160 protein-coding genes and 1 riboswitch (1 of these 161 only partly in view) are annotated in these 177,760 nt (G+C 57.3%); of the genes, 101 read left to right on the plus strand and 59 right to left on the minus strand.

From position 1 onward, the window contains the following. A protein-coding gene (locus tag J7413_RS11335; RefSeq protein ID WP_209098209.1) for a site-specific integrase crosses the window boundary here: on the plus strand, positions 1-656 show its 3' portion. It extends 292 nt beyond the left edge of the window; 656 of the gene's 948 nt are visible here — the last part of the coding sequence; its start codon lies off the left edge, out of view; the stop codon is at positions 654-656. Positions 657-1,027: 371 nt separating this feature from the next. On the opposite strand, the gene J7413_RS11340 is transcribed toward J7413_RS11335, so the two are convergent. Then, positions 1,028-2,008, minus strand: a complete 981-nt coding sequence (locus J7413_RS11340; protein WP_209098210.1) for a hypothetical protein — start codon at positions 2,006-2,008, stop codon at positions 1,028-1,030. A gap of 276 nt (positions 2,009-2,284) precedes the next feature. Here J7413_RS11340 and J7413_RS11345 point away from each other — a divergent pair, with 276 nt between their 5' ends. Beyond that, positions 2,285-3,259: an NADPH:quinone oxidoreductase family protein gene (locus J7413_RS11345; RefSeq protein WP_209098211.1), complete on the plus strand. Its 975-nt coding sequence runs from the start codon at positions 2,285-2,287 to the stop codon at positions 3,257-3,259. Positions 3,260-3,723: 464 nt separating this feature from the next. Beyond that, positions 3,724-4,811, plus strand: a protein-coding gene (locus tag J7413_RS11350) for an IS3 family transposase (RefSeq protein WP_209098212.1) whose coding sequence is annotated in 2 segments (ribosomal slippage) — positions 3,724-3,985 and positions 3,985-4,811 — 1,089 coding nt in all. Because the reading frame shifts where the segments join, the coding sequence is not laid out codon by codon here. Between the two features lie 63 nt (positions 4,812-4,874). Here the strand turns inward: J7413_RS11350 and J7413_RS11355 are convergent. Together J7413_RS11355 and J7413_RS11360 are read right to left on the minus strand one after the other, a co-directional pair. Continuing rightward, positions 4,875-7,385, minus strand: coding sequence for a PAS domain S-box protein (locus tag J7413_RS11355; RefSeq protein ID WP_209098213.1), 2,511 nt, complete (start codon positions 7,383-7,385; stop codon positions 4,875-4,877). A gap of 39 nt (positions 7,386-7,424) precedes the next feature. Continuing rightward, the gene (locus tag J7413_RS11360) at positions 7,425-7,916 is read right to left on the minus strand and encodes an oxidoreductase (RefSeq protein ID WP_348538744.1); all 492 of its coding nucleotides are present in this window, start codon (positions 7,914-7,916) and stop codon (positions 7,425-7,427) included. 327 nt (positions 7,917-8,243) lie between these two features. Here J7413_RS11360 and J7413_RS11365 point away from each other — a divergent pair, with 327 nt between their 5' ends. After that, positions 8,244-8,858 (plus strand): response regulator transcription factor, encoded by a 615-nt coding sequence (locus J7413_RS11365; RefSeq protein WP_209098215.1) that lies wholly within the window; start codon positions 8,244-8,246, stop codon positions 8,856-8,858. A 39-nt stretch (positions 8,859-8,897) separates the two neighbouring features. On the opposite strand, the gene J7413_RS11370 is transcribed toward J7413_RS11365, so the two are convergent. From J7413_RS11370 to J7413_RS11390, 5 genes are all read right to left on the minus strand, one after another. Then, positions 8,898-11,510, minus strand: a complete 2,613-nt coding sequence (locus tag J7413_RS11370) for a calcium-binding protein (RefSeq protein WP_209098217.1) — start codon at positions 11,508-11,510, stop codon at positions 8,898-8,900. A gap of 36 nt (positions 11,511-11,546) precedes the next feature. Continuing rightward, positions 11,547-12,941, minus strand: coding sequence for a nucleotide sugar dehydrogenase (locus tag J7413_RS11375; RefSeq protein WP_209098219.1), 1,395 nt, complete (start codon positions 12,939-12,941; stop codon positions 11,547-11,549). 264 nt (positions 12,942-13,205) lie between these two features. Next, positions 13,206-14,789 carry a glycosyltransferase gene (locus J7413_RS11380; protein ID WP_209098221.1) on the minus strand — a complete coding sequence of 528 codons (1,584 nt, stop codon included), beginning with the start codon at positions 14,787-14,789 and terminating at the stop codon, positions 13,206-13,208. Continuing rightward, the gene (locus tag J7413_RS11385; protein WP_209098223.1) at positions 14,782-16,206 is read right to left on the minus strand and encodes an HlyD family efflux transporter periplasmic adaptor subunit; all 1,425 of its coding nucleotides are present in this window, start codon (positions 16,204-16,206) and stop codon (positions 14,782-14,784) included. The genes J7413_RS11380 and J7413_RS11385 overlap by 8 nt, the downstream gene beginning before the upstream one ends. A 153-nt stretch (positions 16,207-16,359) precedes the next feature. Beyond that, positions 16,360-17,556 carry an ROK family transcriptional regulator gene (locus J7413_RS11390; protein ID WP_209098511.1) on the minus strand — a complete coding sequence of 399 codons (1,197 nt, stop codon included), beginning with the start codon at positions 17,554-17,556 and terminating at the stop codon, positions 16,360-16,362. A 192-nt stretch (positions 17,557-17,748) separates the two neighbouring features. Between J7413_RS11390 and J7413_RS11395 the strand changes: the two genes are divergently transcribed. From J7413_RS11395 to J7413_RS11410, 4 genes are all read left to right on the plus strand, one after another. Then, a complete protein-coding gene (locus J7413_RS11395; protein WP_209098225.1) occupies positions 17,749-18,759 on the plus strand; it encodes a sugar ABC transporter substrate-binding protein in 1,011 nt (336 codons plus the stop codon). 92 nt (positions 18,760-18,851) lie between these two features. After that, complete coding sequence (locus tag J7413_RS11400) at positions 18,852-19,913, plus strand: ABC transporter permease (protein WP_209098227.1); 1,062 nt, start codon at positions 18,852-18,854, stop codon at positions 19,911-19,913. After that, a complete protein-coding gene (locus tag J7413_RS11405) occupies positions 19,913-20,683 on the plus strand; it encodes an ATP-binding cassette domain-containing protein (protein WP_209098229.1) in 771 nt (256 codons plus the stop codon). The genes J7413_RS11400 and J7413_RS11405 overlap by 1 nt, the downstream gene beginning before the upstream one ends. Further along, positions 20,680-21,327, plus strand: coding sequence for a nucleoside/nucleotide kinase family protein (locus J7413_RS11410; RefSeq protein WP_209098231.1), 648 nt, complete (start codon positions 20,680-20,682; stop codon positions 21,325-21,327). Before J7413_RS11405 ends, J7413_RS11410 begins: the two co-directional genes overlap by 4 nt. A gap of 384 nt (positions 21,328-21,711) precedes the next feature. On the opposite strand, the gene J7413_RS11415 is transcribed toward J7413_RS11410, so the two are convergent. Both J7413_RS11415 and glyA read right to left on the minus strand, forming a co-directional pair. Next, entirely contained in the window at positions 21,712-23,304 is a 1,593-nt protein-coding gene (locus J7413_RS11415; protein ID WP_209098233.1) for an ABC transporter substrate-binding protein, read from the minus strand. 304 nt (positions 23,305-23,608) lie between these two features. Further along, positions 23,609-24,901 carry a serine hydroxymethyltransferase gene (gene glyA / locus J7413_RS11420; RefSeq protein WP_209098235.1) on the minus strand — a complete coding sequence of 431 codons (1,293 nt, stop codon included), beginning with the start codon at positions 24,899-24,901 and terminating at the stop codon, positions 23,609-23,611. 192 nt (positions 24,902-25,093) lie between these two features. Here glyA and J7413_RS11425 point away from each other — a divergent pair, with 192 nt between their 5' ends. Further along, complete coding sequence (locus J7413_RS11425) at positions 25,094-25,855, plus strand: NAD kinase (protein WP_209098237.1); 762 nt, start codon at positions 25,094-25,096, stop codon at positions 25,853-25,855. A gap of 49 nt (positions 25,856-25,904) precedes the next feature. Here J7413_RS11425 and prpE read toward each other — a convergent pair whose 3' ends face one another. After that, a complete protein-coding gene (gene prpE, locus J7413_RS11430; RefSeq protein ID WP_209098513.1) occupies positions 25,905-27,797 on the minus strand; it encodes a propionate-CoA ligase PrpE in 1,893 nt (630 codons plus the stop codon). Positions 27,798-28,106: 309 nt separating this feature from the next. Here prpE and J7413_RS11435 point away from each other — a divergent pair, with 309 nt between their 5' ends. Beyond that, positions 28,107-28,730 carry a YceI family protein gene (locus J7413_RS11435; RefSeq protein WP_209098239.1) on the plus strand — a complete coding sequence of 208 codons (624 nt, stop codon included), beginning with the start codon at positions 28,107-28,109 and terminating at the stop codon, positions 28,728-28,730. 44 nt (positions 28,731-28,774) lie between these two features. Here J7413_RS11435 and J7413_RS11440 read toward each other — a convergent pair whose 3' ends face one another. Then, positions 28,775-31,054, minus strand: coding sequence for an NADP-dependent malic enzyme (locus J7413_RS11440; RefSeq protein ID WP_209098241.1), 2,280 nt, complete (start codon positions 31,052-31,054; stop codon positions 28,775-28,777). Between the two features lie 395 nt (positions 31,055-31,449). Here J7413_RS11440 and J7413_RS11445 point away from each other — a divergent pair, with 395 nt between their 5' ends. The 6 genes from J7413_RS11445 to J7413_RS20725 all read left to right on the plus strand — a co-directional run bounded on the left by J7413_RS11445 (position 31,450) and on the right by J7413_RS20725 (position 37,459). Further along, a complete protein-coding gene (locus tag J7413_RS11445) occupies positions 31,450-31,869 on the plus strand; it encodes a cytidine deaminase (RefSeq protein ID WP_209098243.1) in 420 nt (139 codons plus the stop codon). Then, a complete protein-coding gene (locus J7413_RS11450) occupies positions 31,870-33,174 on the plus strand; it encodes a thymidine phosphorylase (RefSeq protein WP_209098245.1) in 1,305 nt (434 codons plus the stop codon). 4 nt (positions 33,175-33,178) lie between these two features. Continuing rightward, a complete protein-coding gene (locus tag J7413_RS11455; RefSeq protein WP_209098247.1) occupies positions 33,179-34,387 on the plus strand; it encodes a phosphopentomutase in 1,209 nt (402 codons plus the stop codon). Continuing rightward, a complete protein-coding gene (locus J7413_RS11460) occupies positions 34,384-35,370 on the plus strand; it encodes an adenosine deaminase (RefSeq protein ID WP_209098249.1) in 987 nt (328 codons plus the stop codon). Before J7413_RS11455 ends, J7413_RS11460 begins: the two co-directional genes overlap by 4 nt. Further along, positions 35,367-35,999, plus strand: a complete 633-nt coding sequence (upp, locus tag J7413_RS11465) for a uracil phosphoribosyltransferase (protein ID WP_209098515.1) — start codon at positions 35,367-35,369, stop codon at positions 35,997-35,999. The genes J7413_RS11460 and upp overlap by 4 nt, the downstream gene beginning before the upstream one ends. Positions 36,000-36,802: 803 nt before the next feature. After that, positions 36,803-37,459, plus strand: a complete 657-nt coding sequence (locus J7413_RS20725; protein WP_209098251.1) for an SPOR domain-containing protein — start codon at positions 36,803-36,805, stop codon at positions 37,457-37,459. Positions 37,460-37,486: 27 nt separating this feature from the next. On the opposite strand, the gene J7413_RS11475 is transcribed toward J7413_RS20725, so the two are convergent. Next, positions 37,487-38,497: a hypothetical protein gene (locus tag J7413_RS11475; RefSeq protein WP_209098252.1), complete on the minus strand. Its 1,011-nt coding sequence runs from the start codon at positions 38,495-38,497 to the stop codon at positions 37,487-37,489. A 143-nt stretch (positions 38,498-38,640) separates the two neighbouring features. Next, positions 38,641-39,294 (minus strand): fructose-6-phosphate aldolase, encoded by a 654-nt coding sequence (gene fsa, locus J7413_RS11480; protein WP_209098253.1) that lies wholly within the window; start codon positions 39,292-39,294, stop codon positions 38,641-38,643. Positions 39,295-39,473: 179 nt separating this feature from the next. Here fsa and J7413_RS11485 point away from each other — a divergent pair, with 179 nt between their 5' ends. From J7413_RS11485 to J7413_RS11500, 4 genes are all read left to right on the plus strand, one after another. Then, positions 39,474-41,669 (plus strand): primosomal protein N', encoded by a 2,196-nt coding sequence (locus J7413_RS11485; protein WP_209098254.1) that lies wholly within the window; start codon positions 39,474-39,476, stop codon positions 41,667-41,669. 137 nt (positions 41,670-41,806) lie between these two features. Then, positions 41,807-43,039, plus strand: a complete 1,233-nt coding sequence (locus J7413_RS11490; RefSeq protein ID WP_209098255.1) for an MFS transporter — start codon at positions 41,807-41,809, stop codon at positions 43,037-43,039. Between the two features lie 71 nt (positions 43,040-43,110). Continuing rightward, positions 43,111-43,989 carry a 50S ribosomal protein L11 methyltransferase gene (locus tag J7413_RS11495; protein ID WP_209098256.1) on the plus strand — a complete coding sequence of 293 codons (879 nt, stop codon included), beginning with the start codon at positions 43,111-43,113 and terminating at the stop codon, positions 43,987-43,989. Between the two features lie 279 nt (positions 43,990-44,268). Then, entirely contained in the window at positions 44,269-44,616 is a 348-nt protein-coding gene (locus tag J7413_RS11500; RefSeq protein ID WP_209098257.1) for a hypothetical protein, read from the plus strand. A 158-nt stretch (positions 44,617-44,774) separates the two neighbouring features. Here J7413_RS11500 and J7413_RS11505 read toward each other — a convergent pair whose 3' ends face one another. Then, positions 44,775-44,963, minus strand: coding sequence for a DUF1127 domain-containing protein (locus J7413_RS11505; RefSeq protein WP_209098259.1), 189 nt, complete (start codon positions 44,961-44,963; stop codon positions 44,775-44,777). Between the two features lie 329 nt (positions 44,964-45,292). On the opposite strand from J7413_RS11505, the gene ruvC reads away from it, so the two are divergent. Genes ruvC through ruvB form a run of 3 tightly spaced genes read left to right on the plus strand, consistent with a single transcriptional unit; the run spans position 45,293 to position 47,562 of the window. Beyond that, on the plus strand, positions 45,293-45,799 hold the full coding sequence (gene ruvC / locus J7413_RS11510) for a crossover junction endodeoxyribonuclease RuvC (RefSeq protein ID WP_209098261.1): 507 nt from the start codon (positions 45,293-45,295) through the stop codon (positions 45,797-45,799). Further along, positions 45,796-46,521: a Holliday junction branch migration protein RuvA gene (gene ruvA / locus J7413_RS11515; protein WP_209098263.1), complete on the plus strand. Its 726-nt coding sequence runs from the start codon at positions 45,796-45,798 to the stop codon at positions 46,519-46,521. The genes ruvC and ruvA overlap by 4 nt, the downstream gene beginning before the upstream one ends. 3 nt (positions 46,522-46,524) lie before the next feature. After that, positions 46,525-47,562 carry a Holliday junction branch migration DNA helicase RuvB gene (gene ruvB, locus J7413_RS11520; RefSeq protein WP_209098278.1) on the plus strand — a complete coding sequence of 346 codons (1,038 nt, stop codon included), beginning with the start codon at positions 46,525-46,527 and terminating at the stop codon, positions 47,560-47,562. Positions 47,563-47,700: 138 nt separating this feature from the next. On the opposite strand, the gene J7413_RS11525 is transcribed toward ruvB, so the two are convergent. Beyond that, positions 47,701-48,564: a DMT family transporter gene (locus J7413_RS11525; protein WP_247743472.1), complete on the minus strand. Its 864-nt coding sequence runs from the start codon at positions 48,562-48,564 to the stop codon at positions 47,701-47,703. A 120-nt stretch (positions 48,565-48,684) separates the two neighbouring features. Between J7413_RS11525 and dacB the strand changes: the two genes are divergently transcribed. Then, positions 48,685-50,181 carry a D-alanyl-D-alanine carboxypeptidase/D-alanyl-D-alanine-endopeptidase gene (gene dacB, locus J7413_RS11530; RefSeq protein WP_209098280.1) on the plus strand — a complete coding sequence of 499 codons (1,497 nt, stop codon included), beginning with the start codon at positions 48,685-48,687 and terminating at the stop codon, positions 50,179-50,181. Between the two features lie 168 nt (positions 50,182-50,349). After that, entirely contained in the window at positions 50,350-51,981 is a 1,632-nt protein-coding gene (locus J7413_RS11535; protein WP_209098282.1) for an ATP-binding protein, read from the plus strand. Positions 51,982-52,044: 63 nt separating this feature from the next. Here the strand turns inward: J7413_RS11535 and J7413_RS11540 are convergent, their stop codons facing one another. Then, positions 52,045-52,467, minus strand: coding sequence for a tellurite resistance TerB family protein (locus J7413_RS11540; RefSeq protein WP_209098284.1), 423 nt, complete (start codon positions 52,465-52,467; stop codon positions 52,045-52,047). A gap of 143 nt (positions 52,468-52,610) precedes the next feature. On the opposite strand from J7413_RS11540, the gene J7413_RS11545 reads away from it, so the two are divergent. Next, positions 52,611-54,263 (plus strand): lysine--tRNA ligase, encoded by a 1,653-nt coding sequence (locus J7413_RS11545; protein WP_209098286.1) that lies wholly within the window; start codon positions 52,611-52,613, stop codon positions 54,261-54,263. A 129-nt stretch (positions 54,264-54,392) separates the two neighbouring features. Beyond that, on the plus strand, positions 54,393-54,809 hold the full coding sequence (locus tag J7413_RS11550) for a DUF4864 domain-containing protein (protein WP_209098288.1): 417 nt from the start codon (positions 54,393-54,395) through the stop codon (positions 54,807-54,809). Here J7413_RS11550 and J7413_RS11555 read toward each other — a convergent pair. Further along, a complete protein-coding gene (locus tag J7413_RS11555) occupies positions 54,806-55,696 on the minus strand; it encodes a DMT family transporter (protein ID WP_209098290.1) in 891 nt (296 codons plus the stop codon). The two genes, J7413_RS11550 and J7413_RS11555, sit on opposite strands and share 4 nt — an antisense overlap. A 337-nt stretch (positions 55,697-56,033) precedes the next feature. Between J7413_RS11555 and J7413_RS11560 the strand changes: the two genes are divergently transcribed. The 3 genes from J7413_RS11560 to J7413_RS11570 all read left to right on the plus strand — a co-directional run bounded on the left by J7413_RS11560 (position 56,034) and on the right by J7413_RS11570 (position 59,308). Then, on the plus strand, positions 56,034-57,215 hold the full coding sequence (locus J7413_RS11560) for an aspartate aminotransferase family protein (protein WP_209098292.1): 1,182 nt from the start codon (positions 56,034-56,036) through the stop codon (positions 57,213-57,215). Between the two features lie 12 nt (positions 57,216-57,227). Continuing rightward, the gene (argF, locus tag J7413_RS11565; RefSeq protein ID WP_209098294.1) at positions 57,228-58,151 is read left to right on the plus strand and encodes an ornithine carbamoyltransferase; all 924 of its coding nucleotides are present in this window, start codon (positions 57,228-57,230) and stop codon (positions 58,149-58,151) included. A gap of 119 nt (positions 58,152-58,270) precedes the next feature. After that, positions 58,271-59,308 carry a 2-dehydropantoate 2-reductase gene (locus J7413_RS11570; RefSeq protein ID WP_209098296.1) on the plus strand — a complete coding sequence of 346 codons (1,038 nt, stop codon included), beginning with the start codon at positions 58,271-58,273 and terminating at the stop codon, positions 59,306-59,308. Positions 59,309-59,339: 31 nt separating this feature from the next. On the opposite strand, the gene J7413_RS11575 is transcribed toward J7413_RS11570, so the two are convergent. The 4 genes from J7413_RS11575 to J7413_RS11590 all read right to left on the minus strand — a co-directional run bounded on the left by J7413_RS11575 (position 59,340) and on the right by J7413_RS11590 (position 64,729). Further along, on the minus strand, positions 59,340-60,821 hold the full coding sequence (locus tag J7413_RS11575; RefSeq protein WP_209098297.1) for an inorganic phosphate transporter: 1,482 nt from the start codon (positions 60,819-60,821) through the stop codon (positions 59,340-59,342). A 77-nt stretch (positions 60,822-60,898) separates the two neighbouring features. Next, positions 60,899-61,357, minus strand: a complete 459-nt coding sequence (locus J7413_RS11580) for an NUDIX hydrolase (protein WP_209098298.1) — start codon at positions 61,355-61,357, stop codon at positions 60,899-60,901. A gap of 107 nt (positions 61,358-61,464) precedes the next feature. Beyond that, positions 61,465-63,909 carry an ATP-dependent helicase HrpB gene (gene hrpB, locus J7413_RS11585; protein ID WP_209098299.1) on the minus strand — a complete coding sequence of 815 codons (2,445 nt, stop codon included), beginning with the start codon at positions 63,907-63,909 and terminating at the stop codon, positions 61,465-61,467. A 55-nt stretch (positions 63,910-63,964) separates the two neighbouring features. Beyond that, positions 63,965-64,729, minus strand: a complete 765-nt coding sequence (locus J7413_RS11590; RefSeq protein ID WP_280636563.1) for a DUF3108 domain-containing protein — start codon at positions 64,727-64,729, stop codon at positions 63,965-63,967. Positions 64,730-64,763: 34 nt separating this feature from the next. Between J7413_RS11590 and meaB the strand changes: the two genes are divergently transcribed. The 6 genes from meaB to J7413_RS11620 all read left to right on the plus strand — a co-directional run bounded on the left by meaB (position 64,764) and on the right by J7413_RS11620 (position 68,760). Then, entirely contained in the window at positions 64,764-65,735 is a 972-nt protein-coding gene (gene meaB, locus J7413_RS11595; RefSeq protein WP_209098301.1) for a methylmalonyl Co-A mutase-associated GTPase MeaB, read from the plus strand. A 71-nt stretch (positions 65,736-65,806) separates the two neighbouring features. Beyond that, positions 65,807-66,496, plus strand: a complete 690-nt coding sequence (locus J7413_RS11600; RefSeq protein ID WP_209098303.1) for a hypothetical protein — start codon at positions 65,807-65,809, stop codon at positions 66,494-66,496. A 194-nt stretch (positions 66,497-66,690) separates the two neighbouring features. Beyond that, positions 66,691-67,302, plus strand: coding sequence for a hypothetical protein (locus J7413_RS11605; protein WP_280636564.1), 612 nt, complete (start codon positions 66,691-66,693; stop codon positions 67,300-67,302). A 192-nt stretch (positions 67,303-67,494) separates the two neighbouring features. Next, positions 67,495-67,785 (plus strand): 50S ribosomal protein L28, encoded by a 291-nt coding sequence (rpmB, locus tag J7413_RS11610; RefSeq protein ID WP_209098307.1) that lies wholly within the window; start codon positions 67,495-67,497, stop codon positions 67,783-67,785. A gap of 78 nt (positions 67,786-67,863) precedes the next feature. Next, a complete protein-coding gene (locus J7413_RS11615; RefSeq protein WP_209098309.1) occupies positions 67,864-68,241 on the plus strand; it encodes a hypothetical protein in 378 nt (125 codons plus the stop codon). 39 nt (positions 68,242-68,280) lie between these two features. Next, positions 68,281-68,760, plus strand: coding sequence for a copper chaperone PCu(A)C (locus J7413_RS11620; protein ID WP_209098310.1), 480 nt, complete (start codon positions 68,281-68,283; stop codon positions 68,758-68,760). Positions 68,761-68,816: 56 nt separating this feature from the next. On the opposite strand, the gene J7413_RS11625 is transcribed toward J7413_RS11620, so the two are convergent. After that, positions 68,817-69,521 carry an NAD-dependent deacylase gene (locus J7413_RS11625; RefSeq protein ID WP_209098311.1) on the minus strand — a complete coding sequence of 235 codons (705 nt, stop codon included), beginning with the start codon at positions 69,519-69,521 and terminating at the stop codon, positions 68,817-68,819. A 92-nt stretch (positions 69,522-69,613) separates the two neighbouring features. Between J7413_RS11625 and J7413_RS11630 the strand changes: the two genes are divergently transcribed. Next, positions 69,614-70,042: a low molecular weight protein-tyrosine-phosphatase gene (locus J7413_RS11630; RefSeq protein ID WP_209098312.1), complete on the plus strand. Its 429-nt coding sequence runs from the start codon at positions 69,614-69,616 to the stop codon at positions 70,040-70,042. Positions 70,043-70,186: 144 nt separating this feature from the next. Here J7413_RS11630 and J7413_RS11635 read toward each other — a convergent pair whose 3' ends face one another. Further along, positions 70,187-71,152, minus strand: coding sequence for a LysR family transcriptional regulator (locus tag J7413_RS11635; protein WP_209098313.1), 966 nt, complete (start codon positions 71,150-71,152; stop codon positions 70,187-70,189). An 89-nt stretch (positions 71,153-71,241) separates the two neighbouring features. Between J7413_RS11635 and hisD the strand changes: the two genes are divergently transcribed. Continuing rightward, positions 71,242-72,552, plus strand: a complete 1,311-nt coding sequence (hisD, locus tag J7413_RS11640) for a histidinol dehydrogenase (RefSeq protein ID WP_209098314.1) — start codon at positions 71,242-71,244, stop codon at positions 72,550-72,552. 51 nt (positions 72,553-72,603) lie between these two features. Here the strand turns inward: hisD and J7413_RS11645 are convergent, their stop codons facing one another. Beyond that, on the minus strand, positions 72,604-72,924 hold the full coding sequence (locus J7413_RS11645; protein ID WP_209098315.1) for a hypothetical protein: 321 nt from the start codon (positions 72,922-72,924) through the stop codon (positions 72,604-72,606). Positions 72,925-73,153: 229 nt separating this feature from the next. Here J7413_RS11645 and J7413_RS11650 point away from each other — a divergent pair, with 229 nt between their 5' ends. Genes J7413_RS11650 through J7413_RS11660 form a run of 3 tightly spaced genes read left to right on the plus strand, consistent with a single transcriptional unit; the run spans position 73,154 to position 74,443 of the window. Continuing rightward, positions 73,154-73,474 (plus strand): antibiotic biosynthesis monooxygenase, encoded by a 321-nt coding sequence (locus tag J7413_RS11650; RefSeq protein WP_209098316.1) that lies wholly within the window; start codon positions 73,154-73,156, stop codon positions 73,472-73,474. A gap of 40 nt (positions 73,475-73,514) precedes the next feature. Further along, positions 73,515-73,922, plus strand: coding sequence for a universal stress protein (locus J7413_RS11655; protein WP_209098317.1), 408 nt, complete (start codon positions 73,515-73,517; stop codon positions 73,920-73,922). A 17-nt stretch (positions 73,923-73,939) separates the two neighbouring features. Next, the gene (locus J7413_RS11660) at positions 73,940-74,443 is read left to right on the plus strand and encodes a hypothetical protein (protein ID WP_209098318.1); all 504 of its coding nucleotides are present in this window, start codon (positions 73,940-73,942) and stop codon (positions 74,441-74,443) included. 110 nt (positions 74,444-74,553) lie between these two features. Here J7413_RS11660 and J7413_RS11665 read toward each other — a convergent pair whose 3' ends face one another. Next, complete coding sequence (locus tag J7413_RS11665) at positions 74,554-75,054, minus strand: pyridoxamine 5'-phosphate oxidase family protein (protein WP_209098319.1); 501 nt, start codon at positions 75,052-75,054, stop codon at positions 74,554-74,556. A 112-nt stretch (positions 75,055-75,166) separates the two neighbouring features. Between J7413_RS11665 and J7413_RS11670 the strand changes: the two genes are divergently transcribed. Together J7413_RS11670 and J7413_RS11675 are read left to right on the plus strand one after the other, a co-directional pair. Next, on the plus strand, positions 75,167-75,448 hold the full coding sequence (locus tag J7413_RS11670; protein WP_209098320.1) for a hypothetical protein: 282 nt from the start codon (positions 75,167-75,169) through the stop codon (positions 75,446-75,448). A 327-nt stretch (positions 75,449-75,775) separates the two neighbouring features. Continuing rightward, positions 75,776-76,054 carry a zf-TFIIB domain-containing protein gene (locus tag J7413_RS11675; RefSeq protein WP_209098321.1) on the plus strand — a complete coding sequence of 93 codons (279 nt, stop codon included), beginning with the start codon at positions 75,776-75,778 and terminating at the stop codon, positions 76,052-76,054. A 61-nt stretch (positions 76,055-76,115) separates the two neighbouring features. Here the strand turns inward: J7413_RS11675 and J7413_RS11680 are convergent, their stop codons facing one another. The 4 genes from J7413_RS11680 to uvrB all read right to left on the minus strand — a co-directional run bounded on the left by J7413_RS11680 (position 76,116) and on the right by uvrB (position 80,134). Beyond that, positions 76,116-76,499, minus strand: coding sequence for a hypothetical protein (locus tag J7413_RS11680; RefSeq protein ID WP_209098322.1), 384 nt, complete (start codon positions 76,497-76,499; stop codon positions 76,116-76,118). A gap of 83 nt (positions 76,500-76,582) precedes the next feature. Then, positions 76,583-77,017 carry a hypothetical protein gene (locus J7413_RS11685; protein ID WP_209098323.1) on the minus strand — a complete coding sequence of 145 codons (435 nt, stop codon included), beginning with the start codon at positions 77,015-77,017 and terminating at the stop codon, positions 76,583-76,585. A 208-nt stretch (positions 77,018-77,225) separates the two neighbouring features. After that, positions 77,226-77,894 (minus strand): hypothetical protein, encoded by a 669-nt coding sequence (locus J7413_RS11690; protein WP_209098324.1) that lies wholly within the window; start codon positions 77,892-77,894, stop codon positions 77,226-77,228. A gap of 47 nt (positions 77,895-77,941) precedes the next feature. After that, the gene (uvrB, locus tag J7413_RS11695; RefSeq protein WP_209098325.1) at positions 77,942-80,134 is read right to left on the minus strand and encodes an excinuclease ABC subunit UvrB; all 2,193 of its coding nucleotides are present in this window, start codon (positions 80,132-80,134) and stop codon (positions 77,942-77,944) included. Between the two features lie 527 nt (positions 80,135-80,661). Here uvrB and J7413_RS11700 point away from each other — a divergent pair. The 15 genes from J7413_RS11700 to J7413_RS11770 all read left to right on the plus strand — a co-directional run bounded on the left by J7413_RS11700 (position 80,662) and on the right by J7413_RS11770 (position 97,630). Next, the gene (locus J7413_RS11700) at positions 80,662-80,973 is read left to right on the plus strand and encodes an ETC complex I subunit (RefSeq protein ID WP_209098326.1); all 312 of its coding nucleotides are present in this window, start codon (positions 80,662-80,664) and stop codon (positions 80,971-80,973) included. A gap of 179 nt (positions 80,974-81,152) precedes the next feature. Then, positions 81,153-83,378 carry a TonB-dependent siderophore receptor gene (locus tag J7413_RS11705; protein WP_209098327.1) on the plus strand — a complete coding sequence of 742 codons (2,226 nt, stop codon included), beginning with the start codon at positions 81,153-81,155 and terminating at the stop codon, positions 83,376-83,378. 180 nt (positions 83,379-83,558) lie between these two features. Beyond that, positions 83,559-84,551 carry an ABC transporter substrate-binding protein gene (locus tag J7413_RS11710; protein ID WP_348538745.1) on the plus strand — a complete coding sequence of 331 codons (993 nt, stop codon included), beginning with the start codon at positions 83,559-83,561 and terminating at the stop codon, positions 84,549-84,551. After that, complete coding sequence (locus tag J7413_RS11715; RefSeq protein ID WP_209098331.1) at positions 84,548-85,573, plus strand: iron ABC transporter permease; 1,026 nt, start codon at positions 84,548-84,550, stop codon at positions 85,571-85,573. The genes J7413_RS11710 and J7413_RS11715 overlap by 4 nt, the downstream gene beginning before the upstream one ends. Continuing rightward, positions 85,570-86,586 (plus strand): iron chelate uptake ABC transporter family permease subunit, encoded by a 1,017-nt coding sequence (locus tag J7413_RS11720; protein WP_209098333.1) that lies wholly within the window; start codon positions 85,570-85,572, stop codon positions 86,584-86,586. The genes J7413_RS11715 and J7413_RS11720 overlap by 4 nt, the downstream gene beginning before the upstream one ends. Continuing rightward, positions 86,586-87,368, plus strand: a complete 783-nt coding sequence (locus tag J7413_RS11725) for an ABC transporter ATP-binding protein (RefSeq protein ID WP_209098335.1) — start codon at positions 86,586-86,588, stop codon at positions 87,366-87,368. Before J7413_RS11720 ends, J7413_RS11725 begins: the two co-directional genes overlap by 1 nt. A gap of 11 nt (positions 87,369-87,379) precedes the next feature. After that, positions 87,380-88,426 (plus strand): siderophore-interacting protein, encoded by a 1,047-nt coding sequence (locus tag J7413_RS11730; RefSeq protein WP_209098337.1) that lies wholly within the window; start codon positions 87,380-87,382, stop codon positions 88,424-88,426. A 277-nt stretch (positions 88,427-88,703) separates the two neighbouring features. Next, positions 88,704-90,020, plus strand: a complete 1,317-nt coding sequence (locus tag J7413_RS11735) for a serine/threonine-protein kinase (RefSeq protein ID WP_209098339.1) — start codon at positions 88,704-88,706, stop codon at positions 90,018-90,020. Between the two features lie 11 nt (positions 90,021-90,031). Continuing rightward, on the plus strand, positions 90,032-91,222 hold the full coding sequence (locus J7413_RS11740) for an FHA domain-containing protein (protein ID WP_247743474.1): 1,191 nt from the start codon (positions 90,032-90,034) through the stop codon (positions 91,220-91,222). Continuing rightward, positions 91,215-92,162 carry a protein phosphatase 2C domain-containing protein gene (locus tag J7413_RS11745; RefSeq protein ID WP_209098341.1) on the plus strand — a complete coding sequence of 316 codons (948 nt, stop codon included), beginning with the start codon at positions 91,215-91,217 and terminating at the stop codon, positions 92,160-92,162. Before J7413_RS11740 ends, J7413_RS11745 begins: the two co-directional genes overlap by 8 nt. Continuing rightward, a complete protein-coding gene (locus tag J7413_RS11750; RefSeq protein WP_209098343.1) occupies positions 92,159-93,364 on the plus strand; it encodes a GTPase domain-containing protein in 1,206 nt (401 codons plus the stop codon). Before J7413_RS11745 ends, J7413_RS11750 begins: the two co-directional genes overlap by 4 nt. Beyond that, entirely contained in the window at positions 93,361-95,439 is a 2,079-nt protein-coding gene (locus J7413_RS11755) for a dynamin family protein (protein ID WP_209098345.1), read from the plus strand. Before J7413_RS11750 ends, J7413_RS11755 begins: the two co-directional genes overlap by 4 nt. Further along, positions 95,439-96,395 carry a dynamin family protein gene (locus J7413_RS11760; RefSeq protein WP_209098347.1) on the plus strand — a complete coding sequence of 319 codons (957 nt, stop codon included), beginning with the start codon at positions 95,439-95,441 and terminating at the stop codon, positions 96,393-96,395. Before J7413_RS11755 ends, J7413_RS11760 begins: the two co-directional genes overlap by 1 nt. A gap of 63 nt (positions 96,396-96,458) precedes the next feature. Continuing rightward, positions 96,459-96,821, plus strand: a complete 363-nt coding sequence (locus J7413_RS11765) for a hypothetical protein (RefSeq protein ID WP_209098349.1) — start codon at positions 96,459-96,461, stop codon at positions 96,819-96,821. Further along, positions 96,818-97,630 (plus strand): hypothetical protein, encoded by an 813-nt coding sequence (locus tag J7413_RS11770; RefSeq protein WP_209098352.1) that lies wholly within the window; start codon positions 96,818-96,820, stop codon positions 97,628-97,630. Before J7413_RS11765 ends, J7413_RS11770 begins: the two co-directional genes overlap by 4 nt. Here J7413_RS11770 and J7413_RS11775 read toward each other — a convergent pair. Beyond that, positions 97,605-98,516, minus strand: a complete 912-nt coding sequence (locus J7413_RS11775) for a LysR family transcriptional regulator (RefSeq protein ID WP_209098354.1) — start codon at positions 98,514-98,516, stop codon at positions 97,605-97,607. The genes J7413_RS11770 and J7413_RS11775 overlap by 26 nt on opposite strands. 199 nt (positions 98,517-98,715) lie before the next feature. Here J7413_RS11775 and J7413_RS11780 point away from each other — a divergent pair, with 199 nt between their 5' ends. The 3 genes from J7413_RS11780 to J7413_RS11790 all read left to right on the plus strand — a co-directional run bounded on the left by J7413_RS11780 (position 98,716) and on the right by J7413_RS11790 (position 104,684). Further along, the gene (locus J7413_RS11780; RefSeq protein WP_209098355.1) at positions 98,716-100,377 is read left to right on the plus strand and encodes a GMC family oxidoreductase N-terminal domain-containing protein; all 1,662 of its coding nucleotides are present in this window, start codon (positions 98,716-98,718) and stop codon (positions 100,375-100,377) included. 37 nt (positions 100,378-100,414) lie between these two features. Continuing rightward, a complete protein-coding gene (locus J7413_RS11785; RefSeq protein ID WP_209098357.1) occupies positions 100,415-102,925 on the plus strand; it encodes a CoA transferase in 2,511 nt (836 codons plus the stop codon). A gap of 121 nt (positions 102,926-103,046) precedes the next feature. Continuing rightward, complete coding sequence (locus tag J7413_RS11790; RefSeq protein WP_209098358.1) at positions 103,047-104,684, plus strand: BCCT family transporter; 1,638 nt, start codon at positions 103,047-103,049, stop codon at positions 104,682-104,684. A gap of 146 nt (positions 104,685-104,830) precedes the next feature. Here J7413_RS11790 and J7413_RS11795 read toward each other — a convergent pair whose 3' ends face one another. Further along, on the minus strand, positions 104,831-105,724 hold the full coding sequence (locus tag J7413_RS11795; protein ID WP_247743475.1) for a transporter substrate-binding domain-containing protein: 894 nt from the start codon (positions 105,722-105,724) through the stop codon (positions 104,831-104,833). 50 nt (positions 105,725-105,774) lie between these two features. On the opposite strand from J7413_RS11795, the gene J7413_RS11800 reads away from it, so the two are divergent. From J7413_RS11800 to J7413_RS11825, 6 genes are all read left to right on the plus strand, one after another. Further along, a complete protein-coding gene (locus tag J7413_RS11800; RefSeq protein WP_209098359.1) occupies positions 105,775-106,740 on the plus strand; it encodes a LysR family transcriptional regulator in 966 nt (321 codons plus the stop codon). A 110-nt stretch (positions 106,741-106,850) separates the two neighbouring features. Next, on the plus strand, positions 106,851-107,522 hold the full coding sequence (locus tag J7413_RS11805; protein ID WP_209098360.1) for an ABC transporter permease subunit: 672 nt from the start codon (positions 106,851-106,853) through the stop codon (positions 107,520-107,522). A gap of 8 nt (positions 107,523-107,530) precedes the next feature. After that, entirely contained in the window at positions 107,531-108,226 is a 696-nt protein-coding gene (locus J7413_RS11810; protein WP_209098361.1) for an ABC transporter permease subunit, read from the plus strand. A gap of 18 nt (positions 108,227-108,244) precedes the next feature. Next, positions 108,245-108,988 (plus strand): amino acid ABC transporter ATP-binding protein, encoded by a 744-nt coding sequence (locus J7413_RS11815; RefSeq protein WP_209098362.1) that lies wholly within the window; start codon positions 108,245-108,247, stop codon positions 108,986-108,988. 35 nt (positions 108,989-109,023) lie between these two features. Beyond that, a complete protein-coding gene (locus J7413_RS11820; protein WP_247743476.1) occupies positions 109,024-109,983 on the plus strand; it encodes an ornithine cyclodeaminase family protein in 960 nt (319 codons plus the stop codon). 14 nt (positions 109,984-109,997) lie between these two features. Next, positions 109,998-111,122 carry an aminotransferase gene (locus tag J7413_RS11825; protein WP_209098366.1) on the plus strand — a complete coding sequence of 375 codons (1,125 nt, stop codon included), beginning with the start codon at positions 109,998-110,000 and terminating at the stop codon, positions 111,120-111,122. 75 nt (positions 111,123-111,197) lie between these two features. Here the strand turns inward: J7413_RS11825 and argE are convergent, their stop codons facing one another. Beyond that, complete coding sequence (gene argE / locus J7413_RS11830; RefSeq protein ID WP_209098368.1) at positions 111,198-112,352, minus strand: acetylornithine deacetylase; 1,155 nt, start codon at positions 112,350-112,352, stop codon at positions 111,198-111,200. Beyond that, on the minus strand, positions 112,345-112,965 hold the full coding sequence (locus tag J7413_RS11835; RefSeq protein WP_209098369.1) for a PAS domain-containing protein: 621 nt from the start codon (positions 112,963-112,965) through the stop codon (positions 112,345-112,347). The genes argE and J7413_RS11835 overlap by 8 nt, the downstream gene beginning before the upstream one ends. 132 nt (positions 112,966-113,097) lie before the next feature. Between J7413_RS11835 and J7413_RS11840 the strand changes: the two genes are divergently transcribed. Then, positions 113,098-114,066: an ornithine cyclodeaminase family protein gene (locus J7413_RS11840; RefSeq protein ID WP_209098370.1), complete on the plus strand. Its 969-nt coding sequence runs from the start codon at positions 113,098-113,100 to the stop codon at positions 114,064-114,066. Beyond that, positions 114,059-115,024: a pyridoxal-phosphate dependent enzyme gene (locus J7413_RS11845; protein ID WP_209098371.1), complete on the plus strand. Its 966-nt coding sequence runs from the start codon at positions 114,059-114,061 to the stop codon at positions 115,022-115,024. Before J7413_RS11840 ends, J7413_RS11845 begins: the two co-directional genes overlap by 8 nt. A gap of 56 nt (positions 115,025-115,080) precedes the next feature. On the opposite strand, the gene J7413_RS11850 is transcribed toward J7413_RS11845, so the two are convergent. The 4 genes from J7413_RS11850 to J7413_RS11865 are packed head-to-tail and all read right to left on the minus strand — an operon-like array spanning position 115,081 to position 118,274. After that, a complete protein-coding gene (locus J7413_RS11850) occupies positions 115,081-116,112 on the minus strand; it encodes an iron ABC transporter permease (RefSeq protein ID WP_209098372.1) in 1,032 nt (343 codons plus the stop codon). Next, positions 116,113-117,066 (minus strand): ABC transporter substrate-binding protein, encoded by a 954-nt coding sequence (locus J7413_RS11855; RefSeq protein ID WP_209098373.1) that lies wholly within the window; start codon positions 117,064-117,066, stop codon positions 116,113-116,115. 27 nt (positions 117,067-117,093) lie between these two features. Beyond that, the gene (locus J7413_RS11860; RefSeq protein WP_209098374.1) at positions 117,094-117,870 is read right to left on the minus strand and encodes an ABC transporter ATP-binding protein; all 777 of its coding nucleotides are present in this window, start codon (positions 117,868-117,870) and stop codon (positions 117,094-117,096) included. Beyond that, entirely contained in the window at positions 117,867-118,274 is a 408-nt protein-coding gene (locus tag J7413_RS11865) for a DUF1636 domain-containing protein (RefSeq protein WP_209098376.1), read from the minus strand. Before J7413_RS11865 ends, J7413_RS11860 begins: the two co-directional genes overlap by 4 nt. A 101-nt stretch (positions 118,275-118,375) precedes the next feature. After that, positions 118,376-118,579: riboswitch (cobalamin riboswitch) on the minus strand. Positions 118,580-118,851: 272 nt separating this feature from the next. Here J7413_RS11865 and J7413_RS11870 point away from each other — a divergent pair. After that, positions 118,852-120,963: a methyl-accepting chemotaxis protein gene (locus J7413_RS11870; protein ID WP_209098378.1), complete on the plus strand. Its 2,112-nt coding sequence runs from the start codon at positions 118,852-118,854 to the stop codon at positions 120,961-120,963. Positions 120,964-120,994: 31 nt separating this feature from the next. On the opposite strand, the gene J7413_RS11875 is transcribed toward J7413_RS11870, so the two are convergent. From J7413_RS11875 to J7413_RS11890, 4 genes are all read right to left on the minus strand, one after another. Further along, entirely contained in the window at positions 120,995-123,340 is a 2,346-nt protein-coding gene (locus tag J7413_RS11875; RefSeq protein WP_209098380.1) for a PAS domain-containing hybrid sensor histidine kinase/response regulator, read from the minus strand. A gap of 333 nt (positions 123,341-123,673) precedes the next feature. Continuing rightward, a complete protein-coding gene (locus tag J7413_RS11880) occupies positions 123,674-126,127 on the minus strand; it encodes an acylphosphatase (RefSeq protein ID WP_209098382.1) in 2,454 nt (817 codons plus the stop codon). Positions 126,128-126,136: 9 nt separating this feature from the next. Then, positions 126,137-127,114 carry a hypothetical protein gene (locus J7413_RS11885; protein ID WP_209098384.1) on the minus strand — a complete coding sequence of 326 codons (978 nt, stop codon included), beginning with the start codon at positions 127,112-127,114 and terminating at the stop codon, positions 126,137-126,139. Positions 127,115-127,151: 37 nt separating this feature from the next. Continuing rightward, entirely contained in the window at positions 127,152-128,702 is a 1,551-nt protein-coding gene (locus tag J7413_RS11890; protein WP_209098386.1) for a hypothetical protein, read from the minus strand. 417 nt (positions 128,703-129,119) lie between these two features. Here J7413_RS11890 and J7413_RS11895 point away from each other — a divergent pair, with 417 nt between their 5' ends. From J7413_RS11895 to J7413_RS11920, 6 genes are all read left to right on the plus strand, one after another. Beyond that, on the plus strand, positions 129,120-129,605 hold the full coding sequence (locus tag J7413_RS11895; protein WP_209098388.1) for a CBS domain-containing protein: 486 nt from the start codon (positions 129,120-129,122) through the stop codon (positions 129,603-129,605). Between the two features lie 52 nt (positions 129,606-129,657). Continuing rightward, positions 129,658-131,022, plus strand: coding sequence for an ArsB/NhaD family transporter (locus tag J7413_RS11900; protein ID WP_209098390.1), 1,365 nt, complete (start codon positions 129,658-129,660; stop codon positions 131,020-131,022). 219 nt (positions 131,023-131,241) lie between these two features. Continuing rightward, complete coding sequence (locus J7413_RS11905) at positions 131,242-133,410, plus strand: S8 family peptidase (protein WP_209098392.1); 2,169 nt, start codon at positions 131,242-131,244, stop codon at positions 133,408-133,410. 8 nt (positions 133,411-133,418) lie between these two features. Further along, a complete protein-coding gene (locus J7413_RS11910; protein WP_209098394.1) occupies positions 133,419-134,078 on the plus strand; it encodes an alpha/beta family hydrolase in 660 nt (219 codons plus the stop codon). 103 nt (positions 134,079-134,181) lie between these two features. Next, positions 134,182-134,649: an acyl-CoA thioesterase gene (locus tag J7413_RS11915; protein WP_209098396.1), complete on the plus strand. Its 468-nt coding sequence runs from the start codon at positions 134,182-134,184 to the stop codon at positions 134,647-134,649. A 288-nt stretch (positions 134,650-134,937) separates the two neighbouring features. Continuing rightward, entirely contained in the window at positions 134,938-135,867 is a 930-nt protein-coding gene (locus J7413_RS11920) for a glycerophosphodiester phosphodiesterase family protein (RefSeq protein ID WP_209098398.1), read from the plus strand. A 52-nt stretch (positions 135,868-135,919) separates the two neighbouring features. Here the strand turns inward: J7413_RS11920 and J7413_RS11925 are convergent, their stop codons facing one another. Continuing rightward, positions 135,920-139,513, minus strand: coding sequence for a hydantoinase B/oxoprolinase family protein (locus J7413_RS11925; RefSeq protein ID WP_209098400.1), 3,594 nt, complete (start codon positions 139,511-139,513; stop codon positions 135,920-135,922). Between the two features lie 114 nt (positions 139,514-139,627). Here J7413_RS11925 and J7413_RS11930 point away from each other — a divergent pair, with 114 nt between their 5' ends. The 3 genes from J7413_RS11930 to J7413_RS11940 all read left to right on the plus strand — a co-directional run bounded on the left by J7413_RS11930 (position 139,628) and on the right by J7413_RS11940 (position 142,496). Next, a complete protein-coding gene (locus J7413_RS11930) occupies positions 139,628-140,587 on the plus strand; it encodes a TRAP transporter substrate-binding protein (protein ID WP_209098402.1) in 960 nt (319 codons plus the stop codon). Positions 140,588-140,668: 81 nt separating this feature from the next. Beyond that, on the plus strand, positions 140,669-141,193 hold the full coding sequence (locus J7413_RS11935; RefSeq protein WP_209098404.1) for a TRAP transporter small permease subunit: 525 nt from the start codon (positions 140,669-140,671) through the stop codon (positions 141,191-141,193). A 1-nt stretch (position 141,194) separates the two neighbouring features. Continuing rightward, a complete protein-coding gene (locus J7413_RS11940; protein ID WP_209098406.1) occupies positions 141,195-142,496 on the plus strand; it encodes a TRAP transporter large permease subunit in 1,302 nt (433 codons plus the stop codon). 21 nt (positions 142,497-142,517) lie between these two features. Here the strand turns inward: J7413_RS11940 and J7413_RS11945 are convergent, their stop codons facing one another. Further along, positions 142,518-143,024: a winged helix DNA-binding protein gene (locus J7413_RS11945; protein ID WP_209098408.1), complete on the minus strand. Its 507-nt coding sequence runs from the start codon at positions 143,022-143,024 to the stop codon at positions 142,518-142,520. Positions 143,025-143,396: 372 nt separating this feature from the next. On the opposite strand from J7413_RS11945, the gene J7413_RS11950 reads away from it, so the two are divergent. Beyond that, the gene (locus tag J7413_RS11950; RefSeq protein ID WP_209098410.1) at positions 143,397-143,915 is read left to right on the plus strand and encodes a sigma-70 family RNA polymerase sigma factor; all 519 of its coding nucleotides are present in this window, start codon (positions 143,397-143,399) and stop codon (positions 143,913-143,915) included. Continuing rightward, positions 143,912-144,547: a ChrR family anti-sigma-E factor gene (locus J7413_RS11955; RefSeq protein ID WP_209098412.1), complete on the plus strand. Its 636-nt coding sequence runs from the start codon at positions 143,912-143,914 to the stop codon at positions 144,545-144,547. Before J7413_RS11950 ends, J7413_RS11955 begins: the two co-directional genes overlap by 4 nt. Positions 144,548-144,550: 3 nt before the next feature. Here J7413_RS11955 and J7413_RS11960 read toward each other — a convergent pair whose 3' ends face one another. From J7413_RS11960 to J7413_RS11970, 3 genes are all read right to left on the minus strand, one after another. Further along, positions 144,551-145,663 carry a GTP-binding protein gene (locus tag J7413_RS11960; protein WP_209098414.1) on the minus strand — a complete coding sequence of 371 codons (1,113 nt, stop codon included), beginning with the start codon at positions 145,661-145,663 and terminating at the stop codon, positions 144,551-144,553. Positions 145,664-145,732: 69 nt separating this feature from the next. Then, on the minus strand, positions 145,733-146,458 hold the full coding sequence (locus J7413_RS11965) for an SDR family NAD(P)-dependent oxidoreductase (RefSeq protein WP_209098416.1): 726 nt from the start codon (positions 146,456-146,458) through the stop codon (positions 145,733-145,735). Beyond that, a complete protein-coding gene (locus tag J7413_RS11970; protein WP_209098418.1) occupies positions 146,455-147,234 on the minus strand; it encodes a DUF1365 domain-containing protein in 780 nt (259 codons plus the stop codon). Before J7413_RS11970 ends, J7413_RS11965 begins: the two co-directional genes overlap by 4 nt. Positions 147,235-147,396: 162 nt before the next feature. On the opposite strand from J7413_RS11970, the gene J7413_RS11975 reads away from it, so the two are divergent. From J7413_RS11975 to J7413_RS11990, 4 genes are all read left to right on the plus strand, one after another. Next, positions 147,397-148,761: an FAD-dependent oxidoreductase gene (locus J7413_RS11975; protein WP_209098420.1), complete on the plus strand. Its 1,365-nt coding sequence runs from the start codon at positions 147,397-147,399 to the stop codon at positions 148,759-148,761. Between the two features lie 3 nt (positions 148,762-148,764). Beyond that, positions 148,765-150,030 carry an MFS transporter gene (locus J7413_RS11980; protein WP_209098422.1) on the plus strand — a complete coding sequence of 422 codons (1,266 nt, stop codon included), beginning with the start codon at positions 148,765-148,767 and terminating at the stop codon, positions 150,028-150,030. Then, positions 150,027-150,605, plus strand: coding sequence for a DUF3833 domain-containing protein (locus J7413_RS11985; protein ID WP_209098424.1), 579 nt, complete (start codon positions 150,027-150,029; stop codon positions 150,603-150,605). Before J7413_RS11980 ends, J7413_RS11985 begins: the two co-directional genes overlap by 4 nt. Before the next feature lie 211 nt (positions 150,606-150,816). Further along, positions 150,817-151,752 carry a diguanylate cyclase gene (locus J7413_RS11990; protein ID WP_209098426.1) on the plus strand — a complete coding sequence of 312 codons (936 nt, stop codon included), beginning with the start codon at positions 150,817-150,819 and terminating at the stop codon, positions 151,750-151,752. A 72-nt stretch (positions 151,753-151,824) separates the two neighbouring features. On the opposite strand, the gene plsY is transcribed toward J7413_RS11990, so the two are convergent. The 5 genes from plsY to J7413_RS12015 form a co-directional block, all read right to left on the minus strand. Beyond that, positions 151,825-152,430, minus strand: a complete 606-nt coding sequence (gene plsY / locus J7413_RS11995; protein WP_209098428.1) for a glycerol-3-phosphate 1-O-acyltransferase PlsY — start codon at positions 152,428-152,430, stop codon at positions 151,825-151,827. Continuing rightward, positions 152,430-153,704, minus strand: a complete 1,275-nt coding sequence (pyrC, locus tag J7413_RS12000; protein ID WP_209098430.1) for a dihydroorotase — start codon at positions 153,702-153,704, stop codon at positions 152,430-152,432. Before pyrC ends, plsY begins: the two co-directional genes overlap by 1 nt. 11 nt (positions 153,705-153,715) lie before the next feature. After that, entirely contained in the window at positions 153,716-154,150 is a 435-nt protein-coding gene (locus tag J7413_RS12005; protein ID WP_209098432.1) for a hypothetical protein, read from the minus strand. After that, a complete protein-coding gene (locus J7413_RS12010) occupies positions 154,147-154,713 on the minus strand; it encodes a hypothetical protein (protein ID WP_209098435.1) in 567 nt (188 codons plus the stop codon). The genes J7413_RS12005 and J7413_RS12010 overlap by 4 nt, the downstream gene beginning before the upstream one ends. Before the next feature lie 111 nt (positions 154,714-154,824). Beyond that, on the minus strand, positions 154,825-155,778 hold the full coding sequence (locus J7413_RS12015; RefSeq protein ID WP_209098437.1) for an aspartate carbamoyltransferase catalytic subunit: 954 nt from the start codon (positions 155,776-155,778) through the stop codon (positions 154,825-154,827). Between the two features lie 113 nt (positions 155,779-155,891). On the opposite strand from J7413_RS12015, the gene J7413_RS12020 reads away from it, so the two are divergent. From J7413_RS12020 to J7413_RS12040, 5 genes are all read left to right on the plus strand, one after another. Further along, positions 155,892-156,698 carry a uracil-DNA glycosylase gene (locus J7413_RS12020; RefSeq protein ID WP_209098439.1) on the plus strand — a complete coding sequence of 269 codons (807 nt, stop codon included), beginning with the start codon at positions 155,892-155,894 and terminating at the stop codon, positions 156,696-156,698. After that, positions 156,695-157,300 (plus strand): metallophosphoesterase family protein, encoded by a 606-nt coding sequence (locus J7413_RS12025; RefSeq protein WP_209098441.1) that lies wholly within the window; start codon positions 156,695-156,697, stop codon positions 157,298-157,300. Before J7413_RS12020 ends, J7413_RS12025 begins: the two co-directional genes overlap by 4 nt. Before the next feature lie 9 nt (positions 157,301-157,309). Next, positions 157,310-157,852 carry a molybdenum cofactor biosynthesis protein B gene (gene moaB, locus J7413_RS12030; RefSeq protein WP_209098443.1) on the plus strand — a complete coding sequence of 181 codons (543 nt, stop codon included), beginning with the start codon at positions 157,310-157,312 and terminating at the stop codon, positions 157,850-157,852. A 149-nt stretch (positions 157,853-158,001) separates the two neighbouring features. Continuing rightward, a complete protein-coding gene (locus J7413_RS12035; protein WP_209098445.1) occupies positions 158,002-159,456 on the plus strand; it encodes an efflux RND transporter periplasmic adaptor subunit in 1,455 nt (484 codons plus the stop codon). A gap of 3 nt (positions 159,457-159,459) precedes the next feature. Next, the gene (locus tag J7413_RS12040; protein ID WP_209098447.1) at positions 159,460-162,900 is read left to right on the plus strand and encodes an efflux RND transporter permease subunit; all 3,441 of its coding nucleotides are present in this window, start codon (positions 159,460-159,462) and stop codon (positions 162,898-162,900) included. An 18-nt stretch (positions 162,901-162,918) separates the two neighbouring features. Here J7413_RS12040 and J7413_RS12045 read toward each other — a convergent pair whose 3' ends face one another. Then, positions 162,919-163,725: a protein-disulfide reductase DsbD domain-containing protein gene (locus tag J7413_RS12045; protein WP_209098449.1), complete on the minus strand. Its 807-nt coding sequence runs from the start codon at positions 163,723-163,725 to the stop codon at positions 162,919-162,921. A gap of 223 nt (positions 163,726-163,948) precedes the next feature. Here J7413_RS12045 and J7413_RS12050 point away from each other — a divergent pair, with 223 nt between their 5' ends. Continuing rightward, the gene (locus J7413_RS12050; protein WP_209098523.1) at positions 163,949-164,473 is read left to right on the plus strand and encodes a YqgE/AlgH family protein; all 525 of its coding nucleotides are present in this window, start codon (positions 163,949-163,951) and stop codon (positions 164,471-164,473) included. Between the two features lie 30 nt (positions 164,474-164,503). Here J7413_RS12050 and J7413_RS12055 read toward each other — a convergent pair whose 3' ends face one another. Then, positions 164,504-165,646, minus strand: coding sequence for a serine hydrolase domain-containing protein (locus J7413_RS12055; RefSeq protein WP_209098451.1), 1,143 nt, complete (start codon positions 165,644-165,646; stop codon positions 164,504-164,506). A 77-nt stretch (positions 165,647-165,723) separates the two neighbouring features. Further along, positions 165,724-166,668 carry an L-threonylcarbamoyladenylate synthase gene (locus J7413_RS12060; RefSeq protein ID WP_209098453.1) on the minus strand — a complete coding sequence of 315 codons (945 nt, stop codon included), beginning with the start codon at positions 166,666-166,668 and terminating at the stop codon, positions 165,724-165,726. 119 nt (positions 166,669-166,787) lie between these two features. Between J7413_RS12060 and J7413_RS12065 the strand changes: the two genes are divergently transcribed. The 5 genes from J7413_RS12065 (at position 166,788) to J7413_RS12085 (ending at position 170,941) form a co-directional block, all read left to right on the plus strand. After that, positions 166,788-168,509, plus strand: a complete 1,722-nt coding sequence (locus J7413_RS12065) for an acyl-CoA dehydrogenase (RefSeq protein WP_209098455.1) — start codon at positions 166,788-166,790, stop codon at positions 168,507-168,509. Further along, on the plus strand, positions 168,509-169,555 hold the full coding sequence (locus J7413_RS12070) for an MBL fold metallo-hydrolase (RefSeq protein WP_209098457.1): 1,047 nt from the start codon (positions 168,509-168,511) through the stop codon (positions 169,553-169,555). Before J7413_RS12065 ends, J7413_RS12070 begins: the two co-directional genes overlap by 1 nt. 10 nt (positions 169,556-169,565) lie before the next feature. Beyond that, positions 169,566-170,015, plus strand: a complete 450-nt coding sequence (locus tag J7413_RS12075; RefSeq protein WP_209098459.1) for a DUF6173 family protein — start codon at positions 169,566-169,568, stop codon at positions 170,013-170,015. A gap of 115 nt (positions 170,016-170,130) precedes the next feature. Beyond that, on the plus strand, positions 170,131-170,265 hold the full coding sequence (locus J7413_RS12080; RefSeq protein ID WP_209098461.1) for an aa3-type cytochrome c oxidase subunit IV: 135 nt from the start codon (positions 170,131-170,133) through the stop codon (positions 170,263-170,265). A gap of 40 nt (positions 170,266-170,305) precedes the next feature. Next, on the plus strand, positions 170,306-170,941 hold the full coding sequence (locus J7413_RS12085; protein ID WP_247743478.1) for a hypothetical protein: 636 nt from the start codon (positions 170,306-170,308) through the stop codon (positions 170,939-170,941). A 97-nt stretch (positions 170,942-171,038) separates the two neighbouring features. Here J7413_RS12085 and J7413_RS12090 read toward each other — a convergent pair whose 3' ends face one another. Both J7413_RS12090 and J7413_RS12095 read right to left on the minus strand, forming a co-directional pair. Next, complete coding sequence (locus tag J7413_RS12090) at positions 171,039-171,359, minus strand: AzlD domain-containing protein (protein WP_209098463.1); 321 nt, start codon at positions 171,357-171,359, stop codon at positions 171,039-171,041. Beyond that, positions 171,356-172,072 (minus strand): AzlC family ABC transporter permease, encoded by a 717-nt coding sequence (locus J7413_RS12095; protein WP_209098465.1) that lies wholly within the window; start codon positions 172,070-172,072, stop codon positions 171,356-171,358. Before J7413_RS12095 ends, J7413_RS12090 begins: the two co-directional genes overlap by 4 nt. Positions 172,073-172,218: 146 nt before the next feature. On the opposite strand from J7413_RS12095, the gene fdhD reads away from it, so the two are divergent. The 4 genes from fdhD to glp are packed head-to-tail and all read left to right on the plus strand — an operon-like array spanning position 172,219 to position 175,527. After that, positions 172,219-173,106 carry a formate dehydrogenase accessory sulfurtransferase FdhD gene (gene fdhD, locus J7413_RS12100; RefSeq protein WP_209098467.1) on the plus strand — a complete coding sequence of 296 codons (888 nt, stop codon included), beginning with the start codon at positions 172,219-172,221 and terminating at the stop codon, positions 173,104-173,106. Then, a complete protein-coding gene (mobA, locus tag J7413_RS12105; protein WP_209098470.1) occupies positions 173,103-173,726 on the plus strand; it encodes a molybdenum cofactor guanylyltransferase MobA in 624 nt (207 codons plus the stop codon). The genes fdhD and mobA overlap by 4 nt, the downstream gene beginning before the upstream one ends. A 50-nt stretch (positions 173,727-173,776) precedes the next feature. Then, positions 173,777-174,217 (plus strand): molybdopterin-guanine dinucleotide biosynthesis protein B, encoded by a 441-nt coding sequence (gene mobB, locus J7413_RS12110; protein WP_209098527.1) that lies wholly within the window; start codon positions 173,777-173,779, stop codon positions 174,215-174,217. A 35-nt stretch (positions 174,218-174,252) separates the two neighbouring features. Continuing rightward, positions 174,253-175,527, plus strand: a complete 1,275-nt coding sequence (gene glp, locus J7413_RS12115) for a gephyrin-like molybdotransferase Glp (RefSeq protein WP_209098472.1) — start codon at positions 174,253-174,255, stop codon at positions 175,525-175,527. Between the two features lie 28 nt (positions 175,528-175,555). On the opposite strand, the gene J7413_RS12120 is transcribed toward glp, so the two are convergent. Both J7413_RS12120 and greA read right to left on the minus strand, forming a co-directional pair. Then, entirely contained in the window at positions 175,556-176,599 is a 1,044-nt protein-coding gene (locus J7413_RS12120; protein ID WP_247743479.1) for a hypothetical protein, read from the minus strand. 3 nt (positions 176,600-176,602) lie between these two features. Next, positions 176,603-177,073: a transcription elongation factor GreA gene (greA, locus tag J7413_RS12125; protein ID WP_209098474.1), complete on the minus strand. Its 471-nt coding sequence runs from the start codon at positions 177,071-177,073 to the stop codon at positions 176,603-176,605. 251 nt (positions 177,074-177,324) lie between these two features. Here greA and J7413_RS12130 point away from each other — a divergent pair. Then, the coding region (locus tag J7413_RS12130; protein WP_209098476.1) for an NAD(P)/FAD-dependent oxidoreductase at positions 177,325-177,760 on the plus strand (436 nt) is incomplete at its 3' end.

The following is a 177,760-nucleotide window of genomic DNA, read 5'->3' on the forward strand; positions in this document are numbered from 1 at the left end:
TTGCAACCGAAGTGAAGCTTAAGCGCAGCTCCCGCGCCGATGGCAAGCGCGTGGATGTGCCAACCAAGGCAGAGATCAGAACAATCATAGCGAAAGCGCCTGCGTCACATCGGGCCATGTTCATCACAGCTATCTTCACGGGCATGCGGATTTCTGAATTGAGGGGCCTGACATGGGGAGCGATCGATTTTGATCGGCGCGTGATCCAAGTCCGACAGAGAGCAGATGAATACTGTGAAATCGGTTTGCCGAAGAGCCGTGCCGGCACACGTGAGATCCCAATGGCCCCGACGGTCTTCGAAGAGCTTTGGGAGTGGAAGGCTAACGCGCCTGAAAGCAAGCTGGATCTGGTGTTCCCAAATTCTGTCGGCAAGGTGCAGAACTATTCAAACATCTACAACCGCGTGTTCAAACCGATGCTTGTCAAAGAGGGTATCGTTGATGACAAAGGCGAAGCCAAGTTTGACATACACGCCCTTCGCCCTGCTGCAGCTTCTCTGTTTATCGAGCAACGCTGGAACCCTAAGAAAATCCAAACACTTCTCGGCCACGCATCCATCACGATGACAATGGATGTCTACGGACATCTGTTTGAGAACGCGGAAGAGGACGTGTCAATGTTTGAGAAGTTGGATGCCGAGCTAATGGCGGCTTAGATTATGAAAATTGCGACTGATTGAACCAGACGTTGTTGAACAGGCGGACCGACTTCATTCTCCCGATAGTCATTGACAGTGGTCGGTTTTGCCTTTCACCGCGTATCAGTTGGTTCCACGGCGCTCATCATCAATAGCCGTTCGCTGGTCCGAACATAGCTAGTTGCTGCCCAAGGCTCAAATTCTCTCGACCGATTTTCAACTTTGCGATCAGCTTGCGTATTCACAATAAACCTTTCTCAATTCTCGCCGGGTAGAGGTTCCTTGTTCTCGACGAAAAACGCTCTCCTTCTTGATTGAAAGGTGTCCGTAAAACTGCGGGAACTCTAACTCCAGGATAGCCTGCTGGCTAACGTATTTGTGACGTCCTCTCACGCTGTCAAACCTTCGAGATACGCTAGAGCGTCCTGAAACTCCTTCAACATTTTCTTGCTCAATATTATCGCCTCATCTCGGGTGAGCTCTTCTACCTCATCCAAAAACAGTTCTTGCAGTGGTACACCTTGCAGGTCGTAGACCATATCCATAATGTGATCTTGGCCACATAATACCGCAGCGCGTTCTAGGAAACCCTGCTTGTCGTCAACGAACAACAGAGCCCTCGCAAATGTCTGTTCGAAATACTGGAGGCTGACACCCCATTTTGCTTCGTTGACACAGTACCGACTTGGCGCGTGGCCAAAGTACTTCACATGAATCTTGAAGTCTTCTACTTCACCGTGAAAAAGGTTCTTCAGAACGATTTCCCATACTGGAAACACATAACCAGCCTTTTTGTATAGCTCCAAAGCAGTGTAGTCTCTCGCACTTACCGCAGCTTCGACACTCTCAGGTGTCAAACCATAGCCCAAATTTCGCAGTTCTTTATGGGGATTATTGCTGGTTTCCTTTTTGAGGCTTTCAATCTCCCTACGAATTACAATAGTCTCTTTTGCAAGCTTTTCTGTGTTCCTAGCTGTTTGCCCAGTGTTAACAGCCGTTGCTTCAGCTTGAACTAAGATCTCTTTCTGAATTCCAAGGAGTTCGGCCATGCTGCTTTGCATTTGAGCAGGAATTTCGAATTTAGACGCAAGTATCCCTTTTTCCTGACCGCCGGGCGTCATTCCTTGCCAAATCCAAATCCCGCCTGACAAAGCCATCATAAACAGTGAGACTATGAACGCTGGCGTTGAAACGTTTCGCATTGTTGGCCTTAGCGACAATAAGCAAAATACAAGGGCACCCCCCAAAAATACAAACGTTGATACCATTGCAAATGGGAAGATCGGCTCAGCTAAATCCATCAGCAGCGTAACCGTGCCTCCCAAAAACGAAAATGCGGTATAGGCTTGAAAAGTATATGCTCTGATCATCGTGCTTCATGCTTAGTGTAGTTCCGGAATCTAAACTCGACGTTTTCGCGAATATTGCAGCAAAAAGTTGTTTTGAGGAGCCTTCGTTGCGGCTAAGGTAGAGGGCGGAGATGTCGCTAGTTTTGGCACAGAAAAGTGACAAGGTTGAGGGCAGTTCTAGGACATTTTCGAAGGCGCAGGTCAGTCCTTACTATGCCAGAAGGGGATGACGAAACCGATGAGAACGATGCAAATATCGCGGCGGAATAGAACGCAATACTCACGGGAGCTTAAGCCATGCGCGCCATCCTTTGTTCGAAATTTGAGGGCGCGGATGCGCTTGAGCTTGGCGAAGCGCCAGAACCGACCCCTGCAGCGGATGAAGTGCTCATCGAAGTGCATGCTGCGGCGGTGAGTTTTATGGATAAGCTGATGGCCGAAGGCGGCTATCAGCTGAAGCCAGAGCTGCCATATGTCCCGGGAACGGACGCGGCGGGCATCGTTCTTGAGGTCGGCAGTGAGGTCACGAGCTTTAAGCCGGGGGACCGGGTCGTTGGGCAAATGTGGCATGGGAGCTATGCGGAACGTGCGGTGACCAAGCATTGGAAGTGCGCCAAGGTGCCTGAAAGCGTCGATTTTACCGTCGCCTGCACGGTCTTGCACAACTACATGACCGCCTATCACGCGCTGGTCCAACGATGCACGTTGAAGCCAGGTGAGACCCTGATGGTGACCGGGGCGACCGGCGGGGTTGGGCTTGCCGCGGTTGACATGGGGCGGATGCTGGGCGCGCGCGTTCTTGCCGGGACAGGCGATGTTGCCAAGATGAGTGTCCTGCAAGATCTGGGCGCGGATGCTGTCGTCAACATGCGGGAGGGGGATCTGCGCGAACAGATCAAGGAGCTGACAGGCGGCGCGGGATTGGATGTGTGCTTTGAGATGGTTGGGGGCGACACTTTTGTAAAGCTTGCCCGATCCATGCAGTGGGGCGGACGCATCACGCCAATTGGGTTTGTGAGTGGGGACATTCCAAACCTGCCGATGAACCTGCCTCTGCTCAAAGGCTTCTCAGTTGTCGGCGTATTTGAGGGCGCCTGGGCGGAGAAATTCCCTGCCGAAGCCACGGAGGCAGCCGACAAGATCATGAGTTGGATTGCGGAAGGGGAGCTGCAGCCACTTATTGATCGCGTTTTGCCTTTGGAGCAGGCGGCTGAGGCTTTCCGGTCGCTCCAGGGCCGTGAAGTGATCGGGCGTATTGTTCTGCAAGTCTAGACGGATCAGCCCGTCGCTATGTCTAGTGGACAAGCCGCGGCACGCTATCTTGTGGAAGTTGTAGCAACCGCTGCGAGGAAGCTGCATTTTGGCATCTGATTTCAGGGTGAACGGCAACTTCCGGCAGAAGGGCTCACAAATAGATTGGCGGATGCAGCGCGACCGAAGGTGCGCGAGATCATTTATGTAGTTGCTACATAAATGAATAATTTATTGTCGGACCATTCTGGATGGATTGAAAATCCTCGTGTCGGTGGTTCGATTCCGCCCCCGGGCACCATTTAACTAATTGGACTAGTTAAATAAATCTTACTTGAAGCATTTTCGTCGTGGCCACCGCACTTGGCTTGGGTGCGGTATGGGTGGCAATTGTCGATCTTGCATAAATTCGTTCGGTAATCCCCCTAAAATTAGTGGTGTTCAAAAGTAGAATTTTCTCGGCAAGATATCTGAGGAGATTTACGATGAAGAATGGACGATACAGCGACGCACAAATCATGGGCGTGTTGAAGCAAGCAGAGAGCGGTGTGCCCGTTTCTGAGCTTTGCCGTGAACATGGGATGAGCAGTGCCAGTTTCTATAAATGGCGCGCGAAGTTTGGCGGTATGGACGCGTCATTGATGTCAGAGATGGAGGACATGGCCGAAGAGAACCGGCGCTTGAAGCGCATGTATGCTGAGATGAGCATGCAGAACGATTTGCTGAAGGAGGCTCTTGGAAAAAAGCGCTAAGGCCGTCTCGAAGGCGAGAGATGGCCATGGATGCGGTCGCGCGACACGGAGTGAGCATCTCGCTGGCCTGTCGCACGTTTCAGGTCAGCGAGACATGCTATCGCTACAGCCCGGTTTTGAGCGATGAGAACAAGGAGATTGCAGACTGGTTGGAGCGGCTGACGGCCAACAAACGCAACTGGGGCTTTGGCCTGTGCTTTTTGTATCTGCGCAATGTGCAGGGCTACGGCTGGAACCATAAGCGCGTCTATCGGATCTACTGCGAACTGGAACTGAACCTGCGGATCAAGCCCAAGAAGCGCCTTAAACGCGACAAACCAGAACCTTTGGCAGTGCCTAATGTCCCAAACGACACGTGGTCGATGGATTTTATGGCAGATCAGTTGGCAGACGGTCGGTCGATCCGGACGTTAAACGTGTTGGATGACTTTAATCGTGAAGGTCTTTGCATCGACGTGGATTTCTCATTGCCCGCCGAGCGCGTCGTGCGAAGCTTAAACCAGGTCATCGAATGGCGGGGCAAACCAGACACTATTCGAGTTGATAATGGTCCCGAATACATCAGTGGAAAGCTGATGGAGTGGGCTGAAAAACAGGGCGTTAGGCTGGAACACATCCAGCCTGGCAAGCCACAACAGAATGCATATATCGAGCGATACAACCGTACCGTTCGCGGTGAATGGCTGAACCAATACATCTTTGAAACCATCGAGGAGGCACAGGATCAGGCAACGAAATGGCTCTGGACTTACAACAACGAACGACCCAACATGGGCATCGGCGGTATCACCCCCGCCATGAAACTAAAAATGGCCGCGTGAATTCTACGACTGGACCCCATTAAAAATGGGGGGATTACCGTAGCACAGTTTTTAGGGCTGAGACTAATTTCCTTCACTTTGTTGCCTCAACGCCGCCTTGATATTATTCTCTGCTCTTTTTAGCTCTTGATGCAAACGGGGGACTATCTCAGTGCGTTCCTCTCGCCAAACTCCGTTTGGGAGATTTTGCAGCGATTGCAACTGTTCCCATAGAATAGTCAGGCCAAGGACTGCTGCTGAGCCGGAAAGCTGATGTATCTCTTCCCTATCTGACCGCGTAAGATCGTCGTGGGTGACGAGGCGCTGCAGCAAACTGTCTAGCGATATCAAGAGTTCTTTCGATGCGTCGCGAAAGCGCTCTGGTCCAAAATGGTCGAGAAATTCGTTAACTACCGTTCCATTTGCTGGGCTCTCTTTGTTCCCGATGGGCAAGTCAAAAACACCTGATAGGCACTGGTGCACAGCTGAGCGCGTGATGGGTTTGACAAGCAGGCTTGAGAAACCAGATGCCAAGATTTGTCTGTGATCTGCAGGTGACGCGTGGGCTGTGACGGCAATCGCTGGGGAAAATTTTTGCTCTTTGCGAATTTGTCGGAGTGTTTCGATACCGTCGATCCCTGGCATGCTGATGTCGAGCATGAGTACATCAAATTCGTGTTCTCTCGCCAAATCAATTGCATCATACCCATTTGAGGCTTCGACGATATGACCGCCAAAGTCAGTAAGCAACGCTCCTAAAACATCACGGTTGATCTTGTTGTCATCCACAACGAGTGCGCGAAATTTCCTTTGCAATTGTATGCCTTGGCTTGCTGGAGCTTGGGGCTTTGCAACTTCAGTCTGTGGTGCAGCAGGCAAAGGCAGGCGCATCACAAAGAGGCTACCTTCGCCCAAGATGCTGTCTGCTTCGATTTCGCCGCCCATTTGCTTGACCAAGCGCTTTGTAATCGCCAGGCCCAGCCCAGTTCCGTTCGCTGAGCGATCAAACGAAGTATCTACAGTGACAAATTCTTCAAAAATCGCTTCTAAATTTTCTGTTGCGATGCCCACACCAGTGTCAGAAACCCGCAACTCAATCATTTGGTTTTGTAAACGTTCAACCTCGATGTTAATTGAACCGTCGCGGGTAAATTTTATCGCGTTGCCAGCAAGGTTCACGATGCTCCTCTGGAGAGAGCGGCGATATCCAAACACAAATCCAATGTCTTCTGGGCGAACATTTGCGGCGATGACATTGCCGCGTGCCTGCGCGCTTGCGCTCAGGCTTTTGACACACTCATCTATTAAGGCCGACAGATCAAAAACCGATTGTTCTGTGAATGCGCTGTTCGCGGAAAGTTTTGAAAAGTCCAAGACGTCATTCACATGAGACAGAAGAAGGTCACCGGAGACTGAGATGGCATTGAGGTGCTGCTTGTTTTGTTCTGACATGTTCGACTGATCGATCAGTTCCAATGATCCCAAAATACCATTTAGCGGTGTCCGCATTTCATGGCTCATCACTGTCAACAGATTTGATTTGGCTTTTTCGCCGAGTTGCGCTTTTTCGAGTGCCTCTTGCAGCTTTTGCTCTGCTTGGATCTCTTTGGTGATGTCTCGCAAATAAGACACAAAAACCTTCTCCCCGCGCGCTTGGGAGAGGGATATCGACAACTCGACAGGGAAAATTTCTCCGGACTTTCGGAGTGCCTCTAGTCGAAGTCTGCCTGCGCCGATTACTTTCTTCTCGCCTGTTTGCAGGAAACGCCGCATGCCTTTTGTGTGGGCGTCTCGCAGGTGTTCTGGAACAATAAGTTGAACCATATCTTTGCCCAGTACTTGGCTCCTTTCGAAACCAAATACGTCTTGGGCGGCGCCATTGAATTCGATGATACGTCCAGAGGAGTCGACGATCAAAATCGCATCTAGTGAGGACGAAATCGCAGCTTCAAATCGCGTGCGTGCAATTTCGCTAGAAAGCGAAATTCGTCGGCCCTGGCGATAGAGCGCTATCAAAATCGCTAGGGCGATGAACAGCACTGCGATCAATGAAACAATACCCATCACGAGGCGCGTCAAAGTGCGGGAAAAGGTTTCACGCTGAAGCGCTTCTTGACTGGTAAAATTCTCAATTCCGGAGAGTGCAAGGCCGCGGATGTTTGGTCCGAGGTTCTCAATGTTGTGGTAGATACCCCCGAGTGCGGCGCGGAGCTCGTCATCCGTGCCGTCAATCAGGGGCGTTGTGTTGTCGAGAAAATTGGTCGCGGCGCCTAAGTGGGAGTCTATTGTGGGATCACCCCTAAACGACTGATAAAGCCTGCTTTGTTGCAAGGTTGTGATGCGACTGTAAAAGATATCAAAGCGTTTTCTGACTTCCGATACATCTCGATCTGGATCTGCAAGCACGCCTTGCACCGAGTTCTGTAATCGCAGCAACTCGACTTCGAGTTGAGACATTCGCCAGCTTACGTCATCGTTTTGCGCCGCTGACAGAACACGCATATCTGCAATCACAGAACGCCCCAATAGGCCTATCAGCCCAAGGCTTAGTGCCATAAGCGTGACTAATAAAATAAAGGGCCAACGGCCAATCATCCGTGACAGTCTTTCGCGTATAACGTGTTCCTTACCTCTTTACTCCGAAACCACTTCAATACGGTTGAGTTGCCAAATGCTACGCGAATAATATTCCTCTGTATTATACGTCGGGTTGCTTTCGAATGGGTAAACGATCCACAATGGCCCCTTGTCACGCAAGGACATTTCTTCGCCGTTTCTTAAGTAGGCAACAATTGGACCAGATGGGATTGCATCCGTCGTCGGAATAGAAACTGCGTAGTCATTTAATGCTGTCGCACGTAGCATGCCTTCGCTGGCACCCACATGTTGCATTAAACTGTGTAGCGAAACGCCTACGAAGGTCTGTTGTCCCTCAGTCCAGATTGTGTTTGTTTGAAAGCTTTCTTGAGGCAGCTCACGCAGGTCCTCTGCGCTAAAACTCCACTGGCTTGGTGTCGGCGATCCTTTGATGTCACCGGAAACGGTCAGTATTGTTTCAGCAGCGCTCGTTGTAGCAAAACAAAGCGACATGACGCTTGCGATACAAAATAATCTTGCAAGTGGCACGGGTTCATCTCCTTTAGACATTTTCAAAATTTGTGCTTGGGATGTGTGTGCCACGCTTTTGAAGTTGCTGGCTGGTGCAAAGGGCGCGCGTTGTAACCTTTAGGATAGAGAGGGCCGACTTTCGCGACTCTGACCCTACGTTAGCTTGTCTCGATAAGCAAAATCTCATCAGGATCTACTGAAGTCAGACCGATGGGTCAGATGATTGAAAGTAAGGAGACAGTGATGCGACAGCTGAGTTTGAAAGGTGGGGGAGAGTTTACTAGCGCTGCGTATACCTCCGGGTTAGTGTCATCTCAGGCCAATCGTATAAGGCGTACAATTTCGATGCGAATATTGCTTGCAGATGATCATGGGATGGTTCGCGAAACCATTTCTGCATATCTTACGACTGAAGGGCGCGCTGCCGTTGTAGCAGTGTCTGATTATTTTGAGGCCATGAAGGCGCTGGAGCAGAAGGGGACCTTTGATCTCGTTTTGCTGGATTTCAGCATGCCGGGCATGAACGGGCTGCAGGGATTGACCGATGCTTTGGCCAAATACCCGGAACAGCCCATTGCGATTGTCAGCGGCACCGCACCCAATAAGGTGGCTCAGGAGGCGCTGGATGCGGGAGCGATCGGTTTTTTGCCTAAAACCATGGGGGCCAAATCGTTGGTGAACGCCGTGCGATTCATGATCGCAGGAGAGAGTTTTGTGCCGCCCAGCGTTATGGCAGGAGGCGAAGCGGCAGAAGAAACGGCCTTTACCAAGCAGTTCAGCCAACGCGAAAAAGAAGTGCTGACGGGCCTTTGCAAAGGCCATTCCAACAAGGAAATTGCGCGAGACCTGGATCTTCAGGAGGTCACGATCAAGCTGCATGTGCGTACCCTTTGCAAAAAACTGAATGCGAAGAACCGCACACAGGCGGCGCTGATTGCGAAAGAGGCGGGCTTTGAGTAGGGGCTTGCGCCCCCAAGCCCACCTCTAAGAGCCTGTCTGTCAGAACAGGATGGTGTCATAAAGATCGCCAACATCTGCGGCCGAGCCTTCCAGCACCAGCGTGGTGCTGTTTGACAGGGAGATCTGCAGATCATCGCCGGAGTTTGTGACATGCGTGGCGAACCATTGCAGATGTTCCGCGTCACTTGCGCCCAACTCCAGGCGGCGGAAGTCCAGACGGTCACCTCCATCTGTTTCGAAGTCCAGAATGCGGTCGGTGCTGCCGTCCAGATCATCGCTGCGGAAGATGAAGCGGTCAGCGCCGCTGCCGCCTGAGGCGAGGTCTGCGCCAGCCCCGAGGTAGAGCCGGTCGCCGCCTGCGCCGCCGTCCAGAGTGTCATTGCCTGACGCGCCGCTGAGATAATCGCGATCATCGCCGCCATTGAGCACGTCGTTGCCGCTGTCGCCGCGCAGGCTGTCGCGCCCCAAACCGCCTGTGAGCACATCGTCGTTCACACCGCCACGCAGATCGTCACTGCCTGCGCCGCCATCAAGCTGGTCGTTGCCGGAACCACCCCGGAGGATGTCTGCGCCATCCTCGCCGTCGAGCGTGTCATCACCTGATCCGCCCACAAGACTGTCCTCGGCTGCGCCGCCTGAGAGTGCATCATGGCCGCTGCCGCCTTCGAGCGTGTCGGCGTCTGCGCCGCCGTCGAGGATATCATCGCCGGACCCGCCGCGCAGAAGATCAGCGCCTGCGCCACCTTCGAGCGCGTCGTCGCCCGAGCCGCCATCTAGGGTATCCGCTCCGGTGCCGCCCTCCAGCGTGTCGTCTTGGCCGCCGCCTGACAACACATCGTCGCCAGTGCCGCCATAGAGGGCGTCTGAGCCGGAGCCGCCATACAAGACATCATTGGCTGCGCCGCCATCCAGCGTGTCGTGGCCAGCGGAGCCTTCCAATGTGTCGTCTCCGGCACCGCCAAGCAGCAGGTCGTCGTCCTCTGGCAGGAGGCTTCCAAATTGATCATAGCGCAATCCATCGACGTAGTGGGAAACGATGTTGCTTTCATAGTTGGGACCCGCCCCGCCGTGCAGATAATCACTACCATCTTCGCCACGTAGTTCGTCTCCGGCGCTGCCGCCGATAAGGGCGTCGGTGCCGATGCCGCCGCTGATGGTGTCATGCCCCGCATTCCCGGAGAGATGGTCATCATAAGTCAACGCGCCCTCGGTGGTGGCCACAAGCTCCAGATCGCGCAGGAGCACGGAGGAGCTGAGATCCACCTCAGCAAAGGGGCTTTCTGCGGTCGGGTCCGCGGCGCCGTCGTTGGAATAAGACCGGGGCGCATTGGTGATCAGGTGCAAGGCCGCTTCGCCGGTGTCGGGAGCGATGATGACCTGATAGATGCCGCCGGAGCTGCGGGTGCTGTTGTTCATATCGTGATCGCCGGAGTTGCCGCCCACATAGAGCGTGCCATCGGCATCCACGATCGCAGCGCCAAATGTTATGGCCGGTGCGCCAGCAAGGGTCTGGCCATCCACCACGGTTGATGTGACTGGAACGGTGGAGAAGGTGGGCTCACCAGAAGAGATGTCCACGACCAGAAGGATGGTGTCGTGACCCTCCCCCGGTGGGCGGGCCACACCGTAGAATTTCTGGCTGCCGGCATCGTAGGCCACATCATAGACACGATGCTGCACCAGAGAGCGGGGCAGGTGGTGTACGGTGACCTCGGGGTTGCCGTTTTCGTCAAATGTATCGACGTCGATCACGGCGATGCGGTCCATACTGGATTCAAACGACCAGAGATTGCCCTGATCATCAAAATCCCCTGTCCAGGAGCGGTAAGGCGTTTCACCGATCCGGTAGCTGTGGCCTTCGGCATCGAGCATGATCAGGTCAGAGCGCTGAACCGCATTGCCAAGGCTGTCGACACCGTTGCTGACGGCAATCGCATAGAGCAGATCGTCTTCGGCGTTGTAGCCCATGGAGTTCACATTGACCGTACCTGCGGCGCCTGCGATCTCATAGCTTTGGGTTTCCACGTCAAAGACGTGCAGCGTGCCGTTGAGCACCTGATAGAGATTGGATTGGCCATCCGCAAACGCCGCGACGGTGACGGTTTGCCCGCCGATCTCCATCTCTTTATCATAGTGAAACGCAGGGCCGGAGGTGTCTATGACCGGGCCTTGGCCCTCGCCCTGAACCGAGCGGATGGTGATTTCAGGCGCATTGCTTTGCGCGGTGAAGGTGGCCTCGAAAGTGGAGAAAGCCCCGCTTTCTGAAGAGAAGTCGCCGACCACCACACCGTCGACGAGAACCTCGATTGAGGCGTTGGTCAGACCGGCGGAGAAGTTGGCCGCAAGATCAAAGCTCAACCGGTAGACGCCGTTTTCTGCCAGGGAGAGGCTTTGGCTCATGGATTGGTGACCGCCATCCAAGTCGATGATGGTCCAGTTGCCGCTGTTGGCATAATCCTGAAAGCCGGAGGCGCCAGAGGTGCCAGACAGCAGGTTTTCCTGAGCGTGATCGCCGTGGATGACATCGTTTCCAGCAGAGCCGGTGAGCGTGTCATCCCCATCCAGCCCGACCATGAGGTCGCTGGCTTGCGTGCCATCAAAGGCGTCGGACAGAATTGTCCCGATGAGTGTGTTTTCTGTTGAATCAGGCATAGCCGTTCCTTTCCTGTTTCTCGGAGGCGTGCGGGCTTACCAGCCGATGCCGTTTACGGCGATGTTGCGGGGAGCGGTGTCAAAGAGGCGCACCACGTCGATCACCTCGATATCCGGGTGGCGGGTGACGGCCTCGCGATAGGTGTCGCTGGCGTGGCAGACGATCACTGCATCCACTGAACGCATCAGGTGGTCGATGTCGTCACACAGCATGTCTTTGAGCTGTGCCGAAAGGGTCGCGAGACCCTGGCTGCCATGTTTGGTGTAGCTTGCGAGGCCCTCCAGCGGGGTGTCTTTGGTGACGGCGGCGTCATGGGCCAGCAGCTCTACGCCTTGGGATTGCAAAGTGGCCATGGCTTCAAGGATCGGGCTTTCGCGCAGATCGTCGGTGCCCGGCTTAAACGCAAGACCGAGGACGCCGACGCGCCGGGCACCTGTGGCCAAGGCCATTTCGACTGCGCGGTTGATCTGTTCCGCGTTGGAGCTTTCCAGATTGCCGATCATCGGCAGCGACACACCGTACTTTTGTGCCACATATTGCACCGCGCGCACCTCTTTGGGCAGGCAGGAACCGCCATAGGCAAAGCCGGGTTTGAGGTAGTAGGAGGACAGGTTGAGTTTCTGGTCCTGAGTGAAAATGTCCATCACGGCGTGGCTGTCCACACCCAGCGGTTTGCACAGACGCCCGACCTCATTGGCAAAGCAGACCTTGGTGGCGTGCCAGACGTTGTCGACATATTTGATCGTCTCCGCCACTTCGATGGTGGTGAGGATCGGATTGTCATCCACGGGTAGGTAGATACGGCGCATGATTTCCGCGGTGGCGAAATCGGTGGTGCCGATCACGGTTTTGGGCGGGTGATGGAAATCAGAGATTGCCACGCCTTCGCGCAGGAATTCTGGGTTGAAGCAGATACCAAAATCGCGGCCCGCTACTTTGCCAGAGACCTCCTCCAGAATTGGGGTCATCACCGACATGGTGGTGCCTGGCGGGATTGAGCAGCGCATGGCAAAGACGTGAAACCCTTCTTTGTCGCGCAGCCCTTCGCCCATCGCGCGAGAGGCGGCCCGGATGTAGGTGTCATCACAGCCGCCATCGGCAGCGGTTGGCGTGCCAACGGATACAAAAGTCACATCCGTCTCGCGCACAGCAGCGGTGAGATCGTCGGTTGCAGAGATCAGCCCGTCTTTGACCCCCTGAGTGAGGGTTTCGCTCAGATCCGCCTCATGAATCGGGCTTTGGCCGCGGCCGATTTGAGCGACTTTGCCAAGATCGAGATCAACGCCGATAACACGGTGACCAAGCGCGGCAAGGCAGGCGGTTGATACCGCGCCGACGTAGCCAAGGCCGACAATACTAATGCTGGCTTTGCGGCTTGGGATAGCGGATACGAGTTCGGCAGGCTGGTTTGAAAAATCGCGATGTTGCATAAATATGATCTCCTATTTGAGATCAGCCTAGATCGCTGTTCAGTCCGTTGTTGGCGGCGATAGGTCAGTCCAAAATGGCTTTTGGTAACATGCCTATCCTTTTGATAAAATTGTACATATTGGAGAAAAGCAAAACCTGCATGACGGGTCATGCAGGTTTGCCACGTGGCGCATTTGGGTAGGCGCTGTTGATGCCCACGAAGTGTTTCTAAGGCTATAGTAAGTTGGCTGGACGCCATCACGCTCTTAAGGATAGCGCAGAGCTCAAAACGGCAATTCGATCAGTCCGACGTATATCATCAGCAGTGTCAAGAAGCCCGTGACAGCAGTCACCAGTTGAAATTTGGCAAAGCCGTTACGCAGCTTCTCCAGAAGGCCGTCGCCATCGCCGGCGCTTTGATTACCTCGATTGGACCATTTCTGTTTGGAGAGATGAAAGATCATGTAGATCTTGACCGACGCATTGATGACCTGGTTCAGATAAAGAATAAAGGGCCAGGTCATGTCGGCACGGCGGCTGTAGCCAAACAGGAACATGCAGAGCACGACGCGGGAGAAGATCACCCAGATCAGGCAGTTCCATATGTAGCCTGGGGCCACGATGCTGCCGAGCACCGCCATGAACGGGCTCACCATCATGGTCCACATGGCGATGCGCTGATCGACCACGCACCACCAGATGAAAAACGGCATCCGGCGCGGGCCAAGCGCGATGGCGCGGCTGCCGTTGCGCAGCATATTGCCGGACCAGCGGCGGAAGTTCTGCACCATGCGCAGCAGGCCGTTTTCTTTGATGACTTCAATGGTGTAGACCGTCGCATCCGGCACATAGGTCATCTTGGCGCCCACGCTGAGCAAGCGGTACCAGGTGGATTTGTCATCGCCTGACAGGAAGCGGAAGCGCCCCCAAAGCCAGTGATTGAGGTGATCTGCCTCAATAGTGCGGATGAACTTCGGATCGACAATGTGGCGGGCGCGAAAAACGCTCATCCGGCCGGTGAGGGTGAGCACCCGATTGGACAGGGCGTGACTCTGCATGGCGAGGCGGCGCTGGGCAAAACGCATGTCGAGCCATTTGGCGATCCATGTAGGGCCGTAGCAGATCACCTCTTCATCGGTGGTAAGCGCCTGAAGCTCCGGATCATAGGCAAACATCGACAGGGTTTTCTTGAGCACGTCCTGCCCGTAAAGCGCGTCTCCATCCATAAAGATGACCATATCGTCTGGATCAGCCCCGGCCCGTGAAATAGCGCGCAGGATCAGCCCGATCGCCATACGCTTGCCCGGTTGGTTTTGTCGGATAAACACCAGTTCCGCCAGATCATCGGGGATGTCCTGTGCATAGGTGTCTACGAACTGACGGATGATGTTTTCATCATAGGCGCTGCCGGTGCCGATGTAGAGCGTGGTGGGGATGCGCTCGCGTTTGATCTGGCCAAGGATGGAGCCGATCACCCGTTTGGTGATCGAAGGTTCCTCGTAGTAGGTGGTCATCTGGATGTGCAGGCGCTTGGGGCGCCAGCCTTCCTGCCAAAGCGCGTCGGCGCGGGCGCGTATGTGGGGCCACTTCAGGCGGGCGTAGATCATGGCGCGCACAGAATGGGTGAACCACCAGCCAAAGCGCCATAGTCCCAAAGCGCCGAGGATCACGGTGATGTGCAAAGCGTTGGGATCGACAAAGCGGTTGGGGACATTCACCAGCAGCCAGAGCAGGGCTGCGATCACTGCCATGAGTGCAAGGATGTTGGGCAGGGTCCAGCGCGCCCAATAGGGTTTGATCGGGGTCTGCAGATCACGCAGCTTGAGGGTCAGATCCTTGTCAAAGGCGAACTCGGACAACTCACTCATCGCGGTTCACCAGAGATTGAATGCGGGCAATCATGCGTTGGCCAACCGCGCGGCGGGTCTGGATATTGACCGGCGCGTCGCGGCGCAGCAGGGATTTGGTCTGCGCTGGAGTGATGTCTTGGGGGGTGACGGTGACGATGATGCCAAATTCGCCGGGGCGGCGGGGATCGGCGCCCGCCCGCACATCGGTGACGGTGCCGGCGATGGTGGTTTTCTGGCCAAGGCTGTTGACGCCGATATGCGCCTCCATCCCGATGAAGATGGCCTCGGAATACCGCTCGGAGACCCAGCCCATGGCCACGCGGGGTGTGTCGGACTCAAAGACAACTGCGAGATCATCGTGGCGGTAGGGCTGCCCCTTGCGCACCATAACCTCGTGCACCACCCCATCTGAGGGCGCGCGTACGTGGCTCATGGAGATCGCCGATTTGTTGGCGTCGCGGGTGGCGCGCAGGCGGCGCACCTTGGCGTTGTGCTCGAGTTCCAGCTCTTGGAGTTTGTCCAGCGCAAAGGCAAAAGGGTCAAAGGCTGTGGCAGCTTCTGGATCATGCGTTTGAATATCGAGCCAACGCTTCCAGAGGGCGTCAAAGCCACGATCTCCGATGAACTGCGCATAGATCTGAGCCGCTAGCGCACCCCGCACCTGAAGGGGCTGTGTTTCATCTAAGGCTTCCAGCATGGCGCGGGCCTCAATGACGCGGTCGAGCTCCTTCTCCGCAAGGCTCAGGCGGGCGCGGGTCTGGGACAGCTCCGCCTGTGCGGCCGGATCGCGCAGGCGCACCATGACCTCGCCTGCCTCAACCCGCTGGCCGGGGACCACGTGGACGGATTTCACAAACCCTTCACTGGCGGGGAGATCTTCGGCGATGGGCGCGACGACGCGGCCGTGCTGGATATTGATGCGGGTGAGGCCATTGAAAAGCGCAGAGCCAAGTACGGTGGCGATGAGGGCTGCCAGCAGCAGGTATATCACCACATGGATCACCGCACGCACAGAGCCGGGCATCTTGGATTGCTGGTTGGTGGACTTCTCTTCTTCGGTTTCTCCCATGGGCACAAGATCAACAGGTGTATCAAGGCTCATGATCACGTCTTCGCTGCTGGCCATGCGGCCGGACAGGATGGAGCGATAAAACAGCGCCAGCGTTTCGCGCTGACGCCCGCTGAGGCCTTCAAAGGACACTGTGCCGTCGGCATCCGGTGCCGTCAGGCGCACCTCAAAGCGGACATCAACCCCTTGAAAAGGCACGCTGAGGGTGCCGGATTGCGGGGGCGATCCTGCGTCCTCGGGCCAGTCAAAGCCAGCCAGAGACCACGCCTCAATGCGGATTTGGTCGCCGTCTGGCGTGTCCAAAAACAGCGGGGCGTGCACCTTCCAGCTGAGCTGGGCGCTGGGGTTTTCATGGCGGATTTGCACGGGCACTCTCACAGGTTGAATGCCCAGAAGGTAGCTGGCGGATTGCGCCAGCGCGCACCGCGCTCAGGTATGGTTGGGGTGGCAAAAGGCAGCGCGACTATACGCAGGTATAGGCCCGCTCACTTTGGTTGCGACAAAGTCGGGTGTTGCGGCTCAGCGGGACAGTCCGGCGTGGGTGTTGAGGAAGAACTGCGAGAAAATCGGGCCGCTGGCGGCGCCAATCTCGCGTGCGTCCTGACCCACCACGGCCTCTTCGATGCGCGGCACGATCAGGCCGCGAGTGTCCTGATTGACCAGATAGCGTCGGACCCGCTCCACCAGCTCTTGGCGGACATCGGCGGGAAAAGCGCCGTCGATCAGAATGGCCTCAAAATCGACCACGGAGCAGACCGACAGCGCAGCCTTGGCCAGCTCCTGCGCGGTCTGACCCAGCCACGGGTCGACATAGCGGCTGAGTACCGACCAGTCTTGCGGCTGGCTCCAGAGCATGTCGGGGTTCAGACCGGCCTCGATCAGTCGCGTTTCCAGCAGGTGGATGGAGGCCACATCTATGAGCTGGCGGCTTTCGCCCATAGGGCCTGTGGCGCGCATGGAGCCAAGTGCGCCTGCATTGCCCTGATTGCCTTCAAACACACTGTCATTCATCACGATGCCGCCGCCAACAAAGGAGCCAACAAAGAAATAGGCATAGTCGCGGAACTCTTTGCCACGGCCATAAAGATGCTCGGCGCGGCAGGCTGCGGTGGCGTCATTGCCAACAAAGATGGGCAGGTCGCTGAAGCGGGCCACCTCTTCGGCAAAATCAATGTCTTTCCAGAGTTTGAACTGCTCTGCGGCGGGGCCTGCCAGATCGCTCCAGCGCCAGAGCTCAAAAGGGGCGGCGACGCCGATGCCGCAGATGCGCGCGACCTCCTCGGCGCTGAGGGCGGTGAGCAATGTCTCAAGGCTGTCGTGCAGGAAGGAGAAGACATCTGCGGGCAGCGGGTAGTCGTAGGTGGTGTGCTCTGAAGCGCGCACATTGCCTGCAAAATCCAGCAGCAAGAGATCCGCAGTCCGGCGGCCGATCTTCAATCCCAGCGCCAAGACGCCGTCGGGGTTGAGGTGCATGGGAATGGAGGGCTTGCCCACCTTGCCGCGCGTGGGTTCGCCGCGCTGAAGCAGGCCGTCGCTTTCCAGTTTGCGCAGCATGGTGGAGATCGCCGGTGGCGTCAGCCCCATGCGTTTGGCGAGGTCGATGCCGGGCAGGGCGCCCTGTCGCTGCAGGATGGACATCAGAAGGCGTTCATTGTGGTTGCGGACGCGCCGTTGATTCACGCCGCCGCTGAGTGCTCTGATTTTTCCGCCATCCATATGGCTGACCATAAAAGGCTCCTCCTGGCTTTGGAAGATAGGGCGCTTCGATTATTTAATAAAGTTAATTTATTTATTGACAGCTCTTGGGGAATCGCCGTTACCTATGGGGGCATCCTGCGTCACGAATTAGAGGCAGGCCTGGAGCTGGAGGGAGCCAGATCCAAATATTGCGAACCTTGGGAGGACATTATGAAAAAGCTACTTGCGACATCGGCCCTTGTTTTGGCCGGAATGACGGTCAGTGCGGCGGCGGATGTGAGCGCGTGCCTGATCACCAAAACAGACACCAATCCGTTCTTTGTGAAGATGCGCGAAGGCGCGACGGCAAAGGCCGAAGAGCTGGGCATCACGCTCAACAGCTATGCTGGTAAGGTGGATGGTGATCACGAAACTCAGGTAGCGGCGATTGAGACCTGCATTGCCAATGGCGCGAAAGGTATTTTGCTGACCGCCTCTGACACCAGCTCGATTGTGCCAGCGGTGCAGCAGGCGCGGGATGCGGGCCTTTTGGTGATTGCACTCGACACGCCGCTGGAGCCGATTGACTCTGCGGATATGACCTTTGCCACTGACAATTTCCTGGCTGGAGAGCTGATCGGCAAATGGGCGGCAGCGGCGCTCGGCGCTGAGGCGGCCAACGCAAAGATTGCGATGCTCGATCTGGCGGTGAGCCAGCCCACTGTGGGTGTTTTGCGCGATCAGGGCTTCCTGAAAGGCTTTGGCATTGAGCTGGGCGACCCCGGCAAATGGGGCGATGAGACCGATCCGCGCATCGTGGGCAATGACATCACCGCTGGCAACGAGGAAGGTGGCCGCCGCGCCATGGAGAACCTGCTGGCCAAAGATCCGATGATCAATGTGGTCTATACCATCAACGAGCCTGCCGCTGCTGGTGCCTATGAAGCGCTGAAGGCCATTGGCCGTGAAAATGACGTGCTGATTGTGTCTGTGGATGGTGGCTGCCCAGGTGTGGACAACGTCAAGGATGGCGTTATTGGCGCAACTTCGCAGCAATATCCGCTGTTGATGGCGTCCAAAGGCATTGAGGCGATTGCCGCCTGGGCCAAGGACGGCACCAAGCCGCAGGCCTCTGACGGCAAGGAATTCTTTGACACTGGCGTATCGCTTGTGACCGATCAGCCGGTTGATGGCGTGGACAGCATCGACACCGCCAAAGGCACCGAGCTTTGCTGGGGCTGATCGCGGTCTAGTCGTGTTAACCTGACGTGAGAGGGTGGGGGCAGCCTCACCCTTTTGCATAAGCTCAGACAGAATGCCGGGGGAGGGCTCACATGTCTCAGTCGGAGAATTATGAGGCTGTGGTGACAGACTCAGCGTCCGAAGTTGCTCATTTTGACGAGGGCAAAAAGGGGATTGTCGGGCGGTTTCACCACGCCTTGCACACCACACCGGCGCTGGTGCCGCTGATCGTTCTGGTCGGGGCGGTGGTGATTTTTGGCCTGCTGCTGGGCAGCCGGTTTTTCTCACCCTTCGCGCTTACCCTGATTTTGCAACAGGTGCAGATCGTCGGCATTGTAGCGGCGGCCCAAAGTCTGGTGATCCTGACCGCAGGTATCGACCTGAGTGTCGGGGCTATTGCGGTGATTTCCTCGGTGGTGATGGGGCAATTCACATTCCGCTACGGCCTGCCGCCTGCGGTGGCGGTGGCCTTCGGGCTGGCCTTTGGCACCGCGATTGGTGCGCTTAATGGCTGGCTTGTGGCGCGTATGAAGCTGCCGCCGTTTATTGTGACGCTGGGCATGTGGCAGATCGTTCTGGCGGCGAATTTCCTCTATTCGGCCAATGAAACCATCCGATCACAGGACATCGCCGCAGAGGCGCCTTTGTTGCAGCTCTTGGGGGCGAAATTCAAATTGGGCGGGGCCGTGTTTACGCTGGGCGTGGTCTTCATGGTGCTTCTGGTTGTCGTACTGGCCTATGTGCTGAAACACACGGCCTGGGGCAGGCATGTCTATGCGGTGGGCGATGACCCGGAGGCGGCGGAGCTGTCGGGCGTGAATGTGAAGGGCGTGCTGATCTCTGTCTATGCGCTGGCCGGGTTGATCTGTGCCTTTGCGGGCTGGGCGCTGATCGGGCGGATTGGCTCTGTCTCGCCGACATCGGGACAGCTTCTGAACATCGAGAGCATCACTGCGGTGGTGATCGGGGGCATCTCGCTATTTGGCGGGCGTGGCTCCATTCTGGGCACATTCTTTGGCGCGCTGATTGTAGGGGTTTTCACGCTGGGGCTGCGTTTGGCCGGAGCGGATGCACAATGGACCTTCCTGCTTATCGGCGCACTCATCATCGGCGCGGTGGCCGTGGATCAGTGGATTAGAAAGGTGGCGGCATAATGGAACCGATTTTGAAAGGCCGCGGGCTGGTCAAACGCTATGGCCGTGTGACGGCGCTGGATCATTGTGATTTTGACCTGATGCCGGGCGAAATTCTCGCGGTGATTGGCGACAACGGCGCTGGGAAAAGCTCGCTGATCAAAGCGGTCTCCGGTGCTGTGATCCCCGATGAGGGCACCGTGACGCTGGAGGGCAAAGAGGTGCGCTTTGCCTCCCCCATTGAGGCGCGAGAGGCGGGGATTGAGACGGTTTATCAAACCCTTGCCATGTCTCCAGCGCTGTCGATAGCCGACAATATGTTCATGGGGCGCGAACTGCGCAAACCCGGCTTTCGCGGCAAATGGATGCGGCAGCTCGACCGGCCCGCCATGGAGAAATTTGCCCGCGACAAGCTGAGCGAGCTGGGGCTGATGACCATTCAGAACATAAATCAGGCGGTGGAAACCCTCTCCGGCGGCCAGCGGCAAGGTGTCGCCGTGGCACGCGCGGCGGCGTTTGGCTCCAAGGTGATCATTCTGGATGAGCCCACTGCGGCGCTGGGCGTGAAAGAGAGCCGGAAAGTGCTGGAGTTGATACAGGATGTGAAAGCGCGGGGCATTCCGATCATCCTGATCAGTCACAACATGCCGCATGTGTTTGAGGTGGCCGATCGCATCCATGTGCACCGTTTGGGCAAGCGACTTTGCGTGATCGATCCAAAGGATTACACCATGTCAGATGCGGTGGCCTTTATGACGGGGGCGAAGGCTGCGCCATCGGAGGCGGCGTGAGCCGCGTGGTGCGGGATCTGGACGCGCTGATTGCGGCCATAGCGGCCACGTCACGCAAAGGTGTGCGCCGGATTGTGGCGGTGGCGGGCGCCCCGGCGAGCGGGAAATCCACGCTGGCAGAAGAGATTGCTGCGCGATTGAGTGCTGTCGGATCAGCGGCGCAAGTTGTGCCGATGGACGGGTTTCACATGGACAATCAAGATCTTGTGGACCTAGGGCTTCTGGCGCGAAAGGGCGCGCCAAATACCTTTGATGCCGAAGGGTTTGTGGCCTTGGCGGGCCAGTTGTCTCAAGGCGGGGTGCTGGCCTACCCGACCTTTGATCGTGCCCGCGACGTAACGATTCCGGGCGGCGGCTCAGTGTCGGCGGATTGCGATACGGTGGTGGTTGAAGGCAATTACCTGCTGTTTGACGCGCCGGTCTGGCGGGCGCTGTCAGACATTTGGGATGTATCGGTTTTTCTGTCGATGCCAGAGGAAGAGCTGCGTCGGCGTCTGGTGGAGCGGTGGCTGACCCACGGGCTGTCGCAGGAGCAGGCGGAGCAGCGCGCAGAGGAAAACGATTTAGAAAATGCGCAGCTTGTGCAATCAAAGCGCCTGCCTAGCGACATTGTCTTAGTAAACAAAGATTCTCAAAGGCTATAGCAACCAGTGAATGTTGTTCGCTTTGGTGGGATTCGCCTAACTCGGCGTAGACTGGTGTGTTTTAGACCCTTCGTAGGGAGTAAGGTTTTTGTAGTCTCACAGATGCATCAACGACTGTAGGCTTTGACTATGCGGAAGGCGTCTTTGGGTCGTTGCTTTCGTTTTTCTTCTTTTTGTCCTGATCGTAGTGCCACTTGATCGCAAAAAACATGCCGATCCCGAAGACAACGAGTTTGAATGACAAAAAAACAATTGGAAATAGGTCTGACCAATGGCCCATGGTGTGTTCCTTTTTTGCACGTCCTAGATTGAGGAGCGCTATCCCACAACCGGAAAGCGCGACAGCCACCAAAGTGACGCAGGTCAGGAAAAATCGCGCTGTGTCTATCGGGGGCTCACACGTGTCGCACTGGTGCGTTCGTCTTGCCTGCCATTCACAAGTAAGTCGGCACGGTGCGCCCAGATGGTGTGCTGATAATATAGCGGGATGCCAGGTAGATCGTTTACGGCAATCCCCATGGCCGCGCCGAGGAATGTTCTTGCGCGCAAGGCATTTGTTTCAACGGCCCACGCGCCAATAGCGGCGTCAAACTGATCATTTCGATAGTTAGAATAATTGGCCGAACCTAGTCCGAGTTTTTTGTTGGGGGACGCAAAGGCAAAAGAGATCATTTGCGCCGCCCCTTGCGGATGCCCCCAGCCATACAGAAAAAAGCCTAGGTCTCCTGCGCGCCGCTTTCTGGAGAAATCTGGCCAGTTTTCTGACTTGATATGGATTTTTATACCTATGCGCGACAGATATTGCGCCACGGCTTGCGCCACTCGATCCCAATTCGCATACCGATCAGCGGGCACATAAAAATCAATCTCAAAACCTCCCGGGTAACCTGCCTCCGATAACAGTGCGATCGCTTTTTCCCGGCTATAGGGCAATTCCGGCATGTTTGGCGCATCCGCGCGATAACGCGGGGCAAATTGATTTGCCACGGTAGCCTCGCCTAAGAAGAGATTGTCAGTGATTGCTTTCCTGTCGATTGCCATGGACATAGCCTGTCTTACACGTATGTCCGCGAGCGGTGCGTTTCCTCCGCTGGCGCGAACGCCTTTGGCGCCATCCTCGCTAACGTCCAAAACTAAAAATATAGACCGCCAAGAGGGCACCGATGTGTAGGTGAGCCGCTCGCTTGAGGAGAGAAGAGGCAAGTGCTCAGTTTTAGGATTTTCAATCACATCGAAGTTGCCTGCAATTAGCCCGGCGAGGCGATCACCGGCGTCGGTTACCGTCCTGATTTGAACAGTATCCCAGACGGGTTTGGCGCCCCAGTAGTTGTCATTTTTCGAAAGATCAGCTTCGCCCGTCCTCGCAAATCTGTCGAGTTTGTAAGGTCCGGTTCCAATTGCAGCGCTGCCAGTTTCGAAATCTTGACGGCTTGGATAGTTTAAACCGCCGCAGTCGCCATGCTCATCATATGCAATTGTCTCTGATTGGAGCTTTGCTTGCTCTGATGACAGGATCGAAAGAAACTTCATTTTCTGTATCCACAGCGGGTATGGCGCTTTAAATTCGAAGCGAACTGTAAGGTCGTCCATCGCGATTATGTCATCGATTGGGCCCATTGAATTGGTCAGGAGATTGCGCCGGCCATCGACATGCCGCATCATGCGACATGCTGAGTAGATAACGTCTCTGGACGTAAACGGTGCACCGTTGTGGAAGAATACATCTCCTCTCAATTTGACTTCCAGGGAAACAGGGCTAATCCAACGCCAGCTACGCGCAAGCAACGGGCCATCATCAGATGCAACCAAAGCTTCGAACACATGTTCCTTCAATGAAGCCGTTGGCGTCCCGCCAAAGGGATGGGGGTCTATGGAGCGGGGCGCAGATGAGAATGCGATCCTGAGCGTCTCAGCGCGCGCGTCTTGAGAGAACAAAATCACAAATAGAAATGTGATCGCAGCCAGTACTGTTTTCATGGCGGTGCTCTCAACCGGGTTTCTGGGACTAAGAATTCTGCGTTGGTGGGTTTGCTTTTTCAATACTGAACAGCGCCAATCAGAATTCAACTTTAATTGGATTGCTCCATTCCCCACTGTCTGAAATCCAAGTACATCGCGGTTTTCTGAAAATGGCAAGGAGACTTCCACCAACTGAGCCCAGAAATTCATGGTAGTACATTTGTGATGAGAGCCAATTTCCCACAAATGTCATGCTGTAAGTGAAAAAAAGCCGCCGCAGAGTTTCTCTGCAGCGGCTTTCGAATTCAGAACGTTTCGCTTGTTAGAGGTTTGGGTAGAGTGGGAAGCGTGCGCAGAGCTCTGCCACTTTGGCTTTCACAGTCGCTTCCACTTCGCCGTTGCCCTCTTCGCCATTGGCGGCCAGACCGTCGACCACTTCCACAATCATGTCAGCAATCGCGCGGAACTCTTCCTCGCCAAAGCCGCGTGTTGTGCCGGCCGGAGTGCCCAGACGGATGCCGGAGGTGACCATTGGCTTTTCAGGGTCAAACGGGATGCCGTTTTTGTTGCAGGTGATGTGCGCGCGGCCGAGAGCTTTCTCGGTGGCGTTGCCTTTCACACCTTTGGGGCGCAGGTCGACAAGCATCACGTGGGTGTCGGTGCCGCCGGTGACGATGTCCAGACCACCTTTGACTAGCTGATCCGCCAGCGCCACAGCGTTGGTGCGAACCTGCTGCTGGTAGGCTTTGAACTCAGGGCGCAGCGCTTCGCCAAAGGCAGCGGCTTTGCCTGCGATCACATGCATCAGCGGGCCGCCCTGAATGCCTGGGAAGATCGCGGAGTTGACCTTCTTGGCGATCGCCTCATCGTTGGTCACGATCATGCCGCCGCGTGGGCCGCGCAGGGTTTTGTGGGTCGTGGTGGTCGCCACATCCGCATAAGGGAATGGGGATGGGTGCTCGCCTGCGGCCACGAGGCCAGCAAAGTGCGCCATGTCGACCATCAGGTATGCGCCAACAGAGTCTGCGATTTCACGGAACTTCGCGAAGTCGATCTGACGCGGGATGGCGGAACCACCTGCGATGATCAGCTTTGGCTTGTGCTCGTTGGCCAGCTCCTGAACCTGATCGTAGTCCAGCAGGCTATCCTGCTTGCGCACGCCGTACTGAACCGCTTTGAACCATTTGCCGGACTGGTTTGGTTTTGCGCCGTGGGTCAGGTGTCCACCTGCGTCGAGAGACATGCCGAGGATGGTGTCGCCAGGCTGGAGCAGTGCGGTGAACACACCTTGGTTGGCCTGGGAGCCGGAGTTTGGCTGTACGTTGGCGTACTCAACACCAAAGAGCTCCTTTGCGCGGTCGATGGCGAGGTTCTCCGCCACATCCACGTGCTGACAGCCACCATAGTAGCGGCGGCCCGGGTAGCCTTCTGCGTATTTGTTGGTCAGAACAGAACCCTGTGCTTCCATAACGGCCGCAGACACGATGTTTTCAGACGCGATCAGTTCGATCTCGTCGCGCTGGCGTGCCAGCTCATCTGTGATGGAGCCAAACAGCTCCGGGTCGCGGGATGCGAGGGTTTCTGTGAAAAAGCCAGAATCACGGGAGGTGCTCATGGACGTTTGCTCCTGTTGAACGGTTCGTGTTGCGAGTTTCCTAATGGAAACATGCGTGTCTTGAAAGGTCCCAAAGCGACGCAACACCTTGCCTGAGCGCCTCAGATGGTGCAGGGGATAAACATATGCCGCTATCGGAAACCTTTGGCGGCGCAGGGAAACCTGCTTTCGATTTGGGGGGCAAGGGCAATCATGTCCAAGAGAATCGCGTTTTTGGCCAGCACGGCGCCCGTGGCGCAAACCGCACGTGCTGCACTTATTGGGCGATATGGTGATGTTGAGACTGAGTCAGCAGATGTCATTGTGGCACTGGGCGGCGATGGCTTCATGCTTCAAGCACTGCACGCAACCGAGGCTCTATCAGCACCTGTCTATGGTATGAATCGCGGCACTGTTGGCTTTTTGATGAACGCCTACTCCGAAAGCGACCTACAAGAACGTCTGGCAGCGGCAGAAGAAGAACAACTAAACCCTCTCGCGATGCGTGCGACATCACTAGATGGTTCGGTGTCAGAAGCTTTGGCCATCAACGAAGTGTCGCTCCTGCGTGCAGGCCCGCAAGCCGCAAAACTGAAGATCGCAATTGATGGCCGTTTGCGTATGGAAGAGCTGGTTTGCGACGGTGCACTTATCAGTACACCCGCGGGTTCAACCGCGTATAACTATTCCGCGCATGGTCCGATTTTGCCGATAGGATCTGACGTATTGGCGCTTACGGCGATTGCCCCTTTTCGCCCACGACGTTGGCGCGGGGCTTTGCTCCCCAAATCTGCTGCGGTTACATTCGACGTTTTGGAGGCTGAAAAGCGGCCGGTGATGGCCCATGCTGACAGCCGTGCCATCGAAAATGTTGTTAGAGTTGAAATTCGGTCTGACGTGCAGATAGCGCACCGCATACTCTTCGATCCGGGTCATGGTCTGGAAGAGCGCCTTATTCGCGAACAGTTTGTATGAGATCAAGAGAGGCGCGTGAGCGAGGTACGCGCCTCTCTGACACAGTAGGTCAGGCCGAAGCGTAACCTATTGTTCTCAATGCTTCTGTGATCTCGTCCAGAATGGTCGGGTCATCGATTGTCGCCGGCATTTTCCACTCTGTCCCATCGGCAATAGATACCATCGTTCCGCGCAGGATCTTACCGGAGCGCGTTTTTGGCAGACGGTCTACCACAAGCGCGAGTTTGAACGCGGCCACTGGACCGATTTTTGAGCGTACGAGGCCAACCACTTCTTTGGTCACCTCATCATGTGGGCGGTTGCTTCCTGCGTTAAGGCAAAGGAACCCTATGGGCATCTGACCTTTCAGCTGATCAGTCACACCAATCACCGCACACTCCGCAACATCCGGGTGTCCAGCTAGTACCTCCTCCATGCCTCCGGTTGAAAGGCGGTGCCCTGCGACGTTTATCACATCGTCCGTGCGCGCCATGATGTAGACATAGCCGTCTTCGTCCTTCATCCCTGCATCGCCGGTTTCGTAATAACCCGGGAAGTGGGAAAGGTAAGATGACTTAAAGCGGTCTTCAGCATTCCAGAGTGTTGGCAGTGTGCCTGGGGGGAGGGGTAGCTTGATTGCGATCGCGCCCAGTTCGCCAGCAGCCACAGGATGACCGCCTTCATCCAGAATCTCAATATCATAGCCGGGCATCGGGACTGTAGGTGAGCCCAGTTTAATTGGCAGTTCTTCTATGCCCAGTGGGTTTGCAGCAATCGACCAGCCTGTTTCTGTTTGCCACCAGTGGTCAATAACGGGCACTTTTAGTTGTTCTTGCGCCCAGACTATCGTGTCAGGATCGGCCCGTTCCCCAGCCAGATAGACCTGCTTGAGGCAGCTGGTGTCATATTTTGCGACATATTCGCCGGCAGGATCCTCTCGTTTTACGGCTCGGAACGCTGTCGGTGCCGTGAAGAAACTCTTTACGTTGTGCTCCGATATGACACGCCAGAAGGTGCCGGCATCCGGAGTCCCAACCGGTTTGCCCTCAAAAACAATGGTCGTGTTGCCATGGATGAGAGGCGCGTAGCAGATATAACTGTGCCCAACGACCCATCCCACGTCTGACGCAGCCCAGAACACATCGCCGGGGTCAACATTGTAGATGTTTTTCATTGTCCAATTCAGCGCAACGAGTTGCCCTGCAGTGTGACGAATGACCCCTTTGGGTTGCCCTGTCGTGCCTGAGGTGTAGAGAATGTAGGAGGGGTGATTGCCTTCCACGGGAACGCATTCGGCGGGTTCAACTCCATATTGGAAACCGTGCCAGTTTACGTCGCGGCCTTCTTTAAGCTCAGCAACCTCTTGTTCGCGTTGAAATATGACGCAGAAGTCCGGTTTGTGCGCGGCGAGGTCGATGGCTTCGTCGAGAAGTGGTTTGTAGTGAACCACGCGACCAGGCTCGAGGCCGCAAGATGCGGCGATAATCGCCTTGGGTTTTGCGTCATCAATGCGCACTGCGAGCTCATTTGAAGCGAACCCCCCAAACACAACTGAATGAATTGCGCCCAAGCGGGAGCATGCCAGCATTGCCTCAAGCGCTTCGGGGACCATTGGCATGTAGATGATAACGCGATCACCTTTTTCGATACCTTTGGCGCGCAATGCACCGGCGAGCGTCGCGACACGGTTGCGGAGCTCTACATAGGAAATCTCTCGCTTCGTGTGCGTGATTGGGCTGTCATAGATGATAGCCGTTTGTTCTCCGCGGCCAGCTTCTACGTGGCGATCAACCGCATTCCAACAAGTATTGACCTTTGCGTCAGCGAACCATTCATAAAGGTGATCGCCCTTGTCAGACAGCGCCTTGGTGGGTGGCGTATGCCAATCAATTGCTTCTGCCGCCTGCATCCAGAAAGCTTCCGGATCATTTTTCCAGCGTTCATAAACGTCTTGATATGACATTTTGGTCCTCCTCTTCCTGTTATCTGGCATAGAGGAGGAGCAAGTCATGCAGCAAGTCTGCGCTAGAGTTATCCGCTAGATTCTCACCTCAGATTTGCTATTTTCGATAGCTCAAATTGCAAACTTTAGTTAACTCGCCAATTTTTGCAGGAAAAATTGACAAAAATGGAATTTTTGCAAATTTGCAAACTTTGCGCTTAGGCCGAACGCCTTGCACAAACGCTCGCGGAAACGTGCGGACGTGTCAAAACAAACTCTGCGATACTGAACTGGGCTGTGTATTCGGGCGACAAGTTGCGGGAGAGAGACATGTTAAGAGCGATATTCAATTTTGAAACTGGGAGTGGCTTCAGGGCGTCTTGTCTTGGTGTTTTGGCTTGGGTGGCGTTTGGGCTCGTTTGGTTCGCGCATCCAGTCGCCGCTGCCCCCGTCACTTATGAGCTCGATCAGGCGGAAAGCGTTGTAGGGTTTACGTATTACTTCAATGAAAATGGAACCGTCGGGAAAATGCCTGTCGAGACGGCAGAGTTGAGTCTCGACCTTAAGGATGTGTCGCGCAGCACAATCGATGTGACCCTTAGGCCTGATCGCGCAAGGGCTGGGTTCCTTTTTGCTACAGAAGCGTTGAAGGGTGCTCAGGTTCTGGATGTCAGGGCACACCCAACCATACGCTTTGTTGCACGTGAGATCACTGGCACTGTCCATAGTGCGCGCGTTGTCGGTGACTTAACTGTGCGCGGTGTCTCACGTCCGGTTGCGCTTGCTGCTCAACTGTTTCGGCAACGCGGTACAGATGCGGGAGAATTGGATCAGTTGTCAATTTTGTTGACGGGCAGCCTAGATCGTCACGATTTCGGAGCAAGCGGATATGCGGATCTGGTGGGGCCGACAATAGACTTGCGCATCCTTGCGCGCATCAATCGTTCTGAGTGAGGAGGCGGTGGCGCGCGTTCATGCGCGCCACTTTCACCGAAAAATTAACCGTAGTGCGTAACTGGCGAGCCGGCGATGGCGGCCATGTTCAGCAGGCCTCTGGGTGTAATCGATGGGCTGACAATATGTGCACGGTTGCCCATACCCATAAGAATGGGGCCAACCTCAAGCGCATCTGCGCGCATTTTTAAGATATTTCGTACACCAGATGCGGCGTCGGCATGTGCGAAGATCAGAACATTCGCAGGGCCTTCAAGGCGTGTGCGTGGGAAAATGCGACTGCGCAGATCAGGATCGAGTGCAGTGTCGACATTCATTTCACCTTCATATGCAAAGTCTCTTGGTTTGCTGTCCAAGATCGCAAGCGCATCGCGCAGTCGTTTTCCAGACCCTTGCCGGTGGTTCCCAAATTGGCTTTGTGAGCAAAGCGCAATCTTCGGCTCTAGGCCAAAACGGCGGACATGGCGGGCGGCCCCCACGGTTATGCGAGCGATGTCCTCTGGGCTTGGGAGTTCGTGAACCTGCGTGTCTGCGATGAAGAGGGGCCCGTCTTCCAAAATCATCAATGAAAGCGCGCCGTGTGGGGAAAGGTTGTTGTTGCCGAGCACCTGTTCGACATAGTTGAGGTGCCAGCGGTACTCTCCAAACGTGCCACAGATCAGACTGTCTGCTTCTTCTCTATGAACCATGATGGCGCCAATGGCGGTGGTGTTTGTGCGCATGATGGCTTTGGCCAAATCTGGGGTCACCCCCTCGCGCTCCATCAGCTCGTGGTAACTGTTCCAGTAGTCATAGTAACGCGGATCATTTTCCGGGTTCACAATTTGGAAGTCGCGGCCATGTCGAATAGACAGGCCCGCGCGTTCGCATCGTGCCTCGATCACCTCTGGGCGACCGATCAGGATAGGTGTTTCGGTGGTTTCTTCCAGGATCGCTTGCGCTGCCCGCAGAACGCGCTCATCTTCGCCTTCTGCAAATACAATGCGACGGGAGGCTTTCTGGGCCGTTTCAAATACCGGCCGCATAAGCAGCGCAGACTTAAAGACGGACTGATTGAGGGTGTGGATATAGGCGTCAATATCTGCGATCGGACGTTTGGCAACGCCACTCTCCATTGCAGCTTTTGCAACAGCTGCTGAGACGACTCCAACCAGACGGGGGTCAAATGGTTTTGGGATCAGGTAGTCCGCGCCAAAGGTGAGTTGTTCCCCTTTATAGGCAGCTGCGGCTTCTGCGGAGGTCGTTGCGCGGGCAAGCTCTGCAATGCCGTTAACGCAGGCCACACACATCTCATCGTTGATTTCAGTTGCGCCAACATCCAAGGCACCACGGAAAATGAATGGAAAGCACAGTACATTGTTGACTTGGTTTGGAAAGTCGGAGCGGCCAGTGGCGATAATTGCGTCAGGCGCCACCTCTCGTGCGAGATCCGGCATGATCTCTGGGGTTGGGTTTGCGAGCGCAAAAATAATAGGTTGGCGCGTCATCTTTCCGACAAGTTCAGGCTTCAGGACACCGGGACCGGATAGGCCAAGGAACATGTCCGCACCATCGATCACCTCTTCTAGCGTGCGCAGATCGGAAGCTTGAGCAAACTCCGCCTTCTGCGGATTCATATCCTCGTCACGCCCCTCATAAACCAGCCCATGAATATCGCAGAGCCAGATGTTCTCGCGCTTCACGCCCAGTTTCACGAGCATATTCAGGCAAGCGATGCCAGCAGCGCCGCCACCTGTTGAAACAATTTTTATGTCTTCAAATTTCTTGCCGGCGACCCGAAGCGCGTTCGTTGCAGCGGCACCCACAACAATCGCTGTGCCGTGTTGGTCATCATGGAACACCGGTATGTTCATGCGCTCACGACAGATTTTTTCAACAATGAAACAATCTGGCGCTTTGATGTCTTCGAGGTTAATGGCGCCAAAGGTGGGCCCCATTGCGCAGACAATTTCAGCCAGCTTTTCGGGATTTGCTTCGTCAAGCTCAATGTCGAAGCAATCGATGTTGGCGAACTTCTTAAAAAGAACCGCTTTGCCTTCCATCACCGGCTTAGATGCAAGTGCGCCGATATTTCCCAGCCCGAGGACCGCAGAACCGTTTGATACGACGGCCACCAAATTCTGACGTGCAGTATAAAGTGCAGCGTTTTCTGGATCTGCTTTGATTTCCAGGCAGGCTTCCGCCACACCGGGAGAGTAGGCGCGAGAAAGGTCGCGTCCATTCGCGAGCGGCTTGGTTGCTCGGATCTCTAGTTTGCCGGGTTTGGGAGTTGCGTGATACGTCAGCGCCGCTTCGCGCAGGGATTGGTTGCGATTTTCAGACATCAGCGACCTCTGTTTGGCACTTTGAGTGCGGTCAAAAAGGAATTAGTTCAGCCTTAAACCAGTTTCGGTGTCGTTTAAATGCACAAAAGTGACGTTGCGGCGTGAGCGTGCGATTTTGACGGTTCTGGCCTGGCCTGTCTAAGAAATGCAGGGGCTGACGGGTAGGGTGCCGGGCGATCGGGTCTCCCGACGATACGCTACTCTACTACACCTCTTTGGTATGCGCGTTGGAAATGTTGGGGTGATTGCCGGTCGGTCTTTCTGAGATTGAGTTTGAAGCCCTGCCAGCTTTTGATATTTCTTTCACCTAGCCGGTCCGTCAGGCTAAACTTGGTGATGGTTTTGGCTTGCTGTTATGCGGTCCTTGAGCAGCGCTATACAAAGATTGGGAAATCATGAACACAGACAACGAACTCGCAAAGCTTGCCTTTGAAGTTAGAGAAAATGCTTATGCGCCATACTCCAATTTCAAAGTTGGGGCGGCGATCCTGTCAGAAAGCGGTGCCAAGTTTGTTGGCTGCAACGTCGAAAATATCGCTTACCCTGAAGGGACCTGCGCTGAGGCGGGAGCAATTGCCGCGATGGTTGCTGCTGGAGAGACGCGCTTGACCGAAGTGTTTGTGGTGGCCGACAGCAAGCAACCGGTTAGCCCATGCGGTGGATGTCGTCAGAAGATTGCTGAATTTGGAGCCTCAGACACAATAGTGACATTGGCAAATCTTGATGGGGTCCGAGTCTCCATGACCATGGATGAGCTATTGCCAGGCGCTTTTGGTGTCGACCATATGGATGTTGATCACAAGGATCGCGACTAAATGGATGCGAGAGCGATCATCGCGCATCTTCGCAAAGGTGAAGTGCCAAGCCAGGCAGAGCTGTCTTGGTTTGCGCGGGGGCTTTCGGATGGCTCAGTCTCTGATGCACAGGCCGGCGCTTTTGCGATGGGTGTCTGTTTGCGCGGGCTGTCAGAAGAGGGGCGCGTTGCGCTGACCCTTGCGATGCGCGACAGCGGAGATCGCATGATTTGGGATTTGCCGGCCCCTGTTCTGGACAAGCACTCGACAGGTGGCGTGGGTGATTGCGTTTCACTTGTGCTTGCCCCTGCATTGACTGCCTGCGGGGCCTATGTGCCTATGATTTCTGGGCGTGGCCTTGGGCACACAGGCGGGACGCTGGACAAAATGGAGGCCATTCCAGGGCTGACCACGGCCTTGTCGGAAGGAAAGTTCAAGAAAGTAGTGGCGGATGTGGGCTGCGCTATTGTGAGCGCTTCGGCGCAGATAGCGCCCGCGGACAAGCGGTTGTATGCGATCCGTGATGTGACTGCGACGGTGGAAAGCCTTGATTTGATCACCGCTTCGATCTTGTCAAAGAAGCTTGCAGCTGGGCTTGAAGGTCTTGTCTTGGACGTGAAGGTTGGCTCCGGTGCATTTATGAAGTCTGTCGAAGATGCGCAGGCTTTGGCCAACTCTCTTGTGTCGACGGCCAATTTGGCAGGGTGTCCGACCAGCGCGGTTATTTCTGATATGAACCAACCTCTTGCGTCCTCCTTGGGTAATGCGCTCGAGGTCGCTGAATGTATGAAGGTTCTCTGTAATCAGGGTGGGGGAGCTTTAACAGAGCTGTCTGTCTCTCTCGGTGGGATGCTTTTGGTAAGCGCGGGGCTGGCAACAGATGTTGCTGAAGGCGTGTCCAAAATGATGGATGCACTTTCGAGCGGCAAAGCTGCTGAGGTGTTTGCTGGTATGGTTGCTGCGATGGGTGGCCCAACGCATTTCGCCGATGAATGGCAGAGGTTTTTGCCGGAGGCACCTGTCATTCATGAGGTCACTGCAGTTCATGCAGGTATCGTGCAAGCCATCGACGGCGAAGCGCTTGGGCTGGCAGTGGTTGGCCTTGGTGGCGGGCGCCAAATAGAGAGTGATGTAATTGACCCGTCGGTTGGTTTGTCAGATGTGGTGCGCTTAGGGGATCGCGTGGAAGCAGGGCAGCCGCTGTTGCGCGTGCATGCCTCGCGGGAAGATGCGGCCGCAGCGGCCGAGGCTATTGTACGCAGAGCCATTGTCATCGGTGAGGGAATGCCCGATATTCCTCCGCTTATTCATGAAGGGAACCAATAGAACGATGGCACGTGTGTTTCTCGTGGTGATGGACTCTGTGGGGTGTGGCGGAGCGCCCGATGCAGCAGATTTTTTTAATGATGCGCTGCCAGATACCGGGGCGAACACGGTTGCCCATATCGCTCAGGCCTGCGCCAACGGTCTGGCAGAGGATGGGCGTAGTGGTCCGTTGTCGCTGCCAAATCTGGATGCGCTCGGTTTGGGGGCCGCAGTGCGATTGGCGTCTGGTGCTGAAACGCCGGGTCTTGAGGCTGAGCCAACAGGTTTCTGGGGTGCAGCGAGTGAGCAAAGTGCAGGCAAAGATACGCCCTCGGGACACTGGGAGCTCGCCGGTTTGCCTGTGCCCTGGGATTGGGGGTATTTTCCAAAGTCTGAACCGTGTTTTCCTGAAGCGCTTGTTGCGAAAGTCTGCGCGCTCGCGGGAACAGAGGCCATTTTGGGCAACTGTCATGCATCGGGCACTGTTATTATAAACGAGCTTGGTGCGGAGCATGTCAAATCCGGTGCTCCGATATGTTACACCTCCGCAGACAGCGTTTTTCAGATCGCTGTACATGAAGAGCATTTTGGCCTTGAACGCTTGATCACGCTGTGTCGTGAGCTTGCGCCAACCCTCCATGAGATGAAGATTGGCCGCGTGATTGCGCGTCCCTTTGTGGGCGATGCTGCGACAGGTTTTAAGCGCACAACCAACCGTCGCGATTTTGCGATCGCGCCGCCGGAGCCGATCCTGACCAATTGGGTGCAAGACGCGGGGGGGGCGGTTCTTGGTGTCGGTAAGATCGGCGATATTATGACGATGGCGGGTATAGACAGCTGTACCAAAGGCAGTGACGCAAAGTTGATGGACGACTTGCAAGGTTTGTCTGAGACTGCGCCTGCAGGCAGCCTGACATTTGCGAATTTTGTGGAATTTGACAGCCTTTATGGACACCGCAGGGACATTTCGGGCTATGCGCGCGCGCTGGAATGGTTCGACCGTGAAATTGGCGATTTTATGAATAAGATGCGCGACGGAGACCTACTTATTCTGACGGCTGATCACGGCAACGATCCAAGCTGGCCAGGAACGGATCACACCCGTGAACGCGTCCCAGTGCTCTGTGCCGGTGTCGGGGCCGGAGAGGCTGGGTTGATTGATTTTGTAGATGTGGCGGCGACGGCGGCGACACATCTTGGCATTACGCCGCCGCGTGGAAGGAGTTTCCTATGACCGTTGCCGATCTCAAGAAAATTGAGTTGCATATTCACCATGAGGGTGCGGCGCCGCCTGCGTTCATCAAACAGCTCGCGCATGAAAAAAAGATGGATCTGAGCAAAGTCTTTGCCGAAGACGGCGGCTATGCGTTTGAGAATTTTGTGCACTTCCTGAGTGTCTATGAAGCTGCAACAAGCGTGCTGACAGGGCCAGAAGAATTCGCGCGTTTGACCGCCGCTTGGCTTGAGCAAAGCGCAGCCAATGGTGTTGTTTACACAGAAAGCTTCATCAGCCCGGATTTTTGTGGCGGCGGAGATGTGGGGGCATGGCGTGAGTATCTGCATGCCATCCAGGAGGCCGCCAGTGCGGCCGAAGTCAAACATGGCATCACGTTGCGGGGGGTTGTGACGGCTGTCCGACATTTCGGTCCCGAGAAATCCCGCGCGTCGTCTTTGTGTGCGGCAGAGACAGCGGGTGAATTTATTGTTGGTTTTGGTATGGGCGGCGATGAGGGGCAGTTCAAACAGGGTGACTTCGCCTATGCATATGATCAGGCGCGTGAGGCGGGTTTGAAACTTACCACGCATGCGGGTGAATTTGGTGGGCCGGAGAGCGTTTGGGATGCGATCAACGATTTGAATGTGGAGCGCGTCGGTCATGGTGTGCGTGCGATCGAGGACCCCGATCTGGTTAAAGAGTTGGTGGCGCGCGATGTGACACTAGAGGTTTGTCCGGGCTCAAACGTTGTGCTTGCGGTTTACCCGGATCTGGCGTCACACCCCATTCAGAAACTGCGAGATGCGGGCGTCAACGTCACAGTCAGCACGGATGATCCTCCCTTCTTTCACACCACCATGCGCCGCGAGTATGAAATGCTTGCCCAGACATTTGGGTGGAGTGAAGCGGATTTTGATGCGATCACCAAAACCGCGCTTGACGCCGCCTTCTGTGACGCAGATACGAAGGCAATTGTGGCCAAGAGACTGGAGAAAGCCTGATGGATCATTTGACTGTAGTGAACCACCCACTGGTACAGCATAAGCTGACAATCATGCGGGATGAGGCGACTTCGACAGGAGAATTTCGCCGCTTGCTGCGCGAAATCAGTCAGCTACTCGCCTACGAAGTGACGCGCGAATTGCCAATGACCACAAAGCGTATCAAGACGCCGATGGTCGAAATGGATGCCCCGACATTGGCGGGCCGTAAGCTGGCATTGGTGTCGATCCTGCGCGCAGGAAATGGCCTGTTGGACGGAATGCTCGAACTCGTGCCGTCGGCGCGTGTTGGTTTTGTTGGCCTCTATCGCGATGAAGAAACGTTGGAGCCCGTACAGTATTACTTCAAAGCGCCAAGTGAGCTTGATGAGCGGCTTGTGATCGCGGTGGATCCAATGCTGGCAACGGGCAATAGTTCCGCTGCGGCCATTGATTTGCTGAAAGAGCAGGGCGCGAAGAATATCCTATTCCTCTGTCTGCTGGCCGCACCAGAAGGTGTCGCACGCATGAAAGAAGCGCATCCTGATGTGCCTATTGTGACGGCCGCTTTGGATGAGCGTTTGAATGAAAAAGGGTATATTTTGCCTGGCCTCGGAGATGCGGGTGACCGTATGTTTGGCACGCGCTAGGCGAAAATAAGACTTTTCAGTGGTTTACTCATTGTAAAGATTTTGGCTAATGTGCCCCTACATCTTGTGGGGGCAAAATGACACTAGGCAAATTTCTTGCGATTGCGGTTATCGCAGCGGCATCCGGATTCGGGGCGGCTCAGGCTCAATCGATCAGCGACAGGCAAACCCCGGCGGAGTTTCCGCCGGCTGATTTTCAGGGCAAACAATTTGTCGACAGTCGCGGGTGCGTATACATCCGCGCTGGCGTAGACGGAGCGACAACCTGGGTGCCTCGTGTCACGCGTGATCGCAAAGTGATCTGTGGATTCAAGCCCACGTTTGACACCGCTTCTCGCCCGACAAGCGCAGCTCCTCAGTTAGACAGCAATGTTGTACAGATTGAGCCCGCTGCCCCACCTACCGAAAAGCCCTCGTTGTTTGGCAACGCGCGGCCAACGCCTCAAGCCGTGCCGCCGTCCCCCGCACCGGCACCCGCAGCCGCGGCAACAGCAACGGTTGTAACACCAGCGCCGAAATCCGCGCCGGTTGCAGTACAGCCCAAGGCGCAAGCTGCGCCCACCAAATCAACCGCGAAGGCCGCTCCTAGCGCAGTGAAAGCCGCCCCGACGAAAACCACAACTGCGTCTGTTCCGTCACCCGCGCCCGCGAAAACTGTTTATACAAATCCTACCCCGCAACCAACTGAACGTCGCACTTCAAAGCAGTCGCCGCGAGCTTCGGGTATTGTCTCTCCTTGTCGAGAGGGCGTGACGCAATACAAAGGATCCAGCGTGCGTTGCGGTCCGCAGACGCAATCGCCTGTGACACCTGGTGTAGGTGGCACCACCTCGACCCCGCCGCAGATCAATCTGGAGCAGAGCAGCGCATTGCCGCGACCTCCTGCTGGCACCGTCGTGCGTCGTGGTGAAGTTGCCGCAGATGTCAGGATTGTGCCCAAACATGTGTATGAGGCACGCCGAACAAATTCTGTTTCTTCTTTTGTACCTGAAGGGTATCGACGCGCCTTTGAAGACGGGCGTCTGGACACGGAGCGCGCTGTTATGACCTTCGCGGGTCATGAGCAGACCAACCAGATTTGGACGCAGACCGTGCCGCGCCGCTTGATCCAGGTGACTTTGGACAAAGGAGCTTCGGAACAAACCATCACGAGGTACAAAACCGGAGAGCGGATCAAAACCCAAACGGTTTCCACCAAGGCTGAGGCCCCACAGAAAGCCTTGCGCCTGGCCGGTACGCCATACGTGCAGGTGGCAAAGGCGGTTGATGCGACCCAGGCGCAAGCTTTGGCGCGGGATGTGCGCCGGCTGGGTGTCCCGGTGCGGATCGGGCGTTATGAGCGCGACGGCGCAACGCAAAGAATTGTGTTGGCAGGGCCGTTTGCAACGCAAGCAGAGGCGTCATCCGCGCTGGCCAAGGCCAAGAGTGCAGGGTTTGGCGGCGCGTTCCTGCGCAAGTAAATCGACAGCTTTCGTGATTTGTGGCTCTTAGCCGCCGCAAATCTCCTGAAGCGCCACCCAATACCGATCTATTAGAACAGGTTCGGGCAGAGTGTCTGTGAATGGGGCCGCTTCAATCAGCGCCAGCGTGCTTTCCCCGGATGGGTCCTGCGCCAAGGCATAGGGTTTGAGGCGTACGCGCTTCTCCTCAAAGGCTGCAATCAGAGCATCATCCGGCGCCGCCATTGGGGGCGCGCTGATCAGTGCTTCAATGTGCTTGCTGAGCAGCGCGTCTGGCAATGTGCCAGTGGTGAGGAGGCGCAGGCTGGCGCGAATACCGCCGCTTTCTAAAAGTCCACGCAGCGGGTCTGCGATCGCGGCCTGCGCGGCAATCACATAGCCTGCTGCCACATCCGGTTCCTCAAAGTCTTCCACTGCATCGCGCCCCAAAAGCACGATGTTGCCAGGCAAAGCCACCGCGTCTCGCAGGGCGCTTGGCACCACTGTGATGGCGCGCACTTGCAAACGTTTCTGAAACGCATCAAGGGCGGGCAGCGCTTGTGAGCTGCTGCACGCCTTACCGGTCAGTTGCAGAGCGTGGGTTTGCAGCTCTTGGCCAATGGTTTGCCGCGCCACATTGGGTACAACACGCAGGGCATGGTTGATCAGTGCATTGGGCAGCCAGAATATACCCAACGCTGCAATCGTTGCGATGGACCCGCCAAAGATGAATTTGCGTAGCCTACCTGTTGCCTGTCCCGGATTGGCCACCGCTTTGCGCAGCTTTTCGATGGCTTCGACGACCTCTGGGTGGTCAGCATCTATTTCCAGTGTCTCGCTTGGGTCGCCGTCCGGGTAAAACACGGCGGGCCGTTCGCCTGGGTTGAGCCTGCGCACGGCGGGAAGGGACCAATGGGTGAGCGCCCGATCATTGCTGTCTTTGATCACCAACGTCGCATCTCCCAGCGACACAATCACATCTCTGCGTTGTGCGTCAGGTGTCTCTCGCCACAGGGCTGTGGCTTCCAGACGTTGGAATTTTTCGAGTGCAGTGCTCATGGTGGGTCTGCTCAGGCCTCTGATTGGCTCAATCCCTAGCATGGGCGTGAAGGGCGGGGCAATCACTTGCCCCATACAAGTAGAGCATAAAAAAGGCCCGGGCAAAGTGCCGGGCCTTGATGGTTTTTACCGCTGATCCGCTATCAGAGGATTTTGATGTCCGCCGCTTTGATGTCTGCGAGGAAGGCATCAAGACCTTTATCGGTCAGCGGGTGGTTGATCATGGATTTGATCACGCCGGGAGGGGCGGTCATCACGTCTGCACCGACCAGCGCACATTGCGTCGCGTGGTTCACGGTGCGTACGGAGGCGGCGAGGATTTCGGTTTCAAAACCGTAGTTGTCATAGACCTGACGGATATCTGCGATCAGGTCCATGCCATCAAGGTTTATGTCGTCCAGACGGCCGATGAAAGGAGAGATGAAGCTTGCGCCTGCCTTTGCGGCCAGAAGCGCCTGATTGGCGGAGAAACACAGGGTCACGTTCACCTTGTGGCCTGCATCAGTCAGGGTTTTACAGGCTTTCAGGCCGTCCCAGGTCAGCGGCACTTTCACGGCGATGTTCTCAGCGATCTCAACCAGCTTGCGGCCTTCTGCGATCATTTCGTCAGCGTCGGTTGCGGTGACCTCGGCAGAAACCGGGCCTTCGACCAGATCACAGATCTCTTTGGTTACTTCGAGAATGTCGCGGCCGGATTTTTTGATCAGGGAGGGGTTGGTGGTGACACCATCCACCATGCCAAGGGCGTTGAGCTCGGCAATGGCGTCGATTTCGGCAGTGTCTACAAAGAATTTCATGTCAGGTCCTTTGCTGGGTTTGACAAGTGCATGGATGATTGGTGCAACTGCGGGATTGCGCTGCGGCTGTGATGGCTTTACCCGATAGAAGGCCGCGCCGAAAGCTGTAATGCGCCATTTGGGTGCAATTGTCGTTAGCGATAACGGTATTTGGCGGGCAAAGCTGGCAAGAGGGTCTGTTGAGCGACGCAGAGTTTTATCCCGAAGGGGCTTTGATTGCGGTTCTGACAACACAACCGCTGGACCGGGTTTTGGATTACAAAGCACCGGACGGGGGCGTTTGGGCTGGCAGCTTTGTCGAGGTCCCGCTGGGGCCGCGCAAAGTGCTTGGTGTGGTCTGGGGGCCGGGCAGGGGCGATTATGACATCTCCAAAATACGTGCGGCCAACAAGGCGCTGGACGTTGCGCCGATGCGGGCCGACATGCGCAACTTTTTGCAGCGTGCGGCCGATTACACCCTGACACCCCTGCATGCGATGCTGCGGCTCGCGACCCGTGCGCCGGGGCTTAGCGATCCGCCTTCAATGCGCAAGGTGTACCGCCGCGGCACAGGTGCGCCAGATCGGCAGACCGACGCGCGGCGGCGGGTGCTCGCAACGTTAGAAGACTACGGCGGGCTGGCGTTTACTCTGGGCGAACTTGGCGAGATGGCGGGGGTCACAAACTCGGTCATCAAGGGGTTGGTGAAACAGGGCGTTGTGCTTGAGGAGGCGGCGCCCCGAGACACGCCGTATTTGCGGCTTGATCCGGACTACGGCGGCAAGGAACTGACGGCGGATCAGGAAGCCGGGGCGGCGGAATTGCGCGCCGGCATTCAATCAGGCGTCTATGGTACGACTTTGCTGCGCGGGGTCACAGGCTCCGGCAAAACGGAGGTTTACCTTGAGGCCGTCGCGGAATGCCTGCGCAAGGGGCGGCAGGCGCTTGTGCTCTTGCCTGAGATCGCGCTGACCGCAGAGTTTCTGACCCGCGTTGAGGCGCGGTTTGGTGCGCGCCCGGCGGAATGGCACTCTGGTGTGACTATGACCGAGCGTCGACGGGCGTGGAAAATGGTGGGAGAGGGCGGTGCCCAGCTTGTGGTCGGCGCGCGCTCTGCGCTGTTTTTGCCTTATCGTGATCTTGGCCTGATCATCGTCGATGAAGAACACGACACCTCCTATAAGCAAGAGGACGGCGTGCTCTACAACGCACGCGATATGTCGGTGCTGCGTGCGGCGATGTGTGACGCACAAGTTGTTCTGGCGTCGGCCACGCCTTCGCTGGAAACCTGGGCCAACGCCGAAGCGGGCAAATACAAGCGCCTTGAGTTGACCAGTCGTTATGGGGCTTCCGTGCTGCCAGAAATGCGCGCGATTGATATGCGCACGCAAAAGCTCCCGGCCAGCCATTGGATTTCCCCGGCCTTGAAAGAGGCTGTGGACGCACGCATTGCCAAAGGCGAACAGGCGCTGTTGTTCATCAACCGCCGCGGCTATGCGCCTGTTACGATTTGTCGGGCCTGCGGGCATCAGATCGGATGCGATCACTGCGACGCGCGCATGGTGGAGCACCGTTTCCTGAAACGTTTGCTGTGCCATCAGTGTGGCGAAACAAAGCCCATGCCTGATGCCTGCCCGAGCTGCGAGGTCGAAGGTAAGCTCGCGCCAGTCGGTCCGGGGGTCGAGCGGCTGGCTGAGGAGGCACAAGAGCTTTGGCCAGACGCCCGTCAAGCGGTGTTGAGTTCCGATTTGTTCGGCTCTGCCCGCGCGTTGAAAGAGAGCATTGAGACCATTGCCAATGGCGGCGCAGATATCATCATCGGCACGCAGCTGGTGGCCAAAGGGCATAATTTCCCGCTGCTGACGCTTGTCGGCGTGATTGACGCTGACCTTGGCCTGCAAGGCTCTGACCTGCGCGCGGCGGAGCGTACCTTTCAGCTTATGCGACAGGTTGCCGGGCGGGCAGGACGCTCTGAACGCGCGGGGCTTGCGCTGTTGCAGACCTTCCAGCCGGAACACCCCGTGATCCGCGCGATCCTGACCGGCGATGAAAACGGCTTCTGGCGGGCTGAGGCGAATGAGCGGCGTCACGCTGTGGTGCCGCCTTTTGGCCGTATGGCGGGGATCATCCTCTCAGGCAGCGATGTGGGGCAGGTGTTTGATCTGGGCAATGCGCTTGCCCGTAATTCGGAGGCATTGCGCGCGATTGGGGCTGAAGTTTACGGCCCAGCCCCTGCACCCATCGCGCGTGTGCGTGGACGGCACCGGGTACGACTGTTGGTTAAAGCCGACAAATCCGCGCCGCTGCAAGCCGCCTTGGCGCGCTGGATTGGCCAATTTCGCCTCAAAGGCGATCTGCGCCTTGCCGTCGATATTGACCCGCAGAGCTTCTATTAAGCGCAGGGTTTCCTCTTGCGTCCAATATCCCGGAGCGCGAGGCAGAGCCTCGCATCTGTCTTGCGTGCAAATACGCAGCCCAACCTGTGCATCCTTTCGCTCTCGCCTTTTGGTGTATTTCCCCGTATGCGCTAAGCATGTTTGAAAAAATTGCCATTGATGACGCACAGGCTTTGCCATGGTGGCGTCGCCCGATCGCGCTTTTGTTCCTGATGGCGCTGGCCATGCCCATCGCGTTCAACACATGGAGCGCACTGCTCAACAACTTTGTGGTTGAGGTGGCCGACTTTGACGGCTCCGATATTGGCCTTTTGCACACCGTGCGGGAAATACCGGGCTTTCTGGCGATTGGGGTGATTTTCCTGCTGCTCTTCATTCGCGAGCAGGTTTTGGGCCTGATTTCCCTTCTGCTCTTGGGGGTTGCGACGGCACTCACAGCATATTTCCCCAGCATGGGCGGTATTTTGATGATCACCCTGCTGAGCTCTATCGGGTTTCACTACTATGAGACCGTGAACCAATCGCTTCAGCTCCAATGGCTCGACAAAAAGCGTGCGCCCAAGGTGCTGGGCTGGCTGGTGGCTGCGGGTTCTGGCGCAACGCTGCTTGCCTATGGGCTGATTATCCTGAGTTGGAAGCGGTTTGATCTGAGCTATGAGGTTGTCTACCTCGCTGGAGGCGGCATAACCGCGCTGATCGCGCTCTACTGTATTTTTGCCTTCCCGCAGTTTGAAGGCCGCACGCCACAGGCGCGCCAGATGGTGCTCAAAAAGCGCTATTGGCTTTATTACGCGATGCAGTTCATGGCCGGCGCTCGTCGTCAGATTTTTGTGGTTTTCGCTGGTTTCATGATGGTTAAGCACTTCGGATATGAGGTGCATGAGAGCACCGGCCTAAATATGGTTACGCTTGTCGCAACTATGATGTTTGCACCTTTGGTTGGGGTTGCGCTCTCGCGCTTTGGTGAACGCCGTATTTTGGTTTTCGAGTACACGGGGCTTTTTGTTGTGTTCTTGGCCTATAGCGGAATCTTCTTCTTTGGTTGGGGGGTGACACTCGCTGCTGCCCTATTTGTTATCGACCATTTGCTTTTTTCTCTCGCTATAGGGCTTAAGACCTACTTTCAAAAAATTGCTGATCCCGAGGATATGGCCCCGACAGCGGCTGTTGCCTTCACAATTAACCATATTGCGGCCGTGTGCTTGCCGTTTCCATTGGGGTTGTTGTGGGTGTATTCTCCTGGCTCTGTGTTTGTGCTGGCGGCGTCTATGGCGGCGGTTTCACTTGGCCTTGCCTTCCTGATCCCGCGCCACCCTGAGAAGGGCAATGAAACCCGCCTGACACGCCCTTTGGCCGCCGCTGCAGAGTAGTTTGCCCCCGTCAGGCTTGACGAAGCTGGGCCAAGACCCTAGGCCCGGCACAAAGTTTCTGGAGATCTGTTATGGCCACATTCACTGCGCTGACCACGCTCGTCGGGAAATCACAAGCTGAGGCGCTTGGCGAAGCCATGGAGCGTCTGGTGCCGGAGCCCACCGGTGTGGGCGTCTTTGAGATTGAGGATGGCTCTGGTCTTTGGGAAGTGGGCGGCTATTTCACCGAGGCGCCTGATGAGGCGGGCCTCGCCGTTCTCGCTGCTGCTTTTGAGGCAAAGCCCTTTGTCGTGTCCGAACTGCCGGAAACCGATTGGGTGGCCCATGTGAAGCGTGAGCTTGCCCCTGTGGAGGCCGGGCGTTTCTTTGTCTACGGCAGCCATGATGCAGATAAAGTGCCAGAAGGCGCGGAACCTCTGTTGATTGAGGCGGCGATGGCTTTTGGCACCGGGCACCATGGCACCACTCTTGGTTGTCTCAAGGCGCTGGATCGTGTTGCAAATGAAGGCTTTGTTGGTGAGAACGTCGCTGACATCGGTTGTGGGACGGCCGTATTGGCCATGGGCGCGGCACGTATCTGGCCAAACAAAGTACTCGCGAGCGACATCGATGAGGTTGCCGTTGACGTGGCGAAGGCCAATGCCGTCGCCAATGGTTTGGAAGATAAGCTGATCTGCCTAGAGGCCGCTGGCTTTGGTCATCCCGATCTGGCTGCCAAAGCCCCATTCGATTTGGTCTTTGCCAATATTCTCAAGGCACCACTTGTCGATCTCGCACCTGACATGGGCAACAATATCGCGCCAAGCGGTTTCGCCATCCTGTCGGGCATTCTAAATGAGCAAGCGGATGAGGTCGTTGCGGCCTATCAGACAGCAGGCTTTGACGTGCACACCCGCGAAGAGATTGGCGAGTGGACTACACTTACCATGCAGCGGAGCGCGGTGAGCTGACGCTTTACAGTCATGAACCAATGATCGCTCCTTAGCGAGAATCAAAGTTGGGCGTCCCAGAATTGGGGCGCCATTTTTGTAACTTACCCGCATTTTGTTTCGATTTTGGAGACGGTTGAGGGTCTTAGGTGTTTCCGTTTCGAAATTGACATCATCCGTTAAGCATAAGTGTCAGTTTTGTCTCGAATTCGCCACAATTGCGGTGAGTTGGCTTGATTTTAGGGCAATTTTTGGCCAATTTTAGACATGTTTGGTGGGGGCCAAACTTGGGTAACAGCCATGAGTGAATCCAACGCTGAGTTTCATGAGCGTCTTGCACGGATTTACCGCCAGCAGGCGGAAGCCGGGCCCAAGGCGCGTGAAGCGGTCGTGGTCGATCGCAATGGATACATTATTGTGCGCGGCGCAGGACGACGGCGCAGCATCCCGTGGCACGGCTTGGGCATGGTCGTGATGTCTTTTTTTGTCATCAAAGGGCTCATGATGTCGCAACTGGGGCCTGACTTTTATTCGCAGGATGTGGCGCGGCTGAGTGGTGGATCCGCCATCGAGAAAGCCGCCGCCTGGACGATGCGCCCGGACCCAGTGTCTCGTTGGATCGCAATGCAGATCAAAACATACAGCTAAACGCTGTTAGAGTTCATGGATCCCTCCAAGATCCTATGCGGCCTCGGGTTCTCTCCCCCGGGGCCGCCTTTGTTTTAAAACAAAAAAACCGCAGCCTCCCCAAAGGCTGCGGTTTCCTGACCCGAAGGAATGCCCTTCGTGAGCGGTGCTTGGCAGGCTCAGCGGTAGCGAGCGATATCGGCACGCGACATGCCGATGTCTTCCAGCTCGCGGTCGCTCAGCTGTTCCAGAGCATTGCGGGTCATGCGTTTTTCATTCCAATCTTTGACTTGGGCGGTAATCGCGCCGAAGGTTGCGCGGATACGACCGGCAAAACTTGGATAAGACGCTGTTTCAAATGAGGCCATATCAGTGCTCCTTTTGCTAAATTGGTATGGACTTTGTTCTAGGATGGAGCGCAGATAGAGATGCGAAGGATGGCTCGCAAGCTGGATTCTGGCATAGCTCCTATGCGACAATTGCATGGGTTTGGCTGTTAGACTGAGTCATAAAAATAAGGCATAAAACCGACCCTTTGCAGCGCGTTCCCGTCAAATCTGGATCAGCCATGTTGGCGCTGCAATTCGGGCTTGCTTTCTACGCATGCCATTTTTTGAATGGGATCGGGCTTGGAGTTTGTTCTCGTTTCGTGCTACTTCAGCAGAAATAGAACAACAAAGTAGAAATGGGGCAGGCGATGCGTGTTTTGGGGATTGATCCCGGCTTGAGAAACATGGGCTGGGGCGTGATTGACGCAGATGGCAGCCGCTTAAGCCACGTTGGCAATGGGATTTGCCATTCTGTGGGTGAAGATCTCGCCGCACGCCTGCTCTCGCTGCATGAGCAACTGACTGATGTTGTTGCGCGTTTTCTGCCCGATCATGCGGCGATTGAGCAGACCTTTGTGAACAAAGATGGCGCGGGGACGCTGAAGCTCGGCCAGGCGCGCGGCATTGCGCTTTTGGTGCCAGCGCAGGCAGGTCTGATTATTGGCGAGTATGCGCCCAACAAGGTCAAGAAAACCGTCGTTGGTGTCGGTCACGCAGAAAAACATCAAGTAGAACATATGGTTAAGTTGCAGCTTCCGGGTGTGCAAATAACTGGGCCGGATGCGGCAGATGCGCTGGCCATCGCGATGTGTCATGCGCATTATGCACGGGCAGGGGCGGGGTATGCCGCCGCATTGAAAAAGGCGCAGGCATGATTGGGAAGATTTCCGGAACGCTGGAGTATCGCAGCACAGACCATGTTTTGATCGATGTGCGCGGCGTCGGCTATATGGTTTATTGCTCTGACCGCACGCTGGCTGGGATGCCGGGTGTTGGCGAAGCCGTGGCACTCTACACAGACTTGCTGGTGCGCGAAGACTTGTTGCAACTCTTTGGTTTTGCCAGTCTTTTTGAAAAGGAATGGCACCGTTTGCTGATGGGTGTGCAAGGCATTGGCGCAAAAGCCAGTCTTGCGATCCTTGGCACTTTGGGCGCCGAAGGCGTGAGCCGGGCCGTCACCCTTGGCGATGTGGCTGCGATCAAAGCGGCCAAAGGTGTGGGCCCGAAGACCGCGCAACGTGTTGTTATTGAACTAAAAGACAAGGCGCCTGAGGTCATGGCGCTTGGCGGCAGCCTGAGCAATGCGATGGCCACTGCCGCGGGGGAAGGTGCACAGGCGGCACCAGAAGAGGACGCTGTGATCGAAGAGGCAGGTCCAGCGCCAGTTGCAACAGGGGATGGTGCGTCAGGGGTCAAAGGCTCCGCAGCTGAGGCATCGATGAGCGTGCAGGCCGACGCCCTGTCTGCGCTTGGCAACCTTGGCTACAGCCCGTCTGACGCCGCAACGGCGGTGGCGCAGGCGGCGGGCGAAGATCCTGAGGCTGACACGGCTTCACTGATCCGATCGGCGCTTAAGCTATTGGCACCGAAGGGATAATTTATGGATCAGCCAGACCCGACACTGCGCCCGGAGCCCCGGCCTGAGGATGCTGACCGTGCGCTGCGCCCGCAGGAGCTTGAAGCCTTTATTGGTCAGGCGGAGGCGCGGGCCAACTTGCGTGTATTTATTGAAAGTGCCCGGCGGCGCGGTGAGGCAATGGACCACACGTTGTTCCACGGTCCCCCCGGTTTGGGAAAGACCACGCTGGCGCAGATTATGGCGCGGGAACTTGGGGTGAACTTCCGGATGACCTCTGGCCCGGTGCTCGCCAAGGCTGGAGATTTGGCGGCGATCCTGACCAATCTGGAAGCGCGGGATGTTTTATTCATCGACGAAATTCACCGATTGAACCCGGCTGTGGAGGAAGTGCTCTATCCGGCGATGGAGGATTTTGAGCTTGATCTTGTGATCGGTGAAGGGCCTGCGGCGCGGACAGTTCGTATTGAATTACAACCCTTTACGCTGGTCGGGGCGACCACGCGGCTTGGGCTGCTGACCACGCCTTTGCGCGATCGTTTTGGCATTCCGACGCGGCTGCAGTTTTACACCGAAGATGAGCTGAATGAGATTGTCACCCGCAATGCCCGCAAACTTGGTGTGCCATCGCAAGAAGGCGGGGCGCGTGAGATTGCGCGGCGGTCGCGAGGCACCCCGCGGATTGCCGGGCGGCTGCTGCGCCGTGTGGTGGATTTTGCGCTGGTGGAAGGTGATGGGATCATCACAAAAAGCCTTGCAGATGGGTCACTTACGCGGCTTGGGGTGGACAATCTGGGCCTTGATGGGGCCGACCGCCGCTATCTGCTTTTCATTGCGGAAAACTACGGAGGTGGCCCTGTCGGCATTGACACGATCAGCGCCGCGCTGAGCGAGAGCCGGGATGCGATTGAAGAGGTGATTGAGCCGTTTCTTTTGCAGCAGGGGCTTATTCAGCGGACGCCGCGCGGGCGCATGCTTGCGCAAAAAGCGTGGCGGCATTTGGGGCTTTCTGCGCCAAAACGACCGGATCAGTCGGACCTGTTTACTTCTAAAAAGAGCTGAAAATCGGACGTCGGTATTGCGTCGGTATCACGACTGTATTGCGACGGTGGAATTTTCGGTGTTCTGAAATGGCCCTGTTCGTTATGGCGGCGCGCGTTGCCGTAACAAATGAGGCTGATTTCGGGATGCGAAAGCCGTTTACCGTGCTGCTTGTCGCAACCTGCGGGCTTGTAGTCCGGGTAAGGCGGCAGAGAGCACGCCCGCGCCAAGGATCAGAGTGAGCCCGACCCATGTGAGCGTGGCGGGCAGCGTGCCAAAGATCACCCAGCCGAGTGCGGTGGCGCTGAGCAGTTGCAGGTAGACCAGCGGGGCAAGTTGTGCGGCTTCGGCGCGGCGATAGGCGAACAGCAGAAGCAGGTTGCCGCCCATGGAGAAAGCTGCGCTCGCAACTGTCAGGGCGCTGAACTCCAGCGTCATGCTTTCTGGCAGGTGTGGCAGACCCAAGGGCGTCAGAATGAGCGCTCCCAACACAAGCTGCGTGACCAGCATATCGGTTGGTCGCACAGTGCCTGAAAGCCAGCGCGAGATCGTCAGGAAGGTGCCATAACACATCCCCGCGCCAACCGCATAGAGCAGGCCGGTAGACATGTTTGCGCTGGGGCGTACGACGAGCAGCACACCAATGAAGCCAACCGCCATCAACATGTTGCGGCTGGGGGTTGCAGGCTCTTTCAAGAGCGTGACGGACAGCAGATATGAAAAGATCGGGCCGATGAAGAAGGCGGCAAACACATCTGCGATTGGGGCGGTCTGCAGGGCATTTTGAATGCAGAAGATTCCGCAGCTCATGAGAGCGCCACGCAGCCAGATCCCCCAGTGGCGCAAGGCGCCTATCATCGACGGGCGCATCAACGGCACCACCATTAGCGCGCCAAGAGCAAAGCGGGACCACGCCACAAAGATTGGACTGGCCTCATGGTTTTGCATCATGAGTTTGCCAGCAGTGTCCCCGGCAGGGATCATCGACATGGCCACAAACATCAGAGCAAAGACTTTGAACATGCACTTCCCTTAACAGGTAAATTAACGAAGCTAAACCCCATGAGATTTGTGTGTTTTGTTCGCAGGAAAGCGCTGCGCGGCTGTTGAACCAAAGCGCAGAACAACGCTACGGTTGCTGTTATGACAAAGCGCTTTTCTCGCCGTTCGTTTTTGACGCTGACTGCCGCAAGCTTGGCGACGCCGAGTTTGGCAAATGCCCCGAGCCGTTCCTTGCGCCCTGTGCTGCGCCCGAGCGCGCAGTCGTTGATCAACGCTGCGCCGACGGCTGAAAGCCTGATCCGGGACAGTGGGCTGTCCGGCAAGATCAGCTATGCCGTGGCACGGGCCGGAGAGGGGGGCGGCATCTTGGAGGGGCACAATGCGGCGGCGGGTCTGCCGCCTGCGAGCGTCACAAAGGTGCTGACGGCGCTTTATGCGCTGCATTATCTGGGGCCGACCCATCGATTTGTCACAAGCCTTGTTGCTGTGGGGACTGTGCAGAATGGGGTGCTGAAAGGTGATCTGGTGCTGCGCGGCGGGGGGGACCCGACGTTGGACACAAACCGGCTTGCCGATCTGGCACGGACCCTGAAAGCCTCTGGCATTCGTGAGGTGACAGGGCGGTTCTTGGTGTGGGGCGGAGCGCTGCCTGCGACAAAGCAGATCGACGACAAGCAACCCGCTGAGGCAGGTTATAATCCTGCGGTGTCGGGGCTCGCGCTGAACTATAATCGTGTGCATTTCGAGTGGAAGCGGAGTGGCAACGGCTATGGTGTGACGATGGATGCGCGCAGTGACAGATATCGTCCTGCGGTCACGGTGGCAGAGATGAAAATCGAAAACCGGGCGGTGCCGGTTTATACCTACAAGTCTGCTGGGAAAACGGATCAGTGGACGGTGGCGCGGGGCGCGCTTGGCAATGGGGGCGCGCGTTGGCTGCCGGTGCGGCAGCCAGAGCTTTATGCCGGTGAAGTGTTTCGCACGCTTGCCCGCGCCCATGGGGTGCAGCTGAAAGCGCCGAAGGTGGCGCGGGGTGCGCCGCGTGGCACCATTGTGGCGCGCCAGCAAAGCCCCGATTTGCGCACGATCCTCAAAGGTATGTTGAAGTACTCGACCAACTTGACGGCGGAGATGGTGGGTTTGGCGGCGAGCCAGGCGCGCGGCGCGCAGCCTGCTTCGCTTCGGCAGTCAGCGGGTGCGATGAATGCCTGGGCCAAGGAGCAACTTGGGATGCAGGCAGCGGCGCTGGTGGATCACTCTGGATTGGGAGAGGCGTCGCGGCTGCGTGCGGATGAGACAGCGCTGATGTTGGCGAAGGCGGGGCAGCATGCGGTGTTGCAGCCGATTTTGAAAGACATCCCGCTGAGAGATGAAAACGGCCGCCCGATCAAGTCGCATCCGGTGAAGGTGAAGGCCAAAACGGGGACCCTGCATTTTGTGAGTGCCCTAGCAGGATATCTGAATGCGCCGGATGGCAAAGTTCTGGCGTTTGCGATTTTTGAGGCGGATGTGAATGCGCGGGCGCGGTTGATTGGACCGAACAGAGAGAGGCCCAAGGGGGCGCGCACCTGGAACGGGCGTGCAAAACGATTGCAGCAGGCTTTGATTGCACGTTGGGGCACGGTGTATGGGGCTTAGCAATGCACGTGCTGTGGAGATGACAGAAACGCAGCATTCCAGGGCGATTTTGGCTGAATGAGTGGTTTTGACCACTTGTTTTGTAACAGTCTCGTTACCATGTGAGTTTCCGTTTTGGTATGTGATCTACGCATTAGGCGTATTTCAGAAGAGTTGGGTGCGTCCTGTATGACAAAGGATCTGATGGATCAGTTTGCGTTTCTAGATGCCGTGAAGGGTGCGATTTTTGTGCTTGAAGTCGCACAGGATGGCATGCCGCGCTACGCTAAGGTGAACAAAGAGTGGCAACTGCGCACGGAGATTGATGCGGAGTTCGCGATCGGAAAAACAGCCTACGAGATTTTTGGTGGTGCCAATGGCAAGCGCGGGCTGCAGTTGCATCTGGATGCGATGGAAGCGCAAACAGAGATGGCCTATATCGTCACCATTCCATTTGAAAACAGGATCGCGGATTTCCGAACCACGCTGATGCCGGTTTTTGATGATGCGGGGAAGCTCACGCACATTGTTGGCACCACAGATGACATCACTTCCGCGCGGGAGCGGGATCAGGCGCTGGAACTCAATCGATTGGCGCGGGAGGAAGCCGAGAACGCGGTGCACGCCAAAGAGCGATTTCTTGCCAATATGAGTCATGAGATTCGCACACCGATGAACGGTATACTGGGCATGTCGGAGCTTTTGGCTGAGACAGATCTCAATGCACAGCAGCGGCTTTTTGCGAAAACCATTCACAACTCTGCTGATGCACTGCTGACCATCGTGAATGACGTTCTGGATTTTTCAAAGATCGAGGCAGATAAGATCTCTTTGAATGATGGGCCTTTTTCCTTGCGAGATTTGGTGCAGGAGTGCTGTGCGTTGCTGGGGCTGCATTCGGATGCAAAAAATCTGAAGATGGAGGTGATCTACCCTGAAAGCGTGCCGAGCGCCTTTGTTGGCGACGTCAACCGGTTGCGCCAGGTTTTGATGAACCTGATTGGCAACGCGGTGAAGTTCACGCAGGAGGGAGGTGTGTCTGTCGGTGTGTCCTATGACACCGAAGATCGAGACTGGCCCCTGAAGATTGCGGTGACCGATACAGGGGCTGGCATTGCGCCGAGACAGCAAGAAGCGATTTTTGCCGCTTTTGAGCAAGCGCATGAGGACGGTGAACTTCGCGGCAAAGGCACGGGGCTGGGGCTGGCCATCAGCAAGGCATTGGTGGAGCGCATGGGCGGTACAATCACAGTTGAGAGTGTGCCGGGGGAGGGCTCTACTTTTGTGGTGTCTTTGGGATTGGCGCCCAGCGATGTGGTGCCCCTTCCTGTGGCTACACCTGTCCAGCCAACCTATCATGAACCGGAGGTGGTGGCCGAGCCTACACCCAAACTTGTTTGGTCGAGCGACAATATCACGGCTCACAGGCGCTCTGATGCCAATCCGCCGCTGCTGTCGGGGCTGCGTGTGTTGGTTGCAGAAGACAATATGACCAATCAGATGGTGGTGCGCAAAATGCTGGAGCCGACCGGGGTGGACATGAGTTTTGCAGCTGACGGTCAGGCCGCTCTCACGGCCTATACAGAAGGGGGCTGTGATGTGATCCTGATGGATGTGTCGATGCCCGTAATGGGCGGATTGGAAGCCACGCGCGCGATCCGGCGCTTTGAGACAGCGCGGGGATGGTCGCGGTGCAAGATTGTCGCGCTGACCGCCAATGCGCAACCCAGCGATGAAGAGGCCTGTCTCGCCGCTGGGATGGATGATTTTCTGAGCAAGCCATTTCGCAAACGGGCTTTGCTTGACGCACTTAACCTATAGTGCAGGCGCCTCCTCAAGGCTGAGAAGGGCCTGCGATCGGTGTGTACCCTAAACCTGTCGCTGTCAGGTCATGTGACGCGCACGGGCGCCGCGTTCGATGCCCGCTGCGTGCAGGCGATCCAGATCCAGCTCATAGCGGATTTCTTCGAGCAGGCGCAGCTCTGGTTCGGCCAGCGTGCCGTCCGCGGCGGCCACATCACAGGCCAGCGCATAGGCGGTTTCAAACAGACGCTCATCCAGATTGTCGCGCACCAGACCAAAGAGAGCGGCCAGACCGTCTTCCTGCTCAAACAGATCAAACACGATCTGGCTGATAATCTGCATCCGGTCGAGATCATACTCGGCAAAGACTGGCAGGTGATTCACCGCCGCCTGAATTTTCACGAGTTCTGCGGTGCGGATGTTTTCATCAGAGGCGGAGACAGCCACCATCACCAAGACCAGACAGTCCTGCGGCGTGAGCGGGTGGGGAAGTTCTTGGGTCACGTGCAAATCCTTTGCAATGCTGTGTTGCAGTGCAGAATATTGACTGCCAGTCTCTGGGGCAATAGGAAGCGTCGGATTGTCGCGTGCAATGAAGCACGTGGCTGTTTTTTGCTGAAACCCCGATCCTGAACCGGAGATGGACAATGTCTGACCTGCGCGCAGCAGCCCTCGAATCCAAAGCTTGGCCTTTTGAAGAAGCGCGAAAGCTTCTCAAACGCTATGCAAAGGGTGCGCCTGAGAAGGGCTATGTTCTTTTTGAAACCGGCTATGGCCCATCGGGTCTGCCGCACATTGGCACATTTGGCGAAGTGGCTCGCACCACGATGATCAAAGTGGCGTTTGAGGCGATCAGCGACATTCCAACGAAACTGATCTGTTTCTCTGACGATTTGGACGGGCTGCGCAAAGTGCCGTCGAATGTGCCAAATCCTGAGAATCTTGAGCCCTATCTGCAGATGCCGCTGACGGCGGTGCCTGATCCGTTTGGCACTCACGACAGCTTTGGTGCGCACAACAACGCCATGCTGCGCCGCTTCCTGGATACCTTTGGCTTTGAGTATGAATTCTACTCCGCCAAGGAATTCTATGAATCCGGTCAGTTTGACGAGGTGCTGAAGCGCGCGGTGGACAACTATGATGCCATCATGGCGATCATGCTGAAATCCCTGCGCGAGGAGCGCGCCGCGACCTATTCGATTTTCTTGCCGCTGCACCCGGAAACCGGTCGTGTGCTTTATGTGCCGATGAAAAAGGTCTGCGCGGAAACCTATACCGTCACCTTTGACGATGAGGACGGCAAGGAATGGACCGTGCCAGTGACCGGCGGCAATGTGAAGCTGCAGTGGAAGCCGGATTTTGGCGCCCGCTGGGCCGCGCTGGGCGTCGATTTTGAGATGTATGGCAAGGAGCACGCCACCAACGAAAAGATCTATGACGCGATCTGTCGTGCGCTGGGCGGGCGTCAGCCAAACCACTTCTCCTACGAGCTGTTCCTGGATGAAAACGGGCAGAAGATTTCGAAATCTTCGGGCAATGGTGTGTCGATTGACGAGTGGCTGACCTATGCCTCCACCGAAAGCCTTGCCTATTTCATGTATCAGAAGCCAAAGACCGCAAAGCGGATGCATTTTGATGTGATCCCGAAAGCGGTGGATGAGTATCACCAGCAGTTGCGCGCCTATCATGGCCAAGACATCAAGGCTCAGCTGAACAACCCGGTGTGGCACATTCACGGCGGCGACGTGCCGCAATCGGATATGGTGGTGCCATATTCCATGCTGCTCAACATTGCCTCTGTGTCCAACGCGGAAGACAAAGAGACGCTTTGGGGCTTCATCAACAAATATGCGCCTGATGCGACAGCGGAAACCCATCCGGGTATGGATGCGGCGGCAGGTCATGCGGTGCGTTACTTCAATGACTTTGTGAAGCCTGCGAAAACCTACCGTGCGCCCACAGAGCAAGAGCGCCGTGCGCTGGAAGATCTGGCGGGGGCGCTCGCCTCGCCTGAGACAGCGCTGGCCGTGATCGCAGCCAAGAACGCACTGGTGGGCAACGAAGATCCGCTGCCGGAGCCAAACTTTGCGGATGAGGAATTCCTGCAGTCTATCGTTTTTGCGGTTGGTAAAAACCATGGGTTTGAACCGCTGCGCGATTGGTTCAAGGCGATCTATGAAGTGCTTTTGGGCGACTCCCAAGGCCCACGCTTTGGCAGCTTCATTGCGCTTTACGGCGTGGAAGAAACCTTGACGCTGATCCACAGCGCGCTGGCGGGCGATCTGGTCAAGCCTGCGTAAGTCGCGGAAATAGAAAGACTTTTGGAACAGGTCCCACTTCGGTGGGGCCTGTTTGCGTTTGGCGGTGCGATGCGTCGAATGATCTGGGCGCGCGGTTGCGGCGTAGCCTTCCTAAAGGGAGGGACTGAGATGAAACATATTTTGCTCGCCTTTGTTGTGGTGCTTGAGTTCACGCGATCCGGCGCGGCTCAGGCCCAAGAGAGCGCCAAGGCGGAAATTGAGGCGGTAATCAGCGCACAGATCGAGGCCTTTCGAGGCGACGATTTTGTCACAGCCTTTGGATTTGCCGCGGACAATATCAGACGCCTGTTTCTGACGCCTGAGAACTTTGGCGCCATGGTGCAACGCGGCTACCCAATGGTGTATCGGCCCGAAACGGTGCAGTTTGGGGCGCAAACCTTGGAAGGAGCTGCGATCTGGCAGCGCGTTTTGATGAAAGACGCAGCTGGGGTTACACATGTGCTGAACTATCTGATGGTGCCACAGAATGGCGTCTGGCGGATTGCAGCGGTGCAGTTGCAGCCCGCCTTAGATGCGGCCGCTTAAGTCTGTTTGCTGCGCCCTTCGCGCCAGACCAGAATGCCCGCCGCTGTCAGGATCACGCCTGCGCCAAGCCAGCTGATGGCATCGGGCAGCACAGAGAACACCAAGGCGTCATAGAGGGCTGCAAAAGCGAGCGCGGCGTAAAAGAACGGCGCAACAAAGCTCGCATCAGCGAGCCGCATGGCGTTTATGAAGCAGGTCTGTGCAGAGGCCATCAGAAGGCCAATGCCTGCCAGGGCCGCCCATTGCGGCCATGTCGGGGTTTGCCAGACAAACAGCGCGGCGGCCGTTGCGATCGCCAGGCCAATCGCGTTGTTGATCAGCAGAATCTGAAAGGGGCGTTCGCGGCCTGTGAGCTTTTTGATAAAAATCAGCTCTCCCCCCATTGAGACAGCCGCGCACAGCGCAAGGATTGCGCCAAATTCCAGAGCGTCTGCGCCCGGTCGGGTGAGGATCATGGCGCCCGCAAACGCAAGCGCGGCAGAGCCCCAGCGCCATGGGCCGATTTTTTCACCCAGAAACGGGATGGCCAGCAGCATGCCCACGACCGGGTTCAGAAAGCTAATCGCAGTGGCGTCCGATAATGGGATGAAGGCCGCGGCGGCAAACATGAGCGTCACGCCCCCCCAGCCCAGCGTCGAGCGGCCAATGTGCAGCCCCCAGTGTATGCGGCTGAAGGTTGGGCGTAAAATCATCGCAGCTGTGGCAAACCCCAGAAAGGCAAACAGAAAACGGCCATGGCTGATTTGCAGTGGGTGCAGGGCTGGGCCAAGGGCACCAGTGCCAAGCGCCTTGGCCAGCAGCGTTGTGCCTGCCGCAAACGCTGAGGCTGCAAGCGTGAGCGCGGCGGCGAGCGCAGGATTCGAGGCGGGCACAGGTGTGGGTTGCATGAGCGATTTATGAAGCGGACGTTTCGGGCTGACAAGGCCGCGATTTCGTTGCTGCAAAAATGGTCTTTATGGGTTCGAAGTGGGTGTATTTGGCCAAAACTGAACGAAATGGAACTTAGGGGTTCCCATTTGTCGTTTGACCGTTTAGGGAGGCCTTATGACCAGATGTGCTCACATATCCCTGCTGCGACGCCGACGCCTGATTGCGTAATCGGCATCTCTGCCTGTGACTGGCCTTAAGCGTTAGAAAGTGACGCAATCCCCTTCAAAAACATTGACGTAAATGCCTTGAGTGATGCAGTCACTGAGGCTCATGATCTGAAAAAGGAAGATCGCAATGATCCCGTCCATTTTGCCAACATACAACCGCGCGCCGCTCACGTTTGAGAGCGGTGAAGGAAGCTGGATGATCGAGGCGGACGGCCGACGTTTTCTGGATCTGGGCGCCGGTATTGCGGTGAATGTGCTGGGGCATGCAAACCCTGTGCTGGTCAATGCGTTGACCGAGCAGGCAGGTAAGCTGTGGCATGTTTCCAACCTTTACAACATCACCCAGCAGCAGGCGCTGGCGGATAAGCTGGTGGCGCATACCTTTGCCGACACTGTGTTTTTTACCAACTCAGGCACGGAATGCTGTGAGCTGGCGGTGAAGATGGCGCGCAAGTACTGGAACGACAAAGGTCAGCCGGAGCGTGTGGAGATCATTGCCTTTGAAGGCGCGTTTCATGGCCGCAGCTCTGCGGGCATCGCGGCGGCGGGCTCTGAGAAGTTGGTGAAAGGCTTTGGCCCATTGTTGCCGGGCTTCCATCAGGTGCCTTGGGGCGACGTGGACGCGGCCAAAGCGTTGGTGGGCGATCAGACCGCTGCGATTATTGTGGAGCCTGTGCAGGGGGAAGGTGGCATCCGCCCGCTGCCGGACGCGGACCTGAAAGCGCTGCGCGATATCTGTGATGAGGCGGGCATTCTGCTGATCATGGATGAGGTACAATGTGGCGTGGGCCGGACTGGCAAGCTCTTTGCGCATGAATGGGCCGGTGTGACGCCTGACATTATGATGGTTGCCAAAGGCATTGGCGGCGGCTTCCCGCTGGGCGCGGTGCTGGCCACAGAAGAGGCTGCAAGCGGCATGGTGGCAGGCACGCATGGCTCCACCTATGGGGGCAACCCACTGGCTTGTGCCGTGGGCGGCGCGGTGATGGATGTGGTTGCTGATGAAGCGTTTCTGGCGGAGGTGAACCGCAAAGCGGGCCTGTTGCGCCAGAAGCTTGAAGGGCTGGTTGCGGCGCACCCGGATGTGTTTGAAGAGGTGCGCGGTGCCGGGCTGATGCTGGGGCTGAAATGTGCCAAAGCGACCTGTGGCGATATGGTGGCTGCGGGCTATGACCATGAGGTTGTGACCGTGCCTGCGGCGGACAATGTGGTGCGTCTGCTCCCGCCTCTCAACATCACAGATGACGAAATTGCCGAAGCCGTTGCGCGGCTTGAGAAAGCGGCGGCCCAACTGGGCGCGCAGGTTTAAGGACTGAATACAATGAAACATTTTCTGGATATCAACAAAACCGAAGTTGCCGATCTGCGGGGCATGATCGACAGCGCGAAGGCGATGAAAAACGCGCGCAATGGTCGCCCGAAAGGCGCGCTGGATGATGATCTGCCGCTGAAGGACCACATGGTTGCGCTGATCTTTGAAAAGCCGTCAACCCGGACGCGGGTGAGCTTTGACGTGGGCGTGCGTCAGATGGGTGGGCAGACCATGGTGCTGTCCGGCTCTGAGTTGCAGCTGGGCCATGGGGAGACTGTCGCGGACACCGCCAAAGTACTGAGCCGCTATGTCGATCTGATCATGATCCGTACCTTTGAAGAAGCGACCCTGCTGGAAATGGCAGAGAACGCCACTGTTCCAGTGATCAACGGGCTGACCAACCGCACCCACCCGTGTCAGATCATGGCGGACATCCTGACATTTGAGGAGCGCAACGGCCCGATCGCGGGCAAAAAGGTTGTTTGGTCTGGTGACGGCAACAACGTCTTCGCGAGCTTTGCCCATGCGGCAGGGCAGTTTGGGTTTGATCTTACCTTCACCGGGCCGCAGACCTTGGACCCAGAAGCGGTTTTCATCGAAGAGGCGCGCGCCAAAGGTGTAAAGGTGGAGATCGAGCGGGATCCTGTCAAAGCTGTGCAGGGGGCCGATCTGGTTGTCACGGACACATGGGTGAGCATGCATGACGCGGTCTCGACACGTGAGCGTCGCCACAACCAGCTGCGTCCCTATCAGGTCAATGAAGAGCTGATGCGCCATGCGGCCGATGATGCTTTGTTCATGCATTGCCTGCCGGCGCACCGCAACGAAGAAGCCACCGACGCGGTGATGGACGGCCCGGCCTCTGTCATTTTTGATGAGGCGGAAAACCGGCTTCATGCGCAGAAAGCGGTGATGAAATGGTGCCTGAGCTGACATCCGCATCGGTGATGTGAAGCAAGAAGCGCTGGCCTTGGCTGGCGCTTTTTTGTTGCGCTGTCTTGACCTGTGGGGGCCGTGAGCGGAGACTTGCCAAAGCAAGGGGCGGGACAGACATGAGTGACGCAGAGCGCAGTGCAATACACCCTCGGATTGTCGTGGCCGGGGCTGGCAGCATTGGCTGTTTTGTCGGCGGGATGCTGGCGCGGTCAGGGCGCAATGTGACGCTGCTGCTGCGCGCGGCAACGCTTGAAGAGATCTCCCAAAATGGGCTGACGCTGACCGACTTTGACGGTTTGGATGTGGCGCTTTCTCCTGACAGTTTTGCGATGGACACCGATCCGGCCTGCCTTGCTGAGGCAGACATCGTTCTGGTGACGGTTAAGAGTGGGGCCACGGCAAAGATTGCGGGTGAGATCTCGCGTCATGCCCCAAAGAACGCGGTGATTGTCAGCTTGCAGAACGGTGTGGAGAACGCGGCCAATCTGCAGGCGGCACTGCCGGAGTATGATGTGCGCGCGGGTATGGTGCCGTTCAATGTGGTTTGGGTTGGCGGTGGCCGGTTTCACCGTGGCACCAGTGGCGACATTGCCATTGCGCAGGGGGACGGCCTTGTGGGGCGTCATCTGAGCTGTCCTGATCTTGCGGTGCACGAGCGGCGCGATATGGCTGCGTTGCAGTGGGGCAAGCTGGTGATCAATCTCAACAATGCGTTGAACGCCCTGTCTGGGCTGCCGTTGCGTGCGCAGATTGGTGACAGGCGCTGGCGGGCGCTGATGGCCGCGCAGATGGAGGAGGCGCTGGGCATTCTGGAGGGGGCAGCGATCCACACGCAGAACCCGGTGGCAGCGCTGCCGCTGCGCTATGTGCCAACTGTGCTGCGCCTGCCGACGTGGCTGTTTCGCGCTGTTGCTAAGGCTATGCTGTCGATTGATCCAAATGCGCGCAGTTCGATGTGGGAGGATCTGGATCGTGGGCGGGCCACGGAGATTGACGAATTGCAGGGCCAGATTGTGCGATTGGCAGAGCAGTTGGGTCAGGCTGCGCCGATCAATGCGGGTGTTGCGCAACTGATCCGGGAGGCTGTGGCCGCAGACGCGGGTGCGCCGGGTATGCCGATACAAAAGGTTCAGGATCGCCTGCGCCGCGCGTGACGCCGCAGGCCGCCAGTATTGGCTGGCAGGTTTAGCTGGTGACCGCGTTTAGCAGCAGGAAGATCACAGCTGACATAGTAGCGGCGGCTGGCACGGTGATGACCCACGCAGCGGCGATGGTCATGAAGTGGCTGCGGCGCACCAGCTTGCGGCGGCGACGCTCTTCTGGCGCGATGCGTTTGACCACTGGGCGCTGGCCGGTGTTCTTGCGCAGGCGCTTTTCTGCGTCCCATTCGCGGTAAAAGCCGACGCCGAAGATCCCGCCTACGGCGATGTGGGTGGAGCTGACCGGCAGGCCAAGCCAGGAGGCGACAATCACTGTGATGGCGGCAGACAGCGCGACGCAGTAGGCGCGCATGGGGTTCAGTTTGGTGATTTTCTCACCCACCATGCGGATCAGTTTGGGGCCAAAGAGAAACAGTCCGAACGAGATGCCAAAGGCGCCAATGATCATCACCCAGCTTGGGATGGAGACCTTGGTTGCGATGTCACCGAACTCTGCAGCGTGCACGATGGCGGCGAGCGGGCCCACCGCGTTGGCCACGTCGTTTGCGCCATGGGCAAAGGACAGAAGCGCAGCTGAGAAGATCAGCGGAACGCCAAACAGCACCTTGAGGGATTTGTTGCGGTTCTCCAGTCCTTGAGACTGTTTGTGGATCAGCGGTTTGGAAATCATATAGAAGGCCACGCCCGCCCCGGCGCCAATCAGCAGAGCGGTTTGCAGATCAATTTTCATGATCCGCTTCAACCCTTTGAGGGCAAGATAGGAGGCAAAGGCGGCGGCCATGATCCCGATCAGAACCGGCACCCAGCGGCGGGCAGCGGCGATTTTGTCATCCTGATAGATGATCCGAGATTTGATGAAGGCCAGGAAAATCGCCGCAATGACGCCACCCAGCACCGGAGAGATCACCCAAGAGGCGGCGATCTTGCCCATGGTGGGCCAGTTCACGGCGGCGAACCCGGCAGCGGCGATACCCGCGCCCATCACGCCCCCCACAACAGAATGGGTGGTGGACACCGGCGCGCCAACCCAGGTGGCGATGTTCACCCAGAGTGCAGAAGAGATCAGCGCCGCCATCATCGCCCAGATAAAGACCGATGCATCGCCCATGCCTGAGGGGTCAATGATGCCTTTGGAAATGGTGGAAACCACATCACCGCCTGCAAGCAACGCGCCTGCGCTTTCACAGATGGCGGCGATGACAATCGCGCCACCCATGGTGAGCGCATTGGCCCCCACAGCTGGACCCATGTTGTTGGCCACATCATTGGCGCCGATGTTGATCGCCATATAAGCGCCGAACCCGGCGGCCGCGATGATGATCAGATTGTTGGAGCCTGCGCCCGTCAGCAGACCTGCAAAAATCGCGGCGAGCACAATGAAGGCCAGCGCGATCCCCAGCCCGACCATGGGGCGGGAGACATAGAGAGTCGCGGCTTCGAGATGAGAAATACGGTGAAGATCGCGGTCCAGCGTGGACCACTCTTTGCCACTGTTTGGCGCAGACATAGCAGAGAATCCCAGATTGCTTGCGCGGGGGCCTATCCCCAATGGCGCGGCAATGCAAGAAATCCGTTACAAAGGCGTTACAATTGCCGCAGTAGCGCCTGCAGCTCAGGCTCGTCTACCAGATGGGCCGCCTCTGAAGGAGCGACCCATTTGCGGGTGCGTTCTTCGGCTTCTGGGAAGTCGTCTACCATTTTGGTGACTTCCGTTTCAAAGACGGTCACATCAACGCCCACGGCCAGACCGCCATCCAAACGTTTGTCATAGCCGTATACACCAAGAGGCTCGCGGTTGATGTTGGCGTCTTTCACGCCGGCTTCTTCCCAGGCTTCTCTGAGGGCGGCATCTGCGGCGTCGAGCCCGTCAATTGGCCAGCCTTTGGGCAAGACCCAGCGGCCCGTGTCCCGCGATGTGATGAGCAGGATTTCACGTCCTTTGCCAGCCTTACGTGTGCACAACGCGGCCATCTGGATGCGGCGCGGACGCCGCCAAATTGGGGCAATCACACTGTCGTAGGCGGTTTTAATGGCACTGGTCATAAACGTCTGCTCGGTCTGTGGATAAGTCCGCTTTGCGGATCTGCTGATTATCAAGTCGTGTATATACGTTTCTGAAACCGATAAATCAAGCTATGGTGAATAATTCCTTAATTTTTGCGCCGTTTTGCGCGCAATGTTGGATCTGCTTCGGTAGGATCTTCGGGCCAAGGGTGTTTGGGATAGCGCCCGCGCATGTCTTTGCGCACATCGGCATAGGAGCTGGCCCAGAAGCCGGGGATATCCATTGTGGTTTGCACGGGTTTCTGGCCGGGTGAGAGCAAAGTCACGCGCAGCGGTGTGTTGCCAATCATCGGATGCGTGGTCTGACCAAACAACTCTTGCAGGCGCAGGGAGATTTCGGGGTGCTCCCCGGCGTAGTCGATGGGGATTTTACGATCCAGCGGTGTTGTGAAATGCGCAGGCGCGAGACGATCGAGCAATTGCATCTGGTTCCAGTCCAGCCGCGCGCGGAGGGCATCGAGCACGTCAAATTTCTTCCAGTGCTCGGCGGTTTTGATGCCGGAGAGGTGGGGCAGGAGCCAATCCTCTATGCTGTCCATCAGAGCGCCTTGGGACATGTCGGGCAAATCATGGCCTGCGTCACGGATGAGGGTGACGCGCGCCACAAAACGCTGTGCCGCAGGCGACAGCGTGATGCCAAGGTCGCGCACGCCATCCAGCATGGCCTCGGCGATGGCCTCAGAGGGGGCGTCTTTCCAGATGCGGTCATCCAGAGCGATGGCGCCTAAGCGCTCCTGTTTGCGCGCGATCACGCGGCGCTCCCGTTTGGACCAAGCGCAGCTGTCTTCCCAGTCGATATGTGCCTCAAAGAGGCTGCGCACCTGCGATTCAGAGATTTGTATGGCCTGTCGAATGCGGGCTTCGCGCGGGTTGCCATCGGTGTCGGTGACGACAATCAGGCGTGTGTTTGCGAGCGGGTCGCTTTCCTCCATCACCGCGCCTTTGCCGCCGGAGAGCACAAAGCGGGGGGCGTCGCCTTTGCGGTGCAAACCGATGCGGTCCGGATAGGCGAGGGCGGCGAGTTCTGCCGCGCTGTAGCTGGGCGCAGCTTTGGTTTTTGTGGATTTGGCGAGGCGTTTGGCCTCGTCTTTGAGCGTGTGCAGCGCAGCGCGGTTGACCCGATAAGGGCGACGATTTGTAAACGCCTTGAGATCGCTGAGGGCTTCCATGCGCAGGGCGAGATCCACGGGTGCCCCGCGGGTCAGGGGATCCCGCGCGGCCAGCAAGGCCGCCATGTCTGCACCCTGCGGTCCTGCGATGGTCAGCATATGGGCGAGGCGGGGATGCAGGGGCAGGGCGGCAATGGCTTTGCCATGCTCTGTGATGCGGCCTGTATCGTCCAGAGCATCGAGCATCTGGAGCACGGTCTGCGCCTCTGCAAAGCTGCCGGGATTGGGTTGGGACAGGAAGGCAAGATCGCTGGGCGTTGCCCCCCAGAGCGCAAGCTCCACCGCAAGGCCGGTGAGGTCTGCGGCCTCGATCTCGGCGGGCGGGAATGGCAGCAGCGCGCCCTCCTCGCCTTTGGTCCAGAGGCGATAGCAGAAGCCTTCGGCGACACGGCCCGCGCGGCCTTGGCGCTGGGTCGCTTCGGCGCGGGTCACGCGCTCTGTCACAAGGCGGGACATGCCGGAGCCCGGATCAAAGCGCGGGCGCCGGGCGCGGCCTGCATCCACCACCACGCGCACGTCCTGAATGGTGAGGGAGGTTTCCGCAATTGAGGTGGCGAGCACCACCTTGCGGCCCTCTGTGGCGGGACGGATCGCGGCTTGCTGATCTTTGAAGGGCATCGCGCCAAACAGCGGATGCACGGTGCAGTCTGGTGGCAGTTTGAGCAGGGCCTGTGTGCGGCGGATCTCGCCTTCGCCGGGGAGGAAGACCAACACGCCACCTTCGGTTTCACTGACGGCTTGTGTGATGAGGCGTGCGGTGGCCTCCTCCAAGCGGGTGCCTTTGGCAAGTGGCTTGTCGAGCCAGCGGGTTTCCACCGGGAAGGCGCGCCCCTCTGAGGTGATGATCGGCGCGTCCCCCATGAGGGCGGCGACCGGGGCGGCGTCGAGCGTGGCAGACATGGCCAGCAGGATCAGTTCGTCGCGCAGCGCGTCACAGATTTCGAGGCACAGCGCGAGGCCAAGATCGGCGTTCAGAGAACGCTCGTGAAATTCGTCGAAAATCACCGCACCGACACCTGACAGCTCTGGATCGGATTGGATCATGCGGGTCAGGATGCCCTCGGTGACAACCTCGATCCGGGTGGATTTGGAGATCTTGCTGTCGCCGCGCACGCGGTAGCCCACGGTTTCCCCGGCGTTTTCCCCCAAAGTCTGAGCCATGCGTTCAGCAGCGGCGCGGGCCGCGAGGCGGCGCGGCTCCAGCATGAGAATGCGGCCCTTTGTTAAATTTGCCTCCAGCATCGCGAGCGGCACCACGGTGGTTTTGCCTGCGCCGGGAGGCGCTTGCAATACGGCGCGATTGTGCGTGCGCAGGGCAGAGAGCAGGGGATCGAGGGCGTCGTGAATGGGGAGTTGCGTCATGGGGTCGTTATCGGTCAGGTGCGCCGCCGGGTCCAGAGGGGTTGTATCGCCCGCGCTAGTCGCGACGGATCAGCTTGGCCCTGCCGTGGCGCGACGTGAGGCGCACTTCGGTTGCGCGCCAGAACTCCCCCTCGCGGCTGTAGGTCACAGAGAGCGGGGAGGTTTTCAGCTCAGCAAGTTCCTCATCTGAGTAGCCGCCGATGCGGTCATAGGTGCCTGAGCAGGTCACGCTGTCGCCATCCGGTTGGCGGGTTTTGAGCGTGATGCGCACAAGGCGGGTTCCGTCAAATTGGGTTTGCTCAATCTGGCAAAGTGTGGCGTCTGTTTGGTCGCGCAGGCTGAGCCACATCATGCTCATCGGGTCGAGCGCGCCTTTGGTGCGGTTGGGGGCAATGGGCGTTGCAGGGCTTTGGGCGCCTTTGGTTTTGATCAGCAGATCGTTTTTTGCGACCAAACTGGTTTCCGATACGCGCTTACCTGTGTTGATATAGCCGTCATATTTCGCCGGTTTCAGGTCAGATCCATTGCGTGTGCCTGCGCCAGACACGGTGAAGCGGATGCTGCGCAGAACGCCGGCGAGGCCGGTGGTCTGAAAACTGCCTGCACCCTTATAGCGCTCTGCGGATTCGTCCATTTCCAGTGTGAGCTCTCCCACTTTGAGGCCGAAGGCATGGACCGACCAAAGCTGGTTTGTGGTGTCTGCCTTGGCCGCCGAGAGACACAATTGCGCGAAAAAGACTGCGGCGCATAAGCACGGTAGGCGCAATTTGCGCGTGTCGATGTGTCGCTGGACTAGACAAGAGAGGGTGGGGCGCGGCATGAAGATTTCCAAACAAAAAACACAGGGTAGCGCTATGGATATCGCAGATCTGCGTGACAGAATACTGAAACAAGAGCGCAGAGCGCTGGCGCGGGCGATTACTTTGGTGGAAAGCGCGCGCGAGGACCATCGCGCGCAAGCGAGTGCTTTGCTGGAAAGCCTGCGGGGGGCTGGGCGGCAAGCGCTGCGGGTTGGGTTGTCTGGGACGCCGGGGGTGGGGAAATCCACCTTCATTGAGAGCTTCGGCATGATGCTGATCGGGCAAGGGCTGCGGGTTGCGGTGCTTGCTGTGGATCCGTCCTCTGCGCGCAGTGGCGGCTCGATCTTGGGGGATAAAACCCGGATGGAACGGCTGAGCCGGGACAAAAACGCCTTTATTCGCCCATCCCCCAGCCAGACCCATCTGGGCGGTGTGGCCCGGCGCACGCGGGAAGCGGTGGCGTTGTGTGAGGCGGCTGGCTTTGATGTTGTGTTGATTGAAACCGTTGGGGTTGGACAATCGGAAACGGTGGTCTCTGAAATGTCTGATCTGTTTCTGTTGTTGCTGGCGCCTGCGGGTGGCGATGAGCTGCAAGGCGTGAAGCGCGGTATCATGGAAATGGCGGATGTGATCCTTGTGAACAAAGCGGATGGGGCACTCAAGACCACCGCGATGCGCACCTGCGCGGATTATGCCGGGGCACTGCGGCTTTTGCGCAAGCGACCACAGGACCCAAAGGGATTTCCCAAGGCGATGACCGTGTCCGCGCTGGAGGAAGAGGGGCTGATGACGGCGTGGGAAGAGATCAACACGCTGACAGAGTGGCGCAAACAAGAAGGGCATTGGACAGCCCGACGTGCGGCACAGGCCCAGTTCTGGTTCCATGAGGAGGTCCGGCAGGGTCTCTTGGCGCGCCTGCATAAGGCGCAGGCGCGCAAGGACCTACAATTACTGGATGAAAAAGTCGCATCTGGTGTGATTACGCCGTCTCAGGCGGCGCAGGAGATGCTTGCACGCTTGGCATAACTGGATCATTCTGTCGGTCACCTTTTTGCGTTTCTGATGCGGAAAAGGGGCTGAGATCGGAGTTTATGCGTATGCAAGAGCACACGGCTTTTTCGGAGGGTGCCGGGCAGTCGCATCCTCTCGGCTGGCCGTCAAGACAGCTTAAAGATGCATATACGTCGATTGTGCAATTGCAGAACGGGTGTTTGCAGTTGCGTGTGGAGCACAGCACCCTCAAAGGGGTCTCTGCGGAAATGCTGGACTGGTGGTTCAGTGTGTTTGTCTCTCAGCGCGTCTCCTACCGAGGTGATGTGAAAAAGGCGTTTCTTTTCTGGCACCCTCAAGACCATGTCGACATTCGTGTGTCTGATGACAAAGCGTTGCGGCCGCTCCGGGTGGGGGATGAATTTTACGTTGGTGAGATGTTTGGTGGTGATCCCAAGTTGCAGAGCCGCGAGCGTGTCTGGGTGTCCAAGCGCGACAATGCTGGGTTCCATGTGTGCCTGAAGCGTGCCGGGGTCAGAATTGGCAGTATCTGCTACAACTTTCAGGATGTGCCCGGAGGTGTTGATGTGGTGACGGAGGCCACGCTTGGGTTTGAGCGTGGTCTAGCTAAGACACTGCTGAATAACTTCATCGCGCGCTTGAGTTTTAACATGGGCATGTCGGACCCATGGTTGCTGCACAACGTTCAAGAATTTGGATATTTGCAGCATTTTTTGCCTGAACTGTTTTCCAAGCGTGCGCAGGGTAATGTTGTTACGCTGGAGGATCGGGGCTAAATGGTTGCGCAGCGGTGCTTTGGTGAACTCGCATCCTTTAGTTCGACTGCGATATTGGGGCGGGTTGTTCTGCAGAATGCAGGAGCGATTGTTCTTTGGTGATGCGTTTCTTTCGTTCAACTGACTTGCCTGAACCTCGGCCCCTTGATTGGCCGCGTCGGCAGTTTAGTGACGCCAAGTTCGTTTTTGAGCAAATGCGCGATGGGCGTATCATGATCGAGTTGCATCACAACACGATCAAAGGTGTGACGCCCGAGATGTTGAACTGGTGGTTTGGCGTCTATGCGACGCAGAAGATACGGATTTGTGAGCAAGTCTTTGATGCCTATCTGATCTGGCATCCGCAGGACAATGTGGGACTAAGTGTGTTGAGAGGCGACCTCAAGGAGCCTTTGCGCGTCGGGGATGTGCTGGCTGTCAGGCGGTATTTTGCGCGAGATCTGGCCTTTAAGAGCTATGAACGGTTTCATGTCATGCAACGGGATGCCGAGGCCTTTGCGGTCAAGGTGCACCGGTTTGGAATGCAGATGGCGATAGCGCGTTGGGAGTTTCAGGCAACACAAGACGGCACTGATGTCGTGATGCGCACCGAAGTCGGTGTTGAGAACGGGCTTGTGAAAGTGATCATGAACAACTTTATCCTGCCGATGGTTGTCGACATGAAGCTTTTGGATGCGTGGCTACAGTATAGCGTCGAGGAAATTGGCAACTTTGAGTTCTTTTTGCCTGCGCTCTATGCGAAGCGAGATCAGGGTGCCGTGATTGATCTTTCGGACGAGTTGGGGCAGAGATCGTGCGATCTGTGAGTGTAATCGTCTGGTGATGGATGCATTTGCTGTGAGGAATCGTCAAATAATGAACGTGAGCCGCTGAATCACTTGACGCCCCTGCCAATTCCGCCTAATCACGCCAAACAAAATTCCGGGCGCGGCCTTGGCAGCGCCCTTATGCTTTGACGGGGCCGTTATCCCCGTGCACCGTAAAACGAGGATGAACCCATGTCGCGCCGTTGCGAATTGACCGGAAAAGGCCCGATGACTGGCAACAATGTCAGCCACGCCAACAACAAAACCAAGCGTCGTTTTCTGCCTAACCTGAACGACGTGACCCTGCAGTCCGAGACCCTGGGCCGTGGCGTTAAACTGCGTATCTCCGCAGCTGCGCTGCGCACTGTTGATCACCGCGGTGGTCTGGACGCATTCCTGGCAAAAGCCAAAGATACCGAGCTTTCTGACAACGCGCTGAAAGTGAAAAAAGAGATCGCAAAAGCACAGGCGGCAACTGCCTAATTTTGCTTACCTTTTTAGGTTTTGACGGCCTCGCAGTTTTGCGGGGCTGTTTCTTTTTGTCGCCTTCACAAAGATAAGATGACGTGCCTATATGCGGGCATGATGGTGGCTTTCCGCAGATATCTCACGATGGCTTTGGTGGCTGTGCTTGTGCTGACAGGGCACAGTATGGCTGTGGCGCGTGGCTTGCCCGGTGTGGCTGGATATGCGGAGTATTGTATCGCCGAAAGCGCGGTGATGGTGCCGGTGGATGCGGATGGCAATCCAACCGGCCCGGCGCATATCTGCCCGGATTTCAGCGCCTCGCTTTTTACCTGGGTTTTGGATGGCGAGCCGATCCTGCCTATGGTTTTGGGACACGCGCGCAGTCTGCGGATTGTGCGTGGCGACTTTGATGAAGCGATTCGCACTGTTGCGGTAAACGCCCGTGCGCCTCCTGATTTCGTGCTCATCTGACTTTTTGACACGATACCCTATAGGGACAGGAGACTTGATATGTCCGTAAAAACAACCGTCGTTGCTGCCATTGCAGCCGTTTCTTTTGCCTTTCCTGCGTTTGCGGAAAGCACCATTGCCGTGAAAGATGCTTATGCGCGGGTGGCCACGAAAGTGTCCAAATCCGGGGCAAGCTTCATGGTTATTGAAAACACAGGCAGTGAGGATGACCGGTTGGTTGCGGTGTCCTCTGAGGTGGCGAAGCGCACCGAGCTGCACACCCACAAAGAAGATGCGAATGGCAACATGCAGATGCTGCATGTCAAAGAAGGCTTTGCGGTGCCCGCAGGGGGCAAGCATATGCTCGCGCGTGGTGGGGATCACGTGATGTTCATGGGGCTGACCCAGGGTCTTGAGCATGGGGATGTTGTCACGCTGACGCTGACCTTTGAAAAGGCCGGTGACATCACGCTGGACGTGCCCGTGGATCTGGAGCGCAAGCCTGCGCATGGTGATGGGCACGGTGCGCACAAGCACTGAGCACGCTGCAAAGCTCTGATCATTTGGCCACCCTTCGGGGTGGCCTTTTCGTAAGATCAGCTGCGTGTTTGAGCAAGCTCGCGTGCCACCCAATCCGGCACGATCTCTGACGCGGGGCCAAGGTGGACCTCGGCAAAGCGCGATGCACCAGCAGAGGGCTCCAGATTAAGTTCGAGGGTATGCGCGCCGATGTGGTCCGCATGGGCAACGAAATTGGCCGCTGGGTAGACCTCACCTGAGGTGCCAATGGAGACAAACAGATCTGCCGCGTCCAAAGCCTGTTCGATGCGTTCCATAAAATAGGGGATTTCGCCAAACCATACGACGTCTGGCCGTGTTGCAGGCGCGGCGCAGGCGGGGCAGGGATCTTCTTTTGTCATGACAGGTGGCGCTTCCCAGCGGTGGTCACATGCGGCGCAAAGCGCGCCGTCCAAGGTGCCGTGCATATGGAGCACATTTTTGCTGCCTGCCTTTTCATGCAGATTGTCTACGTTCTGGGTAACAATCAGCAGGGTGCCATCCAGTTCGGCCTCCAGCTCTGCGAGCGCGTGATGTGCGGCATTGGGTGTGGCCTCCGCGGCATTGCTGCGTCGGGCGTTGTAGAAGGCGTGAACCAAGTCAGGATTGCGGGCGAAGCCCTCCGGTGTGGCCACATCTTCGATGCGATGCTGCGCCCAGAGGCCGTCCTCATCGCGGAAGGTGCCAAGGCCGCTTTCAGCACTGATGCCTGCGCCGGTGAGGATAACAATATTGGTGCCCATAGTGGTTTTCTGCTTTCTCGCTGTCGGGTGGCGGCTCTGCTCTGACTGTGGCAATCTCGCGCTGGACTGGCAAGGTAAGGGAATGATGTGCCATGAAAATTCTGTTTGTGTGCCTTGGCAATATTTGCCGTTCACCCACCGCAGAGGGCGTGTTTCGCGCAATGGCGCCTCAGGCGCAGGTGGACAGCGCGGGCACTGGCGCCTGGCACGTGGGAGAGCCGCCTTATGGCCCAATGCAGGCCGCCGCACGTGCACGTGGGTATGATCTGTCGGATCTGCGCGCACGGCAATTTGTGGCGCAGGATTTTGCTCGATTCGATCTGATCATTGCGATGGATCGCGACAATCTGAGCAATATTGAGCGGTTGCGGCCCGCAGGTGATGATACGCCGGTGCGACTGTTCACCGAGTATGAAAGCAGTGGGGCGGAAGCGGTGCCAGACCCCTACTACACCCGCGATTTTGATGGGACACTGGATCTGATCGAAGACTGCGCGCGCGGGCTGGCGAAAACGCTCTGAAAGCGTGCGATGGGGGCGTTAGTTTCGGAAAATTGAAAACTAACGGCTGGTGTTTCTAAAGCAGAGCCTGCCCCTCTTGCGCAGTACACCAGCGCGGCCCGACAGTGGTTTCGATGTCCAGTTGGAGCCTCGATTGTGTCGCGCCTATTTGTCCAAAACGCGGAATTCCTCTTCCAGCCAAGGGAATTTTTCTATGGCGGGTGTGATCATGTGGCTGGTGAGCAGATTGCGCATGGTCTGCGCCACGTCACGCGGCACTGTGTCGGCCCAATCGCCGCTGGCGAGCAAAGAAATTGTGCGGCTGAAGGGCGCAAACGGCAGGGGATGCGCGGTGACGCGATCGTGGAAGCGGGTGGCGCGCAAATACCCCAGTGGGGTTGTGATCGCCCAGCCGATCCCGCGCGAGACCATGGCGATCAGCGAGGGGTTCGAGCTGATTTCAAACCGATGTGGAATGTCGATCTTGCAGCGCTTCAGATGCGCTTCGATCTGTCGTCCAATAAGTTGTTCCTGCCCGTAGCGCAGCATGGGCAAGTTCGCGAGCGCAGACATCACATCCCCCTTGGTAGGCACACGGCCAGCAGGCGCGATCAGGATGAAAGGGTCGCGGGTCAGCGGATATTCGGCAAAGCCGTCCATCACTTCCCCAGAGGTCGCGGTGATCGCAAGGTGCAGGTCGCGGGCGCGAATGGCCTCTGTGATTTCGTGGCTCGGGGCGGTCACAAGGCGAAACTGACAACGGGTCATGGACTCCGCCAGGGTCGTCACCAGGCGGGGGGTCAGGTCATTGTCAAAGTCATCAATGATGCCCATGGAGAGCTGGGTGAGGTGCGTGAGATCCATCACCGCCAGCTCGGACTGCGCAAGACGCAATTGCGAGAGCACAGCGCTCGCACGGATCAGATAGGCCCGCCCCGCCGGGGTCAATTGCATGGGGCGTTTGCTGTGGTCGAGCAGGTCGGTGCCAAGCGCCTTTTCAAGATTGCGGATCTGTTGAGACACAGCGGGTTGAGACAGGCCCGTGATTTCCGCCGCTTGCGCCACGGCCCCGGTGGCGGCCAGCGCCTCAAACACTTCCAAACCCCTGAGGGTGACACCTTTGTTCAACATTTTGGCTCTCCGGCAGATTTGCCTTTTGTGAATAGTCGCGCGGGTTGGGTCAAGCCAAGAATAGACAATAGAAACTGTGGGAGACGGTGATGGCCATCACATATTTGAAACGCGCAGACGCTGCTGTGGCAGAGGCAGGGGCCGCAGATGCCCGCGACACTGTGGAGATCATGCTGGCCCGGATCCGGCAAGGTGGCGAGGCCACAGTGCAGGCGTATGCGCGCCGGCTGGATGGCTGGGATGGGGCCATTGTTGTGGGGCGTGATGAGATGGCAGAGGCGGCGCGACAGGTTGCGCCAGAGCTGCGGGAGGCCATGCGCTATGCGTATGACAATATCCGTCGCTTTGCGGAGGCGCAGCGCAACAGTCTGAATGAATTTGAGGTTGAGCTGCGGCCTGGATTGTTGGCAGGGCAGCGCGTGATCCCCCTGCATGCGGCGGGCTGCTATGTACCGGGTGGGCGCTATAGCCATATTGCCAGCGCTTTGATGAGCATCACCACGGCGCGGGTTGCTGGGGTTGAGGATGTGACGGCGGCGTCACCGCCGCGTCCAGATGAGGGCATTCCGGCGGCGATCCTCTATGCCATGTGGCTTGCAGGCGCGGATCGTGCCTTGGCGCTTGGTGGTGTGCAGGCCGTTGCGGCGATGGCTGAGGGGCATTTTGGTGCAGGGCGTGCCGATATTCTGGTGGGGCCGGGCAATCAATATGTGGCGGAAGCAAAACGCCAGCTGTTTGGGGAAGTTGGCATCGACATGTTCGCAGGGCCCACCGATGTGCTGGTGGCGGCGGATGACAGTGCCGACCCGGATCTGGTGGCGTGGGATCTGGTCGGGCAGGCAGAGCATGGGGGCAATTCGCCCGTGTGGCTGGTGTGTGATGATCTGTCGTTGGCGGAGGCTGTGATGGCCCGGATTGCTGACTGCGTGGCGCAGTTGCCAGAACCCAATCAAAGTGCTGCCAGACAGGCGTGGGCAGAGCGTGGGGAGGTGATCCTTTGCGCCGATCGAGAAGAAATGGCTGAAGTGTCTGATGCTTATGCGCCAGAGCATTTGCATGTGCAGGCGCGCGATCTGGCATGGTGGCAGACGCGGTTGCGCAGCTATGGCTCTTTGTTTCTTGGTGAGCGCGCCTGTGTGACGTTTGGCGACAAAGCCGCTGGGCCGAACCATGTGCTGCCCACCGACAAGGCCGCGCGCTATACGGGCGGGCTGTCAGTGCATAAGTTCCTGAAAACCGTCACCTGGCAGCGCGTGGCCGATGAAGCGCTGCCAGAGCTGGTTCGGGCGTCATCGGTGATTTCGCGCGAGGAGGGCATGGTGGGGCATGCCATCAGCGCGGAGATGCGGGAGGCGCAGTTTTTGCGGCCACCCAGTTTGAAACTGGTGAGTGGCGCTTAGGGCCGTGCCCGAAGTGCCAGAAACACAAGACATGCCGTTTGTCGTTGCGGATCAGCGCAGGTGGTTGCAGCTGCGCGTCACATCTTCGCCGAAGGCCTTGTAGCGTTTCCAGAAAATTTCGTGGCTGCGGCTGTCGGACTGGCGGATTTCCTGCGCCTTGTGCGGTTCTTTGATAAAGCTTGCGGCCAGTCGCTGATCCGCGCGCGACAGCGACTTGTTGGCCACTTTCTGAATGCAGCGGCACAGGTTGCGATTGGCCGCGTCACGCTCAGATTGTTGGCAGGCACGGCTAAGAACGCGTGCGTCAACTTGCTGTGGAACGAATGGGATCAGTACGGCTGCCAGCAGCAGCGCCAGTAGTGCTCGGGTCATAGTTGCCTCATGTCTCTGCTCGGGCCCGTGGAGATTCTTTTGGTCCATCGTTGCGGCCTGACCGGATATCGCGCTTATTATGGGGCAGCTGTTGCTTTGTTGCAATCACAAGCGCGTGGGTTTTGAGGGCCAGCAGTCAGGCACTGAAATTGCGACCGTCTGTCTGAGCGTCAATAGAAAGGTCTGCTGTGATGCATTGAGGCTAAGCCAATGAAATGGAGGAGGAAATATGCCCAGGATTACCAAGGAAACAGACCTTCAAACCGTAATCACAACCTTTGAAATGACGCCCGGCACCTGTCAGGATCTGCTGGATGCTCTGACCGAAGCTTATGATCAATTTATTTCAAAACAGCCTGGATTCATTGCGGCAGGATTACATGTGAATGACGCGCAAACGCGGGTTGCAAATTACTCGCAGTGGCGTCGTCGCGAGGATTTTCAGAGCATGTTGCGCAGTGCGGAAATGCGGGAACGCAACCGACGTATTCACCAACTGTGTCGCAGTTTCGAGCCAGTGATGTATGATGTTGTCGAGGCTTTCGATTGAGCATAGTCTGATCGCAGTTTCAAAGGCTTAGGAGGCCGTCATGTATCATCATATCTTGGTTCCCGTGGCTTTTGATGATGGACATGATCCAAATGAGGCTATCGCTGTGGCCCGCCGGTTGGTGGCTGAGAATGGGCGCGTGAGTTTGCTGCATGTCATGGCGCATGTCCCGAGCTATGTGATGAACTACGTGCCTGAGGGGTTTCAATCCGAGGCCCGTGCTTCAATTGAGGCCAGTCTGGAGGCCATGGGCGCAGATTTGCCCCATGCACGCGGCATCGTGAAGGAGGGGGCCGTGGGTAAGACAATCGTTGGTTGGGCCAAAGATGAAGGTGTTGATTGCATCGTTATCGCGTCGCATAGACCTGGGGTGCAAGATATAGTACTTGGCAGCACCGCAGCGCAGGTTGTCCGGCATGCCACCTGTGCGATACACGTCACCCGATAGTGAGGAGCTCTGCCGAAATGATGAAGTCTGTCAAATGGTTACGTGGTATTGCTGCGGCTGCGATTCTGTTTTTGGCGGGGCCTGTTTTTGCAGATGACGACAACGGATTCTCAGAACATCAGACCAAACGTGCGGTGGATACCTTTGAGGCAGCGTCGGCAGCCTGTGCGACTTTGGATCCGGTGTTTCGCGTAGATTGTCTGCGGCAGGCTTACAGTCAGACGGTGCGGGTTGTTGCCAATGCCTCGGTTTATTGGGAAGCAGAAGTGGCGCTGACGCGCGTGAACCGTGGGCTTTATGCGTTTGTGCGAGAGCATCTGGATCGCAGCGTTGCGCGGGTGCGGGTGAATGGCGGACGGATCAAGGCTGTGACGCCCGCGTCGGTGCCGCTGGCGCAGCAACTCTATCGCGATGGTGTGGACCGTGCGGTGGCCGCGATGCGCGGCGCTTCGTCTTTGGAAGTGCGCTATTTCGAGCCGATCTCTCAGGCGCTTTTGGCGACAAAATCCATGATGCAATAATCCGGTCGTCCCTGCGGTTTTGTTGCAGGGGCTTGGCGGTGCAGAACCAGCCGTTTGGGCGCCGCTTTGTCGCGACCTGATCGCGCGCGACAAAGCTGTGTTCCGACGGGTTAGGCTGGATTGGTCGCAGGTGTCATATCGGCCTGCGTGAGCGTGTAAGCTTTGGCAAAGCCGCCGTTGAGAAAGCCCTTTATTGGGATCAGACGGACGAAATTGAAATCACCGAAATCCGCGTAGATTTTTGCCTTTGGGCGCTGGTCGAGATAATGCGCGCGCAAAGCCGTGTGATCTTCGCTACCGCGTGTCACAAATTCCGCCCGTGCTTGAATGGTCAGACGCGGATGGGTGAGTGGATCCCCCTTTTCGCGTGGTTCCACCAGCAGCAAGGAACAGCGCGGATCAGCGCGCAGTGCCGTTGTGTGGCTCGCGAGGTCTGAGATCAGCGTGAGCGGTTCAAATGCCGGTGTGGTGGCGAGGGCGACGCGGGTGGCGGAGGGGGCGCCTGTCTCTGGGTCAATGACAGCCATAGAGGCGTAGGTCGCGTCTCGGATCATGGCTTGTGCAAACGCGCGGGCGTCGTCATCGGCGGGCAAAAAGGGATCTTTTTTCATATCTCGATGTCAGCTTAGGTGAATTGGGTTTGAAATAGGCGGAGTGCGTTTGCGCTGCCGTTGGGGGGCGTGCCCCTCGGGAGAGGCTGCCTCACGCCACGGTCTAAACGCTTTGGCAAATGGCGATCTGGAGGGATGGCTGGCTGAGCGGCTGTGCCTGCGTTTGGGGCGTGCTGTCTTGCTCGATCTGGCGGTGGGCTGGATCTGGCTGGAGCGCGGGCTGCATGCGTTGGAAGCGAATTGGCGGGCCGGTCTGTCTGTCGCGATTTGGCTGGCGTGTGGCTGCCTGCGTGTGGGGCTTGCTGTCTTGCTGGACCTGGCGTTTGGCTGGGCCTTGCTGGAGCGCGCGCTGCATGCGTCGGAGGCGATATTGCTCGCTGCATTGTCTGGATGATGCTGGCTTGATCTTGGCTGCCTGCGTGCGTGGCTGGCTGTCTGGCTGGGTCTGTTATGACCTGGCTGGAGTGCGTGCTGCGTACGTTGGTTGCGATCTGGCTCGCTGTATCTTGAGTATGTAATTAGGATGAGTCGGGTGGGGATGCAAGAAAAATCGTTTAAAAACATATACTTGATAAGTTTTGTCGGGATTGGCGTGGCCGGAGTCTTTTAGTCGGAATTGCCGGTGATCCGGCGAAATGCTGCTATGTTCTTGCGCTGACAGGTGAAAATTAAGGTACGTGCCCCTATCTCTTTCTTATCGAAACCTGAGAGGAGAGCTTTGATGAAATGTCCGGTGGATGGCGCAACGCTGGTGATTGCAGACCGCAACGGGGTGGAGATTGACTATTGCCCAGAGTGTCGTGGGGTCTGGCTGGACCGTGGAGAGCTGGACAAGATTGTGGAACGTGCCGGAGCTTATAGCGCGCCGCCGCCACCGCCGCGTCCAAGCCATGCGCAGGAGCAGCGCGGCTATGATCAGAGCTATGATTCCCGCTATCAGGGCAAGCCGCGCAAAAAGAAAAAGATGAGCAGCTTTCTGGATGACATCTTTGACTTTTGATCCTGCGACTTAAGCAGACCAATTGGGGGCCGATGGCCCCCTTTTTGTTTCGGCGGTGCGGTCAGCCTTCTGGGTAGGTGGCAAAACACTGATCGGATTGGCGGGACGCATCCGCGCGCGCGGTGCGCAGATCGCGGCGCAGCGCGTCCCGCTTGGTGCGCTCGGCGCGCAGGTCAATGTCCACGGGCACTTCGACTGTGTGATATTCCACTTCGTCGCAGCGATACCAGCGGCCGTCATCGTCGCGACAGTCTTTCGGCACCAGAATGGCCTCTTCATAGCTGTGTAGGGCGTAGCCGCGCGAGATGTTGGCGTCTGCCGTGGCAATCGCGCTTTGCAGATGGGTGACGCGGCTGTTGGCGGTGTTGAGGCAGCGCTCCAGCGGTGTGGCGCAGGCGGCGAGAGTTGAGAGGGCAAGACCCGCGAGGACAATTTTTGCGTGCATGTGTGACTCCGTTTTTTGCGGAGCCATGGGGCAGCGTGGGGTGACAGGCAAAAGCGGGGCGGTGTTATTGGATAACGGGTGGTTCAGGAGAGTTGCGCCGCTGTGCAATCGCGAAATTTCTGCACCTCTGGCGCGGCGCCGATCAGCGAGACGCCCACGGTTTGGGCCTCAGTAAAGGCCAGCGCAGTGTCGTTGAGTTGCAAGCCGTTCAGCACATTGCCAAAGCCGCTGTCCGCGACGTTGAGGGTCTGGCTGTTGTCTGAGAGCGCGTGTTCTGGCGTGGTGATGGTGATCTCATTGGGGCCGAGGAACCGCATGGCGAACCAAGGGGCTTGCTGCCACGGGTCGGACTTGCGGGTGATTGCAAGGGTGTAGAGCGGTTTGGTGGGGTCGTAGGTGAGATGGATATGCGCGTCGCTGGTCTCATGTGTGAGGGTACAGGTTTCGCCGGTGGCGGCTTCCCAGGCGCTGGCCGGGGTGGCGAGAGAAGCGAGAAAGGGGATGAGAAGGGTGCGCATATTGACAGGGTAACGATTGGTAAGGCGTGGGCCAAGTTACAGGGAGGCGCGGCACAAAACGCACAGTATCTCGGCACTACTATTCGAGCATACCGATTGGCTCAATGTGTTTGGCGCAGTTACATACGTACAGTTCAGGGGAGTAGGTGGGAAGAACTGAAAGGTTTTTATGCAGGCACGATGCGGGGTGAAGGGAGCTATGGGGCGTTCAGCTACTAGTCAAATGTAGAAAACATGTTTCTGCCAGATCTGCAAATTCTCTGACTTCATCGCCAAAGTCAATTTGTTGAGAAAATACATTGTCTTTCAAGTGCCCGATTGCTTCATAGGGTAGTTTGCCCTCGGAGAAATACCGTCGTGATGTTTCCGAAAAAACTTCCGTCAGACCAATTGTAGCCTGAAGGTGGGATTTGCCGAGTTCAATTAGTTGCTCAGGGCATGCGTCATCAGTCCAGATTTCCAGATGTTTGATGTGTCGCTCGTATTCCGCCATGTGATTATGCATCACCGTATCATATCCTAAAATATGATTGTTTAGCGTTGCTTGATGTCTCCGCATTTCTGCAATCAAAGGATCATTAGGGTCGGCCATCATTTTTATTGTTGCTTCATAAAAATGATGTTCAACCAATGCGTTGTTTTTGTATGAGAGCTGTATTGTGAATTTCTGATGATAGAATAAAATGTCGGATAGTTTTTTGTGCGCTTCTTCAGCTCGCTCTTGAGAGATGCCAGTTTCGAATTGCACCCTCCAGTTTTCTAGATCATTTTTTAAGCTCTTGGTTGAAATGAAAAAATTTGCGATTGCTGAAAGTATGGCAACTAGAAGTGAGACGATTACTTTGTCGCGAAGAGAGATTCTTGCATTTTTAGACATTGAAACAACTTCCAAAAATACAATTTTTACTTAATAAATAAGTGGGGTCAACGCCCCCTCTTGCTCCGCACATTGCCCCCACGTTGCCCGGCACGACCCGCCGTTGAGCGGCCTCGGCTTTTCACAGCATCTTCTTCAGCGGCTTTGATTGCGTATTGTCGGGCCATCGGATCATCCGCCACGGCCAAATCCACGGCCTCAAGCCGTTTGATCTCATCACGCAGACGCGCGGCTTCTTCGAATTCGAGGTTCTCGGCGGCTTTGCGCATGTCATCGCGCAGGCCGGAGAGCACCGCCTCCAGATTGCCGCCAGCCAGCGGGTTGTCGATCTTGGCGGTGACGCGGCTTTGGTCGGTGTCGCCCTGATATAGGCCCGCCAGCACATCCTCGACGTTCTTTTTGACCGTGGCCGGGGTGATGCCGTGTTCTTCGTTGTAGGCCATCTGTTTGGCGCGGCGGCGGTTGGTTTCGCCAATCGCGCGCTCCATGGAGCCGGTCATGCGGTCGGCGTACATGATCACGCGGCCCTCGGCGTTGCGTGCGGCGCGGCCGATGGTCTGCACAAGGGAGGTTTCCGAGCGCAAAAAGCCCTCTTTGTCTGCATCGAGAATGGCGACAAGGCCACATTCGGGGATGTCGAGACCCTCGCGCAGAAGGTTGATGCCGATCAGCACGTCAAAGGCGCCAAGGCGCAGGTCGCGCAGGATTTCGATGCGCTCCAGCGTGTCGATGTCGCTGTGCATGTAGCGGACTTTCACGCCCTGCTCGTGCAGGTATTCGGTGAGATCTTCGGCCATGCGTTTGGTGAGGGTTGTCACCAGCGTGCGGAAGCCGTCTTGCGTCACTTTACGGATCTCATCCAGCAGATCGTCCACCTGCATCTCAACCGGGCGGATCTCCACCTCTGGGTCCAGCAGGCCTGTGGGGCGGATGACCTGTTCGCTGAACACGCCGCCGGATTGCTCCATCTCCCAGTTTGAGGGCGTGGCGGAGACAAAGACGGATTGGGAGCGCATGGCGTCCCATTCTTCAAATTTCAGCGGGCGGTTGTCCATGCAGGAGGGCAGGCGGAAGCCGTGTTCCGCGAGGGTGAATTTGCGGCGGTAGTCGCCCCGGTACATGCCGCCGATTTGCGGCACCGACACGTGGGATTCATCAGCAAAGACAATGGCGTTGTCAGGGATGAATTCAAACAGGGTGGGGGGTGGCTCGCCCGGCGCGCGGCCGGTGAGGTAGCGGGAGTAGTTTTCAATCCCGTTGCAGAAGCCCTGCGCCTCTAGCATCTCCAGATCGAAGTTGGTGCGTTGCTCCAGCCGCTGCGCCTCAAGCAGTTTGCCCTCGTCTACCAGTTGATCGAGCCGCTGGCGCAGCTCTTTCTTGATGTTCACAATCGCCTGATTGAGCGTGGGCTTGGGTGTGACGTAGTGGCTGTTGGCATAGACCCGGATCTGCTCAAACGTATCAGTTTTTTCGCCGGTCAGCGGATCAAACTCGGTGATGCTTTCCAGCTCTTCGCCAAAGAAAGAGAGCTTCCAGGCGCGATCTTCGAGGTGGGCGGGGAAGATTTCAAGGCTGTCGCCACGCACGCGGAAAGAGCCACGTTGGAAGGCCGCGTCATTGCGGCGGTATTGCTGCGCCACCAGATCGGCGATCACTTGACGCTGGTCATATTCGCCGCCCGCTTTCAGATCGAGGGTCATGGCAGAGTAAGTTTCCACCGAGCCGATGCCGTAGATGCAGGAGACCGACGCGACAATGATCACATCGTCCCGTTCCAGCAAAGCCCGCGTGGCGGAGTGGCGCATGCGGTCGATCTGTTCGTTGATCTGGCTTTCTTTCTCAATGAAGGTGTCGCTGCGCGGCACATAGGCCTCGGGCTGGTAGTAGTCATAAAAGCTGACGAAATATTCGACGGCGTTTTCCGGGAAGAAGCCTTTCATCTCGCCATAGAGCTGCGCGGCGAGCGTTTTGTTGGGCGCGAGGATAATGGCGGGGCGTTGTGTCTCTTCGATCACCTTGGCCATGGTGAAGGTTTTGCCGGTGCCGGTTGCGCCAAGCAGCACCTGATTGCGATCACCTTCGTTGATGCCCGCGGAGAGTTCGGCAATCGCTGTGGGCTGATCGCCCGCGGGCTCAAACTCTGTGTGCATCACGATCCGCTTGCCGCCCTCAAGTTTGGGGCGGCGGACAGCCTCGGGGCCGGGGCTGTTCAGCAGGGGGGCGTTAGCAGCGTCGCTCATCAGAGACTCCATCGCGGGGGCAGATTGTGCTGCTGATTTTGGTCTCTTTTTGTTCCTGTGCAAGGGCGAAAGCGCATTTGGAGGCATTCTGTGGATCTGGCCCTGCCCCGTGATGATCCGCGCGCGTGTTTGCGGGTGCAGAAAAGAGGCATGATCGCACTGTGCTTTGAACAGCTCGGGCCGAATTGATTTACCTAGGGTTAATCACAGAGAAGTTCCTTTGGGTAAGAAGTTTCGATATATTTTGAAATAATAGGAAATAGTTCCACGCATTTGTGAAACTAAATATATACTGCACTTGCACCTTAAGCATCGGCCTCGCTATGCTGTTGAGAGCAAGCAGTCATGTAGGACGGACTGTCCAGCTGCATTTACACCCCTCGCTCCCCGCAGCCTGACTGAGCGTTCTGACTGCTTGCAAGCTTATCTTTTTCGTCACATCACCGGTTTGTGGGCGCTTGCGCCAATCTGACACTTGTTTGAATGGTCAGAATCCGGGATACATTTTGCAGTCCAAGGAGAAAGCGATGATTGCGCGTATCTATCAGCCAGCCCGGACCGCGATGTCGTCGGGCACAGCAAAGACCCATCAATGGGTTCTGGAGTATGGACCCTCTGAAGCCAAGGACATTGATCCGCTGATGGGGTGGACTGGGTCTGGTGATACGCAAACTCAGGTGCGGCTTAAATTTGAGAGCAAAGAGGCAGCGGTGTCCTACGCGCGAGAGCATGGCATCGAGGCGCAGGTGATCGAGCCGCAAAAACGCAAACCCAACATCCGCCCCGGTGGATATGGTGAGAACTTCGCCACCAATCGGCGCGGGCCCTGGACACATTAACGTCGTTGCAACGCAGCACAGTGAGACCTGTAGACTTGCTGATTTTCTGGTGGTTGCATTATTGCATCACCGTTGCGCGCGCTTGGCGCGCTTGCTTGACCAAAACGTAAGGCAGAGATAGCGCAATCTAACCCAGCAGCTCGCCAGGCGAATCTTCAAGGAACAACAGGACAGAAGAGATGCGTTTGCAGCGAGCGGCGGTTTCCGTCGTGGCGTTGGTTGCGGCATGGCCGGCCTTCGCACAAGACACCCAACTGAAAGATATCAACGTAACCGGCGCGGATACTGAAGGATACTTCGGCGAGCCAGTGGCCCTCAACACCGGTACGATTGCCAAAACAGGTGATGCGATCATCGACACACCACGGTCTGTGAGTGTGATCACGACAGAGCAAATTCAAGAAAGAGGCGCGCGTGATCTGGAGGAAACTCTGGCCTATACACCGGGTGTGCGTGCCGGGCTGTTTGGTCAGGATAACCGCGCGGATTGGGCAAATGTCCGCGGGTTCACCCCCAATTTCCTGCAAGATGGTCTGCAGACACGGTATGACTTTTACAATGGACCGCGCCCAGAGACTTTTATGCTCAACAGTGTTGAAGTTCTGCGCGGGCCTGCTTCCGGTCTGTACGGCAGCGGCTCTGTGGGCGGGGTTATCAACACCACCTCCAAGACATCGGCACAGGATGCGCCAAACATTGTTCAATTCCAACTTGGCAGCAACAATCGCAAGCAAGTTGGTGTGGACGTAAGCGGGAACGGCAACGAAAGCGGGACGCTGAGCTACCGTTTTGTGGGGCTGTTGCGTGATTCCGATGATGTGTTGCCATCCTCACAGGACGACACCTTCAATCTCGCACCGTCCTTCACATGGCGTCCAAGTGAAGATACCGAACTGACGGTGCTTGCCAGCTATCAGAGAAGCCGTGCGACGCCAGCGACGCAGTTTGCCTCTTGGATCGGCACTTTGGATCCCGTGCCATCTGCCTTTGTCATTCCTGACTTTTCCGGTGGTGTTCCGATTGTTGTGCCATCACCCAACGCTGGGCGCGAGTTTGACTCTGACCTATATGTTGGGGAACCCGGTTTTGACCGATATGATTCCGAGTCAGCCAGTTTGTCGGCAAGCTTCAAGCATCGCTTCAACAACGTATGGTCTGTGAATGCGAATGCGCGTCTCTCTGACTCTGATGCCGAATATGATCACGCCTATTGGTATGGTGCGACAGATATCCGTACAAACCTGCCAGCGCTTGCTCAATATCTCTATCTCGGTCGCTATAACCCGGATGGCACAATCAACCGTACCTTCTACAAGGCGCGCAATTCTCTGAAAACCTTTGGTGCCGATGCCTACACCACGGCGGAATACAGTCTTGGTTCTGTCGAGATGCGCAGCATTGTCGGATTGAATTATAGCCGCGGTGAATTTGACAAAGACTCCTCGGACAACTCTGATCCAAACAACCACGGCGCACCGATCAATCCGTTTGATCCGACATACGGCAACATCATTGATGTCGACATCATTGACACTCCTTCGGTCACAACGAAGGAGTGGGGGATCTATTCACAAAACCGGGCAACCATCAATGACCGCCTGTTTGTGGACTTCGGTGTGCGCTACGGACGCGTTGAAGTTGGCGAAAATCTGGATTCCGCCAATGGCAATTTACGTCCAGGTGCAGAGGACAGTGCATGGACCGGCAATGCCGCTGTGATGTATCGCTTTGACAACGGGCTGGCGCCTTACGTCAGCTGGGCAACGAGCTTCCAACAAGAAGCGTTTGGCACGGATGCCAATGGTCGGCCATTTGATCCAACCGAAGGTGAACAGTATGAAGTTGGTGTGAAATACCAGCCAACTGGTACAAACACTCTGTTGTCGGCGGCTGCATTTGACATCACAAAGTCTAACTTGCTCGAAAGAGATCCCACGAATCCGAACTTCCAGGTGCAGACAGGTGAAACGAGCTCTAAAGGGGTTGAGCTAGAGGCCTTCCATAGCTTTGGCGACTTTTCTGTTCAGGCGTCCTACACCTATCTGGATACGCAAACCGACACTCAGGACTACATTGATGGTATCCCCGAGCATCTGGCGTCAGCATGGGTGAACTACACTCCGAAGCAGCTTGATGGCTGGAGCTTTGGTCTTGGGGCGCGCTACACCGGGTCTACCTTTGGTTCAGCAGGTCTGCCTGTTGCGCTGCCGGGTCTGCCAACGGAGTTCAAAACGGGGGCTTACACCCTGTTTGATGCGGCGGTGTCCTATCGCAAAAATGACTGGCTTGTGGCGCTTAACGTCAACAATCTCTCGGACGAACGTGTCATCACTGGCTGTGGTGCTTTCGCCTGTTACTTCGGTGAAGGGCGCAATGTGATGCTGACGGTCAGCAAAACATTCTAAGCGGTTCAACGAGGGCCAGTCGTGTAAGCTGCGGCTGGCTCTTTCCATTCTTGACAACTCAGACCCACAAATTTACCGAAATACTCCAGCCACTGTTGAGATGAGCATCGCTCACGCAGCAGCCAGCCCCAAGGTTCGAAGCGTTCAAGCAACGTGGGTATGCAAGACAAGGGCAGGCAGGTGCGCACAGTTTTTTCCATTGCTTTGGCGATAGGGCTCTTCAGTACACAGCTCTTGGCGGCGGGCGCTTTTCCCGTGGAGATTTCGCACAAATACGGCACGGCACGCATAGAGGCAGCGCCGCAAAAAGTGGTGTCGCTGAGCTTCATCGGCCATGACTTTTTGTTGGCGCTGGGCACCGTGCCTTATGCGCTGCGGATGTGGTACGGATCGCATCCTTATGGGGTGTGGCCTTGGGCACAAGAGGCGCTGGGCGATGGGCAGCCGATCGTGATGCGCGGCGAGATTGATATAGAGCAGATTGCGGCGATGAAGCCGGATCTGATCGTTGGGCAGTGGAGTGGGATGACAGCGAGTGATTATGCGTTGCTCAGCCAGATTGCGCCGACCATCGCCCCGAAAGAGGCGTGGGGAGATTATGGGGCTCCCTGGGCCGGGATGCTGCGCACGCTTGGACGGGCTCTGGGGCGGTCTGAAGATGCGGAGGCACAAATTGACCGCATCGAGCGGCGCTTTTCAGACATCCGCGCCGCCCATCCAAAGTGGCAAGGTGCAACGGCTGCCGTTGTGTGGTCCGGGACCACAGGGGCCTATACGGCGGATGACATCCGGATGCAGTTCATGGCGCAGCTTGGCTTTCGCGCACCACCGGCGCTGAACGATATCGGGGCGTTTGATGCAATTTACAAAGTCATCCCGGAAGAGGTCACGGATCCGATTGATGCGGATGCACTGCTTTGGATTGACGCGGGCAGCAATGTGGATCGGTTGAACCGTCTGCCTTTGCGCCACACCATGCGGGCCTATCAGGAAGGGCGAGAGATCTATGTGGGGCTAGAGCTGGCGGCCGCGTTTTCACATTCAAGCCCTTTGAGCATCAACTATACGCTGGATCATCTGGTGCCCTTGCTCGAAGCGGCAATGGATGGAGACCCAGCCACGGAAGTTTCCACATCTCGAGCAGCCGGAATTTTGCCGGGAGAAGTTAAATGACGATGTTGGCGGACCAAAGTCTCCCGGTACGGCGCGATCGACGTCCGGCTGTGTTCCTGCTGGCTGTTTTGGGCCTTGGAGTGCTGTCTGTTCTGTCACTGCGGCTTGGATTTCGCCCGCTTGATTGGCCGAGCGTTTGGAGCGCGTTCACGGATTTTGATGGGAATAGCGCTGCGCAGATTGTTGTGTTGGACATTCGTTTTCCTCGCCTACTGGCGGCGCTCCTTGCGGGCAGCGCACTGGGCGTTGCGGGGGCCTTGATCCAGGGTATGACACGCAATCCCTTGGCAGACCCCGGTCTGTTGGGGATCAACGCGGGTGCGGCCTTTGGTGTTGTGACCGTTGTTTTTGCGCTCGGCTGGAGCGACCCTCGACAATTTGTCTGGGTGGCGATGGCTGGTGGCACGGTGGGAGCGGTCCTTGTGTTCGCATTGGGCGGCGGCGCGCAGGCCAGCCCGGCGCGGTTGTTGCTGGCGGGTGCTGCGATCACCGCATTTTTCCTTGCGATGAGCCGCGCGGTTCTCCTGATGAGCCGACAAAGTTTGGACGTTTACCGCTTTTGGGTGCTGGGCGGACTGGATGGTATCAGCACAGCTGACGTTCAGGGATTGCTCTTCTTCTTTGTCGCAGGCTTTGGCATCGCGATTGTGGCGGCGTTTCTGTTGAACGCCTTGATGCTGGGGGAGGACACAGCCCGTGGGCTGGGGGTCAATGTTGGTTTGGCCAAGCTGATCACGGGTGCCGGAATTGTCTGCCTTGCGTCCAGCACCGTTGCGATGGCCGGGCCAATTGCTTTCATCGGTTTGATGGTGCCGCATCTGGCACGACCGCTGTCTCAGCAGGATATGCGCTGGCAGGTGGCGTTTTCTGCCGTACTTGGCGCGGTATTGATGGTGTGCGCAGATTTGGTGGGACGGTTGCCGCTGCTTGGCGGGAACATGCAGGCAGGCGTTATGGCCGCGCTGATTGGGGGACCTGCGCTGGTGATCATGGTCCGCCGCAGTGGGGGACGCGCGCTATGAGCCTTTCAATTCGCACAAATGTGATGTCTTTCAGCATCGAACGGCGCGCTGCGTTGGTGGGTTTTGGCCTATTGGCGCTGGTCTTTGTGATTGGTCTTTTGTCGCTGAGTATCGGCAGTTACCCGCTGGGCATTGATCAGGTGGCGCAAGGGCTTGTCGGACAACTCGGCGGCATTGAGCAGATGATCGTGCGCGACCACCGGTTGCCCCGGATATTGGTCGCCATTGGCGCCGGTGCTGCCTTTGGCATGGCGGGTGCAATGTTTCAGGCCATGCTGCGCAACCCGCTGGCCTCACCGGATGTGATTGGCTTTACGGCTGGCGCAAATTTTGGCGCGCTGCTGGCGGTTGTTTTGACCGGAAGCATGGTTCTGTTTGGGGCGCTGATGGGAGGGCTGGCGACGGCTGGCCTTGTGACTGTTTTGGCTTGGCATCAAGGGCTACAGACCGGTCGGATCATTCTGGTCGGCATCGGCATGAGCCTGACGCTCGCCGCAGGGGCTGATGTCCTGATGAGTATGACTGACGAACAGGTGGCCGCTGACATGGCGCGTTGGCTGACGGGGTCGTTGAACACGCGTTCCTATCAGGATGTTTCGCTGATCTGGGGTGGTCTGGTGCTGTTGTTGCCGATTGTCGGCTGGTTGCAGTTTCCGCTCGCACGGATGGCGATGCATGATGACATCGTGATCGGGTTGGGCTTGGCGCTCTCCCCGCTGCGTCTGGCGATCACCTGCACAAGCGTTGCTTTGGTGGCATTGGCGGTCAGCGTGGCAGGGCCGCTGCCGTTTGTTGCCTTTGTGGCAGGACCCATTGCGCGGCGTCTGACGGGCGGCGGGCGGCCAGCTGTTCTGACCGCGGCCTGCGTGGGCGCCATTGTGACGATGGCCGCGGATTTGGCGGCGCGCTCAGTGCCTTTGATTCAATTGCCAGCTGGGGTTTTCACTGCGTTGGTCGGCGCACCTGTGCTGTTGTGGCTGCTGGCCGTGCAATACCGAAAAGGGAATTTTTGATGAATCAATCTGTGCGATTGAGCGCCGACTCCGTTTCGGTGGCTTTTGGAGACACGCCTGTTTTGCAAGACTTGTCGCTGGCGCTGCCAGACGGCCAAGTCACGGTGATTGTCGGCCCAAATGCCTGTGGCAAGTCCACTTTGTTGCGCAGCCTGTCGCGTTTGCAGAAGGTTGACGCAGGTCAGATCATGCTGGATGGCAACGCGATTGCGAAGCAGCGCTCCAAACATGTGGCGCGTGCGCTTGCGGTATTGCCGCAGTCCCCCTCTGCGCCGGAGGGGATCACGGTGTTGGACCTTGTGCGTCGCGGACGGACCCCCCATCAGTCGGCATTGCAGCAATGGTCCAAAACCGATGCAGATGCGGTGGCGCGTGCGCTGGCGCTGACAGGTATGACCCACAACGCACAGCGCGCGATTGAAACGCTCTCTGGGGGGCAGCGACAACGTGCTTGGATCGCGATGGCACTGGCGCAAGACACCGACATTCTATTGCTGGATGAGCCAACGACCTATCTTGATCTGCCGCATCAGATTGATCTGCTCAATCTTGTTAAGACTCTCAACCAAGAGACCGGGCGTACGGTTGCAATGGTCTTGCATGACATCAATCTGGCGGCGCGTTTTGCGGATCACATTGTCGCTCTGAAAGCGGGCAAGGTGCAGGTTCAGGGCCCGCCAGCCGAGGTTGTCAACGCGGCCATGATGCAAGATGTGTTTGGCCTGCCGTGCACGGTGATCAACGATCCTGTCCATGGCCACCCCCATGTAATCCCCGCTTGAAAGGCCGCAGTATGACAGACCACCCAACCTTCCCCTATCTGGCGCAGACCGAGCTGGCGGGCATTGCTTATCCGGCGGTACAGGCGCTGCTGTTGCATGAAGCGGAAGAACATGACCTTGAACTGAGCGAAAACTCGGACAGCCGTGTTGCGCTTATGACTGAATATGGCCAGTTGATTTTTGATGCGATGGAGGGCGGCGTGGTGGCGGCAGTGCACTCTCAAAGTGAGGAGAACCTGTTTATCCTCAAGGAAAGTCTGCAGGAGAGTATCTCCCATTTTGCGCCGGAACTCGCTGATCAGATGTCCTGGTCTGATGCGGGGGCACGCACCGGATTTCCGCCGAACTTCCAGCTGGTCACCGTGCTTTCCGCAACGCCACTTGGCAGCAATTTCATGCGGGTTGTTGTGCAGGCCGATGATCTGAAAAACTATACGGATGCAGCGATCCATTTCCGGATTGTGCTGCCGCCAGCGGGCGATGATGCGCCGCAATGGCCCGCCGTGAATGACAAAGGTGTCACCGTTTGGCCCAAAGGTGAGAAAGCCCTGCACCGTCCGGTGTATACCGCGCGCTCGGTCGATCATGACACCAACAGGCTGACATTTGATGTGTTCGTGCATGAAGGCGGGCGCACGACTGATTGGGCGACGTCTGTTGTGCCGGGTACGAAGATGGGGCTGACAGGCCCCGGCGGGGGCGGTGTGCCTGATGTGGCGGCCATTGCGATCTATGCAGATGACACGGGTTTCCCGGCTGTGGCGCGCATGTTGGAAACGTTGCCACAGGAGACGACCGGGCGGGTTGTTCTCTTGAGCGCCGCAGGGGCCTCATCTGGCTATCCCATGCCAGAGCATGCCAATCTCAAACCGGAGTGGCATTCCGCCGCGACGCTGGAGTCGCTTGCTGATTTAGCGCTGTCAGAGCGCGAAGCTTACGCCGATCACATGCTGTGGTTCGCTGCCGAGAAACAGGATGTGCAAAAAATGCGCCGCTTTTTCAAAGACGCGGGCCTCAACGCCAAAGCGCATTATTTGGCGGCCTATTGGGGGCGTTGAGACCAGCGCTGACCTTTAAGTAAGCAATTACAGGTATTTACAGCCGGTTCATCCCGTGAGGATGGACCGGTTCTTTGGTTTTTAGGAGCTTGATGCCTTGGCCAGTGAGCCCAGTCTGCGCAGTTCCTTACATATTCTCATCAAACCCTAATTGAGTGCCAAACCTGTTGCGCAGGGTTGCCACAATCGGAACACATTTCCTTCACAACTTGGCCTTCCAGGTGGGTACGTGCAGCCGCATTTCCTCCCGATTGTATCAAAGATAGAGGACCATGCGTTGATTGACTGCGCCGAAGATACCCTGACTGTGCTCCCTCCGGGGACCGAATTGCTGAGGGGACAGTACCGGATCACGCGCAGTCTGGGCCAAGGGGGATTTGGCCTGACTTATCTGGCGTCTGACAGTCTTAATCGGACGGTGGTCATCAAGGAGTGTTATCCGGACCAGATTTGTCGGCGTGACGGCGCGCGCGTTGTGCCGGCGGATCCAGAAAGCGCTGCTTTTTTTGCCGCAGTGCTGGCGCAGTTTCAGGCGGAAGCCCATCGCTTGGCTGACCTCAATCACCCCAATATTGTTTCGGTACATCAGACATTTGCCGAAAATGGTACGGCCTATACGGCGATGGATTTTGTGGAAGGCGATGACATTCATGAACTGGTGGATCATGCGCCCGGCCGCTTGACACCAAAACTCGTGGACGGGCTGTTTCGACAAGTTTTGCAAGCGCTGAGCTATCTGCATGATCGTGGCGTGCTGCACCGCGATGTGGCACCGGACAACATTCTGTTGAACGCCAAGGGTGACGTGACCCTGATTGACTTTGGTGCGGCCTATTCTGCGGGGGACGCCAGTGAGGGGGAAGGTCATCGTTTGCTGGCGGTGAAGGATGGCTACTCGCCGCCCGAATTCTATACCGCAGATGGTGCGCAGGGATCCTACAGCGATATGTATTCCATGGGGGCGCTTTGCCATTTGATTTTCACTGGCGAAGCTCCGCCTGATGCGCAGACCCGGCTTGATATGATCGCTCAAGGTCGCATGGACCCCTATGTTCCGCTGGAGTCCACCGATTTTGACATTGATATACGCCTGAAGCTTGTCACCGATCGTGCACTGGCGCTTGATCCGCAAGACCGCCTGCGCTCTGCTGGCGATTTTCTGGCGATCATGGATGGCCCCATCCCCAAACCCTTGGCTGCGTTTGATCCAGCGGTGATCGAAACGATTGGTGCTTTGGTCAGCGCTACCAATGAGACACTTACACCGGGATTGCCCAAGGCGTTACAGCCGCCGACACCAGCGTCAGGCACTCCTGCGCCAGTGGCTGAAAGCCCGAAGCAATATGTCGATATATTTGGAGACCCAATCGACGATGTCGAAGCCTACTTAAAAGAGCAGGACCGACTTTGTGATCGTCGTCGACGCAAAGCGGTGCCATCCCTCCTTCAAGGTCCAAAGGCGCTGTCCGCCGGGACTGATCCTAAAATCACCGCATCACCAAACCCAAGAGGAACCGGATCGCTGTTTGCGCGGCTTTGTGACCGGCTCAAAGGGGATCGGCCGCCGCCCAACACCCGTCTATTCCTGATCTGAAGGGACATCTCATGAAATTCATCCGCGATATTATTGCTGAAAAAACACAGGCGGCGGAGCAGGATCCTGCCGCTGCGTTGTCTTACCCGTTGCGTCTGAGAGAGCAGGACCGGACCGAGAGCGCTGCAGAGGCGCATGGGTACCCATCTACAGCTACCGTGACTTTGCCACTCGAGTCTGAGCCGCCTGTTGCGCAACCGGCAGCCGCCGCCGAAGACCTGCTGTCAAAACCAGAGCCGCAGGTGAATATGGATGCGATCACGGCATTGATGGGAACGCAGGCGGATGAGCGCGCGCTGCACAACGCGCCGGTGTCAAACGCGCCGGTGTCAGAAGAACACGTTGCTGAGGCGCCTGCACCACTGGTGCTGGAGGAGCAAGCAGCCATTCGCCCCGATCGCCTTGAAGACATGGAACATTTGGGTGCGCGCACGTCCAGTCCAGTGGCCGAAGAAAAGGTGGCTGTGCCTGATCATCGCCATTTGGATATGACAGGCGGGTATGTTCCTGCGGCGGACCCGGTGCCGGCCCCGCCAATCCTAGAGACCGCGGCAGCGCCGACACCGGCTCCAACGGCGATCCCTACCGCAGCCCCTGCACCCGCCGCGTCGGCACCGCAAATGGATCCTCCCTCGCAACCTGTCACACCAGAGCCTGCGCTTGCAGAGATCGGCCTTGAAGCGTTGCAAGCCAATGTGGGCGCACACAAACCCGCAAGTGGCCGTGGAACAAAGGGCCGCGTCAAAACCCGGCTACTCGGTTTTAGTGCGCCATCCAGTCAGGCAACCGATCCGTTGTCACAAGCCCCAGAGGCACCAACCTCGGCACAGGCGACTTTTCCGGTGGGTTGGCTGGTGATTGTGGATGGGCCAGGCAAAGGGGCGTCGTTTGCTCTGTTCGATGGGCTCACGCAGATTGGCCGCGGCGAAGGGCAGACCCTGCGCCTGGATTTTGGGGACAACACGATCTCGCGCGAGAACCATGCGGCCATCGCCTTTGACGGAGAGCAACGCCGGTTCTTTTTCGGCCATGGCGGCAAGGCAAACCTTGTGCGTCTGAACGGACAACCGGTTTTGAGCACAGAAGTTCTGGCGTCACAGAGCCTCATTCGGATTGGAGAAACCACGCTGCGGTTTGTGGCGTTTTGTGGGGAAGAGTTTACCTGGAGCGACACCGAAAAAGGATCTGCGCATCTTGGTTGAGCTTTGTTTTGATGTTGCCACGGGGCTGAGCCTCGGTGCGCGAGACAGGCAGGAAGATTCTGTTGTTGCGGATTTTCCGCTTGGTGCGCCAGTTGGCTTTGCGGTTTTGTCTGATGGCATGGGCGGACATGCTTGCGGCGACATGGCCAGCGGTATTGTGGCTACAGAAATGTTCAGCGAACTGAAGCTGCTTGCGGCGGCTCCGGCACAAATGGAACACGACATTGGTGTCATTTTAAGGGACGCGGTGACGGCCGCGAACCGCTGCATCCATCTGTATGAGGCCCAAAACGGCGCAGCGCAGGGCATGGGAGCAACGCTTGTTGCGCCGGTTCTGTTTGAAAATCGTCTGTATTGGGTGTCTGTGGGGGACTCCCCGCTGTATTTGTTTCGCGGCCAAAAGCTCTATCGCTTGAACGAAGATCACTCCTTTGCCGCCTATGTAGATGGTTTGCGCGCGCGCGGTGAGATTTCACAGGATGAGGCCGACAACCACCCGGATCGCAGCGCCTTGATTTCGGTGCTGGCTGGCGGGAAAATTGCCAGAGTCGATTGCCGGACTGTGCCCACGTTGTTGAATGACGGGGATATTGTGTTGGCGGCAAGCGACGGCTTGCACACGCTTTCTGATGCGGCGCTGACAGAAATTTTGTGTGCGCATGCGCAGCGGTCTGGCGCCCAGATTGGCGACGCGATTTTGCGCGCAGTTGAGGCCGTAGGCTGCCCGGATCAAGACAACCTGTCATTGTGTGTCATAAAGGCTGTGCGCGCTACGGAGGCGACGCTTTCTACGCCCCAGGCGCAACCGCAACAGACCCGTCACACCGAGTCTGCCCAGATTGGCGGCGTGGAAAGCAAAACTGTTGTGCAGATAGATCGAGACGCACGCAATGGTGTGCAACGCTCTGTGCTTACGCTCATTCGAAAGGTCGCAAAATGACGTCTGCCAAGTCAGATCAGATCGTGACACAGCTACACTCGGCGCTGGAAACGGGGCGTTTGCCTGCCCACCATCAGGCTCTTGGGGTTCAGGTTTTGGATCACTTGTCTCAGGCGGTAAGCGTGGTCGTGTTGGGACGTGCTGGTAGCGGGAAGTCTAGCCTGATCAACATGCTGATGGGCGGGGAGGTGCTTGCGCCTCCGGCAAGCGTCGAGATGTGCGATGTCGTATATGGCGATCGTGCAAAACTGACTTTGGGTTGGTCGGACGGCACAACCCGCGCGTTTTGGGGGACAGCGGTGGATGCCTCAGAGGCGGAAGGCGCGATCTGGGCCAAATATGAGCTGCCGTTGCAGACACTGCGGTCGCAAAGGTATTGTGAAATAGCACAGCCCAATGAACCGACGCGACAACGAGACCTGCTGGAGACCGCCTTGGCAAAGGGACAGGTGTTCGTCTGGTGTAGTGAGCTTTTTGACCGCGCAGAGCAAAAGATCTGGACTGCGCTGCCTGAGACCGTGAAAGATCACAGCTTTCTTGCCCTGACAAAAGCGGATCGCCAGATCATGAAAGGGGACCTTTCAGAACGCATTGCGGAGCTGGAAGCTGTCGCTGCGGATGAATTTCTTGGCCTGCATCCTGTCGCGACCCTGCACGGGTTGAAAGCGCGCTGCGCAGAGAATTTTCAAGCCGATTTATGGGAGGCTTCCGGCGGTCGAGATCTGTCAGAAGCGGTACAAGCACAGGTTCAGAAAGGGCGTTCGGCGGATCTGGATCAAGCAGCGATGCTGCTGGCGCAGGTGCCCGATCGGGATGTTGCGCCAACGCAGGCAGATACGCTCGGGCGCGGTCGCAATGACACAGAAGCGCCGTGCGATCAGCAGATGGTTCTGCTTGATGAACTGCAAACGCATTTGCAAACCGCTGCACAAGAGATGCTGGCGGATCTGGATGCGGGCAAAGTGCCCGATGCGGACGTTGTTGTTTCGCGATGCACTTCTGCGTTGAATGGGTTGACTGAGATGCTTTCCGATGCTGCGGCCACAGAAGGCGGTGTTTTTGAAGGCTTGATGGACGATGCGCAGGATGGAGGCGAAACGCTCACCCTTTTGCAGGTCGAACAAAATGCCAAGGCGGCTGAAGATGCTGTGGTTGTGCTGTTGCAGCTGAAGAAAGAAATCGGCGCGAGGGCCCCCGCATGAACATGCAAATTCGGCCCGAGGGCAAGCCCAATATCCAATCCTCCCGACGGATCGCAAACCTGCGCACTGGATTGGAAGGCTTGCAGGATCTTGGCCGCGATCTAGATCGCTTAGACGTTCTGCTTGGCGCCCTTTCTGAGGTTGCGGGGAAGAACACGCGCAAAACTGTTGAACGGTTGCGCAAGGATGTGGCCTCTTTTGAGCCGACAATCACCGTTTTGGGACAGGTCAAATCCGGGAAAACCACGTTGGTCAATGCCATGGCGGGCTGGGCGGATCTTTTGCCATCTGATGTAAACCCATGGACGTCTGTCGTGACCTCTTTGCATCTCAAGCCTGCCTCGCGTCCGACTGAAACCGGAGCGTCGTTTCAGTTTATGACGGAAAAGAACTGGGATCGGCTGCTCAATCAGGGCGGGCGCATCGGGGAAATGGCCAGCCGCGCAGGCGCAGAGAGCGAGCTGGCAAAGATCGGCGAGCAGGTTCAAAAAGTACGCGCCAAAGCGCAGAAACGGCTCGGTCAGAAATTCGATCTGCTGCTCGGAGAAACACATCGCTACGGCTATTTCGATAAGAATCTGCTTGAGCGTTATATCGTCATGGGCGACGATTTTGGTGCAGATGACAGTGAGCAGGGGCGCTTTGCAGATATTCTGTCATCTGCGGATCTGCATCTGAATTGCGACACCATTCCTGTGCCGCTTTGCCTGCGAGATACGCCCGGTGTCAACGACACCTTCATGATGCGTGAGCAGGTCACCATTCAGGCCCTCAGGAGCAGCAAAACCTGTGTGGTGGTGCTCTCTGCCGGGCAGGCTTTGACCTCTGTGGACATGGGGTTGATCCGGCTCATTTCCAACCTAAAGTCCCGTGATGTGGTGATTTTTGTCAATCGCATTGATGAGCTGCCTGATCCGGTGAACCAGGTGCCAGAGATTGAGGCGAGCATCCGCAAAACGCTGCGTGATCGGCAGGGCCCCGAAGAAGTGGATATCCTGTTTGGCAGCGCCTATTGGGCCAACAAGGCCCTGAGTGGGAATATCGAGGGCATGCCAAAAGTGTCCAGTCAGGCGCTGTTGGAGTGGGCCGAGATCGCGCTTGAGCCTGACAGCGGGCCGATGGCGCCCCACGAGTTGGTCTGGGAACTCTCCGGCATGAGCCACCTCTACCGCGCCCTATCAGAGCGCGTGATCGAGGCGCAGGGCGCAGAACTCGTGACAAAAACGGCGAAAGCGGCATTGACCGTGGCGACCAGTGAAGTGGCGGCGGGCATGGTGCGCATAGAGCCCAGTGAGACCGCGCAAGCGGCCTCTTCACTAGACAACGTACAAGATGATTTTGCTGCGATTGCCGCGTTCCACAAAGACGCGTTTGACAAAGAACTGTCAGCGGCGATTGCGGATTACCACATCCGTGCAGATCGGGCGCAAGCGAAGTTCATTGATCGCGCGCTGCGTTCATTGCTGTCGCATCTGGAAGCCTACGGGAAAGCCGTCGTTTGGGACTATGACCCCGTGGGGTTGCGCATGCTGTTGCGCTCGGCTTATTCGGCTTTTGGGGCGCGGGTGCGCAGCATGTCGAAGGCGCGTTTTGAGGCGGCGATGACGGATGTGGCGGTGTTTTACGCCAATGCCTTTGGGTCTGCCGTTGAAGGCATCCAGATGGCACCACCCAACCTGCCTGAAGTGCCTGCTCCGGTGGCGCTCGGGCAGACCATTGCGCTGGATTTCAACGATGGTTGGTGGATTTCTTGGTGGACGCGCATTCGCGGATATGACGCGTTTTCCAAGCGGTTTCAGAATTTGATTGCGCGGGAAACCGAAGACTTCATGACGCAGGCCAAAGATGTGCAGACCAGCCAGATGCGCGATTTGGCGCGGGCACAACTGCACGGCTTTTTTGTGCAGCACACCGACATACTCAGAGATATCGGCGCCACATCGGCAGGCGCACAATTGGACTCTCTTCTGCAAAATGGAGCAGAGGGGCAGAAGCGTGGACAGCTGCAAACGCTGACCACAGAGTTTGAGCGCTTGTTGGCAGAACGGGACGCTGAGGCAAAAGGGACAAGGTGATGACAGATCCGCAGGCAAACCCAGTAACATCGCAACCTGTTCGCAAACCGCGCATCGCGTTGATGGGCGAGTTCAGCGCAGGCAAAAGCACATTGATGAACCTTCTGTTGGGGTGCGATCCGATGCCGGTGCGCATCACAGCGACGCGGGTGCCACCGGTTTGGGTAACCCATGGCCCGCGTGGCGCGGTGCTTTTGCGCGAAGATGGGTCAGAGGAGCGTTTTGAAGGTGCTGATCTGACTGAGGCGCCGATGGAGGGCACCGACTTGATCCGCTTCTCTATGGAGTCTGATATCCTAAGATTGTGTGAGTTGATTGATATTCCGGGGATTTCTGATCCCAATCTCAACTACGAAACCTGGTTGGATGTCCTGGAAGAGGTGGATTGCGTGCTGTGGTGCACGCACGCCACACAGGCTTGGCGGCAATCGGAGGCTGCGCTTTGGGAGCAGATCAGTGAAACTGTGAAGGGGCCCAACTATCTGGTGGTCACCCAATTTGACAAATTGAGATCAGAGCGTGATCGCGCGCGCGTTTTGGCGCGTCTTGCAGCAGAGGCCACCGCAGAGTTTGAGGCGATTATCCCGCTTGCCACCATGGACGCGATCAATGCCGGATCAGATGAAGAGGCCTGGCGCGCAAGCGGAGGCGCGGCCCTGATTGAACGCATGGTGACCATGCTTGTCGGTGTGCCACAGGGGGGTGTCTCGCAGGCACCCTCAGAAAAAGACCTTGTTAACGTCAGCGCGCTAGAACCAAGAGACTGCGAGGTGGATCGTCCCACGCTTGACGCACAGGTGCAGCCGAAAATGGATCATGCGTCATGTGCAGGTGCGATTGGCGAAGACGGAAAAAAGGTTGTACCGCGTAGGGTACGCCCAAAATCGCCCAATCCAGAAAGGCCGTCGGCCGCTGAGTTGCAACCCTATGCGCTGCAAGGGTTTCCAGGCGGCTGAAGATATGAACAGGGGGCATACAATGAAACAGCGTGAGGGCGCGACAGTGGAGGCAACACATCTGTGACCATCGCCGCCCGTCTTGACGCGTTGTGCAGGGAGCTTCCCAATTGCCAGGTTGTTGGCTTTGGGGACGTTGATGCACGCCTTGTGCTTAAAGCGGCACATCAGGATGGCTTGGCGCGTGAGGTGCTCGACAGCTATTGCACAGAGGCTTTGACGTGGTTTGAAACCGCAGGTGCCGTCAACCTGAATGTAACTGATGGTGACCACTGTGTCGTTTTGGGCGCGCAAGATATGCGGGTCTATTTGCGTCATGAGGGGCGGTCAGATTTCCTGTTTCTGGTGTGCGACTTAGAGAGTGATGTCGATCTTGTTTCCTCTGCGGGGCGGCAGATGTTGACCGCACTGGCAGGCCCCGCATGATCGCGCGTCGCAACGCAAGGTCGGCCACATTGCCGCCCGATCAGGACATCGATCTGCGTGATGCGCTGGAGGCGCTCGCAAAACCGGCTGAGCATCGCTATGGATGCTGGCGCATGTTTGCAACGGATGATGAGGCGCTAAGGGCCGTGGTCGTCGAGGTCGGGCAGGTGATTTTGGCGCGTCGTGTTCGGGTCAGCGTGCGGGACACCGAAAGGGTGTTAGAGCTCACAATAAGCAACCGACACCTGATCGACATCTCAGGGCTGTCTGTGTCGCCTGAAGAGGCCACGGCGCAGCAGATTGTTTCAGCCTTGCGCCAGGCGATGACAGATGCGCGCGCGTTAAAATTTGAGATTATAGACACAGCGCCACTCATAAGAAATGGCACCCGATCATGGCCCCAAACAGCGCTTTTTCAGGCGCTTCAGCAGGGTGTCGACGTCGCCACAAATTCCGCTGACTGGACGGATCTTGTGGCCCAATTGAAAGCGCTGTCCGAGAGTTGGATTGACATGCCTGAGAGCGCGCAGCCCGCCGCGTATGGGGATGCGCCAGCTGTTGAGGTGCTCCGTCAGTTCGCAGCCGCGCGCGCAACAGCGCAAGGCGCAGGGGAGCGGATCGGCAGGCCACAGCCGTTTCTGGCGATGGTACATACTGAGACGGGTGGACTTTTGATACAGTTGAGCTTGCCGATGCAGCAGATTTATCTGGCCGCCCCGGCAACGCATCGCAAGCAGATCACTGCCCTTTGGCGGGCGTTTGTCGCAGTAACGGATCCCGGTTCTACCAGACCTGTTGAAGCAGGTTGAGTGTCTCGGCCATGATGGGACGTTCCACGTTGCGTTCCAATGTGATGAAGCTGAGGCTGGCGGGCACGGATACGGTGGCGCAGACAACGATGCCAAAGCTCTGTTTTTGGTGCAGGGCGATGGAATCGCGGCACAGGCTGAGCCCAATGCCCGATCGGACCATTGCCAGCATAGAGGCCTCCTGATCCACTTGGGCCACGATGTTTTGGGTGCAACCGTGTGCCTCAAACACGCGATTGAGCAGGCGATGATGCACCGAAAGTTCGGGTGTCCCGATCCATGGCAATGCGGCGAGTTGCTTCCAATCCGCATGCTCTGCTTGCGTGCCCCATCCACTGGGCGCAATTACGCGATAGTTGAAATCTGCCAGCCGCACAGCGTGGATGGGCTGTTCATTGTCTGTATGGCTGTCAGGCAGATCGTCCGGCGCACTGAGATAGAAGCCCGCATCAATCTGGCCGCGTTTGAGCCAATTGAGCGTATTGCCACTCACCCCATGTAGCAAATGGGTTTCAATGGCGGCGTGGTCCTGCCGCAGTTTTGCCAGCAAATGCCCAAGGCGAATAAACTCCGGATCCACGATTGTTCCGATGCGCAGCGTGCCACTGAGCTGGCCAGAGCGTTGGCGGGCGCTGCGATGAAAATCGCTCATGGCGTCCAGAACCTTTTCCGCCTTGGCAAGCATCGCTGCGCCATCGGGTGTAACCTGAAGGCCGGTTGTGGTGCGCGTGAAGAGCGATAGATCTGTTTCTTCAGCGAGTCGCTTGATCTGATGGCTGATTGCAGGCTGCGTGAGGTTGAGCACCTCTGCCGCCCGCGACACGCTGCCTTCTCTGGCCACAGTGACGAAGGCCAAGAGGTTGTTTAGGTTTGAAAAACGATCCATATAAATTTTTCTAATATAGGTTTGTGGGATTTGTCATTAGCCACATGCGTGCCAATGTCGAATAAGCGGGCAACAGGTGCATTTCGGGGAGGGGATGCAGAGCGCTGCCGCACGGTGAACGTCTAGGGTTGCCATGCACAGTGTCATTCGCCCTCGAACTGCACTCAGGATGATGAACCGAGTGGCCGAGGGACAAAACATGACCGATCAGAAAAATGAATTTGACTACGTTGTGGTTGGCGCCGGATCTGCTGGGTGTCTTTTGGCCAATCGCCTGAGCGCAGATCCAGCAAATCGCGTGCTCTTGCTGGAAGCGGGTAAAGCAGACACTTACCCTTGGATCCACATCCCTGTTGGCTACCTATATTGCATTGGCAACCCTCGTGCAGACTGGCTTTATAAAACGCAGCCCGACAAAGGTCTGAATGGTCGCAGCCTGCTTTACCCGCGCGGCAAAACGCTTGGTGGCTGCTCGTCTATCAATGGTATGATCTACATGCGCGGTCAGGCACGGGATTATGACAACTGGGCCGCATTGACCGGTGAAGACGCTTGGAACTGGGACAACGCGCTCGAGTCATTTAAGTCTCATGAGGATCACTACAAGCTTGATAATGGGGCAGATCCTAAGACAGGGGACAACAGTCGCTTCTCGGATATGCACGGTCATGGCGGTGAGTGGCGCATTGAGAAACAGCGCCTGAACTGGGAGGTGCTGGATAGCTTTGCTGATGCTGCCGAACAGACCGGCGTGCGTAAAACCGATGATTTCAACAGCGGCGACAACGCAGGTGTGGGCTATTTTGATGTGAACCAGCGATCCGGCTGGCGCTGGAACACGTCCAAGGCTTTCTTGCGGCCGGCAAAGTCCCGTCCAAACCTCACAATCTGGACAGAGGCGCAGGCGGAAAAGCTGTTGTTTGACAGCGAGAATGGCCTGCGTTGCTCCGGTGTGCGCGTCAACCTCGCTGGGGAAACTGTCGATGTTGGGGCGCGCAAAGAGGTGGTTTTGTCCGCCGGTGCCATCAACTCTCCGCAAATCCTTCAGCTGTCGGGCATTGGCCCCGCCGCTCTGTTGAAAGAGCATGGCATCGACGTGGTGATGGATCAGCCCTATGTGGGCGAAAACCTGCAGGACCACCTACAGATCCGCGCTGTTTTTAAAGTCAAAGGCACGCAAACACTGAACACGCTCGCCAATTCTATGATTGGAAAAGCCAAAATTGGTCTGGAGTATATGTTCAAACGCTCCGGACCGATGAGCATGTCGCCAAGCCAGTTGGGCGCGTTTACCCGCTCCGATCCAGGTCGCACGCATGCAAACCTCGAATATCACGTGCAGCCACTGAGTCTTGAGGCCTTTGGCGAGGATCTGCATGATTTCCCCGCCATGACTGTGAGTGTTTGCAACCTCAATCCCACCAGTCGTGGGCATGTGCGTATTGCCTCTGGCAACTTTTACGATGCGCCAGAGATCACACCGAATTATCTGGACACGGAAGACGATCGCAAAGTGGCGGCGGACAGCCTGCGTCAGGTGCGCGAGATCATGGGGCAGCCTGCAATGCAAAAATACGCGCCAGAAGAGTTCAAGCCGGGCCCCCAGTACCAAAGTGATGAGGAACTGGCGCGGCTTGCGGGGGATATCGCCAGCACGATTTTCCACCCCGTTGGCACGGTGAAGATGGGCCGCGATGATGATCCCACTGCCGTCTTGGATCCGCATCTGCGCATGCGTGGCGTTCACGGGCTGCGGGTGGTTGACGCGTCGATCATGCCGGAAATCACCAGCGGCAACACCAACTCACCAACCATCATGATTGCCGAAAAGGCCGCTGGCTGGATCTTGAACGGCCAATAGTCGCGCAACTTCATAAATTTGAATGATCGGAGGACATATGCGTCATTCGTTTTCCAACCTGCCGTTGACAGGCGTCAAAGTTGTGGACTTTGGCCAATACATTGCCGGTCCGGCTGTCGCCATGTTGCTTGGAGATCTGGGGGCGACGGTTGTGCACATCGACCCGCCCGAAGGCGCGATGTGGGACAGCCCAGCCAATGCGATGCTGAACCGCAATAAGGTGATCGTAAATCTCGATCTGAAAACGCCTGAAGGGTTGGAACAGGCGCTTGCGCTATGCGCGGAGGCCGACATTCTCATCGAGAATTTCCGCCCCGGAAAACTGGCCAAGCTGGGGGTCGATTTTGCTGCCCTGCGCAAAAACCGCTCCGAGCTGATCACGCTCAGCATCCCAGGGTTTGCTTCTGACGACGAAGAACGCCGCGAGCTACGCGCCTTTGAAAGCATTGTTGCCGCGAGCTCCGGTGTCTTCACCGATATGGGGCTGAACCGGGTTTTGATGGGGCTCAACCCGTCGTTCTCCCCGTTGCCGCTGTCCTCTGCTTATGCCTCCCAGATTGCAGCGTCTGCCACCGTATTGGCGCTCCAGTCGCGACAGATCACAGGGCAGGGGGACGCCATCGAAGTGCCTTTGGCCGCCGCAGTGATGGAGGGGCTATGTTACAACTCCATCCACGTTTCTGACATGCCCCAGCGTTATCTGACCCAGCGCGAGGTAGAGATCGAGCGGCGCCGGATCGAAGGCCTGCCAATGAATGTCAGCTATGAGGATCTGCAGGAACTGCTGGACCCATTCTTCCGCAGCTACATGTGCAAAGATGGTCGGATGTTCTATGTGGTCTGTCCCAGCCACAAGAACCACGCGCGCCGCTGTCTGGAAGTGCTCGGGATCTATGACGAGTTGGTCAAAGAGGGGCTGACCTCCGAAGAAGACACCTACAAGCCATGGTCTGAGTGGGAACACGACACCTCTCTGGGGGTGTACCCGATGCCAAAAGACTGGGCGGACAAGATCGCCGCGCGCATGAAAGAGGTGTTTATGACCCGCACCTCCCATGAGTGGAAAAAGATGTTTGGCCGGGGCATGATCCCGGGCGCGCCGCAAAGGTGGCTTCAGGAATGGATTCACGACGAATACGCCGAGACCTCCGGGTTGATGATCGACGTTTGGGATCCGGTCTATGGCGATATGACCCAACCCGGGCCGGTGGTGTGGCTTGAGGAAAGTGGCGAGGAGGCGCTGAAGCCCGAACCACGCCGTTGGGTCGAATTTGACGAAGCCCTGAAAATTCTCAAAAAACACCGCACAGAGCTGCCGGAACCGGACGAAGCAGAAAGCCGCGAAGGCTGGCTGTCTGGTGTGCGGGTTCTGGATCTATGCAACGTGATTGCCGGGCCTCACTCTGCCAGCTATCTGGCGCGCTTTGGCGCCGAGGTGATCAAGTTGGATCCCGCTGAGCCGATGTATGACAGCTGGAACACCGTGATCTACGGCATGTCGCAGATGCGCGGCAAAAGCTCTATTCTCGCGGACATCACCTCGCGCCATGGGCGTCAGGTCTTTGAAGATCTGGTGAAAACCGTTGACGTGATTGTCTGGAACGCGCCGGACAATCAGATCCGCAAGATGGGGCTGGATGCTGATAATCTGCGCAAGCTCAATCCGGATGCGATCTTCTGCAAACTGGATTGCTTCAGCGGCGTGCGACGTGGCACGCGGACTGACTATATCGGCTATGACGATCTGGTGCAGGCCGCGACCGGCATCATGCTGCGCTTTGGCGGGGCTATGGACCGCCCCGAAGAGCATGCGCACGTTGGCACCATCGATGTCATGTGCGGCTTTGGTGGAGCGTTGAGTGTCGCTGCGGCGCTCTATCAGAAGCATCGGTTCGGGCGTATTGGACGGGGCCGCACGTCTCTGACGGCCAACAGTGGCTTGCTGCAGGCGCCTTTTGCCTTTGACTTTAAGGGGCGCGGTTTGTTTGACGAGCCGTCCGGCCCTGAGGCCAACGGATATGACGCTCTGACCCGCTTTTACTACACGGCGTCAGGTCGCTACATTCTGCTGAGCGCTTATGAGAGCGATCTGCCGCGTTTTACGCAGGTTGAAGGGTTGGAAGAGTTGCCAAACCTGCCCGAAGAAGAGCGCGCGGCCTATCTGTCTCAGGCGTTCCAATTGCAGCCCGCCTCTGAGTGGGTGGCCCGTTTGCGTGCCGCAGATCTTGCAGCCACCATTTGTGAAAACCTAGAAGCCCTGCGCGCTTTGAACACACGTGAAAGCGACGGTCTGCCGGGGATCGACAAAGGCAGCTATTCTTTCTCGGTCTACCCCGACCATCCAAGCGGGCACGAGGTGACGCAACTTGATCCCTATGCTGTGCGTCCGGCGCAAAGCAAAGTCTATGCCCTTGAACCCGCAGAGAAATTCGGCGCTTCCACACGTGCGATCCTGCGTGACCTTGGCTATGCGGAGAAAGCGATTGAGCAGATGATCGCCAGTGGTGATATCGGCACATCTTGGGCTGACGAGTATCTTCCAAGTTAATCCAACACACCGCCCCTCCTCGCAGGGGCGGTTTTTTGTGCGCGTGCTGCCATTTGGCTGAGCGCGCCCACACCAGCACATCCTTCAGGGATGTGAATTCTTGCGCCAAAAAGGAGGAGTTATGGCCAAAGAACCCCCAATGATGGATCTGTCGATCCCAACGGCTGAAACGGGCTTTTATGCCGGCTTCAGCAAAACCGTCGCGATATCATCCAAAATTCTGGTCAGTGCGCTGATCGTTTGGGCGATTTCCGTGCCGGAAAACGCCGCCGCTGTTCTGGGCGCGATGAACGGTTTTCTTCTGAAGAATTTCGCCAGCTGGTACATCTATGCTGCGGCTTTCTTCACCATTGTTTGTGCGGTTCTGGCAGTGGTTCCCGCCACAGGCAGGCTGCAGCTTGGTCAGGCCGGGGATAGACCTGAGTTTTCCAACTTCTCCTGGTTCTCGATGATGTTTGGTGCCGGGATTGGCATCGGCATGCTGACCTTTGCCACCGCGGAGCCGATGTATCATTTTGCGACCAATCCCAGCGTGATCATGGGGGAAACCACCGCATCCGGCGCAGACAACGTGACCGCTGCCTATGTTTGGTCGTTCATGCACTGGGGCTTTGTCGCATGGGCGTGTTATGCGCTGGTGGGCCTGTCGCTGGCTTACTTCTCCTATCGCCGCAACCTGCCTCTGACCATCCGCTCCGGCCTTGCGCCGCTGTTTGGGGAACGTCTGTCTGGCGGTATCGGCCATGTTGTTGATGTTGTGGCCGTTGTGGCGACCATTCTTGGTGTGGCGCAAACGCTTGGCTTTGGTGTGGAACAGTTCGTGTCGGGCCTCACCCGTATCGGTCTGGGCGACTGGCTGGTCAACGAGGCGGGCAAACCGTCAACCGCTGGCATTGTCGTCTCGCTGGCCGTCATCATGGGCGCATCCACCCTGTCCGCACTGTCTGGCGTTGGCAAAGGCATCAAGTGGCTGTCGAACCTGAACATGGGGCTCAGCTTCTTCCTGCTGGCCTTCTTCCTGCTCTTCGGATCGACCTTCTTTGGTCTCAGCGCACTGGTGAATGGCTTCTTTGCATATGTCACACAACTGCCCGCCATGCTGTTCACCGTCTGGAGCCCTGATGGCACCGAGGTGGGCGACGCACTGGCAGGCTGGCAAGGTGGCTGGTCCGTGTTCTACTGGGCTTGGTGGATCGCATTTGCCCCCTTTGTGGGTGTGTTCCTGGCGCGTATCTCGCGCGGTCGCAGCCTGCGTGAATACATCGTTGGTGCCATTCTGGTGCCTTCGTTGATGTGCTTCATCTGGTTCACCGTTGTTGGCGGCACCGCTGTAGACTTGACACTGAACGGCGGTGTGGGGGATGCCATCTCTGGTGCGGGTCAGTCAAACCAGCTGTTCGTGATGCTGGATTTGCTGCTGTCCCCGGCACTGGGTTGGATCATGGCCGTGATCGTTGTTGTTCTGCTGCTGACTTATCTGGTCACCACGGCAGACTCTGCGGTTTTGATCGTGAACACCATCAACGCAGCCGGCGATGAAAGCCCCCGTGGCCGTCCTCACATCATTTTCTGGGGACTGGCGTTGAGCTTTGTTGTGGGTGGCCTGCTGATGGTTGGTGGCCTTGGCGCCATTCAGACAGCCATGGTGATTGGCGCTTTGCCTTTCAGCTTGGTGATGGTTCTGATGGGCATTGCGTTGATCAAAGCGGTGGTGAGAGATGCGCTGCGTGAAAAGAACGGCGTGAAAACAGTCTACTAAGCCTCAGGTCCGTCAGAACCGACGGTTCGCAACTGTCGCTCGGATCCCAAAAAAACGGCCTTTCGGGGGTGTTTCCCGAAAGGCCGCGTTTTTACTTCTTGCGAGCCAGTTTCCAACGCCTTCAGGAGGCATCCGGCCCGCGTCTGTTACTTGGCGGACAGATCGTAGCCAAACCAAGTTTCAGACAGCTTTGCCATTGTGCCGTCGGCCAGCATCTCAGCAATGGCAGCATCCATGCGACCTTGCAGATCTTGTTTGCCTTTGCCCAAGGCGACGCCCTGACCCTGACCAAACTCAGCGAAATCCGCGCTGGTCAGCAGTGGGCCAACGAGCGACAGTTTGTCTTTCTGATCACCTTTCAGGAAAGGTTCGGCTGCGGATGTTTCCATCATGGCGGCATCAATCCGGCCGGCCAGCAGGTCGTTCACAATCTGATCGGGGCGGTCATAGCTGCGCAGGGTGGCGCCTTCAAAATGCGCTTTGACCACCTGTTCATGGGTGGTGCCGGTCTGTACGCCGACCGTTTTGTCAGCCAAAGCAGCAAGCAGGTCTGCAGGGGTGTCCAGCGTGCCAAACCCGGCGTCCACTGCTCCGATCACAGAGTTCGGTGCGTCGGCATAAGCGGACGAAAAGTCGACCATTTTTGCGCGCTCTTCGGTGATGGAAATGCCTGAAATCACGGCATCAAACTTGCCAATTTGAAGCGCAGGAAGCAGGCCATCATAGGCTTGGTTGATCCAGGTGCAGTTTGCTTCAATGCGGCGGCAAAGCTCGTCGCCGAAGTCGCGGTCAAACCCAACGATTTCGTTGTTTTCGTTTACGGATTCCCAGGGTGGGTAGTCTGCACTTGTGCCAATCCGCAGGTCTTCTGCGGAGGCAGTTGTGCATGTGAACAGCGCAATTGCGGCCAAAGCGGCGAGGTTTTTCATGGTGATCCCCAATTTGTTGTGGTTGGTCTGCCCGTCTGCGACATGGCGGCTATGTGCTGCACTGTTGTCGTTGCGGGGGGTGGAAAAATATGAAATGTCGCGGCTAAACATCACACTTTCCGATGTGACGCAATATTCATTCAACGCAGCAAGGACAAAGCATGAAAAGGCTACAGGATATCGATCTGAAGCTGCTGCGTAGTTTTCAGGCAATTGCCGATGCGGGCGGGATCGCCGGGGCGCAGGCGACGCTGAATTGTTCCCAGTCAACCCTCTCGACACAGCTGGCGGACTTGGAAAAACGGTTGGGGTTTCGGGTTTGCCAACGCGGCCGCAGCGGGTTTTCACTCACCGCTGAGGGCAAAAAGTTGCTTGAGGCTCTGGATGATCTCTTCGCGGCGGCGGACAGATTTCAAAATGCAACGGCCACGATTTCAGGCGACATGCGCGGCGTACTTCGGATTGGCATCATGGATGCCATGCTTGCCAATACAGCCTGGCCGCTGCCGGATGTCTTGGGGCGGTTTTCGGAACGGGCGCCAAGCACCTATGTAGATCTGTCCTTGGTATCGCCATCCGCCATGGAAGGATTGCTGTTGGAGGGGCAGCGAGATGCGGTGATCGGGCCTTTCCCACAAAAGCGCGCTGGTATCGCGTATATTCCGCTCTTTCAGGAGCGGCATTCTCTCTACGCCGTCCCGCGCCATCCTTTGACCCGCATGGCGCATATTGGGTTTGAAGAGTTGAGCCGTCACTCTCTGATCGTCACGCCGGGAGAGTTGCAGCGCTTCCCTTTCATCCGCCGCCGGCGTCGTGGTCGGGGCGATGAAGCTGATGAAAATATCTATCCTTCCGCCACTGTGGATCAGATGGAAACACATGCGATCCTGATCCGCAGCGGGCGCTTTGTTGGGTTTCTGCCAGACTATTACGGCGGATCGCTTGCTGATCTTTCCGCGCTCAGCACCGGGTCGGAGCTGCAATATCACTCGCCGATCTATCTGGCCTATCGCCGCAACGCCGAACTCAACATCATCCTGCGCGCCTTTATCAATCGCGTCCGCGAACAGCCTTTGGTTGAGGGAGTGTTGATGCAGACGGGCGCCGTGGTGGCGCTGGATTCATAAGCATCGAATTTTCGAAAGTAATCCGCCGATATTTCGAATGTTTCGGTGTTAAAAGAGGCAATACCCGGGGGCGGTCTCCTGTCTTCGGGCACAGAACAAAGGACATATGCATGTTTGATGTGATCGCACCCTATGCGACACAGCTGCTACTTGGGCTTTTGCTCACACTCAAAGTTGCCTTGGGCAGCTTTGTGTTGGGGCTGGTGCTGGCCGTGCTCTGCGCACCGCTGACGCAATCGCGACGCAATCCCTTGCGCAAAGTGCTTGATCTCTATGTCACCGTGATCCGCGGCGTCCCGGAGCTCTTGGTGATTTTCCTAATCTTTTATGGGGGAACCATCGTTCTGACAAAGCTCAGCGGCAGTTACTTTGAGGTGGACGCGCTGACTGCGGGGATTGTGGCGCTTGGTGCCGTGGCCTTTGCCTACCTGCTTGAGATTTTGCGCGCGGCGTTGCAATCCATTCCGGCTGGACAACGTGAGGCCGCATTGGTGCTGGGCCTGTCGCGGCGTCAGATGTTTGTGCACGTGATCTTGCCGCAGATGCTGCAGCGCGCTTTGCCGGGCCTTGGCAATCAGTGGCTGATTGTCCTCAAAGAGAGTGCGCTGGTGTCCATTGTGGGGCTCGAAGAACTGATGCGCAAGTCGGTGATCGCAGCCGGTGCGACGCACCATCCGCTGACGTTCTACCTGAGTGCTGCATGTCTTTATGTGGCGGTCTCCGCGTTGTCTTCGGCGATCTTCGCACAAGCCGAACAGCGGCTCACGCCCGTGCAAAGATAGGAGCGCCCATGTCTTATGAAATTCTAATGGCTGCGATACCTATCGTCTGGGACGGTTTGTGGCTGACCTTGGTCATTACGCTGTCTGCCTTTGTGCTTGGACAGGTGGTCGCGCTCCCGCTGGCGATGGCTGCTGACGCGCGCTCGCGCTTTGTGAGCGCGCCAGCCCGCGCTTACATCTTCTTTGTGCGCGGCAGTCCCATGCTCGTGCAGCTTTTTATCATCTACTACGGTCTTGGCAGTCTTGAGGCGGTGCGCGACAGCATTTTCTGGCCCATTCTGAAAGAGCCGTTGGGCTGCGCTATTCTTGCCGTCGGCCTCAACTCTGCAGCCTATATGGGCGCACTGTTGCGCGGAGCTATTTCGCAGGTGCCAGACGGGCAAGGCGAGGCGGCGCGCACTTTGGGGTTGTCCCCTTGGCAAACGCTCACACGCGTGACGCTGCCGCAGGCCTACCGGTATGTGCTGCCAGTGCTGGGCAATGAAATCACGCTGGTGATGAAAGCCAGCTCTCTCGCCTCTGCGGTGACGGTGGTGGAAATGACTGGCGCCGCACGCGCGTTGGTGGCCCGCACCTATGCCCCCTTTGAAGTCTTCACAGTCGCTGGCGCGCTCTATCTGATGCTTGCGCTTGGCTTTGCCGCGCTCTTCCGCGCGATTGAACGAAAAACTGCGATCCCCGGCCTGTCCGGCAATGACGCATAACTTAGCGAGGAAGCCCACATGCGCGCGTCCAACGCCATTAAGGTAACAAATCTCGAAAAATCCTATGGCCCTCTCAAGGTCATCGACGACATTAGCCTGTCTGTCGCTCAGGGGGAAAAAGTGGTGCTCTGTGGCCCATCGGGGTCCGGCAAATCCACACTCATACGCTGTATCGCGGGGCTGGAAACGCGCAGCCGGGGCGACATTGATGTTGCCGGGCATGCGTTGAGCCTTGATTGCAAGAACATTGGCGCCTTCAGCGGCGATGTCGGCATGGTGTTTCAGCACTTTAACCTGTTCCCCCACCTGAGCGCCTTGGAAAATCTTATGCTTGCGCCGCGTCTTGTGCGGGGCCTTGGTAAGGCTCAGGCACGCGCACGTGCGCTCGAGTTGCTGGAGCGCGTCCATATCGCGGATCGTGCGGATCATTACCCAGGCCAGCTTTCTGGTGGGCAACAGCAACGTGTCGCCATTGCGCGCGCGCTGTGTATGCAGCCCAAGGTGATGCTGTTTGATGAACCCACTTCGGCTTTGGACCCTGAAATGGTGGGCGAAGTTCTGGAAGTGATGGAGGATCTAGCATCTGAGGGCATGACCATGATCGTCGTCACGCACGAATTGGGCTTTGCCCGAAAGGTGGCGGATCGGGTTGTGTTCCTTGATGGCGGGAAAATCCTCGAAGAGAACACCCCCAGCGCCTTCTTTGAGCATCCCGTACACGCGCGCACCCGCGCCTTCCTCAACAAAATTGACCACGCCTGATCGCTCGCGCGATCAGCCACTCAGGAGACCAAATGATGTCAACCACCCCACAGGCCGCACTGGTTCTGGACGCCGCAGCCGTGCAAGCGGTTTTGCCCAATGTGGACACGCTTGGCGCGATGCGCGCGCTGTTTTCCGAACTGGGGCAAGGGCAGGCGGTTCAGCCCGCGCAGACCCTGACCCTGTTTCCTGAGGACAAAGGGGATTTCATCACCTATCAGGGCGCCAGCACAGGCGCCAATCTGTTTGGCGCGAAACTGTCGCCTTACCTTGTGCAGCCGGGCAAGCCGATCATCACTGCTTGGACCGTTCTGATGTCTATGGAGACCGGCCAGCCGCTGATGTTGTGTGACTCAGGCGAGCTTACCACAGAACGCACCGCTGGCACCACAGCGCTTGCCGTGGATCATCTTGCCAAAGACGGGGCAAAAACCCTTGCGATCATCGGCTCTGGCAAGGTGGCGCAGGCCCACTTGCGCCACACAGCCGCGTTGCGTGATTGGGCAGAGATCCGCGTGTTTTCTCCCTCCCTCGCTGAAAATGCCGAGCTGAAAGCCACGTGGCAGGCGCTGGATGAACGTGTGCGGTTTGCAGACAGCGCCGCGGCAGCCGGGACTGACGCGGATGTGGTTATGCTCTGCACCTCCTCAGGAACCCCAGTGTTTGACACCACCTCTGTGGCCGCGGGTGCTTTGGTCACTTCGATCAGCACCAATGTTGCCAATGCGCATGAGGTTGATCCCGCGTTTCTCTCTGCCGCGGAAGTTTATTGCGACTACCGCGAAACCACCCCTTCCTCTGCGGGCGAGATGAAGCTGGCGGCAGAGGCCGGTTGGCAGGCGGATGCGATTTGTGGGGATCTGGCACAGCTCCAGACTGCTGCCTGCGCGCGCCCGACCGGTGAAAAACCCGTGTTCTTCCGCTCCATTGGTTTGGGACTCGAAGACATTTTCATGGCCCGCGCGGTGTATGACGCTGCCAAGGCCCAAGGTTGAGAAAGGACTGACCCATGGATATCCGCCCCTTCGGTGTTGAAATGTGGATGAATGAGTTTGAGACCAAATGTGATCTCAATCTTGCTGAAACCTGTGTTGAATCCATCACCCTCGGCCAGCTCTTTGAGATGGCCGATGTCAAAGACAGCATTCTGGATCAGCTGTCCGCGATCAAGATGACCTATGGCGCGATTGAAGGCTCTGACCGCCTGCGGGATGCCATCAGTGGTCTTTACACAAATCAAAGCCGCGACAATATTCTGACCACACATGGCACGATTGGGGCCAACTCGCTTGTGCATCAGACCCTTGTTGCGCGCGGCGATCACGTGATCTCGGTCATTCCCACCTATCAGCAGCATTACTCCATCCCTGAAAGCATCGGCGCCGACATTGAACTGCTGCATCTGCGCCCAGAGCAGGACTTCTTGCCCGATCTTGCCGCTTTGCGCGCCATGGTGCGGTCAGACACAAAACTGATTGCCATCAACAATCCCAACAACCCGACTGGCGCCTTGATGGATCGCGCCATGTTGGAAGAGATTGTTGAGATCGCCCGCTCTGTGGATGCCTGGCTTCTGTGTGATGAGGTTTACCGCGGCACCAATCAGGAGGGCGATGGCATGACAGCTGCCGTGGCGGATCTTTATGAAAAAGGGATCAGCACAGCGGGCATGTCCAAAGCCTATTCACTCGCGGGTTTGCGTGTGGGCTGGATCGCGGGACCGAAAGAGATGTTGCATGACGTGATGATCCATCGCGACTACAACACCATTTCTGTTGGGCAGATCGACGAACTGCTGGCCGCCATGGCGCTGGAAAACCGCGACAAGATTCTGGCGCGCGCGCAGGAGATCACCCGTAAGAACTTGCAGATCGTAGAAGAGTGGATCGAAGAGCAGCCCCTGATCAGCTGGGTCAAGCCAAAATCCGGCACAACGGCCTTGCTGAAGTATGATCTGCCCATGACCTCACGCGACCTGTGTGTGACCCTTCTGAAAGAAGAGGGCGTGATGCTGACCCCGGGCAGCGCGATGGACATGGAGGGCTGGTTGCGGCTTGGCTACACCAACCCAACGACGGATCTGGTGGCGGGGCTTGCGAAGTTCTCGGCCTTCCTGAAGCGCCACGCAGCCTGATAAACAGCGTATCAAGGGGCTCTGCCAACAGGCAGGGCCCTTATCTTTTGTGATGGCGCAATAATTTGAGATGCGTCAGCAGAGGCTCTCAATCAGTTTCGCCAGAAAACTCTGCCCTTTGCGCAGTTGGTCTGCTGTCACGTATTCATCAGGCTGATGCGCTTGTGCGATGTTGCCCGGCCCGCAGACCACCGTGGAATATCCCGCACTCTGAAAATGGCCTGCCTCTGTCTGATAGGACACGCAGTTGTCGGAGTTATCCCCAGTCAGTTGCCGCGCCAGCTGTTCCGCCGCGCCGTCCGTCTCTGGCATCATTGCCGGGATAACTTCAATATCACAAAGTGTTATGTCTGCCTCAGCATGGCTGCGTTGCATGTCGCGGGCGATCTCTTCGGCCAATGTGCGATAACGGGTGAGCCAGTCCTCCGCAGTCTCTGGCGGCACAAAGCGAATGTCGGTTTCAATGCGGCAGGCATCAGGCACGATGTTCATCGCGGAGCCGCCCTGAATGGTGCCAACTTGCAACGTGCTGTGCGGTGGGGTGAAGCCGGAGGCTTGGTCGGAGCTACTTTCGCATGTGGCCATCTGCGCCTCATGCCACGCGACAAGCTTCGCAGCGGCAGAGATCGCAGAGACCCCCAGATGCGGCATGGAGGAATGCGCGGCTTTGCCCGTGATCTGTGTCGTGATCCCGATACCACCTTTGTGCCCTGTCACTACACGCCACTCTGTCGGCTCCCCAACGATCACGCGATCCGCACGCGCAAACCGGGCCTGAAGCTCCGCCAGCAAAGGCGCGGTGCCGGTGCAGCCAATCTCTTCGTCAAAAGAAAACGCGAGCTGGATTGGGCGCTGCAGGGGGGCTGCCAGCATCTGCGGAACGGCGGCCAGCACCAGCGCAAGAAAGCCTTTCATGTCACAGGTGCCGCGCCCAAAGTAACGCCCGTCCTGTTCGGTCAATGTCCATGGGTCGGTCTGCCAATCCTGACCGTCGACAGGCACAACATCCGTATGGCCTGACAGCACAACACCGCCCGCAACATCCGGGCCGATTTGAGCGATAAGCCCGTGTTTTTGCCCGGTGTCATCGGCAAATACATGCGAGGTGACACCGAGAGCTTCCAGATAGTTCGCTACATAGGCGATCACATCTTTATTGGAGCGGTCAGAAACGGTTTCAAAGGCGATCAGACGTTCCAGAATTTCTACTGTCGCCTGCAAATCAGACATCAGAAGCTCCTGCTTTTAAGTCGTTGTAGATGGTGGCGCGGCTGACCCCGAGCAGGCGGCCGACATAGGCGGCGGCGTTGCGCTCTGACAATGCGCCCGATGCGTCGAGCGCGGCCAGAAGTGCGCGCCGCGAGGCACGGTCGAGCGTATCTACACGCGCGCCCCGCTCCTGACACCAGTCACTGACAAAGATGTTGAGCCGCTCATGCCAGTCATTGCGAAACAGATCATCTGGCTGCTGCCCAACCGGCCGCGCAGGCAGCAGGGCTTCCACCGCGCGCTGCACCGCGAGCAGATCGGATTGGTCATAGTTTACACAGATCATAAAGGCCGCGCGCCCATCCGGCATGCGCTGCACGATACTGATCGAGCGCAGAATGCTGCCGTCCCAATGCACCTTTTCATAGGGGCCGATCACCATGTCTTCTTTGCGAAAATCAATGTCTTGCACATTGGAAGGGTCGCCCGGAACACGGCGGGAGTATGGATTTACAATATGGGTGATGGTGCCACTTGCAAGGTCATGCACCACGATTTCCACCTGTTGGCCAAACAGGAGCCCCATAGCGTCTGCGGTGGCGCAGGCATTGGCCTTCAGCGTTGTCAGATCCACATCTTTGCCTCCAATGAGACCTCAATCAGCGGGTTGAGGTGTTGACCCAAGTGTCTAGTCTGGATACTTCTGTCTAGGAATCTGGTCAAGCGTCAACTAAAAGGCGCGCCAGCACGCAGGGGGAGGCGCCGGGTGATTGATCTTTGCAAGCCGCAGATTCGGGATCTGTTTGATTTTCATATTGCCGCCGATGCCATTCGTGCGGCCTTCGTGGCCTCCGCAAAAGGTCAGGTGCAGGCACCGCCAATTGCGCAGCTGGCCTTCCCTGAAAATGAGGGCGACTGTTGCGTCAAAACCGGTCATGTTGTGGGTGCGGAAGGCTTTGTCGTGAAAGTCTCCACCGGATTTTATCGCAACCCAGCGCAGGGCTTGCCGTCGTCGAATGGGATGAATCTGGTGTTCTCAGCAACCAATGGCGCGCCTCTGGCCATACTGCGCGACGAAGGCTGGCTGACAGACATCCGCACCGGTATTGGAGGTGCGCTGGCGACTGCTGCGCTGGCACCAGCCGGGTTCACAGAGGTGCTGATCGTGGGCACTGGCCTGCAAGCGCGCCATCAGGCAGAGTGCCTGCAGTTGCTGGTGGATCGCCCGCTGACGTTTAAGATCTGGGGGCGGGATCTGAAGAAAGCTGAGGCTGTTGTTGTGGACTTACAGGCGGAAGGCTTGTCGGCGGCATTGGCTGCGGATCTTCAGGCGGCCTGTCTTGATGCGCAGGCCATTGTCACCTGCACGCCGTCAAAGCAACCATTGATCAAAAAGCACTGGATCACGCCGAGCACGCATATCACGGCCATCGGCGCAGACTGTCCCGGCAAACAGGAGCTGGCTCGCGATTTGACAGAAGCCGCAGACCTGCTGATCTGTGATGAGGCCACGCAATCCCTGCACCATGGCGAATTCCAACATCTGTCACAGGGTACGGCGACCATCGCATTGGGTGACGTGCTTGACAGCCGGCATCCGGGGCGGAGCGACGTCTCTCAAATCACCATCGCGGATCTTACTGGCCTTGCGGTGCAGGATGCGGCTGTGTCTCTTGCCGTAGTACAGGCATTTCAAAACCAAACATCAAACGAAAATGAGGCCGCTCATGTCTAACGTTTCTGAACTGATTTTGCGCTCTGCCGCGGCCTCAGTCGCCACCCACCGCCGGATTGCGCCCCTGATCAACAAAACGCCCATCGTGGCTTCTCGCATAGCGCAGCCCAAGGGCACGCAGCTGCTTTATAAAACCGAGAACTTCCAGTTCACCGGCTCCTTCAAGCTGCGCGGGGCAAGCGCAATGTTGACCACCACACCGACAGATCGCCCGGTGGTCACGGCCTCCTCTGGCAATCACGGGATTGCCTGCTCTCTGGCCGCGCAGAAAACCGGGCATAAGCTGACCGTTGTATTGCCGGAAAATGTGATCGCAAAAAAACGGGAGACGATTGAGAGCTACGGCACCCGGGTGATCATCGCTGGGGCGGATTCTTCTCTGGCTGAGGTCCACGCCCGCAAACTGGCTGAGGATGAGGGCTACACATATATTTCACCCTACAACGATCCCGGCGTGATTGCGGGGCAGGGCACCATTGGCCTTGAGCTGCTGGAACAACTGCCGCAGATCGACAACGTGTTCATCTCCATGGGCGGCGGTGGCTTGATCTCTGGCATTGGGGCGGTTTTGAAATCCTTCTCCCCGAACACCCGTGTGATTGGCGTGAGTGCGGTGAATACCGCAGCGCTCGCGGCCTCTATGGCGGCTGGAGAAATTGTGGAAACTGCACATTATGACACGCTTGCGGATGGTGTGGCTGGCGGTGTTGATGCAGGATCGGTCACCCTGCCAATGGCCAGCGAGGTGATTGACGAGGTGATCCACTGTGACGAAGAGCAAATTGCGGAAGCGCTGCGCGTGATTGCCTGGACCGACAACATGATTGTGGAGGGTGCCGCCGCTCTCGCGCTTGCGCCCTACCTTGCGCAGCCAGAGGCTTATGAAGGTCAAACAAGCGTCGTTCTGCTATGTGGGGCCAACTACGATCAGGCGCGCTTGAAGAGTGTCATCGCCTAAGTCAGGCAATACAAAAACTTGCGCTCTGAGCGGGCGCAAGTTCTGCGTTGGCGTGACTAAGGTCTGCGCAACAGCACAACAAACGACAGGCCGCCAACCAAGCCCGTGACGATGCCAACGGGAATGTCCTCCGGTGCCATGATGGTGCGCGCAACAATGTCGGCCCAGAGCAGGAATATCCCGCCAAACACGGCGGAGATCGGCACAAGGCGCGCATAGTTGCCGCCCACAATCAGCCGCACAATGTGCGGCACCATCAGCCCGACAAAGCCGATCATGCCTGAAAATGCCACCATCACACCGGTGATCAGGGCGCCAACCACAAACACGGTCAGACGAAAGCGCGCAACGCGGATGCCCAGCGAGCTTGCCGTTTCATCGCCGATGGTCATGGCATTCAGTTGCGAAGCCTGCATCCAGAGCCACAGCGCACAGGGCACAAGAATAGCGAGCGGGTAGATCAGGTATGACCACTGCGCCAGCCCCAGTCCGCCCAGCATCCAGAAAACCACAGTGTGATGTGCCTTTGGATCGCCCAGAAAGATCAGAATGTTCGCGCAGGCCATGATTACAAAAGAGATGGCCACACCGGTCAGCACCAACCGGTCCGCACTGGTCGCGCCGGCCCATTTGGAGACTGCCAGCACAGCGAGCGTCGCGACAAGCGCGCCGAGGAATGCCATCACGGGCACAGTGAGCAGACCTAGAAACAGCCCGGTGTGTAACAGCGCCAGAATGGCCCCAAAGGCGCCACCCGAAGAAATGCCAAGCAGATGTGGATCCGCCAGCGGGTTGCGCGTCACAGCCTGCAACGTTGCGCCGACTATGGCGAGCCCCGCACCAACCATCACGGCCAGCAAGGCGCGTGGAAATCGGATTTCCCAGACAATGGCCGTGCGCCCCTTGGACCATGTTGGTTCCACGGGCCAGAGGCCGGTTTTTTGTGCAAAAATGCCCCAAACCGTTTCGATGGGCACAGAAATTGCGCCCACCGAGATTGCGAATGACAAGGACGCTCCCAATGCGGCGAGGCTGCCCAGGAGAACGATCCAAAGGGTGGCTTTAGATTGGGAGGTGCCTTTGTGCATTTAGTTGCTGGCCACGCCTTCGGAGCCCCAGAAACCTTCAGCCAGTTTTTTCACAGCTTTGATGTTGCGTGGGCCAGGGGTCGCTTCGACATATTCCAGCACAACGAAACGGTCGTTTTTCACCGCATCGAGCTCTGCAAAGGCCGGATTGTTCATCATGAAGGCGCGCTTTTCTTCGGCGGTCACATTGCCGTAGTTCACGATCACAACCACTTCAGGGTTGCGCTCCACAACGGCTTCCCAGGTGACGGTGCCCCAGCTCTTTTCAAAGTCGTCCATGATGTTGGTGCCGCCGGCGGCCTCGATCATGGCTGTTGGCATGGCATAGAGACCTGCGGTGAAGGGCGTGTCTTCGCCGCTGTCATAGACAAACACACGCAGCGGCTCGTCCGCGGTTTCCAGAGAGTCGGTGAACGCGGCAAGCTCCGCCTTGTAGCCATCCACGAGTGCGGTGGCTTTGTCTTCCACAGCAAAGATTTTGCCGAGGTTCAGCAGGTCATTGTACATGTCATCCATGCTGACTTTGGGCTTGTCACCAATGTGGATGCAGCTTTCGGTCAGCTCGTACACATCGATGCCAAACGGGGCGAGCGTTTCTGGGGTGACTTCGCCGCCAACCTTCATGCCGTAGTTCCAGCCCGCAAAGAAGAAGTCCGCGTCAGCGCCAACCAGAACTTCTTTGGAGGGGTATTTTGCGGACAGCTCAGGCAGCTCTTCCACGCCGGCGCGCATCTCTGCGTCCAGCGTTTTCCAGCCGGAAATTCCGGTGTAGCCGACCATACGATCCGCAAGGCCAAGAACCAGCATCATTTCGGTGAGGTTCACGTCGTTGGAAATGGCCGCTTTTGGCGGGGTGTCAAATGTCACGGTGCGGTCACAGCTTTGCACAGTGGTTTCTGCCGCAGCGGATTGTGCTGCCAAGATCAGCCCGAGGGCGAGGGAGCTCTTTTTCATTGTTGGTCCTTGATGAAGATTGAGGTGTTACAGTTGGAAAGTGAGATGGTTTTTCTGGCTCACGCTGAGCTGTTCGCGCTGGGCGCGCACTTGAAAGGTCTCAGACACCAGTCTGTCTTTGAGAACGTCCATAGGCGCGCCAAACCCCTTCGGTGCGCCATTCTTTAAGATCAGAATGCGATCACAGACATCAGCTGCCAGATTGAGATCATGCAGCGATGTGACAATCGTCAGATCCAGATCGCGGATCAGTTGCAACACTTCCAGCTGATGGCGGATGTCGAGGTGGTTGGTCGGTTCATCCAACACCAGCAGTTGCGGCTCTTGCGCCAATGCGCGCGCCACCATCACTCGCTGGCGTTCGCCACCGGAAAGTGTGGAGAGGCTGCGGTGTGACAGATCTTGCAGCTGCAGCCGCTTGAGCGCCGCCTCTATCACTTCCGCGTCGTGTTGTCCGGGGGTGGAGAGGCCGAGGCGATGTGGCACCCGCCCAAGCGCAACAACTTCGCGCACAGTGAGCGCAAAGTCTGATGGTTGTTCTTGCAAGACCGCGGCGACCTTTTTGGCCAGCGCGCGCGGCGCCATTTTGCGCAACGACTCGCCATCTAGCAGAATGTCGCCGGACAGAGGGCGGTTATAGCCATATATCAGACGCAAAAGCGTGGTTTTTCCCGCGCCATTTGGCCCGACAAGGCCCATCACCTCACCCTTGTTCAGGCTAAAGCTGGTCGCCTCAAGCAGCAGGGGGTCGCGCTTGCGCGGCGCCCAGGTGACATCGCGCACATCCAATGTTGGGGAGGTCATGAAACGCGCTCCAATGTGTCTTCAATGGCCATGATCGCGCAGGGTATGCGTGTCAGCGTAGTGTCGCGCAGTTTTATGGGATGATCGGTGGACACCCACCAATCGCTTTGCTGCGCGGCATAGTCTTTTGCAAAATCCATGAGGCTGTCGATATCTTCCTCTGGCGTGATGTCACCAAACAGGAAAGAGGCTGTGCGTGTGGCGTGATAGCCAACAGTGCAGGGGCGGTCACAACCGTCAAGGCAGGCCGTGCCTGCAATTTCGAAGTCATCGGCGATGTTGTCACCCGCAGCGGAGATCGCTGCGCGCAGTTTCGCAATCAATGCATAGCCGGAGTTGCAGGTCTCGCCCGTGTGCCGGCACGATGTGCAAATCGTCATTCGATGAGATACAGTTCCGTTCATTTCGCCCTCCGCGAAAACGCGGGGCGAGAACAAAACCAGTCATGTCAGCGGCGTAAGCCGATTGAGCCATCTTGGCCTCCTTCCGAGACACCCCGCCCGGTTTGAGTTTCAGTTAAGATGGCAGGTCTCCTGACTTGCGGTGACTGGCTCCCTCCACCTTCCCGAGCGCTGGCCCAGTGGCTATCGGAGGTTGCACACCGCTTACAGTTGCGGGGGCAGTTACGGAATTGGCAATGGTATGCCGCACCGTATTCCCTTTTCATCCAGCCCATCAGAGGCTGGAAACCATCAAAGTTACCAATGTAAAACTCTAAGGATTCTGTCAATCACCAAACGCGGCGAGATCCACGAGCGCGGCGCGTTTTATGCTCTTTGACGTTGAATAGGCGGACCTTTTGCCAACGCCTGGACTGCGCATTGCAGTGATGTCGATAGTGCTCAAACAACAGTTGTTTGACGGTGGAAATCTAGAAAGGCTGGATTGTACGGCAAAAAAGCAGAGCCAGTTTACACTGCTTTAAATCGTTTATGTCTATTCATTATACATCTTAGAAATGCAGAAGATAGGTGATCCTCAATGAAGCTGCGTGTTGTGATGTTGTTTGTAATCGGGCCGATTTTCGCGCTCGCGGGGTTTTTAATGTACGGCGACGTCACAAGCCAGCGGGCGGTTGTTGAAAGTGCGCATGATACCACGATGCGCGCGCAAGAGGGCGCCATTGTCGGCCATGTCATACACGAATTGCAAAAAGAGCGCGGCTACTCTGCTGGTTTCATTGCGTCTCAAGGCAAGAATTTTTCAGCAGAGCTGAAAGAGCAGCGTGAACACTCCAGTGCCGCGATCGAGAGCTTTCAGCAGCAGATTGATTTGCTGGCCATGCAACGGCCAGAGTTGCTTTCGAAAATTTCTACGCGTCTGACTGCGTTGGAAGCGATGCGCGATAGGGTGGATGGCCTGCAGCTTCGTGTTCCAGAAACGGCCTCGTTTTATACGCAAACAATCAATCACCTGATCGATTTTTCACGCCCGTCTGGCATAAGTGACACGCACAGTCAGGTGCAGGCCCTGCTGAGCGCCCGTGTGTTGATTGGATCGGCGAAAGAAAGCGCGGGCCTTGAGCGTGCCATGGGCGCAACCGGACTTGGGGGCGGTTTCTCAACCATTGTGCACGACCGGTTTGTAGAGCTTGGCGGCGCGCAGGGGGCGCTTTTGCTTGAAGCCTCCGGCGCCCTGGACGATGCAGGCTGGCTGGCCACCTTGCGCGAAACCGCCGAATTCAAAGCCGTCCAGAATGCGCGTGAAACAGTGCGGTCAGGATATGAGTTGCAAGACTATGATGGGCTGACCGCGCCCAATTGGTTCAAAATATCAACGGCTTGGATCAATATTCTGCGCGCGGAGGAGCTGCGGTTTGTAGAACAGATTGCCGATTTGACGCTGCAAATCGAAGCGGCTGCAGATGCCAGATTCAATCGCATGATGTGGTTGGGGATGAGTGTCATGCTCTTGGTTCTGTCCTTTGCCATTTTCTCCTTCGAGCGCATGGTGGCACGCATTAAATACCTGATCGCTGTCATCAATGAGTTCACAAGCGGCAATTTTGATGTGTTCGTCGAAGGCATTGAAGGCCGCGATGAATTGAGCAAAATGGCAAAGGCTGTCTATCATTTTAAGCAAGATACCCTGCAAATGCGACGCGATGCTGAGGCCCTTAAGTCGGAGCAAGAGCGGCGTAAAAAGGAACAGGACTTTGTGGTTGGTGAAATCCGCCTGGGCCTGGGTGAGATGGCAGAAGGCAATCTGACACACCACTTTGAAACGCCTTTTCCTGAAGAGTACGAGGGGCTCAGGGCAGATTTCAACGCGACGGTTGGCAAGCTCAACGAAACACTTGTGCATGTTGTTGATGTAGCTTCCAGCATTCGATCAGGCACGGTCAAATTTAGCCAGTCCTCAGATGACCTGTCGCGCCGCACCGAAGATCAGGCTGGTACGCTGGAACAGACAGCGGCAGCGCTTGAAGGCATCACCTCCAGCGTTCAATCGGCGGCCTCGGGCGCAAAAGATGTGCAGGAAAGCACGCTCTCTGCCAAAAATGATGCAACAGAGAGTGGCGCGATCGTGAAAGAAGCTGTCAATGCGATGGCGAAGATCTCAGAGTCGTCCAACCAGATTGCCCAGATTATCAGTGTGATTGACGATATTGCGTTTCAAACCAATCTGCTTGCGCTGAATGCAGGTGTTGAGGCCGCAAGGGCCGGCGCTGCAGGCAGCGGTTTTGCGGTGGTTGCGTCAGAAGTGCGTGCGCTGGCACAAAAATCTTCCGGCGCAGCGCGAGAAATTCAGGATCTGATTGGGGAAAGCACCGCCAGTGTCAGCAACGGTGTCGGGCTGGTGAATGAAACCGGAGAAGCGCTTGGCGAGATTGTTAACCGCGTCAGCCACGTTTCTGCACTGGTGTCTAACTTGGCGGACGGGACCGTGAGCCAGGCGGCCACTTTGGGGGAAATCAACACGGGTGTGTCTCAGCTCGAAGAAGCGACCCAACGCAATGCAGTCATGGCGCAGGACGTCAGCGCAACCTGCGCAACGCTGAAAGAAGAAGCCAATGAGCTGGAAAGACTGGTGTCTCAATTCAAGTTGAGCTTGGATGGTACAGCACGCAACCCCGATCGTGATGCCGCATGATTCAGTGATGGCGCACTAAAAATACGCGCCATCAGCCCCCTGCGTGATCGCCATTGGCCAGATCCAGACATTCCGCAATCTTTTGAAACAGGATGCCCCGCCGCACAGGTTTTGCAACATGGGCGTCGCATCCCGCGGTCAGCGCGTCTTTGACATTATTTGGCATGGCGTTTGCTGACAGCATAATGATTGGGGTGCGGGCACGTTTGGTTTCGCTTTCAAAAACACGCATGTTGCGAACGGCTTGTTCCCCATCCATGACGGGCATCCGCATATCCATGAGAACCAAATCGAAGGGTTTCGGCTCTTCTTTGAAGGTCTCAAGTGCCTCAACGCCATTGGATGTAAACGTTATGTCGCAGTCTGAGTTTTGGAGGACGAGGCTGATCACCTTTTGGTTGACTTTGCTGTCCTCAGCGACCAGTACCCGACACCCGCTCAAATCAAGGTCTTCGAACTTTGTGACCTCTTGATGCTGCACCGGTGCCTTTGAGAGGGCTGTTTTAAGCGGGAGTGTGAGCGTGAAAATGGTGCCTTCGTCCGGGGCAGAAATCACACGCAACGTGCCCCCCATTTTGTGGGCCAATGAGGCGCTGATCGCGAGGCCAAGCCCCGTGCCGCCGTGAGTCCGGCTGTCCGTTTCTCGCTGTTGCGTGTATCGCTCAAACACCGCGCCAGAGGTTTTGGTCGGAAAGCCAATGCCACTGTCTTCGATTTCAAAAACGAGTTTCTCGCCAAAGGCCGCTTTCTGCACGGACAGGTTGCAAGATATTTGACCACAGTCGGTAAACTTCACAGCATTGGATGCGAGGTTAGAAATGATCTGACGCAAGCGAAGCGGATCCCCCAAAGCAAGATTTTCAGTGTTCGCATTGGCTTGAAACGAAAACCGTAGACCTTTGCGTTCCGCTTTTTGCATGTGCAGCTGCAATGCGGCTTGCGCCTCCACGCTTGGGCAAAAGGGAATGGATTCGATTGTCAGCTTGCCAGCTTCGATCTTGGAGAGATCGAGAAAGTCAGAAAGCAGGTCTTCGAGCATCTCTCCTGCTTCGTAAATCGTTTTGACAAGATCCTGTTGCTTGGCCGTTAAGTCAGGGTCTCTATTCAAAACGTCTGTGATCCCCACAATCGCATTGAGCGGTGTGCGGATCTCATGGCTCATGTTTGCAAGGAAAGCGGTTTTGGACTGGTTCGCCTCCTCTGCCGTATTGCGGGCGTGTGCGAGTGATTGCTGGCGTTCTAGCTGTTCGGTTATGTCGTTTGCAGATCCAAAGATCTGGCCCTCAAAACGGTTGAAATGGACGTCCATGATCCGCTGTTTGTCATGTCGACTGTGCAACCTGATCTGAAGTGCGTTTGATTTTCGGCCCAGAAGCGCCTTGCGTAGGGCTTTGGTGACTTTGCTGCGATCACCTGAATTCGCGAGGCTGTTAAAGTGCCGCCCCAGAAGATCTTTTTTGGTGTGCCCAGCCGTCGCGCAGAAGGCTGGGTTTACCTTCAGAATATAGCCGTGGTCGTCCAATATGAAATTGGGTGCACTTGAAATGTCAAAAAATGCGGACACGAGCCGGCTGGAACGCACTTTCTCGGTGATATCAAAGCGGAGAGCAAAAAACTTGTCAGGACGCCCAATAGTGTCCGTCACCGGATAGATGATGGTGTCAAACCAGAGTGTTTCTCCCTGCTTACTGCGATTGCAGATCTCTCCGCGCCAGATTTTGCCACAGGAAATGGTCTCCCACATTTGCTGAAAGAATTCTTTGCTGTGGTAGCCTGAGTTCATCAGGTTGTGGTTCTGTCCGATAAGTTCATCGGCAGAGTATCCAGAGACGCGCAGCAAGTTCTTGTTGACGCGTAAAATTTTCCCACTCGCATCAGATACAGACAAAATCGCTGTCTCATCCACAACCGCATGCAGATCTGTGAGTTCGTTCAAGTATCGCCATGTGTCAGGCAGTGTTGAGGCGGAAACTTCTGTTTTACTGAGCACCATTTCTTTGCGTGCAAATCGTCCGATGAGCTTTGTGGTCTTGCCGTTTTCGACAACTGGGTACCCCTCACTCTCTATCAGGAGTGTGTCCCCTCCGGGCAGTTCTGCAGTATATTCAAAACGCCAGGGGGCTGCGTTTTGTATGCTGTTGCTGAGTATGTTCCGAATGTGTGTTCGATCGTCTAAGCTACAGAATTCAAACGCGTTTTCGAAACTGGGTTGGTAATCTTCTCCAGCCGCATGCAGGTGCTGCGCTTGGCGGTTCCACCAGATCGTCTTGTTGATCAGATCGGCCTGCCATAAGGCTGCACCTTCCTCTCTCAAAGAGGTTGCTGAATCTGCCCGATCTGGTGCTGGGGCACCAAAAAAGTCATAGGCAGTTGTCATTCAGGTCACCTCTCAGATGTTTGACCAAGTAAGAAACGCATCTGTTCACAGCCACTCTGAACGATTGAGAGGTGGCTACCGCAATACGTGTATAACAAGTGATCTATATAGAGATTTGTCCTGAAAATCACGATATTTTCAATTAAAAAATCAACAATTTCAATTACTTAAATAGGTATTTAAAATGCATAATTTGTGAACTACCTCATCTGACCAATGCGTCATGATTGTGATAGCAGGCTGCTTGCATACAAATGCGGCGCTGCGAGCGCTAAGTAACCGGCGTTGAAAGATCAATCGTCCAGCTTGTTATCTCGCAATCTAAAGTGCTTTTCAGATTTGAGCTGAGGAAAAGCACTGCTTTGAAACGGCGCTGTTCGTCCCGCCAAAAAGGCGTTCTTTGATTGCCAGAGCCAGGTCAATTGGAGGCCCAAAGTCCGGTGCCGCAAAATTAGGCAGAGCAAGATCTGTGGTCACAGATTGCACTTCATAAATCGCCGGATCTTGCTGAGAGGCGCGACAGATCAGCCGCGCGCGCCCGAGGCCAGGTATGGCCTGTGCAACTTTTGCCGCAAAGACTTCCAGCCCGTCTGGCAGGCTGGGCAATGTTGCAAATCCCTCTTGCGTTCTTACCGCTGCACCCAAAATTTTGTTGTGCAATATGACGCACTCGAGCGTTTCTTGCGAGGCGCAGGGGTCCTGTAAGATCGGATAGCAACGTTCTGGTATCTGTTTCGCAAGGCTTTGATAGCGGGGTTCAGGGCCAACCCAATGGCAAAACGCGCCACGCCATTTGCGAGACAGGTGTAGGCTGGCCTGTTGATGCGGCAGTTGCCCCAGTTCCGCAGCGGTTTTGATAAGTCTTAAGGGCACAATTGGGAGACCAGCACTCCCTAATATGGCACGCAGTGCCAGCAACCGTTTGGGCTGCATCGCGTATTCTGCAAAACTGGTGGGATATGCTGTGTCATAGACCGAGAAGCCCTTGTCCTGCTCGCGGCCGATCAGTTGAGGGCGCCACTCTTGCCCGTTTCCTTCAAAGTCGGCTGACATGGCGGAGGTTAGGCTCTGCTCTGCGGCCGGCGATACAGTCAGCCTTGGTTGAGACCGCGTCGATGGGTGGACGTATGGTGGGCTCTGAACCGGAGCGTTTCGATCCACCAGCTTCAGGCGCCCAAACAAATCTGCGTTTTGTTGTAGCGCGCCAAATTTGCGCAAAGCCTCGTCTTGCCCCATCAGGCCGAGCGGCAAATGCCATGTGTCGCCCTGCGCAGCCCTGCGAAACCCGAAACGCTGCGCCGTGCTTTCTTCGGAAGGAGGGGCGCAAAACACAATCTCCCACGCAGAGGTCTGCCATGCCTGAGAGGGGTCTTTAGGTGCAAAAACCTCAAGCGCATGGGCGAAAAAATTCACATATGGCCCATGCGTTGCATGCCGGAACACACCGCCAAACGGGCGGTTGTTGGCTTCACAGAAGACGCTGCGGGCCTGGGACGGTGGGCGCGTGAAATCTTCGGTGATGAGGTCAAACCCCCACAGCGATGATGTGCCAAGCGTGTGGGTCGCCTGAACGCAGATGTCTTTCAATTCGGGGTGCAAATGCTCAGTCACATTGATTTGATCAGCACCGTCAGAGGTGTTGGGCCGCAAACCCAAAAGCACAAATTGTCCCTGTTTCGGGACGGCGTCCAAAGTGAGCATTTGATCTTTCAGCAGCGCCTGCGCGAGCGGGCCTGTCGGGATCGGGTTGGCCGCACCGATCCCCGGAACGGAGGCCCGGTCAGTGTTTTTACGTGCAATCAGTTCGGCAACAGATGCCTTTCCGTCTCCCACAACATTTGCCGGGAACCGCAGATACGCCGCAACAAAACGATCACCCGCCATCAGCATGCGCATGTCCACGCCGCGCACGTGTTCTTCAACAATCACGCGCCCATCGGGAGAGGATTGCTGGGCCAAAGCAAAGGCCGCTGGCAACGCATCGCGCTGCCGCAGATTGGTGGTCACACCCACCGAATTGGACCCGTGGCTTGGTTTTAGAACGACGCAACGCCCCAGCGCATCAAACACGTCCTCTGCCTCAACCTCTGTCTGGGCGACCATGCTTTTCGGCGTCGGCAAACCAGCGTGCGACAGGGCGTCCATCGTTAGCGATTTGTCGTTTGCAACAACCGTATCCAAATATGGTGAAAGGCTGAGGCGGGTGCTGCTGAGGCCAAGTCGCGCCGTTTCACTTTGTAACAGATAGCGTCTTGGCGCACCCTGATCGACACGCATTGTGATCATGCCTGCCGCACGCGCTGCATGCTCAAGCTGTTGAAATCCCCAATCCTTCTCGATGTGATCAACACGATTGTGTCGTCGGAGCGAGGTCGGGAGCCCGTTGTAAAGGCTCTGACACAGCGCGACAAATTCTGGATCAAAGTGATAGAGCGGCGGGGAAGCAGAGGGGCCTTCGGCCGATGCCTGCTTCTGGTGACCTTTGCTCTCTAAGATCTGAAAGCTCTTGAAGGCGCGCAGTCGCACGGGTTTGCTTTCGAGGCTGGTGACATTGGCACGTGGTGGCCCGTTTCGCAGAGCCACTTCGAAATCGGATGCTTCCGTTGCGCTGGCTGTGAACATCAGCTCAACAGTATCTGACTTGTTGCGCACCCAGCCGCAGATGCCCCGCCGCGTGGCTTCCCGTTGGGTCCAATTGCGAAAGCCGACATGCTGAACCTTCCCCTTCAGGACATATAGAAAGGTCTGTCGCTCTTCGTGTTCGGGAGGGGATGCACTTGCAGCCATCGCAATCTGTCACTTCAGCTGTGAACTATGAGTTTTTCCAATAGCCCGAAATACCGCAAAAATGGCGTCTTCCAGATTGCTGAGTTTTTCAGTGTCAGAGGGTCCCGACACCGTGGTAGACGGGCTTAGATCGTCGATCTCAAACAAAGCTGAGGGCGCATCGCAATATGTCTTGGCAACATAGGCGTTGTCTTGCGCACACAAATCCATGATTTCAGCGCGCTCGGCGATCGAATAGCAATCACCGCTGCGTGTGGCCCCCTTGGTCTGATGGCGCGAAATCTCTCTGATGAGCTGTTTCGTGTTGATGTCCGTTGTGCGGTTGAGCATGCCCAACAGATGCGACACTTCCAGCGACAGCGTCGGATTTGACTGCGCTTGACGCGGCAGCGCACACAGCATGTCATGCAGGCCGATACTCTGTGCAAAATCTTCAACCACATCGCCGTTGTGTAGCGTGCTGCGCTCAAAAATGCGCACAATCAGGGCCTCCTTGCCAAAGGCCGCCGCAAAGGCGTCGAGTGTTGTTCCATAGAAAGATGCGATCTGGCGCTGTTGGGCGTATTTGGCGGGTGACCCACGGAACCGCCCGTTTTTGAGTGTCTGTTTGTACATGGCCTCCAGAAACTTGTCCTGACGACGCAGATACGTGATCAGCTTGACCCGTTGCTTTTGGTGCTCTGGTAAATGAGCTGCGAGCGCTGCGGCTATCGAAGGCCGGAAAAACATCTCAGAGGAAATGATGTGGGTGTGATCGGGCAGTGCGTCGATTTCTTGCACCACCTTTTCCAGCAGCGGCTGAATGTCACCATTTCTCTCTGTAATCGCAATTTGGTTGTGCGCCGCGCGCTTGCGCCCGGCCTGCACGTAATTCACCCCTTGCGCCTTCAGAGCCTTCTGGTGCGCCCAAAGATGCGCCTGAATCGACGTGGAGCCGGTTTTCTGGGTGCCAATGTGAATGTAGATTGGAGGGGGGGATTGCGGCATTCGAAGCTTTCAGATGGGGCTGACGATCAAGCGGATTTTACGTAACTATATCAAGCTTTAGCACATCTTCCAGCGGTGGTGCCTTGCCCAGTGCGTCTGAAATCAGACGCTTCACTTTCGTTGTGTGCGGAATGCTGGAAAATTCTGGTGCCGCGCGCTGTTGCATGCGGTCGATGGCGTTGCGCTCTACTCGGAAGCGCGGGCGCAGTCTCATGGACCCATGGAGCAAAATCCGGTCATTGAAGGGGTTCACATGATAGGCGTTTGTGGACCCGTTCAAATGTGCGCCCAACGCATGCGGTTGCACCAGTTCCAGAAAGGCCATGTCATAGATGCGTGCATGCGCAGCCTCTGGCAGTGTGTTCATCCAGTCGCGATATCTGGCGCTCCAGAACGCTTTCTGATCCGGGGTCCAGTCCTCACTGATGCGCAACCGGTACAGGGCATATCCCATGTCAAAAGGCGCATCGATATACTCTCTGAGGTATTGTTGCGCGCTGAGAATGCCCACGAGGTTCCCGCGGATCAACACCTCATGTTCAGGTGCAAGCGTGTTTGCAAGACCGGCGCGCGGATCTCGCGTGCCTGATTCATACCCGGTGCGCAAAGCAAACTCATCAAACCGAATACGATTGATCGGTTTGCGCAGGACCGGCTCATGTTCAGGATCGAGTGTGTTTATGATGTGATGAGGGACGCCAAGCTGCTGGCATAAATTTCGGGCAATCAAACAATCGGCGAGCGTGTTGTGATTGATGGCATGGGTGAAGGCGCTCTTGAGATGTCGAATCTCCTCCTTGCCGTAGCTCAACAGCAATCGGCTGTCATAGCCACCGCTGACCGGCAAACAGCAGTCGAAGTTGGTCAGCAGGCCAGACATAACCTGCCGCAGCCTGTCCTCCATCTGCGCAATCAAGCCGGGTCGTTCGGCGCGGCTGACATCAAACTCTGCGTCTGTTCCTGGCCACAATCGTTGCAATTCAAAGCTGCCGAGGTCCAGAAAATGATTGGGAAACGCACGCAGGACACGTCGGTCGCTTGTGTGTTCAAATGCATAGCATAGGTTGCGTCGTAAAATTGTTTTTCCGTTAAAACGCGGGTTGTGTTGATGCTCTCCGTATGCAGCCAGCATTGTGCTGGAGGCCACAAGCCCCTCGGCAGGATTGTAAACCACCGATTGGTCCAGTGCCGCATCGAAGTGGATCTGCTCAACACCCTCTTTACAAAGAAGGACTGCAAAGCGCCCGGCAGTCTTGAAAATGAGCGTCCGCAATGATGCAATCAAACGTGCATCGGTTGCGCTATTGGGAACAGTGAGCCTGTCTTTGACCGCCGTGCCATCCTCTAGGATGCCAACCCCAAGGAACCAACCAACATGTTCATTTTGTGTGTCATAGATCGGAGTGACGCGCAGATCTGGACATGCTTGCAGATACCACTCTCCCAACTTTGCGTTACGCCATCTGAAGGATGTCGCAACGGGCGCTTTGGAAAGCACAAACTGGTATTTGAAGACTTCAGAAAAGTCATAGCCGGCTCGGTCGCAAATTACGCGCGCGGCGAGCTGTTTGGTGGGGTCGTCAGCCAATAGATCTCTCGATGCTCGGTTTTTGCGCCTTAAGTCTGTTTGTGTTTTGCCCAGTTGACGGCAGATGGACAACATTTTTTGTGACCGACGCGCCAAGTCTGCTATCTTTTGTGTGAAAGAGCAGGCTCAAGGTTTTGCAATCCGGTGGCTTTAAAGCGCCCGCGTTCCGCCTGTGGCGTCTCTTTGGCGCGAAAAGAGGGCGTTTTTGAGAGTGCGTTTCGCGATGGTTAAGCCATCAATACGCCTTTTCATCATTTCAGCACTAGTAATTTGCGGCCAAACAATAGACATAGGCGAGCGACTCTGGCGATTCAACATGTGATGTGTGCGTAATTTGGCCTCATCCCGCCGTTGCACCGCCGCCCGGTTGCAACAACGTCGCTGTTTCTAGCGTCATAAAACGAAGAGGTCACCAATATGGGTCTGACATGTGCTGATGTCATGGTTTCACCCGACCTGCAAAAGACAATTCACCCCGACGCCAGCGTCGCAGAAGCTCTCGCAATTCTGAAGGAACGCCGTTCGCGTTTCCTCCCCGTGGTTGACGAAACCGGCAAGTATCATGGCGTTTTCAGTGCGCCCACGATGCTGAAGCTGCTTCTTCCCAAAGCCGCTACCATCGGTCTGAACACAGACAGCATGCGGGTGTCTTTGGATCACTTGAGCTTCATGAACCTGGATAAGGATCATTTCTCCCAACAGGTTGAAATGCTCAAGCAAGAAAAAGTTTCGGACAACATGTCCGATCCCAGCAACATTCCTGTGACGGCGCCTGATACGCCGATCATGGAGGGCATCTTCCTGGTGTATAAATACAAACGCCACGTGATGCTTGTGGAGCCAAATTCGCAGCGATTTGTAGGTACGGTGAGCGCGAACTCACTGATCGACAAAGTGTTCTGAGGCCATCGCCTGACGCCTCCTTAACCAATCTAAATGAAAGCGGGTCAGTATCGTGTCTGCACATTCTTCCTCACACGGTGAGGCGGGCTTTTCCTTGCCGGATATGCTTGGGATCGATCCTTTGTGGATTGCTTCCGGTATTCTGGTTCTGGTCTACGCCGTACTCATCACCGAAAAAATCAACCGTGCCATTCTGGCCATGCTCGGCGCCTCGCTCATGGTGCTGTTCGGCATTCTGAACCAGCAGCAAGCGGTCAATGGTGTTGATGCAAACACGCTCGCGCTTTTGATTGGCATGATGGTGGTTGTGGCCATCACCAGCAAATGCGGATTGTTCCAATATGTGGCGATCAAGTCAGCCAAATGGGTGAAAGCGGATCCCACGGGCATCCTGATCATGCTGACCCTGATCACAGCTGTTTTCTCCGCGATGCTCGACAACGTGACGACTGTGCTTCTGATTGCGCCGATCACACTTCTGATCACCGATGCGCTTGAAACACGTGTGTTCCCGTTCTTCCTGGCAGAAATCCTGGCATCTAACGTTGGTGGTACGGCCACGTTGATTGGTGACCCGCCCAACATCATCATTGGCTCTGCGGCGAACCTTAGCTTCAACGACTTCCTGTATAACTTGGCCCCGATCTCCGCGATCTGCCTCGTCATTCTGACCTTCATCATCTACTTCATGAACCGCAAAGAGCTGTCCAAGATCCCACCGGAAGCCAGCGCACGGATCATGCAGTTCAACGAAAAAGAAGCCATCACCGACAAGGTTCTGCTGGTTAAGTCTTTGGCTGTTCTGGCTCTGGTGATCTTTGGCTTCGTGGTTGGTCACGGCTATGGCATTCAGCCTGGCACCTCCGCTCTGGCCGGCGCCGCACTGCTGATGCTTCTGGCCTATGGCCACCAGCACGGCGAAGATCAAACCGAAAGCGTGCACCACATTTTCGGCGAAGTGGAATGGGTCACCATCTTCTTCTTCGGTGGTCTGTTTGTGATCGTGGCTGGTGTGGAGCAGGTTGGACTGCTTGAGTACTTCGGCGAGAAAGTGCTGGAGCTGACCCAAGGCGATATGATGTGGACAGCGTTCTTCATCTTCTGGGCCTCTGGTATCCTCTCTGCGATCCTCGACAACATTCCTTTTGTGGCAACCATGATCCCGCTGATTGAATCCACGGCTGATACATTTGGTGGCCCTGACGCGATTGAGCCTCTGTGGTGGTCGCTGGCGCTTGGTGCTTGTCTGGGTGGCAACGGCTCTCTGCTCGGCGCTTCCGCAAACCTGACGGTTGCGGCCTTCGCAGAAAAAGCCAAACAGCCAATCGGCTTCCTGAAATTCATGTACTATGCATTCCCGATCATGATCCTGACGCTGATGATCGCAAACGTGTATCTCTGGCTGCGCTATTTCTAATTGCGTGACATAACGTATCTAAGAAGCCCGGTGCATCGCGCCGGGCTTCTTTGTGTTTGGCATGAAAAAATCTGGTGTGATGACGGCATCGAATGCGTGTTGTTTTAAGCACAGCACCCCCAGATTGATACATCTTTAAGATGATTGGGTCTTTAGGGTTTGGCTAAAGAGTTTAGGGTATCCCTAAGAGAGTTTGAAAGACCAGTGGGGGGCACTTTGATGCCAATACCAAAGAAGCGTGTGACGATAGCGTTTTTGGGGGCAAGTGTTCTTGCCGCGTGCGGCGGCGGTGACGGCGAAGACGACAGTGCAAGTGGTGGCGCTGGCGGTGGCAACGCGCCCGGAGGTGGCGGAGGGCCTGTTTCGAACCTCCCCTTTACCGATGATGAAACGCTGCTGGCTTCGTTTATTAGCAATCTGGATTCCCTGCGCACAAGCGCCAACAGGCTGCTCCGTCAGGATGCCAGATATCGACGCCAAACAGCAGATGGGCGATACTTTGTTGACCGCAATAACAATGGCACCTTTGACGACGGTGTCGATGTCAGCTTAGAAGGCAACCCGATTGAGGCCGCAGGCATTCACTATGCCCATGCCGCGGGCCTCACCGGTGCCGGCGAAACCATCGCCTTTTCTGACAGTGGATTCCTGCCCGGCCACACTGTGTTTGCAGGCAAAGACATCACTTTGGGTCGCAATTTGCCGGTGACGGATCACGGCACTTTCGTGGCATCGGTCGCGACAGGCAATTCATCCACAATGATTGGCGTCGCCCCAGAGGCTGACGCAATCTTTGGCAGCTACAACACCTTTGCGCAGTTGAGTGAAACCGCGCGCGCTGCCCGTGCGCAGGGCGCGGTTGCGTTGAACAATTCATGGGGCTTTGTCGCCCGCGATGCGGTCCGTTCAGACTACGATCGCGTGTTCGGCTCATCGGCGGGGGCGGACTATCTCAGCGCCCTGACAGATTATGCCGAAGACGGAATTGTGGTTTTTGCAATCTCAAACGATCATGAGATTTCCAGGGTGGGTTTGCTGCCAGGGCTGCCTGTGTTCCACTCCGATCTTGAAAAGAGCTGGATCGCGGTCATCAACGGCGTGCCTGAGCTCAATGGGGACGATGTCGTTTCCGCGACACGTGTGTCCGGCGCCTGTCTTGAAGCCGCCGCCTGGTGTATCGCTGCAAACGGCAACTGGACCGGTGCGAACGCATCAAATGGCTATCGTTTTGGCACGGGCACGTCTTTTGCAGCGCCGACAGTCTCCGGGGCCTTAGCGCTGTTGGCCGAAGCTTTCCCCGATATGTCGCATCAGCAGCTGCGGGTCAGACTGCTGGCTACAGCGGACAATGAGTTTGACGGATTTCAGAAAAGTGGGTCCGTTGAACTGGTTCCGGGGTTTGAACATGACTACAGCCGCGAATGGGGTCATGGGTTCCTCGATGTGGCGGCGGCATTGTTGCCAATAGGTCAACCCACAATAACAACCGCTGATGGCAGGACGATCAACACACGTGAACCGCTTGTGGTGTCTGGTGCGGCCAGTGGCAACGCGATCAAACAGGCGCTTGAAGGGGTCGACGTTGTCAGCCGCGACGCGCTGTCTGCTGGGTTTGTCATCGACGCGGCCCAAATGGTCGCCACCCGTGACACAAACCCGCTATTTTCGCTGAATGATGTTCTGAACTTCGACCAAATACAAGAAGAGGGCTACGGCAGCATCGCTTTCTTTGGCGACAATCGCCTGACGCCCTTTGCCACGCTCAATGCGAAGACAGAAATGCTGCTTTTTCAGTCCCAAAACTACGGAGATGAGAGCATCGGTTTTGGATTGGCACGCCACTTTGATCTTGGCGGTGCCAACCTGAGAGTCAGCGCAACCTACGGCGATGACACCGCCTCTCTGCTCTCTGATTGGAACGGAGGCGGTGACGCCGCCATCTTCTCTATGGACATGGCACTTTCCACAGACCTTTCCGCAAAATCACAACTCAGGGTTGAATTTGGCTATGCTTTCGGGCAGGAGACCACTGGTTTTGGCCAAGCCTCAGATGTTGTGATGAACGCAAGCGCATTGACCCTGTCGCATCGCGATGTCTGGGCGCGCAACGACCGGCTCAATCTGTCTGTGTCTTTGCCCGCGGCGATCTCTTCTGGTGCCACGGCTTTGTCTCTTCCGGTGACAAATGCGCTTGGGGTTGTCACGCATCAGACGGTGCCAATTGATTTGAGCCCTGATGAGCGTGAGGTCCGTCTGGAGCTCAGCTACGGGCGGCCTCTGTCTCGCAGAACCAGCATGGGCGTGTCGCTCGCACACGCCATGAATCGCGGCCACATTGCAGGGCGTGACGAAACGGCTATCTTGTTTGGGATCAACACGCGTTTTTGAGAGGCCGCATGGCACCCATAAACTTCCTTGTGGATGGAGCGCGCACCGACGCACCGACATTGGTGTTTGCCCATGGCGCAGGCATGCCGATGGACGCGCCGTATATGAACACGGTTGCCCAAGGTTTGGCCCAGGCTGGATTGCGCGTGGTCCGTTTCGAATTTGCCTATATGGCGCAGCGGCGCACGGGTGGTTCAAAACGGCCACCTCCGAAAATGCCCCTTCTGCAAGAAGAGTATCACACGGCGCTTTCGGCGTTGGCGCGGGATCTTGGCACAGATGGCCCTATGGTGATTGGCGGCAAGTCAATGGGTGGGCGCGTTGCCAGTTTGATCGCGGATGATCTGCATGCGGCGCGGCGCATACGAGGGGTGCTCTGTCTGGGATATCCATTTCACCCGCAGGGCAAACCGGATGTCTTGCGTGTGGATCACCTTGAAGCGCTGCTGACACCGACCCTGATTTGTCAGGGCACACGGGATCCCTTTGGGACCGAAGCGGATGTCGCCACCTATCCATTGTCGCCGCAAATCGAAATGGCATGGTTTGAAGACGGCGATCACGATCTTAAACCGCGCAAGCGCGTCACTGGTCTGGATCACGCCGCGCATTTGGCGCAGTTTTGTGAGACCGCAGGGTCTTGGGTCAAAGAACGGTGTGCCGGGTGAAAGAACGTTGCGTTGCGTCGCAGCCCGGCGCTGGCGGCGCACTGGTGCAGCGCGTAACCTGTCGCCCGGATAGGCATTTCCCAAAACAGGACGCGCAGCGCTGATGACAGATCAAGAGATTGAAGCCCTCGCCGATTTCCCAAATGCATATTGGAAGCGGTTCACAGTCACACAGCAGGATCTGGACGGCTTTCACCATGTCAACAATGCGGTGTATCTGAAATGGCTCGACGCCACCGTTTGGGAGCATACAGATTCTGTGGGGCTGACCGCAGAGGTATGCCTGAAAATGGAGCGCGGCATGGCCGCTGTCCGTCACGAGATCAAATATCTGGCCTCTGCATTCCTCGACGATAAAGTGGTTGTTTTTGTGTGGATTTCGTCCAACGACGGGCGCCTGCGGTGCAGTCGCGTGTTTCAGGTGGTCCGCTTGAGCGATCACAAAACCATCCTGCGTGCGCAGTCAGACTATGTCAGCACCAACCTCACCACCGGCCGCCCGGTGAAGATGCCGGAAATCTTCAAAACCGACTATCCGGTGATGTTGCCGAAGGATGCGGTCTTGCCATAACCGACCACCGGGCAAGGGTGCATGGCGGGCCTGTCGCGCAGGGCGGATATGGCCAGAGCGGCCGGCGTTCCCTTAAGAGTGGGAGAGATTGAGGTACAGTTGCAACTGATAGGTCAGTTGGGCGCGAACTCATTGCTCCAGAGCGATCTTACAGGTACCGAGGCAGAAATGGTGGGGCACGGGCCGTCACATCGGGTGCTCCCGTGGTCCATCGGAATGAAATTTGGCACGGCCGCAGAGTCTCCATGATGAGTCTGCGCGCCGCACTCGCAAGGACGGATCGCTTCGATGGGTCAGCAATTTGGGCAATTGGACGGGTTTCGCGCAGATGCGTCAGGCCCCAGAGTTTCGGGGCATCGTGGCGCCCGAGGTGCTTTGCCGGAAAACACGATTGAGGGTTTCGCCTTCTGCCAGAAGATTGGGATTGCCTCGATTGAGTTTGATGTGGTCATGACCAAAGATCGCGTGCCGGTGGTGGTCCACAACCATACGCTGGATGGCGCATTGGCACGTGATGCAGAGGGGCTTTGGTTGCCCGACCCCGGTCCGCGCGTGGCAGAGATGACCCTGGCAGAGGTCCGCGCCTGCAACGTTGGCATGGCAAATCGGGGCACCGAATATGGGCGTCGTTTCTCTGATCAGGCGGTGCTGCCGCATGCACAGGCGCCCACGCTGGATGATGTGCTGACATTTGCTGCAAAACCAGAGAATGCCTCCTTGTCCCTGCTGCTGGAGCTCAAGACGGACCCGGATGCGCCCGATCTCGCGCAGGAGCGCGCAGAAATGGTGGCGACGGTTGTCGCTCAGGTGCGTGCCGCTGGTCTTGTGGATCGCACCGTGATGCACAGTTTTGATTGGGGCATTCTCGACGTAGCGCGCGCACAGGCGCCAGAGATGCCGACATCCTACCTATCCTACTTACCCAAGGGCCTGCCGGGGGAAGACACGGATCGCACCGTGATGCCTTCGTGGGAAGAGGTGCCCGCCTCTATGCCGAAAGCTGTGGTTGAGGCGGGGGGGCAAATGTGGTGCCCGCATTTTCTGGATGTGACTCCAGAGGGTGTAGCCGAGGCCCACGCGCTTGGCCTGGTGGTTGGCACCTGGACGGTCAACAGCGTCAAAGAGATCAACCGCATGATTGACTGCGGTGTGGACAGTATCGTTACCGACTATCCCGGTCGGGTGCAGGATTGCCTGCTACGCCGCGCAGCAAGTTGAGATCACAACGAAAAAGGGCCGCTTGAGATTACTCAAGCGGCCCTTTGTTTGACTAGGCTGCGCCAAACCCGCCGCCGCCGGGTGTTTCCATCACAAAGATGTCTCCGGCTGTCAGCTCCGCCTGATCGTTGCCCTCCAGCGTCTCTTTGGTGCCATCACTGCGCACAACGCTGTTCAACCCCACCTTGCCGCTGCCACCGCCAGACGCCCCATGAGGCGCGATCACACGGTGGGAGGACAGCACGGTCACGGTCATCGGCTCATTGAAGCGCAGACGCCTGACGATGCCATCGCCGCCCTGCCACTGGCCGTCGCCACCAGACCCATGCCGGATCGAAAACTCCTCCACCCGCACGGGGAAACGGTTTTCCAGCACCTCCGGGTCAGTCATCCGCGTGTTGGTCATGTGGCTGTGCACGGCACTCGTGCCATCAAAGCCGTCGCCAGCCCCGGTGCCGCCGCAGATGGTTTCGTAGTTCTGATAGGTGTCGTTGCCATAAACAAAGTTGTTCATCGTGCCCTGACTACCCGCAATCACCCCAAGCGCGCCATACAGCGTGTCGGCAATCGCCTGGCTCACTTCCGTGTTGCCGGAAATCACGGCGGCTGGGAATTTTGGGTTGATCATGGAGCCTTCCGGCACAATCAGCGACAGCGGTTTCAGACAGCCTTCGTTCATCGGGATGTCACTGCCCACAAGCGTGCGGAAGACATAAAGCACCACAGCGCGACAGATCGCCATTGGCGCGTTGTAGTTGGTCGGACTTTGCGCGGATGTGCCGGTGAAGTCGATGGTCGCTGTGCGGTTTTCTTTATCCACTTTGATGGCGACTTCGATCTTCGCGCCGCCGTCCAGCGGGTAGGAAAACGCGCTGTCTTTCAGCACATCCAGCACCTGCCGTACGCTTTCTTCGGCATTATCCTGCACATGGCCCATATAGGCCTGCACCGTAGAGTGGCCAAACTGTGCTGTGATCTTGGTCAGCTCAGAGGCCCCGGTGGCATTCGCCGCAATTTGCGCGGCCAGATCGGCCATGTTTTCGTTCACATTCCGGCAGGGGTAGCGCCCGGACGTGAGCAACTCGCGCGCTGCTGCCTCTCGCAGGCTGCCTTGATCCACCAGCAGGAAGTTGTCGATCACGATGCCTTCTTCTTCGATATGGCGGCTGTCAGGCGGTGCAGAGCCCGGCGTCTTGCCGCCAATATCGGCATGGTGCCCACGTGAGGCGACGGTGTAGATGATGCTTTCACCAGCCGCGTCAAACACGGGGGTGATCACCGTCACATCCGGCAAATGCGTGCCACCGTTGTAGGGGTTGTTCATCATGAACACATCACCGGGGCGGATCTTGCCCGCGTTTTCGCGCAGCACAGTGCGCACGCTTTCTGACATAGAGCCCAGATGCACCGGCACGTGGGGTGCGTTGGCCACCAGATCGCCGTTCTGATCAAAGATCGCACAGGAGAAATCGTAACGCTCTTTTATGTTGACCGAATAAGCGGTGTTCGCAAGCGTCGCACCCATCTGCTCGGCAATCGACATAAAGAGGTTGTTGAACACCTCCAGCATCACCGGATCCACGGATGTGCCAATCGCCTCTGATCGTTTGAGCGGCACAATGCGCTTCAGCACCAGATTGCCCCCGGTGGCGCATGTCGCCTGCCAGCCGTCCTCAATCATATTGGTGCCGGTTGGCTCCGTCAGGATGGCCGGGCCGGTCACCGATTGGCCAATCGCCAGCGTGTCGCGGTCCACCAGCGGCACCTCTTGCCAGCGCCCACCCGTGTAAAGCGACACATTGGGGGGCGTGCTGTCTGCGCCAACAGGGTCAGGCATAGTCACCGGCTCTCCGGTCTGGCCAATGGCCTCAGCCACCACCACATCAATGATCAAATCATCGGTGTCTGGCGCAAAACCGAAACGTTGCTTATGCGCGGTAACAAAATCCGCGCGCATGTCGTCTGGCGTGCCAAAGGCGACCGACAGGCTCTGCTGCGCACCTTTGGGCCGGATATGTGCGGTCTGCGAAACATGAATATCTGCGGCTGCAACCCCTTGGTCTGCAACTTCTTTTTGCGCCGCGGCCGCCAGCGCTTGCAGGGCGGTGCCTGCCTCCGCCGCTTCCAGCGCACAGGCGACCTGGCTTTCCCGCATGGCGCGGATGTCTGCAAGCCCCATGCCAAAGGCCGAGAGAACGCCCGCAAACGGGTGAATAAAGATGCTCTCCATGCCAAGCGCATCCGCCACCAGACAGGCATGTTGCCCACCAGCGCCGCCAAAGCAGTTCATCGTGTATTTTGTCACGTCATAGCCGCGCTGCACCGAGATCTTCTTGATCGCATTGGCCATGTTTTCGACAGCAATCCGCAGGAAACCTTCGGCGAGGTCTTCCACGGATTTATCCGTGCCAATTTCCGCCTTCAGCGCTTCAAATTTCACGCGCACGGCGTCCACATCCAGCGGCTGATCACCATTCGGCCCAAACACATGTGGGAAATGATCCGGCTGCAATTTGCCCAAAAGCACGTTGCAATCCGTCACGGTGAGCGGCCCGCCACGACGATAGGCGCAAGGCCCCGGATTGGCGCCCGCGCTTTCTGGGCCCACCTGCATACGACCATCGCGATAGCTCAGGATCGAGCCGCCGCCCGCTGCCACCGTATGAATGGACATCATCGGCGCACGCATCCGCACCCCGGCCACTTCGGTCTCAAAGGAGCGTTCGTATTCGCCGGCATAGTGGCACACGTCGGTTGAGGTGCCGCCCATGTCAAAGCCGATCAGCTTGTCAAAGCCAAGCTCCGCCGCAGAGCGCACCATGCCAACCACCCCGCCCGCCGGGCCAGACAGGATCGCATCGCGCCCCTGAAACAGCCGCGCATCGGTCAACCCACCGTTGGATTGCATGAACAAAAGCCGCTCACAGCCGCCTTTGGCGGTATCAAGCGCGGTGGCCACCTGATCCACATAGCGCCGCAGGATGGGGGAGAGATACGCATCCACCACAGCGGTGTCGCCACGCCCCACCAGTTTGATCAGCGGGCTGGTCTCATGGCTCAGTGAAATTTGGGAAAAGCCGATGTCTTGCGCCATCTCGCCCAGCGTTTTCTCGTGTGCGGGGAAGCGATAGCTGTGCATCAGCGCAATCGCGACAGACCGGAAGCCCGCCGCATGGGCCGCTTCCAGCGCACTCCGCGCCGCTTCGGCGTTCAGGGCGGTGATGACATTGCCATCCGCATCTAGCCGTTCCTCAACCTCGATCACCTCATCATAGAGCAGCTCGGGCAACACGATATTCAGATCAAACAGGGCAGGGCGGTTCTGATACCCAATGCGCAACAAATCCCGCAACCCTTTGGTGATCAACAGCACGGTGCGCTCGCCTTTGCGTTCCAAAAGCGCATTGGTCGCAACCGTTGTGCCCATTTTTACGGCATCAATCGCGCCTTTCGGAATCGCGTCATCTTTGCGTAAATCAAGCAGCTGACGGATGCCATGCACAGCGGCGTCTTGGTAGATTTCTGGATTTTCTGACAAGAGCTTATGCGTTTTCAGTGCGCCATCGGGCGCCTTCGCCACGATGTCGGTAAACGTGCCGCCACGGTCGACCCAGAATTGCCATGCGCTGTCGTGCTCTGTGGTCATCGCTCTCTCCTAGAATCGAATTACTGTTGCTTTATGATGAGAACGCTGACAATTTGTCAACGTTATGTGAGCGTAAGATTCGACGTTCTGCAAAAAACAGGGAGCACCAAAACCATGCGCAAGATTGCTTTTGCCGCCGCAATGACCTGTGCCACCATGGCACAAGCCGAAGGTTGGGACATGCCAACGCCTTATGGCGACAGCACGTTTCACACACAAAACATCATGCAGTTTGCCGATGATGTCCGCGCCGCAACCGACGGTGGTTTGGATATCACCATTCACTCCGCAGGCTCGCTGATCCCGCACGCCGAGATCAAAAACGCCGTGCGCTCGCGTCAGGTGCCAATGGGGGAATTTTTCCTTTCCCGTCTGTCCAACGAAGATCTCGCCTATGGTCTGGACAGCCAACCGTTTGTCGCCACCAGCTATGACGACGCGCGCGCGCTTTGGGCCGCTCAGGAGCCAGTTGTGACCGAGCTTCTGGCAGAGCAGGGCCTGATGCCGCTCTTCTCCGTGCCATGGCCAGCGCAGGGTCTCTATACGAATGGCGAAATCGCCACTGTCGAAGATCTGAACGGTCTGCGCTTCCGCGCCTATAACGCCGCTCTGGAAGAATTCGCCACCCTCGCCGGTGCCGCACCTGTTCAGGTCGAAGCCTCTGACATTCCGCAGGCGTTCACCACAGGTCAGGTGGCCGCGATGATCACCTCGCCCTCCACAGGTGTGAACTCCACCGCGTGGGATTTTGTGAGCCACTACAGCCCGATCAACGCTTGGGTGCCCAAAAACATCGTCGTGGTGAACAAACGCGTGTTTGACCGTCTGGATGCCGATGTGCAGGCCGCGGTTCTGGCCGCCGCTGAAACCGCCGAAACACGTGGCTGGGACATGTCCGCCGCCGAGGCAGACGCCAAAACCGCAGAGCTCGCCGCCAATGGCATCACCGTATATGAGCCAAGCCCGGCTCTGGTTGAGGGCCTGCAGGGCATCGGCGCAAAGATGCTGGAAAACTGGAACGCAAACGCCTCAGACGCCGCAAAAAAGGCGTTGGCGGATTATTCCAGCAAGTAAGCCACATCGCGAACCGGCGGAGAATCTCACCGCCGGTTTTCATATGTCGCGAACAAGACACCACAAAAAGGAGGGCAGGGCATGAGCAGAGCTTTGGACCAAATTTACCGGGCTGCCGGATATGTCAGTGCAATGCTGATCTTGGCGATTTGCCTTTTGGTCAGCGCGCAGATTGTGCTCAACGGTATGGGGCGCCTGATGCCCGGCGTCTTGCCGTCCACGATTCCTTCTTATGCGGATTTTGCGGGCTTCATGCTTGCGGGCGCCACCTTTTTGGCAATGGCTTATACGCTGCGTTCCGGCGGCCACATCCGCGTGACGCTGTTTGTACAACGCATGGGCCGCCGCGCGGTGGTCGCGCTTGAGGCCGTGACGCTGTTGGTGGCCATCGGCTTTGTTGGCTATGCGCTTTATTTCGCGGGCGCCCTGGTGATGGAGAGCCTGCACTACGGGGATGTCTCCAACGGTATTATTCCGGTGCCGCTGTTCCTGCCTCAGGGTGTGATGACCTTTGGCATTGGCTTGCTGTGTCTCGCTCTGGTGCAGTCCTTTGTGGAACTCATCACGACACGCAAACCCGTTTTGCACGCTGCGGAGGAGATGTAAGATGGCTGATCCAATGATTGCAGCAATCCTTCTGGGCCTGATGCTGGTTTGCTTGGCGGCCGGGCTTTGGGTGGCCATGGCGCTGGGCGTGGTCGCGCTGGTCGCTATGACCGCCTTCTCCAACGCGCCTGCCGGGCTGGTGCTGGCCACCACGCTTTGGGGGCACTCCCACAGCTGGGCGCTCACCGCCTTGCCGCTGTTTATCCTGATGGGAGAGATCCTGCTGCGCAGTCGGCTCAGTCAGGATATGTTCTCAGGTCTTGCCCCATGGCTCACCCGCGCGCCGGGGCGGCTTCTGCATGTGAATGTTTTTGGCTGCGCGATCTTTGCCGCTGTGTCCGGTTCAAGCGCCGCCACCGCCGCCACCATCGGGCGCATGTCCGTGCCAGAGCTCACCAAACGCGGCTACCCTGAAAGCCTGATCATCGGCACGCTGGCAGGCTCCGCCACTCTGGGGCTGTTGATCCCACCTTCCATCATCCTGATCGTTTATGGCGTCGCGACCGAGCAATCCATCGCGCGCCTCTTTGTGGCGGGCATCCTGCCGGGCTTCATGCTGATCGCGCTTTTTGCGGGCTATGTCGCAGTGCGTGCTTGGATGAACCCCGCTCTGATCCCCCAAGAGGTGCGGGATTTCCCATTGCGCGAAAAACTCGCGGCTTCGCGCAACCTGATCCCTGTGGCCCTGCTGATCATCGGTGTAATTGGCTCGATCTACACAGGGCTTGCCTCCCCGACAGACGCCGCCGCGCTGGGCGTGGTGTTGGCCACTGTGCTCGCTTGGGCCTCAGGCAGCTTCAGCTTAAAACTCTTCATGGAGGCGCTGCTCTCTGCCACCCGCACGAGTTGCATGATCGCCTTTATCCTCTTGGGCGCGGCCTATCTTTCCGTGGCCATGGGTTTCACTGGTTTGCCACGCAATCTGGCCGCGTGGATTGGCGCGATGGAGCTTTCGGTGCCCGCCCTGCTGGTCGCGCTGACGCTTTTCTTCATCGTGCTTGGCTGTTTTCTGGATGGCATCAGCGTGGTGGTGCTCACCACCTCCATCATCATGCCGATGATTTCTGCTGTGGGCATCGACCCGCTGTGGTTTGGCATCTACCTCGTGATCGTGGTGGAGATGAGCCAGATCACACCGCCGGTCGGTTTCAACCTTTTCGTGATACAGGGCATGACCCGGCTCGACATCCTGCGCATTGCAAAGGCGGCGTTCCCGTTCTTCCTGCTGCTTCTGCTGGGGGTCCTGCTGATCTGTGTCTTCCCACAAATCGTGACTTACCTGCCGGAGCTGATGAGCCGCTAAACCCAAAGCTGCCTCGCGAGATCAGAGCGAGGCAGCCGCCCGGCTGGCCTGATCATATTGCCCGGAAAGCGAGCGCAGAGAGGCCGCAATCTCGCGCATCTCTTCACCGGATATGTCCAGCCGGGGCAACCCGTCGATAAAGCAGCGATTGCGCACCACACGGTAAGCCTCACAGACGTCCTTGCCTTCTGGCGATGTGCTGTAAAACACCTCTTTGCCGCGCTTTTCTGATTGGATCAGCCCCAGCTTCAAAAGCTTCTTGAGCGCGTAGTTGACGGTGTGACTGTCCTCAATATTGAGCAGAAAGCAGATGTCCGTCAGCCGCTTATGCTTGTCGCGGTGATTGACATTGTGCAGTGCCAAGATTTCCAGCGGTGTCATCTCCGGGTGTCCTGCCGCCGCCATGCACCGGGTCATCCAGCGTGAAAACGCGTTGTAAGCAATGATCATCCCATACTCGACCTCAGAGGCTTCCCAGCCATCTCCCTCGGCTAGATGGCGGGAGGAAACGATGGGGCGCTTTTCCATAGCTTTGACCAATCATATCAGCGTTACGTTTGTAAAATGGTAGCATATTCTCTCGACTTCGCGAGTGAAACCCCGTTGTGCGCGGCGCATGTGCTCAGGGCCCGCTGGCTGTACGTCTTTCCCTTGGCGGGCGCGTCGGCTGCGTCCAAAGGTTGGACATAATTTTGGGCTGTACCCCTCCATCGCACTCAAAATGCACCATAAAAAATCCCATTCCCTGGTGATCCGCTTTGCAAGTCGACGCGTATTGACGATATGATGAGCGCAACACTTGATATTTCCCGCGACCGGCCGAAAGCGCCGGTGAAGCGACCAACGGAAAGGCAGCGCGTGACGCAAGCCAAAGCGGAGCCCTCACAGGAGACTCAGTGGATGATCGCTGTGCGCGATCACCGCGACAAAGCGGCCTTTTCCCAGCTGTTCGATCACTTCGCCCCGCGTTTGAAGGGGTTTGTGATGCGCAATGGAACACCAGCCGCGCAGGCCGAGGAGATTGTGCAGGACGTGATGCTGACACTGTGGCGTAAGGCCCACATGTTCGATCCGCACCGCGCTCAGGTGTCTGCTTGGGTCTATCAAATCGTGCGCAACCGTCAGATCGACGTGGCGCGCAAGGAAAACCGCCCGATGCCGGAGGCGCTGAAGGAAGAACCTGAAGCCGAACCGGACGCAACACAGATTGTGGCCATCGAGCAAGAAACGGGACAGCTGCGTGCCGCATTGCAAAAATTGCGGCCCGAACAGCGGGAAGTGATTGAGCAGGCCTATCTAGGGGAGCTGACCCATCAGGAGATCAGCACCAAAACGGGCTTGCCGCTTGGTACCATCAAATCGCGCATCCGCCTTGGATTGCAGCGTCTGAGACACGAGTTGAAAGATCTGAGTGAATGACAGCCATCAGCCATCATATCCCAGAGCCCATGTTGGCGGCTTACGCGGCAGGCAACCTGCCGCATGCCTTCTCCCTTATTGTGGCCGCGCATGTATCGATGTGTGCAGAGTGTCGCGCAGTTGTGGAGGCACATGAGGCCGTGGGCGGTATCGTCATGGAAGACACCGGCGCAATCGCCGTATCGTCATCTATGAAGGCCGACGTTTTGAGCCTTCTGGATGATCCGATCCCGCAGGCGCCAGTTTATGCCCGCACAGGCCCCTATCCCGGCCCCGTGATGGAAGCGCTAAACGGGCGCGCGCCTCGGTGGAAAAAGCTCGGCATGGGCGTGCGTCAGGATATCCTCGCAGAAGACAAACACGGCAGCGTGCGTCTGCTTTATATACCACCGGGGCAGGCTGTGCCGGATCACGGTCACAATGGTCTGGAGCTGACGCTGGTTCTACAGGGCTGTTTCACGGATGAAACCGGGTTCTTCGGTGTGGGTGACGTGGAAGTCGCGGACGAAACGCTGGAGCACACGCCGATCGCGGGTGCCGGGGATGCGTGTATCTGTCTCGCGGCGACGGACGCGCGGCTGAAGTTTAACGCCTTCGTGCCGCGCATGTTGCAACCGATCTTCCGTATCTGATCTCTAAACGTGCTGCTGCGCTTTCAGGTCTTTCCACCCCGGAAAGACCTCTTCCTGTTTGGGAGCCGCCGTTGCGCGCAGCATGTCGAGACTGCGCTGCAGCTCGGGGTTGGTCATGTCTCTTGCAATCACAACAATGCGCGAGGTTGTGTCCCCCTCAGGCCAGTTGGTGAGCGGCTCCGGGCGGTCAAAGATGTGTTGCACACCATGAAACACAAAAGGTGTCTTGAGACCTTTTAGAAAGACAATGCCTTTTACCCGAAGTAGGTCCGGCCCCTTGAGGGCCACAAGCGTATCAAGCCAGTGGTCAAAAACCCCGTCCTCCAGCGGCTCTTTCAGCGTGATCGAGGCAGACTCAATACGCGCATCATGCGGAGAAAACCGACGCAGCAGTTTGGTGGGGGCAAATCCTGAGAGATTGCGCAGGGGGTCAGTTGGCGGTGTCTCAGATGGCGCGCGGGTCAGCCAGTTGAGCGCCTGTGTGGCTTCGGCACCCCGGCGCAGTGCAGACAGGCCCCAAAGCCGCTGCGGATCCGCCACAGCGTCGGCGACTTTCAGGATCTCGGCAGTTGGATTGAGCTTCTCCAGCCGTCGCTGCAATGCCGACGTTGCCTTTGGCGGTGTAATATCCGTCTTTGACATCAGCAGCAGGTCAGCCGTGGCCGCCTGTGAAACCGCCTCAAACTGTGCATCCAGTGTCGCTTTGCCGTTGCTGGCATCCACCAGTGTGACCACCCCATCCATATGGATGGTGCTGGCCAGATAATAGTCCTTCAGCAGGGTTTGGCGGATCGGGGCGGGGTCCGCCAATCCTGTGGTCTCTATCACCACGCGATCAAAATCCAGCAGGCCGCTCGCGCGGCGCTCCAGCAGGTCTGCAAGCGTCTTTGAAAGATCATCGCGGATCGAGCAACACAAACACCCCGATGATAGCAGAACCACCTCTTCATCCATTGCCGCAATCAGATCGTGATCCAGCCCAACTTCGCCGAATTCATTCACGATCACGGCGATTTTCTCTTTCTCTGGCTGTGCGAGGATCTTGTTGAGAAGAGTGGATTTTCCTGCGCCGAGAAACCCTGTGAGCAGGGTAACGGGCAATCGTGTTTCGGTCATGGTGCGCCTGTGCGTTGCTGAATGACCAAAATGTAATAATATATCAAAAGATGTGCAATGCCCGGGCTGCTATTTCCCGCGATAGATCAGCCAGTCGGGCAAGAGGGTCAGCGCGCGGATGGCCCAGGAAAACGGGCGCGGAAAATCAGTGCGGAACCGGCGTCCATGCATCGCTTTGATCACATGAGCGGCGGCCTGTTCGGGTGTCATCAGCATCGGCATCTTGAAGCTGTTTTTGTCCGTCAGGCGCGTCTTAATGAAGCCGGGATTGACCAGACGGACAGTCACCCCACTGTCTTTCAGATCATGACGCATGGTCTCCGCGAGGCTCACAAGCGCAGCTTTGCTGGCACCATACCCGACCGCGTTGGGCAGGCCGCGATAGCCCGCAAGCGATCCCACAAGAGTGATGTCGCCACTGCCACGCGCGACAAACCCCGGCATCAGTGCGCCCAAAACACGCATCGCGCCCATGAAATTCACATCCGCTACGGTCAATGCGCTGTCGGCTTTCCAATCCGTCGCGGCCATCGGCTCATAAGCGCCGGCATTGTAAATCACGCCGTCAATCGCCCCCACCGACTTGGCCGCTGCCTTCACCGCCGCTTCATCAGTCACATCCAGGATCAGAACCCGTGTGTGTGGTAGCTGCGCCGCCAAAGAGGCGAGGCGCTCGCCATTGCGCGCCGAAATGATCAATTCGGCCCCCTCAAGGCTCAGCTCTTCGGCCAAGGCACGGCCCAGCCCCTCGCTGGCCCCGATGAGCCAGTAGGTTTTCCCTTGAAACGCAATCATTGGTTTTGCGCCGATGCGGGCGTGTTGTCTGACAACAGCGTGTCCGGCGCAGGCTGTTTCTTCAGGAACGGTGCGCGTTTTGCCCACAAAATTGCGGCTTGCCAGTGGATCAGTGCGACCACGCGCGCAGCGCCAAATGGTCGACGCATCGCAGCCCAGATCAGGCTGCCATTGCTTGCCCCCTTGCGCGGCCCAAAAAGCGTGGCAATCACGCCTTGATCACCGTCTTCATAAGCGATGCGAATGCGCACTTCGTCTTTGTCAAAGCCAAAGTTGAAGCGATAGCCGCCCGCAACTTTCTGGAACGGGGACACGTGCATCAACTTTTGCGCATGAAGTTGGTCAGCTGCCGCAATGGGGCGAAAATCCTCATGTGCGCAGAAGTAGCAGTGGCGGTGCCCAAAGGTGCTGTTGACCTCCGCGACAAAGGCGCAGGGCTGATCGTCGATCAGCGCAATCCAGAAACTCACTGGATTGAAGTGAAACCATAGGAAACTGGGTTGTGTCAGCAACAGCAGACGGGCGTTTTCAACTGGAAATCCACGCTCAAGAAGCACATCTTTGAACCAGCTGACGCCACTGCCAGCGCCGCGCACGCCACCATGGTTGTGATCCCAAACGGACCACAGGTTAAATCGGTTGCGCGACAACACCGCCAAGCGCGTGTCTTGCTCTGAAAGGTCTGTCAGGACAAAATCAACGCCATAGCGAAACGCGTTTTTCAATTGTCCTCTTCGGGCGTGTGTGGTGTGGCCCTGTATGTGCTCGATGGTCATGCTCCCGATACGCGCGGCTTTGCGTCACAGATCACACAGGCTGCGGATTTGTGACCAAATATCCTCTCTTACTCTTCGAACAACTGTGCCATGTCCTTGAGAGTGAACCAAGGTTTCATTCGCCCCGTATCCGCTTCTAAACGATCAACAAACGAGGACCACATGTTCGATCAGTCGACAAACGCACGCCGCAAGATTGCCATCGTTGGGGCCGGGATTTCAGGGCTCTCTGCGGCATACGCTTTGTCAGAGCAACATGATGTCACCATTTTCGAAGCTGAGAACCGCCTTGGCGGCCATGCGCGCACCGTGCTGGCCGGGCGCAACGGCGATCAGCCCGTGGACACGGGCTTTATCGTGTTCAACTATGCAACCTATCCGCACCTCACACGTCTGTTCGGCGAACTCGATGTGCCAGTCATGAAAAGCGAGATGAGCTTTGGCGCCAGCATCGACAACGGCTGGCTTGAATATGGGCTGAACAGTCTTGGGGCAATTGCGGCGCAAAAGCGAAACCTTTTGAAGCCGAAGTTCTACGGCATGATCGCCGACATCCTGCGGTTCGGCAAACGTGCCGAAGCGGCGGCCGTTGATGACACAAAAACCATTGGGGAACTGGTCGAAGAATTGCAGTTGGGCCGCTGGTTCCGCGACTATTACCTGATGCCCATGTGCGGCGCGATCTGGTCCACGCCCATTGCCGAAGTCGATCAGTTTCCCGCGCGCTCTCTGGTGCAATTCTTCAAGAACCACGCTCTGCTGGCAGGCAACAAGCAGCATCAGTGGTACACGGTGCAGGGTGGCAGCAGGGAATATGTGCATCGTTTACAAGCCGCGCTTGTCGCACGCGGTTGCACCATCCGAATGAAGGCACCAATCGAACACATCAAACGCGGACTTCATCCACAACGTGGCGTGCTCGGCGTCACCGTCAAAGCAGCCGGTGCCGAACCTGAGCAGTTTGATGAAATCATTCTGGCCTGCCACTCTGATCAATCCCTGCGCATTCTGGGGGCTGATGCCACACCGGCGGAGCGCAAAGCGCTGAGTGCCATCCGCTATCAGCCCAACCGGGCCGTGCTTCACCGGGATCCGGCACTCATGCCCAAAAACCGCAAATGCTGGTCCAGCTGGGCTTACCGGTCACAAAATGGCGCGATTGGGGTCACCTACTGGATGAACCGCCTGCAAAACATCGACGACAATGACCCGCTGTTTGTCACGCTCAATCCGACGCAGGAAATTGCCCAAGAGGCGATCTATGATGATGTGAGTTTTGCACATCCTGTGTTTGATAAAGCGGCGCTGATCGCACAGCGCGAAATCCGTGAGCTTCAGGGTCACAACCGCACGTGGTTTGCTGGCGCCTACAACCGCCATGGATTCCATGAGGATGGCATTGACAGTGCAATGCACGTCGTTGCGCAGATGACTGCACAGCACGCTTCAATGCAGAACGCGGGCGCTGGGCATCTCAATGACGCCAAGGGCGCTGCCGAGGCAGTGTTGATGGGCGACAGCGCCTAAACCATGACAGCGCAGGCGGCCATAGAACAGGCGCGCGCGATCTATCCGCGCGTCAGCCTCTATGCCTTGATCCTGGCTGCTGCGGGCATCCCACTCTATATCCACCTGCCGCGCTATGCCTCGGTTGAGCTGGGCATCGGGCTGGGGGCTTTGGGGGGGCTGCTTCTGGCGATCCGCTTGGTTGATCTTGTGCAGGATCCCCTCATCGGCTGGGCCATTGACCGTTTTCCGAGGTTCCAGATGGGCTTCGCGCTCTTGGCGGTGGGCGGTCTGGCGATTGGATTTCCGCTGCTCTTTACCCGATCCGAGGCGCTGACGACAGGCGGCATGGGCGCGCTGGCGGCGGTTTTGGTGCTGCTCTTTTCCGCCTATAGCCTGGGCATGATCCTGCTCTATGGGCGCAGCGCCACCCTGGCGATCACCCCAACCGCACCAGAACTCATGCGTCTTGCGGCATGGCGGGAGGCGGGCATGCTCGCTGGCGTGATCATGGCAGCCCTTTTGCCCACCTTCCTTGTTGCACTGGGCGCATCAGGTGCGGGCTATGGCGCGTTTGGCCTGACGTTGGGGGGCATGGCCATTGTGGTGGGTTGGCTGTCCCGCCCCATCTGGCAACGCCCGGTGATCCTTGGCAATCGGTTTTCGTTTCATGATCTTAAACAGGCCGGGGCCAGCCGCCTCATTCTGCTTGCGCTGGTGAACAGTCTGCCAGTGGCCATCACCTCCACCCTGTTTCTGTTTTTTGTCGAAGACCGCCTGCAACTCCCAAATGCTGCCGGGCCGCTGCTTGTGCTGTTTTTTCTCAGCGCCGGACTCAGCGTGCCCCTTTGGGCGCGTGTGGCGGGCAAGCTTGGCGGGCGCACAACCCTGATTATTGCCATGCCACTCGCCATTGGCGGCTTTGTTGGCGCTGCGTTCCTCTCTGCCGGGAATGCGCTGGGCTTTGCCATCATCTGCGTGGCCTCCGGCGCGGCTTTGGGCGCGGATATGGTGATCCTTCCGGCGCTCTTCTCCGTATCTCTCACAAAGGCACGTCTGAGCGCGTCTTTGGCTTTTGGCATCTGGTCGTTTGCGGGAAAGCTCGCGCTGGCTCTGGCAGCGTTTCTGGTTTTGCCCGCGTTGCAGGCAGCCGGGTTCGTGCCCGGCGTGGCCAATACGCCCCAAGCCCTGAGCGCGCTCAACATCGCGTATGCGGTTGTGCCCTGTGTGTTGAAACTTGTTGCGCTGGCGCTTGTGCTGGCCTTGCCTGCCGAGGAGGCAGACCTATGAAACTACTGACTGTGCTTGTTGTTCTGGCGCTAGGGATTGTCTATCTGAAAGCCCGTCTCTTCAGCTTCCGCGCTCAGGACTCCTCTGATTACGCGGCCCTTGGCCCCGATATTTCGCTCAAAGAGCACCTGAACGGACCGATCCTGTCTGAGGGCGTCATCTATGGTCCTAATGGCCGTGTGGCCAACAGCTTCGTGGCGCGCATGGAAGGCCGTTGGGAAGGCGACACCGGCACGCTGACAGAGGCGTTCACCTACTCCAACGGCAAACAGCAGAACCGGCAATGGAACCTGACCATGGTGGATGACACCACCTTCACCGCCACCGCTGATGACATCATTGGTGTCGCCAAAGGCAAGGTCTCCGGCGCCACCATCCGCATGGATTACACCATCGTTCTGACCGAGGAAGCGGGCGGCCACAGCCTGAATGTGACCGACTGGCTCTATCTGACCGAAAGCGGCGTGATCATGAACCGCTCCGAGATGCGCAAGTTCGGCATCAAGGTCGCCGAACTGATCGCCACCATGCGCCCGCAAGCGGATGAGGAAGCGCGCCGGGAGGCGGCGGAGTAGTGAGGTACAAGAACGGCTGTTTGGACAAGACAGTCGTTTGATTTCTGCCCCGAAAGATAGCTGCTAGCGCAGAACAAGGCGCGTGTCTGCGGCGCAAAGCATTGATAGTTGTGCTAAATTTTATCTTCAAAAATACATGTAGAAAGAACCTTTTAACCGCTGCTGCCTTATTGCTCTTACGCCACAAGCCGTTGAACAGGGAGGCTTTAGCGTGAGAGTATCGCAGCTATTGAAGTCGAAAGACACGAACAAGGTCGAAGGGATTCGACCCCAATCGACGCTGCGGCAAGCCGCGAATTTACTGATAGATCTCAAACTTGGCGCATTGGTCGTGACCGATGAAGCCAACACAATGGTTGGGATTGTCTCTGAAAGAGATCTTTTGCCGGTCGTGGCAAGTTGTGACCCCCACGCCGCAGACGCTTTGGTCTCAGACGTCATGACCCGCTCTGTAATTTCTTGCGGCCCGGACGACGAAGTAAGCTACCTGTTGCATCTCATGAATGAAAACGCGATCCGGCACATCCCTGTGATCGAGAATGAGAAGCTGGTCGGCATTTTAAGTATCAGAGAGCTGACCAAAGCCTATGAGCTGCTTCAGATCGAGGCGAATACGGATCCGTTGACACAGGTCTCAAACCGACGCCCGTTTCTGAAAACCCTGGAAAATCAATTTAACAGAGCCCGGCGAGACGGGCTGCCGATGTCGGTTGCAATGCTCGATGTCGATCATTTCAAGAGGATAAATGACACATACGGTCACGATGCAGGGGATAAGACGCTGCAACAGCTTTCACGGATGCTGATCCGCGAATTTCGCTCAATTGACCTTGTTGGCAGGCTCGGTGGCGAAGAATTTGCCCTCGTCTTTCCTGACACAAACTTGGTTGGCGCATATGCTGCCTGTGAACGGCTGCGTTCGACGATCCAAGCCAGTGAAATTGACGCAGACGCAAACAAAATCCGTTTAACGGTGAGTATCGGGCTGACTGAGGTGTGCAAGCAAGCCAGCGTTGGCGCGGCCTTGCTCAAGCGCGCAGATGAGTTGCTATATGTGGCCAAAAACTCTGGCCGGAACCAGGTGATGGTGGAAGGTGGGGTGAGGATACCTTCCAAGGTGAGCAACGTGCTGACAGCGGTAAAATAGGCTATCGGGCCTGGCAATTATCGATGATGCGAAGGCAGGGCTCACAGCTGACCTGCCAACACCAATCGCCTCTCACTTCGCCCCAATCTTCGGCTCTTCGCCTTTTTGCAGCCGTTCGATGTTCTCACGGTGGCGCCACAGCACAATGGTCGCGAGCAACAGCGCCAGATACACCGCGCTGCCATAGCCCAGCACAAACATCCAAACCCCACTTGCACAGGCTGCCACAAGGGCTGAGAGCGAAGAAATCCGGCTGATTGCTGCCGTCACAAGCCATGTCAGGCAGCAGGCAATGCCGACCGGCCAGGCCAGCGCGAGGATCAGGCCCAGAAAGGTCGCCACCCCTTTGCCGCCTTTGAATTTCAGCCACACCGGATAGCAATGGCCGAGGAAGGCCATCAAACCGGCGATCTGCGCAGCGTCCTCCGCCGCCATGGCGCGCGCGATCAGCACCGCCACTGCGCCTTTGCCCCCATCCAGCAGCAGGGTCAGTGCGGCCGCCTTTTTACTGCCCGTGCGCAGCACATTGGTCGCGCCGATGTTGCCAGATCCGATATCGCGCAGATTGCCTAGCCCCATCACGCGGGCCAGCACCATGCCAAAGGGGATCGAGCCCAAAAGATAGCCAATCACGGCCCATAGAAGCAGGGCGGCGGGCGCGGTTTCCAGTACGGGCATCAGTCTCTCCGGTATACGGCCTCACCGGCCACGTAAGTTGCGTGTACCTTACCCTGCATCCGCGCCCCATCAAAAGGGGTGTTCTTGGATTTCGAGCGCAGCTTGAACCGGTCGAGCACAAAAGGCGCATCCGGGTCAAACAACACCAGATCGGCGGGCGCACCCTCCGCGATCCGCCCGCTTTCCAGCCCCAGACGCTGCGCCGGGTTCAGCGCCAGCGCACGGAACAGCTCGGGCAGGGTCAGATCGCCGTTGTGATACAGCCGCATCGCCGCCGGCAGCAGGGTCTCCAACGCCACCGCGCCAGAGGCCGCTTCTTCAAATGGCAAGCGTTTGCTTTCTTCATCCTGTGGCGTGTGCATAGAGCTGATCACATCAATCAACCCGGATTTCACCGCCGCAATCAGCGCCAGACGGTCCTCTTCCGCGCGCAGCGGCGGCTTGATTTTGAAAAACGTCCGGTAATCTGCCACATCCAGCTCATTCAACGTCAGATGGTGGATCGAGGTGCCCGCTGTCACATCCAGCCCGTTGTTTTTGGCGCGTTCCAACGCGGGCAGGGCGCGCGCCGTGGTGATCTGATCCGCGTGATAGCGCACGCCGGTCATCTCGACCATTGCTATGTCACGATCGAGCCCCATACGCTCCGCCATGGGCGAGACCGACGGCAAGCCGCGAAGCGCCGCAAACTTGCTCGCCGTCGCTGCCGCACCTTTGGACAGCACAGGCTCCTGCGGATGGGCCATCACCAGCGCCCCGCAAGAGCGCGCATAGGTCAGCGCCCGTGACAAGACTTTGGTGTCGCGCACCACGTGGTCACAATCGGTGAAGGCCACCGCGCCCGCATCCATCAGAAAACCGATCTCGGTCATCTCGCGGCCTTCGCGCCCTTTGGTCAGTGCAGCCATGGGCAGCACGTTCACCGGGGCCGCCTCATTGGCGCGCCGTTCCACAAACTCCAGCACCTCTGGCGTGTCAATCGCAGGGAGCGTGTCAGGGCGCGTCACCATCGTGGTCACACCACCCGCTGCCGCCGCGAGGCCTGCGGATTTGTAGCTTTCCTTGTGGCGCTCGCCCGGCTCACAGACCTTCACGCCAATGTCGACAATCCCCGGCGCAAGGCACAGCCCACCGCAATCGATGGTCTCTTCCGCTGCTGGCGGCGCATCGGTGCCAAACCCTGCGATCTTGCCATCCGTGACCAGCAGCCAGCCGGAGGCATCCGTGCCCTCTGCCGGGTTGATCAGGCGGGCATTGGTGAAAAGCGTGGTCATCTCTGCTCTCCTTAAAGGGCGCCGCTCTGGCGCTTCAGGGCGGTCATCGTGGCTTCAGGGTCGCTCTGATACTTGATCAGATGTTTGTCCCCGCTTTGGGTCACAACCTGCACGAAACTGCCCATTTTGTTGATTTTTTCGATGTTTTGCAGCGCAATGATGCGCCCTCCCGGTCCCAGCAGGCGCTGATTGGTCAAATCCCAGCGCATCGCCAGCTCATCAGACATCAGATAGGCCCCGCGCACCACGATCGCCCCCAGTCCTCCGACCGCGCCGGTCCAGACATACGGATTGCCCAAAAGCCACAGCACCGCCATGCCGCCGATCATGGCAGCGGCGGCCAGCCAGGTGTTCGTGCGGATATAAGTGGCGCGATCCGCGGCAAAGCTCTGTTGCACGCGTTCGTTTTCCAGCAAATCTGCGGCGGGGGTCAGATGGGGTGTCATCCGATCATCCATAATATCAAAAGGCCAAGGAATGCCGCGCAGAGTGGCAGAGCCACAAGCGCAACAAGCAGGGTGAGGTAAGGGCTGCGTGGGGCAGGGGCGGGGGTCGGATCGTCTTCCGGCGGAAGTGGCGCGCCTTTCGCAGAGGCGTCCGGCAACAGGGAAAACTGCACGGGCGCGGTTTCTTCTTTGTAGGTGCCGATCCAGCGCAGCGGGGATTTCGGCGTTAGTGTCTGCGCCACACCTTCAAAAGCCGATGACAGCACCACCAACATCCAGCCTTTCTGGCTGGCTAGTCGCGCGGCGTCTTCTTTCACGTCCGCCGCCGCGATGCCCAGACCCTCGACCATATAGCCGGTCAGCCCCAGATCCTCGAGGTCGCGCAAATCAAACAGCTCGACAAATTCAGCGTCCAGTGTCGTGGCCCCCAGCGCCTTTGCCACCGGCCAGTCCGCGCTGTCCTCGGAGTCGTCAGGCATATCACGAAACTGCGCAATCTGCTCCGGGGGCAGGTCCACGGCAAACAGCCGTACCAGCCCGTGCTCGGTGGCAGACACCCGCATCGCGCTTAGCCCCCGATCCAGATCATCAGGCCAACAAAGGCAAACATCACAATGAGCGCCACCGTGGCGACCCTGCCAGACATGCGGGGATCTTTGGGATCTTCCATGCCCTTAAACCTCCGCCACCGCAGGCTGGTTGGCCCGCAGATTGCGCGCCAGAAGATCCATCGCCGCCATGCGCACCGCCACGCCCATCTCAACTTGTTCCTGGATAACGGAGCGGTTGATGTCATCTGCGATCTCGCCGTCAATCTCCACGCCCCGGTTCATCGGGCCGGGGTGCATGACAATCGCATCATCTTTGGCGTGGGCCAGCTTGGCTGCGTCCAGCCCATAGCGGTGGTAGTACTCGCGCTCGGAAGGGATAAAGCCGCCATCCATGCGCTCTTTCTGAAGGCGCAGCATCATGACCACATCCACGTCTTTCAGACCTTCTTCCATGTCCTCATAGATCTCTGCGCCAAATTCGGCAAAGTTGCCGGGCACAAGTGTGGGCGGCCCGATCAGGCGCACGCGGTTTTCCATCTTGCCCAGCAGGATCAAGTTGGAGCGCGCCACGCGTGAATGGGCCACATCCCCACAGATCGCGATGTTGAGGCGATGCAGGCGGCCCTTGGCGCGGCGGATGGTCAGCGCATCCAGCAAGGCCTGCGTGGGGTGCTCATGTTTGCCATCGCCCGCGTTCAGCACCGCACAGTTCACTTTCTGCGCCAAAAGATCCACCGCGCCAGAATGCGGATGGCGCACCACCAGCAGATCGGGGTGCATGGCGTTCAGCGTCATGGCGGTATCAATCAGGGTCTCGCCCTTTTTGATCGAACTGGCCTGCATCGCCATGTTCATCACATCCGCGCCCAGTCGTTTGCCAGCCAGCTCAAAGCTCGCCTGCGTGCGGGTGGAGTTTTCAAAGAACATATTGACCTGCGTCAGGCCCTTCAGCGCATCAGAATGTTTGTGCGCGCGACGGTTCAGATCGACATATTGATCGGCCAGATCCAGCACGGTGGTGATTTCCTCGGGCCGCAAAGGCTCGATCCCCAGAAGGTGCTTGTGGTCAAAGCGCATAGCCTGCTCCTTATGCCGATATTGGCCCGCTTATAGGTAGCGCAGCGGGGCGGGGCAAGCGTGTGGTGTGATGTGCCCTTTTGTCTGGCAGGGCATAAGGATAGTCTGTGGCCATGGAATCGACCTATGACCTCTCCGCACTGGATTATCACACGGCGCGCGCCCTGCTGGAATGGCAGGTCGAGCTGGGTGCGACAGAGGCTCTGCTGGATGCGCCTTTTAATCGTTATGAGGCCCCAAAAGAGGCTCCAAAAGCCAAGAAATCTGCCGCACAGCCTGCCCAGCCAATGCCGGTGCAGCCTGTCCCTGAGGTTGATACGGCTGCCGAGGCAGAAGCGGTTGCGCAACGGGCCCAATCACTGGATGAGCTCGAAGCTGCGCTTGCAGCCTTTGAGCATTGCGATCTCAAACGCGGCGCGCGCAATCTGGTCTTTGCTGATGGCAACCCTGCCGCGCGGGTGATGATCATCGGCGAAGCGCCGGGGCGCGATGAAGACCGCGAAGGCAAACCCTTTGTGGGCCGCGCAGGGCAGCTGCTGGATCGGATGCTTGCCGCGATTGATCTGGATCGCGCGGCGCCAGTATCTGAGGATGCGGTCTATATCACCAATGTTCTGCCATGGCGTCCGCCACAGAACCGGGATCCCAAACCGGAAGAGATTGCCATGCTGCGCCCGTTTCTGGCGCGCCATGTTGAACTTGCCGCGCCGGATGTCATCATTCTGATGGGCAATATCGCCTGTGACGCGGTGCTCGGGCGTCGCGGTATCACCCGGCTGCGTGGCAACTGGCAGGAGGCCTTTGGCAAACCTGTGTTGCCGATGTTGCACCCCGCCGACCTGTTGCGCAAGCCAGCGGCCAAGCGCGAAGCTTGGGCCGATCTTTTAAGCCTGAAAGCCAAATTGGGGACACTGTCATGAAAATTCTGGCCTTTTCCGATCTGCACCGCGCTCGCGTGCATGCCGCCCGCCTTGTGGAGGCCAGCAAAGAGGCCGATCTGGTGATCGCAGCAGGTGACTTCACCAACCATCGTCAGGATCTGGCAGGTGCATTGGCGCTGATCTCAGACATATCGACGCCCATGGTCATGGTGCCCGGCAACAACGAAAGCGAAGCCGAGCTGCGCGCCGCCGCACCGAACAATGCGGTTGTGCTGCATGGCGAGGCCCATGAATTTGAGGGCCTCAAGCTCTTTGGTTTGGGCTACGCTGTGCCTGTCACCCCTTTCAAAGACTGGTCTTGTGATCTGGACGAAGCGGAGGCCGCAGCCATGCTCGCCAACTGTGACGCCGCCGATATTCTGATCAGCCACTCACCCCCGAAAGGTGTGGTAGATGTGGCCTCAAACGGTCTGTCGCTTGGCTCCACTGCCGTGCTGGACACCATCAAACGCATCGCGCCGCCGCTTGTGGTCTGTGGCCATATTCATGACTGCTGGGGGCAAAGCGCCATGGTGGGTGACAGCCGTGTGATGAACCTCGGCCCCACCGGCACATGGCTGGATGTCACCCCGCAAAACTAGGAGCAGCTCATGGGCCGTATTGACGAAAGCAAAGAGTTCATCCCTGTCCGCATCGCCGTGCTCACGGTCAGTGACACCCGCGCACTGGCAGAAGACCGCTCCGGCGATGTGCTGGTGGGGCGGCTAGAGGCGGCAGGACATGTGCTCGCAGATCGCAAGATCATCCGTGATGAGCGCGCAGAGATTGCTGATCAGCTGCGTACATGGTGCGCGGATGCTGCGATTGATGTGGTGATTTCCACCGGCGGCACCGGCCTCACCGGACGCGATGTCACGGTTGAGGCGCACCGCGATGTCTATGAAAAAGAGATCGACGCCTTCGGCACGGTGTTCACCATGGTTTCGATGCAGAAAATCGGCACCAGCGCGGTGCAAAGCCGCGCCACCGGAGGCGTTGCGCTGGGCACTTACCTCTTTGCGCTGCCCGGCAGCCCCGGCGCCTGCAAGGATGCTTGGGACGAGATCCTCGCCTTTCAGCTCGACTATCGTCACCGCCCCTGCAATTTCGTAGAAATCATGCCGCGGCTGGATGAACACCAGCGTCGCAAGTGATGCGCCCGGGCCCTGACTTGCTGCGGGTATCATTTTCGAAATTAAAGTGACGGAAACTGCGGGCGCCTCCGTAATATGAAGGCGTCTGCTTGGAATCCTGCCCAAACAGGCGCATCATGGGACCTAAGCCACGCACGGAGGCGGAGCATATGAAATTCTTGCGGCAGAGCCTGACGGGCCTCTTTTTGTTGTCCCTGACAGCAGCGCTCATGCTCTATGCCGGGTATTTGATCCATGGTGCAGTGCAAGACCGTTTGGCGCAGGATATCAAAGGCCCGCCTGCCAACGAACGTGTGTTTACGGTCAATGTGCAACGCGCAGAACCCGGGGTCGAAAACCCAGAGCTTGTCGCCTTTGGCGAAGTGCAAAGCCGCCGTTCGCTCGAAGTGCGCGCCGCCGCAGCCGGCACCGTGGTGCAGCTTTCAGAAAATTTTGAGGATGGGGCGCGTGTCACCAGCGGCGAAGTGCTTGTGCAAGTGGACCCCACCAAGGCGCGCTATGCGCTGGACCGGGGCCGCAACGATCTCCTTGATGCGCAGGCCGAGCAACGGGATGCGGACCGCACACTGGCGCTCGCACGGGATGAATTGAACGCCGCACAGGCGCAGCTCGCCTTGCGCCAGACCGCCTTTGCGCGACAGGTCGATCTTCAGGAACGCGGTGTCGGCACCGCCGCCTCTGTCGAAACCGCCGAGCTGGCACAGGCCGGAGCCCAACAAGCTGTGCTTTCCAACCGCCGCGCTGTTGCGCAGGCAGAGGCCCGTGTCGATCAGGCCAAAACCCGTCTTGAGCGCACCTCTATCCTGCTCGCAGAGGCGCAGAAAGATCTCGATGACACGCGCATCACCGCCGATTTCAGCGGCACCCTGTCAGAGGTGACCATCGTGCAGGGCGGGCTCGTATCGCTGAACGAACGCCTTGCGACCTTGATTGACGCTGACGCATTGGAAGTCGCCTTTCGTGTGTCCACCACCCAGTATGCGCGGCTCTTGGATCCCGAGGATCAGCTGGTTCAGGCAGAGGTGCGCGTGTCGCTTGATGCACTCAACACCGATTTGTCGGCCACTGGCGTGATCACGCGGGATGCGGCCGCTGTTGGCGAAGGTCAGACCGGGCGCGTGCTTTTTGCCCGCCTTGACAGCGCGCGTGGGCTTAAACCGGGTGATTTTGTGACTGTCCGTGTCACAGAACCTGCGCTTGAAAATGTCGTGCGCCTGCCTGCCACCGCCCTCAGCGCCACAGGCGAAGTGCTGATCGTCGGAGAGGGCAACCGTCTGCAGGCGCGCAAAGTGACCCTGATCCGCCGCCAACAGGACGACGTTCTGGTGCGTGCGCCAGAGATCACTGGCGAGCTTGTTGTCACCCGCCGCACGCCCCTTCTGGGGGAGGGCATCTCCGTCAAACCTCTGACAGGCGATCGTTCCGCAATCGAAGCCCCTGAAATGGTGGCCCTGTCCGATGAGGAGCGCCAACGCTTCGTTGCGGCCATCGAAGGCAACCGCCGCATGCCCAGCGAGGCGAAAGAGCGCATGCTGCGCGCGCTCGCGGAGCCAGAGGTGCCCGCGCGTATGGTGGAGCGTTTGCGCAGCCGGATGGGGGGATAAGTCATGCGTGACATCGGCGCCCGCGCTGGCGGTATCCTCAGCTATTTCACCCGCCATCGCACCGCAGCCAACCTGCTTTTGGTGCTTTTGATCATCGCAGGCATCGCCGCCATGCCACGCATGCGGGCGCAATTCTTCCCCGATGTGATTGTCGACAACGTGCGGGTGCTGGTCAGCTGGGAGGGGGCAGGCGCCGAAGATGTGGATGCGGCGATCGTTCAGGTGTTGGAGCCAGCCCTCTTGTCTGTGGAAGGTGTCACCAACACAGAATCCCGCTCCACCGAAGGCAATGCGCGCATCACGCTGGAGTTCGAGCCCGGCTGGGATATGGGTCGAGCCACCGATGATGTGCAGGTCGCCGTTGATGCAGTGACCACATTGCCGCAGGAAGCGGACGAGCCCGAAGTGCGGCGCGGCGTCTGGCGCGACCGTGTCACGGATGTGGTGCTCACAGGGCCTGTGGGGACAGATCAATTGGCCCGCTATGCGGATGAGTTTGTGGCGCGCCTTTATGCCGAGGGGGTGACCCGCACCACAATTCGCGGCGTAGCCGAGCGCCAAACCATCGTGGAAGTCTCCTCTGTTGATCTGATCACTCACGATATCGCGATTGCCCAGATTGCGGACGCCATCGCACAAGAGGTCAATGCCGATCCCGCAGGGGACGTCACAGGAGCCTTTGCCCGTGTGCGCACCGGTGTAGAGAAGCGTGCCCCGGATGAAATCGCAGGCATTGTTTTGCGCTCCAACCCCGATGGGACAAAACTCACCGTCGACGATGTGGCCACCCTCCGCTTGGAGGGGGTCGACCGTGATCGCGCCTATTTCGTGGGCGACAACCCGGCAATGTCGATCCGCGTGGATCGCACCAACGCAGGCGACGCCATTGCCATCCAGCAAAAGGTGGAAGCGGTCGCCGCGGAGATGCAGGCCACCTTGCCCCAAGGGGTGACCCTTGATCTCATTCGCACCCGCTCAGAGGCGATCACAAGCCGTCTGAATCTTCTGTTGGACAATGGCATTGCGGGCCTGTCTTTGGTGCTGATCCTGCTGTTTCTGTTTCTGAACACGCGCACAGCCTTTTGGGTGGCTGCAGGCATTCCCACCGCCATGTTCGCGGCGGTCGCTCTGATGTATGTGGGTGGGCTGACCATCAATATGATTTCCCTGTTCGGCCTCATCATCACACTTGGGATCGTGGTCGATGATGCCATTGTGGTGGGCGAACACGCAGACGCCCGCGCCCGCCGCCTCAACGAACCCGCTCCCGTTGCCGCAGAAAATGCAGCCCGTCGTATGGCGATGCCGGTGTTTTCCTCCACGCTCACCACAGTGATCGCCTTTTTTGGCCTGACCTTTGTGGGGGGGCGGTTCGGCGATCTGATCTCAGATATCCCCTTCACCGTGATTGCGGTTTTGATCGCCTCTTTGGTGGAGTGTTTTCTGATCCTGCCGCATCACATGGCGCACGCCATCAAACATTCCGCCAAAGAGCATTGGTATGATGTGCCAAGCCGGGTGGTGAACCAGGGCTTCCGTTGGGTGCGTGAAACGCTCTTTCGTCCGTTCATGCGTTTGGTGATCTGGGCGCGCTATCCGGTTTTGGCAATCGCATTTGTGGCGCTGGCCACACAGGCGGCCCTTTTCATCAATGGCGATGTGAAATGGCGGTTCTTTAACGCACCGGAGCGGGGCTCTGTGACTGGCAATTTTGCAATGCTGCCAAGCGCAACCCGCGATGACAGCTTGGCGATGATGAAAGAAATGCAGCGCGCTGTCGAAGAGCTTGGTAAAGACTACGAAGAGCGCCATGGCACCAACCCCCTGGCCTTTGTCATGGCGGAAGTTGGTGGCAACAGCGGGCGGGCCATTCCCGGAACGGAGAGTCTGGATCGGGATCTTCTGGGCAGTGTAAGTATCGAGCTGATTGATGCAGATCTGCGCCCCTATTCCAGCTTTGCGTTTGTGGGTGAATTGCAGGACCGTGTGGCGCGTCACCCCCTGCTGGATCAAATCAGCTTCCGTGGCTGGCGCTCAGGTCCCGGTGGGGATGCGCTTGATGTGGAGTTTTATGGCGCGGACAGCCCGACCCTCAAATCCGCAAGCGAAGCGCTCAAAACCGCCCTTGAAGACTTCCCAGAGGTGTCTGCGGTTGAGGACAATCTCAGCTATGACAAAGAAGAGCTGATCCTTGATTTGACCCCGCAGGGCCGGGCGCTGGGCTTTTCCATCGATGCGCTGGGGCGCGAGCTGCGTCACCGTCTCAATGGGCTTGAGGCGGCCACCTACCCAGATGGCCCGCGCAGTGCCGCGATCCGAGTTGAACTGCCGGACGGGGAACTGACTGCGGATTTTCTTGAGGGCAGTCTGATGCGCACTCCGGATGGCGCCTATGTCCCACTTGCAGATGTTGTGACCGTAGAAAGTCGTACAGGCTTTAGCACCGTACGCCGTGAAAACGGGTTGCGTCTGATCAATGTCACCGGCGATATCTCCGAGGATGATCCCGCCCGCGCAGAAGCGGTGCTGGAACGTTTGCGCAGCGAGATTCTACCCGCCATTGCCAGTGAAAAACAGGTCGACTGGCGCCTTGCTGGTCTCGCTGAGCAGGAAGATGAGTTTCTCAACGATGCGCGCACCGGCATGATCTTGTGCCTGACAGGGATCTATCTGGTGCTGGCTTGGGTGTTTTCCAGCTGGACCCGACCAATGGTGGTCATGGCGATCATTCCTTTTGGGCTTGTGGGCACCATTTATGGGCATCACTTCCACAATGTGCCGCTCAGCATGTTCACCGTTGTGGGGCTTTTGGGCATGACCGGGATCATCATCAATGACAGCATTGTGCTTGTCACCACGATAGACGATCACGCCAAAGACCGCGGCATGATCCCTGCCATCATCGACGGAACCGCAGATCGCTTGCGTCCCGTCTTCCTGACCACGGCCACCACGGTTTTGGGGCTTGCACCGCTGTTGTTTGAACGCAGTCAGCAGGCGCAGTTTCTCAAACCCACGGTGATCACACTGGTCTATGGTCTGGGCTTTGGCATGGTGCTGGTGCTGATTGTGGTGCCTGCATTGATGGCCATCCAGAATGATTTTTCCAGTCAGGTGCGGGCCTTGGGCCGCGCGCGCCGGGTGCGTTCGCTGCAGGGTCTGTTGGCGCTTGTGGCTGGGGCGGTGGCTGTCTGGTTTGCCTTCACGATTGGATGGGCCGTGGTTCAGGGGGAGCTGCACCCAGCGCTTGCGGCGCTGTCGGCTCAGGCGCAGGCGCCGCTCACAGTCGCCGACAGCCCGACGACAGAGGCGGCATCCGCCCCAGCCAGAGCCTTGCCAGTTTTTGCCCTGGGCGCAGGTCTGATCTGCCTGATCAGTTATTTTGTGGCAGCGGCGTGGATGATGATCAAAGCAGGCAAAACGTCTACATCATCTGCGGGCTAATCCAACGGGCCATCGGTCTCAGCCGGTGCAGCCATGAATATCGACCGCTTCACCAGTGCTCAGCACGGTGAAACGCAGATCCGCGCGATTGATCAGAAACGACGCATCCGACACATGCATCATTTCGGTCTCGGCAACCAAAGTGTCCCCGGATCGTTTGGTCGTACCTTCCGCCACCCAGATCTCTGGATTGGCGGTTTCAATCACCGCCACTTCGTCAGCCCCCGCCCGCGGCATCTTGATCTTGGCCTGCAGTTTGATCCCATCCGCACTCGGCGTCAGGGTGCAAGTGACCTGATGCACGCCAGCCTCTTCTGCAGACAGCGGCTGATCCACAATGGAGGCCACAATCCGCGCATCTCGCGCACCGGGTGCTGCCAGCTCGCCGTCAATCTTGAGCCGCTGCGGCACGCAGATCTCGCGACACACACCAATGTCGAGCACCGCTTTCAGACGCACAGGTTTGCCAGCCTGTTTCGGGGCAATCTTCACAGGCAAAACAAGATCTTCGGAATAGCCGATGGAGCGCATGCCATTTTCATAAAACACGTCGGGCGTCGGCCAACTGATCGCCAGATCTCCCACATTGCGCGACCCGCGCCAGGAAATCTGAGGCGGTATGCCGGCGTCGCCGGGCGCGCGCCAATAGGTCTTCCATCCCGGGTTGAGCGTGATCCGCACGCCCGCCATATGCGTGCCGTCTGCATTGCGCCAACCGGGCAAAACCTCCGCCTGCACCACTTGGTCAAAGGACTGAGCGGAGGCCATGGCGGGCAATACGAGGGCGCAGAGCGGGGCGAGGCGGCGGACGATTGTCTTGAACATGTGTATCAGATGGGCCAGAATCGGGCGAATTCCAACTCACATTTGGGCGAGATTGCTGTGTGTGATTGAAACAGAACGCTTACCTCTTGAGTCTATGATGATTGGCGCACATGGTGGTTGAACAGACAGCGCGTCTGACAAAGGAGGCGTTTTGAGCAGCGAAGACAAAAGCCGCAAAGAGACAAAAGATGAGCTCGATTTCACCGGGCAGGTCTTGATTGCCATGCCCGGCATGGAAGACGCACGGTTTGCCAATTCGGTTGTGCTGATGTGTGAGCATTCCGAAAAGGGCGCAATGGGGTTGATCATCAACAAATCCATCGACGGTCTGAAACTGACCGATCTGTTTGAACAGCTCTCTATTTCCACTCATCAGAAAGAGGCGCCCGCCGCGCTCCATTTTGGCGGGCCTGTGGAAACCGGGCGCGGGTTCGTACTGCATTCCCCTGAGTATCAATCCGGCCTCAGCCATATGAAAGTGGGCGCCGATTTTGCCCTGACCACCACACAGGACGTGCTGGAGGATATGGCAGAGGGTCGTGGCCCGCAAAAAGCACTGACCATGCTGGGCTACAGCGGTTGGGGGCCAGGGCAGCTGGAGCGCGAGATTGGTGAGAATGGCTGGCTTGTGGCCGAGGCCGCACCCGATCTTGTGTTTGACGCGCCTGATGGCGAAAAATGGGGCAACGCGCTTAAAAGCCTCGGGGTGGATGCGCTGACGCTCTCAGCCAGTGCCGGGCGCGCTTAGAAGCGGGTCAAAAGCCTGCCTCAACCAGCCTCATGGCGCATAAACCGCCGTTTCAAACGCTTCATAGGTCCGCAAATAGCGCGCCTCCACAAAGGGCAGGGATTGTGTGAAGACAAGGCCAGCCACATCTGACGCTGGATCAACCCAGTAATGGGTGTTGCACACCCCGGCCCAGCTTTGTGACCCGGCTTTGCGTCGCCCTGGAACATCGGCCTCAAAGCGCACAGCCGCAAAGCTGTGCGTGGTGCCCTCTGGCAATTCCACATCTGCTGTCACCGGTGGCGCCACAGTCACCATTTTCTGAAAGGTCTTGCCCTCCATCTGGTCCTCCAGCATTTCGGCAAAGGCTTTTTCAGAGAGAATGCGGTGCCCGTCCAGTGTGCCCTTGTTTAAAAACATGCGGAGAAATTTCATGTAGTCCGCTGCGATGGAATAGAGGCAATGCCCCATACCATAGACTTCCGGCTTTGGCGGCGGAGCCAATTCAAAGGGCACAAAATTGCCGTTCTCATCACGTGCCCGCACCTCTGACAGCCGGTCCGCAAAGGCATCCTGTTCAAAGGCAGTGTCTGTCATGCCCAGCGGGGCAAAGATTTCCTCGTGGCAGAACTGGTCAATCCGCCGCCCGTCAAGGGCCTCAACAACTTGCCCCAACCAGTCGATGCCGGGGCCATAACCCCAGCGCGCGCCGGGATCATACATCAGCGGATAACTGAGCGCGGCTTTGGTGCCGCTCAAAATGCTCGGATGCCCGGTCGCTTCGAGGTATCTGCCCACATCTGGATTCCAGAACTCATACTCCAGACCGCTGCGATGGGTGGCCAGATGGCGGATGGTGGCCGTAGTTTTGGGCGCACGCATCACGGGCGTGTCTCCATCCCAGCGCTCTAGCACCTGCAGCCTGTCCCATTCGGGCAGAATGTCGGCAACTGGTGTGTCCATCGACAATTTGTCCCGGTCAATCAGGATCATCGCTGCCACCGACCCGATGGCCTTGGTGGCGGAAAATATCCGAAACACCGTATCCTCCGCGGCGGGGCGGCCTGCGGCAGCCTCTCCCGAACTGCCGCTATAGGTGACCCCATCAGCGTTGGCACTCATGGCCACCACAAAGGGCACATCCTGTGCGGCGACGGCATCTTTGAGGATGCGATCAAAATTCTCAGACGACATTGTATTCCTCCCAGATCTTGATTGGGAGGGAGGCTAGCGCAGCGGCCTTTTCAAAACAACGGTGCAGGCGTGAGGGCTCAATCCCTTGGTGCAGCTGCCCGTCTCAGCCGGTCATTGATCGCCAGCCCCAGCCCTGTTTCCGGGATTGGGGACACTGCAATAGGGGCGTCTCCGTCCTGATCAAGCTTGTGCAGGTGGTGGAATAGATTGGCCGCCGCTTCGGTCAGGTCGCCTGCCGGGCTCAGGTTCAGGGTTGCACCTTCAACCTTGCCAAAGCCCAAAAGCCGCTCGCCAGCCGTGATGTCGGTTGCGTTCAGTCGCACCGTAGCACCGGGGGCATAGTGGGAGGTCATCTGTCCCGGCGCGGTCAGCGGGGCGTTGTCCGCCCGGCCGGTCACCGGCGCACCCAGTGCGGCCTCTAATGCTTCCACCGGGAGGCCACCGGGGCGCAGCAGTGTTGGGGTTTCTGACAGCCCGAGAATGGTGGATTCCACGCCCACATCACAGGCCCCGCCATCCACCACCGCTTCAATCCGGCCTGCGAGCCCAGCAACCACATGCGCAGCCTCTGTGGGGCTGATTTTGCCTGACGGATTGGCGGAGGGCGCGGCAACCGGGCCATCAAAGGCCGCAAGCAGGCCCTTTGCCACCGGATGAGCTGGTACGCGGATCGCAAGCGTCGGCAATTCGGCGGTGACGAGCGGTGACAGGCCCGAATCCGGGCGGATCGGCAGCACCAGCGTCAGGGGACCGGGCCAGAAGGCTGCGGCGATCCGATCTGCGGTGTCGCTCCAAATGACGTAGCGTTTCGCAGCTTCCACAGTGGCCACATGCACGATCAGCGGGTTGAATCTGGGGCGTCCTTTGGCCTCAAAAATCCGCGCCACGGCGTGGTCCTGACGGGCGTCAGCCCCCAATCCATACACGGTTTCCGTAGGGAACGCGACCAAACCGCCGCCTGTCAGAACAGTCGCAGCCTCAGCAAAGCCATCGGCGGTGGCGGTTAGGGTTTTGGTGTCCAACTCAGGGCTCTCCTGTGACGTGGCGTTCCGCTATGATAGGGTCAGCCGCCCCACTATCTTGGCGTTCAAAAGCTGCATACAAGCGTCATTACACAAAGCCAAGCCTGCCGGAGAGACACATGCCCTTTCGCGCCCCAGTGACTGATTTCCAATTTCTGTTCGACCACGTGGTCGATTTCGCTCAGATCTCTGCAACCGAACGCTTTGGCGATGCGGACAGCGATACGCGCGATGCCATTCTGGTAGAAGCAGGCAAAATGGTCGAAGAGGTCATGGCGCCCTTGCAACGCAACGGCGATCTTGAAGGGGCCGTGCTGGAAAACGGGGTTGTGCGCACCTCTCCGGGCTTTGGTGAGGCTTACAAACAGATTGCGGAAGGCGGCTGGGTCTCCACCAGCGCCGATCCGGCCTTTGGCGGCATGGGCCTGCCCCATTCCATCACCACAGCGGTCAACGAAATGATGGCCTCCGGCTGCCTGTCGCTTCAGCTCAACCCGCTGATGACACAGGGGCAGATCGAAGCGCTGGAGCATCACGCCTCTGATGAGATCAAAGCAACCTATCTCCCCAAGCTGATCTCAGGTGAATGGGCCGGCACCATGAACCTGACTGAGCCCGCCGCAGGCTCTGACGTGGGCGCGTTGCGCTCCAAAGCGGAGCCGAACGGCGATGGCTCTTACGCGGTCACCGGCCAGAAGATCTACATCAGCTGGGGGGACAACGACTTCACCGAAAACGTCTGCCACCTGGTTCTGGCCCGTCTGCCCGATGGTGTGCCCGGCACCAAAGGCATCAGCCTCTTCATCGTGCCAAAGTTCCTGCCAGACGAAAACGGCGCGCCCGGTGTGGCCAACACGCTGAAAGTGGTCAGCCTTGAGCACAAAATGGGCCTGCACGGCTCCCCCACCGCCGTGATGCAATACGACGGGGCCAAAGGCTGGCTGATCGGCCCAGAGCACGGCGGCATGAAAGCCATGTTCACCATGATGAACAACGCGCGCCTTGGCGTGGGTGGTCAGGGCGTCGGCACCGCCGAGGCGGCCTATCAGCACGCCCTCAGCTACGCGATGGACCGCACCCAGGGCCGCAGCCCGATTGAGGGTGGCACCGGCACCATCATGGATCACGCCGATGTGCGCCGCATGCTGACCGGCATGAAGGCCGACATCTTCGCGGCCCGCGCCATCGAAATGGCCTGCGCTGTCGCGATTGACATGGGCACCGCCACAGGCGCCGCAGATTGGAAAGCCCGCGCCGCCTTCCTCACCCCGATTTCCAAAGCCTTTGGCACCGATGTGGGCATGAAAGTCTCGGAGGACGGTGTGCAGGTCCACGGTGGCATGGGTTTCATCGAAGAAACCGGCGCTGCGCAGTTTTATCGCGATGTACGTGTGACCGCGATCTATGAAGGCACCAACGGTATTCAGGCCATGGATCTTGTGGCACGCAAACTGATGGACGGTGGCGACGCCGCCTACGCCATCCTTGATGAGATCGAAGATTGCGCCGAAAAAGTGCGTGAAAGCATGGCCGATCTGGCAGAGCCTCTGTGGCAGGCCACCGAAACCCTGCGCGAGGCCACCGAATGGATGGTGGCACAGGGCGATCTGAACGACCGCTTTGCTGGCTCCGTGCCGTTCCTGCGCGGCTTTGCCCGCGTGCTGGGTGGCTACTACCACCTGCGTGCCGCCATTGCGGAGGGCGGCGAAGGTCCACGCAGCAAACTGGCGAAATTCTACATCAAACGCCTGCTGCCAGAGCACGCGGGCGTGCTGGCCCACGCCATGGAAGGCGCAAGCGATCTCTATGCGCTGAGCCCAGAAGAACTGGGAGCCGCCTGATGGCAGACGGCGCGGCCGGCGGCATCCGCTATCCATGGGACACTCCCCCGGCAGAGGGGGAGGCCATCACCGTGGCCGAAGGGGTGCTCTGGATGCGCCTGCCGTTGCCTATGAAGCTTGATCACGTCAACATCTACGCGCTGGACGAGGGCGACAGCTGGACGGTGGTGGACACAGGATTTGACAGCAAGCGATCACGCGCGATCTGGCAAAAGCTGCTTGATGGCCCGCTTGCGGGAAAACCCGTGGGGCGGGTTGTCGTGACCCACCACCACCCCGATCACGTTGGCCTTGCGGGCTGGTTTCAGTCCGCACATGGCGCGGAGCTCTGGACCACCCGCACGGCTTGGCTGTTTGCCCGTATGCTTCAGCTCGATGAACAGGCTTTGCCGCGTCAGGAAACGCTGGATTTCTATCGTGCTTGCGGCATGGACGAAGAGATTTTCCAGAAACGTGCCAGCGAACGCCCCTTCAATTTTGCTGATATGGTCGCGCCTATGCCGCTTGGCTTTAAGCGCGTCAAACAGGATGATGTGATCCGCATGGGCGGACGCGACTGGGATGTGCATATCGGCAACGGCCATGCACCAGAGCACGCCACTTTCTGGAGCCGTGATGATCATCTGGTGCTCTCCGGCGATCAGATCCTACCGTCCATCAGCTCCAACATCGGCGTCTACGCCACAGAGCCAGAGGCCGATCCGGTGGCCGACTGGCTGGAGGCCTGTGAACGGCTGGCGACCTACGCGCGGGAGGACCAGCTGATTCTTGGCGGCCACAAACTGCCCTTCACTGGCGCGCCAACCCGCATGCGCCAACTGATCGACAACCACCACGGCGCGCTCGACCGCTTGAAAGATCACTTGGACGATCCGAAAACCGCAGGTGAATGCTTTCCGCCTTTGTTCAAACGCACCATTGATGAAGGGGCCTATGGCCTCGCCTTGGTGGAGGCCCTTGCTCATTTGAACCATCTCTACCAGATTGGGGAGATAAGCCGGACAATGCGCGAAGATGGCGCCTACGTCTGGCAGAGGATCAAATAAGGCAGCTTTTATGAGCGAAGACATCAAGACCACAGCAGAGGCAGCAGAGGCTGCGGCTCTGCCGCGCCGCCGTGAGGTACATTCCAATCCAGACGTGGCAGAGGTCGAGGTGCCCGAAAAGGTCGCCAAGGAACCCGTGCAATCCAAAAGCGCAGCGGAATGGGCCTATGAGCGGCTGATCCTCTATATCCAGAACTTTGAAAAGCAGCTGGATGAATCCCACGAAGTTGCCATGGGTTTTGTCGGCGGTGAGGCCGGTGTACTGCGGATCGAGGGCATGGGCTATTTTGATCCTGACATTGTGACCTTCTACGGTACCGACTCAAGCGGCATCAAAACCCAGCTGGTACAGCATGTGAGCCAGCTCAATGTGATGCTGCGTGCATTGCCCAAACCCAGCGATGATCGCGAGGCCCCCACGCGCATCGGTTTCCGCCTTGCAGAAGGGCTGAAGAAGTAGGCGCGCGGCCCGTGCGTCATTTTGTGTCGCCTTTCACCGGGCTTGCTTTGCGCAGGCAGGGTGACAGGTGATGCTGAATCAGCTATCCAAAACGTAAGCGACAGGAGGAATGACCATGGCAGAACACAAACACGGCTCGATGGATATCGAAGTTCAGGAAAAAACCTTTGCAGGCTTTATCAAAGCTTCTGTGTATGTGGCCGCTGGCAGCATTGGCATTCTGGTCTTCTTGGCGCTCTTCAACAGCTAAGGTCTAAAGGGCCGCATTCGGGCCACAGAGGTGCCCCCTCATGATCAGAACTCTTCGTATGATGGCGCTGGCTTTGCTGGCGCTTTCTGTTGCGGCTTGTACCATTCGCAATCCGGTGGAGACCAACGCACCCGACCGTGACGTTGCTGCGGCGCGGTATGCGCATTCCGGTCCCAAACAGCTGACGCTCTATACCATGGTGTCCAATGACAATGGGGCAGGGGCGCACAGTTCTCTATTGATCAACGCCAGCGAACGTGTGGCTTTTGATCCGGCTGGCTCGTTTCGTACCGAAGGCATCATCGCCAAAAATGACGTGGTCTACGGCATGTCACCTTACCTTGTGGATCAATACACCCGCTTCCATGCACGCGAGACCTTCCATGTCGTTGTGCAGTCTCTGGACGTCAGTCCAGAGGTCGCCGAACTGGCACTTCGTAAGGCGCAGTCTCTTGGTCCGGTGTTGGAATCCCAATGTGCGCTGACCACCTCGCAGTTGCTGTCGAGTTTGCCGGGGTTTGAAGATGCGCCGGGCACGTTTTCGCCGCTTAAGCTGAGCGAGTATTTCGCGGCCAAAGGGGCGAGCTATGATCGTCTGTTTGAATATGACGACGCGGACAAATCCAAAGTTCTTGCGGCTTTTGTGCCGGAATATGAGCGCGCGGCGACCAACTGATCTGCGCACGTTAACCATGAATTTTCGGAAGTTCTGTGCGTGAAATGCCACCGACGCAATACCGTAGGGATACCGACGCGATACCGACGTGTGATTTTCAGAGGATTTGCAGCCCGCCAAAAAGGGTTAACGCACCGACGAGGATCGCCCAAAGAATGTTTTTGGTGACGTAGCCGGTGACCAGCGTCGCCGCCGCTGCCGCCATCCGCGCAGGGTCAGGCTCGCCCCCTGTGGCGCTTGGCCAGATCACCAGCGGAGCCACAAGACCGGGCAGCACCGCAACAGCGGTGTAGCGCAGGTGGCGCAGCACCCACTCGGGCATTTGCCGGTCGCCGATGATGCCCAGAAACACGTAGCGCAGCCCAAAACTGCCGATCCCCATGCAAATGATGATGATCCAGGTCGTGGCCTCATTCATTTGGAATCCCTCGCTTTTTCGGTGCGCCGCTCAACTTCAGCTCCGGTGATCATTCCTGCCGCAGCGGCCACCATCAGCCCGAGGTTCCAAGGCAGGAAGGCGAATGTCAGCGCCGTGATGACCGAGACCACCGCCGCCAGAACATGGGCTTTGGTGCGTAGCATCGGCCCGATCATCGCCAGAAACGTGATCGGCACCGCAAAATCCAACGCAAAGGAAGGCGGAATGGCCTGCCCCACCACCGCGCCCACCAATGTGGCGGCGTACCAGACTGGAAATACAGGGGTAATGGAGCCCACAAAGTAAGAGAACTTTTGCCCCAGCGTCATTTCAGTACGCTTCTCAAACTCAATGATTGCAAGGGCATAGCTCTGATCGACCAAGCCATAAGCGACGAAGGCCCGTCGCCAGAAAGGCAGGCCCCCAAAGTGTGGTGTCAGCGATGCCGAGTACATCGCCATGCGCAGATTTACGGTCAGCGCGGAGGCAATCACAACAACAGTCGGCGCGTTTTCCGCCATAAGCTGCAGCGCGGTGAATTGGGCCGCGCCGGCAATGACAACCACTGAAAAAGCAAGGGTTTGCAAGACAGGGAGCCCCGCTTCCGTGGCCACCACCCCAAACAGCAAAGCAAAGGGCCCAACCACCAACAGGAAGGGCAGACCATGGCGAAAGCCGCGCATAAACTCGGTGCGATCAAAGAAAGATGTCATGAGGTCCGCCAAGCAAACAAAGCATGCAACGCCTAACCAACTCAGGGCAGGGTTGCAATGGATTGAACAGACGCAAACGTGTTGGATTGATGGTGGTCATTCTCGGGAAAGCTGATTAGGTTTCAATGCGATGTGGAGGATGTTTCATGGCAGATGCACCAGAGACAGCGGGCTATTTGATTGCGCCAAACCCCAAAGCGCCGCGTTTGACGCGGGCGGTTATGGGCACCGATCAATTTGGGCAAGCGACTGAAATCTCGGTTGTGGAAGAGCGCCCCCTGACCATCTACCTCAACAGCCGCGAGATCGTGACGGCAATGACCATTGGGGATCATCCAGTCTATCTCGCTCTTGGGTTTTTGCTCAACCAAGGCATGCTTAAGCCGTCAGACAAAGTGACAGGCGTGGATTATGACGAAGAGCTTGAAGTTGTCGTGGTGCGCACCGAAGCGCAAACAAATCACGAAGAAAAGCTCAAGAAAAAGACCCGCACATCCGGCTGCGCTGTCGGAACAGTCTTTGGCGATATGATGGAAGGCTTAGACGGGGTCACCCTGTCCAAGACCGCAGTGCGCACCAGCGATCTTTACACTCTGGCGCATAAAATCAATCGCACCCCTTCTCTTTATCTGGAGGCGGGGGCTATCCATGGCACGGTGTTGTGTCAGGGGGCGCAACCCCTTGTTTATATGGAAGATGTAGGACGCCACAACGCTGTGGATAAGATCGCCGGATGGATGTTTCAGGAAGGCGTCAGCGCAGAGGACAAGGTGCTTTATACCACGGGGCGGCTGACCTCAGAAATGGTGATCAAATGTGCGTTGATGGGCATTCCTGTTCTGGCTTCGCGGTCTGGATTCACCGCGTGGGGCGTTGAAATTGCACAACAGGTTGGCTTGACCCTGATTGGCCGCATGCGAGGGCAGCGGTTTGTATGTTTGAGCGGAGAGGAGCGTCTCGTGCGAGATGCCGATCCGCACAGCGTCCCGCAAGAACCTCGCAAACAAGGACGCAAAGGCGGAGAAACAGCGTGAAGCAACCTTTGGGAGTGATCCTCGCCGGCGGGCAGGCCACACGCATGGGCGGTGGTGACAAAGGCCGCCTGATGCTTGGGGATCGCAGTATCTTACAGCATGTCATTGACCGGTTGGAGCCGCAGGTCGCGGGGCTTGCGCTGAATGCCAATGGCGATCCTGCGCGGTTTGAAGACTTGGCTTTGCCAGTGGTGCCGGACTCTCTTGCAGAGTACCCGGGCCCTCTCGCGGGTGTCCTTGCGGGCCTTGATTGGGCCGCGGAGCAAGGCGCTGATGCCATCGTCACGGCTGCGGCTGACACCCCGTTTTTTCCATGCGATTTGGTCCCGCGTTTGCTTTTGGCTTCCGAGCAGGCAGACCATCCGATTGCTCTCGCAGCGTCAGGTCAGTCTGGTGCTAAAGTCTGGCGACAGCCAACATTTGGGCTTTGGCCGGTTGCGCTGCGTGATGACTTGCGAAACGCATTGAAAGACGGTCTGAGAAAAGTGGTGCTGTGGACGGATAAGCACAACGCTGGTGAAGCCACATTCATGCATAACGGGTTGGATCCGTTCTTTAATGTCAACACCCCGGAGGACCTGAAAGAGGCGCGCCGGATGTCTGGAGAGGCCGAAGAGTGAAGCAGGTTTATGGCGTGGTCGGTTGGAAGAATTCCGGCAAGACAGGGTTGATGGAGCGTTTGGTGGCCGAAATTACGGGGCGCGGATTTTCGGTTTCGACCATCAAACATGCGCACCATAGTTTCGACGTGGACCAGCCCGGAAAAGATAGTCATCGGCACCGGGTTGCGGGCGCGAGCGAAGTGTTGTTGGCAAGCGGTACGCGTTGGGCTTTGATGCATGAACTGCGTGACGCAGAGGAGCCGCCACTCTCAGAATTGTTGGAGAAACTCGCACCCGTCGATTTGATCTTGATTGAAGGTTATAAACGCGACAATCACCGCAAGGTCGAAGCGCACCGCGCGGTGACTGGCAATCCGCTGATAGCGCCGGACGACCTGACTGTGCGCGCGATTGCTTCAGACACGTCGCTTGAAATTGATCGGCCGGTGATAGATTTGAATGACACTACCGCGATCGCAGATTTTATTCTCGCTGATCTTGGAATGTAGACGCTGTTTCAGGTGGTTGCCGGGAGGGTATAACTATGGCTGAAGACAATGACTTGGTGCCACCACCGTTGAAAAACGATTGTTTCGCGCTGCCTTCTGACACGCATTGGACGCCTGTTGCCGAAGCTTTGGTGCTGCTCAAAGAACGCTTGGATATTTGCGTCGGCGAAGAATATGTGGCGCTCGCAGATGCGCTCGGCCGCATTCTGTCAGAAGACCCAATAGCGCAGCGTTCCAACCCGCCTCAGCCCAACTCTGCTGTCGATGGTTTCGGCCTGCGACATGCTGATATTGTGAATGGTCCACAGAGCCTCCCGTTGGTACCGGGGCGCTCTGCTGCTGGTGCGCCCTATCTGGGCGCAGTTCCAGAAGGACACGCGATACGTATTTTGACGGGCGCTACCATTCCCCACGGCGTGGACACCGTGATTTTACAGGAAGATGTCAACACGGACGGTAACGCGATTGCGTTTCATGGGCCTCTCAAGAAAGGCGCGAACACGCGCAAAGCAGGTGAGGATGTCGCCGCCGGTGACGTGATCTTGGCAAAGGGCCGACAGATAACACCTGCTGACTTGGCCCTTGTGGCCGCCACAGGCATTGGTGCGCTTAAGGTTTATAAGCGACTGAAAGTCGGAGTTATTTCGACCGGAGACGAACTGGCAGAGGCGGGTGACGCCGCACGTGCTGATCAGATTTATGACGCCAATCGCCCAATGCTGTTGGCAATGATCTTACAGTTTGGATTCGAGCCGGTAGATATGGGACGTGCCCCCGATGATCGGTTGGCCGTGAAGCGGTTTCTTGATGAAGCTGCGTCGAAATCTGATGTGATCCTGACGTCTGGAGGCGCTTCTGCGGGGGACGAAGATCACATGTCAGCCCTGTTGAATGAGACAGGAGCGATGGCGCTTTGGCGCCTTGCCATCAAGCCAGGCCGGCCGCTGGCTTTGGCGATGTGGAATGGGACGCCCGTATTTGGCCTACCGGGAAACCCTGTTGCGGCGATGGTTTGTACATTGATCTTTGCGAAGCCTGCGATGTCTTGTCTGGCGGGGGCAGGATGGCAGCTTCCTGCGCCGCAGTGGGTGCCCGCAGCGTTCACAAAGAGCAAGAAAGCGGGACGGCGAGAATACCTTCGAGCGCGTCTGAGGGACGGCAAAGCAGAGGTGTTTCGCTCAGAAGGGTCAGGCCGGATCAGTGGTCTAAGCTGGGCTGAGGGATTGGTTGAGTTGCCCGATGAGGCGATGCAGGTCGGCGAGGGGAGCCTTGTTGCATATTACCCCTACACAGCGTTCGGTTTGAGCTGAACGCGGCATCCTTGCCTCCAAGTATAGGTCAGTCAAATATCCCAGCAACCCTGCCCAAAAGCATGAATGCGCGCGCTGTACGTGTTTCGGAAAGCGCTGCGATGTCTGAGTCGGTGGCTGTTTCCTCAAACTCGACAAAGCTGTTGTCAAACCGGCGGAGGAAGTGGTGCGCGGCATCTCTGAAAATCGCATCTTGCTTCATGCGGCCCGCAGCCAATGCAAGAGAACTGCGATCTCGCACCCCGCCCAATGCGCCGATGGGCTTGCCACGCACGCCAGATGCGAAGCGGCGCCAAATTTCAGGCCGTGCCAAGTCTGGACGCAAATCATCCATGTAGATGCCGTCCTGACTGAGCAAGGTTAGCACATCTTGGCTCGCTTGAATCAGCTGGGCGGCTTGCCTGTCGCGTAGCGCCTTTCGCAAAGCGGCAAAGCCATCTGCATCCTCTGCGTTTTCGGGAAAATTCAGGGCCTGAATGAAATCGGAACGCGCAAGAGGCGGAGAAAGATCCTCTGCGGGCGTGCCCAAGGCGAGCGTGCCTTGATCGATTTGCGCGTGCTCTGGCGTGTCTGGAGCTACGGGTTTGCGAATGCTGTCTGTTCGGTCACGGCTGGACGAGAAGGTCGCCAAAGCGGTTTCTGTTTTCCGCGTCGCCGCTGCGATCTCATCCAGTTTTTTTGTCACAGACGGCTCAACGCCCTGGGCGACTTGTGCGCCCTGAGCCTGCAGCACATAGGTGCGGCGCATTGCGTCAATGGCGGCCTGAAGGCGCGCGCTTTCCTCACGCATCACGCGCGATGAGCGGGCAGCGGTTGCCGCCACCCAGATCATCGCAACGGGCATGAACACCGTGAACAGTGTCATCAAGAAGGCGACGCCATCGGAATGATCAAACGGATTGCCAGGGAGAATCATAAAGAACACGACCGCCCCGAGCAGCCAAGCGAAAGTCGCGCCAACCGCAATCCACTCGACGACGGTGATCTTTGGTTGCAAAGGCTTTTCGTAGATTCCCAGCGGCGTCGACTGGGATTGCGTTTCGTCTTTCATACCTGTCTGTCTGGTACTCATCAGTTACTTATACGCGATCGTGAGCACTTCGTAGCTTTTTTCGCCGCCTGGCGTGCGCACTTCAACGCTGTCGCCCTCTTCTTTACCGATCAAGGCGCGGGCGATTGGCGATTTGATGTTGAGAAGCCCCTTTTCCACATTGGCTTCGTGCTCGCCAACAATTTGCCATGTCTTCTCTTCGTCAGTGTCTTCGTCCACCAAGGTGACAGTTGCGCCAAATTTGATGGCGCCAGACAAGGTCGCAGGATCAATAACCTCTGCAAGCCCAATCACGCCTTCAAGCTCTTTGATACGGCCCTCAATAAAACCCTGCTTTTCACGTGCAGAGTGATATTCGGCATTCTCTTTGAGATCGCCAAGCTCACGCGCAGATGCAATTGCTTCAATGATTGCAGGACGTTCGACTGTTTTCAGCTGCTTCAATTCCGCTTCGAGCGCTGAGTGACCAGCGCGAGTCATTGGTAGTTTTTCCATGGGTGCGGTCCCGTTGGTTTTTGGCCGCCATAACAGCAGGGCGGCAGTTCTGTTTCAACTGTTGCAGTGCAGCATGCACCGAGGCTCCTTAAAAATGCAAGTGGTCCTCCTATTGCAAGGATAAATGTGCGGCTGTGCCGCAAAATCACTTTAATAGGGCGAAATGTCGTCGGGTTCTGATTGACGGATCGAATATAGTCACGCTAGCAGATGCGAAAGAATATTACCCAGCGAGCCGGAAGGGGAAGCCAATGTCGGAAATCGAACGCGAAGCCATGGAGTATGATGTTGTGATTGTTGGCGCGGGCCCTGCGGGTCTGTCAGCTGCGATCCGTCTGAAACAGCTTGATGCGGACCTCGACGTTGTGGTGCTGGAAAAAGGCTCTGAAGTTGGGGCGCATATTCTGTCTGGTGCGGTTTTGGACCCGTGCGGTCTGGATGCGCTGATTCCGGACTGGAAGGACAAAGGCGCGCCGCTCAATACCCCGGTGAAAGAAGACAACTTCTTCATGCTGGGCGAAGCCGGCGAAATCCGCATCCCAAACTTCCCGATGCCACCCCTGATGAACAACCACGGCAACTACATTGTCTCCATGGGCAATGTCTGTCGCTGGATGGCGGAACAGGCCGAAGAGCTGGGCGTGGAGATCTTCCCGGGCATGGCGTGTTCTGAGCTGGTCTATGGCG

The organism is Shimia sp. R10_1 (genome assembly GCF_017744095.1).
GTDB lineage: Bacteria > Pseudomonadota > Alphaproteobacteria > Rhodobacterales > Rhodobacteraceae > Shimia.

What these genes read in the sequence shown, in the direction of transcription:
- J7413_RS11705 (WP_209098327.1), top strand. Translation starts at nt 81,153, where the DNA reads ATGCGTTTGCAGCGAGCGGCGGTTTCCGTCGTGGCGTTGGTTGCGGCA.
- J7413_RS11340 (WP_209098210.1), bottom strand. Translation starts at nt 2,008, where the DNA reads ATGATCAGAGCATATACTTTTCAAGCCTATACCGCATTTTCGTTTTTG.
- J7413_RS11440 (WP_209098241.1), bottom strand. Translation starts at nt 31,054, where the DNA reads ATGTCTGAAAATCGCAACCAATCCCTGCGCGAAGCGGCGCTGACGTAT.
- J7413_RS11750 (WP_209098343.1), top strand. Translation starts at nt 92,159, where the DNA reads ATGACGTCTGCCAAGTCAGATCAGATCGTGACACAGCTACACTCGGCG.
- fdhD (WP_209098467.1), top strand. Translation starts at nt 172,219, where the DNA reads ATGGCAGATGCACCAGAGACAGCGGGCTATTTGATTGCGCCAAACCCC.
- J7413_RS12090 (WP_209098463.1), bottom strand. Translation starts at nt 171,359, where the DNA reads ATGAATGAGGCCACGACCTGGATCATCATCATTTGCATGGGGATCGGC.
- uvrB (WP_209098325.1), bottom strand. Translation starts at nt 80,134, where the DNA reads ATGAGCGACGCTGCTAACGCCCCCCTGCTGAACAGCCCCGGCCCCGAG.
- J7413_RS11875 (WP_209098380.1), bottom strand. Translation starts at nt 123,340, where the DNA reads ATGACAACTGCCTATGACTTTTTTGGTGCCCCAGCACCAGATCGGGCA.
- J7413_RS11625 (WP_209098311.1), bottom strand. Translation starts at nt 69,521, where the DNA reads ATGGGCACCAATATTGTTATCCTCACCGGCGCAGGCATCAGTGCTGAA.
- J7413_RS11590 (WP_280636563.1), bottom strand. Translation starts at nt 64,729, where the DNA reads ATGCCGCGCCCCACCCTCTCTTGTCTAGTCCAGCGACACATCGACACG.
- J7413_RS11810 (WP_209098361.1), top strand. Translation starts at nt 107,531, where the DNA reads ATGTCTTATGAAATTCTAATGGCTGCGATACCTATCGTCTGGGACGGT.
- J7413_RS11760 (WP_209098347.1), top strand. Translation starts at nt 95,439, where the DNA reads ATGACAGATCCGCAGGCAAACCCAGTAACATCGCAACCTGTTCGCAAA.
- J7413_RS11915 (WP_209098396.1), top strand. Translation starts at nt 134,182, where the DNA reads ATGACAGATCAAGAGATTGAAGCCCTCGCCGATTTCCCAAATGCATAT.
- glyA (WP_209098235.1), bottom strand. Translation starts at nt 24,901, where the DNA reads ATGAGCACCTCCCGTGATTCTGGCTTTTTCACAGAAACCCTCGCATCC.
- J7413_RS11475 (WP_209098252.1), bottom strand. Translation starts at nt 38,497, where the DNA reads ATGAGCACTGCACTCGAAAAATTCCAACGTCTGGAAGCCACAGCCCTG.
- J7413_RS11870 (WP_209098378.1), top strand. Translation starts at nt 118,852, where the DNA reads ATGAAGCTGCGTGTTGTGATGTTGTTTGTAATCGGGCCGATTTTCGCG.
- J7413_RS11600 (WP_209098303.1), top strand. Translation starts at nt 65,807, where the DNA reads ATGCAAGAGCACACGGCTTTTTCGGAGGGTGCCGGGCAGTCGCATCCT.
- J7413_RS12015 (WP_209098437.1), bottom strand. Translation starts at nt 155,778, where the DNA reads ATGCGCTTTGACCACAAGCACCTTCTGGGGATCGAGCCTTTGCGGCCC.
- J7413_RS11445 (WP_209098243.1), top strand. Translation starts at nt 31,450, where the DNA reads ATGAACACAGACAACGAACTCGCAAAGCTTGCCTTTGAAGTTAGAGAA.
- J7413_RS11770 (WP_209098352.1), top strand. Translation starts at nt 96,818, where the DNA reads ATGATCGCGCGTCGCAACGCAAGGTCGGCCACATTGCCGCCCGATCAG.
- J7413_RS11910 (WP_209098394.1), top strand. Translation starts at nt 133,419, where the DNA reads ATGGCACCCATAAACTTCCTTGTGGATGGAGCGCGCACCGACGCACCG.
- J7413_RS11450 (WP_209098245.1), top strand. Translation starts at nt 31,870, where the DNA reads ATGGATGCGAGAGCGATCATCGCGCATCTTCGCAAAGGTGAAGTGCCA.
- J7413_RS11355 (WP_209098213.1), bottom strand. Translation starts at nt 7,385, where the DNA reads ATGATTGGCCGTTGGCCCTTTATTTTATTAGTCACGCTTATGGCACTA.
- greA (WP_209098474.1), bottom strand. Translation starts at nt 177,073, where the DNA reads ATGGAAAAACTACCAATGACTCGCGCTGGTCACTCAGCGCTCGAAGCG.
- ruvC (WP_209098261.1), top strand. Translation starts at nt 45,293, where the DNA reads ATGCGTGTTTTGGGGATTGATCCCGGCTTGAGAAACATGGGCTGGGGC.
- J7413_RS11895 (WP_209098388.1), top strand. Translation starts at nt 129,120, where the DNA reads ATGGGTCTGACATGTGCTGATGTCATGGTTTCACCCGACCTGCAAAAG.
- J7413_RS11955 (WP_209098412.1), top strand. Translation starts at nt 143,912, where the DNA reads ATGACAGCCATCAGCCATCATATCCCAGAGCCCATGTTGGCGGCTTAC.
- J7413_RS11715 (WP_209098331.1), top strand. Translation starts at nt 84,548, where the DNA reads ATGACGATGTTGGCGGACCAAAGTCTCCCGGTACGGCGCGATCGACGT.
- J7413_RS11415 (WP_209098233.1), bottom strand. Translation starts at nt 23,304, where the DNA reads ATGAAAACAGTACTGGCTGCGATCACATTTCTATTTGTGATTTTGTTC.
- J7413_RS11375 (WP_209098219.1), bottom strand. Translation starts at nt 12,941, where the DNA reads ATGCAACATCGCGATTTTTCAAACCAGCCTGCCGAACTCGTATCCGCT.
- J7413_RS11825 (WP_209098366.1), top strand. Translation starts at nt 109,998, where the DNA reads ATGGATATCCGCCCCTTCGGTGTTGAAATGTGGATGAATGAGTTTGAG.
- hisD (WP_209098314.1), top strand. Translation starts at nt 71,242, where the DNA reads ATGGCCATCACATATTTGAAACGCGCAGACGCTGCTGTGGCAGAGGCA.
- J7413_RS11655 (WP_209098317.1), top strand. Translation starts at nt 73,515, where the DNA reads ATGTATCATCATATCTTGGTTCCCGTGGCTTTTGATGATGGACATGAT.
- J7413_RS11820 (WP_247743476.1), top strand. Translation starts at nt 109,024, where the DNA reads ATGTCAACCACCCCACAGGCCGCACTGGTTCTGGACGCCGCAGCCGTG.
- J7413_RS11880 (WP_209098382.1), bottom strand. Translation starts at nt 126,127, where the DNA reads ATGGCTGCAAGTGCATCCCCTCCCGAACACGAAGAGCGACAGACCTTT.
- J7413_RS11925 (WP_209098400.1), bottom strand. Translation starts at nt 139,513, where the DNA reads ATGACCACAGAGCACGACAGCGCATGGCAATTCTGGGTCGACCGTGGC.
- J7413_RS11850 (WP_209098372.1), bottom strand. Translation starts at nt 116,112, where the DNA reads ATGCACAAAGGCACCTCCCAATCTAAAGCCACCCTTTGGATCGTTCTC.
- J7413_RS11775 (WP_209098354.1), bottom strand. Translation starts at nt 98,516, where the DNA reads ATGGATCGTTTTTCAAACCTAAACAACCTCTTGGCCTTCGTCACTGTG.
- J7413_RS11930 (WP_209098402.1), top strand. Translation starts at nt 139,628, where the DNA reads ATGCGCAAGATTGCTTTTGCCGCCGCAATGACCTGTGCCACCATGGCA.
- J7413_RS11815 (WP_209098362.1), top strand. Translation starts at nt 108,245, where the DNA reads ATGCGCGCGTCCAACGCCATTAAGGTAACAAATCTCGAAAAATCCTAT.
- ruvA (WP_209098263.1), top strand. Translation starts at nt 45,796, where the DNA reads ATGATTGGGAAGATTTCCGGAACGCTGGAGTATCGCAGCACAGACCAT.
- J7413_RS11405 (WP_209098229.1), top strand. Translation starts at nt 19,913, where the DNA reads ATGGAACCGATTTTGAAAGGCCGCGGGCTGGTCAAACGCTATGGCCGT.
- fsa (WP_209098253.1), bottom strand. Translation starts at nt 39,294, where the DNA reads ATGAAATTCTTTGTAGACACTGCCGAAATCGACGCCATTGCCGAGCTC.
- J7413_RS11605 (WP_280636564.1), top strand. Translation starts at nt 66,691, where the DNA reads ATGCGCGATGGGCGTATCATGATCGAGTTGCATCACAACACGATCAAA.
- J7413_RS11740 (WP_247743474.1), top strand. Translation starts at nt 90,032, where the DNA reads ATGAAATTCATCCGCGATATTATTGCTGAAAAAACACAGGCGGCGGAG.
- mobB (WP_209098527.1), top strand. Translation starts at nt 173,777, where the DNA reads ATGGAGCGTTTGGTGGCCGAAATTACGGGGCGCGGATTTTCGGTTTCG.
- J7413_RS11960 (WP_209098414.1), bottom strand. Translation starts at nt 145,663, where the DNA reads ATGACCGAAACACGATTGCCCGTTACCCTGCTCACAGGGTTTCTCGGC.
- J7413_RS11985 (WP_209098424.1), top strand. Translation starts at nt 150,027, where the DNA reads ATGAAACTACTGACTGTGCTTGTTGTTCTGGCGCTAGGGATTGTCTAT.
- J7413_RS12080 (WP_209098461.1), top strand. Translation starts at nt 170,131, where the DNA reads ATGGCAGAACACAAACACGGCTCGATGGATATCGAAGTTCAGGAAAAA.
- J7413_RS11805 (WP_209098360.1), top strand. Translation starts at nt 106,851, where the DNA reads ATGTTTGATGTGATCGCACCCTATGCGACACAGCTGCTACTTGGGCTT.
- J7413_RS11500 (WP_209098257.1), top strand. Translation starts at nt 44,269, where the DNA reads ATGAGTGAATCCAACGCTGAGTTTCATGAGCGTCTTGCACGGATTTAC.
- J7413_RS11560 (WP_209098292.1), top strand. Translation starts at nt 56,034, where the DNA reads ATGATCCCGTCCATTTTGCCAACATACAACCGCGCGCCGCTCACGTTT.
- J7413_RS11845 (WP_209098371.1), top strand. Translation starts at nt 114,059, where the DNA reads ATGTCTAACGTTTCTGAACTGATTTTGCGCTCTGCCGCGGCCTCAGTC.
- J7413_RS12055 (WP_209098451.1), bottom strand. Translation starts at nt 165,646, where the DNA reads ATGTCGTCTGAGAATTTTGATCGCATCCTCAAAGATGCCGTCGCCGCA.
- J7413_RS12050 (WP_209098523.1), top strand. Translation starts at nt 163,949, where the DNA reads ATGCCCGGCATGGAAGACGCACGGTTTGCCAATTCGGTTGTGCTGATG.
- J7413_RS11490 (WP_209098255.1), top strand. Translation starts at nt 41,807, where the DNA reads ATGTTTGAAAAAATTGCCATTGATGACGCACAGGCTTTGCCATGGTGG.
- pyrC (WP_209098430.1), bottom strand. Translation starts at nt 153,704, where the DNA reads ATGACCACGCTTTTCACCAATGCCCGCCTGATCAACCCGGCAGAGGGC.
- J7413_RS11570 (WP_209098296.1), top strand. Translation starts at nt 58,271, where the DNA reads ATGAGTGACGCAGAGCGCAGTGCAATACACCCTCGGATTGTCGTGGCC.
- J7413_RS11665 (WP_209098319.1), bottom strand. Translation starts at nt 75,054, where the DNA reads ATGAAAAAAGATCCCTTTTTGCCCGCCGATGACGACGCCCGCGCGTTT.
- J7413_RS12045 (WP_209098449.1), bottom strand. Translation starts at nt 163,725, where the DNA reads ATGTTCAAGACAATCGTCCGCCGCCTCGCCCCGCTCTGCGCCCTCGTA.
- J7413_RS11675 (WP_209098321.1), top strand. Translation starts at nt 75,776, where the DNA reads ATGAAATGTCCGGTGGATGGCGCAACGCTGGTGATTGCAGACCGCAAC.
- J7413_RS11620 (WP_209098310.1), top strand. Translation starts at nt 68,281, where the DNA reads ATGTCCGTAAAAACAACCGTCGTTGCTGCCATTGCAGCCGTTTCTTTT.
- J7413_RS11790 (WP_209098358.1), top strand. Translation starts at nt 103,047, where the DNA reads ATGGCCAAAGAACCCCCAATGATGGATCTGTCGATCCCAACGGCTGAA.
- J7413_RS11575 (WP_209098297.1), bottom strand. Translation starts at nt 60,821, where the DNA reads ATGTCTGCGCCAAACAGTGGCAAAGAGTGGTCCACGCTGGACCGCGAT.
- J7413_RS11580 (WP_209098298.1), bottom strand. Translation starts at nt 61,357, where the DNA reads ATGACCAGTGCCATTAAAACCGCCTACGACAGTGTGATTGCCCCAATT.
- J7413_RS11460 (WP_209098249.1), top strand. Translation starts at nt 34,384, where the DNA reads ATGACCGTTGCCGATCTCAAGAAAATTGAGTTGCATATTCACCATGAG.
- J7413_RS11945 (WP_209098408.1), bottom strand. Translation starts at nt 143,024, where the DNA reads ATGGAAAAGCGCCCCATCGTTTCCTCCCGCCATCTAGCCGAGGGAGAT.
- J7413_RS11855 (WP_209098373.1), bottom strand. Translation starts at nt 117,066, where the DNA reads ATGAAAAAGAGCTCCCTCGCCCTCGGGCTGATCTTGGCAGCACAATCC.
- J7413_RS11555 (WP_209098290.1), bottom strand. Translation starts at nt 55,696, where the DNA reads ATGCAACCCACACCTGTGCCCGCCTCGAATCCTGCGCTCGCCGCCGCG.
- J7413_RS11505 (WP_209098259.1), bottom strand. Translation starts at nt 44,963, where the DNA reads ATGGCCTCATTTGAAACAGCGTCTTATCCAAGTTTTGCCGGTCGTATC.
- J7413_RS11495 (WP_209098256.1), top strand. Translation starts at nt 43,111, where the DNA reads ATGGCCACATTCACTGCGCTGACCACGCTCGTCGGGAAATCACAAGCT.
- J7413_RS11905 (WP_209098392.1), top strand. Translation starts at nt 131,242, where the DNA reads ATGCCAATACCAAAGAAGCGTGTGACGATAGCGTTTTTGGGGGCAAGT.
- J7413_RS12075 (WP_209098459.1), top strand. Translation starts at nt 169,566, where the DNA reads ATGAGCGAAGACATCAAGACCACAGCAGAGGCAGCAGAGGCTGCGGCT.
- J7413_RS11795 (WP_247743475.1), bottom strand. Translation starts at nt 105,724, where the DNA reads ATGTTTAGCCGCGACATTTCATATTTTTCCACCCCCCGCAACGACAAC.
- J7413_RS11635 (WP_209098313.1), bottom strand. Translation starts at nt 71,152, where the DNA reads ATGTTGAACAAAGGTGTCACCCTCAGGGGTTTGGAAGTGTTTGAGGCG.
- J7413_RS12070 (WP_209098457.1), top strand. Translation starts at nt 168,509, where the DNA reads ATGGCAGACGGCGCGGCCGGCGGCATCCGCTATCCATGGGACACTCCC.
- J7413_RS11950 (WP_209098410.1), top strand. Translation starts at nt 143,397, where the DNA reads ATGATCGCTGTGCGCGATCACCGCGACAAAGCGGCCTTTTCCCAGCTG.
- J7413_RS11940 (WP_209098406.1), top strand. Translation starts at nt 141,195, where the DNA reads ATGGCTGATCCAATGATTGCAGCAATCCTTCTGGGCCTGATGCTGGTT.
- J7413_RS11545 (WP_209098286.1), top strand. Translation starts at nt 52,611, where the DNA reads ATGTCTGACCTGCGCGCAGCAGCCCTCGAATCCAAAGCTTGGCCTTTT.
- J7413_RS11525 (WP_247743472.1), bottom strand. Translation starts at nt 48,564, where the DNA reads ATGTTCAAAGTCTTTGCTCTGATGTTTGTGGCCATGTCGATGATCCCT.
- J7413_RS11345 (WP_209098211.1), top strand. Translation starts at nt 2,285, where the DNA reads ATGCGCGCCATCCTTTGTTCGAAATTTGAGGGCGCGGATGCGCTTGAG.
- J7413_RS11935 (WP_209098404.1), top strand. Translation starts at nt 140,669, where the DNA reads ATGAGCAGAGCTTTGGACCAAATTTACCGGGCTGCCGGATATGTCAGT.
- J7413_RS12095 (WP_209098465.1), bottom strand. Translation starts at nt 172,072, where the DNA reads ATGACATCTTTCTTTGATCGCACCGAGTTTATGCGCGGCTTTCGCCAT.
- argF (WP_209098294.1), top strand. Translation starts at nt 57,228, where the DNA reads ATGAAACATTTTCTGGATATCAACAAAACCGAAGTTGCCGATCTGCGG.
- J7413_RS12040 (WP_209098447.1), top strand. Translation starts at nt 159,460, where the DNA reads ATGCGTGACATCGGCGCCCGCGCTGGCGGTATCCTCAGCTATTTCACC.
- J7413_RS11630 (WP_209098312.1), top strand. Translation starts at nt 69,614, where the DNA reads ATGAAAATTCTGTTTGTGTGCCTTGGCAATATTTGCCGTTCACCCACC.
- prpE (WP_209098513.1), bottom strand. Translation starts at nt 27,797, where the DNA reads ATGTCATATCAAGACGTTTATGAACGCTGGAAAAATGATCCGGAAGCT.
- J7413_RS11645 (WP_209098315.1), bottom strand. Translation starts at nt 72,924, where the DNA reads ATGACCCGAGCACTACTGGCGCTGCTGCTGGCAGCCGTACTGATCCCA.
- glp (WP_209098472.1), top strand. Translation starts at nt 174,253, where the DNA reads ATGGCTGAAGACAATGACTTGGTGCCACCACCGTTGAAAAACGATTGT.
- dacB (WP_209098280.1), top strand. Translation starts at nt 48,685, where the DNA reads ATGACAAAGCGCTTTTCTCGCCGTTCGTTTTTGACGCTGACTGCCGCA.
- J7413_RS11970 (WP_209098418.1), bottom strand. Translation starts at nt 147,234, where the DNA reads ATGACCATCGAGCACATACAGGGCCACACCACACACGCCCGAAGAGGA.
- J7413_RS12010 (WP_209098435.1), bottom strand. Translation starts at nt 154,713, where the DNA reads ATGCGGGTGTCTGCCACCGAGCACGGGCTGGTACGGCTGTTTGCCGTG.
- hrpB (WP_209098299.1), bottom strand. Translation starts at nt 63,909, where the DNA reads ATGACGCAACTCCCCATTCACGACGCCCTCGATCCCCTGCTCTCTGCC.
- J7413_RS11885 (WP_209098384.1), bottom strand. Translation starts at nt 127,114, where the DNA reads ATGCCGCAATCCCCCCCTCCAATCTACATTCACATTGGCACCCAGAAA.
- J7413_RS11920 (WP_209098398.1), top strand. Translation starts at nt 134,938, where the DNA reads ATGGGTCAGCAATTTGGGCAATTGGACGGGTTTCGCGCAGATGCGTCA.
- ruvB (WP_209098278.1), top strand. Translation starts at nt 46,525, where the DNA reads ATGGATCAGCCAGACCCGACACTGCGCCCGGAGCCCCGGCCTGAGGAT.
- J7413_RS11725 (WP_209098335.1), top strand. Translation starts at nt 86,586, where the DNA reads ATGAATCAATCTGTGCGATTGAGCGCCGACTCCGTTTCGGTGGCTTTT.
- J7413_RS11365 (WP_209098215.1), top strand. Translation starts at nt 8,244, where the DNA reads ATGCGAATATTGCTTGCAGATGATCATGGGATGGTTCGCGAAACCATT.
- J7413_RS11975 (WP_209098420.1), top strand. Translation starts at nt 147,397, where the DNA reads ATGTTCGATCAGTCGACAAACGCACGCCGCAAGATTGCCATCGTTGGG.
- J7413_RS11535 (WP_209098282.1), top strand. Translation starts at nt 50,350, where the DNA reads ATGACAAAGGATCTGATGGATCAGTTTGCGTTTCTAGATGCCGTGAAG.
- J7413_RS11980 (WP_209098422.1), top strand. Translation starts at nt 148,765, where the DNA reads ATGACAGCGCAGGCGGCCATAGAACAGGCGCGCGCGATCTATCCGCGC.
- J7413_RS11425 (WP_209098237.1), top strand. Translation starts at nt 25,094, where the DNA reads ATGTCCAAGAGAATCGCGTTTTTGGCCAGCACGGCGCCCGTGGCGCAA.
- J7413_RS11660 (WP_209098318.1), top strand. Translation starts at nt 73,940, where the DNA reads ATGATGAAGTCTGTCAAATGGTTACGTGGTATTGCTGCGGCTGCGATT.
- J7413_RS11455 (WP_209098247.1), top strand. Translation starts at nt 33,179, where the DNA reads ATGGCACGTGTGTTTCTCGTGGTGATGGACTCTGTGGGGTGTGGCGGA.
- J7413_RS11800 (WP_209098359.1), top strand. Translation starts at nt 105,775, where the DNA reads ATGAAAAGGCTACAGGATATCGATCTGAAGCTGCTGCGTAGTTTTCAG.
- J7413_RS12085 (WP_247743478.1), top strand. Translation starts at nt 170,306, where the DNA reads ATGATCAGAACTCTTCGTATGATGGCGCTGGCTTTGCTGGCGCTTTCT.
- J7413_RS11785 (WP_209098357.1), top strand. Translation starts at nt 100,415, where the DNA reads ATGCGTCATTCGTTTTCCAACCTGCCGTTGACAGGCGTCAAAGTTGTG.
- rpmB (WP_209098307.1), top strand. Translation starts at nt 67,495, where the DNA reads ATGTCGCGCCGTTGCGAATTGACCGGAAAAGGCCCGATGACTGGCAAC.
- J7413_RS11615 (WP_209098309.1), top strand. Translation starts at nt 67,864, where the DNA reads ATGACGTGCCTATATGCGGGCATGATGGTGGCTTTCCGCAGATATCTC.
- J7413_RS11680 (WP_209098322.1), bottom strand. Translation starts at nt 76,499, where the DNA reads ATGCACGCAAAAATTGTCCTCGCGGGTCTTGCCCTCTCAACTCTCGCC.
- J7413_RS11965 (WP_209098416.1), bottom strand. Translation starts at nt 146,458, where the DNA reads ATGATTGCGTTTCAAGGGAAAACCTACTGGCTCATCGGGGCCAGCGAG.
- J7413_RS12065 (WP_209098455.1), top strand. Translation starts at nt 166,788, where the DNA reads ATGCCCTTTCGCGCCCCAGTGACTGATTTCCAATTTCTGTTCGACCAC.
- J7413_RS11755 (WP_209098345.1), top strand. Translation starts at nt 93,361, where the DNA reads ATGAACATGCAAATTCGGCCCGAGGGCAAGCCCAATATCCAATCCTCC.
- J7413_RS11550 (WP_209098288.1), top strand. Translation starts at nt 54,393, where the DNA reads ATGAAACATATTTTGCTCGCCTTTGTTGTGGTGCTTGAGTTCACGCGA.
- J7413_RS11390 (WP_209098511.1), bottom strand. Translation starts at nt 17,556, where the DNA reads ATGGATGGCGGAAAAATCAGAGCACTCAGCGGCGGCGTGAATCAACGG.
- moaB (WP_209098443.1), top strand. Translation starts at nt 157,310, where the DNA reads ATGGGCCGTATTGACGAAAGCAAAGAGTTCATCCCTGTCCGCATCGCC.
- J7413_RS11395 (WP_209098225.1), top strand. Translation starts at nt 17,749, where the DNA reads ATGAAAAAGCTACTTGCGACATCGGCCCTTGTTTTGGCCGGAATGACG.
- J7413_RS11690 (WP_209098324.1), bottom strand. Translation starts at nt 77,894, where the DNA reads ATGTCTAAAAATGCAAGAATCTCTCTTCGCGACAAAGTAATCGTCTCA.
- J7413_RS11685 (WP_209098323.1), bottom strand. Translation starts at nt 77,017, where the DNA reads ATGCGCACCCTTCTCATCCCCTTTCTCGCTTCTCTCGCCACCCCGGCC.
- J7413_RS11400 (WP_209098227.1), top strand. Translation starts at nt 18,852, where the DNA reads ATGTCTCAGTCGGAGAATTATGAGGCTGTGGTGACAGACTCAGCGTCC.
- J7413_RS12025 (WP_209098441.1), top strand. Translation starts at nt 156,695, where the DNA reads ATGAAAATTCTGGCCTTTTCCGATCTGCACCGCGCTCGCGTGCATGCC.
- J7413_RS11780 (WP_209098355.1), top strand. Translation starts at nt 98,716, where the DNA reads ATGACCGATCAGAAAAATGAATTTGACTACGTTGTGGTTGGCGCCGGA.
- J7413_RS12035 (WP_209098445.1), top strand. Translation starts at nt 158,002, where the DNA reads ATGAAATTCTTGCGGCAGAGCCTGACGGGCCTCTTTTTGTTGTCCCTG.
- J7413_RS12020 (WP_209098439.1), top strand. Translation starts at nt 155,892, where the DNA reads ATGGAATCGACCTATGACCTCTCCGCACTGGATTATCACACGGCGCGC.
- meaB (WP_209098301.1), top strand. Translation starts at nt 64,764, where the DNA reads ATGGATATCGCAGATCTGCGTGACAGAATACTGAAACAAGAGCGCAGA.
- J7413_RS11700 (WP_209098326.1), top strand. Translation starts at nt 80,662, where the DNA reads ATGATTGCGCGTATCTATCAGCCAGCCCGGACCGCGATGTCGTCGGGC.
- J7413_RS12005 (WP_209098432.1), bottom strand. Translation starts at nt 154,150, where the DNA reads ATGACACCCCATCTGACCCCCGCCGCAGATTTGCTGGAAAACGAACGC.
- J7413_RS11730 (WP_209098337.1), top strand. Translation starts at nt 87,380, where the DNA reads ATGACAGACCACCCAACCTTCCCCTATCTGGCGCAGACCGAGCTGGCG.
- J7413_RS12120 (WP_247743479.1), bottom strand. Translation starts at nt 176,599, where the DNA reads ATGAGTACCAGACAGACAGGTATGAAAGACGAAACGCAATCCCAGTCG.
- plsY (WP_209098428.1), bottom strand. Translation starts at nt 152,430, where the DNA reads ATGCCCGTACTGGAAACCGCGCCCGCCGCCCTGCTTCTATGGGCCGTG.
- J7413_RS11370 (WP_209098217.1), bottom strand. Translation starts at nt 11,510, where the DNA reads ATGCCTGATTCAACAGAAAACACACTCATCGGGACAATTCTGTCCGAC.
- argE (WP_209098368.1), bottom strand. Translation starts at nt 112,352, where the DNA reads ATGTCTGATTTGCAGGCGACAGTAGAAATTCTGGAACGTCTGATCGCC.
- J7413_RS11650 (WP_209098316.1), top strand. Translation starts at nt 73,154, where the DNA reads ATGCCCAGGATTACCAAGGAAACAGACCTTCAAACCGTAATCACAACC.
- J7413_RS11865 (WP_209098376.1), bottom strand. Translation starts at nt 118,274, where the DNA reads ATGAACGGAACTGTATCTCATCGAATGACGATTTGCACATCGTGCCGG.
- J7413_RS11435 (WP_209098239.1), top strand. Translation starts at nt 28,107, where the DNA reads ATGTTAAGAGCGATATTCAATTTTGAAACTGGGAGTGGCTTCAGGGCG.
- J7413_RS11380 (WP_209098221.1), bottom strand. Translation starts at nt 14,789, where the DNA reads ATGAGTGAGTTGTCCGAGTTCGCCTTTGACAAGGATCTGACCCTCAAG.
- J7413_RS11720 (WP_209098333.1), top strand. Translation starts at nt 85,570, where the DNA reads ATGAGCCTTTCAATTCGCACAAATGTGATGTCTTTCAGCATCGAACGG.
- J7413_RS11860 (WP_209098374.1), bottom strand. Translation starts at nt 117,870, where the DNA reads ATGACCTCCCCAACATTGGATGTGCGCGATGTCACCTGGGCGCCGCGC.